Genomic DNA, 227,533 nt, shown 5'->3' on the forward strand with positions numbered 1-227,533 from the left:
AGCACGCGGTCTATCTCGACTCGATCCGGTATTACGAAACCGCCGTCAAGATCACCAAGATGCGGCAGGCCGGCGCGATTGCAGCCGGGATCGACGTATCGCGCGCGCAGACGCAGCTTTCCTCCACCCAGGCGGCGGATACGGACCTTCAGGCCCAGCGCGCGGTGATGGAGCATGCGATTGCGATCCTGGTGAACGTGACCCCGACCAGCTTCCATATCCAGCCGCGCAACCAGATCACCTTCCCCAAGGTGGCGACGCCGGTGGGCATTCCCGCCACCCTGCTGGAACGCAGGCCCGACATCGCCAGCGCCGAGCGGCACATGGCGGCGGCCAACCGGGCCATTGGCGTCTCGCGCGCGGCGTTCTTCCCCCGTGTAACCTTCAGCGCGACAGCCGGTTTCATGGATAATGGCTTCACGCTCGATAAATTCGCCAATGGCATGTACTCCTACGCCGCGCAGGCGGTCATGCCCCTGTTCCAGGGCGGGCTGCGGCGCGCGGAGGTACAGCGCAACTGGTCGCAGTACCGGCAGGCGGAAGACCAGTACCGCGCCATCGTGCTGGAGGCGTTCAAGGACGTGGAAGACGGGCTGAGCCTGACGCATGACCTCAATATAGAAGCTGGCCAGCAGGCCGAGGCCGTGCAGGCGTCCATGCGCACGCAGAACATGACCATGCAGCTCTATACCGGCGGCCTGACCAATTACCTGGACGTGGTGGTGGCGCAGGTCGCGGCCCTGCAGGCGCGCATTTCCGAAGTGCAGGTGGAAACCCGCTACATGCAGGCGCAGGTGGAACTGATCCGCGCGCTGGGCGGTGGATGGACCACGGCGGAGCTGCCAAACAACAGGCAGATCAAGCCCTTTGACCCCATGCAATACACGCATATGCGCATGCCACGGTCCTTCAATGGCGTGAATGTCGATAACGGCCCCGATTCCCTTGACCTGTCCGGCAAGGGATTTCACGACAGGGACTTGACAGCCCCCGCCAAATAGCGGTAGGTGCGCGCCTCTTATCGGAACGCGGGAGGTCACGCTCCCTGCCCATACGGGGCAGGGGCGGGCCACCAGAACCGCGGTCCGGGTGAAACAGTCAGGAGCCCCGGATATGGCCAAAAAAATCGTTGGCTACATCAAGCTGCAAATCCCCGCCGGCAAGGCGAATCCGTCCCCGCCGGTTGGTCCGGCACTGGGTCAGCGCGGCCTGAACATCATGCAGTTCTGCAAGGAGTTCAACGCAAAGACGCAGGGTCTCGAACCCGGCATGCCGATTCCCGTCGTCATCACCGCGTATGCCGACCGCACGTTCAGCTTCATCACCAAGACCCCGCCGAACACCTACTTCCTGATGAAGGCCGCCAAGATTTCCAAGGGCAGCTCCACGGTAGGCAAGGCGGCGTCCGTCGGCAAGGTCACGATCGCGCAGCTGCGCGAGATCGCCGAGACGAAGCAGAAAGACATGAACGCCAACGATATCGACGGCGCCGTGCGCATGCTGGCGGGTTCCGCCCGCTCCATGGGCCTCGACGTGGTGGAGGGCTGATTACAATGGCAAAGAACAAGCGTCTGACCGCAGCCCGCGCCGCCGTCGACAGCACGAAGCAGTATGGCCTGGACGAGGCCATCAACCTGGTCAAGAACAACGCCAAGGCGAAGTTTGACGAGACCGTCGAAATCTCCATGAACCTGGGCATCGACCCGCGCCATGCCGACCAGATGGTCCGTGGCCTGCTGTCCCTGCCCAACGGCACGGGCAAGACCCTGCGCGTTGGCGTGTTCGCCCGTGGCCCGAAGGCCGAGGAAGCGACGGCGGCCGGCGCCGACGTGGTTGGCGCCGAGGACCTGGCCGAAAAGGTCAAGGCTGGCGAGATCGAGTTCGACCGCTGCATCGCGACGCCGGACATGATGGCGCTGGTGGGCCGTCTGGGCAAGATCCTCGGCCCGCGTGGCCTGATGCCCAACCCCAAGCTGGGCACCGTGACCATGGACGTGAAGGGCGCGGTTGCCGCGGCCAAGTCCGGCCAGGTCGAATACCGTGCGGAAAAGGCCGGTATCGTGCATGCGGGCATTGGCAAGGCATCGTTTGACGAAGCCAAGCTGGCCGAAAACATCCGTGCGTTCGTGGACGCCGTCCAGAAGGCCCGCCCCGCGGGCGCCAAGGGCACGTATGTGAAGAAGATCGCCCTGTCCTCCACCATGGGGCCGGGTGTTACGGTTGACACGTCCGCTTTCACCGCGGGCTGAAGAATGACCCCGCCCCGTAACCGGGGTGGGGGAACAGGGGATGGCGGCCTGCCCGCCATTTTCCGAACCTGTCCATGACCGGATGTGGCGTAAGCCTTGATTGCCCGCAGGGGCTGCAACCGGGAGACGGGGATTGCCGGATCGGGGCGAAAGCCCGCACTGGTTGTTCCGTTTGAAAGGACAGGCGAACCGGGATGGTGCCGGCACGCCGGAATATCCCAAGGGTAAACCCTACCTGTCGGCTTCTTGCTGGCAGGTGATGATGGAGACGGGATTTGGACCGTACGGAGAAGCGGGAGTTTGTTGCCTCCCTCGCAGCCGTGTTCGCGAAGACGTCCATGGTCATCGTCACCCGTAACGACGGGCTGACAGTGGCTGATGTGACGGACCTTCGGCGTCGCGTGCGTGCGGCAGGAGCTACACACAAGGTCGCGAAGAACCGGCTGGCCTCTCTCGCCCTGGCAGGGACCCAGTTCGAAGGCATCAAGCCGCTGCTGAAGGGGCCGACCGCGTTGTCGTGGGCGGATGAACCCGTGGCCGTGGCGAAGGTGCTGGTCGAGTTCGCCAAAACCAATGACAAGCTTGTTCTGCTCGGTGGATCGCTTGGTGCCCAGACGCTTGACGTCAACAGCATCAAGGCTCTGGCCGAGCTGCCGTCCCTGGACGTTCTGCGCGCGCAGCTGGTGGGGCTTATCTCCACGCCGGCCACGCGTATCGCAGGCGTGCTGCAGGCGCCGGCCGGACAGCTTGCACGGGTTTTTGGTGCCTATGCCAAGACGGGCGAAGCAGCCTGAGACCTATGACCCGGCCCGCCGGGTTATCAAAAAAATGGCATTTTCCTAAAAAACGGGATTGTGCCGTGCCAACCAGTGTATAAATTAGGAAGACCAAAATTATGGCCGATCTGAACAAGATTGTTGAAGACCTGTCCGCCCTGACCGTTCTGGAAGCGGCTGAGCTGTCCAAGCTGCTGGAAGAAAAGTGGGGCGTTTCCGCCGCTGCTCCGGTTGCCGTGGCTGCTGCTCCGGGTGCCGCTGCTGCTGGCGCGCCGGCTGAAGAGAAGACCGAGTTCGATGTGGTCCTGACCAAGGCTGGCGACAAGAAGATCAACGTGATCAAGGAAATCCGCGCGATCACGGGTCTGGGCCTGAAGGAAGCCAAGGATCTGGTCGAGGGCGCGCCCAAGACCGTCAAGGAAGGCGCCAGCAAGGATGAAGCCGAAAAGATCAAGAAGACCCTTGAAGACAACGGCGCTTCTGTCGAAATCAAATAAGTTGGCCAATCGGGATGCGTCGTTTATGACGCTTTCGGGCTGATTGTTCAGGTGAGGGTGGAAACCGTCTGGTTTCCGCCCCCTTGGGCGTTACAGGCACCCTGGCCGCGAGGCTTCGGGTGCCTTTGGCGGTAGTAAAGGGTTGGCCGGGCCATGGGGCCGGTTGATCCGCCAAGGATTTTTACGGGCCGCGCAGTCCGCGTGACAGTCATGTCACGGTTGTGCGGACCTGTGTGGATGGGGGCTGGATAGGCGATGAACGCGATTACAAAATCGTTCACGGGACGCAAACGCATCCGCAAGAGCTTCGGGCACATACCCGAGGTCGCTCCGATGCCCAATCTGATCGACGTGCAGCGGGCAAGCTACGAGACGTTCCTTCAGATGAATGTGGCGCCCGACAGCCGGACGCCGACGGGCCTGCAGGAAGTGTTCCGTTCCGTCTTCCCGATCAATGATTTCGCAGGGCGCGGGCGTCTGGAATTCGTCAGCTACGAGCTGGAAGAGCCGAAATACGACGTCGAGGAATGCATCCAGCGCGGCCTGACCTTCGCCGCGCCGCTGAAGGTGATCCTGCGCCTGATCGTGTGGGACGTGGATGAGGATACCGGATCGCGCTCGATCCGCGATATCAAGGAACAGCCGGTTTACATGGGCGACATGCCGCTCATGACCGATAACGGCACCTTCATCATCAACGGGACCGAGCGTGTCATCGTCAGCCAGATGCACCGCAGCCCCGGCGTGTTCTTCGACCATGACAAGGGCAAGACCCATTCGTCGGGCAAGTTCCTGTTCGCCGCGCGCGTCATTCCCTATCGCGGGTCGTGGCTCGATTTCGAATTCGACAGCAAGGACCTGATCTACGTCCGCATCGACCGCAAGCGCAAGCTGCCGGTCACCACCCTGCTGTACGCCCTGGAAGGCGAGGCGTCCGAAGCCGCCCGCGCCGCGAAGGCTGCTGAAGGTGGCGATGTCGAGTCCATGGAAATCCGTGGCATGGACCCCGATGAGATCCTGAGCTACTTCTACGGCAAGGTCGAGTTCACCAAGACGGAAAAGGGCTGGGCGCGCCGTTTCGACGCCGATTCCTTCCGTGGCATGAAGCTGCTTGAACCGCTGATCGACGCCCAGACGGGCGAGGAAGTCGCCCCGGTCGATGCGAAGCTGACCGCGCGCATGGTCCGCAAGATCGCGGAAACCACCAAGGAAGTGCTGGTCGGCCCGGCGGGCCTGATCGGGCGTTTCATCGCATCCGACATCGTCAACGAGCACACGGGCGAGATCTTTGCCGAAGCCGGTGACGAACTGACCGAGCAGAAGCTGGAAGAACTTGAGGAAGCCGGCCTGACCACGCTGTCCACCCTTGCGGTTGACGCGGCCAATGGCCCGTGGATACGCAACACGCTGGCCGTGGACAAGAACGCCTCGCGCGATGAGGCGCTGACCGACATCTACCGTGTCATGCGCCCCGGCGAGCCGCCGACGCCCGAGACGGCGGAAGCCATGTTCTCCGGCCTGTTCTTCGATCCCGACCGTTATGACCTGTCCGCCGTTGGCCGCGTGAAGATGAACATGCGCCTTGGCGTGGACGTGCCCGACACGGTGCGCGTCCTGCGCAAGGAAGACATCCTGCGCACCGTCAAGATCATGTGCGAGCTGAAGGACGGTCGCGGCGCGATTGACGACATCGACAACCTTGGCAACCGTCGCGTGCGTTCGGTTGGCGAGCTGATGGAAAACCAGTACCGCGTCGGCCTGCTGCGCATGGAGCGCGCCATCCGTGAACGCATGGGGTCGGTCGATATCGACACGGTCATGCCGCATGACCTGATCAACGCCAAGCCGGCGGCGGCCGCCGTGCGTGAGTTCTTCGGCTCCTCGCAGCTCAGCCAGTTCATGGACCAGACCAACCCGCTGTCGGAAGTCACGCACAAGCGCCGCCTTTCGGCGCTTGGCCCGGGTGGCCTGACGCGTGAACGCGCGGGCTTCGAGGTTCGTGACGTGCACCCGACGCATTATGGCCGTATCTGCCCGATCGAGACGCCGGAAGGCCCGAACATCGGCCTGATCAACTCGCTGGCCACCTATGCCAAGGTGAACAAGTACGGCTTCATCGAAACGCCGTACCGCATGGTGGAGGACGGCGTCCTTCAGGATGGCTGGAAATACCTTTCCGCCATGGAGGAGGAAAAGCTGGTCGTCGCCCAGGCGGATGCGAAGCAGGACGCGCAGGGCCACCTGACGGACGATCTGGTTTCGGTGCGCCGTGGTGGTGACTTCCGCCAGGTCCCGCCGACCGATGTGACGGCGTGTGACGTCTCGCCCAAGCAGCTTGTCTCGGTCGCGGCCGCCCTCATCCCGTTCCTTGAGAACGATGACGCCAACCGCGCGCTGATGGGGTCGAACATGCAGCGTCAGGCCGTGCCGCTGGTGCGTTCGGACGCGCCGCTGGTCGGCACGGGCATGGAAGCCGCCGTGGCCCATGACTCGGGTGCCGCGATCGTGGCCCGCCGCGATGGCGTGGTGGACCAGATCGACGGCGCGCGTATCGTTGTGCGGGCCACGGATGAAGCCGGTGCGACGCAGGGCGTGGATATCTACCGCCTGCGCAAATACATGCGTTCCAATCAGTCCACCTGCATCAACCAGCGCCCGCTGGTGCGCGTGGGTGATCAGGTCCGCGCGGGCGAGATCATTGCCGATGGTCCCTCCACCGAACTGGGTGAACTGGCGCTGGGCCGCAACGTGCTGGTCGCGTTCATGCCCTGGAACGGCTACAACTTCGAAGATTCGATCCTGATTTCCGAACGGATCGCGCGTGATGACGTGTTTACCTCGATCCATATCGAGGAATTCGAGGTCATGGCCCGTGACACCAAGCTGGGCCAGGAAGAAATCACCCGCGACATTCCCAATGTCGGCGAGGAGGCGCTGCGCAACCTCGACGAAGCCGGGATCGTGTACGTGGGCGCCGAGGTGAACCCCGGCGACATCCTGATCGGCAAGGTCACGCCAAAGGGCGAAAGCCCGATGACGCCGGAAGAAAAGCTGCTGCGCGCCATCTTTGGTGAAAAGGCATCCGACGTCCGCGACACCTCGCTCAAGCTGCCGCCGGGCACGACGGGCACCATCGTGGACGTGCGCGTGTTCTCCCGCCGTGGCGTGGACAAGGACGAGCGCGCGATGGCGATCGAACGCGCCGAGATCGAACGCCTTGCCAAGGACCGCGATGATGAGCGCGCCATCCAGGAACGTTCCTTCTACAACCGTCTGCGCGAGCACCTGATCGGCCAGACGGCGGGTACGGGCTTCAAGGGCATCCGCTCCGGCACCGAGATCACGGATGAGGTCCTGTCCGAGCATCCGCGTGGCGCATGGCGCAACATCACCGTGGCGTCCGATGAGGTCATGGCGGAGCTGGAGACGCTGCGGCGTGAATTCGACGCCGCCGTGGCCAAGATCCAGGCCCGCTTCGACAACAAGGTCGAGAAGCTGCAGCGCGGTGACGAACTGCCGCCGGGCGTGATGAAGATGGTCAAGGTCTTTGTCGCGGTGAAGCGCAAGCTGCAGCCGGGTGACAAGATGGCAGGCCGCCACGGCAACAAGGGTGTCGTCTCCCGCGTTGTGCCGGTCGAGGACATGCCGTTCCTTGAGGATGGCACGTCGGTCGACATCGTGCTGAACCCGCTGGGCGTGCCGTCGCGCATGAACGTGGGGCAGATCCTTGAAACCCACCTGGGCTGGGCCTGTGCGAATATCGGCCGCCAGGTGGCCCAGATGGCCGATGAATACCAGCGCCATGGCGAGAAGCGGCAGGAACTGCTGGATGAACTGAAGTCGGTCTATGGCGACAAGGTTTATGACGAGCAGATCGGTGACATGACCGATGCGCAGCTGCTGGAACTGTGCGGCAACCTGCGCAAAGGCGTGCCGATCGCAACGCCGGTGTTCGATGGCGCGTCCATCCCGGATATCGAATCCATGCTGCAGAAGGCTGGCGTGGACAAGTCCGGGCAGTCGCAGCTGATCGACGGGCGCACGGGCGAGCCGTTCGAGCGCAAGACCACGGTGGGCTACATCTACATGCTCAAGCTGCATCATCTTGTCGATGACAAGATCCATGCCCGTTCCATCGGCCCGTACTCGCTGGTGACCCAGCAGCCGCTGGGCGGCAAGGCGCAGTTCGGTGGGCAGCGCTTTGGTGAAATGGAAGTGTGGGCGCTGGAAGCTTACGGCGCGGCCTACACACTGCAGGAAATGCTGACGGTCAAATCGGATGACGTGTCCGGTCGTACCAAGGTCTATGAAGCCATCGTGCGCGAGCAGGATGACTTCGAAGCCGGTATCCCGGAAAGCTTCAACGTCCTGATCAAGGAACTGAAGTCCCTTGGCCTGAATGTTGACCTGGAACAGAGCGGTTCCTGACCGGGCCTTGTGTTGCACGTCGGTCCATACATTTTTCTTTCAGGAGTGGAAGCAGGTAACGCGGCTGCTTCCGCTTCATTCCCTCAGGGGGTTTGCGGCGCATGAATGAACTCATGAAGATCCTTGGTCAGGGCGGCCAGGCCATGACCTTCGATCAGATCAAGATCCAGCTGGCTTCGGCCGAGCAGATCCGTTCCTGGTCGTACGGCGAGATCAAGAAGCCCGAGACCATCAACTACCGGACATTCAAGCCGGAACGTGATGGCCTGTTCTGCGCGCGGATATTCGGTCCGATCAAGGATTACGAATGCCTGTGCGGCAAGTACAAGCGGATGAAATTCCGCGGCATCATCTGCGAAAAGTGCGGCGTTGAAGTGACGCTGGCCAAGGTCCGGCGCGAGCGCATGGGCCATATCGAGCTGGCAAGCCCCGTCGCCCATATCTGGTTCCTCAAGTCACTGCCCAGCCGTATCGGCCTGATGGTCGACATGACGCTGAAGGATCTGGAAAAGATCCTGTATTTCGAAAGCTACGTGGTCCTGGAACCCGGCACGTCGCCGCTCAAGCAGTACAGCCTGCTGACGGAAGACCAGTATCTTGATGTCATGGACGAGCATGGCGACGAGGGAATCGAGGTCGGCATCGGCGCCGAGGCGATCAAGAAGATCCTGGAGCGCATCGACTGCAAGGTCGAGAAGGAAGAGCTGCGTCAGGAACTGAAGGACACCACGTCCGAAGCCAAGCGCAAGAAGCTGGTCAAGCGCCTGAAGCTGGTCGAGGCTTTTGCCGACAGTGAATCGCGCCCGGAATGGATGATCCTGGACCTGGTGCCGGTCATTCCGCCCGAACTGCGCCCGCTGGTGCCGCTGGATGGCGGCCGTTTCGCGACATCGGACCTGAACGACCTGTACCGTCGCGTCATCAACCGTAATAACCGCCTCAAGCGGCTGATCGAACTGCGCGCGCCGGATATCATCGTCCGTAACGAAAAGCGCATGCTCCAGGAATCGGTCGATGCGCTGTTTGACAACGGCCGTCGTGGCCGCGCCATCACGGGGGCGAACAAGCGCCCGCTGAAGTCGCTGTCCGACATGCTGAAGGGCAAGCAGGGCCGCTTCCGCCAGAACCTGCTGGGCAAGCGCGTTGACTACTCCGGCCGTTCGGTCATCGTGGTCGGCCCGGAACTGAAGCTGCACCAGTGCGGCCTGCCCAAGAAGATGGCGCTGGAGCTGTTCAAGCCGTTCATCTATTCCAAGCTGGAAAAATACGGCCACGCCACCACCATCAAGGCCGCGAAGCGGATGGTGGAAAAGGAACGTCCCGAGGTCTGGGATATCCTTGAAGAGGTGATCCGCGAACATCCGGTCATGCTCAACCGTGCGCCGACGCTGCACCGCCTGGGCATCCAGGCGTTCGAGCCGGTGCTGATCGAAGGCAAGGCGATCCAGCTGCATCCGCTGGTCTGCACCGCGTTCAACGCGGACTTCGACGGTGACCAGATGGCCGTGCATGTCCCGCTGAGCCTTGAGGCGCAGCTCGAAGCGCGCGTGCTGATGATGTCCACCAACAACATCCTCAGCCCCGCCAACGGCAAGCCCATCATCGTGCCGTCGCAGGATATCGTGCTGGGCCTGTACTACCTCAGCCTCGAAACGCCGGAATTCCGCGCCACCCCCGATCAGAACAGCTATGATGACAAGGGGCAGGTGACGGTTGCGGGCGCGCCCTCCTTCTCCAGTGTGGGCGAAGTGGAATACGCGCTCAGCACGGGCGCGGTGAAGCTGCATGACAAGATCCGCGCGCGTATCGAAAGCCTTGATGCCGAAGGCAAGGCCATGCGCGAAACCGTGGTGACCACGCCGGGCCGCATGCTGGTGGCCCAGATCCTGCCGGGCAACCCGGCCCTGCCGTTCTCGCTCATCAACCGCCAGCTGACCAAGAAGATCGTGTCGGACGTCATCGATGCGGTCTACCGTCACTGCGGCCAGAAGGAATGCGTGATCTTCTGTGACCGCCTGATGGGGCTTGGCTTCCGCCATGCGGCGAAATCGGGCATTTCCTTCGGCAAGGACGACATGATCGTCCCGACCGAAAAGAAGGAACTGGTCGATCGCACCGCCGCCGAGGTGAAGGAGTTCGAGCAGCAGTACCAGGACGGCCTGATTACCGCGGGCGAACGCTACAACAAGGTGGTCGATGCCTGGTCGCGCTGCACGGACGAAGTGCAGGCCGCGATGATGAAGGAGATTTCCAAGCAGGAAATCGGCAAGCCGACCAACTCGGTGTGGATGATGAGCCACTCCGGTGCCCGTGGGTCGCCGGCACAGATGAAGCAGCTGGCCGGCATGCGCGGGCTTATGGCCAAGCCGTCGGGTGAGATCATCGAACAGCCGATCATCGCCAACTTCAAGGAAGGCCTGTCGGTTCTCGATTACTTCACCTCCAGCCATGGCGCGCGCAAGGGCCTGGCCGATACCGCGCTGAAGACCGCGAACTCGGGTTACCTGACCCGTCGCCTGGTCGACGTGGCGCAGGACAGCATCATCGTCGAGGAAGACTGCGGCACGGAACGCGGCCTGACGGTCCGTGCGGTCATGGATGGCGGCGAGGTCGTCGCCTCCCTGTCCGAGCGCATGCTGGGTCGTACCCTTGCGGCCGACGTGCTGGACCCGGCAACCGGCAAGGTGCTGTTCCCGCGCAATACGCTGATCGAGGAAGCCCAGGCCGAGCAGATCGAGAAGGCGGGCGTCGAAAGCCTGCTGATCCGCTCCGTACTGACCTGTGACAGCCGTGTGGGCGTGTGTGGCCACTGCTATGGCCGTGACCTTGCACGTGGCACCCCGGTCAACATCGGTGAGGCCGTGGGCGTCATCGCCGCCCAGTCCATCGGGGAGCCGGGCACCCAGCTGACCATGCGTACCTTCCATATCGGTGGCGCGGCGCAGCGTGGCGCCGAACAGTCGATGGTCGAGGCGTCGCGTGACGGCAAGGTGACGATCCGCAACAAGAACGTCGTGCATAACAGCCAGAACGTGCCGATCGTCATGTCGCGTAATTGCGAAATCCTGCTGACCGATGACCGCGGCACCGAACGCGCCCGCTACCGTGTGCCCTACGGCGCGCGCCTGCTGGTGGAAGACGGGGCCGATGTCACGCGTGGCCAGAAGATGGCCGAGTGGGATCCGTACACCCTGCCGATCATCACCGAGCAGCCCGGTAAGGTCGAATACCTTGACCTGATCGACTCCATCACCCTGGTGGAGCGGATGGATGAGGTGACGGGCCTGACGTCGAAAGTGGTCGTTGACTACAAGCAGGCCTCCAAGGGGATCGACCTGCGGCCGCGCCTGCAGCTCAAGGACGCCAATGGCGACGTGGTGAAGCTGGCGAACGGCAATGACGCCCGTTACTTCCTGTCGCCTGACTCGCTGCTGTCGGTCGAGAACGGCGCGCAGGTCAACGCCGGTGACGTGCTGGCGCGTATCCCGCGCGAAGGCTCCAAGACGCGTGACATTACCGGTGGTCTGCCGCGCGTCGCCGAACTGTTCGAGGCCCGCCGTCCGAAGGACCACGCCATCATCTCGGAAACCGAGGGGCGTGTAGAATTCGGCAAGGACTACAAGTCCAAGCGCCGTGTCATCGTCAAGAACGACGAGACGGGCGAGGAGACGGATTACCTGATTCCCAAGGGCAAGCACGTTTCCGTTCAGGAAGGCGACTTCGTCCAGGTTGGCGATCCGCTGGTCGATGGTCCGCGCGTGCCGCATGACATCCTGAAGGTTCTGGGTGTCGAGGCGCTGTCCGACTATCTCGTCAACGAGATCCAGGACGTCTACCGTCTGCAGGGCGTGAAGATCAATGACAAGCACATTGAAGTCATTGTCCGTCAGATGCTGCAGAAGGTGGAAATCCTTGAACCGGGCGATACGACCTACCTGATCGGCGAGACGGTGGACCGTATCGAATACGAGGAAGAGAACACCAAGCGCCTGAACATGGGCGAACGCCCGGCTGTTGCCATGCCCGTGCTGCAGGGCATCACGAAGGCGTCGCTGCAGACGCAGTCCTTCATCTCCGCCGCATCCTTCCAGGAGACCACACGTGTCCTGACAGAGGCTGCCACGGCCGGGAAGAAGGATACGCTGAACGGCCTGAAAGAGAACGTGATCGTCGGCCGCCTGATCCCGGCAGGGACGGGCAGCGTGATGAACAAGCTCCGCGCCGTTGCGGCGGGCGAGGACAAGCAGCGTCTGGCCCAGGCCCGCGCTGCGGTGGCCACCACCAAGGCCGCCGAGTAACAATACGAGTGAAATGCCAGATACCGGATGTCCGGTATCTGGCATGATTCGGTGCTGCACTATTGTCACCATCCGATTCAGGCGGTATCAGCGGCCTGACGGAGCGGTGCTCCGAGTCCGGTGGAACAGAGTCGCTCTGCCGGACTGCTAGCGAATCCTGCGCAAGGCTTGACTTTTGGTCAGTTTGCCCGTAGGTAACGCGCCCTCGGCTAGCCCTGTCTGAAAGACGTCGTTGGCCGTCGAATGCAGCATGCAGGCATGCGGTGCCGCAGTCCGGGAATCGGGCTGCCCAGGCCGGATGTAAATATGATGCCCGAACGGATGGTTGTCATTCGTTGGGGTTTTGTTGTGAACGACAGTCGGCAACCAGATATGGGGTTGGCCGGCCGAATTTTGTAAGGATCGGGAAAGGCGTATGCCGACCATCAACCAGTTGATCGCGAAAGGTCGCGAGCCCGCAGCCAAACGCAACAAGGTTCCTGCTCTGCAGGGCTGTCCGCAGAAGCGTGGCGTTTGTACTCGTGTTTACACAACCACACCGAAGAAGCCGAACTCGGCTCTGCGTAAGGTGGCAAAAGTTCGCCTGACCAACGGGTATGAGGTTGTGAGCTATATTCCGGGTGAGGGGCATAACCTCCAGGAACATAGCGTTGTCCTGATCCGTGGTGGTCGCGTTAAGGATCTTCCTGGCGTGCGTTATCACATCCTGCGCGGCGTTCTGGACACCCAGGGTATCGCCAAGCGTCGTCAGCGTCGCTCGCTCTATGGCGCGAAGCGTCCTAAGTAAAAGGAATAACGAGGCATGAGTCGCCGTCATCGCGCAGTAAAGCGCGAGATTCTTCCCGATCCGAAATTTGGTGATGTCGTCATTACGCGTTTCATGAACGCCCTGATGTACGACGGCAAGAAGTCCACAGCCGAAGGGATCGTCTATGGCGCCCTTGAGGTGCTGCGTCGCCGTGGTGGCGCAGCCGCGGACCCCGTGGTCATGTTCCACAGCGCGCTGGACAACGTGAAGCCTGCTGTCGAGGTGCGTTCCCGCCGTGTTGGTGGCGCCACCTATCAGGTTCCGGTCGAAGTCCGGGCCGAGCGCCGTCAGGCGCTGGCAATCCGCTGGCTGATCGACGCGTCGCGCAAGCGTGGCGAGAACACCATGCAGGATCGTCTGTCGAACGAACTTCTCGACGCCGTCAACAATCGTGGCGCCGCAGTCAAGAAGCGCGAAGACACGCACCGCATGGCTGAGGCCAACAAGGCGTTCAGTCATTACCGCTGGTAAAGGCGGTCAGGCCGGTTTATTGACCGGCCCGGCTTCCGAAACGGAACTTTCCAACCCGACTCTCGGCACGAGGCCGAGTTAACGGAGAAAACGATGGCAAAGGCTAAATTTGAGCGGAATAAGCCGCACTGCAACATCGGTACGATTGGTCACGTCGATCACGGCAAGACCTCGCTGACCGCGGCTATCACCAAGACGCTGGCGAAGTCCGGCGGTGCGGAATTCAAGGCGTACGACATGATCGACGCCGCTCCTGAAGAACGCGCCCGTGGCATCACCATCTCGACCGCCCACGTCGAGTACGAAACCGCGAAGCGTCACTACGCGCACGTCGACTGCCCCGGCCATGCCGACTATGTGAAGAACATGATCACCGGTGCCGCGCAGATGGACGGCGCGATCCTGGTTGTGTCCGCCGCTGACGGCCCGATGCCCCAGACGCGTGAGCACATCCTGCTTGCCCGCCAGGTTGGCGTGCCGGCGCTGGTCGTGTTCCTGAACAAGGTTGACCAGGTTGACGATCCGGAACTGCTGGAACTCGTCGAAATGGAAGTGCGTGAGCTGCTGTCCGCTTACCAGTTCCCCGGTGACGATATCCCCATCATCAAGGGTTCCGCCCTGGTGACGCTGGAAGACGGTGACCCGGAAGTTGGTGAAAACCGCGTCCTGGACCTGATGAACGCCGTTGACGAATACATCCCGCAGCCGGAGCGTCCGATCGACCGTCCGTTCCTGATGCCGATCGAAGACGTGTTCTCCATCTCCGGTCGTGGCACCGTGGTGACGGGCCGTGTCGAGCGTGGCGCCGTGAACGTTGGCGATGAAATCGAGATCGTTGGCCTGCGCCCGACGCAGAAGACGACCGTGACCGGCGTTGAAATGTTCCGCAAGCTGCTTGATCGCGGTGAAGCAGGTGACAACATCGGCGCGCTGCTGCGTGGCACGAAGCGTGAAGACGTTGAGCGTGGCCAGGTGCTGGCAAAGCCGGGTTCCATCACCCCGCACACCAAGTTCAAGGCGGAAGCCTACATCTTGACGAAGGAAGAGGGTGGCCGTCACACGCCGTTCTTCACCAACTATCGTCCGCAGTTCTATTTCCGCACGACCGACGTCACCGGCGTCGTTCACCTGCCGGAAGGCACGGAAATGGTCATGCCTGGCGATAACGTCGCCATGGATGTGGAGCTGATCGCTCCGATCGCCATGGATGAAGGCCTGCGCTTCGCTATCCGCGAAGGTGGCCGTACCGTTGGTGCAGGTGTTGTTGCTTCCATCACGGCGTGATTGGACAGTAACTGAAGTGTGGCATCCCGGTCGGAGCGATCCGGCCGGGTTTCCATTGCGGATCGGGTTCCCCCGAATCAGGTAAAGTTGGACTGAAACAGAAAGATGGACAACCAGAACATCCGCATTCGCCTGAAGGCGTACGATCATCGGGTGCTTGACAACAGCACGAAAGAGATCGTCAACACGGCGAAGCGTACGGGTGCGCGGGTTCGGGGTCCTATCCCGCTGCCGACGCATATTGAACGGTTTACCGTAAACCGCTCCCCCCACGTGGATAAGAAAAGCCGCGAGCAGTTCGAAATTCGGACCCATCGCCGGCTGCTCGACATTGTCGAGCCGACCCCGCAGACCGTGGACGCTCTCATGAAACTCGACCTCGCCGCTGGCGTGGATGTCGAGATTAAACTCTAAGGTCCAGACGATGCGCACCGGATTGATCGCAAAGAAGCTGGGTATGACCCGGCTGTTCAAGGAAGACGGCACACATGTGCCGGTGACTGTCCTGCAGGTTGATGATCTGCAGGTGGTTGATGTCCGTACGACCGAGCGTGATGGCTACACCGCCGTCCAGCTTGGTTCGGGCAAGGCCAAGGTCAAAAATGTGTCGAAGCCGAACCGCGGCCATTTTGCTAAGGCCAAGGTCGAGCCCAAGAAGAAGCTGGCTGAATTCCGCGTTGCGGATGACGCCGTCCTGGAAGTCGGGGCTTCTCTGTCCGCCAGCCACTTCGTGGTGGGACAGAAGGTGGACGTTACCGGCACCAGCAAGGGTAAGGGTTTTGCCGGCGCGATGAAGCGCTGGAACTTTGCCGGTCTCGAAGCCACCCACGGTGTCTCGATCAGTCACCGTTCGCACGGGTCGACGGGTAACCGTCAGGATCCGGGCAAGGTTTTCAAGAACAAGAAGATGGCCGGCCATCTCGGTTCCGAGCGTGTGACCACGCTGAACCTCGAGATTGCGGCTGTTGACGCCGAAAAGAACCTGATCATGATCCGCGGCTCCGTGCCGGGCGGAAAGAATGAATCGGTTCTGGTTCGTGATGCGATCAAGAAGGCCCGTCATGCCGAGGCGCCGTATCCGGCGGCCCTGGTTGAGGCTGCGGGCTGAGGATAGAGGGCAATGGATTACGATATCAAAACCCTCGATAACGGAAGCGCCGGCAAGGCCAGCCTTCCCGACGAGATTTTCGCAGCCACCCCGCGCACCGACATCATGGCGCGCGTGGTGCACTGGCAGCTGGCAAAGCGCCGGGCGGGCACGCACAAGGTCAAGGGCATGGGGGAAATCTCCGGCACGACCAAGAAGCCGTACCGCCAGAAGGGCACCGGCAGCGCCCGTCAGGGTTCGCTGCGTTCGCCGCAGTACCGCACCGGTGGCGTGGTCCATGGCCCGGTCGTGCGCGACCATGGCTATGACCTGCCCAAGAAGGTGCGTCGCCTCGGCCTGATTTCCGCGCTGTCGCAGAAGGCTGCGGAAGGGAAGCTGGTCGTGCTTGATGCCGCGACCGCCTCGGGCAAGTCCGCTGAGCTTGCGAAGAAGCTGAAGGTTCTGGGCTGGACATCCGCCCTGATCGTGGACGCCACCGTTGAAGAAAACTTCGGCCGTGCCGCGCGCAACCTTCCCAAGATCGACATTCTCCCGACGATCGGCGCGAATGTCTATGACATCCTGAACCACGATGTGCTGGCCATCACCCGCGCAGGTGTCGAAGGACTGAAGGAGCGTCTGGCATGACCAACATCCTGGCAATCCGCAAGAAGGCGGAACGCATGTCGCGCGAGGCGATGTACGACATCATCCGCGCGCCCCTGATCACGGAAAAGGCCACGGCCCTGTCCGAGAAGAATCAGGTCGGCTTCAAGGTTGCGATCGACGCGACGAAGCCGGAAATCAAGGTCGCGGTCGAGACGCTGTTTGGCGTGAAGGTCCTGGGTGTCAACACGCTCATCCAGAAGGGCAAGGCCAAGCGCTTCAAGGGCCGTCCCGGCCAGCGTTCGGATGTGAAGAAGGCGTTTGTCCAGCTTGCTGAAGGTCAGTCCATTGACCTGACCGCGAAGCTGGTCTGACGTGGGGTGACAAGAAATGGCATTGAAGCACTTTAATCCAGTTACCCCCAGCCTGCGCGGAACGGTTCTGATCGACCGCAAGGAGCTGTGGAAAGGCAAGCCCGTCAAGGGCCTGACCGAGGGGAAGAACAAGAGCGGCGGCCGTAACAGCCACGGCCGCACCACCTCGCGTTTCATCGGTGGCGGACACAAGCAGTCCTACCGCTATGTCGATTTCAAGCGTCGCAAGTTCGACGTGGTCGGCACGGTGGAACGCCTGGAATACGATCCGAACCGCACGGCCTTCATCGCCCTCATCAAGTATGAAGACGGCGAACTGGCTTACATCATCGCGCCGCAGCGCCTTAAGGCAGGCGATCAGGTTGTTGCCGGCGCCCGCGCCGACATCAAGCCTGGCAACGCCATGCCCCTGTCGTCGGTTCCGGTGGGTACGATCATCCACAACATCGAGCTTAAGGCCGGTGGTGGTGGCAAGATCGCCCGTTCCGCTGGCACCTATGCGCAGCTGGTCGGCAAGGATGTGGGCTATGCCCAGATCAAGCTGCAGTCCGGTGAGCTGCGTGTCGTCCGTGCGGAGTGCATGGCCACCATCGGTGCCGTGTCCAACCCGGACAACATGAACCAGCATCTGGGCAAGGCCGGCCGTAACCGCTGGCTGGGCCGCCGTCCGCATAACCGTGGTGTCGTCATGAACCCGGTTGACCATCCGCATGGTGGTGGTGAAGGACGGACCTCGGGCGGTCGTCATCCGGTTACGCCATGGGGCAAGCCGACTAAGGGTTACAAGACCAGGGTCAACAAGCGTACGGACAGTCTGATCATCCGTCGCCGGAAGACCGGCAAGTAAGGGGCATTTAAGATGGCACGTTCCGTCTGGAAGGGCCCGTTCGTGGACGGGTATCTGCTGAACAAAGCCGATGCATCGCGCGCGTCGGGCCGTAACGAAGTGATCAAGATCTGGTCGCGTCGATCCACCATCCTGCCGCAGTTCGTCGGACTGACGTTCGGCGTCTATAACGGGCATAAATTCCTGCCCGTGCAGGTTTCCGAGAACATGGTGGGGCACAAGTTCGGTGAGTTTTCACCGACCCGTACCTTCACGGGTCATTCTTCGGACAAGAAAGCGAAGCGGGGCTGATCATGAGCAAGCCTAAGCATCCGCGCACGCTCGCGGAAACCGAGGCGCAGGCGCTGACGCGGAACATCCGCATCAGCCCGCGCAAGCTGAACCTTGTTGCGGGTCTGATCCGCAACAAGCCGGCCGCGCAGGCGATCGCCACCCTCACATTCTCCAAGCGTCGCATTGCCCAGCAGGTCAAGAAGACCCTGGAAAGCGCGATCGCCAACGCCGAGAACAACCATCAGCTGGACGTCGACCAGCTGGTCGTTGCCCGTGCAGAGGTGGGCAAGTCGATCGTGATGCGTCGTTTCCACGCACGTGGTCGTGGCCGTTCGGCCCGCATCGAGAAGTTCTTCAGCCACCTGACCATCGTCGTGGCGGAAAAGAAGCCCGAAGCTGAAACCGAAAAGAAGGCGGCCTGATCCATGGGACATAAAGTTAATCCGATCGGGCTGCGGCTCGGTATTAACCGGACATGGGACAGCCGCTGGTATGCCGACGCCGACTATGCGCGCCTGCTGCATGATGACCTGAAGCTGCGGTCCTACCTGCGCCGCAAGCTGTCCGGCGCCGGCGTGTCCCGCGTGGTGATCGAACGCCCGGCCAAGAAGCCGCGCGTGACCATCTATGCGGCCCGTCCGGGCGTCGTGATCGGCAAGAAGGGTCAGGACATCGATGTGCTGCGCAAGGACCTGGCCCGCATGGCCAAGACCGATGTCGCGCTGAACATCGTCGAAATCCGCAAGCCGGAAATCGACGCGACCCTGGTGGCCGAGAACATCGCCCAGCAGCTCGAACGTCGTGTTGCCTTCCGTCGTGCCATGAAGCGCGCCGTGCAGTCCGCCATGCGCCTGGGTGCGCAGGGAATCCGGATCAACTGCTCCGGCCGTCTGGGCGGTGCGGAAATCGCACGTGTCGAGTGGTATCGTGAAGGCCGCGTGCCGCTGCATACGCTGCGTGCGGACATTGACTATGGTGTGGCGACCGCCAAGACGACCTATGGCACCTGTGGTGTGAAGGTCTGGATCTTCAAGGGTGAGATTCTTGCCCATGATCCGCTGGCGCAGGATCGTCGCGCCGCCGAACAGGCTCCGCAGCGCTAAGCTGTGGGGTCCAATGGACCTAGATGCGCCAGGCGGCGCGTGAGGATTTAGAAAATGCTTTCTCCCAAGCGGACAAAGTACCGCAAGGCCCACAAGGGGCGTATTCATGGGTTGGCCAAGGGTGGCACAACCCTGAATTTTGGGGCTTTTGGCCTGAAGGCGCTGCAGCCTGAACGGATCACGGCCCGCCAGATCGAAGCCGCCCGTCGCGCCATTACCCGCGCCATGAAACGTGCCGGTCGTGTCTGGATTCGGATTTTCCCTGATCTTCCGGTCTCGACAAAGCCCGCAGAAGTGCGTATGGGGTCCGGCAAGGGGTCGCCTGAATACTGGGTGGCTCGTGTGAAGCCGGGTCGAATCCTGTTCGAGATCGAAGGCGTGCCGCCGGAAGTCGCGCGTGAAGCGCTGGCTCTGGGCGCGGCGAAGCTGCCGATCAAGACCAAGTTCGTGACCCGTATCGGAGAGGCGTGAGATGGCAAAGGCAACAAAGCCGGCCGATCTGCGTGCCAAGACTGTTGAAGAACTGGATACGCTTCTCGTCGATCTGAAGCGCGAGCAGTTCAATCTTCGGTTTCAGCATGCGACCGGCCAGACCGAGGGGCAGTCCCGCATGCGCGCGGTGCGTCGTGAGATCGCGCGTGTGAAGACTGTCGCAACCGAGGTTGTGAAGAAGAGTTCCGCTGGCCACGCGCCGGCAGTAAAGTCCTGAAGGGAGACGGGCGATGCCAAGGCGCGTCCTGACCGGGCGGGTAACCAGCGACAAGATGGACAAGACCGTAACGGTTCTTGTCGATCGTCGCGTTATCCATCCGTTGTATAAGAAGTTCATTCGCCGCTCGAAAAAGTATGCGGCGCATGACGGCTTGAATGAATGCAAGGTGGGCGACACGGTGCGCATTGAGGAATGCAAGCCGATTTCCCGCCGCAAGACCTGGACTGTCGTTGTCCGGAATGGCCAGCCGCTCGCGGCTGCCGCCGGTGCCACGTCTGGTGCGCAGGCGTAAAGAAGGGCATAGACCATGATCCATCCCGAGACCAACCTTGACGTGGCCGACAATTCCGGTGCCCGTCAGGTGCAGTGCATCAAGGTGCTGGGCGGTTCCAAGCGGAAGACTGCCTCGGTCGGCGACGTGATTGTCGTGTCCGTCAAGGAGGCCATCCCCCGCGGCAAGGTCAAGAAGGGCGACGTGCACCAGGCGGTGATCGTGCGCACCTCTTACCCCGTGCGTCGCGCCGATGGCAGCGCCATCCGCTTCGACCGCAACGCGGCCGTGCTGATCAACAAGCAGCAGGAGCCGATCGGTACCCGTATCTTTGGCCCGGTCGTGCGCGAACTGCGTGCGCGCAAGTTCATGAAGATCATCTCGCTGGCACCGGAGGTGCTGTAATGGCTGCTCGTATCAAGAAGGGTGACCAGGTTCTGGTCACCACCGGCGGTTCCAAGGGAACCCGTGGCGAGGTTGTTACAGTCCTGCCCGCGGCCAACAAGGCTGTCGTGCGCGGCGTGGCGATTGCAAAGCGTCACACCCGTCCTTCCCGCATGGGTGAACAGGGCGGCATCATCCAGAAGGAAATGCCGGTTCACCTGTCCAACCTGAAGCTGATCGATCCCAAGAGCGGTGACCCGAGGAAGGTCGGCTTCCGCGTTCTGGAAGATGGTCGCAAGGTTCGTGTCGCCAAGGCGACCGGCGAAGTTATCGAAGGCTGAGGAGGCGGGTATGTCTGAAGTGAAAGAAGCCCGTCCTGTGCCGCGCATGCAGAAGCGCTACCAGGATGAGATGCGCGCGAAGCTGCGCGAGCAGTTCGGGTACAAGAACGAGATGCAGGTTCCGCGTCTCGAGAAGATCGTCCTGAACATGGGCGTGGGCGAAGCCGCAGGCGATCAGAAGAAGCTGGATGCGGCTGTCAAGGAAATGACCCTGATCGCAGGTCAGAAGCCGGTCAAGACGGTGGCCAAGAAGGCCATTGCCGGCTTCAAGATCCGTGAAGGGCTGCCGATCGGGTGCAAGGTGACGCTGCGTCGCGCGCAGATGTTCGAGTTCCTGGATCGTTTCGTGACGATCGCCCTGCCGCGCGTGCGTGATTTCCGCGGGCTGCCGGCGAACAAGGGTTTCGACGGTCGTGGCAACTTTGCGATGGGCCTGAAGGAACAGATTGTCTTCCCGGAAATCGAATACGACAAGGTAGACGAAATCCGTGGCATGGACATCATCTTCGTGACCACCGCGAAGACGGATGCGGAAGCAAAGGCTCTGCTCAAGGCGTTTGATCTGCCCTTCGCTGCATAAAAATGTAGCGAAAGGGCTTCCGTCTGAAGTCCAGAAGACCTAATACACACGTTGTTTGGAAAACCGTTGGGAATGGCCCGACAGGTTCCGGAGGGTAAAACAAGGCATGGCCAAAATTTCCGCCGTTAACCGGAATGTCAAGCGCGAGCGCATGGCAAACCGGGACCGGGCTAAGCGGACTGCACTGAAGAACATCATCATGGACCGGTCGCTGCCGGTTGAAGATCGCTTCGATGCATCGCTCAAGCTTGCTGAACTTCCTCGCAATGGTTCGCGCGTCCGCGTGCGTCTGCGCTGCAAGTTGACGGGGCGTCCTCGCGCCAATTACAGAAAGTTCGAACTCTGCCGTATCGCCCTGCGCGACCTGGCCTCTAACGGTCAGATCCCGGGCATGGTCAAATCGAGCTGGTAAGGGCAGGGAACGATGTCACTTTCTGATCCTTTGGGTGATCTGCTCACCCGGATCCGCAATGCGCAGCGTGCACGGCATGCTGCATGCGTGGCGCCGGCTTCAAAGCTGCGCGCCAGTGTTCTCGAGGCGCTGCGCCGCGAGGGATATATCCGTGGTTTCTCCCGCGAGGAACTGCGCAAAGGTGTGGCCCAGCTGCGCATCGAGCTGAAGTATCTCGATGGTGAGCCGGTCATCAAAGAAATCCACCGTGTGTCCAAGCCGGGGCGCCGCGTCTATTCCAAGATCAAGGAACTGCCGCGCGTGTATGCCGGTCTGGGCGTGTCGATTCTGTCGACGCCGCGCGGTGTCCTGTCCGATGCGGAGGCCCGCGCTGCCAATGTTGGCGGTGAAGTCCTCTGTCGTGTATTCTGAGGAGGGATAAATGTCGCGAGTGGGCAAATATCCCGTCGAATTACCGTCGGGCGTTCAGGTTTCCATTGCTGACGGTGTGCTGACGGCAAAGGGCAAGCTGGGTGAACTCAAGCTGCCGCTGTCCAGCCACGTTTCGGTTGATGTTGCGGATGGCAAGGTTGCCGTCAAGCCGGTCGATACCCAGGCGCAGGCCCGCATGATGTGGGGAACCACCCGTTCCCTGATCGCGGGTATGGTCAAGGGCGTGTCCGAAGGGTTTTCCAAGACGCTGGAAATCTCCGGAACGGGTTACCGTGCCGCGGTGCAGGGGAAGAACCTGGTCATGAACCTCGGTTATTCGCATGACATCGTCTATGCGATTCCCGAAGGGATCAAGATCACGACCCCCCGCCCCACGGCGGTTACGGTCGAAGGCATTGACAAGCAGCGGGTTGGTCAGGTCGCGCTTGACATCCGCAGCTTCCGCAAGCCCGAGCCTTACAAGGGCAAGGGTGTCCGTTATGAAACGGAAACCATCCGTCGCAAGGAAGGTAAGAAGAAATAATGAGCACGCAGAAGGATCTGCGGGAACGGCGGCGTCAGCGCCTGCGTTTCCAGCTTCGCCGCAAGAGTGGTGGCCGTCCGCGTCTGTCGGTGTTCCGTTCGGGCAAGAACATCTACGCGCAGGTGATCGACGACGCAGCCGGCCGTACCCTGGCTGCGGCTTCGAGCCTGGACAAGGACCTGCGTACGGCCCTCAAGGGTGGTACGGACGTCAAGGCGGCGGGTGCAGTCGGCAAGCTTCTGGCCGAGCGCGCAGTGGCTGCAGGTGTGTCGAAGGTCGTTTTCGACCGCGGCGCGTATCTCTATCATGGGCGTATCAAGGCCCTGGCGGAGGCTGCCCGTGAGGGCGGTCTCTCGTTCTGACGAAAGGGTCACGCATAATGGCACGTGAACCGAGAGAAGGCGGCCGGGGTGGTCGCGATCGCGAGCGCGAAGGCGACGATCTGGTCGACAAGCTGGTCACGATCAACCGTGTTGCGAAGGTTGTAAAGGGCGGTCGCCGCTTTGCATTCGCAGCCTTGGTTGTCGTTGGTGACCAGAAGGGCCGTGTAGGGTTCGGCGCGGGCAAGGCCCGTGAAGTTCCCGAAGCGATCCGCAAGGCGACCGACCGCGCGAAGCGGACGATGATCCGCGTTCCGATGAAGGAAGGCCGTACGCTGCATCACGATGTGGCCGGTCACTTCGGTGCGGGCAAGGTGATCCTGCGCTCCGCTGATGCGGGCACGGGCATCATCGCCGGTGGTCCGATGCGCGCGGTGTTCGAAAGCCTTGGCATCAATGACGTGGTGGCGAAGTCCCTCGGGACCCGGAACCCGCATAACATGGTGAAGGCGACATTCGCCGCGCTGGAGCGTTGCGCCAGCCCGCGTTCGGTTGCCAACCGCCGTGGCAAGAAGGTTTCGGACATCCTGGGGCGCCGTGAGGCTGCGGTAACGACGGAGGCCACGGCCGATGTCTGATACCAAGGCAAAAGTGCGCGTCACCCAGGTGCATTCCGGGAACGGGCAGAAGCCGGGCCAGCAGGCGACACTGATTGGTCTGGGCCTGAACAAGATTGGTCGTACGCGTGAACTGGAGGATACACCTTCGGTTCGCGGCATGATCCGCAAGGTGTCCCACCTGGTCAAGGTGGAGGATTGAGATGAACCTGAACGAACTTCGTGACAACGAAGGCGCGCGTTACACCAAGAAGCGTCTTGGTCGCGGCATCGGCTCTGGCAAGGGCAAGACGTCGGGCAAGGGTGTTAAGGGTCAGAAAGCGCGTTCCGGTGTGTCCCTGAACGGTTTTGAAGGCGGTCAGCTGCCGATCTACCGTCGTCTGCCCAAGCGTGGATTCAAGAACATTTTCCGCAAGGATTATGCGATCGTGAATCTGGGCGTGCTGGACAAGGCGATCGCGGCAGGCAAGGTCGATGCCAAGTCAGTCGTGACGGAAGAGGTCCTGGCCAAGGCAGGGCTGGTTGGTTCCGGCCGTTTCGCCGGGATCCGCCTGCTGGCGGATGGTGAACTGAACCATGCCGTGACCATTGAAGTGTCGGGTGCTTCGGCCGGTGCCGTCGCCGCTGTCGAAAAGGCAGGCGGCAAGGTGCAGGTCAAGGCGCAGAAGCAGCAGGCTCCTGCCGCGGAATGACCGGTCCCGGGCACAGGCACGTTCTGTACCCGGAGCATAATAAAAGCGATGCTGCTTGCACTCGGCGGGCGCATCGCTTTATTACTTTTTGCGGTTTTTTTTATCATGACAGCGTCCCGCCTCCAGCGGTGGCGCTGTTCTTGTGAAAGGATGGGCGCATGGCCTCCGCGGCCGAACAGTTGGCTGCCAATCTGAATTTCAGTTCCTTTGCCAACGCAACGGAACTGAAAAAGCGTATCTGGTTCACGCTGGGTGCGCTGATCGTGTATCGGATTGGCACCTATATCCCCGTTCCTGGCGTCGATGCGACGGTGATGGGGCAGCTTCTGGCCCGGCACCAGGGCGGCATTCTGGGCATGTTCGACATGTTTACCGGTGGAGCGCTGGGGCGCATGACCGTGTTTGCACTGAACATCATGCCCTATATCAGTGCCTCGATCATCGTGCAGCTCATGTCGGCGGCGATCCCCTCGCTTGAAGCACTCAAGAAGGAAGGGGAAGGCGGACGGCGGAAGCTGAACGAATACACCCGCTACCTGACTGTGGTGATTGCCCTGTTTCAGGCCTACGGCATCGCCATCGGGCTTGAGAACATGCATACGGAAGCCGGGTCCGCCGTGGTCTCCCCCGGGCTTTTCTTCATCGTGTCCTGTGTGCTGACCCTTGTGGGGGGCACCATGTTCCTGATGTGGCTGGGTGAGCAGATTACGTCGCGGGGGGTCGGTAACGGTATCTCGCTGATCATCTTTGCCGGTATCGTGGCGAACCTGCCCAATGCGTTGGCCAGCCTGTTCCAGCTAGGTTACACCGGCGCGCTTTCGCCGTTCTTCGTGCTGGTGTTCTTGGTGCTGGCGGCGGTGACAATCGCCTTCATCGTGTTCATGGAACTGGCGCAGCGCCGGGTGGTCATCCAGTACCCCAAGCGCCAGGTCGGCCAGCGCATGTTCGGTGGTGATTCGACCCACATGCCGCTGAAGGTAAACACGGCGGGTTCGATTCCGCCCATCTTTGCGTCGTCCGTGCTGCTGATCCCGGTCACGATCGCGGGGTTCGTCAATAACAGTTCCATGCCGGGCTGGCTGTCCTTCCTGGGGCAGGAGCTGGGACAGGGGCAGCCGCTTTACATGCTGTTTTACGCGGCGATGATCGTATTCTTCTCCTATTTCTATGCGGCGGTGACCTTCAACCCGCAGGAAACGGCGGAAAACCTACGCAAGCAGGGGGGCTTTGTGCCGGGGATCCGGCCGGGGGCGAATACGGCTGCCTTCTTTGACCGGATACTGACGCGCATCACGACCATCGGCGCGCTGTATCTTGTCGCGGTCTGCCTGTTGCCGCAGATCCTGATCAGCCATTACAACGTGCCTTTCTATTTCGGCGGCACGAGTCTGATCATTATCGTGACGGTCACGATTGATACGGTGACACAGGTGCAGTCGCATCTGGTCGCGCACCAGTATCAGGGACTTATGCGCCGGGGACGGGGCAGAAAGGGCAGAATGCGGTGAATATTATTTTTCTTGGCCCGCCGGGTGCCGGTAAAGGCACCCAGTCAAAGCGGCTGGAAGAACGGTATGGAATCGCCCAGATTTCAACGGGTGACATGCTGCGTGCGGAAGTCGCGGCCGGAACCCCGCTGGGGCAGAAGGTTAAGTCCATCATGGCGGAAGGCCAGCTTGTGCCTGATGACCTGATCATCGCCATGATCGAAAGCCGCATCCGGCAGCCTGATTGCGCGAAGGGGTTCATCCTTGATGGCTTCCCGCGTACCCGGGCGCAGGCGCAGGCGCTGGACCAGATGCTGACCCGTAGCGGCCAGCATATTGACGCGGTGCTGTTGCTGGACGTGGATGAGAACGCCCTGGCCGACCGCATTGCGGGTCGTTACACCTGCGCCAAGTGCGGTGCGGGGTATAATGACCTGTTCAAGAAGCCGAAAGTGGCAGGCACCTGTGATGTCTGTGGCGGGCACGAGTTCATTCGCCGGGAAGATGACCGGCGGGACACCGTGGCCGCACGCCTGAAGGCCTACCGGGAGCAGACAGCGCCGATCCTGCCTTATTACGAGGAAGGCAAGCGTCTGTACCGTGTGGACGGGATGGCGGATATCGATACGGTGACCAAGGAAGTCTTTGCTGTTATCGATCGTATCACGAAAAAGTGATGAAAAATAATTGACTCGCATGGGGGCAGCAGTATATTGCGCGCCCTCAAGGTATGAGCGTCGTATGAGTCGCCTGCTGATGCGGCGGCTCGTAGGGCCGGAATGAATGATGATGGGGTTGGCCGGTTTGAAACCGGTATGTTCACGGCGCTCCTGCCAGATCGGGCAGGTGGTGTGAAGCAGCCCTGCCTGATAGTTAGTGCCCTGGATCAGGGCGGACGAGGAGTAAGTGGCGTGGCACGTATTGCCGGCGTGAACATCCCAACCAACAAACGGGTCACCATTGGCCTGCGTTATATCTATGGTATCGGGGCCACCAAGGCCCAGGCGATCTGCGACCAGCTGGACATCCCGGCTGAGCGGCGCGTGAACGAGCTGTCCGATGACGAGATCGGCAAGATCCGTGACCTGATCGACAGCAAGTATCGCGTGGAAGGTGATCTCCGCCGCGAAGTGGCGATGAACATCAAGCGTCTGATGGATCTTGGCTGCTACCGTGGTCTGCGTCACCGGCGTGGGCTGCCTGTCCATGGTCAGCGGACTCATACCAACGCCCGTACCCGCAAGGGTAAGGCCGTGGCTATTGCGGGCAAGAAGAAGGCAACCCGCTAATCAGCGGATTGTCCGGTATGCAAGCATGGGGGGCAGCCCGCCCCATGCGCCGTTTGAACTGACAGGATCGAGAAAACTATGGCGAAAGCTGCGGCTCCGCGTATTCGCAAGAAAGAGCGGAAAAACATCATTTCCGGTGTGGCGCATGTGCTGTCCACCTTCAACAACACCATGATCACCATTTCGGATGCGCAGGGCAACGCGATTGCCTGGTCGTCCGCTGGTGCCCAGGGCTTCAAGGGATCGCGCAAGTCCACGCCGTACGCGGCGCAGGTTGCCGCCGAGGATGCGGGCCGCAAGGCGCGTGAACACGGCATGGAGACGCTGGAAATCGAGGTTTCCGGTCCCGGGTCGGGGCGTGAGAGCGCACTGCGTGCCCTGCAGGCCGTCGGTTTCTCGATCACGGCCATCCGTGACATGACGCCGGTTCCGCACAACGGCTGCCGCCCGCGCAAGCGCCGTCGCGTCTGAACCGCAATCTGCTTAGTCGTATTCCCCCGCATGCGGGGGAAGATTGTCATTCCGGTATCCTGCCGCAGGGTACCATCTGCCATCGTAACGGGTGGCAGATCAGTCTTGAAAGGCCATTACCTTGGTCCTCCAGAAAAACTGGCAATCCCTGATCAAGCCGGAAAAGCTGGAAGTCGAACCGGGGGCGGAACCTTCACGCATTGCCACCGTCGTTGCCGAACCGCTGGAACGCGGCTTTGGCATGACGCTGGGTAACGCGATCCGTCGGGTTCTGCTGTCGTCCCTGCAGGGGGCTGCGGTTACGGCAATCCAGATTGACGGCGTGCTGCATGAATTCTCGTCCGTGGCGGGTGTTCGTGAAGACGTGACCGACATCGTGCTCAACATCAAGCAGCTCGCGCTGCGGATGCATGGTGAGGGGCCGAAGCGCATGGTGCTGACGGCCACAGGCCCGGGCGAAGTGCGTGCCGGACAGATCCAGACGGGTCATGATATCGAAGTCATGAACCCTGATCTCGTGATCTGCACCCTTGATGAAGGGGTGAAGTTCGGGATGGAATTCACCGTGAACATGGGCAAGGGGTATGTCCCCGCGGCGGCCAACCGCCCGGAAGACGCACCGATTGGCCTGATCCCGGTTGATGCCATCTACTCCCCGGTCCGCCGCGTGTCCTACAAGGTGGAACAGACCCGCGTGGGTCAGGTCACCGACTATGACCGCCTGCTGCTGACGGTCGAGACGAATGGCGCGGTCACGCCGGAAGATGCCGTGGCACTTGCCGCGCGTATCCTTCAGGACCAGCTGCAACTGTTCATCAACTTCGACGAACCGCGCACGGTGCGTACGGAAGAGCCGCAGGATGACCTGCCGTTCAACCGCAACCTGCTGCGCAAGGTCGACGAACTGGAACTGTCGGTCCGTAGCGCGAACTGCCTGAAGAACGACAACATCGTCTATATTGGTGATCTGGTCCAGAAAACCGAGCAGGAGATGCTGCGCACGCCGAACTTCGGCCGCAAGTCGCTCAACGAGATCAAGGAAGTCCTGACCGCCATGGGGCTTTCACTGGGTATGAATGTCCCGGCATGGCCGCCGGAAAATATCGAAGATCTGGCCAAGAGGCTCGACGAGCCGTTCTGATCCTCGGAACCGGATAAAACAGGAAATTACATCATGCGTCACGGTGTTGCCGGCCGTAAGCTCGGCGTTACCTCGTCCCATCGACTGGCCATGTTTCGCAACATGGCTGTCGCCCTGATCAAGCACGAACAGATCACCACCACGCTGCCCAAGGCGAAGGAACTGCGCCCGGTTGTGGAAAAGCTGATCACCCTTGGCAAGCGCGGCAATCTGCATGCGCGCCGCCAGGCTTTCGCCCAGCTGCGTGACGACAAGATCGTGTCCAAGCTGTTCGATACGGTGGCCGACCGTTACAAGGCGCGCCAGGGTGGGTACACCCGCGTGCTGCGCGCGGGCATGCGCCATGGCGATGCAGCCGACATGGCCGTGATCGAGCTGGTTGACCGCGATGTGTCGGCCAAGGGCAAGGACAGCGGTCCGCGCCCGGAAGCCGCCCAGGAAGACCATCTGGCGGCCTGAGGCACTTCGCTTTCCGCGTGAAAAAGCCCGGCCTCTGGCCGGGTTTTTTTATGTTGGTGGCCGATCCGGTATTTTGGCGTCGTGATATGGATATGCGATCACGGCATGTATATTGCGACACGCTTTCGACATGCAGGACCATCCCTGCGCAGCAGACAGGGCTTCAGCCATGACAGGATCAGTTTTCGGGCGCTTCATGCGCCGTGGGCTTTATGCCATGGCTGCCGTGATCGGCCTGTGTACAAATGTCCAGGCTGCGACGGTACGGGTGGGGTACATTCCTGTCATCGGGTCGGCGCCGCTGTTTGTCATGCAGGGCAAGAACTGGGCGCGTGCCGCGGGTATCGACATGCAGCTGGTCCGCTTCCAGTCCGGGCCGCAGGCCATCCAGGCGCTGGTGTCGGGCAAGATTGACGCCTATGTGGCGGGTGTCCTGCCCCTGCTGCAGGCCCGTGCGCATGGCGCGGATGTAAAGGTTGTCGCCAGCGCCGCGACCGAGGAACTGGAAATCGTCTCCCGCGGGGCGCTGGCGGATGGCCTGCCCGAACAGCCCGCGGGGCCGGGCGCGGATGAGGTCCGTCAGCGTTTCGCCGATTTTGCCGCGAAGGCGGGACACAGGCCCAAGATCGCGGCGCAGCCGCTGGGGTCGGTGCCCGATACGCTGCTGCGCTACTGGCTCAAGGTCCGCAATGGGCTGGAACCGGCGCAGGTGGCGGATATTGTCGGCATTGATATCGATGCGGCCCAGCAGGCGTTCCTGGCGGGGGCGGTGGATGGCGCCATCCTGCGCGAACCGGCGCTGACCATTATCCGCCACCGCATGCCGGGCATGCGGGTGCTGGCATCGGGGCATGACCTCATGCCGGGGCAGCCAGGTTCCGTGCTGGCGATCGTAAACGAGGATGCGCCGGACCGTGCGGCGTGGAAAACCGCGTTCCTGACCGGTTTCGTGAAGGCCACGCGCCTGCTGGCGACCGACCCGGAACAGGCGGAACCCTATGTCCAGCAGGCGCTGGGGGGTGGCATGCTGCCCAGGGACATCATTATCGAGGCGCTGAAGGTATCGGCGCATGATTATGTATCCGATCCGGCTGGCATCGTGGACGCGGTCGGCAAGTTGCAGGATTTCGAAGTGCAGAGCGGCCTGCTGCGCAAGGCGGAGCCGGTGGCGGCGCTGTTCGACCTCGAAAGTTACCGGCAGATCGCGCAATGACGCCGGTGCGTTCCTTCTGGATGCGGCCGCTGCTGGGGGCACTGGGCCTGATCGCGCTGTTCGGGACGTGGGAGGCATCCATCCGGCTGGGCTGGGTGCCATCCGGGCTGCTGCCCGCGCCAAGCAGCCTTGGCCCGGCATGGCTGGAGGAAGTGCGCAGCGGGGCATGGATACAGGCCATCCGGGACAGCCTGACCCATTACGTGATGGGACTGGCCATTGGTTCCGTCCTTGGCATGCTGACCGGCCTGTTATGTGGCACAGTGCCGTTGCTGGATGGCCTGCTGTCCGGTGTCGTGCGGGTCTTGCGGCCCATACCGGGGCTGGCATGGGTGCCGTTCGCCATCCTGTGGTTCGGGCTGGATACCGCAGGGGCCACGTTCGTGATCGCCGTCTCGGTATTCTGGATCAATTTCTATGCCGCCTATGGCGCCGTGCAGGCGATTGACCCGGACCTGTATGAAGTCGCGGCGTCCTTTGGCCATGGCGGGTTCTGGGCACGGCTGCGCACGGTGGTCATTCCGGCTTCGGCCCCCGGCGTGCTGGCGGGGCTGCGCACGGGGCTGGGGCAGGCATGGATGTCGGTCGTCGCGGCGGAACTGTTTGGCGTGCCCGGCATTGGCGCGCGGATGATGCAGGCATCCAGCCTGCTGGCGACCGACCTTGTGGTGGTTTACATGCTGACCATGGCCCTGCTGTACGCCCTGACCGACACGGTCTTCATGCTGGTGCGCGGAAGGCTGCTGGGCTGGCAGGGATGAACGCGGTGGTAACGGACAAGGCGGAAACGGTGGCCGGCATGGGCGATGTGGTGGTCAGGCTGGACAATATCGGCCTGTCGCATGACCATGGCCGCAGTTTCATCCTGCGGCATGTAGACCTTGAAATCAGGCGTGGCGCGTTCGTGGCCGTGCTGGGGCCGTCCGGCGTGGGCAAATCCACGCTGTTGCGGGTCATCATGGGACTGATACGCCCCAGTGAAGGCACGGTCAGCCTGCACCCATCGCCCACGGCGGCGCACCGCCCGGCGGCCATGGTGTTTCAGGATGCCAAGCTCATGCCGTGGCGCAGCGTGCGGCGCAATGTGGAACTGGGCCTGGAGGGGCTGGGGCTGACCCGCCCGCAGCGGCGTGAACGGGCCATGGCGGCGCTGGAACTGGTTGGCCTTGCGGATATGGCGGACCGGTGGCCGCGCCAGCTTTCGGGCGGACAACGCCAGCGCGTGGGGGTTGCACGCGCATTGACGGTGGAGCCGGACCTGCTGCTGATGGACGAACCCTTTGGTGCGCTGGACGCCATTACGCGCGGCGCCCTGCAGGATGAACTCCTGCGTATCCATGCCCGGCGGCACGGGACGGTGCTGTTCGTGACCCATGACCTGGACGAAGCCCTGATCCTTGCAGACCGGATCATCATCCTCGAAGGCCACCCCGCAGGCTTGCGGGGGGATTTCGCGGTGGGCGCCCGGCCGCGCGACAATACCGCGCCTGGCATGCGCGCAATGGCGGAGCGCATGCGCAGGCTGATTGCGGGGGAGCCGGATCCCGGCGCGGATGCGGCCTATTGGCAGGCATCGGAGATATGATAAGTCTGCTGCAACGGGCCTGTTGCCTGCGGGCATGACGGCATGGGCAGGGGGAGACGGGATTTCCCTTATCCCCCGATGGCAAGCAAGGGAATATCGAACATGGCAAATCCCCCCAATTTTGAAGCGCATCTGGAAGAAGGCATCGGTCGGCTCCAGGATGGCCTGGATGGTTTTGTCGGGGATACGGGCACCCCGCTATCGGGACGGTTGCAGGGCGTGGGGGGGACTGCCCAGCAGGGCATGGGGGAAATCCTTGATACCCTGCGTGACGTAACGGCCGACCGGCCGCTGTTCGCGCTGCTGGGCGCATCGGTGCTGGGCTTCGTGGCCAGCATGTTCCTGCGCCGCCGGGCGTAAGGCAACATATGGGGTGCTGCCACGTTAGGGCGGCATGACTGATTTGCAGGGAAAAATGCCATGCTGAAACTGGCGCTGTTCTTTCTGATCGTATCACTGGTCGCCGGGCTGTTTGGCTTCAGTGGCATTTCCGCCGTTTCGGCCGGGATGGCGAAAATACTGTTCTTTATCGCCATTCTGGCTTTTGTGGTCATGGTCCTGATCGTATTGTTCTCGGCCAGGTCGCTTTTCAACTAGCGGCCCTCCCCCAATGAAAAACCCCCTGTCGCCATCGGCGCAGGGGGTTTTTTCTGGCCTATTTGTTGGTGTCCTTCTGGATGAAGGCGGGCAGGAGGGGATTATCCTTCTGCAACGACGCCTTGGAGGGCAGGCGCGAGGCATCCCACCCGCCGCCAAGGGCCTGCACCAGGCTTACACTGTCCACCATGCGCTGCTGCTGGATGCCCAGCAGGGTTTCGGCGTCACCCAGCGCCGAATTCTCGTTGGTAATGACGGTGGTATAGATTTCGGTCCCGGCCCGGTACTGGTTGAGCGAGACTTCCACCGTGCGGTTGGCGAAATCCAGCGCCTTCTGCTGCTGCTGTGCCTGCTGCGCCAGGATGCGCAGGTTGGACAGCTGGTCTTCCGTGTTCTGCAGGGCAGTCAGGACGGTCTGGCGGTAGGTCGCCACGGCGCTGTCGTACTGGGCATTGGCTTCATGCACGGCGGCGGTGCGCGACCCGCCTTCGAACAGGATCTCGGTGGCGGAAGCCCCCAGCGACCAGACACGGTTCATGGCCTGCATGAGCGATGTCACCGGGTCGCCACCACTTTGGGAATAGCTGGCATTGATGGTGATGTCCGGATAGAACGCGGCCATGTCCGCGCCGATCATGGCGTTGTATTCCTCCATCGTGCGTTCGGCCGCCGCAATGTCGGGGCGGCGCTGCAGCAGGTCGGCGGGCACCGTGACCGGAATGGGGGGCACCGTGCGCGACAGTTCCGCCGGGGGCAGGGTGACATCAGCGGGCGGCTTGCCAACCAGCACGGCAATCGCATGTTCGTACTGCGCGCGGTTGATTCCCGCCTGGATCAGGGAGGCACGGTTCTGCTCCAGCGTCGTGCGGGCCTGCAACACGGCGGTGGGGTCGGCGGTCCCGGCCTCGAACTGGTTCTGGGTGATCCGCAGCGCCTGTTCGTTGAAATTGACGTAACGCTGCAGCAGGTCCGTCAGGCTGTCCTGATAGCGCATGTTGAAATAGGCCGTCGCCAGCTGCGCCTGATACGACAGCGTGGCGTTGGCCAGGTCGGCGGCGCTGGCCTGCGCCGCCGTGACCTGTTCCTGCACCTGCCGGCGGATCTTGCCCCATATGTCCAGGTCCCAGCTGGCGCTGGGGCCGATGTCATAGGTGTTGTAGGTCGAGCCTGCTTTCGCGTAATTGCTGCCCGATGAAGACAGCGAACCCGCGCCATGCCCATCGCGGTTGAAGCCCAGGCTGCCGCTTATGGTCGGGAAAAGCTGCGCGCGCACGCTGTCGATCATGGCGCGGGCGTTACGGTAGTTGGCCTCGTACTGCTTGATGTTCTGGTTGGAAATCGCGACCTGCGATTCCAGCCCGTTCAGGACGGGATCGTTATAGATCGTCCACCAGTCATGCTTGGGCAGTTCGGCCAGCTTCGGGTTGGCCATTTCCCATCCCGGTTCGGGGCGCAGTTCCTTGAAGCGCGGGGATACGATCGCGGCGGGACGATGGTATTTCGGCCCCACCATGCACCCCGCCAGCGCCATCAGGGGAAGGACAGCCAGCGCAAGGCGCGTGGCGGACCGGCGGGGAAAGCGGGACGGGCGGATGGCGGCGCGGCCGTGGGATGGCGAAAAGGGTGTCATCCGGTTCAGGAATCCTGCTGGTGGGAAAGACGATGGCGTCGGGACAGCCGTCCATACAGCCGGTTGAATAATGTGCGGCAGGCTATCCCCATATGGTCAAGGTAGAGATAGACAACCGGGGTCGTATAAAGCGTCAGCGCCTGACTGACGAGCAGCCCGCCCACGATGGCGATACCAAGCGGGCGCCGCAGCTCGGCGCCATAACCATGGCCGAATATAAGGGGCAGCGCGCCCAGTGCCGCGGCAAAGGTGGTCATCATGATCGGGCGGAAGCGCAGCAGGCAGGCCATGCGGATCGAATCAAGCGCGCTGTGGCCTTCTTCGCGTTCGGCGGTGATGGCGAAGTCCACCAGCATGATGGCGTTTTTCTTGACGATGCCGATCAGCAGGATCACCCCGATCATGGCGATCAGTGAAAACGCCTCGCCAAAGAACTGCAGCGCCAGCAGCGCCCCCACCCCGGCCGAAGGCAGGGTGGACAGGATGGTCAGCGGATGGACATAGCTTTCGTACAGGATGCCCAGCGTCATGTACACCGCAGCCAGGGCCGCAAGGATCAGCAGGGGTTCGTTGTTGACCGATTTCTGGAACTGCGCGGCGTTCCCCGCGAAATTGCCCTGGATGTTGGCGGGCATGTGCAGGCGCACGGTTTCCTCGTTGATGATCTGCACCGCCTGACTCAGCGGGACGCCATTGGCCAGGTTGAACGAGACCGTGGTGGAAACCGACTGCCCGTCATGGTTGATGCTCAACGCCGTCTTGGTGGGCTTCAGCACCGATACCAGCGTCAGCGGCACCATGGATTCCGAACTGGTGGATACGGCGGACCCGGTGGAGGCGCTGTTGCCGCCCGCCAGCGTATTGGCCACCTGGTTGCGGAAGGACTGTGCGCTCAGCTGCGATGCCGTGGTGCCCGTATCCGCCTTGACCCGGATGGTGTTGGACTGCGTGCCGCCGCCCGCCGTGCCGCCGGCGACACTGACCCAGACCTGCTTGAGCGTGGTGGGGTCCTTCCAGAACCGCGGCTCGACTTCCATCACCACGCGATACTGGTTGAGGGCATTGTAGATGACGGACGCCGAACGCTGCCCGTAAGCATCATACAGCGTGTTGGACACAAGCTGGGGGGTGATGTTCAGCCGGCTTGCGGTATCGCGGTCTATCTGCACGTCCAGCGCCGAGCCACCCTGCAGCACATCCGATGAGATGTCGGACAGTTCGGGGTGTTTTTGCAACGCGCTGACCAGCAGCGGCGTCCATTTGTACAGGTCCTTCGATGAATCGGAATGCAGCGAATACTGGTAGGCCGCGTTGCTCTGCCGCCCGCCTATGCGCAGTTGCCCCGGCGCGGACATGTAGAATGTCGCCCCCACCATGTTGTGCAGCCGGCGCGTGATGCGGGCAATGGTCTGCGCGGGCGTGTCATTGCGCAGCGACTTGTCCTTCAGCGTCACGAACATGTTGGCCTGGTTGGAACTGCCGCGCCCGCCCATGAACCCCATGACATGCGCCACGTCCCGGTCGGCCATGATGGCTTTCTGCGTGGTGGCGATCTTGTCCTGCATGGCCTGGAACGAAATGGACTGGTCGCCCATCAGGTGCCCCATCAGCATGCCGGTGTCTGATTCGGGAAACAGGCTCTTGGGCATCTTGATGAACAGGCCGACCATGATGGCAATGGTTATGGGCAGCGACAGGATGGTGATGCGCCGGTGCGTCAGCGCCCATTCCAGTGAACTGGCGTAACCCTGCTGCGCGGCCGCCAGCCCATGTTCCAGCCATGCGCCCACCCGGCCGGAAAGCCCCTTTGACGGGGCTGCCAGATGGGGGCGCAGCAGGCGTGAGGTCAGCATGGGGGTCAGCGAAAGCGACAGCACCATGGAAATGACGATGGTCAGCGACATCGTCATGGCGAATTCATGGAACAGGCGCCCCGCCACCCCGCTGAGCAGCAGGATCGGCAGGAACACCGCAATCAGCGATACGGTAATGGACAGGACCGTGAACGCCACTTCCCGCGTGCCCAGCAGGGTGGCCTGCAGGCGGTCCATGCCGGCTTCCATGTGGCGGCTTATGTTTTCCACCACCACGATGGCGTCATCCACCACGAAACCGGTCGAGATGGTCAGCGCCATGAGCGACAGGTTGTCGATGGAATAGCCCAGCAGCTTCATCGCGCCAAAGGCTGCGATGATGGATGTCGGCACCACGATGGCGGGAATGATGGTGATGCGTGGCGAACGCAGGAACAGGAGCACCACCAGCACCACCAGGAACACCGACAGCACCAGCGTGAACTGCGTATCGGCCAGGGCCGCGCGGATGGTGGTGGAACGGTCCATGAATTTGCCAAGGTCCACATCCGCCGGCAGGGCGTCGCGCAGTACCGGCAGCTTGGCGCGGATCTGGTCATTGGTGTTGATGATGTTGGCGCCGGCCTGCGCGAAGATGATGGCCAGCACCCCGTGCCGGCCATCGACGTAGCCGGCGTTGCGCACGTCCTCCACGCCGTCATGGACGTAGGCCACGTCCTCCAGCCGGACGGGGCGGCTGTCATGGTAGGCCACGATCAGGTCGCGGTACGCCTGCGCGTTATGGGCCTGGTCGTTGGTCGACAGCACGAAGCGGTGGTCGCCCTGGTCGATGAAGCCCTTTGGCGTATGGGCGTTGGCCGAAGCCAGGGCCGCGCGGATATCCTCGAAGCCGATGCCGAATTTGTACAGCGCCAGCGGGTTCATCTCCACCCGCACCGCAGGCAGCGAACTGCCCCCGATCTCGACCTGTCCCACGCCCTGGATCTGCGAGAGGTGCTGCTGCAGCACGTTGGATGCAAGGTCGTAAAGCTGCGCGGTGGTGCGGGTGCGCGATGTCAGCGCCAGGATCATGACCGGCGCGCCGTTGGGGTTGGCCTTGAAATAGCTGGGATTCTGCCGCAGCGAGGAGGGCAGGTCCGCATGCGCCGCCTGCAAGGCGGCCTCCACGTCGCGCGCGGCCCCGTTGATGTCGCGGTCGAGCGAGAACTGCAACGTGATGCGTGCCTGGTTGGCCGATGACTGTGACGTCATTTCCGTCAGGTCCGCGATGGCGCCCAGATGCCGCTCCAGCGGGGCCGCGACGGAACTGGCGATTTCCTCGGGCGAGCCACCGGCCTGCTGGGCCTGCACCTGTATGACCGGGAAATCAACGTTGGGCATGTCGGCCACCGGCAGCGTGGTATAGCCGATGATGCCGCCAATGATCAGCGCCACCGTCAGCAATACCGTGGCCACCGGCCTGCGGACAAAGATGGAAAGCGGCGTCATGCCTGTGCCTGCGGTCCGGGCAACCCATCCTTGCCATTGTCATCCGCATGGCCGAAGCGGCGCGACAGCTTCTGGCTGATTCCGTCCATGAGCAGGTAGATGACCGGCGTGGTGAACAGCGTCAGCAACTGGCTGACCGCAAGCCCGCCGACAATGGCGATGCCCAGCGGGCGGCGCAGTTCCGACCCCGTGCCGGTGCCCAGCATCATGGGCACCGCGCCCAGCATGGCCGCCAGCGTGGTCATGAGGATGGGGCGGAAACGCAGCAGGGCGGCGTGGCGGATGGACTGTAGCGAGGACATGCCCTCCACCCGTTCGGCTTCCAGCGCGAAGTCGATCATCATGATGGCGTTTTTCTTGACGATGCCGATCAGCAGCACCAGCCCGATGATGCCCATCACGTCCAGCCCCGACCCCGTGACCCACAGCGCCAGCAGCGCGCCAACCCCGGCGGAGGGCAGGGTGGACAGGATGGTGACGGGATGGACGAAGCTTTCATACAGGATGCCCAGCACGATATAGACCGCGATCAGGGCGGCCAGCACCAGCCAGGCCTCGTTGGACAGCGAACTGCGGAACGCCGCCGCCGTGCCCTGGAACGCGGTCTGGAAGCTGGATGGCAGGTGGATGTCCTTCGCCGCGCGCTCGATCGCATCCGTCGCATCCCCCAGCGCGTAGCCGGGCCTGACGTTGAACGACACGGTCGTGGCCGGGAACTGCCCCACATGGGTAATCAGCAGCGGCGCGGTATCGCGCGTGACACTGGTAACGGAGGCCAGCGGCACCAGCCCCGACGTGGGCGAGCGCGTCGGCCCCGACGTGCTTTCCCCCGCGTTGCCGCTGATGCCGGGCAGGTAGATCTGGTTGAGCGATCCCATGTCCTGCTGGAAGGCGGGCGTTGCCTCCAGGATCACGCGGTACTGGTTGGACTGCGTGAAGATGGTCGAGATCTGGCGCTGGCCAAAGCTGTCATACAGCACGTTGTCGATGGTCTGGGGCGTGATGGAATACCGCGCCCCCGTGGTGCGGTCCAGGTCGACATGCGCCACCAGCCCCGCCGCCTGCAGGTCCGATGTGACATCCGACAGCGCCTTTTCACGCTGCAGGCGGGCGATGAATTTCGGCACCCATGTCGTGAACTGGTCATAGCTGGGGTTTTCCAGCAGGAACTGGTACTGGGTCGCCGCGACCGATGTATCAAGCGACAGGTCCTGCACCGGCTGCAGGTACAGGTCCGCCCCTGCGATATCCGCCGTTTCCGCGCGCAGGCGGTTCGCCACTTCCTGCGCGGTGGCGGTGCGGCTGTCCACCGGCTTGAGGTTGATGAGGAACCGCCCCTGGTTCAGCGTCACGTTCTGCCCGTCCACGCCAACGAAGGAGGACAGGCTGGCCACATCCCTGTCCTGCAGGATACGGTCGGCCAGTTCCTGCTGGTGGCGCTTCATGGCGGCGAACGACGTGGACTGCTCCATGACCGAAATGCCCTGGATCACGCCCGTGTCCTGCACCGGGAAAAAGCCCTTGGGTATGACCACGGCCAGCACGCCCGTCAGCACCAGTGTCGCGCCGAATATCGCCAGTGTCAGCCGCTGGTGGCGCAGCACCACGTCCAGCGCGCGGCCATAGCCGTTGATGGTCGCGACCGTCCAGCGTTCGACTGCCGCCGACCATGCCGGCTCGGCATGCTTCGTGTCGCGTTCGTGCAGCAGGCGCGCGCACATCATCGGCACCAGCGTCAGCGAGACCACGGCGGACAGGATGATGGTGACTGCCAGCGTCATGGCGAATTCATGGAACAGGCGGCCGACCACATCGCCCATGAACAGCAGCGGGATCAGCACCGCGATCAGCGATATGGTCAGCGAGATGATGGTGAACCCGATCTCGCCCGCGCCCTTCAGCGCGGCCTCCATGCGGCTGTCGCCCATTTCGATGTAACGGGCGATGTTCTCGATCATCACGATGGCGTCGTCCACCACGAAGCCGGTGGCGATGGTCAGCGACATGAGCGAGAGGTTGTCGAGCGAGAAGCCGAACAGGTACATCACCGCCAGCGTGCCCACCAGCGACAGTGGCACCGACAGGCTGGGGATCAGGGTCGCCGGCACGTTGCGCAGGAACACGAAGATCACGCCCACCACCAGTACCAGCGCCAGGCCCAGCTCGAATTCCACGTCCTCGACGGATGCGCGGATGGTGGTGGTCCGGTCGGTCAGGGGGGTGATGGTGATGCCCGGCGGCAGGGACTGCTGCAGGCGGGGCAGGGCGTATTTGATGTTGTCCACCACCCCGATCACGTTGGCGCCCGGCTGGCGCTGCACGTTCATGACCAGTGCTGGCGTGCGGTTGGCCCATGCCGCCAGTTCGGTGTTTTCGGGGCCGATCACCACGCTGGCCACGTCACGGATGCGCACGGGACCGTTGTTCTGGTACGCGATGACCTGGTTGAGCAACTGGTCCACGCCCGAAATCTGGCCATCAATGCGCAGCGTGGTCGCGCGCTGCGGGCCGTCGAACGTGCCGGTGGGGGAATTGACGTTCACGTTGCCGATGGTCGTGCGCAGCGTATCAAGGTCGATGCCGAAGGATGTCAGCTTGGGAATGTTGACCCGCACCCGCAGCGCCTTGCGGTTGCCGCCCGACAGCGTCACCAGTCCCACGCCCGAAATCTGGCTGATCTTTTCCGCCAGCCGGGTATCGACGTAATCCTCGACTTCCGTCAGCGGCATGGTCTTTGACGAAATGCCCAGCGTCATGACCGGGGTGTCGGCGGGATTGACCTTGGCGTAGACGGGCGGGGCGGGCAGGTCGGTCGGCAGCAGGGAATTGGCCTGGTTGATCGCGGCCTGAACTTCCTGTTCGGCAATGTCCATGGTCATGGTCAGGCCGAAGCGCAGCGTGATGACCGACGCCCCGCCTGACGAGCGCGAGGTCATCTGTTCCAGCCCCGACATCTCGCCCAGCTGGGTCTCCAGCGGGGCGGTGACGGAGGTCGCCATCACGTCCGGGCTGGCGCCGGGATAGAAGGTCTGCACCGTGATGGTGGGGTATTCGACTTCCGGCAGGGCGGAAACGGGCAGGAAATGATACCCCAGCAGCCCCGCCAGCAGGATGGCCAGCATGAGCAGGGTGGTCGCGACCGGACGGTGTATGAACAGGCGGGACGGGTTCACGCGGCAATCTCCGGCGGCGGCAGGGGCAGGCGGTCTGGCAGGCGGTCAGGCAGGGGGGCAGGCGTGGACGCGCGCACTCTAGCCCTTGCCCTTGCTTGTGGTGGCGCCTGTCGTCGTATCGGCCGGCTGCGGGATGCTGACCTTCACCCCGTCGCGCAGGTGGTCCACCCCGTCGGTCACGATGCGCTCGCCTTCCTTCACCCCGTCGGCCAGCACGGTCATGGTGTTGTTGGCGTGCCCGGTCTTGACGTTGCGCATTTCCACGGTGCTGTCGGCCTTGACCACATAGACGAACTGCCCGTTCGGGCCGGTCTGCAGGGCATTGGTGGGCACCAGCAGGGCGTCATGGTCGGTGCTGACCAGCAGGCGGGCATTGACGAACTGGTTGGGGAACAGCTCCTCCTGCGAATTGGCGAAAAGCGCGCGCATGCGCACCGTGCCGGTGGACGTGTCGATCTGGCTGTCCAGCACGCTGACCTGCCCGGTCGCGATCCTGTTCAGGTTGGCGCTGTCCCATGCCTCCACCGGCAGGGGCGTGCCCTGGCGCAGGCGGTCCGCCACGGGGCCGATGTCATTTTCAGGCAGGGTGAAGATGACGGAAATCGGCTGCATCTGCGTCAGGGTCACCAGCCCGTTGGTCTGGCCCGCGGTGATGTAGTTGCCCATGTCCACCGCACGGATGCCCACGCGCCCGTCCACCGGGGCCAGGATGTGGCAGTAGGTGATCTGCAGCTTTTCGTTGTCCACCTGCGCCTGGTCCGACTTGACCGTGCCTTCCAGCTGCTCGACCTTGTACTGCTGGTCCTTCGCCGTCATGGCCGCGACGCTGTCCTGGCGGATCAGGCGCTGGTAGCGGGCATTATCCACCCTGGCCGCGTTAAGCTGGGCGATGTCCTGCGCCAGTTGCCCTTCGTACTGCGCCAGTAGCACCTCGTACGGGCGGGTGTCGATCAGCGCCAGCAGGTCGCCCTTGTGCACGTGCTGCCCCTCGGTAAACAGCACCTGCATGAGGTAGCCGTCGATGCGCGACTGCACCGTGACATTGGTGATCGGCACGACCGTGCCCAGTTCCGTCAGGATGACGGGCATGTCGCCCCGGCTGACGGTCGCGACCGCCACGGGCTGGTCGCTGCTGGCCGCGTGTTTCCGGGTGGTGGCATGGGGGCGGAGGAAAGCGACCGCAAGCACAACCGCCAGCGCCCCGCCCGCCAGATAAAGGATGCGCCGCCCGCGCCGTGGACGGCCCGTGGGCGGCGCGCTGTTTTCCGGGGAGTGGGGCGGGGGGGGAGGAGTATCCATGCGGTCGGTTTTCTGCCTGCTGTCGAACGGGCGTCCTGTCTGAAGGACCGGGCCAAGATGATAACGGCAGGGCTTCTGATTCGCCCCGCCGCAGTATTAACATGGCTTCGAACTGGTCGAAGTTAGCGAATGTAACATTGTGGCCGTGGCGGGGAAGAGGAAAACAACAAAACGGTTTAATTCCGTTTCTTCGGGGCAACGGTGTCGCCATGCCCGCTGACCGTAGCCCCCGCATTGGCCGACAGCCGCCGCAGGATGGGCAGCGCCATGGACGCGACCAGCGCGCATGCGACAAAGGCCAGCGCGTAGTCCTGCCCCCGCCATGGCGGGGGCAACGCCGCGCGGCCCGCGGCCAGCATGCCCGCGGACAGGCATATGCCCATTGTCAGCATGACCTGCTGGCATGTGGAATACAGGCTGGTGGCCGCCCCCATCCGCGCCTTTGGCATGTCGGCATAGGCGATGGTGTTGTAGCCGGTGTACAGCAGCGTCTGCCCCATGCCGTTGATCGCCAGCAGGCCCAGCAGCCACCCCATCTCCATGCCCGGCCTGAAGCGGGCCAGCAGCAGGCACACGGCCGGCAGCACCAGGCAGGTCGCGCACATGACGGCGCGGAAGCCCCGGCCACGGTAGATCAGGGGGGCGACAGACCGCATGGCCAGCGCGCCGATGGGGGCGATGAAGGTGATCAGCCCGCTCTGTGCGGCACTCGCGCCAAAGCGCGTCTGCAGCAGGGATGGCAGCAGGAATATGATCCCTGCCGTTGCAATGCGCGTGAACCCGCCCGCCATGATCGAGATGCGGAAAGTCGCCACCCGCAGCAGCGACAGGTCCAGCACCGGGTGGTCCATCCCGCGCGCATGGCGCAGGTAGAGGGCGGCGCAGAGCGGGGCAAGCAGCAGCAGTCCCACCGACACCACGGGCGGGAATCCCGGATGGGTCAGCATTTCCATGCCGAATATCAGCCCCGCCAGCCCGGTTGCGGATAGGGCGTTGCCCCGCAGGTCGAACGGTGGCGGGCTGGCGGCGCGGATCTGGGGAATGAACCGTCCCGTCAGGGCGATGGCCAGCAGCCCGAGCGGGATGTTGATGTAGAAGATCCACCGCCATGACAGCCACGATGTCAGCATGCCGCCCAGAACCGGCCCGGCCATGGGGCCGATGGTGGCGGGCAGCATGACCCATGCCATGGCGGACAGCAGTTCCGACTTGGGCACGTTCTGCAGGATCACCAGCCGCCCGACCGGGACCATCATCGCGCCACCCGCCCCCTGCACCAGCCGCGCCAGCGCCAGCACCGGCAGGTCGGCCGCCCAGCCACACAGCAGCGAACCCGCCAGGAACAGCGTGATGGCGCAGCGCAGCGTGGTGCGGCTGCCAAAGCGTTCGGCCACGTGGCCCGATGCCGGGATCAGGGCGGCAAGGCCCAGCATGTACACCGTCAGCGCGATGCTGGTCTGCGGGATGTCGACATGGAAATCCCCCGCCATGGCGGGCAACGCCGTGGTCAGGGCCGTGCCGTCGATCTGTTCCATCATCATGAGGCTGGCGACAATCAGCGCCATGACCCGCTTGCGCGCACGTGATGGCGGCGCCATGCCGGGCGAAGGAGGGGGGGATGTGGTGGGGGCGGTCGTCAAGGGGGGCATGATCAGGCATGATATAGGCGGTACGGAACCGTAAGCGCCATGCTGGCGTTATAGGCCCACGCTACAGACCAAGCGATACAACGGAGTGTGAACAATGTCGGAAGACAAGGCAAAGGCCATCGAGACGAAGGCCGAAGGGATCATGGACCAGGGCATCGGCCGCCTGAAGGACGCCGCTGGCGGCCTGACGGGCAACGTGGGTATGCAGGCGGAAGGCAAGGTGGACCAGCTTTCGGGCATGGCGCGCCAGGAATTCGCCGACCTGTATGAAGAAGGCGAGGGCAAGGTCGAGCGCGCGGTGACGTTCGTACGCGAACGCCCGCTGTTTTCGCTGGGGATCGCCGCCGTGCTGGGTACTGTCATCGGGCTGATTTTCCTCCCCCGTCGCAAGGGCTGAACGGCGTCGAGTCGTTTTTTTTTCATTTTAAGGGACTCGATGAGTCCACAGCATCTTGCGCAACCCCGCATAAAAATGGTTTCCATCCTTCCAGAACGGAAATTCGATGCGAATCGGGCCGGCATGGTCCGATTCCCATCCGGTCAGGAAGGAATGGATGCCCGATTACGCGCTTGAAAACGCCCATGGGGGACGCGTCGCCGGGGTGGACGAAGTCGGTCGCGGCCCGCTGGCCGGGCCGGTTGTCGCCGCCGCGGTCATGTTCCTGTCGGGCGTTCCGGGCGTGCTGGCGGACAGGCTGGATGATTCAAAGAAGCTGAAGCCCACCGTCAGGCAGCAGCTTTATGACGTGCTGCACGCGACCCCCGGCATCCTGATCGGGGTGGGGGCGGCATCCGTTGCCGAAATCGAACGCCACAATATCCTCCGCGCCTCATGGATCGCCATGCAGCGTGCGGTCGGTCGCCTGCCGCAATTCCCTGAACTGGTTCTGGTTGATGGAAACGCCGCGCCCGATTTCGGGTGCCCGGCGCAATGCGTCGTGGGCGGTGATGCGATCAGCCTGTCCATATCGGCGGCATCCGTCGTGGCCAAGGTCGTGCGCGACCGGCTGATGGCGCGGCTGTCCCGGCGCTGGCCCGGCTATGGCTGGGACCGCAACGCAGGCTACGGCACGCCCATCCACCGCGCGGCCCTGATGGCGGATGGCGTAAGCCCCCACCATCGCGCGGCGTTCGGCACGGTGCGCCGCATCATGCAGGCCTCCGTTGCCCCTTCTTCACCCCAAAGCGCGGAGCAGCCATCATGCTGAACAATTCATGAGCGGTGCGGTTATGATGGAATTGCCCCTGGACCAGGTCCTGCGGGGCGACTGTGTCGAGATGATGCGCACCCTGCCCGCGGGGTCGATCGACTGCGTGTTCGCGGACCCGCCATACAACCTGCAGTTGAAGGGCGAGTTGCGCCGCCCCGATGACAGCGTGGTCGACGGGGTGGATGACGACTGGGACAAATTCACCGACCTTCAGGCCTATGATGAATTCACCCGGGCATGGCTGGCCGAGGCGCGGCGCGTGCTGCGCAAGGATGGCACGATCTGGGTGATCGGGTCATACCATAACATCTTCCGCATCGGGGCGATCCTGCAGGATCTGGGGTTCTGGATCCTCAATGACGTGATCTGGCGCAAGTCGAACCCGATGCCCAATTTCCGTGGCCGCCGCTTCACCAACGCGCATGAAACATTGATCTGGGCCGCGCGGGGGCCGGACAGCCGCTATCGCTTCAATTACCAGGCGATGAAGGCGCTCAATGACGATGTGCAGATGCGCTCGGACTGGTATTTGCCGCTGTGCACCGGCGGCGAGCGGCTGCGTAACGAACATGGCCTGAAGCTGCATCCCACCCAGAAGCCCGAAAGCCTGCTGCATCGCGTGCTGGTGGCGTCAACCAATGTGGATGACGTGGTGCTGGACCCCTTTACCGGCACCGGCACCACCACCGCCATGGCGCGCAGGCTGCGCCGACGCTTTATCGGGATCGAGCGCCACCCGGATTATGCCGAGGCCGCGATCGGCCGCGCCCGGCGGGAAAAGCCGGTGCCGCTGGACAGCGTGCTGACCACGCCCGCCCGGCGCGAAAGCCCGCGCGTGCCCTTTGGCGTGCTGGTGGAACGCGGGATGGTGCCCGCGGGCACCGTGCTCATGGACCGGCAGAAGCGGGTGCGCGCTACTGTATCGCCCGATGGCACGCTGGTCAGCGGGCGGCAGCGGGGGTCGATCCACAAGATGGGGGCGCTGCTGACCAATGCGCCATCATGCAATGGCTGGACCTTCTGGTATTTCGAGCGCGCGGGCGAACTGACCCAGCTTGATGTGCTGCGCGGTGAAATCCGGGCGGAGCAGGCAGCCGTCGCCTCCTGAACAATGGCGGCGGGGCGGGAAGGCACATTCAGGGGCATGGCGGCGTGAACCGGCGTCCCGACCACGGCGGGCCGTCAGGCATGCTCGCGATGGAATGGAATGCGGCCCGTCATTCCGCCGGGCAGACGGATGAATACCTGTACAGCCAGCTTATTCCCTATATCGGGAACAAGCGTAAACTGCTGGGCCTGATTGCGCAGGCCATTGCCGCGACGGGGGAAATCCCGGCCCGGACCGATTTCGTGGACCTGTTCGCGGGCACCGGCGTCGTCTCCCGCCTGGCCAAGTGGCTTGGCTTCCGCGTGCTGAGCAATGACTGGGAACCGTATAGCGAGGTCCTGAACCGCTGCCATGTCGGCACGTCCGCGCCGCCATGTTTCCATGATGGCCGGGATTATGCGCAGGTCATGGCCGAACTGAATGCCCTGCCACCACTTGAGGGTTGGGTGACGCGCCACCTTTGCCCTGATGATGACGTGCAGTACGATACGGCGCGTGACCGGATGTTCTACATGCGCAAGAACGGCATGCGCATTGACGCCATCCGCGAACGGATCGCGCAATGGGACCATGACGGCCTGCTTGATGCCGGGCAGAGGGCCTGCCTGCTGGCCCCGCTATTGTACAGCGCCAGCTACAACAGCAATACCAGTGGCCTGTTCAAGGGCTTCCACCGGGGATGGGGCGGGCGGACCGGCACGGCGCTGTACCGTATCGCGGCCGACCTGCACCTGCAGCCCGCGTGTTTCATCGACAATGGGCGCGACAATGCGGTCATGCGCATGGACGCGCACGCCCTTGCCACCCAACTGGCCGGGCAGGTGGGGGAGGCGGCGATTGCCTATGTGGACCCGCCGTACAACCAGCACCCTTACGGCGCGAATTACCATGTCCTCAATACGGTCACGCTGTGGGACCAGCCCGAACTTGCGCCAAAGATCACCGGTCGGGACAAGGCCGCGATCCGGCAGGACTGGCGCACGCAGCGGCGCAGCCCGTACAACCACCGGCATCAGGCGCTTGCGGCCTATCGCGACCTGCTCTCCGCACTAGATACGCGCTGGATCGCCACCAGCTACAGCACCGATGGCTTCATTCCGTTGCACGACATGGTCCGTGCGAATTGTGAACGCGGGGATGTGCGGGTGTTTACCCGTGGCTACAAACGCTATCGCGTCAGCCGCCAGCGTTATTCGGCGCGTCCGATGACCGTTGAATTCATCCTGCTGACCGATACGCGCGGCCGTGGCGCCAGCACCCCGGACCAGATCGTGCAGGAAATCATGGCCATGGAAGCCCGGCTGAACCCATCAGGGCATATTTGACACTAACCTGTTGATTGGAAATAGACGTTTTTGGGTGTCGCCTTTTTGAGAAAAACGCGGCACCCAAAAACTTTTATTGTTTTTTATCAATGATTTGTTTTCAAACAGCCTCTTAAAAAAGGCGTCACCAAAAACTGTTTCTAGCTCCCCCCGAAGCCGAGGAACCCGATGGACGGGTCGGCATGCCCGCCGGATGCGTCATAGCGGTGATCGACGGTGGTGGTCGTGGAGGCATGGCGCGGCATGGTCAGCGGTGGGGTATCATCCTCGCCCTCCGCAAGGCTGTTCGATGCGAAATGCGGGTCCGAATCCGAGAACGTTCGCATCGACAGCAACAGGAAGGTAATGTCGTTGCGGTTCAGGTCGATCGCCATGTCCAGCGGCGTCTGGCCCAGCACGTTATGGCCCGTCATGTCCGCACCCCGGTTCAGGGCTTCCTTCGCGGCCCCCAGGCTGCCACGGTTGATGGCGTCAAACAGCGCGTCGGTCGGGTTCATGTCCGAGCTGGCGTGGCCGTGTTCCTCTTCACGCGATTCCGCGCCGGGCAGTGCGGCAGGCGGGGCGGCCGCCTTGGCCGCGCGGCGGGCTTCAGCCTTTTTCGCGGCTTCGGCGGCCTCGCTCTCGGCTTCCGCGTCGTCGGCATCCTGCGCATGGGCCATGTGCAGGGGCATGCACAGGCAGGGGATTCCTGCGAACAGGGCGGCGGCAAGAAGATAAATACCGGATCTGGAAATCATGTCCTGTCCCGAGAGTGTGCGTTCGACCAAGCATGCAAAACGACCGCATGCCACACGGCATTTCTGGTGATTACCGCAAAATTGCGGCGGATGCGATGCCTAATCATCCCTGTGTCAGGAACGGCTTTCCCGCCACCACGCCAGCAGCAGCATGGCCAGCACGAACAGGCCCACCGCCCAAGCTGGCAGCACGGACGTGGCCTGCTGTCCCGATACGCTGTGGGCGTTGCGCGCGGGGAAGGCAAACCGGTCGGCTGTCGAGCGTGCGTGGCCGCTTTCCATGACCACCTGCGGCAGGGATGGGGCCTGCGGGCTGTCGCCCAGCCAGTGCACGCCCCCGCCGGTTGCCGCCGCCATGGGCGCCAGCAGGGATGCCGTTGCCCGCAGGTCGGCGAATTCAACCGGGTCTTCCGTGCGCGGGGCGGCAAAGGCTTCATGGCCGGCGTCGTCACGCACTGTCCATATCCCTTCCTGCCGCGCGGGCAGGCGGGCGCGGGCAAGCCCGGTATTGCCCGCGGGTTCCAGCGTTACGGACTGCGTGGTGCCATCGGGGGCGACCACATGGACAACCGGCGGCGGCCCGGACGTGACCGAGCGCCGGGTAATGGTCATCTGGCCTGCCGATATCCCGGCTTCCAGCTGGTTCTCCTCCAGTTCCGGTTCCTTCATCAGCCAGTGCGAAATCCGGCGCAGCAGTTCCGACTGCGGCCCCCCGCCGCCTTCGCCATGCGACCACAGCCATGCCTGATCCGACAGCAGGAAGGCGACGCGCCCCTTGCCCGCATGGTCCAGCACCAGCAGGGGCTGCTGGTCCGGGCCAGTCATCAGCACCTCGCCATTGGCGGAATCCGTGCGCAGGCCGCGATACCACGGCCCCCAGCCCGGTTGCGCGCCCGCCCTGTCAGGCGCCCCCGGCAGGCCGGAGGTCACGGGATGGCGCATGCCGGTTTCCGTAAGGTCAGGCCGGAAGCGGCGCACGGTCATGCCGTCGCCGGACGCCACATGCGCGGGCAGGATGTCCGATAGCGGCGTGTCCTGCAACGATCCGGGGGTCAGGAATTCCGGCCCACCGATCAGCAGCAGGCCGCCGCCCGCGCGGATGTGGTTGACGATGTTGCGCAGGTAGGCTTCGGGCAGGATGCCCCGGTTTTCAAACCCGTCGAGGATGATGAGGTCGAACTGGTCGATCTTCTGCTGGAACAGTTCGTTCACCGGGAACGCGATCAGCGCAAGGTCGGACAGCGGCGTGCCGTCATCACGGTCGGGCGGACGCAGGATGGTGAAGTGGACCAGGTCAACCGACGGGTCGGCCTTCAGCAGCCGCCGCCATACCCGTTCGCCCTGATTGGGCGTGCCGGACACCAGCAGCACGCGCAGCCGGTCCCGCACGCCGTTTATGCGGATGACATCATGGTTGTTGCGTGTCGAGACCTCGCCGGGCAGTTCCGGGGCCGACAGGCCCACCAGCATCTCGCCCGGATGGGTGACGGGCAGGGTAATGTCCTGCGGCTGCCCGATCCGCACGGGACGGGAAAAGGTCGTGCCGTCCCCCTGCGTCAGGGTAAGCTGGGTGGTGGCGTCCGGGGCGGGGGGCGCGCCCTGGTCATCGATCTCGACACGGATGGTGACATCCTTGCCCACTATGGCAAAGGGCGGGGCCTGCAGCACGCGCAGGTGGCGGTCGGTTTCCTCGCCCCGTCCGGTCAGCAGCACATGCAGCGGCAGCATCGTGCGGTGGCCGTGCCCGTCATCGGGGTCGAGCATGTCGGGCACGCTGGCGGGGATGTCATGGTCCTCGCCATCGGTTATCAGCACCGCGCCCGCAAGGCGGGAGGGCGGGATGTCCGCCGCCGCCTGCCGTAATGCGCCAAACAGCCGCGTGCCGCCATGCTGGGCCTCGCGCAGGGTGACGATGCGCGGCACCAGTCCCGGCACGCGGTTCATCTCGGCCTGCAGGCGTTCGGCGGTGTTGCGCGCCATGTCGCCGCGGTTGCGTTCGGACATGGAGGCCGACTGGTCCACCACGATCAGCGCGGTTTCGGGCAGCGGGTGCCATGTTTCGGTAATGCGCTGCGGGTCACACAGCCACGCGATGACGCCTAAGCCCGCCAGCAGCCGCCATACGCTGCCGCGCACCCGGCGCGCAAGGCCCGCAACCGTCATGACGGTTACGGCGGCCAGTAGCAGATAGATGCACCACAGCGGCACCTGCGGGCTGAATGCCATCATATGGCGCGACAGGTCGGGCATGCCCATCATTCCCCCAGCCGTTTCAGCAGGGCGGGCACATGGACCTGATCGGCCTTGTAATTGCCCGTCAGCGCATAGATCACCGCATTGACCCCGAAACGGTAGGCCAGAACGCGCTGGTCCGCCCCGTCGGGCACGGGGGCGTACGGCGTGTTGCCGCTGTCATCCACCGCCCATGCATGCGCCCAGTCGTTGCTGCCGATGATGACGGGGCTGACGCCGTCATTGGTGCTGTCGCCTTCCTGCGCCACCCACACCGGCATGCCGTCGTACCGGCCGGGAAAGTCATGCAACAGGTAGAACGTGTGCGACAGCACATGGTGGTTATCCAGTCTGGCAAGGGGGGGAATGTCCAGCCCCGCCGTCATGCGCCGCAGGGCCGCCGCCGTGCCGGGGGCGGAACCGGTATAGCTGCCGGGACTGTCGGTTGCCGTGGCCGGGTCCTGCCCCTGCGTGTCGATCATCAGGATGCCGCCATGGCGCATGTAGGTATTCAGCGCCGCCGTGCGCGCGGGCGTGGTGGTGGCGTCCGCCGTCACCGGCCAGTAGATGAGCGGGTAGTACGACAGGTCATCGCGTTCCGGCACCACGCCATCAGGGTGGCCCAGCACGGCGGAGGTCCGGGCATTGACGTAATCCGACAGGCCCTGCAGCCCTTCCTTCGAGACATCATCGATATCCGTGTGCCCGGTCACGACATAGGCCAGCCGGGTTTCCAGCGCCGCCCGCGGCACGTCGGGGGGAATGTCCGCCGCCTGTGCCGCGCCATGCGCCATGCAGGCCAGCGCCAGCATGGCCACCGTCGCCCGTCGTCCCCATTTCCGCCCGCGCTGCATCACGCTGATCGCGCCATCCACGACCAGCAGCAGTGCGGCCAGGAGCATGAGCAGCGGCCCGATGGCAAGGTCGGGCACCTGGCCGCGCAGGTCGGACGCCGTGCCGATGGTGTCCTGCGCCACCAGCGGGGCCGGGCCATCACCGGGGTTGAGCGCGCGGCGGCTGCTGCGCGGGCCATACAGTCCCGGCGGGTGCTCCGGCGTGGGCGCCGTGTGGCCAAAGGCATCCGCCCGCAGCGCCTGCGCGCCCGCGGGCGGCGTCACCAGCGCGCCATCACCATCCAGCGTCATGTAGGGGGCCAGCAATGTCGCGCCCGCCGGTGTCTCGATCCCCGATGCCGCATCGATCAGGTGTTGCAGCATGCCCACGAACAGCCCGGACAGCGGCAGGTTGGACCATTCCGCCGTGCTGGTGACATGGAACAGCACGACCTGACCCGCCCCAAGGGCGGCATGGGTCACCAGCGGCGTGCCATCGGTCAGCCGCGCCCAGCTATGGCTGTCCAGATCGGTGGAGGGTTGCGCCAGGACCTGCCGCGACACCGTGACATCGGCGGGGATATCAAGGTCATGGAACGGGGAGGTCGCAGGGAAGGGGGCAAGGTGTTCGGGCCTGCTCCATGACATGGTGCCGCCCAGCACCCGCTCGCCCCCCATCAGGGGGACAGGCAGCAGCGTATCGGCGGGCTTCGGGTCCGGGCCGGGGCTGTCGCCACCCTGGACCAGCAGGGGGCCGGCAAAGCGGATCAGAGTGCCCCCGCCGCGCACCCAGGCCTCCACCTTCCTGCGGCTGTCGGGGCTGCCCAGCGTGCCATCGGGGGCGATGATGACCGAAAGCGGGCGGGCCAGCAGCGTGTCCAGATCCCCCTCGCGCAGTTCGGCGGTGGGTTGCAATGCACGGCGCAGGTAGAACAGGCTGCCCATCAGCGGCGTGTCGGATGATGTGCTGGCAATCAGCCCCACGGGGCGCTGGCGCTCGCGTTCATCCAGCAGGCGCACCCCGCCTGGCCCGTTCACGCCATCCAGCGACAGGTGATCGACCTTGTTGCGCAGTTCCGCTGGCAGGGCGGGCGTGATGTCCACATGGTCGCCACCTGCGGGCAGGGTCACGGGCATAAGGGCCAGCGTGCCGCCGGTGCCGGTTTCAAGCCGTAGCTGCCATGTGCGTGCATGCGGGCGCGGTACGGCGCGCAGGCGGGTGGCCAGCCCGTTTGCGCCACTGCCCGGCGGCGCGAGCAGGGTGATGTCCGAACCGGGCAGGTACATTTCCCGCACCGGCCCGATATGGGCCAGTGCCGCGCCGAACGCGGCATCGGCCGGTGTGGCCAGCCCGTCCGCAACATAGATGACCGGACCGTGCCAGCCCTGCTGCGCCAGTTGCGCCAGCGCGCGCGTGGCCGCCGCCCGGTCCACCGGCCATGCGCGGGGCAGGAGCGGGTCGATCATGCCGCGCAGCACCTGTGCCTGCTGCGTGGGCTGGACGCCCACCGGGTCCAGCGCGTCGCTGCGCGCCGTCAGCAGCAGGCGCGCGCCATGCCCGGTGCGTGACAGATGGTCCAGCAGCCCGTCCAGCGCATGGATGCGCTGCGGCCACGTGCCCGCGGCGGCCCAGCCATTATCCACCACGATCAGGCAGTCGGCATCCGCCGCTCCCGCCTGCCCGCGCGGGAAGATCGGCTGCGCCAGTCCCAGCACCAGCAGCCCCACGGCGGCGCAACGCAGCAGCAGCCGCCACAGGGGGGGCGAGGTCGCATCCGGGGGCGGTGCGTTGAGCGCGCGCAGCAGGGCCATGGGCGGAAAGGACTGCACCCGTGGGGCGGGTGGCAGGGCATGCAGCAGCCACCACACGACCGGCAGCGCCAGCAGCCCCAGCAGCATCCATGGTGCAAGCAGCATCATGGCCTGTTCCCCATGCCCGGCAGGGCGCGCAGCGCCAGCAGGGCCTTTTCCGGCGGCTGGTCCGTCAGGTGTGGCACCGGCGGGCTGCCCGCCGCCCGGCACAGCGTGGCCAACTGGTCCTGATGGCGGGTCCATATCGCGGCGTAGTCATGGCGCAGGGTTGCGCTGCCATTGAGCAGCACGGTCGTATCATCCTCCAGCCCGGTAAAGCGGGTATGGCCTTCATACGGTAAAGCGGTTTCCGCCGGGTCGATCACCTCGACCAGCGTACAGGTCGCCTGCCGTGCGGTCGCCGCGCGCAGGAAATCCGCCAGTTGCGCTGTGGGATACAGCCCGTCGCCAAACAGCAGCACCCGGCTGCGCGCGGGGATGGCGGCGGCCTGTGGCATGTCGGGTGCGTCCGCCGTGGCGCGCAGGGCGGCGATCAGCGCATGCGCCATGCGTTCCAGCGCCTGCCGCCCGCGCAGGCGCAGCGGGGGCGCGCCGGCAGTGCCCAGCAGGCGGATGTCCTCCCCCTGCCGCAGCAGCATGGCGGCACAGGCCAGCGCCAGCAGGAAGGCGCGTTCGGCCTTCAGCGGCAGGCGTTCATCGGACCGCCAGCGCATGGACGCACTGTTATCGCACCAGATGCATATGGTGTGCGGGGTCTGGGCTTCATGTTCGCGCACGAAGGCCCGGTCCCCGCGCGCCGACTGCCGCCAGTCGATATGGGTTGCGGCCTCGCCCGCCATGGCGGGACGGTACTGCCAGAATTCCTCGCCCACGCCAGCCTTGCGCCGGGGATGGGGACCGGCCCCCGCATTCTGCGCGATCCGGCGCGCCGCAACAATCAGGGCCGGCAGCCTGCTGGCCAGTTGATCCGCCAGCGCCGTGGCCGAGACCGGGTGGCGGGGCAGGAAGGCGGCATCATCCCCGCCATGGCCTGCTGGGGGCGACGTCCGGCCCGGTGGTCCCGGTCGGGTCCGCCCGGACAGGCGCGTGAGAAAGGACAGGGCTGCGCGCAATGTCAGCCGATCCGTCCGACCAGCGTGTCGATCAGCGTGGCCAGGCGCACATTTTCCGCCCGCGCGGTAAAGGACAGCGCCATGCGGTGGGCCAGGATGGGGTGGGCAAGTGCCGCCACGTCCCCGATGGTGGGGGACAGACGGCCATCCAGCAGGGCGCGCGCGCGGGTGGCCAGCATCAACGCCTGCGCCGCGCGCGGGCCGGGTCCCCACGCCACGGCTTCGCGGATGGTCGGGTCATCGGTCGTCTCGGGCCGGGCCGCGCGGACAAGCCGCACGATCGCATCGACCACCTGTTCACCCACCGGCAGCGCGCGCACCAGTTCCTGTGCCGCCAGCACGTCACTGGCCGCCAGCACGGGGCGCGCCGTGGCGGTGGTGGCGCCGGTCGTGGCCAGCAGCATGGCGCGTTCGGCGCTGGCGTCGGGGAAGTCCAGCGTCACCTGCATGAGGAAGCGGTCAAGCTGCGCTTCGGGCAGGGGGTAGGTGCCTTCCTGCTCGATCGGGTTCTGGGTCGCCAGAACGTGAAAGGGGCGGGGCAGCAGGTGGTTGGTGCCCGCGATGGCGACCTCATGCTCCTGCATGGCCTGCAGCAGGGCGGACTGGGTGCGGGGGCTGGCGCGGTTGATTTCATCGGCCATCAGCAACTGGCAGAACACCGGCCCCGCCACGAAGCGGAAGCTGCGGCGGCCGTTTTCGTCCTCGTCCAGTATCTCGCTGCCCAGGATGTCGGATGGCATGAGGTCGGGCGTGAACTGCACGCGCCGGCCATCCATGCCCATCACGTGACCCAGCGTTGTGACCAGCAGCGTCTTGCCCAGTCCCGGCGCCCCCACCAGCAGCGCATGCCCGCCCGATATGATGGTGGTCAGCACAAGGTCGATCACCCGGTCCTGCCCCAGTATGACGCGCCCGATTTCCGCGCGCGCGTCGCGCAGGCGCGCGCCCATGCTTTCGGCCCGGGCCGCGATCTGTTCGCCCGTGGGGGATGGGGGGGATGTCATGCCCGCCTGCGGCGCCGCATGGTGGGGAGGGGTATCATCCATGGTCATCATTCCAACAGTCTGACAGGTCCGGGGGTTTCATCAACCCGGTGTTGATCCCTATATCAAGTCCAGCAGCTTCCATAGTGTCGGGTTAACGCAATTGATGGACGATTTCGAGACAGGTGAGACCATGCCCTCCCTTTCCACGGGCCGGGCGGGCACATGCGGCGCGCTGCCGTTCCTGATCCGGCGTGACGGGACGTGGCTGTACCGTGGCTCCCCCATCCGTCGCAAGCCGATGGTCTGCCTGTTCGCCTCCACCCTGCGGCGTGACGCGCAGGGCGGCTACCGCCTGCAGACCCCGGTCGAGCAGGGCACGATCGAGGTGGAGGACGCGCCCTTCGTCGCCAACCATCTGGAATGGCATGGCTGTGGCCGGGGGCAGGTGCTGTCGTTCCGCACCAATGTGGACCAGGTGATCTGCGCGGGGCCGGATCACCCGATTCGCTGCGCGTGGGACGTGCCGTGCGAAGGCTGCGGCACGGGGCCGGTGCCCTACCTGCATGTGCGCGACGGCGATGGCGCATTGCCGATCGAGGCGCGGATCGCGCGTCCCGTCTATTACGAACTGGCGGCGCTGGCGGTGGAAGGCAGCTGCCGTGGCGTACCCTGCCTGGGGGTGTGGAGCCGGCATGTGTTCTTCCCGCTATCCGCCCTGCCGGACGAAACCTGACCATGAAGGCGGCCAGCCCGCTTGATGGCCTGCGCCGGGACATGCCCGACGTGGCGCGGCACCTTGCGCGGATATGGGCCATCCTGCCCGATGCGCGGCTGGTGGGGGGGGCGGTGCGTGACCTGCTGTGCGGGCGCGCGGTGGCGGATATCGACCTTGCCAGCCCGCACGCGCCCGACATGGTCATGGCGCGGCTGGAACAGGCGGGGATGCGCGTGGTGCCCACGGGCCTGTCGCATGGCACGGTCACCGCCGTGCTGGATGGCCATCCGTTCGAGATCACGACCCTGCGCCGGGATGAGGAAACCGACGGCCGCCACGCAACGGTCGCCTGGACCCATGACTGGCGCGAGGACGCGGCCCGGCGCGATTTCACCATGAACGCCATGTCGTGCGACAGCGCGGGCGTGGTGCATGATTATTTCAACGGGCGGGCTGACCTGGCGGCGGGGCGGGTCCGCTTCGTGGGGGATGCGCGGCTGCGTATTACGGAAGATGCGCTGCGCATCCTGCGTTTTTTCCGTTTTCAGGCCCGTTATGGCGGGGACGCGCCCGAACCGGAGGCAATGGCCGCCATCACCGCCCTGTCCGGCATGATCGATCGGCTTTCGGTCGAACGGGTATGGGCGGAGATGCGGCGTATCCTCGTCGGGCCGCACGTGGTGCGCACGCTGGCCCAGATGCATGATGCCGGCGTGCTGGCCCATGTCCTGCCCGAAGGCTATGACATCGGCCGCCTTGGCCGCCTGCTGGCCTGTGGCGCGCCCGCCGAGGCGGTGCTGCGCCTTGCGGCCCTGGTGTCGGGGGATGTGGCGGCGGTGGCGCGGCGGCTGAAGCTGTCGCGCGCCGACGGCGCGGCGCTGGCCCGGACACGCGGCGAACCCGTGCCGCTGCCCGGCATGGGGGCGGACGTGCTTGCGCCCATGCTGGCCGATCATGCGCTGCGTGACCTGTCATGGCGCGCGTGGCTGCGCCAGGCCGACCTTGCGGGGCAGCGGTCGGCGGCATGGGATGGCCTGCGCGCCATGCTGGACGGGATGGAAAAGCCGGTATTCCCGCTGGCGGGGCGCGATGTCATGGCCACCGGGCGGGCATCGGGCGCCATGGTGGGCCGGGTGCTGGCGCAGGTGCGGCAGTGGTGGCTGGAAAATGGCTGCACGGCAGGCCATGCGGCCTGCGTGGCGCGCATGAACGGGGTATTGCATGATGGCCCCACCAGCGCGACATAATTTGTAACCATGTGTCGCGGCCCTTTGTTTTGCGCGGCCATGCGGTTATAGGCCGGTTAATGAACGCGATTCAAACGCCCGTGCCCGACAGGCAGGACACACCCACGCAAGCGGTGTCGTCACGCAGCCTGATGCGACGGCTGTGGCATGATGAACTGGCCTGTCACAAGCTGCGCATCCTGACCGTCATGGTGCTGACGGCGCTCATGGCCATATTCAGCGCGCTGTACCCACTGGTGATCCAGCGCGCGCTGGACATGTTTGCCGACCACGACCCGCGCATCCTGTACCAGGTGCCGCTGCTGGTGGTGGTGATTACGGTGGCGAAGGCGATATCGCAGTACGGGCAGTCGATCGCGGTGCAGTCGCTGGTGCTGCTGGTCATCCGCGGCTTGCAGCAGCGCATGTTCCACCATCTGGTCCATGCCGACATCTCCCGCATCGAAACCGAGGCCCCGGCCCAGATCGCCGCCCGTTTCACCACCGATGCCGTGGCGATTCGCGAGGCGATGATCCGCGCCACCAACGCGCTGGGGGACGCCGTGACGGTGGTGGGGCTGATTGCGTCCATGCTGTACATGGACTGGGAACTCAGCCTGATCGCCGCCGTGCTGTATCCCCTCGCGGCCATGCCGGTGCGCAGGCTGGGCAAGCGCCTGCGCCGCGAGTCCGGTGGCGTGCATGAACAGGTGGGCGAGACAAGCGCGATGCTGACCGAAAGTTTCAGCCAGTCGCGCACCATCCGCGTCTACAGGCTGGAAGACGCGGAAGAACGCCGGGCAGGGCATGTGCTGGACGGGCTGCATGCCGGCCTGCTGCGCATCGCGCGGGGACGCGCGCGCGTCGACCCGATGCTGGAGGTCCTGGGCGGGGTCGCGGTCGCGGCCGTGCTGGGTTTTGCCGGGTGGCGCGCGACGCAGGGCGGCGCGACGCTGGGCGATTTTTCGGGGTTTGTCGCGGCCCTGCTGCTGGCGGCACGCCCGCTACGCGCGCTGGGCACCCTTAATATCGCGTTGCAGGAGGGGCTTGGCGGCCTGCAGCGCGTGTTTGACGTGATTGATGAACCCGTGGCCGTGGCCCAGGCCCCGGATGCGATCGCCCTGCCGCCCGGTGGCGGCGACCTGCGCTTTGAACGGGTGGCGTTCGGCTACCCCGATGGGCGCATGGGGCTGGAGGGGCTGGATTTCGTGGCCAGCCCCGGCCTGACCGTGGCCCTTGTCGGCCCGTCGGGGGCGGGCAAGTCCACGGCGCTGTCGCTGATCCCGCGCCTGCATGACGTATCGGCCGGGCGCATCACGCTTGATGGCGTGGACCTGCGCCGGCTGGTGCTGTCGCAACTGCGCGACGCCATTGCCTATGTCAGCCAGGACACGCTGCTGTTCGACCTGTCGGTCATGGACAATATCCGCATGGGCAACCCGCAGGCGGATGATGAGCAGGTCAGGGCGGCCGCACGGGCGGCGGCGGCGGATGAATTCATCCAGGCCCTGCCTCGCGGCTACGACACGGTGGTTGGCCCCGGCGGGCAGCGGCTGTCGGGCGGGCAGCGCCAGCGCGTGGCGCTGGCGCGCGCCCTGCTGCGCAACCCGCGCGTGCTTTTGCTGGATGAGGCGACCAGCGCGCTGGATAGCGAAAGCGAGGCCATTGTCCAGAACGCCCTGACGCGCCTGCGCCACGGGCGCACGACCATTGTGGTGGCGCATCGCCTGTCCACCGTCCGTTCAGCCGATCTGGTCGTGGTCATGGCGCAGGGCCGCGCGGTCGAATGTGGCACGCATGATGCGCTGATGGATGAAAACGGGCTGTATGCCCGCATGGTGCGCAATCAGGCCTTTACGCTGTAAACTGCGCTGAAAGTGCGCCCGGGCCGGTGATGGCGGTTGAAGTGTCGCAAGCTTCGTGCAATGGATTGACCGACCCGTTCGGTCAATGCGTGGATGACAGGATCAGGGCTGCAATCAAAGTGATGATGAGGGAAGCAGATGGCCGCGGACGAAGGCAAGGCAGCTGAAGACGGACAGACCGCACAGGATACGGGGGCACAGGACACAGGGAACGGCAAGAAGGCGGCAAAGGAAGCATCCCCCCGGCGCAAGCTGATCCTGATTGGCGGCCTTGTGGCGCTTCTGGTGCTGGGCGGCCTCTACTGGTTCCTGCACCGCAATGAAGTCGAGACGGATGACGCCTTTACCGCCGGCCGCGCGGTGGCGGTCGCCCCCCATGTGTCTGGCTACGTGACCGAACTGCTGGTGAATGATAACCAGTTCGTCCATCAGGGTGATGTCATCGCCCGCATTGATGACCGCAACTGGCGCGCCCAGCGCGACCAGGCGGCGGCGGCCGTGGATATCGCGCGCGCGCAGGTCCGCAATTACAGCCTGCTGTCCGAAGTGGCGAAAAAGAACTTTCCCGGCCACCTGATGGTGGCGCAGGGGCAACTGGCGGAAGCGCAGGCGCAGGAATTCAGGGCGGAAACCGACTACCGCCGCCAGCACGGCGTAACGCGCGAGGCGACATCGCAGCAGAACATCGATTACGCCACCGCGGCGCTGGATGCCGCCAAGGCGCAGGTGCTGGAGGCACAGGGCAACCTTGAGACCGCCCTGCCGGTCATTCCCAACATTTCCAGCACCGAGGCCCGCGTGAGCGAACAGCAGGCCCAGCTGGCGCAGGCGCAAGCCAGGCTGCGCGAGACGGAACTGAACGTGGAATGGACCCAGATCCGCGCCCCGCATGACGGCTGGATTTCCCAGCGCAACATCGAACGCGGCACCTACGTCACGGCAGGCCAGACCGTGGTGTCCATTGTCGAACCCGAAATATGGATCGTGGCCAATTACAAGGAAACGCAGCTGACCCACATGCGCCCGGGCCAGAAGGTGGATATCGCGATCGACGCCTATCCGTTCCTGAAGCTGAAGGGGCATGTTGATTCGCTGCAACTGGGCACGGGGGCGACCTTCAGCGCCTTCCCGCCCGAAAACGCCACGGGCAACTATGTGAAGATCGTCCAGCGCGTGCCGGTCAAGATCCTGATCGACGAGGGGCTGCGACAGGACCTGCCGCTGTCGATCGGCCTGTCGGTTGAACCGACGGTCCATACGGAATGAGCGCGCAGGCAGCGTCCACCGGGGCGGCGGATGGCACGAACTGGAAACCGAAACACAATCCATGGCTGATCGCCGTGGTCGTGACGGTGGCCGCCTTCATGGAAATCCTGGACACCACCATCGTCAACGTGGCGCTGCCGCATATCGCGGGCAACCTGTCATCCACATATGATGACGCGACATGGACGCTGACATCCTACCTTGTGGCCAACGGCATCGTGCTGACGATCTCGGGCTGGCTGGGCAAGCTGTTCGGGCGCAGGCACTATTTCCTGATCTGCATTTCCATGTTCTCGCTGTCGTCCTTCCTGTGCGGCATATCCACCAGCCTGCCCGAGCTGATCGTGTTCCGGCTGATGCAGGGCTTCTTTGGCGGTGGGTTGCAGCCCAACCAGCAATCCATCATCCTTGACACTTTCCCGCCCGACAAACGGGCGGCGGCCTTCGGCCTGACCGCCATCGCCACCGTCGTGGCGCCGGTGCTTGGCCCGTCGCTGGGCGGGTGGATTACCGACAATTATTCATGGCGGTGGGTGTTCTTCATCAACGTGCCGGTGGGCATACTGGCCACGATCGCGGTGTCGATCATGGTCGAGGACCCGCCATGGGCGCGCAAGCAGAAGGCGCCGCTGGATTTCGTCGGCATCGGGCTGATCACCATCGGCTTCGGCTGCCTTGAGGTGGCGGTTGACCGTGGCGAGGACGAGGACTGGTTCGGTTCGCGCATGATCGTCATCATGGCCATCCTTGCCTTCCTTGGCATCGGCGGCGCGGTCATCTGGCTGCTGCGGGCAAAGAACCCGGCGGTGGACCTGCGGGTGTTCAAGGACCGCAATTTCGCGGTGGGCACGGGGCTTATGGGCGCGGTGGGGGCGCTGCTCTATTCCTCGGCCATTATCGTGCCGCAGTTTTCACAGCAGATCATGGGCTATACCGCCACCCTGTCGGGCCTGATCCTGTCGCCCGGCGGCATGGTGGTGATCGTGCTGATCCCGCTGGTGGGCATCGGGATGAAGTATATCCAGCTCCGCTACATCATTGCGTTCGGCTTCTTCCTTATGGGGGTGTCCATGCTGTGGTCGGCGCAACTGGTGCCTGATCTGGATTTCCGCCACCTGGTGCTGTTCCGCATGAGCCAGACCGGCACGATGGCCTTCCTGTTCGTGCCGATTTCGACCATTACCTACGCCACGCTGCCGCGCCGGCTGAACGCCGATGGGTCCGCCCTGTTCAGCATGGCGCGGAACGTGCTGGGGTCGCTGAGTATTTCGGGGGCCACCGCACTGGTGACCGAACTGCGGCAGGCGCACCAGAACCAGATGGTCCACTGGATGACGCCGTATCACCAGCCGTTCAACGAATACTTGGCCCACGGCCGTGTGGTCGCGGTTGCGCGCGGTTATGCGCAGGGGGTGGTGAATAACGTGGCCATGGGGCGGCTGTACAAGGAATTCCAGCGGCAGGTGGCTATCCTTGCCTATAACGAGGTCTTCATGATCCTTGGCATTGGCTGCATGCTTGTCGTACCCTTCTGTTTCCTCATGTCGCCGCTCAAGGGCGGGGATAAATAGAGACGTTTTTGGTGAAGCTTTTTTCAAAAAGCTTCAGAAAACGCTGTCTTTTTGAAAAAAGGCAGCACCCGGAAACTTCTTTATTTTTAAAGAATATCTGAAGGCGGCAGGAGATTGGGCATATGCCGGGTATCATCAGGGTTGTCTGTGCGGCGATAATCGTGCGCGAACGCCTGCTGGTCGTGCGCAAGCGGGGCACGACCGCCTTCATGCTGCCCGGCGGCAAGCCCGATGCGGGCGAACGGCCCGAACAGGCCTTGATGCGTGAAATCCGTGAGGAACTGGGCTGTAGCCTGACGCCGGGCACGGAACTGCCGGGGAATTTCACCGATGTCGCGGCCAATGAACCCGGCTTCAGCGTTCACGCGCGCATCTGGACCGGGCAGTTGCATGGCACGCCGGACGCGAGCGCCGAAATCGCGGAACTGCGCTGGATCGGGGCAGGGGATATGGCGGGTCTGGACCTTGCGCCCCTGTTGCGGGGCAGGACGATGGCCGCCCTTGTCCGGGCGGGGCTTATGCCTCAGGCCGCTACGGCATAGCGGGCGAAATACGCCGCAAGCCTTGTGTAGATATCTTTCTTGATGCCGACATTCAGGTGCGGCAACTGTTCCAGCCTGACCCATTTCCACAGATCGAATTCGGCAGGCAGGTGGGTATCCAGCCTGATATCTGAATCCTGCCCCGTAAAGCGCAGGGCAAACCACTGCTGCGTCTGGCCCCGGTAACGCCCGCCCAGCGCCTTGCCAATCAGGTGCGCGGGCAGGTCGTAGCTGAGCCATTCGGGGTAGGTGCCGATGATTTCGGCGGCGTTGGTGCCGATTTCCTCATGCAGTTCGCGCAGGACGGCGCTCTGCGGGTCTTCCCCCGCGTCAATGCCCCCCTGCGGGCACTGCCATACGCCCTGGTCCGGTGGGCCACCAGCACCTTCCATGTCGGTGCGGCGCGCGACAAGCACCATGCCCTGTCGGTTGAACAGCAGTGCCCCCACATTGGGGCGATAGGGCAGGTCGGTCATGGTGGTGGCTCCCGGCTGGATCAGGGATGGGCCGGTACCGCAGGCGTCGGTGCCGGGGGAACGGGCGGCGGTGTCGTAGGGCCTTCCTTTTCCGCCGGGGCGGTGGGTGTCGCGGGCGTGGCCGGTGTTGCAGGCGTGGTCGTGGGGGACGCGGGCGCTGCCGCCCTGGGGGGCACGGACGCGGACGGCACCGGGGTCGCCTGCGTCTTGTCATCATGAATCGGCGGTTCGGCCGCAACCGGCAGCCCCGCCATGGAACGCACGACCCTCAGCCCTTCCTGTAGCTGGAAGTCGGTCGTGGGCTTGGTGGGGTCGAATGTGGGCCAGTTGGCGGGCGGCTGCGCCGGGATGGACCTGGCGATGGCGGGCAGGTCGGTGCGTGACGGGGGCTGCGCGGTGTTGCCGCCGCGGTTCTTGATGATATGCGCCAGGTCCGCTTCGTGGATGCTGTAGCCTGCGTCGTCATGCGCTTCACGCACGGGGATGTCGGGCATGATGCCCAGCCCTTGGATGGAACGGCCCGACGGCGTGTAGTACCGCGCCGTAGTCAGGCGGATCGCGCCTTCGCCCGGGATGGGCAGGATGGTCTGCACCGATCCCTTGCCGAAAGTCTTTTCACCCAGCAGCACGGCGCGCTGGTGGTCCTGTAGCGCGCCGGCCACGATTTCACTGGCCGAGGCCGAGCCGCCGTTGATCAGCACGACAATCGGCAGGCCGCCGGTGATGTCGGTGTTGTGGGCGTCCCAGCGCTGGCTGTCCTGCGGGTGGCGGGCGCGGGTGGAGACGATCTCGCCACTGCGGATGAAGTCGGACCCCACGTCGATCGCCTGTGTCAGCAACCCGCCCGGATCGGAGCGCAGGTCGATGATCAGGCCCGCCATCCTGTTATGGGTCTGGGCCTGCAGCTTCTTGTACGCGGCCAGCAGGCCGGACTGCGTTTCCTCGTTGAACTGCGCGATTCGGATGTAGCCGATATTGTCATACAGCGCGGACTTGATGACCTGCAGCGGGATGATGGCGCGGGTCAGGGTGACGATGACGGGCTTGGGCGCCTTTTCGCGGATCAGTGTCAGCGTGATGCGGGTGTCGGGCTTGCCGCGCATCTGGGTCACGACCTGGTCCAGCGGCTGGCCGTCGATGTTCTTGCCGTCGATCGCGACGATGAAGTCGCCGGGCTTGATGCCCGCGCGGGCCGCAGGCGTGTCGTCGATGGGGGAGACGACGCGCACATGCCCGTCCTCGCCCTGTACTTCCAGCCCAAGGCCGCCAAACGATCCCTTGGTCTGGACCTGCAGGTCGGAGAACTGCTTTTCCGTCATGTAGGAACTGTGCGGGTCAAGGCCGCTGAGCATCCCGTTCAGGGCATTGGTGATCAGGTCGCGTGTCGAGACCGGCTCGACATAATTGGCCTTCACCTTTTCCAGCACGTAACCGAACAGGAACATGAGCTGTTCGATCTCGTGGGGGGAATTGTCATCCTTGGAGACAGTGTCCGCCGCATGGGCCATGGGGGCGATGACGCCCCACCTGCCTGCTGAATAATGTGCAATCTGCGGGGCCGCCGCGATCCCTGCAAGAAAGGCGCAACCGATCAGCAAGCCATTACGGAACTTCATGCGTCGTTGTCTCCTGGATGCCTGCCATCATGATCTGGCTGGCCTGCATGTACTCTTCGCGTTGCGTTGTAACGTGGTCTTGCCCATCCGTCACGGGGGCGCAGCATATACCGAACCTGCATGCGGATAAAACCGTCTCGTACCCATATCACAGATAGGGGGCCGGATTGACGGTGCCACCCCCGTGGCGCAACTGCACGAACAGGGTGGGCCTGCTGCCGCCGCCATTCCATTGCGGCATCTGCCCCACTGCCGCGCCATGGCTGACCTGCTGGCCCGCCGCCACCGCGATTTCACCCAGCCCCGCCATCACGAAGCGGTAATGCTTGCCGCAGTCCAGGATCATCATCTGCCCATAGGTGCGGAACGCCCCCGCGAAATCAATCCGTCCCGTGCATGGCGCGCGCACGGTCGCGCGTGATGGCGGGGCATAGGTGATGCCCGTGGCCGGGCCGCTTTCGGTCGGGTGGCCCCAGGCGGTCAGTACCGTGCCCGCCACGGGCGCGCCCGCGCTGGCGCTGGTGGCGGGCGTAATGCCGGGGCCGGCCCCTGTCGCCATGTCATGCGCCTGCCTGCGGGCGGCGGCGGCGGCCTGCATGTTGTGGGCGCGTTCGGCGGCGCGGGCGGCGTCTTCCAGGTTCTTTTCCGCCTGTTCTTCCGTCGCCTCGATCCGGGCGATGGCGTCCTGCACGCTGGATGCGCGGCGGGCGGCCTCCTCCACCGCCTGCGTGGCGCTGGCTGCGGCGGCGTTGGAGCGCTGCTGTGCCTCCAGCGCCGCGTGGGCGGCGCGGTTGACCGCATCACGCTGGCTTTCGCGTTCGCTGACCACCTGGCGCATCTGCTGCTGCTGCTGGGCCAGTTCGCCATCAAGCTGGGCCAGCCGGGTGCGGCGGTCATGGATGGCGCGGGCCTGGCTGGCGATGTCGCCCATCATGCCATGCACCACCAGCAGGCCGGTGACCGCGCGGTCGGCCGGCAGCGGCACGGCCAGAAGCGTATCGGCCGGGTAAAGCGACAGGCGTTCGGCCAGTGGCAGCAGGGGGGACAGGCGCGCGACCGCGCGCGCAAGCTGCTGGCGCAGGGCGGCCTGTTCGGTGTGCAGGCCGGTAATGCGGCTGTCCAGGTCGGCGGCCTGCTGCTCGGTATGTTGCAGGCGGGCCGTGGCGTCGACCGTGGCGGCGGACAGGCTGGCGGCCTTCTGCGCGTCCTGCCGGGCCTGTTCACGGGCCTCGCGTTCCACCTTGCGGCGTTCTTCAAGGTCATGCGCCTGCTGCTGCTGGCGCGCGAGGAGGTTTTCACGCGCGCTGCGCGCGGCTTCAAGCTGCTGGCGGATGCGCTGTTCGCGCGCGCTGGACGTAGGGGGGGCGTTATGGGCGCTGGTCCCGCTTGCGGCATGGTGGGCGGTGGGCGCACCCCATGCCGGCGTCGCCATGCAGCAGGCAAGGACGATCCCGCTGGCCATGCAGCCACGCCAGCGGGCCGTCAGGGACAGTCCGGGTGTCAGGATGGCGTGGCCCCATCCAGCAGGGAATGGCCGGTCATGGCCGCGGGCTGGGGCAGGCCCATGATCTGCAGCAGCGTGGGCGCGAGGTCGGCCAGGCGCCCGTCATGCAGTTTCGCGCCCTTCACCCCGGCCAGCACGACCGGCACGACATTGAGCGTATGCGCCGTGTGCGGGCCATTGGTTTCGGGGTCGAACATGGTTTCGGCATTGCCATGGTCGGCGGTGACCAGCAACGCGCCACCGGCATGGTGGATGGCGTCGGCAATGCGGCCCAGCCCCTGGTCCACGGCCTCGACCGCCCTGATCGCGGCCGACAGCACGCCGGTATGGCCCACCATGTCGGCGTTGGCGAAGTTCAGCACGATCAGGTCATATTTGCCGCTGTTGATGGCCTCCACCGCGCGGTCCGTCAGTTCCGGGGCGGACATTTCGGGCTGCAGGTCATAGGTCGCGACCTTGGGGGAGGGGACCATGACCCGGTCCTCGCCGGGCAGTTCGCCCTCGCGCCCGCCATTGAGGAAATAGGTGACGTGGGGATATTTCTCGGTCTCGGCCATGCGGACCTGCTTCAGCCCCGCCGCCGATACCACGTCGCCCAGCAGGTCATGCAGTTCCTGCGGCGGGAACAGCACGGTAATCAGTTCCGCCAGCCGGTCGCTGTAGCGGGTCATGCCGGTCACGGCGGCAAGGTTGACCAGCTTTGCACGTTTGAAGCCATCGAAATTCGGCTCCAGCAGGGCATCAAGCAGCTGCCGGATGCGGTCGGCGCGGAAATTGAAGCTCAGCACGCCGTCACCATCGCGCATGCCGCCATATTCCCCGATCACGGTGGGGGGCACGAATTCATCCGTGGTGCCGGCCTCATACGCGCGGTCCAGCACTTCCAGCGTATCGCCCGCATGGGGGCCATCGCCCGCGACAATGGCGTTATAGGCCTTTTCCACCCGGTCCCAGCGGCGGTCGCGGTCCATGGCGTAATACCGGCCCGATACGGTGCCGACGCGCACGCCCTCGGGCAGCGCGGACAGAAGCTGGCTGACATGGCCGTGGCCGGACTGTGGCGCGGTGTCGCGCCCGTCGGTAAAGATATGGAAGGTCACGGGCACGCCGGCTTCGCGCACGATGCGGGCAAGGGCCACGGCGTGGTCCTGATGGGCATGCACCCCACCGGGGGAGACAAGGCCCATGAGATGGCAGGTGCCGCCGCTTTTTTTCAGCGCGGCGATGAAATCGCGCATGACCGCGCCGCGCGCCACCGACCCGTCGGCCAGCCCGGCGGAAATGCGCGGCAGTTCCTGCATTACGACCCGGCCCGCGCCGATATTCAGGTGCCCGACCTCCGAATTGCCCATCTGCCCTTGCGGCAGGCCCACATCCTCCCCACACGTCTTGAGGAAGGCATGCGGCCCCGCCTGCCACAGCCGGTCGAATGCCGGGGTGCGGGCGGACCGCACGGCGTTGTCCGCCGGGTCCTCGCGCCAGCCGAAGCCATCAAGGATGGCCAGCATGACGGGACGGGGTGCCTTGTTTACGCGCGCCTGGTCGTTCATGGGTATTGTCTCCCTGTTTTATTTTGGGTGGCATGATGCCCTAAAAGAAGCGGGTGCGAAATGCCCGTGTGCAGGAGGAAGGAAATCGTCATGACCGATACCGCCAAAACCAGTGGGGCGCAGTGTGGCTGCCTGACCCCCGAACAACTGCGCATCCTGCGCGAACACGGGACCGAACGCCCCGGTTCCAGCCCGCTGAACAATGAAAAGCGCGCTGGCGAATATCGTTGCGCGGGCTGCGGCGCGCCACTGTTCCGGTCCGGCGCGAAATATGAAAGCGGCAGCGGGTGGCCATCATTTTTCGATGCGATTCCGGGCGCGGTCGGCACCACGACCGACACCAGCCACGGCATGACCCGCACGGAGGTGCACTGCGCGCACTGCAATGGCCACCTGGGCCACGTCTTTCCCGACGGGCCGCCACCGACCGGCCTGCGCTACTGCATGAACGGACTGGCATTGACTTTCGTCCCGCGTGATGGCGCTACCTGAGCAGAACGAACCCGATCGAAGGAATGGACATGACCCAGCCTGCCGCCATGCATGATGAAGGCGTTGTTGTCGTCAGCCACCCGCTGGTGCAGCACAAGCTGACACTCCTGCGTGAACGCCACACCTCAACGGGGGAATTCCGCCGCCTTGCGCGTGAACTCAGCCTGCTGCTTGGTTACGAGGCCATGCGGGACCTGCCGCTGGAAGCGGTGGAAATTGACACCCCGATGGAACGCATGCAGGCATGGCGGCTGGCGGGCAAGAAGCTATGCCTGATTTCCATCCTGCGGGCGGGGAACGGGATACTGGACGGGCTGCTGGACCTTGTGCCCTCGGCACGGGTCGGCCATGTCGGGCTGTACCGTGATCCCGAAACGCTGGAACCGGTCGAATATTACCTGAAACTGCCCGATGATGTCGGCAACCGCATCTGCCTGGTGGTCGATCCCATGCTGGCGACGGGACATAGCGCGGTGGCCGCCATCGACCGGCTGAAGCAGGCGGGCTGCGCGCGCATGGTCTTTGTCTGCCTGCTGGCCTCCCCCGAGGGGATCGCCTGCCTGCGCAAGGCCCACCCGGACGTGCGCATCGTCACCTGCGCCATCGACCGGGGGCTGGATGAACACGGCTATATCCGCCCCGGCCTTGGCGATGCGGGCGACCGCCTGTTCGGCACCAAATAGCAGAAGTTTTTGGTGAAGCTTTTTTCAAAAAGCGTCGAAGGACGCCGCCTTTTTTAAAAAGGAGGCACCCGAAAACTGTTATTATTCATCAAATTTAAAAAACCTGCGGAGGCGTATTCCCTCGCAGGTTTTTTCTGTCGTGTCATGGCAAAGGTTCAGGCGCGGCGCACGATATAGGTCTTGGCCAGTTCCGCTTCCAGCGCGCGGGCGTGGTCGGGGTCGCGGGCCTCGACCATGACTTCCAGTTCGGCGGCCTGCACGCTGGGCGTGGTGAACAGGCGCTGGTGCGAGACCTCGATGATGTTGCCGCCCGCATCACTGATCTTGCGTGAAATGTCGGCCAGTACGCCGGGGCGGTCGGGTATTTCCATTTTCAGGCACAGGAGCCGCCCGTCACGCAGCAGCGAACGCAGCAGCGTGTTGGCGAGGATGCGGCTGTCGATGTTGCCGCCGGTTACCGGCAGCGCCACCCGCTTGCCCCGGAACAGTTCGGGATAGGTCAGCACGGCGGCCAGCGCCGTGGCGCCCGCGCCCTCGCTGACCTGCTTGGCCCCTTCCGCCAGCATGGTGATCGCGGTCTCGATCGCGCTTTCGGGCACGACCAGCACGCGCGACACCAGTTCGCGGATGACCTCCAGCGGCTGGCGGCCGATCTGCAGCACCGCGATGCCCTCGGCAATGGTGGGACCACCCGGCGGCAGCACCTCGTCACCGGGGAAGCCGGCGAGGGAGGAGAAATTCTCCACCTGCACGCCAATGATGTCCATGTCCGGCTGCAGGGCCTGCCCCGCCACCGCGCAGCCCGACAGCAGGCCGCCACCGCCAATGGGGCAGACGAAGGTGTCCAGCCGCCCCGCGTCCTCGAACAGCTCAAGGGCGAAGGTGCCCTGTCCCGCCATGACCTCGGGGTCGTCATAGGGGTGGACGAACACCCGGCCCTCGCGCTGGCACAGCATGTTGGCATGCGCCGTGGCCTCGGCGAAGTTGTCGCCTTCCAGCACTACGGTCGCCCCCCACGCGGCGGTGCGCGTGACCTTGGCGGCGGGCGTGAAGCGCGGCATGACGATCACCGCGTCAATGCCCAGCAGGGAGGCATGGCGGGCAACGCCCTGCGCATGGTTGCCGGCCGAGACGGTAATGACGCCGCGCCCGCGCTCGGCAGGGGTCAGCAGGGCCAGCTTGTTGGCCGCCCCGCGTTCCTTGAACGAACCGACAGCCTGCAGGTTGTCGAGCTTGAGCACGATATCCGCGCCCGTCGCGCGCGACAGGGTCTGGCAGGGCACGGTGGGGGTGTGCAGTACGCGCCCCTTTATCCGCCGTGCGGCGGCGGTGATGTCTTCAAGCGTGATCACGGTTGGTCTGCCTAGCCGTAGGTGACTTCCAGGATTTCATAGGTCCGGTCACCGCCGGGCGCGGGGACGGACACGCTGTCACCAATGCTCTTGCCGATCAGCGATTTGGCAAGCGGCGAGGAGATGGACAGAAGCCCCTGCTTGATGTCGGCTTCGTACACGCCAACGATCTGGTAGGTGGCTTCCTTGTCGGTTTCTTCATCAACCAGCTTGACGCGGGCGCCGAATTTCACCTGGTCGCCCGACAGGGAGGCCGGGTCGATGACCTCGGCGGAGGAGACGATTTCCTCCAGTTCCTGAATCCGGCCTTCGGTAAAGGACTGGCGTTCACGGGCCGCGTGGTATTCCGCGTTTTCCGAAAGATCGCCGTGGCTCCGCGCTTCGGCGATCGCGCGAATGATCGCGGGGCGTTCTTCACTCTTGAGCTTGCGCAGTTCGTCTTCAAGCCGTTCCAGGCCGGGGCCTGTCATCGGAAATTTCTGCAAGGTTTGTCCCCGAGGTGAAGGTCAGTTTCCACAACTGACTGTTGGTTGCCGTGTCCGGGCCTATCGCATCAATGCAACGCGGGTGGCCGCCGGTTTTCAGACCGGCAGGCCACCCGTTTTGGTGCGATACGCTCAGAATGATCCCTTAAAATAGGATTGAAGGGGCGCGACTTCAAGAACCCCCTCGCGCATGGCCGCAATGGCGTGCGTCGCGGCGCGCGCGCCCGCGATGGTGGTGTAGTGGGGAATGCCGTGCGTCAGCGCCGAACGGCGGATGTCGAAGCTGTCGCTGACGGCCTGCGCCCCCTGCGCGGTGTTGATGACCATCTGGACATCGCCCGAACGGATGGCGTCAACGCAGTTGGGGCGGCCTTCGAGCACCTTGTTGACCACGTCCACATTCACGCCCGCCTCACGCAGGCACTTTGCCGTGCCGCGCGTGGCCACGATGGTAAAGCCCATGTCCGACAGCAGGCGGCCGATGGATTTCACCGCGGGCTTGTCACTGTCGCGCACCGACAGGAACACCGTCCCCGACAGGGGCAGCTTCACGCCCGCGGCAAGCTGTGACTTGGCGAATGCGCGTTCGAACGAGGCGTCAAGGCCCATCACCTCGCCCGTGGAGCGCATTTCGGGGCCAAGGATCGTGTCCACGTCGGGGAAGCGGTTGAAGGGGAACACCGCTTCCTTCACCGCCACGTGCGGGGCGACCGCACGGTCATCCAGGCGGAATTCACCCAGCTTCGCACCGGCCATGACGCGCGCGCCGATCTTGGCGACCGGAACCCCCGTGGCCTTGGCCACGAACGGCACGGTGCGCGAGGCGCGCGGGTTGACCTCCAGCACGAAGATCTCCTGCCCCTTGATCGCGTACTGCACGTTCATCAGGCCGACAATGCCCAGCTCGCGGGCCATGGCTTCGGTCTGGCTTTTCAGTTCGGTCACGATGGCGGGTGACAGGGTATAGGGCGGCAGCGAGCAGGCGCTGTCACCGGAATGGATGCCGGCTTCCTCGATATGTTCCATCACGCCTGCGACATACACCTCGCTGCCATCGGCGATGCAGTCCACATCCGCCTCGATCGCATCATTCAGGTAATGGTCGATCAGCACGGGGCCGTTGGCCACTTCCGCACCGGCAAGTTGCAGGGCCACGCGCATGTAACGCTGCAGGCTGGCGCGGTCATGCACGATTTCCATCGCGCGCCCGCCCAGCACGTAGGACGGGCGGACCACCACGGGGTAGCCGATCTTTTCCGCGACCGCCTCGGCTTCGGCCGGGCTGCGGGCGATGCCGTTTGCAGGCTGGCGCAGGCCGAGCTTGTGCAGCATGGCCTGGAAGCGTTCGCGGTCCTCGGCGCGGTCGATCGCATCCGCTGGCGTGCCCAGCAGCGGGATGCCGGCGGCCTCCAGCGCGCGGGACAGTTTCAACGGCGTCTGGCCGCCATACTGCACGATGCAGCCCAGAACGGTGCCGTTTTCCTGCTCGCGCCGGATCAGGGCGATCACGTCCTCCGCCGTCAGCGGCTCGAAATACAGGCGGTCGGACGTGTCGTAGTCGGTCGAGACGGTCTCGGGATTGCAGTTGACCATGATCGTCTCGAAGCCTGCTTCACGCAGGGCATAGGCGGCATGGACGCAGCAGTAGTCGAACTCGATCCCCTGGCCGATGCGGTTCGGGCCGCCGCCAAGGATGATGATCTTCTTGCGGTCTGTCGGCCTGCTTTCGCATTCCGGCACGCCATACCCGCCTTCATAGGACGAATACATGTAGGGCGTGGGGGATGCGAACTCGCCGGCACAGGTGTCGATGCGCTTGTACACCGGCAGCACGCCCCGGCTTTCGCGCAGTTTCGCGATTTCATCCGCATTGGTGCCGGACAGGCGGGCGAGCTGGATGTCGGAAAAGCCCATCGCTTTCAGCGCGCGCAGGCTGTCGGCATCTTCGGGCAGGCCGTCGCGCACCACCACGTGTTCGGCCGCCACGATCTTGGCCAGTTCACGCAGGAACCATGGCTCGAACCGGCAGGCGTCGTGGATGTCCTCGACACTCAGCCCGGCGCGCAGGGCCTGTGCCGCCATCAGGATGCGCTCGGGGCGCGGCTGCGACAGGGCGGCGCGGAAGGCGTCCGGCCCGCCATCGCCCGGTGCTTCCACCGGATCAAGGCCAGCCAGCCCGATTTCCATCGAACGCAGGCCCTTCTGCAGCGCCTCGGGGAAGGAGCGGCCAATGGCCATCGCCTCGCCAACCGACTTCATGCTGGTGGACAGCAGGGCAGGCGTGCCGGGGAATTTCTCGAACGTGAAGCGGGGGATCTTGACCACGACGTAATCGATCGTCGGCTCGAACGACGCTGGCGTGCTGCCGGTGATGTCGTTGGTCAGTTCATCGAGCGTGTAGCCGACCGCAAGCTTGGCCGCGATCTTGGCGATGGGGAAGCCCGTGGCCTTGGACGCAAGCGCGGAGGAGCGTGACACGCGCGGGTTCATCTCGATCACCACCACGCGGCCATCGACCGGGTTGATGCCGAACTGCACGTTCGACCCGCCGGTTTCCACCCCGATCTTGCGCAGGCAGGCCAGCGACATGTCACGCAGGCGCTGGTATTCCTTGTCCGTCAGCGTAAGCGCCGGGGCGACGGTGATGGAATCGCCGGTATGCACGCCCATCGGGTCGATGTTTTCGATGGAGCAGATGATGATGCAGTTATCCGCCGTGTCGCGCACGACCTCCATCTCGTACTCCTTCCAGCCCAGCACGGATTCCTCGATCAGGACTTCCGTGGTGGGGGAAGCGTCCAGCCCGGAGGAGACGATGCGGTCGAATTCCTCCCTGTTATAGGCAATGCCGCCGCCCGAACCGCCCATGGTAAACGACGGGCGGATGACGGCGGGCAGGCCGACGCTGGCCAGCGCGCTGCGCGCTTCCTCCAGCGTGTGGGCGATCAGGCTGCGCGGGCTTTCGATCCCGATCTCGTCCATCGCCTCGCGGAATTTCTGCCGGTCCTCGGCACGGTCGATCACCTCGGCATTGGCGCCGATCAGTTCGACATTGTGCTTTTTCAGGAAGCCCGACCTGTCCAGCGCCATGGCCGTGTTCAGCGCGGTCTGGCCGCCCATGGTGGGCAGCACGGCGTCGGGCTTTTCACGCAGGATGATGCGTTCGACGAATTCCGGGGTGATCGGTTCGATATAGGTCGCATCCGCCAGCCCCGGATCGGTCATGATCGTGGCGGGGTTGGAGTTGACGAGGATGACGCGGTAGCCCTCCTCTTTCAGGGCCTTGCACGCCTGTGCGCCGGAATAGTCGAATTCACACGCCTGGCCGATAACGATCGGGCCGGCGCCGATGATCAGGATGGAGCTTATGTCTGTCCGTTTTGGCATGGGTCGGCTTTCACGCGGTCTTGGTTGTGGTGTCGATCAGGTCGACAAAACGGCGGAACAGGTAGTGGCTGTCGGACGGGCCGGGGCTGGCTTCGGGGTGGTACTGCACCGAAAATGCCGGGTACCGGCTGGTCGCGATGCCTTCGTTCGATCCGTCAAACAGGCTGGTATGGGTGGTGCGCACGTCCGCGGGCAGGGATGTGTCATCCACCGCGAAGCCATGGTTCTGGCTGGTGATTTCCACCCTGCCCGTCGCCAGGTCCTTGACCGGCTGGTTGGCGCCACGATGGCCGCGCGCCAGCTTGTAGGTCTTTGCCCCCAGCGCCAGCGCCAGAAGCTGGTGCCCAAGGCAGATGCCGAAGACCGGCTTGCCCGCTTCCAGCACGCCCTTGATGGCCGGGACCGCGTATTTCGCCGTCGCCGCCGGGTCGCCCGGACCGTTGGACAGGAACACGCCTGCGGGGTCGAGGGCGAGGATCTCCTCCGCCGTGGCCGTAGCCGGCACCACGGTCACGTCACAGCCTGCCGTGGCAAGGCAGCGCAGGATGTTGCGCTTGGCCCCGTAATCGACCGCGACCACCTTGCGGCGCTTTGCAGGCAGGGGGGCGGTGCCGTGCGGCCACTGCCATACGCCTTCAGCCCATGTATAGGGGCTGGGGCAGGTGACCTCGCCCGCAAGGTCCATGCCCTCCAGCCCCGGCCAGGCGCGGGTCTGTGCCAGCAGGGCGGGAATGTCGAATTTTCCATCGGCGGGATAGGCCACGATGGCCGTCTGCGGGCCGCCTTCACGGATGCGGCGCGTAATGGCGCGGGTATCGATGCCGCAGATGCCCGGAATGCCCTGCGCCTTCAGCCATGCGTCCAGCGATTCGGTCGAACGCCAGTTGGCCGGCGCCGTCAGGTCTTCCTTGACCACCAGCGCGCGGGCCTGCACGCGGGCGGCCTCATCATCCTCCGGCGTAGTGCCGGTATTGCCGATATGGGGGAAGGTGAAGGTGATGATCTGCCCGGCGAAGGACGGGTCGGTCAGCGTTTCCTGGTAGCCGGTCATGCCGGTCGAAAAACAGATTTCGCCCAGCGCGCGCGCCGTGCTGTACGCGCCGAATCCGCGGCCCCACATAATGGTGCCATCCGCCAGGATCAGGGCGGCGGTCGCGGCTTTGGGCCTGTCGGCCGGTGCGATCGGGTTTGACGTGCTCATCATGGGCTCCGGTCGGTCGGATTCTGTGTCGGGTTGCAGGTCGGACAGTGACAGGCCGGTGGCCCGCAGCACGGTGGTCCAGTGCTTGGGCGGAATGGCGCGGGCCTGCCGCCATTTGCGAATGGCCTCGGTGCTGACGCCTGTCAGGCGGGCGGCCTGTTCGGCGCCGCCAAGGCGTTCGATAATGTTTTCTATCGTCATCGGCATTGGATGATGTCCCTTCCGGGAGTATTGCCTAACAGCGTCTCTGGTAATTGGGAAGAAAATTCCCACGTACCTGCGAAATGAGATGATGGGAAAATTATTCCCGGCACGAACGGGGCATCCCGCCCCGCCCGCCGGGCAGAGGAGTTGACAGTCATGTCCTTGCGCGCACGTTTCATGGATGACCTGAAAGCAGCCATGAAGGCAGGCCAGAGTGAAAAGGTCGGCACCATCCGCATGATCACCGCAAAGCTGAAGGATGTCGATATCGCCGGTCGCGCCAAGGGGGAGGACCAGGTGAGCGATGAAGCCGTGATTTCCATGCTGCGCGGCATGATCAAGTCCCGCGCGGAATCGGCTTCCATGTACGAAAAGGGTGGCCGCCCCGAACTGGCGGAAAAGGAAAACGCCGAAATCGCGATCATCCGCGGCTACCTGCCGCCCGACCTTGATGACGCCACCATCGAGGCCGCCGTGCGCGAGGCCATCGAACGCACCGACGCCACATCCATGAAGGACATGGGCAAGGTCATGGCGGCGCTGAAGGACCAGTTTGGCGCGGCCCTTGACCCCGCGCGCGCCTCCGCCGTGGTGCGCGCACGCCTTGCCGCCTGAGGCAGGGGATACACGACACGATGGCGCTTGACCCCGCTTTCCTTGATGAACTGCGTGCCCGCACGCCCATCGCCCCCGTTATCGGGCGGCGGACGAAGCTGGTGCGTTCGGGAAGGAACTGGAAGGCATGCTGCCCCTTCCACGGGGAAAAGACGCCATCATTCTATGTCTATGACGACCATTACCACTGCTTCGGCTGCCAGGCGCATGGCGATGTCATCACGTTTGTGATGCAGAGCGAGGGGCGTTCCTTTCCCGAAGCGGTGGAGGAACTGGCCACCGCCGCCGGCATGGAAATGCCAAAGCCCGACCGCAACCAGCGCGAGCAGGCCGAACGCGCCCGCACGCTGGGCGAGGTGCTGGACGCGGTGCAGGCATCGTGGCAGCGCAGGCTGTACCAGCCGGAGGGGCGCGAGGGGCTGGCCTACCTGCGCGGCCGCGGCCTGACGGATGAAACCATCGCGTCCTTCGGCCTTGGCTGGTCGGGGGAAGGGCGCGGCGGGCTGGTGGCCGAGATGGCGGCGCTGGACATCACCCCCGCCATGCTGCGCGATGCAGGCGTGATGCGCGCGGATGAGGACGGCACGCCATCGCGCGAACTGTTCTTCAACCGCGTGACCTTCCCCATCCGGGACCGGCGCGGGCGGCTGGTGTCCTTTGGCGGGCGCATACTGGGCGATGGGCAGCCCAAATACCTCAACGGGCCGGAAACCGCCATTTTTTCCAAGCGCCGGGTGCTGTTCGGCCTTGACCGCGCGCGTGAGGGCGTGCGCGGCACGGGGCCGGAGGCCGACCTGCTGGTGGTGGAAGGCTACATGGACGTGATCGCCCTGCATCAGGCGGGCTTTCGCGGCGCGGTCGCCCCCCTTGGCACGGCGCTGACATCCGAGCAGCTTGAAGCCCTGTGGCAGGTCGCCCCGGTGCCGGTGCTGTGTTTCGATGGCGACGCGGCGGGGCAGCGCGCGGCGGTGAAGGCGGCGGAAACCGCGCTGCCGCTGCTGAATATGGACCATAGCCTGCGGTTCTGCGTCCTGCCCGAAAATGATGACCCCGACAGCCTGGTGCGGCGCGATGGCCCTGCCGGCATGGCCGCCCTGGTCGCGGGCGCCCGGCCGATGGGCGAAGTCCTGTTCGGCCTGCTGAGCGAGGGCGTGCGCGACCCCGGCCCCGAACAGCGCGCCGCCCTGCGCCGCAGGCTGGTGGCGGTCGCGGGCCTGATCCCCGACAAGGCGCTGGCGTCCGAATACCGCTCCACCCTGCTGGACAGTTTTTTCCAGACCTTCCGCCGCAATGGCGCGCGCGGCGGCGTGAAAAAGGCCGCCATTGCCACATCCCCCGTGGCCACGATGGATGCGGACCTGCAGCGCCAGTGCATCCTCAGCGCCATCATCCTCGAACAGCCCGGCGTGCTGGATGAGGTGCAGGACGCCTATTGCCGCCTTGAACTGCCCGCCGACCTTGCCACCCTGCGCGAGGACCTGCTGGACCTGCATGCCGCCCGTGGCGAACTGCCCCCGCCCGATGAGCTGGCGGCCTGCCTGTCCGCCGCGGGGCTGGATGAGGTATGCCAGCGCGTGCGGGCCGTGCGCGGGCGGCGCGCGGGCGGGCAGGGGGATGACGACCTGTTCGGCACCGACCCCCGGCATGAGTGGTGGCATTTTTACGCTTTGTTGAATGTTGAACGTTTTGCCGCCGAAATTCGGGCCGATACTGAACGGATGTGCACCGGCGATCTGGACGAGGCCGCATGGGCCAGCCTGCGCACCCGCCTGCTGGCGCTGGATACCCTGCGCCGGGGCGGGACCGACCTTGATGAATAAGGCGGAAAATTGACCGAATGCATGAAATGAACCGCGCCAACCCTTGACTTCGGCCATGTTATCGACCACCTGCACCAGACAAAAGCAGATGAAAACGGTATGATTGGCCGTATCCTGCCCCGCTACATACCGGCGGGCGGAAAGGGGAACGGCCACTATGCGCGGGCAGGGTGTGCGCGCTTGCGTAAACGGATTTGCTGGGTAGGGATTGATCGGGCATGGCGACAAAGACAGCCACGGGTACGGACACGGCTTCGGGGGATCAGGATAACGATACGACCCTGCTGGACACCCGGTCCGGCGCCGTCAAGAAACTGATCGCCCGCGGCAAGGAACGCGGTTACATCACTTTCGACGAACTCAATGCCGTCCTGCCGCAGGACCAGATGTCCTCCGAGCAGATCGAGGACGTGATGGCGGCCCTGTCGGAAATGGGCATGCAGGTTGTCGAGAACGAGGACAACGACGAAACCGAAGCCCCGGCCGCGGCCGAAGCCAAGAACGACGACACCGCCGAGGAGGAAAGCGAGAGCGAGGAACCCGCCGCCGGTAACGTTGATACCGAAAGCCTGGGCCGCACCGATGACCCGGTGCGCATGTACCTGCGCGAAATGGGTTCGGTCGAACTGCTGTCGCGCGAAGGCGAGATCGCGATCGCCAAGCGCATCGAGGCCGGCCGGGACGAGATGATTGGTGGCCTGTGCGAAAGCCCGCTGACTTTCCGCGCCATCATTTCGTGGCACGAGCGGCTCAAGGCCGGTGAAATGCTGCTGCGTGACATCGTCGACCTCGAGGCCATGCAGTCCGGCGGCAACGACCCCGCCGAGGCGGCTGAAGGCGAGGAAGCCTTTGGCGAGAACGAAGGCGCCGAAAACGAGGAAGCCGAGGAAACCGAGGGCGAAGGTGAGAGCGAGGGCGAAGGGGCCGGCCTGTCATTGTCGGCGCTTGAGGAAAAGCTGAAGCCCGAAATCCTTGAACAGTTCGAGGAAGTCGAGGCGCTGTACGCCGCCCTGCACAAGGTGCAGGCCGAGCGGCTGGAAAAATTCACGGCGGGTGAGGAAATCTCCGCCGAGGATGAAGGCCGCTACGAACAGCTGCGCATGGAACTGGTGGGCAAGGTCCAGCAGGTCCACCTGCACAATGCGCGTATCGAGGTGCTGGTCGAGCACCTGAAGGAAATCTTCCAGCGCCTGAACGGGCTGGAGGGGCGCATGCTGCGGCTGGCGGAAAGCACCCGCGTGTCGCGTGATGACTTCCTGATCAAATATCGTGGCCGCGAACTGGACCCCGGCTGGATGGACATGGTCGCCACCCTGCCGGCCAAGTCGTGGAAGAACTTCCTCGCCAAGCATGGCGAGACGGTGATCCGCCTGCGTAACCAGGTGGCCGACCTGACACAGGAAACCGGGTTGCCGGTGGGTGAATTCCGCCGTGTCTACGCCACCGTGTCGCGCGGCGAGCGGGATTCGGCGCGCGCCAAGAAGGAAATGATCGAGGCCAACCTGCGCCTCGTGATCTCGATCGCCAAGAAATACACCAATCGTGGCCTGCAGTTCCTCGACCTGATCCAGGAAGGCAATATCGGCCTGATGAAGGCGGTGGACAAATTCGAATACCGCCGTGGCTACAAGTTCTCGACCTACGCCACGTGGTGGATACGCCAGGCCATCACGCGTTCCATCGCGGACCAGGCGCGCACCATCCGTATCCCGGTCCACATGATCGAGACGATCAACAAGCTGGTCCGCACCTCGCGCCAGATGCTGCATGAGATCGGGCGTGAACCCGCGCCGGAGGAACTGGCCGAAAAGCTGGGCATGCCGCTGGAAAAGGTGCGCAAGGTACTCAAGATCGCCAAGGAGCCGATCTCGCTCGAAACCCCGATCGGGGATGAGGAAGACAGCCACCTTGGCGACTTCATCGAGGACAAGGCCGCCGTCATCCCGCTGGATGCCGCGATCCAGACCAACCTGCGTGAGGCCACGACGCGGGTTCTGTCCTCGCTCACCCCGCGTGAGGAGCGTGTGCTGCGCATGCGCTTTGGCATCGGCATGAACACCGACCACACGCTGGAGGAAGTGGGCCAGCAGTTCAACGTGACGCGTGAACGTATCCGCCAGATCGAGGCCAAGGCCCTGCGCAAGCTCAAGCACCCCAGCCGGAGCCGCAAGCTGCGTTCCTTCCTTGATGATAACTGAGGTTCCATGCCCGGCCGACCGTGACGGACCGGGCGATGATGGAACACGGGTCGGGGTGGATGTGACGTTCCTGTGCATGGACCGCGCGCCCCCCGGCATCCCGCCAGCCCTGCCACATGGCTACAGTATCCGGCAGACCTTCCGCCCCGGTGTTGCGTGGTATCGTGGCCTGTATGACGCCGTGGGGGCTGATTACTGCTGGTGGCTGCGCCGGGTCATGCCCGACAGCGAGCTTGCGGGCCTGCTGTCCAGTCCCGGCATTGGCGTGCACGTGCTGTATGAGGGCGACGTGCCCGCGGGGTTCTGTGAACTCGACAGCCGGTATGCCCCCGATATCAACATCGCCTATTTCGGGCTGTTGCCCGCATGGATCGGCCGTGGGGTCGGGCAGGTTTTCCTGCACCAGATGGTGGCGCGGGCATGGGCGATGAATCCGGCGGTGCTGCGGGTCAACACATGTTCGGCCGACCATCCGCGCGCGCTGCCCAATTACCAGCGGGCCGGTTTCCGCAAGGTGCGGACCATTCATGAAATCTGGACCATTCCCGACACGCTGGGGCTGAAGGTGCCAGAACGCCTGCGTCTGGACTGAAGGAAGGACGGCAGTGGAGCGGGGGCTGGCGGCTCCCCCCCGCGTGGGCCGGGCCGCATGCCTGATGTGCCGCGGGAACCGGTCAGGGTCGGGACCGGCTTCCGCCATGACCGCGCGCAGGATGTCCGGCCATGCCAGTCTTTACGGGGCTGGAGCCGGTTAAAAGGTCCGTTGCCTGACTTTTTCCTTGTCTGTCGGCCTGGTTTGTGTTTCAAACCGCCTCTTCCCTGCCGGGTGCGTGGCATCGCGCCCGGCTATACCCGTGCCCTGGTGGCAACATGGCGGACCGTGTCCGTCCATGCGGGGGTTGAAGTGATCCGAAGGGAGTCCCAATGCCGTTGTATGAAACCGTGCTGATTGCACGTAATGACGTGTCGCAGCAGCAGGTCGAAGCCATTGCTGATGGCATCGCCACCTATCTGGAAGCCGAATCCGGTTCCGTCAAGAAGCGTGAATACTGGGGCCTGCGCACGCTGGCCTACCGTATCAAGAAGAACCGCAAGGGGCATTACATGCTTCTGGGCCTGGATGGTTCTTCCGCCGCGATCAAGGAAATCGAGCGCCAGCTCAGCCTGAACGAAGACGTTCTGCGCGTGCTGACCCTGCGTGTGGACGAGATTGACGACGCACCGTCGGTCATCCTGTCGCGCAAGGGCGACGAGCGCGAGCGTGGCTTCCGTGGTCCCAAGCCCGCTGGCCGTTTTGAAAGCGGTCGCGGCACGCGCCGTAATTTCGATGACCGCGAGGAGTTCCGCGCCCGTAACGAGCGTGAAGAACAGCAGCGCGCCAACGCCACTGCCAGCGCCGAAGCGGAGTAAGAGCTGATGTCCGAATCAACCGAGATCAATCCCGCCGCCCGCCGCGTTGCGGTTGGCGCGCGCCGTCCGTTCTACCGTCGTCGCAAGTCCTGCCCGTTCTCCGGCCCCAACGCGCCGAAGATCGACTACAAGGACGTGCGCCTGCTGAGCCGCTTCCTGTCCGAGCGTGGCAAGATCGTCCCCAGCCGCATCACGGCAGTGTCCGCCAAGAAGCAGCGTGAACTGGCCCAGGCCATCAAGCGCGCGCGTTTCCTGGCCCTGCTGCCCTACATTGTAAGCTGAGGGAGGCTTAACCATGTCCGCAGTAGAACTCATCCTGCTCCAGCGCGTCGAGAAGCTGGGCCAGATGGGCGAGATCGTGAGCGTGAAGCCGGGCTATGCCCGCAACTTCCTGCTGCCCCAGGGCAAGGCGATCCGCGCAAACGCACATAACCGCGAACGTTTCGAACGTGAACGTGCACAGCTTGAGGCCCAGAACCTCAAGAACCGTGAGGAGGCCGAGCGCCTGTCCGAGCGGATGCACGGCCTGTCCGTCATCCTGATCCGTCAGGCTGGCGACAGCGGCAGCCTGTATGGCTCCGTCACGACCCGTGACATCGCGGAAGCCGCGACCAAGGCCGGCCTGACCATCGACCGCAACCAGGTCATCCTGCCCGAGCCGATCAAGCAGCTTGGCCTGTATGAAGTCAGCGTCGCCCTGCACCCGGAAGTGACCATGCAGGTCACCGTCAACGTTGCCCGTTCGGAAGAAGAAGCGGAACGTCAGGCACGTGGCGAGGAAATCGGCGTCGATCAGGAAGATGAACAGGTCCTGGCCGAAGAAGGCGCGGTAACCGAAGGCGAGGTTTCGGAAGAAACCGCCGTCGAGGAAACCCCGGCCGTCTGATTGACCTGACCTGTCGCCCCGTCCGGGGCGTCTGGCCGGTTACGAAAGCCCGGAAGAGGAAACTCTTCCGGGCTTTTGCCGTTTGCGGGGCAGGCGCATGGGGCTTGTTGCCGGGCGCATATGCATGAAGGGGGCAGGCCAATGGCACCTGTATTGCTGGACCGGGCCTTTATGCATTTCATTACCCTGGGGCGGCTGGATGTCCATTACCCCGGTGGCGACCGGCGCGTCTATGTGGGCGGTCCCGGGCCACAGGCGGGCATGTGGATCGCGGATGGGGAAACGGTGCGTGCCCTGCTGCTTGATCCCGCGCTGAAGGTGGGGGAAGCCTATATGGCGGGCACGCTGCGGCCGGTGGGCTGCACGCTGTATGACCTGCTGCATGTGCTCATGCTGAACGTCATGCGGCGCAGCCCCGCGGGGGAGCGAATATTTGGCTCCCTGCGCTATGTCGCGCGGAGATGGCTGCAACATAACACCCTGCGGCGCGCGCGGCGTAACGTGGCGCATCATTATGATCTGGACAGCAGGCTGTACCGTCACTTCCTTGACGGGGACATGCAGTATTCGTGCGGTTATTTCCCCACGGGCCATGAAACGCTGGCACAGGCGCAGGCGGCCAAGAAACACCATCTGGCGGCCAAGCTGCACCTGTCGCATCCCGGCATGAGCGTTCTGGACGTGGGCTGTGGCTGGGGCGGCATGGCCCTGACGCTGGCGCGCGATTACGGCGCGCAGGTCACGGGCATTACCCTGTCGGTGGAACAGTTGCATATTGCCTGCCAGCGCGCACGGGCGGCGGGTCTGGACGGACGCGTGCGCTTTGAACTGCTGGATTACCGCGCCGTGAGCCGGCAGTACGACCGGATCATTTCCATCGGCATGTTCGAACATGTGGGCGTGGCCCATTACCCGGCGTTTTTCGCCACCATGCGCGCGGCGCTGAACCCCCATGGCGTGATGGTGCTGCATTCCATCGGCCGCAGGGAGGGGCCGGGCGTGACCAACCCGTGGATCGACCGCTACATCTTTCCCGGCGGCTATTCCCCGGCGGTCAGTGAAGCCGTCAGCGCCGTGGAACGCGCCGGGCTATGGCTGACGGATTGCGAGATCTGGCGCCTGCACTACGCGCGCACCATCGCCCACTGGCGCAGCCGTTTCGCGGCACGGCGCCAGCAGGTCGCGCGGCTGTATGATGAACGCTTCTGCCGCATGTTCGAATTCTACCTTGTGGTGTCCGAACTGGCCTTCCGCGTGCAGGGACACCTGAATTTCCAGTTGCAGCTGGTGCGTGAAATCGATGCCGTGCCGCTGTCGCGCGATTACATGTATGCCGCGCAGCCGGGGACCATGCAGAATGGTCAGGACAGTATCGCGGCCCTGCGGGCATGAAGGCGGGCCAGGCGGTCGAATTCGGCAATGTCCAGCGTTTCGGCCCGGCGGCTGCCATCGATGCCCGCTTCAGCCAGCAGGGCTTCGCCGCCAATGGATTTCAGCGCCCCGCGCAGCATCTTGCGCCGCTGGCCGAAGGCGGCGGCCGTCACCTGTTCCATGGCGCGGAAAACGGCCGCATCGGGCTGTCGCGCATGCGGGATCAGCCCGACCACGGCGGAATGGACCTTGGGTGGCGGGGAAAACGCGCCGGGGGGGATATGCATCTGCACGCCGCAGCGGCATGTCCACTGCGCCAGCACGCCCAGCCTGCCGTAATGCGCCGAACCGGGGCCAGCGCAGATGCGTTCGGCCACTTCAAGCTGGAACATCAATGTCAGCCGCGACCATGCCGCCGCCTGCCGCAGCCAGCCCACCAGCAGCGGCGTGCCGACATTATAGGGCAGGTTGGCGATGATCTGCCGCGGGGCGGGGCATAGCGTGGCCAGGTCGCACCGCATGGCGTCGGCTTCGATGATGCGCAGGCGACCGGGCGCCAGGGCGGCCAGTTCCGTAATGACGGCAACCGCCCGCGTGTCCACCTCCACCGCGACAATGCTGGCGGCATCAGTGTCCAGCAGCGCGCGGGTCAGGCCGCCGGGGCCAGGGCCGACTTCCACCACGTGCTGGCCCGCAAGGTCCCCCGCCAGTGCTGCGATACGCGCCGTAATCGCCGGGTCCAGCAGGAAGTGCTGCCCCAGCGCCTTGCGTGCGTCCAGCCCGTGCCGCGCGATGGTCTCGCGCAGCGGCTCCAGCCCCGCCGGGCGTCCGGTCATGGTCATGGCCCGGTCAGGTCTTGGAGCGCATGTCGATGATCGCGCGGCGCTGCAGGTCACGGTTCAGTTGCCGCGATGTCTGTTCCACGCGTTCGTTCATCAGGTGGTCGGCAATCTGGCTGGGGGTCTGGATGGCGATGTTGCGCTCTTCACGGGTGCAGACCATCAGCACCAGGATGCCTTCGCTCGAAACCAGGGGCTTGCTGGTCTTGCCCGGGCCAAGCGGCTCAAGGATTTCGCGCATCTGGGGATTGAGGCGATTCAGCATGAGTTCACCGGGATCGCTGGGGTGCTTTTCCCCCAGTTTCTTGTTCTCGGCTTCCATCTGGTCACAGCTCTTGGCTTCGTTGGTAAAGGCCGTGGCGGTGTCCAGGGTCGCTTTCTGCTGGTCGGTCGGGTTTTCCGGGTCCAGGGGCGTGTCGAAGGGGAAGAAGACCTGCCGTATGGTCAGGATGGTGGTCATCTGGTGGCCGACCGTCCGCCGTTCGGCGATGGTGGCGATGACATAGCCACCCGCGACGCGGATGGGGTTGGAAATGGCGCCGTCAGGCATCTTGCGCGCCACGTCCACCACCTGCGGGTCCAGCCCGTCTTCCTGCATCCAGCCCATCATGCCGCCATCCAGCGCGCTCTGCCCCTGCGAGAACTGGGCGGCGACAATGGGGAAGGGCGCGCCCTCACGCAGTTCCTGGATGATGGTTTCGGTGAATTTCAGTTCGTTTTCCGTGTGGCGGGGGTCTTCCACCGGCACGAAAATCTCGCTGATCATGTATTCGGGCTTGCCATCCTCGCGCTTCAGCGCGGCCATGCGCTGCTCGATCTCGGATGCGGTGATGCGGCCATGTTCGGCCGTTTCCTGACGCAGCACCTGCGACCAGCCGATCTGCACGCGGATCTGGTCGATCAGCGTGGTCAGCGATACGCCGTCTTCCGCCAGCTTGTTGCGTAGGGCGTTCTGGGGCATGCCGTTACGCTGCTCGATGCCGGCTATGGCGTCCCCGATCTGCTGGATCGGCACGTTGATGTGGCGGTCGAGCATTTCCTGCATGCGCAGTTTTTCATCTATCAGCTGCCGCACGATCTGCGGGCGCAGCCGCTGCATCACGTCGTCGCTGACATCCAGCCCCGATGACAGGGCGAACAGCCGCCCGCGCGTATCGACATCGCGCTTGGTCAGCACCGCGCCATTCACGGTGGCGATGATGGCGTCCTGGTCTTCCGCCGCCTGCGCCTGCTGGGCAATGGCGCGGGCCGTGCGGGCGCTGGCCGCCTGTTCATGGCCCGCCAGCGCCACGCATGCCAGCAGGGTCGCCGCGAGGGTGCGGCCCATACGGCCCCGCCGTGATGCGGGGAGGGAAACAGCGCCACGGGCGGTGGGGAAGAAGGACATCCAGCTCGGTCTTTCGCGCATCAGGTCAGCCATTGATACCAAATGTACCGATGGTTTTGAACGTAAGGGAGAACATTACGGTTGAATTGCTCTGTTGGCCACCAATCGTAGTGTATTGCTTGAGATACATCACATCCAGCCCGAAACAGTCATTCTGGTACCCGGCGTCGCCGCCCACCGCGACACTTTCCTTGCGCGACAGGCTGCGGCGCAGGTAGGCGGCGATGTGCCAGTTGTCCCAGTTGGAGGCAGCGCCCACCGTCAGTTCGCTGACGGGCTTGTAATAGATGTCGGGCGCCGCCTGGGCGTAGGGACGCTGGGCGTAATAATAATAGGGCGTGACCGGCTCGAACAGGTAGCCGCCCGTGACGCGGAAATGGCTGAAGCCCGCGCTGCCCAGCGCGTCGGCGAAGTCAACCTTGCCGCCATAGGGGTCAAGCCGCATCTTGCCGTCAAAATCAAAGAACTGGTTGGGTATGATGTGCGTGCCCATCACCACGTCCGACAGGTGGTGGCCCAGCCCGGAATAGGGGATGCGGTTGTGGTCGATATGTTCCTGGAAGCTTTCACCGATCAGCACGTCAACCTGGTGGCCGTTCCATGTCCAGTTGTTATGCAGCCCGACATTGGCGCGCAGGCCGCCATCCAGCCGGTCCGTGCCGGCATAGCGGTTGAGCGAGAACAGCGTGGAATCCGTGAATTCATAGGACAGGCTGTCTTCGTTGGGAATGTTGCGCGACGTGCTGTTGCCCGTGTTGGGGGCGGCCAGGAACTGCACGATGGGTTCAAGGATCTGGGTGCCGGTGTTGTGGTTGAAGCTGCGCAGGAAGGGCCAGTTCATCTTCAGGCCCACGGTGGGCAGGACCTGCCCCTCCACCTGCGCGCGGGTGGTGTGGGCGTAGTTGGGCTGCTGGTTGAGTTCGGTCGCGCGGTGGATGGCCGATTCAACATGCAGTGTGAGGTTCCAGATCTGTCCCAGCGAGTTGTGGAACGGCCGGTCCCAGTTGAGCGAAAGCTGGCCGCGCTGGTCCGAAGTCCCGTTTTCACGATAGACGTAGAAATCCGTCGTATCGAGGCTGAACCGCCCCCCCAGTGAATCCGGCTGGCCAAAATAGCTGTAGGTGTAGCGTGGCAGCACCCATGGCAGGTCCTGGTTGTGGATGATGCCCTGGTTCATGCCCTGGTAGCCTTCGGCATCAAGGCGCGAATACGATCCCGTACCGAACCCTTCCAGGTAGACGTTGGAATTGAGCGTATCCTGCCCATATCCGCTGACGCGGTAGTCACGCATGAAGTTGGGCGAACTGGCCCAGCGTATGTTCGCGCCCGCCCGCCACGTCCTGTTGATCGAGATCTGGCCGTTGGCGAAGATATAGCCCTGCATGCCGTGGTTGTTCGAACTGTCCACCTCCTGCCCGAAGGTGTTGACGTAATCGGTATCACGATGGGTATCGTACGCGATGCCGCCGGTCAGGTTCAGGCGTGCATTGCTGAAATAACGGCGGTAGTTCGCCGTAAGCTCGGGTCCCGTGCGGGTGGAGAACAGGCCCTGCAGCGTAACATCCGACTGCCGGTCTATGACCCAGTAATAGGGAATGGTGACATAGGTGCCCAGGTAACGGTCATGCGGGGTGAAGCCGGGGGTCAGGAAGCCGCTCTGCCGCCGGACCGACGGGTCGGTCATGGAGAACGCGGGCAGGTAGAAAATCGGCACCCCGAAAAAGTCCACGAACGCATCGCGGAATTCCAGCCGCTTGTGCTGCATGTCATGCGTGGCGTCATAGGCGCGCAACTGCCAGAACGGCGCGCGTTCGGGGTGGCGGGCGCATATCTCGCACGCCGTATAGACCACGCGCGTCAGGTCGTTGACCTTCGCACCCGTGCGGCGCATGCCGTTCGCCGCCATGCGCGCATTGTCCTGCATGCGGACATACAGGCGGGTCATGATGCCGTCGCGCATGCCGTTGCTCAGCTCGGCATATTCGGTAAACAGCACCGTGCCGTCGGGTTCCACCATGGCCACGTTGCCCCGGGCCGAGGCGATGCCGGTATTGCGGTCATACACCACCTTGTCGGCGCGCATGATCTGGTCATTCTGCCATAGCTGGACATTCCCGGTCCATGTCGCGATACCGTTGCGGCTGTCATAGGCGACATGGTCGGCTTGGAATGTCATCGGGTCGGTATTGGAAACCGTGCCGGAAAAGGTGACGGGCGCCTGTGGCTGGCTCTTGGGGGCATGGATGGGCGTGCTGCGCCTGGGGCCGTCGGGTGGCGTATCCGCATGCGCGCCGCCGGGTGCCGGCGCGCATATCATTCCCCCCAGCATGGTGGCCGAAAGCAGCAACCCGCGCGGGAACCGCCGCAGGACGGCAGAAAGCCGTGGCGGTGACGGCGCGCGCGTGAAGGGGGTGGGACGGTCCATTAACCGTCCTCTAGATGAAGAAGCAGCGTGACTGCAAGACAAAGCCCCGCCCCGGTGGGGGCCCATGCGGCAAGAAGGGGCGGCAATGTGCCCGTTTCGCCAAACTGGGCGGCGATTTTCGACAGTGCGAACAGCGCGAAACCGGCCGCGACCCCGAAGCTGATCATGCGTATGACCCCGCCCCGCCGCGCGGGCCGCATGGAAAACCCCGCCGCCACCAGCGCCATGGTGCCCGACAGCACCGGCAGCGTCAGCAGGGTCTGGAAATGCAGCCGGTGGCGGATGGTGGAAAAGCCCGAGCGTTTCAGTTGCCGGATGAAGCCCGGCAGCGCCCAGACCGACAATGTATCGGGGGAGGCGAAGCTTTCCTCCACCCCCGCCAGCGTCAGGTCGGCATGAAGCGTCATTTCGCCCATGTCGACGGGCAGTTCATCGGGGCGTAGCTGGCGCGCGCCAGCCAGCACCCAGCGCTCCTTGCCCAGGTAGCCGCTGTCGGCTTCGATGCGGGTCAGCAGGCTGTCATCCGGGCCAAGCCGGAAAATGGTGATGCCGCGGATGTGCAGCACGCTGCCCGTCAGCCTGACATGGCGCGCATGGATGATGTCCACCCCATGGTCCACCAGCCCGTTATCCCCCTGCCGCAGCCATAGCGTGCCCCCGCTCAGGTTGAGCGACTTGCCATTGCTGTCGCGCAGGTACTGGCGGTCCAGCATTTCCGCCCGCCGGTACATGACCGACGAAAGGGGGGAGATGCAGGTGGTGGCCACCGTCCCGATCAGCATGGCGCAGATGACCGGCCCCGCCAGGAACTGCCATGCCGAAATGCCCGCCGCCCGGGCCACCACCAGTTCCGATGACCGCGCCAGCCGCCAGAAACATATGATCCCGCCCAGCAGGATGCCGAAGGGCAGGATTTCAAGGCAGGCGAAGGGGATGTGCAGGACCGCGATCCCGCTGACCAGTGAGGTCGGGACATTGGGCCGCGTGGACACCCGGCGCAGCAGGTCGATGAAGTCGAACATGGTGATCAGCCCGGTCAGGAAGGCGATCACCGACAGCGTGGCGTAGGTGAACTGCCGGGCGATGTACAGCGACAGCGTGAAGGCAGGCTTCATGGGCGCGTGCCGCCCGCGACCGCCCGGGCTTCACGGTCGGCCCGCAGTTCCGGCCAGAACAGGATGGCCGCGCAGATCACGCCCGGCCCGATCGTGCACACCCACATGAGCGGCATGAGCTGCAGGTTGCGCGATGCAAGGTTCTGCACCAGCAGCGTCAGCGCCTGCGCCGCGACCACGGCCAGTATGGCCAGCACCGGACGCAGGATTCCGGCCTGCCGGGAATGGCTGCCGCCCATCGCCCCCACCAGCCCGATCATGGCAAAGGAAAAGGCGCAGAAGGGGGTGCTGAGCCGGCGCCACGCCTCGATGAACATCTTGCTTTCATCCCGGCGCGAATACAGCCGCATGTCCGGGTGCAGCAGTTGCGAGATCGGCAGTTCGTTGGCGTCGGGCAGGCGTGTATGCGCGGTGTGCGGGCTGGACAGGTCGATCGTGTTGCGGGTGAAGGTCAGCACGTTCAGCCGTCCGGTATGGCTGTCGATTTCCTGCCGCGACCCGTTGAACAGCACCACGCGCGGCTGGTCATTGACGATGACCAGGTTGCCTTCCTCCGCCAGTATGGTGGCTTCCGCGCCGGGGGTGCGGTCGTCTTCCACCATGATGCCGTGCAGCGTGCCGTCCTTGTCGCGCGCGCGGATGTACACGGTCATGCTGTCCGATACCTGCGTGAATACCCCGTCCTGCACCAGGAAGGCGGCCATGCGGTTGCGGATCTGGAATTCGAACTGGCGGAAGGCATGGTACGAAACCGGCACGATCCAGACATTCAGCACCAGGCACGCCGCCGTCGCGATGGCGGCGCAGGCCAGCCCCGGCCGCGCCATCATGGCCGGCGACAGCCCGGCCGCCTGCATGACCGTCAGTTCCCGGTCGGCGCCAAGGCGCTGGTAGATGAACTGCACCACCACGAAGGTGGTGATGGGCAGGATGACCGCGATGAAGGAGGGGATCAGCAGGCTGGTCAGTTCCAGGAATACGCGCAGCGACAGCCCGCGCCCCACCACCAGCGATACGAAGTGCAGGGACTGGGTCAGCCAGATCAGCGTCACCAGCGCGCCCGTCGTCGCCACCAGCGCCAGCAGGAGCTGGCGCAGCATGTAGCTGTCCAGAATCGACAGGCGCGGCGCAAGGCGGTCAGGGACGGGGCGGACGGCGGGCATGTCCCTGTCTACCCCTGTTCCCGCCGGTGCAAAAGGGGTGATGCCTTCATGCATTGGGGTTGGCCCCGGCCTTCAGCCGGCCGTGCGGATGGCGGCGGCCTCATGTCCCCGGTGTTACGGGCGGCAGGACCTTGCCGGGGTTCATGAGGTTTTTCGGGTCAAGGGCGGCCTTGATGTGGCGCATGGCCGCCAGTTCCGCGCCCCCGCGCCATGACGGCATCATGTAGGGCTTGAGCTGCCCCACCCCGTGCTCGGCCGAGAACGACCCGTCCAGGTCCTTCACGATCGCCGCCACCGTATCCATGATGTCATGGCTGCGGGCCAGGAAGGCGTCCGGCGCCATGCCTTCGGGCTGGACCAGGTTGAAGTGGATGTTGCCATCGCCCATGTGGCCGAACGGCGCGGGGCGGATGCCCGGGATCAGCTTTTCGCACGCGGCGGTCGCGCGCGCGATCAGTTCGGGCACGTGGGTCACGGGCACCGACACGTCGTTCTTGACGCTCGCCCCCGCGCGGCGCTGGGCTTCGGCATGTTCCTCGCGCAGTTTCCACAGGCCCGCGCGCTGGCCCTCGCTTTCGGCAATGACGGCGTCGGTGATGATGCCTTCCTCCAGCGCGTCCCCCAGCACGTCCTCGGCGTATTCGCGCAGGTCGGCATCGGGGCGCGGGGTGGCCAGTTCCAGCAGCACGTAGGCCGGCGCGCGTTCGCCCAGCGGCAGGCTCACGCCGGGGATCAGGTCGATCACCATGTCCATGCCGGTGCCGGACATGAACTCGAACGCCTGCAGCAGCGCCGGGTCGCGCGCGCGCAGAAGGCCCAGCAGCTTCAGCGCGGCCTGCGCGTCGTCCACGGCGCACAGCGCGGCCTCGATCGCGCGCGGCTGCGGATGAAGCTGCACGATGGCCGTGGTGATGAACCCCAGCGTGCCCTCGGACCCGATCAGGAGCTGGCGCAGCGCGTAGCCCGTATTGTCCTTGCGCAGGCGGCGCAGGCCATGGAACACCCCGCCATCGGGCATGACCGCTTCCAGCCCCAGCACCAGTTCGCGCGCATTGCCGTAACGCAGGGTGTTGTTGCCGCCCGCGTTGGTCGCCAGCACGCCGCCAATCTGCGCCGAGCCTTCGGACGAGATGGACAGCGGCAGCATGAACCCGGCATCCCTGGCCGCGTCCTGCGCCGCCTTCAGCGTGACGCCCGCCTCGATTTCCATGGTCAGGTCATGGGGGTCGATGTTGCGGATACGGTTCATGCGCGACAGGCAGATGACGACCTCACGCCCGCTGCCATCGGGTGTCGCGCCCCCCACCATGCTGGTGTTGCCGCCCTGCGGCACCATGGGCACGTCATGTTCGTTACAGAACCGCACAAGTCGTGACAGTTCTTCCGTGCTGGCGGGACGCAGCACCGCCAGCGCGCGGCCATGGTACAGGTTGCGCCAGTCGGTGCAGTAGGATGCGGTATCGGTTTCACCCGTAATCACGCCCACCGGCCCCAGCATGTCGGTAAAACCGGCAATCAGGTCCTGCCGTGCCGGCGCGGTGGGGGGGGAGACGGTCATGACGGCGTGTTTCCTGCAAGAAGGGGATGGGGGGGCGGCATGAGCCAGGCCTGCCCCTGATGATGGACCGGCGGATAGGTGGCGCTGGCCTGCGCGGGGCTGCCGGACATGAACAGGTGCCACGTTTCGGCCAGGGCGAAGCCGGTGAGCGCACCCACCGCCGCCGCCACCAGCAGGCCGCCCGAACGGCGTGGCGGGGAGGGGCGGTACGACTGCACGGCCGATGACAGGGCGGCCTGCGTTTCGGCACGGGCCTGCCGCGTCTGGTTCAGTTCCGCCATCAGCGCCTCGTTATTCACCTTCAGGTCGCGTATTTCCGTGTCCAGCCGGCGGATGCTTTCCGTCAGTTGGGAAATGCGCTGGTGCGACTCCTGAATCTCTTTCGCGGCCGCCGCGCTCGCCTTCGTGGCGCGGGGCGCGCGGGGCTTTGGCGCCGCCTTTGGCGGCGGATTGGGGGCGATGGCGGCGAACAGGTTTTTCAGCGCGCCGCCGGTCACCTGGTTCTTTTTCGCCCGCGTGCGGATGGCGGCCAGCGCGTTTTCCGACTGGCCTGCATGGTCTTCCAGTACGAGTGCAAGGATATCCGAAAGGATTTTCAGTTCCTTGGGGTCGATTGTGTCGCTCATTTCAGGGGCACCGGGGTCGGATCATGCAGTTGAAACTATTAGGCTCGCGGGCTGGCCGCACGGATCAGGCGGTCACGGATCGCGCGCCCCAGCCCATGACCGGGCACAGGCTGCACCGCAATCCTGACCAGTCCCCGGCGGTGACCCTCCATATCAAGAAACCGCAGCCCCGCGAAGAGGCGCGCTGCCGCTTCGTGCAAATCACCCGTGTCACTCAGGTTCCACACCAGCCCGGCACCGGGCAGGGGCGGGCCGAATGCCAGCAGGGCCTCGTCGGGTTCGACCGTCCTTGCCCCCAGCCGTACGGGCAGGCCGGGCGCGTAATGCGATGAAAGCTGGCCGGGGGCGCTGGGGCGCGCGTCATTGCTGCGGGCGGGCAGGGCCAGCGTCATGCCACAGGCCGCCTCCAGCGCTTCCAGCGTGATGCCGCCGGGGCGCAGCAGGACGGGCGTGCCGCTGCTGAGGTCGATGATCGTGCTTTCCACGCCAATGCGGCACGGCCCGCAGTCAAGGACGGCGTCAATACGGCCATCCAGTCCCGCCAGCACATGCCGCGCGTCGGACGGGCTGACCCGGCCCGACGGGTTGGCCGAGGGGGCCACGACCGGAAACCCGCACGCCGCCAGCAGCGCCTGCGTGGCAGCCCCCGCCGGGACCCGCACGGCGGCGGTGGGCAGGCCCGCGGTCGCGATGGGGGAAAGGCCGCACCGCGCGGCGCGCGGCAGCACCATGGTCAGCGGGCCGGGCCAGAACCGCCCGGCCAGCCTGCGGGCCAGCGGCGTGGCCTCCACCTGCGCGAAAGCGGCCGCCGCACTGGCGAAATGGCTGATCAGCGGGTTGATGCCCGGCCGTCCCTTGGCGGTGTAGATGGCGGCGACGGCGGCGTCATTGCCCGCATCCGCCCCAAGGCCGTAAACCGTTTCCGTCCCGAAGGCGACCAGCCCGCCCGCGCGCAGTATCGCGGCGGCGGTGGCGATCCCCTGCGGGTCATTGTGCAACAGGCGCGTGTGCATGGCCCCGGGTCAGGCCGCGCCGCGACACAGGAAATGCGGGTTGCGAAAGCCCGGCTTGCCATAGCCCAGCACCCTGCCATCGGGCGTGGTGATGGAGCCGCCAGCGGCCTCGACAACGGCCTGCGGGGCGGCGGTGTCCCATTCCATGGTGGTGCCGAGGCGGGGATAGAGGTCGGCCAGCCCCTCGGCCACGCGGATGAACTTGGCAGCCGAGCCGATATTGCCCAGATGGGCGATGGTATGCCCGCCCAGGAATTCCTTCAGGCGCGGGTCATCGGCGTAATGGCGCGACGCCAGCACGGTCAGCCCTTGCGCCGGTGGCGTGCGGACATGGATGGCCTGCGTGCCATTGGCGTCGATGCGGAACGCCCCGCGCCCGGCACCCGCGCCATAAAGCTGGTGGTAGGCGGGCAGCGCCACCGCCCCCAGCACCGGGCGGCCATCGCGCACAAGGCCGATATTGACGGTGAAGTCATCGCGCCCGGCGGCGAATTCCCGCGTGCCATCCAGCGGGTCCACCAGCCAGAACGCGCGCCCGGTATCGGTCATGATGCCGGCGGCGACTTCCTCCTCCGCCACGACGGGAATGGCGGGGGCATGGGCGCGCAGCCCCGCAAGGATGTGTTTTTCCGCCGCGTGGTCGGCTTCGGTCACGGGGGAACTGTCGGTCTTGACCTTGGTCGCGAACCCGCGCGCGCGGATGGCGCGGATCAGTTCGGCGGCCTCATCGGCAAGGCGCAGGGCCAGATCCAGAAGGAATCCGTCCTCATATGCTGGCATGGATGGCGTATTCATGCTGTTCGCATTAGCTTACTCGCGGCGCGCCGTCATGCCCTTATCGGTGCCGATGCCCCCGGACGGGGCTGCACCGGCCCGGGGCGCGGCGTGCTGGCACGGGAATTTATCCTGCCTGCCCAACACATTCGTAGCGGAGCACCGTGACCCCTATGCTCGATATCGCCTTTTCCGATGCAAGCCTGCCCACCAGCGGCGCCATTGCCGTCCTTGCCGCCCCCGGCACGCCCGCGGGGGCTTTCGCCGCGGTGGACGCGGCGGTGGGCGGCGCGCTGACCCGCGCGGCAAAGGCCGCGAAATTCGGCTTCGACGCCGCCAGGACCTGCGTTGTGCTTGCCCCCGGCGGGGGCTATGACCGCGTGATCCTGGTGGGGCTGGGCAAGGCGGACGCGCTGGATGCCACCGTGGCCGAGCAGGCTGGTGTCGCGGCGGCCCGCGCCCTGTCCGATGCGGGCACGGCCGGCGTGGTCGTGGCGGATACGGTCGCCCCCGACCTTGCGGCCCATGTGGCGCTGGGCGTCGTGCTGGGCAGCTACCGTTTCGATCTGTACCGCACCCAGCCACGCAAGGGCGATGCGGGACCGCTGGCGAACGTGACCGTGGCCTGTGCCGACCCGGCGCATGCCGCCACCGCATGGCAGCCGCTTGCGGCGGTGGCGCGCGGCGTGTGCCTGTGCCGTGACCTTGTCTCCGAACCCGCGAACATGCTGCGCCCGCCTGAATTCGAGCAGCGCATCCTTGCCCTGCGCGACCTTGGGATCGAGGTCGAGGTACTGGACCGCGACGCCATGCACCGGCTGGGTTTTGGCGCGCTGCTGGGTGTGGCGCAGGGCAGCGACGCGCCGCCGCGCACGGTCATCATGCGCTGGAATGGCGGTGCGCAGGGTGAGGCCCCGGTGGCCTTCGTCGGCAAGGGCGTGACCTTTGATTCGGGCGGCATCTCGATCAAGCCCGCCGCCGGCATGGACGAAATGAAGACCGACATGGCCGGCGCCGCCGCCGTGGTCGGCACCATGGCCGCGCTGGCGGGGCGCAAGGCGAAGGTGAACGCCATAGGCGTCGTGGGGCTGGTGGAAAACATGCTGTCGGGCAATGCGCAGCGTCCGGGCGACGTGGTGCGCACGGCGGCGGGCCAGACGGTCGAGGTGCTGAACACCGATGCCGAAGGCCGCCTGGTACTGGCGGACGTGCTGTGGTACACGCAGGACCGTTTCAAGCCGCGCTTCATGGTCAACCTCGCCACCCTGACCGGGGCGATCGTGGTCAGCCTGGGCATCGAGCGCGCGGGCCTGTTCTCCAACAGCGACGAACTGGCGGGCCACCTGTCGGCCACGGGGGAAAAGACGGGCGAGAAGCTGTGGCGCATGCCCATGGACGCCGCCTACCTTGAACTGCTGCGTTCGGACGTCGCCGACCTCAAGAACATCGGCGGACGCCCCGGCGGGTCGATCACGGCGGCCAAGTTCCTTGAATGCTTCGTGAACGATGTGCCGTGGGCGCATCTGGACATCGCGGGCACGGCGTTCACGTCCAAGCCGACATCGCACGCGCCCAAGGGGGCGACCGGCTTTGGCGTCCGCCTGCTCGATCGCATGGTCGGCACGTATTACGAAGGGTAATGCCTGCCCCGCGCGGCAGGCCGGATCGGAATGGGGAACTCCATGGCGCAGATCGGCTTCTATCACCTGACGCGCTCACCGGCGCTGGCGGTCCTGCCCGCGCTGCTGGGCCGTACGCTTGCGGCGGGAAAGCGGGCGGTGGTCCGCTGCGCCACAGCGGAACGGGTGCGGGAGCTTGATGAAGGGCTGTGGCGGGCGACCGACCCGCTCTGGCTTCCCCATGGCACGCAGGCCATGGGGCATGGGCCGTGGCAGCCGATCTGGCTGACGGAGGGCGGGGACGTGCCCAATGGCGCGACTTTCGCCTTCCTGCTTGACGGGGTGGAAGCGCCCGACCTTTCCCCTTTCGAACGGGTGTTCGACCTGTTTGACGGCCATGATGAAGCCGCCGTCGCGGCCGCCCGCAGGCGCTGGGTGGCATGGCGCGGGGGCGGGCATGAGCTGAGCTACTGGCAACAGCAGCCCAAGGGCTGGGCGCGTCGCAAATAGTCACCACCGCGTACGGTGGTGACGGGATGGACGAAAGGCAGGTTGCGTAATGAAGACGGTTACTTTCCCCAATGGCGCCACGGTGCCCGCGCTGGGCATGGGCACGTGGAACATGGGGGACAGCGACAGCCGCCGCGCGGATGAAATCAAAAGCATCCATGCGGGTCTCGACGCGGGTATCCGCGTGGTGGACACGGCGGAAATGTATGGCTCCGGCCGTTCCGAAAAACTGGTGGGCGAGGCGATCAGGGGACGACGTGATGACGTGTTCCTTGTCAGCAAGGTCGTGCCTTCCAACGCATCGCGCGATGGGGTGCGCAAGGCCTGTGCCGCGTCACTGAAGCGGCTGGGCACCGATCATCTGGACCTCTACCTGCTGCACTGGCCCGGCAGCGTGCCGCTGGAGGAAACGCTGGCCGGATTCGATGACCTGATTGATGCGGGCATGATCCGGAGCTGGGGTGTGTCCAACTTCGACGCCGATGGCATGCGTGAGGTCGAAAGCATACCCGCCAGCACGCCCTGCGCGGCCAACCAGGTGCTGTACAGCCTTGATTACCGCGGGGTGGAATTCGACCTGCTGCGGCGTGACCGCGATGCGGGCGTCGTGACCATGGCCTATTCCCCGCTGGGGCAGGGGGGCGACCTGCTGCGCGCGCCGGTGCTGGAACGTATCGCGCGGCGGCATGCGACATCCCTCGGGCCTGCCACGCCAGCGCAGGTCGCGCTGGCGTGGGTGCTGCGGCAGGAAAACGTGCTGGCCATTCCCAAGGCGGGCAGCCCGCGCCACCAGCATGAAAACTTCGCCGCGACCCAGATCACCTTGACGCGCGATGATCTGGCGCAGATTGATGAAGCCATAGCGCCGCCGCGCCGCAGGGAGCCGCTGGCCATGATCTGACCCGCCCGGCCTTACTTCCCGGGCGGCATGCGGGAGGGCTGTCATCATTCCTGTCATCCTTGTCGTAACCGTACTGCTGGTGGGGGGGGCGGGCGCCCTGCCGGCCTGCTGGCCACGGCCGGCTGCGGGCATGGTGCCGGCCTTGCGCTGCGGGTGGCTGGCCGTGGGCGTCATGGCCGTTCTGTCCTGCCTTGGGGTCGTGCTGCCGGGCGGGGTCGTGGCGGGGGCCGGTTTTTCGGGTGACGCGCGTGATGTCGCCCTGCTGGCGCCGCTGGGCATCGTGGGGTTTGCAGCATCCGGCGGGCGTGACCTCGCGGCCTGCGCCGGGGCGGCGCTTGCGGTAACCGGCGGGCCGGTCCTGTCCTGCATGGGGGCGGGCTGGGTGCTGGTCGCATGCGCGCATGCCCCGCATGGCGATATCCCGCGCATGGCCGCGCGACAGGTGCCCGACCTGATCGCCCTGCTGCTTATGGCGGCGGTGCTGGTGTTCCCGGCCCATGCGGGCTGGCTCCTGCCCGGCCTGTGCTGGCTGGGCACGCGCGGGTTGCTGGGGCTTTCCTTTTCCCTGCGCGTGTCGCCGCGTGGGGGGCAGTCCTTCCAGATGGCCGATATCGCCGCGATGGTCGCCGCCATGGCGCTGTGGGGCCACCTGCCCACGGGCGGCATGATGGCGGACATGCGCTGGGGTGGCGTGCTGATCGTGGCGGGCTGCCTGCTCTACATGACGGCGTCGTGGCGGGCGCTGTGCGCGGGTGACGGGCGCAGGGTCATGTCGGGACTGCTGGGGGGCACGGGCGCGCTGGTGATCGTGCTGGCGGGGCTGGGCCTGCTGGCCCGTGCCGATGACCTGCCCGCCATGGCCATATGCGCCAGCCGGACGTTCATGCTGGTCGTGGGCACGCTGCTGACATGGATGTTCATGGCGCGCGCCATGGATGCGATGGAGCGCGAGGCCGGTGCCCTTGTACTGTGTCGCCTGGGGGGGCTGGGTGTGTTGATGCCGCGCCTGTCGGCCCTGTTTTCCATCGGGCTTCTGGCGGAAAGCGGGCTGCCGCCCCTGCTGGGTTTTTCCATTATCTGGATGCTGCTGCACCTGCTGGCGGCCATGCCGCGTGGTGGCGGGCCGGGGGCGGACCTGCCGCTGCTGCTGGCCCTCCTGGCGCTGGGGGTGGGGTGGGCGGTGCGCATGCTTGCGCTCGTGCGCATTGTCGCGGTCATGCTGTGTGGCAGGCCACGCACGCCGCGCGGGGCCGGGGCGTCTGATCCGTCGGGGTGGGAAATGGCGACGTTGCTGCTGGCGGCGCTGCCGGTGCTGTGCGCCTCCATCTGGCCGGGATACTGGCTGGGTCTGGTGGGGGGGCATGGTCCGGGTGGCGTGATGTGGCCGCTGGTGGAGAATATCGCGCTGGCGTCGCCCGACGGGGGGGCGGTGCTGTATCCCGCGCGGTTGTGCCTGCTGGTGGCGGTGGTGGGGGGCGTGGTCGTGGTGCTGCGCCGCATGGCCTGCCCCATGCCCGCCCGCCAGGTCGCGGGCTGGCAGAACGGCGCGCCCCCCGTGCCGCCGTGGATGGTGTTTGGCGATCCGCTGACGCAGGTGGGGCTGGGCAATCCCGCGCGCATGCTGCTGGATATGGTGGTGACGCCCGCGATGCGCAGGCGGTGCCTGCGTGGCTACGTGCGCCTGCGGCGGCGGACGGGGCGGTCATGGCGGCTGCTGGCGCGATACGTGGGAAGCCTGCGGCCGGATGGCGCCATGGCATCCGCGCCGGTGGTGATGGCCATGGCGGGCATGGCGGCACTGATATTCATTGCGTGGCATGGATAAGGCTGCATGATGACGTCGTTTTCCCTTGCCGCGTGGATGCAGGCTCTGCTGCTTGCGGGCTGCCACATGGCGCTGGTCATGGTGACGGTGCCAATATGGATCGGCCTGCTGCGCTGGATGGCCGCCATGATGGAAGGCGAACGCCGCCTGCCGGACCCCACCGCGCACTGGCGCGCCCTGCTGCAGGCGTGGCGGCAGGTGGGCGTGCGTTCGGCGGCGGGCGCGCAGGTCACGGCGGTGGCACCGTGGCTGGCGCTGGCGGCGGGCATGGTGGCGGCGTTGCTGGTGCCGTCCTTTTCCATTGGCATGCCCGGTAGTGACCTGTCGGATGTGCTGGTTGTCGGCGGGTTGCTGGAAATGGCCTTCCTCGCACTGGTGGTGGCCGCCCTTGCGCCGGGCCTGGCGCGGCCGGGCCATGCGGGGCTGCGGGTCGTGGCGGGCGGGATCATGATCCAGCCGGTCATGCTGCTGGCATGCGCCGTGCTGGGCATGTGCCTGCCCGATGGCACGCTGGCGGGACTGGTGCGGCAGGCGCATGTGGCGGACATGAACCTTGTGCGCGTGCCGCTGGCGCTGGTTGCCGGCGCGCTGGTCGTGGCGGGGGTGGGGGAAGGCCATGTCACGGCATTACGGCTGTCGGCGGCCATGCTGGAGGACCTTGCCGGTCCCGACCGCGCCGTGGCCCGGTACGCGCACGACCTGCTGGCGGTGGTGTGGATGATGCTGGCGCGTGACCTGATCTGGCCCGAGGGGATTGTGGAACCCGACATCCTGCCGCGTGGCCGGGTGCTGGTGCCCATGCTGGTGGCGGTCATGTTGTGGGTGGCGCATATGCTGCTGGCCTGCGGGGGTGTCGCGGCGATACGGGTATTCGTGGTGTCGGGGCCGCTTCATGCGGGCTGGCGGGCGGGACTGGCGCTGTTATGCGCCATCATGGCCGGGGTGCTGCTGTTTGCCGGGCGGGGGATGGGCTGACCATGCTGGTGCTGCTGTTTGGTGTTCTGGTCATCCTCTCGCTTTCAACGTCGGGGGCGCGCGGTGGCGGCCCGGTCTGGCATGGGGCGTGCATGGCTGCGTGCGTGTGCCTGTCGCGCTGGGGGCTGGGGCGGGTCGGGCCGGCCTGCATCATGGCGGTGGGGCTGGCGGGACTGTTCGGGCTGCTGGGCGTGCAGATGCTGCATGTCCCGGCGGGCGCGCGTGAACGCAGCGGCCTGCGCCTTGCCGGCGGGCTGGCCTGTATCGCGGTGCTGGCGCAGGTCATCATGCAGGGACCACAGGTGGACATGACGGCGCGCCTTATGGGCATGACGGGGCTGGCCGCCATCCTGTGCGGGGTGTGGGGGGCATGCATCGCCCGCGGGCCGGTCGCGTTATGCGCGGGTCTGGCCTGCGGGCTGGATGGCGTCATGCTGCTGGCGGCGCGGGCGGACAGCCTGCTGGTCATGGGGGAGGTCATCATTGCCGCGATCGGCCTGAATATCCTGCTGGCCACGCATCCCCGGTCGCATGGCGGGGCGGCATGATGGCGCCGCCGCTTTACGCCAGCCTGCTGGGTGGCTGGCTGGTGCTGGCGCAGACCGCCCTGCTGGTGACGGGCGGGACGCTGGCGCTGCGTGGCCTGCTGGCGGTGGTGCTGCTGGTCCTGTGTGGTGTGGGGAGCGCGCATTTCCCCGACATGGCGCGGATCATGACGGGATGCGGCCCCGCGCTGGCATTGTGCGTGTGGGTTTTCGGGCCATCCCGCGCCGGGGAAAACGCTTCGCGTGGGGGGGACATGCTGCCCTTTTTCCTGTCGGGCATCGCGGCCCTTGCCATGGCGTTGGGACGGTGCGACCTGCTGGTGGCCCTGCTGGGCTGCGGGCTGGTGGCGCGGCTTGGGCTGGCGATCGGGCCGCGCGGGCTGGACCGGGACGGGTGGCAGGTGTTGCGCATGGGACTGGGTGGCCTGCTTGTGGCGCAGGGCGGGCTGTTCGTGCTGCAGGCGGACTGGGGGCATATGCAGGACCAAGCCGGGGCGATCCTGCTGGTGGGCGGGCTGCTGCTGGCCTGTGGCGTTCCGGGCCGTCCGGGGATGGTTGCGCCGGGCTGGAACATGGAAGCACTGGCCGTGCTGCCGGTCGTGGCGCAGGCGGCCCGTATCTGGCCGGTGCTGCTGCCTGCGCTGACCTTCATGGGGTGTGTGTGCCTGTCATGGGCGGTCCTGTCGCGGCGGGGGCGGTCGTTTTTGGGGGATTACTGGGCTGGCTGGGCCGTGCTGGCTGCGGGGCTGCCGGGTGGTGGCATGGGGGGGCTGCCGCTTGCCGCCAGCCTGCTGGCCATGGCCTGCGTGACGCCGTCGGACGGGCGGCTGCCGTGGGCCATGCTGTGGCCGCCGGCCCTGCCCGGCATGGCGATCGTGCTGGTACTGGTGGGGGAAATGGGTAATATGCCCCCTGTGGCGCTGCTGGCTGGCGCCAGCCTGTGGCCGGTCATGGCGGCATGCCCGGGGGCGGGGCCTGGCAGGCCATCATGGGCGCGGGCGGCGCTGTTGCTGGCCATCGGGTGCGTGGTGCTTGCCTGTGCCGGGTATGACCAGATGGGGGGCGGGTCGTGGTGACGCAGGTGGCGGACCTGATCCGCAGGGGCGTGCCCACGGAGTGTGCGGGGCGATTCGTGCTTGATGCGGAGGAATGGCATGCCATGGTGGCAGCCCTGTCCCGTTCCGACCTGCCGCTTCTTGGCCTGTGGTCGGACGGCATGCAGGCGCATGCCCTGTTCATGGAGGGCACGCGCCCCCTGATGGCCAGCATCGCGGTAACGGACGGGCGCTACCTTGCCCTGTCCCCCGTGCGGGCCGGTGCCAGCGCGCCTGAACGCATCATGCACGACCTGTGGGGCATCGAGGCCATGGGGGCGACAGGCAGCGCCCCGTGGCTGGACCAGGGGCGATGGCCGGTGACATGGCCCCTGCGCGACCGGCCCCCGCCAGCCCCCGCGCCGCCCGATGGGGTGGAATTCACCGATGATGCAACCATGGTGCGCGCCGGGGGCACCGTGCTGGGCCACGGCCCGGCGGAGGGGGATTTCAACGCCCCTTTCCACCTGCGCCTGGGCCTGCCGGGGGAACGGATCATGCAGGTGCAGCCGCGCATGGGCTATGCCCATCGTGGCCTGTGCGCGCGCATGCGGGGCGCGACCGTGGCGCAGGCCGCGCGCCTGGTGGCGCGGATTGACGCCACCGCCACGGTGGCCCACCAGCAGGCCTTTGCGGGCGCGCTGGCCGCGGCGGGGGGAAAACAGGCGGGGGAAATGCGCGATGCGGACCTGTTCGTGGGCGAACTTGGACGGATCGCGACCCATCTGGATACGCTGGCCGTCGCAGCCGAACTGCTGGCGGACGGGCGTTGCGCCATGCTTGCCGCAACCCTGCTGGAACGGGTGCGGCAGGCCTGCGGGGATATGTGCGGCAGTCGCCTGCTGTTTGACGTGCTGCCGCCTGCGGGCGCTGGAGAACGGGCACTGTCCATTCCCCCTGAACTGCTGGCGGAACTGCGCAATGGTTGCAGGGTCCTGCAACGCCTGTTCTGGCGGCCGCGTGGCATGGCCATGCAGGCGCGGGGGCGGGGCATCCTGTCGGCCGATATCGCCCGTTACTGGGGCATCGCCGGATGCGTGGGGCGTGCGGGCGGTGCTGAATCCGATCTCAGGCCCTATGTATCGCGCCCGCCCCGGGGCTGGCCGGAGGGATACCCCACGATGGCGGGCGATGTGGCGGTCCGCCTTGCCTTGCGCCTGCATGAAGTCGAAACGGCGGTGGAAATGCTGTCCACGTTGGACCCGATGCCGCGCCTGACAGTACCCATGCCGGGCGATGACCATGGATCGGGCGAAGGGATTGGCTGCGTGGAAGGGCCGGCAGGGCCGGTCTGGCACTGGCTGCGGGTTGAAAATGGCCGGGTGGCCGCGTGGTGTTGCGGTGACCCGTCCCTGTCGCTGTTCCAGGCGTTGCCGCAGGTGTTATCCGGCGCGGTGTATGAGGACGTGCCGCTGATCCTTGCCTCCCTCGGCCTGTCGGCGGCATCAGCGGACCTGTAGGAAGGGATGATGGCGTATCTTAACCTGTTCTGGCCCGAAGGCGCGGTCCTGCCCCGCATGCTGCCGCTGGACATCTTCCATATCGAAACCGGGGGCTGCACTGGCTGCGCGCTTGAACTGCGCAGCCTGTCGCGCGCCCTGGTGGAAGGGCGTTCCGATATCCGTTTCGTTTCCACGCCGCGACAGGCCAGCCTGCTGCTGCTGACCGGCAGCCTGACGGTGGAAATGGCCCCGGTCGTGGAACTGGCATGGCAGGCCATGCCCGGTACGCGGCTGCTGGCCGCAATGGGGGACTGCGCGCTGGATGGCGGCGTGTTCACACCCAATTATGCGGTGATGGGCGGGATAGGGGGCCGTGCGCGCGCCAGCGTGGTGCTGCCGGGATGCCCGCCTTCGCCTGCGGAAATGCTCGACGCCCTGATCCGCTGGCGCATGCAGGGCGAAGACGGCCCACCCGCATGATATAAATGAAGGATGGAAGTTTCCGGGCGCCGCCTTTTTGAAAAAAGCTTCACCAGAAACTTTTGTCGGTGGCAGGCTTCGGGAAATTTAGGCCGAAGGGGCGGCCACGGACTGGTCATCGCTTTCCTGCAGGGCCTCGGCCTCGCGCCGCAGGCGGTGGAAGCTCCGCCTGCTTATGGGCAGCAGCAGGATGTAGATGACCCCGGCGGCCGCAAGCGCCCCCCATGGTTCGGCCACCAGAACGGCGGCATAGGCCCCCGTGCCCAGCATGGTGGGCAGGATCATGGGGGCGGGAACCTTGAAATTCTTGAATGACCATACCGGCAGGGTGGAGACCAGCAGGAACGCCGTGCCGCTGAGTGTCAGCGCGGGCAGCAGCGGGTCGCGCGTCAGTTCATACAGCCAGTCACAATGCAGGTGCTGTGCCTCCAGCCCGAGGAAGAGCGGAAACAGCGCCAGCCCCGCGCCAGCCGGGGCCGGGACGCCGGTAAAGAAGTTGCTGGCGTATTTGGGCTGGTTGGCGTCGTCATCCAGGCTGGCGTTGAAGCGCGCCAGGCGCAGCGCCATGCAGACGGTGAACATGATGCACGGGATGTAGCCAAAACGGCCCCCTTCATGCAGCGCCCACAGGTACAGCACGAAAGCCGGGGCCACGCCAAAGCACAGGAAATCCGACAGGCTGTCGAATTCCGCCCCGAAACGGCTGGTGCCGCGCAGCAGCCGCGCGATTCGCCCGTCCAGCCCGTCAATGCAGGCGGCGATCAGCAGCGCGGTTGCAGCGCTGCCAAATCGCCCCTCCAGCCCGAATCGCATGCCCGTCAGGCCCGCGCACAGGCCCAGCATGGTCATGAGGTTGGGGATCATCCGGTTGAATGACAGGCCCCGCACGCGGGGACGCTGGCGTTTTTTCAGCCGTCGTACACGGCGTGCCGGCGTAAGGGGTGGGGTGGCCATGCCGGGTTAAAGCCGCGCCATCACGGTTTCGCCACCAATCATGGTCTGCCCGACCTCGACCACCGGCGTGACATCGGGCGGCAGGTACAGGTCGGTGCGCGAGCCGAAGCGGATCAGGCCGAACCGCTCGCCGGTTTCGTACTGCATGCCTTCCTCGGCATCGCACAGGATGCGGCGCGCGATCAGGCCCGCGATCTGGACCACGGCGACCTGCCGCCCGTCCTTCATCGTCACGCGCAGTGCGTTGCGTTCGTTCAGTTCGGATGCCTTGTCCAGGCTGGCGTTCAGGAACTGCCCGGCATGGTACGCGATCCGCGTCACGGTGCCCGCGACCGGCATGCGGTTCACATGCACGTCCAGCACCGACAGGAAGGTCGCAACCCGCCATACCGGGGCGTCGCCCATGTCCAGTTCCGGCGGGGGGGCCACTTTCTCGATCGACACGATGTGGCCGTCGGCGGGGGCGACCGCCAGGTTCGGTTCGGCCGGGGTGACGCGCTCGGGGTCACGGAAGAAATACAGGCAGAAGCCAAAGAACAGGCCACTGGCCGTGCCAAGCCACCTGGTCGCCCGGAACGGCAGCAGCCGACCGATGACGGCCCCGGCCCCCGACGCGAGGAGAAAGGGGCGCGCGGCCGGGTGCGGCGGGGCGATGACAAGCTTGAGGGATTGAATCAGCGACATGGATAACGTTCATGAAGATTTCGGTAAAATTGGTCAAGTATCCTGCATGTCACGCGGTTGCCGCCGTGGCGTGGTATTTCGTGAAAAAACCCGCGCCCGCCGCAGGCGCAGCCTGGCCGGCACCAGTGTCGCGGGGCGCGCGGGTATGGTTGCGTACATGTCCTTGACCGCTTCTATCATGCACACGCCGCCCAGCCGGGGGAACAGGGTGCGCCCCGTCCATTCCAGCATGCGCACCGGGCCTGCGGGGCAGGGACCGGCAGGGGGCACGTACAGCGCGTCTTCATGGCGCTGCGCCTGGAAACAGGCATCGGCCAGCCAGCGCGTGATCTGCCGGCGTGAAAATGGCGTGCCCTGCCCGAAGGGGGAATTGTCGGTATGCGCCCACAGCCCCGCCCGGTTGGGTACGACCAGCAGCAGCCGCCCCTCATCCTTCAGGATTTTCCAGACCTGCCGCAGCAGGCTGTTCTTGTCCTCGCTGACCTCCAGCGCGTGGATCATTACGATGCGGTCGAATTTCAGGTCGTCAAATGGCAGGTGCGTGCCGTTTACGATACAGTCCCGGCCGTGCCATGGCGGCGCATCGCGCGTGACATGCGTGTCCAGCCGCGCCGACAGGCACGGCCTGTCGGGCCGGTCCCACAGCGGCAGGAAGGGCAGCGCGTAACCAAGGCCGAGCGTGTGCCCCTGCGCGCCTTCGGGCCAGAAGGCGGCCATGCGCTGGCACAGCAGGCGGGCGGCCGCCTGCCCCCGGCGGGTGGCATAGAAACTTGCGGCGGTGTGCATGTTCGCTGGCATTGGTGCACACTAGCACACCCCGCCGCCCGGGCCATCACGTCATGCCGGGCATTCAGGCCACGCAACGAAAGTGCACGAGGACAGTCATGACACAGAAGCTTGCCATAGAGGCGATTCCCATCCTGTCGGACAATTACGCCTGGTTCGTGCATGATGGCGCGACAGGGGCGGCCGGCATGGTCGACCCGGCGCAGGAAGCGCCCCTGATCGCCGCCATCGATGCGGCAGGCGGCCGGCTGGACCTGATTTTCCTGACCCACCACCATGCCGACCATATTGCCGCCGCCGACGCCCTGCGCCAGCGTTATGGCGCGAGGATCGTGGGGCCGGCGGGGGAGGCCGCCCGCCTGCCCCGCCTTGACATCGCGGTGCGCGACGGGGATGTCGTGGAACTGGGGCGGTCCCGGGCGCAGGTGATCGCAACGCCGGGCCACACGGCGGGCGAGGTATCGTATTATTTCCCTGACGGCCCGGCGCTGTTCTGCGGCGATACGCTGTTCAGCATGGGGTGCGGGCGCCTGTTCGAGGGCACGCCCGCCGATATGTTCGCCAGCCTGCAGCGCATCAAGGCCCTGCCGGATGACACGCTGATCTGCTGCGGGCATGAATATACCCAGTCCAACGCGCGTTTTGCCCTGCATGTCGACCCGGACAACGCCGCGCTGAAGGCACGCGCGGCACAGGTGGCGGACCTGCGGGGCAGGGGGCTGCCCACGCTGCCGGTTTCCCTGTCGGTGGAACGCCGGACCAATCCCTTCCTGCGCGCGGGCGATGTCGCCACCCTTGCACGGTTGCGCAGCGAAAAGGACAGTTTCTGACATATTACGTCACGTTTGACGCGGACAGGGAAACGCGGCGGGTGGTTCCCGCGTTCTACAGGCATGAAAACCGGGGTTCATGGCGGAATGGGGGCGGCAATGGCCGCGATCCCGCCGTGCCCGTAACATGCTGGCGGGGCGTGGAAACTCGATGACGGTATTGTTTTCCCATCCGGAATCACACTTAATGCTCCGGCTCATGGCCGGACCCTGATATCATGACATGATGCGGGCTGTCTGGCGGCATGGAAGCCTGGGACGGGCGCATCCGGCGGGTGCCTCCATCCCGGGGGCCACGCCGTAAGGCCCGACGCGGCCGAAGGGTGGGCCGCCCCGGTCGGGAAACCGCCGCATCCGGCCCATGGGTGCAATGCCTGGCCGGGATGGCCGCCATGTGGGGGCGGTGTTATGGCCTGTCCGGGTGCTTCGTGCCCGATCCATGCGAAAGGAAGGCATTTGTCGGTATCTTCTGTTCCGGTGATCATCAAGAAATACGCCAATCGACGGCTGTACGATACCGAGCTTTCGGCCTATATCACCCTTGAAAACCTGATGGACATGGTCAAGCAGGACCGTGCCTTCGTCATTCTGGATGCCCGCACGGGCGATGACATAACCCGTGGCGTGCTGGCGCAGGTCATGCTGGAAGAGGAAACCCGTGGCCGCGCCATGCTGCCGGTCGCCTTCCTGCGCCAGCTCATCCGCTGTTATGGCGACAGCAGGCAGGGCGAGGTATCCGATTACCTGGAACGCATGATGGCCGAATTCATGGACCGGCAGCCCCCGGCCGTGACACCGGACGGGCTGGAGGAACTGGGGCGGGAAAACGCCGCCGTGGTGCGGCAGGCCATGTCCCTGTTCACCTCCCTTTACGCCGTGGAACGGGTGGGCAACCGGACGGTGGAAAACCTGCTGCAGGAAATCATGGACCTGCGCCAGCAGGTGGCGGCGCTACAGGGCAGCCATGGGGATGCGCCGGATGAAAAGGGCAGCCGCTGAAGGCACTTTGCCGGAGGGGATGCGCATCCCCTCCGGCATGTGGTTCCGTATCTGGCAGATGGCGGGGTATCAGGACGTCCTGCAGATCATGAAGACGTTTCTGGTAACGCTTTTTCCGGCGACTTCAGGAAATGCCGCCTTTGTGGAAAAGGCAGCCCCCGGAAACTTTCGTTATTTTTCCATCAACCTGGTATTTTGCAACAGTCCTTCAGCATGGGATCATGTGTGCGGATGCCTGTTGAGGGCAATGCCCGTCAGGCATGCATGCATGATTGCATTGGCATTCTGGCCGGTCTGGTAGGTGGTATCGAGCACCGGGGCGGGATCAAGGAGTTCAAAGCCAACCACCGTGTTGCTGGCGCATATGCCCCGGACAAGGGGAATGGCCTCACGCATGGTCATGCCACCTGGTAGCGGGCGACCCGTGCCCGTGGCGTATGCGGGGTCAAGAACACTCAGGTCGAATGATACAATGACCTTATGCGCTTTTGTCTTCAGTTCATCATTCACGGTCTGCAACAGGGCCATCGTGCCGTGCTGCTCCAGTTCGGTGACCGGGTGCGTGACAACGCTGCCGGGACGCGATGTCGTGGGCTGGATGGATGGGGCGCCATCCCTTACGCCAACCTGAATGATATTCTGGGGCAGGACGCTGCCGTTTTCCACCAGCCGGCGTACGGACTGGTTATCCGCGCGCAGGTGTCCGTCATCTTCCCAGTCCGTTTCGCCATGTGCATCAAACTGCACGACGGATATGGCGTCATGCCCGTAGACGGATGACAGCCCGGATACATCGGGAAACATGACGGAATGATCGCCACCGATGACAAACGGGACAACATGCAGACGGGCCATCTGTGCGATCATGTCACGGATATGCGCTTCCGATCGTTCCACGCTCATGTAATCCACCGCGAGATCCCCGTAATCGGCCAGACGGAGCGCCGCGCCGGGATTGATGCCGGTATCGGGATCGGGGTCGCTGGCGCTGCCCGTCAGGTAATCCGCAGTCCGCAGCATCATGGGACCATGAAGGGCGTCACGCCAGCCGGTGCTGAAATCCTGTGGCACGCCGACGAAGGCAACCTCCACATGTCCTGCTTCCAGATCTTCGGGGTGGAGGGCGAACGGGGCGTGCGCGAAGGTGGGAATGCCGGTTTTCTGGTGGATGTAGCGGTCCAGGATGATGGGGCCGGGGTCACGGTGCAGGTCATCAAGAATGGCGGGCCGGACAACGGTTTCCCCATTGAAGGCCAGGGCGGATGTGGTGTTTAGCGGAATATCGGGCTGATCGCCGGGCTGGAAGGCTTCTTTCGCCACGGCATTCATCATGGCGTCAATATAATCCTTCGCCTCCACCGTGCTGCGTCCGGTCAGGACCATGCGCACCTTTTCCGGTGTCAGGCGGAATTCCGCCAGTTTGTGTGGATCGGTGGCGAAGGCGCGTTCCGCTGGTGTCAGGCCGGCCAGGGCATCGGGTTGCGCCGGGGCCTGTGCATGCGCCGGGGGGAATAACGGACCGGCCAGCACGGCTGCCAGGGTCGAAAGAAAGAGCATTTTGCGCATTGGATTACCCGTTCTCACTTTGATGTTCCCCCCAGGTGATCACGCTGATGATCGACGGTAAGCGGGCTGAGATAGTTTTTCTGCGTGATGCCTTTCTTGCGCATGGCAATGCCGGTCAGGCAGGCGTTGAGAAGGAAATTGGCGTTCAGCGCGGTCTTGTAGCTGGTGTCGAGATAGGGCGCGTACTCCACGATATCGAAACCGACAACATTCTTCTCGGCACACAGGCGGCGCAGGATCGGCTGTGCTTCCCGCAGGGTCAGGCCGCCGGGAACGGGCGTGCCCGTACCGGGGGTGAAGGCCGGGTCCAGCGCATCGATATCAAAGGAAATCCACAGCTTGTCCGTATTCTGGCTGGCTTCCGCCAGTGCGCGTTCCATGACGGCGTTCCAGCCGCGTTTTTCCACTTCCACCATGGTGTGGTAGCGCATGTTGTTATCGCGCATCCATTTGAAGCCCGCTTCCTCCGGCCCACGTGAACGCAGGCCGACCTGAATATAGTTTTTCCCCTGCACGTGACCTTCATGGATGACCCGGTATACCGGCTGCCCATGATCGATCAGGTGGGGTTCGTTGTGCCAGGCGTCGTAGTGGGAATCGAAGTGCACGACACCCACTTTCCCCTTGCCATAGACATCGGTAATGCCCGCCACGTCGGGATATTCCAGTGAGTGGTCACCGCCGACGACCACGGGGATGGAACCTGCACGGGCGATTTCCGCCACAGTGCGCCGCACTTCGTCAATGCTGCGTTCGGTGCTGAGATTGTCTATCGCCACGTCACCGTAATCGACAATCTTCAGTTCCTCGATGGGGTCGACCATGGTGTACATGTCCGGCCCCCACGGTCCCTGTGCGCCGCGTGAGGTGCGCATGTCCATCGGGCCGTGCTGTGCATCACGGAAGCCGGATCCCATGTTCAGTGGCGCCCCCACGATCGCGACATCCACCTTGCCCGCCTTTAGATCCTCGGGTGTCAGGGCAATGGGGGCATAGGCAAAGGTGGGAATGCCGCTGAATGACCCGTATTCGCCACCAATGTAACGTGTAATCTGGATCGGCCCCGGTTCACGTTTCGGATTGAGCTGCTGGGGAATGCGGGCATTCCATGCATTGAAACTGGGTGATTTCGTATCAAGGGGAATGCTGGCGGGATCTCGGCCCGGCTTGAAATCGACCTGTTCGGCAACCGATACCATGGCCGAGACATAGGCACTGATTTCTTCAGGTGTTTCTTTTTCCAGCTTGGCGAACAGTTGCGCAGGTCCCCCCGGTGGCCGGGCGAACATGTACAGCGCCGGGCTGGTCAGAAAGGCCTTCTGTTCATCGCTCAGGGCCGTCAGTCGGGGCTTCAGCACATCCGGTATGACAATTTTCGGCAGGGGTGGTGGCTTGTCCACGTCTGTCGCACCGTCCGCAGCAGATACAGGGGCTGCCTGCACCATGCCCAGACTGGAAAAGGACAGCATGGACGCGGCAAGAAGACACAGGTGCCGTGACATGGGCCTGCGTCTGCGTGGTCGTGCGGCCTCATGGTTGCAGACAGATGGAAGGTAATGATCCCGGTTGGGGGACCGCACATGCTGTGTAACCATGAATATTTCCCGCCGTATGAAAATGCATCGGAATTATGCCCGGATACTTTCGAACCGCCTTGTGGTGTCATGGAATACGCATTTCCGCGTATTGATCGCGGAGACGGAGAATTTCAAAATAACAGGTAAATTTTTATAGATTATGAAGTAAACGATTAATAAATAACGATTTTAATACAAAACACATTACCTGCTAATAACAATTATAATAAAAAGCACATTTCCGTGAGTTGCGCTCATCCCCGCATGGTTGCCGTGGATGCCCTGCATGGGCGCAGCGCCTGTCTATACAACCTTCATGCCGGCAGGGGCGGTAGGATCATCCAGCCGGAGCCATCACTGTATCGGTGCCCGCTGTCTGGCATGATGGCACGGGACAGTGGTTATGGTGACCGCAGGGAATGATGTTGACGGGCTAATTCATATCGCTATCATAACAATATGACATCGGTGATTTACTGGTTTCCACCGTTATTTCCGGTCTGTCGGATGGCAGGGACTTTTCCATGATCAGAATTGGCATTGATGTCGGCGGCACCAATACGGATGCTGCCATGATCACCCCGGACGGGGTGCTGGCATCGTGCAAGATATATACAACCGGCGATATCATGAGCGGCGTGCGCACAGCCCTGTCCCGCCTGCTTGAAATATCGGGGCGGCCCGCATCTGCTGTCAGTGCGGTAATGATCGGCACGACTCATTTCACCAATGCGGTGGTGCAGCGCCGTGACCTTGCTCCTACCGCCGCCATCCGGCTTGGTCTGCCTGCATCCGCCTGTCTGCCGCCCATGACCGACTGGCCCACCGACCTGCGCGACGCCATTGCCGGGCGGGGCTACATGATCGCGGGTGGCAATGAGTTCGATGGCCGCGAAATCGCACCGCTGGATGAGACGGCCCTGCGCGGCATCGCGGCACAGTTGCGCGCGCAGGGTGTGGGATCGGTTGCGGTTTCGTCCATCTTTTCCCCCGTCAATGCGGAAATGGAACATCGGGCCGAAGCGATCCTGAACGCGGAAATGCCCGGTGTTCATGTCACGAAATCACACGAGATCGGTCGTATCGGCCTGCTGGAGCGTGAAAATGCCAGCATCCTGAATGCCTGTCTGCGTGATCTGTCGCGCACGGTCATCACCGCCTTTCGTGACGCGCTGGCGCAAAGTGGCATTCAGGGGGCGATGTACCTGACCCAGAATGACGGCACCCTGATGGATGCCGGTTTTGCCGAGCGTTTTCCCGTCATGACCTTTGCATCGGGACCAACCAATTCCATGCGTGGCGCGGCTTTCCTGTCGGGTGTCGCGGATGCGATCGTGGTTGATGTCGGCGGCACGACAAGTGACGCGGGGCTGTTGCGGGGCGGTCTGCCACGACAGGCCGGAATTGCGGTGGAAGTCGGTGGCGTACGGACCAATTTCCGTATGCCCGACGTGTTTTCCGTAGGGCTGGGGGGTGGTTCCATCATCCGGCAGGCGGAAGGCGGGATTACGGTGGGGCCGGACTCGGTCGGTTACCGTCTTGCGGATGAAGGTATGGTCTTCGGCGGTGCGACCCTGACCACGACGGACATCATGGTGGCAGCGGGCGACGCGTCGCTGGGGGACCGGTCGCGTGTGGCCGATCTGCCGCCCGCGCTGGTGCGTGACGCCCGGCGTGCCATCACCGCCCTGCTGGAACAGTGCGTGGAACGGGCACGTATTTCCGCCGACATGCTGCCGGTGCTGGTGGTGGGTGGTGGTTCAATCCTGGTCGATCATGAAACCCTTGCGGGCCTGCCGGTCATGAAACCCGCGCATTTCGCGGTCGCGAACGCGGTCGGCGCCGCGATTGCGCAGGTTTCGGGCGAAACCGACCGCGTCTACAGCCTTGCGACCGTGTCGCGTGACGCGGCGATGGCGGATGCGCGCAAGGGGGCGATGGACATGGCGATTGCCGCTGGCGCGGCCCCCGACGGGCTGGAGGTCATCGATATCGAGGAAATTCCACTTGCGTACCTGCCGGGTAACGCCACGCGCATCCGTATCAAGGTAATCGGGGATCTGCATGTCTGAATGGGGTTACGTGATCGGGGAGGAAGACCTCCTGCCCCTGTCACTGGGCTGTGCCGTGCTGGGCACCGGTGGTGGGGGCAATCCCTATCTGGGCATGCTGCGCACGCGCGAACTGATCCGCGCAGGCGCGCAGGTGCGTATCATTCCCTTTGACGCGCTTGATGATACGGCAACGGTCTATGCCCTGGGCAGTATTGGCGCGCCGGTGGTGGGGGTGGAAAAGATAAAGCGTGGTGACGAATGCTTGCATGCCCTGCGCGCACTGGAACGGACGACCGGACGTCGGGCAGATGCCCTGATTTCGGAAGAAATCGGGGGATCAAACGGTATCGAACCGATCGCGATTGCAGCACAGGCGGGGCTGCCAGTACTGGATGGGGATGGCATGGGCCGCGCCTTTCCCGAAGTGCAGATGACGACGTTCTTCATTTACGGGCAGGCCTGCTCACCCGCCGCCGTGGCGGATGACAAGGGTAATGTCGTCACCTTCGACCCGGTGGATACCATGTACCGGCTGGAGGCACTGGCGCGCGCGGTCACGGTGCAGATGGGTGGCAGCGCCGGCATGTGCACCGCCCCCATGGGTATGGATTTCATCCGGCGCGCGGCATTGCCCGGCACGGTAACACAGGCCCTGCGTATCGGGCGGGCCATAGTCGATGCGCGGGCGACGCGGGCGGATGTGCTGGAACGCCTGTTGGTCGTGGCCGACGCGACATTGCTGTTTACCGGCAGGGTCACGGCGGTCGTGCGGGAAATGAAGGGCGGTTTTTCCGTCGGCATGGTCATGATCGCGGGCAATGGCGCGTATGCGGGATGCACGGCACGCATCGCCATCCAGAATGAAAACCTGGTGCTGTGGGTGGATGACGCGGTGACGGCTTGCGTGCCCGACCTGATCATGATGGTCGAACACGAAACGGGGGAACCCATTACGACGGAACTGGTCAAGTACGGCCTGCCCGTCGCGGTGATCGGCCTGCCCGCGCACGATCTGCTGCGGACAGCGCAGGCGCTGGATGTCGTCGGGCCGCAGGCGTTTGGTTATGCGGAGATTGATTACGATACGCACCGGCTCTGACGGGCGGGGGAGGTACGATGTCCCCGGATGGCGATTATCTGACCGAAACCGTGCCGCAGGGTGTCGCCCTGCCATGGTGGCGTGTCGCGCTGATGATGTCGGCTTTCAGCGTGTCCTTGCCAACACTGGTGACAGGGGTCGATCTGGCGCGTGTGACCACCATGCCTGGTTTCGTGACTGGCATGCTGGCGGGTGGCCTTATCCTGACCATTATCGGCTCCCTTATGGGGATTGTGGGCGCGCGCACGCGGCTGAGTTCATACATGCTGGCCCGGCTGGTCTTCGGGGAACGGGGGGCGATGGCGCTCAATGCCGCCTTTGCCGTGTCCCTGCTGGGGTGGTTCGGGGTTAATATCGACCTGTTTGCCGATGCCATGCGCGTTCTTCTGGCAACGCTATGGGGGTGGCATGGACCCATCTGGCCGGTGGAACTGGGCAGTGGGCTGCTCATGACCCTGACCACCACGGTGGGGCTGCGTGCGATTGACCGGCTGTCGCTGGTGCTGACGCCGCTACTGTTTCTTGCGACCGTCTGGCTGCTGCTGTGCGCTCTTGATGTGCCGCATGCGGGCATCATGGATCATATGCCCCATGGTCATGCGTTGCGGATGGGCGATGTCATTTCCGCCGTAGTAGGCGGGGTGGCGGTTGGTGCGGTCATCATGCCAGATCTGTGCCGTTTTCTGCATCGCGACAGGGATGTCGTGCTGGTGTCCGTGTGTGCGTATCTGCTGTCCGCCTCGTTTGTCATGTTTGCGGGCGGTGTCGCGGGCCTTCTGGTCCCGCAGGGCGGAATGCTGCAGATCATGTTGCATATGGGGCTGGGACTACTGGCCTTCGGGCTGGTATTCGGTGGCACATGGACGGTCAACGCACTGAACCTGTACAGCGTGATATTGAGTGCCGCCACAGTGCTTCCCGCCCGATCGCACCAGACCAGTCGCCCGGTCCTTACGCTGGCATGCGGCCTGCTTGGGACCGTGCTGGCGTTTGGGGGGCTGCTGGATCACTTTATCGCTTTCCTGTTCTATCTCTCCATCGCCTTTGTCCCGGTGGCAGGCATCGTCACTGTCGACTTCTTTGTCCTGCATGCACTGGATCACGACAGCATGGTCCATGCGGCCCGCAGGCCGGTGGTCTGGCGTGCCTTCGTTTCATGGGCGGCGGGAACGGGGATCAGCCTGCTGGCGTCAGCCGGGGTGGTGACATTAACGGGAATTGCTGCCTGTGATGCGATTCTTGGGGCAGGTATGACCCATGCCCTTGCCGGTTTTGTGGGCAGGCGCGTGGCAGGGCGCGCCGTGCGCCGTCCCTAGGCCGGATCAGCTGGGGATGCCTGCGCGGGCACCGGCAGTCCGTGATCGGTGCAGAGTTGCCGCCACGCCTGGGCGATGGCGGGCAGCAGTTGCGCCCGGCGCAACCCTGCGGGCAGGGGCGCGCCCACAACGATATGGATCGTGCCGGGGCGTTTGAACAGCCCGCCGGGTTTCCAGAACAGCCCCGCATCGGTCGCCACGGGAATGACTGGCAGGCCGGTATGGGTGGCAAGGGCGGCAATGCCCGGCTGCAGGCTGACGGGCGCGCCGGGGGGCATGCGGGTGCCTTCGGGAAAGATGATGACCTGCCGCCCGTCGGCCACCGCCGCGTCGGTCGCGGCCAGCAGGGCGCGCAGGGCCTTCGCCTTGCCATCGCGGTCCACGGGGATCATGCCGCTCAGCCGCAGCATGGGGCCGACCAGCGGTATGCGCTCCAGTTCGCGTTTCATGACATAGGTCGGGCGCGGCACAAGGTTCATCCAGACCAGCGTGTCGAATTCGGACTGGTGCTGGCATGCCAGCAGGCACGGCCCGGCAGGCAGGTGCTCCATGCCGCTGACCTTTATGTCGATCCGGCAGATGTGTTGCAGCCCTCGCAGGGTCAGTCCCGTCCATGCCTTGGCATAGGCCAGCGCCCGGCCGGGTGCGAACAGCCGGATGGGAAAGGCCAGGATGCCCATCACGATGGTCAGCAGCAGGAAATACAGGTTGAAGGCAAGCGCGCGCAGTACTGTCATCACGAACGGGTCCATCAGTATGAATGGGTTTCCCTAACACCAGAAAAGTGGCGCCAGGACAAGTTTGGCCCCGGTCTTCAGCCCATGACCGGGGGGGCGCCGGGCCGGGTATCGGTATGGTTGATCAGGCCGTGCAGGGGCCGCGTCAGGCGGGCGATATCCAGGCAGGCCAGCAGCCATTTGTCGTATTCCGTCACCATGAGCCGGATGGTGGCGGGATGCAGCAGGTGCCGCAGCGCAGGCGAGCGGATCGGATAGCCATACAGCCGCACATCGGGCACCGTGCGCGAGATTTCCAGCATGGCGCGGCGGATGTGGTAACCCGCCGTCACCACCATCAGGCTGTGGATATGGTAGGCCTGGACCCATGCCGCCGTCTCATCCGCATTGCCCAGCGTGGACGTGGCGCTGTGGCCCAGTGTCGTGCGTGTCCATAATGCCAGGGGAACGGGCTGGGGCAGGTGGTGCAGGAAGTCACCCAGCGTCGCATGCGGGTCCACACCCGAAATCAGCAGCCGGTCCGCATCGCCCTGCGCCAGCAGGCGCAGGGATTCGTCAATCCGGCCCTGCCCGCCCGTCAGCGCCACGATCCCGTCCGCATGCGGCGGCCGCATGGGGGGGCGCATGGCGTCACGGGTAAACCATGCCAGTCCCGCCATCCATGCCAGTATGGTGGCCAGCACGCCCGTGGCCAGCAGCCTGCGGCGGAAGGGGGATGGTCGTCCATTGCCGTGTGGCGACCGTGTCATGGCAGGCGGCGCAGCCATGCCCGCACGGTCAACTGGGTTGTGACCCATCCCGTGATCCCTGCCGCGGGCGGCAGCGCCAGCAGCATCCATAACAGCGCGTGCGGCACGATGTCCGCCCACGCGCGGGGATCGCGCCAGTCCATGGGGGCCGTGGCCTGCGCATCGGTCATGGCGGAAAAGGGGGCGGCCAGATGCGACATGGCCAGCAGCATGGGCAGTGCCGCAAGGCTGCCCCCCAGCCCCCCCACCAGCGCCAGCAGCCCCACGCGGGATGCGAACCGCCCGGAAATATAGCTGTCCATGGCGCCCAGTGAATGGATCAGCGCAATGGCCTGCCGTCGGGTCTGCAACCCCGCGCGTGTCGCGGCCATGACCACGCAGACCGCCACCGTCATCACGATCAGCACGGCCAGCAGCGCGCAGGCCTGCAGGCTGGCGGCAAGGGCGGCCAGCCGGTCGCTCCACACGCTGTCATGTTCCACCAGCACGCCGGGGGCAATGGCCTCCAGCCGGGGCAGCAGGGGGGGCATCGGGTCCTGCCCGGCTGCCGTATGTACCTCGATCACGGCGGGCAGGGGCAGGGACGCATCCCCGGTCTGTTCGATCCATGGGGCCAGCAGGCCGCGCAGTTCCGCATCGCTCAGCCGGTGCGCGGCAACGATGCCGGGGGCGTGGGCTAGAATGTCCTGCACGGCGGCAACGCGCGTGCCCGAACCGGCCGCCGGGTCATCGGGGCCGGGCACCTGCACGGTCGTGACCGCCCCCGCGCCATGGGTCCAGCGCTGTGACAGGCCATGCGCCGCAATCCCCCCCGCCAGCGCCAGCGCGGCAAGAAAGGACATGGCCGCGACAAGGAAGGGCAGGAACTGCCCCGGCAAGGCCTGGTGCAGGGCCAGCCCGTCATGGTACCGCCTGCGTGCCATCAGCGGTAATCCCGCACCATGTGGCCATGCGCCAGTTCAATGGCGGGGGCGGGATATTTTTCCACGATCGCGTCGTTATGCGTGGCCACCACGATGGTTGTGCCCAGTTCCGCCAGCCGGTGGAACATGGCCATGAGACGCCCGGCCTGCCGTTCATCCAGCGCGTTGGTCGGCTCATCCGCCAGAAGCAGGGCGGGGCGGTAGATCACCGCGCGCGCGATCGCGACCCGCTGCTGCTCGCCCCCCGAAAGCTGGAGCGGCCGCGCGTCCAGCCGGCTTTCCAGCCCGACCCATTTCATGATGGCGTGGACCTCATGGGCGATCTCGTCCTCCGCGCGGTGCTGCAGGCGCAGCGGCAGGGCGACGTTGTCAAACACGCTCAGGTCGGGCAGCAGCCGGAAATCCTGCCATACCGTCCCGATGCGGCGGCGCAGGCGCGCAAGGCTGCTGCGCCGCGCCTGCATGACCGGCACGCCCAGTATTTCCACCATGCCCGCACTGGCCTGCACTTCCAGCGACAGGATGGACAGCAGCGATGACTTGCCAGCGCCCGACGGGCCAAGCAGCCAGCGGAATTCGCCCTGCGCCACGTCAAGGCTGATATGGGACAGCGCGGCCACCCCGGCGCGGTTGCCGCCATGGGCGTAGCTGACATCATGCAGGCGGAACATGCGGGCGGGCCTGCCGGTCTTTACATGGTGCGCGCGGCAATGGTGGACAGTGTCGCGCACAACGCCGCCGCCGCCATGAGCAGCAGTCCGTCAAACACCAGCGAGGACGGGGTCAGCAGGTGCGTCCCCACCTCCAGGTGGTCGGGGATGGAATGCGTGACATGCGCGATCATCTCGCGCGTCTGGGGGTCGTTGCCCGCGGCGCCGTTCACGATTCCGATGATATGGGGCAGCGCGCTCCACCCGATCCCAAGGATCAGCACCAGCGGGGCCACCAGTTCCGATACCTGCTGTACCAGGTAGAACAGGAAATAGAAAACCGACCATACCGCCACCCGCACGATGCGCGGCACATTCACCCCGCCCGTGGCGTGGGTGGCGGGGGGCAGCGTGCGGTCCTGCCGCTGGTTGGAAAAGGGACTGTCCATTAAAACAAGACTCCGGTCATGGGTACCGCTTCCCGGGATTGTTGGAAACGCATTCCAGACCGAGGTAGCGATCGCTTGTATTAAATGCAAACTTCTGCCTTGTGCATATGGGAAACAGCAGGTTGCGCCGTTGCCAATGGATCACGCCATGCCTCAGCAGGATAACGGATACGGATCGGGATGGCTGCCATTGTCGCCGGTCATGATCTTTCGCGTGGGGTCGCGGCGGTATGGCCTGCCCGCGGGGCTTGTGGTCAGGGAATGCATGCCCGTGCCCGAACTCATGCCGGTGGCGGTGGCGCTGCCGCACGTATCGGGCTGGTTCCGGCTGGGGGCGGCCATGGTGGTGGTGATCGACCTTGGCGTGCTGCTGGGTGTACGCACGCAGGCGGTGCGCCGGCCGGTGGACCTGCTGTACTGCCCGCTGCTGCTGTGCAACCTGCCTGGCGGCGGCAGCGTGGCCCTGCTGGTGGATGCGGTGTGCGAGGTCACGCGCGGGCAGCCCGCGCCCGTTGCGCCCGACACGGGCGACGGCGACATGGCGGGGGACGTGGGCCGGGAACTGGAACTTGGGGATGGCGGGATTGCATTCATGCTGCGCATGACCGACATCATCAATGATGATGAACGCATGCGGCTGGATACCCTGATGGAACGTACCCGTGCGCGCGCCACCCTGTGGGCCGCGATCGATGCCCCGCAACCCGACCTGCCCGCCGACGGGCAGGGGGGCGGCCATTCATGACGGCATCCGCCGCCTTTCCCCCCGCTGGCCTGCGGCGCCTGCTCAATGCGGTGACCCGCCGCACGGGGCTGCACTACTATATGGACAAGGCCGACCTGCTGGAACAGGTGGTGGGCGCGCGCATGGCGCTGCATGGCTGCCGCACCTGCCATGACTACCTTGCCCTGCTTGATGACGGGGCGCGGGGCGACCGGGAATGGCGGGAACTTGAATCCGCCATTACCATAGGCGAGACGTTTTTCTTCCGGTACGCCGAACAGTTCGCGGCCCTTGAACGCACCATCCTGCCACAATTGATCCGCCGTGCGCAGGCCACGCGCCACCTGCGGATATGGAGCGTCGGCTGCTCCAACGGGGCCGAACCCTATTCCATCGCCATCCTGCTGACGCGCCTGCTGGATGAGGCGGGGATGGACCCCGCTGGCTGGCATATCGAAATCCTGGGCACCGACATCAGCACCCGCGCCCTGGAACAGGCGCGCCAGGCCGAATTCAGCGCATGGACCCTGCGTGACATAGCCCCCGCGCAATGCGCCGCGTGGTTTACGCCCACCAGTCCCCGGACATGGCGGCTGCATGAAGGCTATCGCCGCATGGTCCGGTTCCGTTACAGCAATGTCCTTGACCTGCTGCGCCCCGATGGCGGGCCGCCGGGGCCATTCGACCTGATCCTGTGCCGCAACGTGCTGATCTATTTCGCGCAGGCGCAGGCGCTGGCGCTGGTCCGCGCCATGGCGGCCCGGCTTGTGCCCGAAGGCTGGATCCTGCTGGGGCATTCCGAACCCGTATCCTGTTTCGCGCCCTGCCTTGAAACCGTGCGCCTGCCGGGCACGCTGGCGTTTCGCCCGCCATCGCGGGGCCGGGGCGGGCAGGACGTATCCGCCACGGCCCATGCGCCCCGGCGCAGGCCCGCGCACGCGCTGGTGGCCATGCCCGAGATGGACAGCGCGCCCGTCGCCGCCCGCATCCGGCAGGTGGCGGATACGGGGCAGGTCCCGCTGGCCATGCGGATGTGCCGCGACCACCTGCTGCGCCACCCCGTGGATACCCGCATCCATTTCCTGTTCGCCGTGCTGGCATGGGGGGAAGGCAGCCTGCTGCAGGCCGAGGAATCGTTCCGCCGGGTCATCTACCTGTGCCGCGACCATGTCATGGCGCGCTGCTACCTTGCGCGCCTGCTGGAAGACGCGGGCGGGTGGGCGGAAGCAGGCCGCATCCGCCAGCAGATGATGGAACTGGTGCGCCGCTGCCCGCCTGATACCGTGCTGCCGGATGGGGATGGCATGACGGCGGGCGGCCTGCTGCGCCTGGCCCGGCAGGCCAGTGAGGCGCCAGCCACCCGCCATGCGCAGGTGACGCCGTGATGGTGGAAGGGGCGGTCACGCCGCCTTCGGGCCGCGACGCCTTCGCCCGGCGGGTGCTGCGTGAACGCGCGCGGATCATGGCCACGCGCGGGCAGGAGCGCATGGCGGGCAGCGCGGGGCGGCTGCTGGTCATGCTGGACCTTGCGGGGCAGGCCTGCGGGGTGGACCTGCATGCCGTGCTGCGTGTGACCGACCCGGTATGGAGTGACATGCCCCGCAGGCCCGACTGCCCGCCCGGCGTGCGCGGGGTGCATGGCTATCAGGCCGACCTGTACACCGTATTCGACCTTTCGGTGCTGCTGGGCGGCGCACCGCTGGAGGCGCCCGGCGTGATGCTGCTGCTGCGTTCGGTCTCCAGCATTCCGCTGGGGCGCATCGCCCTGCTGGCCAGCGGGGCCGCGGACACCGTGGAAATCACGGGCACGCCCACGCCGCTTACGCCTTCCGGTTTTCCGCAGGCCAGCCTGCCCGACGGGCGCAGCCTGACCGTCATTGATCCCGCCCGCCTGTTTTCTTCCCGTTATGTCGGAGAGTGAAGTACCGTGACAATCGCCAATCGCCTGCTGTTCGGCTTCATGGTCGGTGTCCTGCTGATGGTATCGCTGGGTATCTACGCGCTGGGGCAGATCCGGGAGGTACGGGACGAGATGACGATCATCGTCACCCGTGACCTGTCGGTCTATCGTGAACTGACGCATATCCGCGCCAATGAAAACGACCTGGTCGCCCGCAGACTTGCCATCCTTGCGCATTATTACGCGCATGATTTTGAAACGGCCCCCACCATGCTGGAAGACGCGATTGCCGGATGGGATGAAAAGGCGCGTGACGCGGACCGGCTGCTGGCGGGCGTGCTGTCGCGCGCGGAAGAAGCCGGCAGGCTGGCCCGCAGCGATGACCAGCGCGAGATGTTCAATACCGTCGCCAGCCAGTTGCGCGACATTTCCGCGCAGTTCCAGATGGATACGCGGGGCGCCGCCATGCTGTTCCAGGCCATGCGCACGGGCAATGACGCGGGCGTGCGCGAACAGGCATCGCGTATCGACAGCCGCGAACAGTCGATCGACCTGCTGGTGGGGCGGGCGGCGTCCCTGCTGGACCACGGGGTGCAGGTGGCCGAAACGCAGGGGGCGGCATCGTATGACTACAGCCGCCGCTCGCTGGCCATCGGTATGGCGGGCGCGGTTGTCGTCGCCCTGATCGTGACCTTCTGGACGCGGCGGTCGATCATGGAACCGATTTCGTCCATCATGCATGTGATGGAACGCGTGGGGCAGGGCGACCTTGCCACCCGCGCCAAGGTGGGCGGCATGGGCGAGGAGCGTGACGAGGTCGCCCGCCTGGCCGCGGGGCTGAACCGCATGATCGACGGCCTGCGGGAAATCGCGCGCCAGAGCGGGGAGGTGACGCAGAACCTCGATGCCGCCGTGGCCGAGATCCGCGCCTCCACCCAGCAGCAGGCCGCAAGCGTGGAAGAACAGTTTGCCGCCGTGCAGGAAACGGCGGCCACCGTGGACGAAATCACCCATTCGGGCGCCCAGATCAGCAAGCGCGCGCGTGAGGTCATCTCGTCCGCCGAGGTGATCGTCCACAGTTCCGCAAGCGGGCTGGAAGCGGTGGAGGAAACCGCCCGCGCCATGGCCCACACCCATGACGGGGCGGAAGCCGTGGCGTCGAACATCGTGGCCCTGTCCGAACGGACCGAGGCGATCAGCGAAATCATCGCCTCGGTCAACGATCTGTCCGAACGCTCCCACCTGCTGGCGCTGAACGCCGCGATCGAGGCGGCGGCGGCGGGCGAGCACGGGCGGTCATTCGCCGTGGTGGCCGCCGAGATGAAGATCCTGGCCGACCAGTCGCGCGACGCGACGCAGAACGTGCGCGCCATCCTGGGTGACATCCAGCGCGGCATCAACACGTCGGTCATGCTGACGGAAGAGGCGGTCAAGCGTGTCTCGGCGGGCAAGGAACGCACCGACATCGCCTACCGCACCATCGAACGCATGACCGGCGGGATCGAGGAAGGCGTGCACGCCTTCCAGCAGATCGTGGCATCGACTAACCAGCAGCAGATCGGCATCGAACAGGTCATGACCGCGCTGCAGAGCATCCGCCAGGCCAGCCAGCAGACATCGGCGGGCACCCGCAACCTGGAGGTCTCGGCCAGCAACCTTGGCAAGCTGTCAAAACAGTTGCTGACCATCTCCGCGCGCTACCAGACCTGACGACCGGGCCGTGGACACCCTGCGCGACGAACTTCTGGCGGTATTCGATGCGGAATACCGCGACCACCTGCGTGCGATCCGGGGCATCGTGGCCGCGGGCTGCGCGGATGCGCGGGGGCTGGCGGAAATCTTCCGGCGCGTCCACTCGCTCAAGGGGGCAGCGCGCGCGGTGGAGCTGCCGGTGGTCGAAGGGGTGGCCCACGCGCTGGAAAACCGCCTGTCGGCCCTGCTGGCGGCCCGCGCCCTGCCTGATGAAGCCGACCTGAAGGCGATTACCGATACACTTGATGAGGTGGACCTGCTCATGGCCGCCGCCCCCGGGGCGGTGGCCCATGCGCCGGATGAGGGGACGCCCGCCGCCACGGTTGTGGAAAACCCGGCCTATGTGCAGGTGCCCGTGGCCCGGCTCGATGCGCTGGCCGCGGCGGTGCATGACCTCATGTCCGTGGCGGAACGGCACGAGCGGCTGTGGGCGCAGGTGATGGACCTGCTGGATGACTCGCGCGCGGTCATGCACGCGCCCGAACGCATGCGCGCCGACCCCGTGGCCGAATTCGCGCGCATGACGCGCAGGCTCATGACGGTGGGGCGCGAGCGCGAACTCATGTCCGGCCAGATCGACCGCGCGCTGCTGCGGCTGGGGGAGGAAGTCCATGCCGTGACCCTCGTGCCCGCCGAAAGCGTGTTCGGTTCCCTCGCCGCCATGGCGCGGCGCATCGCACGCGAACATGGCGGGCCGGATGCGGGCGTGGACGTGCACATGCATGGCATGGAGGTCCAGACCGAACGCCGCGTGATGCAGGCCCTGCGCGACCCGGTGGTCCACCTTGTGCGCAACGCCATCGTGCACGGGTATGAAAGCCGCGCCCGGCGGTTGAAGGAAGGCAAGTCCGAACGCCTGAACATCACCATTGCCGTCACCCTGACCGGCGTGCGGCTGCAGGTCGTGGTCAGTGATGACGGGCGTGGCCCCGACCTGCAGGCCATTGCCGCGCGGGCGGCGGGGCAGGGGCTGGTGCATGCCGATGCGCCGCTGGATGCGCGGCAGTTGCTGGCGCGCGTGTTCGAGCCGGGTTTTTCCACGCGCGGGCAGGCCGATACGCTGGCCGGGCGCGGGGTTGGCCTGTCGGTGGTGGCCGAGGCCGCGCGCGCCCTGCACGGCACCGTGCGCATGGAGCAGCGCCAGCCCGCGGGCACGACCGTTACCCTGACCGTGCCGGTGTCGCAGCGCCAGCGCACCGTGCTGCTGGTGGAAAACGCCGGGCAGTCGCTCGGCCTGCCCGGTCGCGTCATCCGCCACCTGCTGCGGGTGCGGCGCGACGGGATCCGGCTGCTCAACGGCGCGCCCTTCGCCGTGGTGCCGCACCCCAACGATGGCGCGTCGCCCGCTGCCGCCCCGGCCGGCAAACCGGCCGAGGACCTGGTGCCACTGGTGCCGCTGCGGGCCTTCGTGGGGGATGAGGACGCGCCGCTGCCCGTGCGCGATGGCGCGGTCAGCGTGGTGGTGATGGAGGTGGATGGCGTGCGCTGCGGCTTCGCGGTGGAACGCATGGTGGACGTGCGCACGCTGCTGGTGTCGGATGCGACCGCCGTGGGGCTGGACAGCGAACTGGTGCCCGGCATCGCCTGGCAGCGCGAGGACCAGCCGGTCTTCATCCTCAGCCCCGACCGGCTGTTCGCGCGCTGGCGGCTGCGGGGCAATGGCGGCGGCGTGTGCTTCAGCGACGTGGATGAAGCCGCCCCCGTGGTGCCCGTGCGCCATGCGCCGCTGGTCATGGTGGTGGATGATTCGATCACGACCCGGACACTGCAGAAAACCATATTGCAGTCCCATGGTTACGATGTCTGCCTGGCCGTGGATGGGGAGGAGGCGCTGGCGATGCTCCAGCAGTCCTCGCGGCATGTGGACGTGGTGGTGACGGATGTGGAAATGCCCCGCATGGACGGCTTCGCCCTGCTGGCGGCCATGCGCGCCGATCCCCACCTGTCGGGCATACCCGTTGTCCTGATGACATCGCGTGACGAGGGGGACGACGTGCGCCGGGGCATGGAAGGGGGGGCGCGCGCCTACCTGACCAAGCAGAAATTCGATCAGGGTGAACTGATTGATACCATAAGGGGGCTGTTGTGAGCGACATGACGCCTCATGCCCCGCGCCGGGTGCTGATCGTGGAGGATTCGGCGGTGCTGCGGCACCTGCTCATGCGCGTGGTGGCGGGGGACCCGCGCCTGGAACTGGCGGAAGCGGTGGAAACGGCGGAGGAGGCGCTGCGCCTTGTCCCGCGCCTGCGCCCCGATGTGATTTCCATGGATATCCGCCTGCCCGGCATGGACGGGCTGGAAGCCACCCGGCAGATCATGGCGCATTTCCCCACCCCCATCGTGATCGTCAGCGACACGGCCGGCGCGCAGGCGACGCAGGTTTCCATGAACGCGCTGCGGTCGGGGGCGCTGTCGGTGATCGAGAAGCCGCAGGGCTTGTCGGGTGCGGCCGGCGCCGCCGTGGCGCAGGGGATCGCGACACAACTGTATATCATGAGCCAGGTGCCCGTGATCCGCCGCCGCCTGCTACAGGCCGAACCCTTCCGGCACAGGGGGGTGTGGGCGCGCCCGCTGGATATCCGCCCGCGCATCCTTGCGCTGGCGGCCTCCACCGGGGGGCCTACGGCCTTTGCGCGGGTGCTGGGCGACCTGCCGGCCGATTTCGCGCTGCCGGTGGTGCTGGTGCAGCATATGGGCCAGTCCTTCATGGAAGGGTTTGCAAGCTGGCTGGACCAGCATGTGGCCCTGCCGGTCATGCTGGCGCAGCACGGCATGCTGCTGGAACGCGGCCGGGTGCTGGTCGCGCCGGGCAACCGGCACATGACGGTTGGCCCGCGTGGCGAGGTGCTGCTGCATGATGACGCGCTGGTGCAGGGGCAGCGGCCATCGGCCGATGTGCTGTTTTCGTCCGTGGCCCGCGTGTTTGGCGCGGACAGCCTTGGCGTGCTGCTGACCGGCATGGGCGAGGACGGCGTGGAGGGGCTGGGCCGCATCCGCAACGCCGGTGGCTACACCATTGCCGAGGACCGCAGCACCGCCGTCATCCACGGCATGCCCGGCGCCGCCGAACGCGCGGGGGCCGCGTGCATAAGCCTGCCGGTGCATGAAATCACCCCGCATATCCTCCGGATACTGGCTGGTGGCCAGATCCCCTCCGAAGACCCCTTGGCAGGATGATGACGCCGCGATGCCGCTGACCGACCAACAGGACCATGCCGATACCCTGCTGCTGGTGGAGGATTCGGACACGCAGGCCCTGCGTATCCGCCGCATGCTGGAAGGCCATGGCTTTCACGTCCACCGCGTGGCCAGCGGGGAGGACGCGCTCGACACCCTTGATGAACGCCTGCCGGGGCTGGTGATCGCCGATTACCACCTGCCGGGCATGAATGGTGGCCAGCTTGCCCGCCAGTTGCGCATGAACGCGGTCACGCGCACCATTCCCGTCCTGATCCTGACGGAGGGGATCGAACCGGGGCTGGAGCGCGAGGGGCTGGAAAGCGGGGCGGACGCCTATATCCCCAAATCATCCGATCCCGCGCTGATCGTCTTCCGCATCCGCGCGCTGCTGCGCGAACATGCGGCGCATGCGCCATCCCTGCTGCCGCAGCGCGTGTTCCGTCGCGCGCGCATCATGGTCATCGCCCCCGAACCCGCCCACCGGCGCGCGGTGCCCGAACTGATCGACCAGTTGCGGCGCGACGGGCATATCGTCACCCTGTGCCCGGACCCGTCCCGGCTCAGGCCATCGCTGCTGCATGATCCCGACCATGTGCCCGACTGCGTGGTGATCGATCTTGCGTGCCGGGAATTCGACGGGCTGGAAGTCTGCCGCAAACTTGATGAATGGCGGCAGGAGGACCTGCTGTCGGGCAACGTGCCGCCACGCATCCTTGGGGTGGATGACGCGTCGCGGCCCGATGCGAAGGAGTTCTCGGCCCGCGTGTTCGAGGCGGGGACGGACGACCTTGTCTCACGCGATGTGGGGCCTGCGGCGCTGGCGCTGCGCATCCGCGTGCTGGTGCGGCGCAAGCTGTTGCAGGATGACGTGCGCCGGATCGAGGTGGAACGCCAGGCGCGTGAGATCGCGGTCAAGAGCGCGCGCGCGGAGGCCGCCGCCATCGCATCCAAGGCGTCGCTGGCCGAGGCGCTGGAACAGGCCAACCGCGAACTGGCCGACGCCAACCGCAAGCTGATCGAGACACAGGGCAAGCTGGTGCAGACGGCCAAGATGGCGTCGCTGGGCGAACTTGTGGCGGGCATCGCGCATGAAATCAACAACCCGCTGGCCTTCATCCTTGCGCACAAGGATACCGTGGCGCGCGGGCTGGACCGCGTGATCGGCATGGAAGCCGCCTGCGCCGATCCCGACCATGACGGGCGGGCCGCGATCCTGAACAAATGCCGCGACCGGGTGGGGTCCATGAACATGGGGCTGCGGCGCATCCAGAACCTTGTGCTGAACCTGCGCAAATTCTCACGACTGGATGAAGGGCTGTTCCAGCTGATCGACGTGCCCGAAGCGCTGGAAACCGTCATGGCGCTGCTGACGCAGAAGCTGGGCAGCGGCATCGTGGTCAGGCGCCGGTACGAAGCCCCGGACCGGCTGTACTGCCAGGCGGCGCTGCTCAATCAGGTCATCATGAATATTATCAGCAATGCGGCCGATGCAATTCTGGCCGCCCAGCCTGATGATATGTCTGTGCGTGGCGGGATCGCGGAAGGGGAAATCGAGATCCATACGTTCCTTGCCCATAACGGGGATGGGCGGGATAGCTACGTCTTTGTCATAACCGACAGCGGCCCCGGCATCGCGCCCGATGTGCAGGAACGCATTTTCGAGCCGTTTTTCACCACCAAGCCGGTGGGGGCGGGAACCGGGCTGGGCCTTGCGATCGCCTACAGCGTGGTGCAGGCCCACCAGGGCAGCCTGTCGGTCGGCAGCGCGCCGCAGGGGGGCGCGCGCTTCACCATTTCCGTGCCATGGAACCCCGGCCCCGTGGCCGGGGACGCGCCCGCCGCATCCCGGCCCTTATCCGATCACGCGCGCTGAGGTGCCCCGACCTTCGTGCAGGGAGTTGCAGACCAATGAAGACCGACCCCGCGACGCCACCACGCCCTGTTGTCCTGCTGGTGGATGACGAAGCCGAGATCCTTGTGGCGCTGACGGACCTGCTGGAAGATACCTTTACCGTCCTGTCCACCACATCCCCGACCGAGGCGCTGGACATCCTTGCCGCCCGCAACGATGTGGACGTGATCGTATCCGACCAGCGCATGCCCGAAATGGGCGGCGACGTGATGCTGGCGCGCGCGCGCGAATACAGCGACGCACAGGCCATCCTGCTGACGGGCTACGCCGATATCGGGGCGGTGGCGGCGGCGCTGAACCAGGGGCGGATTTCGTTCTATTCGCACAAGCCATGGGACCCGGACGCCCTGCGCGCCATGATCGTGCAGGCGGCGGATTACCACCGTCTGGAACGCGAACTGCGCACCGAGCGCATGCTGCTGCATGGTCTGCTGGACAACCTGCGTTCGGGGCTGGGGTTCATGGATGCGCAGGGCCGCTTCATCCGCATCAACCAGCAGGCCGCCGATTTCTATGGCCGCGACATTGCAGGCTGCCTAGGCCATACGGAGGAGGAGCTGTGCGATGCGGACCTGCTGCCCCTGATCCGGGCCGCGCATGAACGCCTGCATAATGAAGGGCGCGACGAGGAAGTGGTCGAACTGCCCGCCCATATCCGTGGCGGCGTGCAGGGGCGGTGGCGCGAGATCACGCGCGTCGTGCTGGGGGCGCTGGGCGACGGGTCGGCATGTTCCGTCGTCATCAACCGTGACATCACCCGCCAGCAGGAAATGGCGGCCCGCCTGCGCCAGGCGGAAAAGATGCAGGCGCTGGGCACGCTGGCCGGTGGCATCGCGCATGATTTCAATAACCTTTTGACCGCCGTCCTCGGTTCGCTTGAACTGGTGCGCGACATGGGGCCGGAAACGGGGCCGATGGCGCGCCTGCTGGACAATGCATCCGCCGCCGCGCAGCGGGGCGCGTCACTGACGCGCAGGCTGCTCAATTTCAGCCGCCCGCGCGACCTCAGCCTTGAGCCGGTGGACGTGAACGCCCTTTTGCACGGCATGAACGACCTGCTGGCGCAGACGGTGGTGTCGCGGCAGGGGAAAAGCGGTGGCGCGCCGTGCGCCATCGTGGTGGATACGGCGGCGTCGGATGGCATGCTGCCGCCGGTCTGCACCGATGCGGGGCAACTGGAGCTTGCGGTGCTCAACCTGTGCATCAACGCTGTCGACGCCATGCCCGAAGGCGGCCTGATAAAGGTGTCCACGGCGCTGAAACGGGTAAGGGAAATCGTGGCGGGCACGAATCTCGTGCCCGGTGAATACGTCATGGTCTCGGTCACCGACCAGGGGGTCGGCATGTCGCCCGATACGCTGGCCCGCGTGTTCGAACCCTTTTTCACCACCAAGGATGTCGGGCGCGGCACCGGGCTGGGCCTGTCCATGATCTATGGCTTCATCCGCCATGTCGGCGGCGAGGTACAGGTGCGCAGCAGGCCGGGCGAGGGCACGCGCGTGGACCTGTGCCTGCCGGTACAGGGGGCTGGGAACGCCACGGGCGCCGTGCCTGCCACCGTGGCCGCCACCCCGGCGGCGGGCGCGGGCCAGCGCGCGCTGCATGTCATGGTGGTGGATGATGAACCGGGCGTGCGCGCGGTGACGGCGGGCTTCCTGCGCGCACGCGGGCATGAGGTGCTGGAATATGCCAGCGGCACCGCCGCCGTGCAGGCCATGGAACAGGGGCTGGGACCGATCGACCTTGTCATCATGGACGTGATGATGCCGGGCATGGGCGGGCTGGAGACGGCCCACCACCTGCAGGCGCTGCGCCCCGGCCTGCGGGTGCTGTACCTGACGGGATACGCCAATGCCGGCGCGCTGCCCGCGGGCAGCGCCGATGTCATGCACAAGCCCTTTACTCGCGCCGATCTGGCCGCCCATATCGACCGGATCATGAACCGCGCCCCGCAGGAGGCATAGGGGGCCGGATCATGTGTGCGGCCTTGCCCCTTGTGCTGGCGTGAGAACGTTTTATTTCTATTGATATGCAAGAATATCATTCATCTCCCCATGACCCTGTCGGGTGGCATGGAACAACCATCTTATGTGTCCGGCGTGATGGCCAGGTTGCCATGGCGGGCGATGGGCAGGTGACGCTGGGCGCCACCGTGATCAAGGGCAATGCCCGCAAGGTGCGCCGCATCGGCCCCACCGGGCAGATACTTGCCGGGTTCGCGGGGGCCACGGCGGATGCCTTCACCCTGCTGGAACGGCTGGAAAACAAGCTGGAACGCTATCCCAACCAGCTTGAGCGCGCCTGCGTGGAACTGGCGAAGGACTGGCGCACGGACCGCTACCTGCGCCGGCTGGAGGCGATGATGGCGGTGGCGGATGCCGAACGCTCCTTCACCCTGACCGGCAATGGCGACGTGCTGGAACCCGAGGACGGCATCATCGCCATCGGCTCGGGCGGCAATTACGCGCTGTCGGCCGCGCGCGCGCTGCTGGGGATCGAAGGGCTGTCGGCGGTCGACATCGCGCGGCGGTCGATGAAGATCGCCGGTGACATCTGTGTCTACACCAATCATTCCGTCATTGTGGAAACACTGGGCGCGGATGCGCAGGACGGAGCGGCGTAATGGACATCCCGAATCATTCCCCGCGTGAAATCGTGGCCGAGCTGGATCGCTACATCATCGGCCAGGCCGATGCGAAGCGTGCCGTGGCCATAGCACTGCGCAACCGCTGGCGGCGCGCGCAGTTGACGGATGCGATGCGTGACGAGGTCGTACCCAAGAACATCCTGATGATCGGGCCGACGGGGTGCGGCAAGACCGAAATCGCACGCCGGCTGGCCCGGCTGGCGCAGGCGCCGTTCCTGAAGGTCGAGGCCACGAAGTTTACCGAGGTCGGCTATGTCGGCCGCGATGTGGAAAGCATCGTGCGCGACCTGGTCGAGTCCTCGATCAACATGCTGCGCGACCTGCGGCGCAAGGATGTGGAAAAGAACGCCGAACAGGCGGCCGAGGACATCCTGCTCGACGCGCTGGTGGGGGAAGGGGCCTCGTCCGAGACGCGCAACAAGTTCCGCCGGATGCTGCGCGCGGGGGAGCTGGAAAACAAGGAAGTCGAGATCTCGATCGCCGAAGGGGGCAGCCCGCAGCCCTCCGACATGCCGAACATGACGCCCGGCGCGGTCATCAACTTCTCCGACATGATGAAGGGCTTCATGAACCGCATGCCGCAGCAGAAGCGCATGACGGTGGCCGCCGCGCGCGCCGCCCTGATCCGGCAGGAAGCGGACAAGATGCTGGATACCGAAGCCCTGACGCGTGAGGCCGTGGCCCATGCGCAGGACCATGGCATCGTCTTCCTTGATGAAATCGACAAGGTCTGCGCCCGTTCGTCCGAAGGGGGATCGCGCGGCGGCGATGTCTCGCGCGAAGGGGTGCAGCGCGACCTGCTGCCCCTGATCGAGGGGACGACGGTTTCCACCAAATATGGCCCCGTACGCACGGACCATATCCTGTTCATCGCATCCGGCGCGTTCCATATCGCCAAGCCGTCCGACCTGCTGCCCGAACTGCAGGGGCGGCTGCCCATCCGCGTGGAACTGGCGTCGCTGACGCGCGAGGACCTGCGCCGCATCCTGACCGAGCCGGAACATTCGCTGCTGCAGCAGTATGTGGCCCTGCTGGGCACGGAAAAGGTCACGCTGTCCTTTACCGACGGGGCGATTGACGCGCTGGCGGAACTGGCGGCCGACATCAATGAACGGGTCGAGAATATCGGCGCGCGGCGTCTGGCCACCGTGCTGGAACGCCTGCTGGAAGACGTGTCCTTCACCGCCGCCGACCGGAGCGGGGAGGATGTGGTGATTACGGCGGAAGATGTGCAGAACCGGGTGGCCCCGCTGGCCCGCAAGGGTGATCTGAGCCGCTTTATCCTGTAGGGCAGTACCCGCCGGTGCACGGGGCCGCGCCACAGGGTGCGGCCCTTTGCGTTCCGTCCCGTTTTCCGGCCTGCCATGAGGCCCCGCGTAACAGGAAAGATGATGACCGACCCCTTCGTAAAGCCCGAGGACGATACCGCCGCCGATGCCATCGCGGAAATTGGCGAGGAACTGGCCCTGTTTGATGACTGGATGCAGCGTTACCAGTACATCATCGAACTGGGGCGCAAGCTGCCGCCATTCCCCGCTGAATGGCGCGATGACGCCCACCGCGTGCCGGGATGCCAGAGCCAGGTCTGGATGGAAGTGCAGCCGCGTGATGGCCTGCTGTACCTGGCTGGCGCGTCGGACGCGGCCATCGTGTCGGGGCTGGTGGCGCTGCTGCTGCGGGTTTATTCGGGGCGCAGCCGGGAAGAAATCCTGGATACGGACCCCCGGTTCCTGCGCGACCTTGGCCTGGTGCAGGCGCTGTCCACCAACCGGGGCAATGGGGTGGAAGCCATGGCGCAGGCCATACGCAAGGCCGCCGCCGCCATGCCGGCCTGAACCTGTTGGTAAGAAAGAATAAACGTTTTTTATCAATGATTTGTTTTCAAACAGCCTCTTAGGCCCTTAAGGGGCGGGGCAGGCGATCAGGCCTGCCCATGCGGGTCAGTAGCCTGCGTCAAAGCCCGCGTCGTCAACGGCGGCGAACAGGTCCTCGGGGTTGGTGGTGCGTCCGTCATAGGTGACGAAGGCCTTGCCCTGTTCCAGCGAGACCTGCACCAGCGATACGCCATCCACGGCTTCCAGTGCCTGCACGACCTTGGATACGCAGCCATCACAGGTCATGCCGCTTATGTTCAGTGTTATTGTTTCCATGATCTGATCGCCTTTAACACCTGCTGGCAGCCGGTATGGGTGCCTGTGGTTGAGAACCGGCGCAATTACACCAGATAAGGGCGTTTAACGCCATCATCTCCCTATTCCCTGAAGGCGGAAGCAGAGGCGCGTAACGGGCATGATCGGGGCCGCCGCACGGTCTTGCCGGGCAGGGGCGGCAACCGCGTCGGTCGGGCCGCATGGTATCCATGCGGACATGCTCGATATTATCGTTCGCAACAAAATTATGGATGGGGGTTTGTGGCGCAGGCGGCGCATGACCAACAATGCGCAGTGGCTCATCCCATGGCGTTCAGGGGCAGCGGCAAGGCCCATGCCGCGCCCTGTCTTTCCATCCCGCTCTGCCGTAGAGCCGCTGTCGCCTGCGTTGCGGCCCGGTAGAGCGGGAGGGCGCGTGGCGTCAGGACGCACAAAAGGCCGGTGCATGACGCAACCGGCCTTTCGGGTCGCAGGTAAGGGATGTGGCGAGCGGCTCAGTCAACCGTGCTCATACGCGTTTCATCGACGAATTTTTCGGTATCATCGTCGATCTTGCGTGATTTGCGGCCGGCGGGGCCATGGACATACAGCGTCTTGCGATCGACCTTCTGGTCGGTGCCTTCCGGCTTCAGCGGCATTTCATATTCCGGCTTCTGCGCGTGGTCGGCCATCTGCAGGTCGGGATTGAAGACCGAGTTGAACTTCCAGATCATGGTCAGGAAGTTGGTCTGCCCGCGCAGCGCAAGACGCAGGGCGATGCCCAGCGTATCCTTGATCGCGCTCCAGCCCAGATGCTTGTTGTTCAGGATCTGCTGGGTCTTGACCAGTTCCTCATAGAACTCACGCAGCGGCAGCGTGGTGGGCATGACCGCGTGCTGGATGTCAAACAGGCGGTAGTCGCGTGTGGTCAGCTTGCGGGACTCGCTTTCCCAGATTTCCGTGCCGGGATAGGGGGTGGTGACGGAAATGTTCACGATGTCCGGGATTTCCAGGCACCACTGGCGGATCACCTCGAAGCGCTCGCGGTCCCATGACGGGTCGGCGATCAGGTTGATGGCGACGATCAGGTCGAGCGAGCGGGCATATTCCAGCGCCTCGAAGTTGCGGTCCATCGATACGCGCTTGCGGAACCGCTTCAGCCCCTCCGCATCGACCGCTTCCAGCCCGAGGAAGATGTAGCTCAGGCCGATTTCCTTCCAGACCGCGAATACTTCCTTGTTGCGCATCAGCACGTCGGCGCGGGTCTCGAGGTAGTATTCCTTCTTGATGTTGCGGCGCTTGATTTCATCAGCGATGGCAAGGCCGTGTTCGGCGTGGACGAAGGCCACGTCATCGACGATGAAAATGCCGGGTTCCTTGATTTCCTGCAGTTCCTCGCCAATCACCTTGGCGCTGGCGGTGCGGTAGGACCGGCCGTAGAAGGTCCATGCGCTGCAGAACGTGCAGTCCCACGGGCAGCCACGGGCGAATTCGATCGACGCCGCCGGGTCCAGCGTGCCGATGAAGTATTTGCGGCGGTGGCGCAGCAGGTCACGCGCGGGGCGGACCTCATCAAGGGATTCGATGAAGATCGGCGGCGGCCCGTCGCCTTCCATGGTGACGACGCCGGGTACGCCCAGCAGGTCCTTGCCCTGCTCCCATGCTTCTAGCAGCAGGCCGACGGTGGCGTCGCCTTCCCCCTTCAGCACGCAGTTGATGGCCCCGTCGGACAGCGCCAGCACGTCACGCGCGATGAACGAGATCGAATGCCCGCCAATGAACAGGAACACGTTGGGCAGGCGCCGGCGCGTTTCCTTGCACAGGTCAATGATCTCGGGGACATTGGCCAGGTAGTTGCCGGAAAAACAGATGGCGTGCGGGCGGAATCGCTCGATGCGTTCCCAGTAATCGGGATGCTTCTCGACCTGCAGGTCGATGATTTCCACATCATGTCCCTTGTTGCGCGCGGCACCGGCAACCAGTTCAAGCCCCAGCGGTTCAAGACGCAGGAAGACCTTCGTGTACATGAGCGAGCTTGGATGAACGGCCAGTAATCTCATTCTTTTACCTCAGGGCATCGATGGGGACGGTGTCACAGCACGGCAGTCCATACGCAATCCGGTAACAAATTTACAGCCGGACCAACGCTGTATTTGTATTTTTTATATATCAGGCACGATTTAGAAAAAATAAGAATAATGACAGAGGGTGGCAATATAAGCGTGATCTGTCATCCAATTCACGGTAATATCACCTATGCATTCAGTTAATGCCTGCATGCCCTTTGCTGTATTTCATGGGCTGGTATGTTTGTCTTTCATGCTCGGCCCTGGGTGTGGGGGACCTATGCGCTGCGGACGGGGCAGGGCGCGGATGGCCTTCATGTCCCCTATCGCGCTGGGCGCTTTCGTGGCAGTGTCGGCACCGCTTAAGCGACGGGGTCGAAATGAAGCTGAAAATCGTGGAAAAAATGTCCGCCCGCCTCGGGCTGCTGGCATGCGGGCTGGTTATGGTATGTGGCTGCACCGCTGAAATCGGGCGCAAGCCTTTTGAAAGCGACGTGAAGTGCCTGCGCGAACAGATGGGCACCACCATGCAGCTCAGCTTCCCCATCGCGGCGAATACCTGCCAGCGGATGAGCGACCACAACTTCGTCTTCAGCAAGAACCACAAGCACGCCGAGCCGCTGCCGCTCAGGCTGCGTGGCGCGCCCGATCTGCAGAAGATGGCGGACGAATACGGTTACAGCTATACAAAATAACGTGTCGGGGCCTGTGCCCCGGCCCGTTCAGTTTTCCAGCTCGGTATCCCAGTACAGATAGTCGCGCCAGCTTTCATGCAGGTAGTTGGGCGGGAAGGCGCGGCCGTTTTCCTGCAGCCTGCGGCTGGTGGGGCGTGTGGGCGTGCGGTCGGGATACATGCGGATCTGGTGCGGCATGTATGATCCCTTGATCAGGTTGCACGGGCTGCATGCGGTCACGACGTTTTCCCAGCTTGTCCGTCCGCCCTTGCTGCGCGGGATGACGTGGTCGAACGTCAGTTCCTGTGTCGGGAAGCGGGTGTTGCAGTACTGGCAGGAAAAATTGTCCCGCAGGAAGACGTTGAAGCGGGTGAAGGCGGGCTTGCGGGCGGACGGGATATAGTCCTTCAGCGCGATGACGCTGGGCAGGCGCAGGCTGTGGGTGGGGGAGCGTACGACGGTGTCATATTCGCTCAGCACCGATACACGGTCCAGCCAGACGGCGCGGATCGCGTCCTGCCATGACCACAGGGAAAGCGGAAAGTAGGAAAGTGGCCTGAAATCAGCATTCAGGACCAGGGCAGGCAGGTATTGACTGTCACAGGGCACGGACGCATTCCTTTCCGAATGCCGCGCACAAGGCTCAGGCGTATTCTGTAGCGAAGCGAACGCCTGTGGTTGTGCGTCGTCGTCAGATAACTGTAGGAATCTATTGCAGACCCCGCATGGCGTGGCAAGTCGCGCGCGTGGGGCCGCTGGGCGCCCTTCCTGGATGGAGGAAAGCAGGAAAGTCGTGGATTTTTCCACTATCTTGCTGTTTTGGTTCGATAATGACAGTCACGACCCGTTTTGCCCCCAGCCCCACGGGGCACCTGCACCTTGGCCATGTCGCATCGGCCCTGCATGGCTGGCGCAGGGCAGCGGAGTCGGGCGGGACCTTCCTCCTGCGCGTGGAAGACATCGACACGGTCCGCTGCCGCCCCGAATTCATCACTGACCTGTACGAGGACCTTGGCTGGCTTGGGCTGTCATGGCCACGGCCGGTGCGCAGGCAGTCGCGGCACATGGCGGACTACCGCCGCGTGCTGGACAGCCTGCGGGCGCGTGGCCTGCTGTATCCGTGTTTCTGCACCCGGCGCGACATTGCCGAAGCCGCAAGCGCCCCCCACCATGCCCCCGATGGCACGCTGGTCTATCCCGGCACGTGCCGCCATATGGACCGCGCGCTGCGGGCGGAGTGGCTTGCGGCGGGGGTGCCGCATGCGCTGCGGCTGGACATGGCGGCGGCCATGCGCCTGCCCGGCGCGCGGGAGCTGACATGGCATGAACTTGGCCATGGCCCGCGCATGTGCCAGCCGCACCTGTTTGGCGACGTGGTGCTGGCGCGCAAGGACGTGCCCGCGTCCTATCACCTGTGCGTCACGCATGATGACGCGTTGCAGGGCGTGAGCCTTGTAACACGGGGCGAGGACCTCATGGCCGCCACCGCGCTGCACCGCCTGTTGCAGCATGCCATGGGCTGGCCCGCGCCGTGTTACAGCCACCATCCCCTGCTATGTGATGACACGGGCCGGCGGCTGGCCAAGCGCGATGGCGCGGTGTCCATCCGCGCCATGCGCGCGGCGGGCATGACGCCACAACAGGTATGCGCCGCAGCCGGCATGCCCGATCACATATCCGCTGTTTCCACCGCTGCGTGTTCGCACTAGGCTATGCGCCCGTTGCCCGGTCGCGTGCCGGCCCGTCTTTATTCACTCTTGATGGATCTTGATATCATGGATCTTACCGCCGCCCGGCTGGACCGGATCAGCCCCAGCCAGACGATCGCCATCTCAACCAAGGCGCGTGCGCTCAAGGCGGCGGGAAAGGACATTATCAGCCTTTCCGCCGGCGAGCCGGATTTCGACACCCCGGACACGATCAAGAAGGCGGCCATGCAGGCCATCGCGGCGGGCGAGACCAAATACACCGACGTCGCGGGCACGCCCGCCCTGCGCCGCGCCATTGCCGAACGGTTCCGCACCGATAGCGGCCTGGATTATACGTGGGACGAGGTGATCGTCTCCAACGGTGGCAAGCAGATCATCTATAACGCCATGGTGGCGACCATCAATCCGGGGGATGAGGCCATCATTCCCGCGCCGTGCTGGGTGTCGTATCCCGATATCGTCTCGCTGGCCGAGGGCACGCCGGTCATCGTGCCGTGCAGCGCGGAAAACGCCTTCAAGCTGCAACCTGCCGAGCTGGAGGCGGCCATTACCCCGCGCACGCGCTGGCTGCTGCTCAATTCCCCCAACAACCCGACGGGTGCGGCCTATTCCGCCGCGGAAATGCGTGGCCTGTGCGACGTGCTGCTGCGCCATCCCGATGTCTGGGTCCTGACCGACGATATCTACAACAAGCTGGTCTATGACGGCTTTCGCGCGCCCACGGTGGTGGAGGTGGAACCCCGCCTGCGCGACCGTACGGTGACCATGAACGGCGTGTCGAAGGCCTATGCCATGACCGGCTGGCGCATCGGCTATTCCGCGGCCCCCGTGCAGATGACGCGCGCGATGAACAAACTGCAGAGCCAGTCCACATCCGGCCCGTGTTCGATCAGCCAGGCGGCGGCGGTGGAAGCCCTGACCGGCCCGCAGGACTTCATCGGCACCATGGTCAGCACCTATCAGGCGCGGCGTGACCTTGTGGTGGGCATGCTGAACGAGGCTGCCGGCCTGCACTGCCCGGTGCCGGAAGGGGCGTTCTATGTCTTTCCGTCCCTTGTCGGCTGCCTTGGCAGGACCAGCGCGGGCGGCACGCTGATCGACACGGACGAGGCCTTCGTTACCGCATTGCTGGATGAGGAAGGTGTGGCCGCCGTGCATGGCAGCGCGTTCATGTTCGCCGGGCATTTCCGCATTTCCTACGCCACCGATACCGACAGCCTGAAGGAAGCCTGCCTGCGCATCCAGCGTTTCTGCGCCGGCCTGCGGTAAGGGACATGGATCAGGATGCAGACCGTACCCATCCGTTTTTTGCACAGCGGATGGACCGCCTGACGGTACCGGCCACCATCGCCATGGCCCAGCGCGCGCGCAACCTGCGCGCGAAGGGGGAGAAGGTTCTCTCCCTTGCATTGGGGGAACCTGACTTCGCCACCCCCGCCGCCGTGATCGAGGCCGCCCACCGCGCGGCGCTGGACGGGCAGACAAAATATCCGCCCGTTGACGGCACGCCCGCGCTGAAGGCGGCCATTGCGCGCAAATTCGCGCGTGAAAACGGACTGGACTACGCGCCCGCCGAAATCATGGTGTCCAATGGCGGCAAGCAGGTCATTTTCAATGCCTTCATGGCGACGGTGCAGCCGGGGGATGAGGTTGTCATTCCCCGCCCTTACTGGGTCAGTTACCCGCTGATCGTGCAGATGTTCGGGGGCGCCCCGGTCTACGCCGACTGCCACGAGGCGGATGGCTTCCGCCTGACGGCGCAGGCACTGGAAGCGGCCATTACGCCGCGCACCAAATGGCTTGTCCTCAACTTTCCCAACAACCCGACCGGCGGGACGATGGGACAGGCCGACCTGGAGGCCGTGGCCGAGGTGCTGCGTCGCCACCCCCATGTCCACATCCTGTCGGACGAGATTTACGAACACCTGCTGTATGACGGGTTGCGGCATCATTCCCTGGCCGCCGTGGCGCCGGACCTGAAAGACCGTATCCTGACGCTGAACGGCGTGTCCAAGGCCTATGCCATGACCGGCTGGCGGGTGGGTTATGTGGGCGGTCCCGTGCCCCTGATCCGTGCGATGACGGCCATACAGGGCAGCGCCACATCGGGCATCTGTTCCATAAGCCAGGCGGCGGCTGCGGCGGCGCTTGATGGCCCGGCGGACATTATTGCGCAGATGTGCGCAGTCTACGCCCGCAGGCGCGAAATGGTGGTGTCCACATTGCGCGCCATACCGGGGCTGACCTGCGCCATGCCGCATGGGGCGTTCTATGCCTATCCGGGTATTGCGGGGTGCATGGGGCGTGTTTCGGCCGGTGGCCACAGGCTGGAAACGGATCAGGATTTCGCCATCGCCCTGCTGACGGAACAGCACGTGGCGGTGGTGCATGGGTCGGCCTTCGGGCAGGGGCCTTACCTGCGCCTGTCATACGCCACCAGTGACGATATCCTGAAGGAAAGCTGCGCGCGGATCGCGCGTTTTGTGGACGGACTGACCTGACATCCATCACGGCCGTGGGCGCGCGGTCAGTCCGGGTCGGGTGAGGGGGGACAGAGCAGGAAGACCCCCTCCGTCACGATGGCGGGCAGCAGCGGCATGGCCAGTGGCAGCCCCGACAGGACAATCGCCCCGGCGGATGCAATGCAGGCCCCCATGTAACCCGTACGGCCACCCAGCCGTTCGGCAATGACAAACAGGAAGACGGCGGCCAGTTCCAGTATGGCCGCCCCGCCCAGCCGTAGCGGGTGGGCCTGTGTCTGCATGCCCATATCCGACAGCAGGCGCAGCAGGGCGGGCGACTGGCCGCCTTCGCCGCCCAGCCCGAACATGAATGAAAAGGGCAGGATTAGCACGCCCAGGATGTCGCGCAGCAGGTTGACCAGCCCGCTGACCAGCGGCAGCAGGACCAGTATGGCCAGGCTGGCGGAAGTACATGTCGCGACAATGACAAGTCCAACCTGGCGTTGTCGCGCCGCAGGGTTGTGTTGCGGGTCTGCCGGGGTCATGCGGTTGCGCCGCCTGCGCCTAGCGCAGCCACCACTTGACGGGTTCAGGTTCGTCCGCTGGCGTCTCGTCCTGCGGGGTGGTGGCCTGTGCTGGCGTGGGGCGGGTTTCTACTGTGCGCTGCCTTGATTTCAGGCGTGTCACTTCTTCGCGCAACTGGCTGTTTTCTTCGCGGGCATTGAACAGGTCGGCGCGCGCGGCCAGTAATTCAGCATCCCGCGCCGCCAGCCTGTCCTTGTGCTCCGCCGCGATGACATCGGCATGGCCGATGCGCGTGGTCAGGGAACGGATCTGCGCCTGTGCTTCCGACAGGCGCAGTTCGGCCTGTTCGCGCAGTTTCTGTTCAAACTGCACCTTGTGGCGCAGATGTTCGATCTCGCCACGGTCTTCCTGCTGCGCATGGATTGCGCGCGGGGTGGCGCGCCCGGTGGCGAGGGAGTGGTGTTCGACCCGGACATCGCCATCCTGCACGAATTTGCGCCGGCGCTGCGTGGGGTCGGCCTGGCGGGCCGGGCGGGCCTTGGCTACTGGTGTCTTTGCGCCGCCTGCGCCGCGGGGCGCGGGCTTGCCCTTGCCCAGCCGTTCAAGGGCCTGCCGGAATGCGGATTCATTTACTTCTTCCCGATGGGCGTTCTGGTCTTCTTCTTTCGGGAAGGAAAGAAAATCATTGTATGGTGACACAGCGGAACTCTCGATAATTCAATGCACCATGAACGGTGTGGCTGAAATGATATTTAGGAATCTATTCCTACAACCAGTGTACCAATGGTGCCTGTTTTTAGGTGATTGACTGAATATATAATTCTTTTCCCCCAACTTGCGCAAGGGCATAAGGAATAATATAACAAAATAAAGTGCCATTTATTATTGATGGATATTTTTAAGTAAAATACTATTTATATAATATGATATAACAGTGATGCATAAATATAATCTGGCATATGTCTCCACCTGCCAATTAAATGATGTATAAAAATAACACCTTATATTCTGGCAGTATGTGGCCCTTCTGCGCCCAGCCGCTTGCGTTCGGGTGGCTGTCTGGTCCAGATAGGGCCTGGTATGGGTTTTCCTGATAATATCCGACAGGATGCGGAATGTGTAACATCGACCAGCAGGCGGTTCCGGTTTCCCTTTCACGCAGGCTCCGGCAGGGCAGCCAGCCGCGCGTGCTGATCGTCATGGGGGTTTCGGGCTGCGGCAAGAGTACCGTGGCCCAGCTTATGGCCGGACGCCTGGGCTGGCCCGTGATCGAGGGCGATGACCTGCATCCCGCGCACAACATCGCCAAGATGAGCAGTGGCATCCCCCTGACGGACGGGGACCGCGCCCCATGGCTGGAGCGGATCGCCCGGCAGGTCCGGGAATGGGAGGGCACGGGTCAGCGCGGGATCGTGACCTGTTCCGCGCTGAAGCGGAAATACCGCGAGCATATCGGCAGCGGCAGCCATGATGTCTGTTTCGTCTATCTCAAGGGCGGCAGGGACGATATCGCCCCGCGTCTGGGGCAGCGGATGGGGCATTTCATGCCGGCCACCATGCTGGACAGCCAGTTCGCCACGCTGGAGGAACCGGACATGGATGATGAGGTCGTCATGGTGCTGGATGTCAATGCGGCGCAGGACCATCTGGCGGAACAGGCCTGCGCGCACCTGTCCGGCCTGCCTGTGTGATGCAGGCGGCCCGGCCGTTCAGGCCGGGTCGGGTGGCGGGGAAGCGGGCGCCCATGTCAGGTCGGCCGCCCCGTTGTCATTAAGGTGGCGCCCCAGCACGAACAGGTAATCCGACAGGCGGTTCATGCAGGCGGGGATATCGGCGCCGATATCCTCCTGCCGCGCCAGTGTCGCCAGCCTGCGTTCCGCCCGGCGCACGACGGTGCGCGCCAGGTGGGCGTGGGCTGCGGCGGGCGTGCCGCCGGGCAGGATGAAGCTGCGCAGCGGCGGGATATCGGCGCGCAGGCGTTCGATCTCGTTTTCCATGGCCTGCAGGGCGGCCACGGCATGGGGAAGCGGACGGGGCGGGCTGGCAGGCATGCAGGCCGCGCCGCCAATATCGAACAGCAGCCCCTGTAACCATGCAATGAAGGCTGCGTTGCGGCCAGCGGGCAGGGTGCCGCGCAGCAGGCCGATGATGGCGTTGGCTTCATCCAGCGCGCCAAGCGCCTCGATCCGTGCCGAATCCTTGGGCACCCGTTCCCCGTTGCCCAGCGATGTCTGTCCCGTGTCCCCGCCGCGCGTCACGATGCGGTCGATGCGAATGGTCATGAATGCGTCCGCCTGTAAATCCGGTATCCTGATCTGGTGGCCATGGCTATCGGGCGGGCTTGCTGGCCCCCAGCTTCATGGCTTCGTTCAGGTGGGCCTGCAGCGTGTCGGCCGTGGCGGAGGCGTAGGCCTTCAGGTCCGGGTCGCTGGCTGACTCCGCTTCGTTCTGGAACATCGCCAGCGCGTCGCTTGCCGCCTGGGCCTGCAGGTCAAGGTAGGTGCGGTCGAATTTGGTCCCGTTCTGGGTCTTCAGGTCGGCTGCGACCTCATCCTCGTCCTGGCTCATCTCCTTGTGCAGTTCCAGCCCGTGCTTCAGCGTCATGGTGGACAGGGCTTTCTGGTTCGCCGTGTGCATTTTCAGCGATTTTTCAGCGAATTCCTGCACTTTCGGGCGCTTGGCCTGCGTCGTGGCCATTTTTGAAATGGTCATTTCGAATGTATTCAGCGCGGAAACGTTTTCGGCAAAGGTGGAATCCGATTCCGTCAGCGGCGGCAATGTCGGGGCCGCCGCCGTCGCCGCCGCGGGGGCAGGCGCGGGACGGGCCATGGCGACGGCAGGAAGAAGGCTGACGGACGCATAAAGGAACCAGGCCGCGTGATGTTTCATATTGTCATCTTCCTCATGTGTAAAACTCAGGCCGCTTTACTGGATGCCATCCCGCTTTATCAGTTTTGCCGGACCATACAAAGCGGGCATGCGGGTTGCCACGGGTATTCCGGAATGGACCATGGTGGGCGGCATGATAATAAAATCCGCTGTTTTCCGGTTGGAACCATAATAACCTGAATAATAATATCAATAAATATGGAAGCTGTCAGGATGTCCATGGTGATATGTTGCATCGGGATGAACATGTTTTATGAAAATAAATAAAAAGTAATCTATTCTTTGTTTCGAATTTATATTCCATGTCCAGGATGGTTTTTGGCCGGTTTCCTGTGTTTCCCACAGTAATGACGCCAGGAACTGCTGGAAGATGACGTATTGATGGGGCAATGAAAATTTCCGGCCGTGCCTTCCTCCGCAGTGTTTGAAAAAAACCTGCCGCGACCATTCCTGCGATCTGTCCCGCGCGCGCCCGGATTGGGTGAACCCCGCAAAACCGGCCTGACCTGCCCGGGGCAGGGCGCGTGCATGAACGGAATTCCCTGCTGGCGGTGCCAGGCACGACAGCTTCCCGCCGCTGCGGCCTATACGATCGGCCCATGCGCGGAGTAGGGTGTGGCCGCCCGCGCCCGATGCGGGTTGTCACCCTGTTTTGCGGATAGACCGAATGCCTACTGTTGTCAGGTTCCTCTTGTGTTTTGCGGCGCTGGCCGCGTTTTCCAGTGTCATGGGGGGCGCACTGACCGCTCATCTACCCGACCGTTTCTTTGCCGAAGGGGGGCGGGACATGGCCCGTCAGGCCATACAGATGCAGATGTGGCACGCACTGGCCATTATCGGCATTTCGGTCCTGATGGTCCAGCAGGGGTGCAGGGTGCTGGTTTCGGTCTCCGGCTGCATGATGGCGGTGGGTACCGTCCTGTTCAGCGTGGGTGTTGCGCTGACCGCGTTCTGGGGGATTCATCCCGGCCCGGTCGCCCCCACGGGGGGCAGCATGCTCATGCTGGCATGGCTGCTTCTGGCCGTCGGGGTCATGCGTTCATGAGCGCGACGGACATAACATCGCCGCCGTGGACAGTGCGCAGCGCCTATCTGGCGCCACCGGGGTTTGAGGCCGTCATGGAACAGGAACTGGCCCGCCGGGGCGCAGGCGACCTGTGCTGGCACGGGCGTCTGGCGCTGTCTGGCGCGCCGCCGGTGGCCTGCCTGTGGGCGCTGGACATATGGGACGCGCCGGAAGAACATGCGGTTCCGTCCATCAAGGGGGCAGCGCGGATCATGCGGGCGATCCAGCGCAACTGGGCCGGATACGTGCCAACGCTGCACCGTCGCAGCGCGCTGGTTGCTGACGCGCTGCCGCCGCTGCGGCCAAAACCCCTTCCCTTTCCCGCCGTCGGGCCGGATGCGCATCTGGGGGCATGGACGCTGCTTTCGGCGGACCGGCTGCTCCTGTCGCGCACCAAGTCCTCGCCTTTCGTGAATGGCGAGGTCCCGTTTGTCGAAAACCGAACCGATCCGCCCTCGCGCGCCTATCTCAAGCTGTGGGAAGCCCTGCTGCGCCTGGGCCGTTGGCCGGTAGCGGGGGAAAGCTGCATTGACCTTGGGGCCTGTCCCGGTGGCTGGACATGGGTTGCGGCCAGTTGCGGGGCGCATGTCACCGCCATTGACCGCTCCCCCCTGGCTGAAAACGTCGCAAGCCTGCCCAACGTGACATGCCGGTACGAAAGCGCGTTCGGGCTGGACCCGGAAAGCTGCGATCCCGTGGCCTGGCTGTTTTCCGATATCATCGCCTATCCCGCCCGCCTGCTGGCGCTGGCGCGACGGTGGATTGCGTCGGGCCGGGCCGCGCGCATTGTCATGACCATCAAGTTCCAGGGTGAAACCGACCACGACACGGCGGATGCCTTTGCCGCCATTCCCGGCGGCCGGGTGCTGCACCTGTGGCACAACAAGCATGAACTGACCTTTTTCTGGCAGCGCGACCCGTCATGAGGCGGTATGGCGGCGGCTGATCAGCCTGTCCGCCACTTCCACCACCCCGATCGCCAGCAGGCAGCACACAAGGGCGACAGCCATCACGATCAGCTGTTCCTGCGCGGTGGCGTCATTCGCCCCGGCCAGGCGGTACAGCGCCAGCCACATGCCCGTCCCGGCCACGCGGTCCACCATGCCCGCCACGGTGGCGCTGAAACGCAGGCTGAGCATGAACAGCCCCGTCAGCACAAGCACCGCCACCGTCTTGCACACGGTCCGGGCCACGGTGGCAGGCGGGTTGGGCGTCATGGCTTTCCCTTGATGTAATGATGGCAGCCGTTCCGCGCGGGCGCGCGTCGGGTGTCAGGCGTTCAGGATGTCGCGCGCCGTACGGACCACGTCAGCCAGCGTGCCCGGCTTGAAGGGTGACTTCAGCCCCGCTGAACGGACCAGCCGGGTAAAAGGTTGCGCCCCACCCTGCGCGCATAGCGCGACATAGGCCTGCAATGCGCCATCCATGTCCGTGCGGCTGCGGATCCAGAACTGCATCGCGCAGCACAGCGCCAGCGCGTAATCAATGTAATAGAAGGGCGAGCGGTAGATATGCCCCTGCGCCTGCCACCGCCCCCCCATGGCCGGGTGCGACAGGCCGCCATAGTCGCGCCATGGCAGGTAGTGCTGTTCCAGCCGCTTCCATGTGGCGTGACGTTCCGCCGGCGTCATGTGCGGGTTGGCATAGATTTCGGTCTGGAAGTGATCGACGCAGACCCCATAGGGCAGGAACGACAGCGACGAGATCAGGTGCATCTGCCGGAAGCGGTCGCCCTGTCCGGCTTCCACCATCAGGTCGATATGCGGCCATGTCAGGAATTCCAGCGCCATGGAATTGATTTCGGCCCCGTCCATGGTCGGCCATAGCAGGTCAACGGCGGGCAGGCTGCGGCTTTTCCAGTTCTGGTAGGCATGGCCCATTTCATGGGTGAACACGTTGATGTCGTGCTGCGTGCCGTTGAAATTGGCGAATATGAACGGCATGCCCACCGTGGGGAAGGATGTGCAGAACCCGCCCCCCGCCTTGCCGGGCCGGTTGACCAGGTCCAGGTAGCCGCCATCGCGCATCTGCCCGAAAAACGCGCCCAGATCGCCGCCCATGCGGTCGAACATGGCCTGCGCGCGCGCCAGCAGCACATCGTGGTCGCCTGCCGGGCGCGGATTGCCCTTGGGGTCGATCAGCGGTTCGTCCCATGAATACAGGACGTCCCACCCCATCGTCTCGCACCGCTTTTGCAGGATGTCATGGACCAGTGGCACGACGTGTTCATGCACGTCATCGCGAAAGCGCGCGACATCCGCAGGCCCGTAATCCACCCGGCGCATGCGGCGGTACGCCAGCGGGATATAGCTGTCATAGCCCAGCGTTTCCGCCATGCCGTGGCGCAGGTGGACCATCTGGTCAAACAGGGTGTCGAGCCGCGTGGCGTTCTGTTCAAAAAACGCCCACCTGGCCCGTTCCGCCTCGCGGCGCATGGCGCGGTCCGTGCTTTCGGCATAAGGGGCGAGGCCGGACAGGTTGACATGGGTGCCGTCGATTGCCACGCGCGCACTGGCCAGAAGGGCGGTGTATTCGCCGCTCAGCCGGGCTTCCTCCTCCAGCGCGTCGGCAATGCGGGGGTCGAAGGTGGTGATGTCGGTCCGCCACAGTTCCAGCGTATGGGGGGTGATCGCCTGGGCCACCGCCGTGGGGTCGGGGTATTCCAGCAGCCTGCGCTTCAGCGCGACTTCATGCGCGGTGACATGCGGCGTCAGGGCATCGGCATAATCGCGGTCGGCGCGGGCGCCGGGGCTGGTGGTGTCCTGTGCGAAACGCAGGTCAACCAGCGCGGACCAGCTTTCGTAATCGCGGCGGATCGTATCAAACAGGCGGGCGGCGTCCGCCACGTTGCCCTGGTCCAGCAGGGTCGAGACCTGGCCGAAACGCAGCCCGAGCGCGTCGCGCGTGGGGCGTGGGAAATCAAGGCTGTCAAAATGGCGCAACATGCGCGGCAGGGTGCCATGGAAACCCTGCCTGCGTCCATGCCGGATTATCTGTATTATCTGTCGCGCTTACCGGCGGCCCTGCCGTAGCTGCATGGCGCAGAACCACGCGCACAGCGCGCAGAACGCCCCCAGTCCCGTCATGGTGGTGACTGTCGTGTCCATGCCGGGGGGCAGCAGCGAAAGCGGGCTGTCGCGCCCGCTCAGCGCGGACAGGCTGGCCAGCACCACCCCCGTCAGGCTTTCCCCCACGATCAGGCCCGATGCGATCATGGTGCCCTGATGGCTGCCCGCGCCCGCGTTCAGGCGGGTGACGACATGGCCCAGGATCGCGCCAATGGCCAGGGTGACGGAAACGCTCATGGGCAGGTAGATGCCAACCCCCACCGCCAGCGGTGGCAGCGCGCCACGCCCCATGCGGCGCAGGCCCGCGTCAATCCCGATCAGCACGCAGCCCGCCGCAACCCCCAGCAGCAGCATGTTCCAGTCAAGCTGGTGCAGGAAAATGCCCGATGTAATCAGCAGCAGCAGGGCGGGTTGCGGCGCGGCCAGGGCGTGGCTTGCGTCCATCCCCGCGCGTGGCATCGCGCCCACGAAGCCATAGGTCTGGTACAGCACGTCCAGCACCGGCGGAATGATGACCGCCCCGGTCACGCAGCCGACCAGCAGCACGGCTTCCTGCTTCCACGGCGTCGCCCCCACCATCGCGCCGGTTTTCAGGTCCTGCAGGTTATCATTGGCGATCGCGGCGGACGCGGTGACGGCGGTCAGGGCATACAGGCAGAACCCGATGGCGAAATGCTGCCCTTCCATGCCCGCGAACAGCCCCAGCGCGCGCAGCACCACGAACACGCCCGACAGGCACATGGCGGCCAGGATGATGACGCCGGAAATGGGGGATGACGAAGACCCCACCAGCCCCGCCATGTACCCGCACGCCGCCGCCACGAACAGCCCGACACCCATGCAGCACGCAAGCCCCGCCAGGGTCGCCGCAAGCGCGGGCAGGGTGGCCACGCTGGCATGGGCGAACATGAAGAACAGCCCCCCGATCACCACCAGCACGAGACCGGCAATGGCGCGCATGGCGCGTGGCGACAGGTCGGTTTCGGTGCGGCTGGCGCAGGCATCACCCTGCCTGCGCGCCAGCAGCACGCGCACGCTGGCCAGCAGCGGGCGGCCCATGCGCAGCACCGTCCAGATCGCGGCGATCCCGATCAGCCCCACGCCGATGAAGCGTGCCTTGTCCTTCCACAGGCTGGTCGCGAACGTGCTGGCGGGCAGGGCCGCCGGGTTGGGCTGGACATGCGCCATGACGGGCACGATGACTTCCCATGTCAGCATCGCCCCCGTCAGCATCGCGATGCCGCCTTCCAGCCCGACCAGGTAGCCCGCCCCCAGCAGTGCCGGTGAAAACCCCAGTGACAGGCGGAAGGCCGAGATGCCCCATACGGCGGTCGCCGTCATGCCGTCGCCCAGCACGCGCAGGCCGGCGGTGGCGAAGGTCAGGGCCGCCGCCAGCATGCCGCTATGCATCAGGGCGCGGATGCCGCCCTGGTCCTCCCGCGCCGCGCCGGCGCGCAGGATCTCGGCCGCCGCCACCCCTTCGGGAAAGGGCAGGGCCGGGTCCGCCAGCATGACGCGGCGCAGCGGTATGGTGAACAGTACCCCCGTCATGCCGCCCGCCGCCGTAAGCAGCGCCGTCAGCATGAAGGGGAAATGCCGCCACACCCCGGCCATGACCAGCGCGGGCAGGCTGGCGAACACGCAGGCCAGCGTGCCTGCGGCGGAAGCCTGCGTCTGGACCAGGTTGTTTTCAAGGATCGTGCCCCCGCCCAGAACCCGCAGCGCCGCCATGGAAATGACGGCGGCGGGAATGGAGGTGGCGATGGTCAGCCCGACCCGCAGCCCCAGATAGACATTGGACGCGGTGAAGACGACGGTGATCAGCGCACCGATCACGATGCCGCGCCATGTCAGTTCGGATGGCTGGGAATGTCTGGCCAAGGCGGCCCCTTACATCTTGTGGAAGGTCGGCATGACAAGATGCGCGCGGTTGAAGTCAAGCTGCGCCTTGGTCAGCTGGAAGCCGATCTCGATATGGTACTGGTCGCTGTGGATATGGCGCGACACCGGCAGGGTTATGGGGATGTTGCGGGTGTGAGTCAGGTCCTGCATGCGCCCGTCGTCAAATGACACGTGGGCGACGAATTCCTTCTTGCTCTTGATCTCGCCATTGAACACCACGGCGACGAAATACGGGATGTTGACGAAATTCACGCTCGACGCCGGGCCGCGTTCCACATGCAGCCCGATCTTCATGTTGGTCATGACGGTGCGCTTCTCCCCCGCCTCGCACGATCCGACCACGCGGGTCAGGCTGGCGCGCGCGACAAGGTGGGTCACGTCATGGTCGCTGCCGGAATACTGGTAGTAATCGGCGGCCTCACCGGGGATTTCCACCACGGGGCAGGCCGGGGCGAAATCGATCGAATCGGATTCGCCTGAACAGCCAGCCAGCAGGGACACCGCTCCCAGCATGCAGATCGTCAGGGCGTTTCGTGACAGGCGTGATGGCACAAGGGCAGGAATCATGCGGGTATTCCGGGTAGGTCAGGTGTGGACAGAGGCCCGCCCTGCGGGGGGTGGCCGGGATGCAACGCAATGCCGGCAGGGCGACGGGGGAGGACAGACATGGCACAGTACGTTAGGATCAACGGGAAAATGGCTTGCGCCATTGCCGCGGTTTGCGTAGGGCCGGGACCATCGCACGGGAGACCGGCGCCGGAACTGTAGCAGATCGCGGCCCGTATCCTATACCGCCCGCCGGATGTTTGGGGAACACCATGCCCGACCAGATGATTCATACGCCCGATAATACCGCCCCCACCGAGGCACCGCCCCGTGTCCTGAAAGTGCTGCTGGCAGGCCCGCGCGGTTTCTGCGCCGGCGTCGACCGCGCCATCCGCGTGGTGGAGGAGGCGATCCGCCGTTATGGCGCGCCGGTCTATGTCCGCCACGAGATTGTCCATAACCGCACCGTGGTCGAGGCGCTGGAAGCGCAGGGCGCGATCTTTGTCGAGGAACTGGACGAAGTCCCCGCCGACGGGCAGGTGGTGTTTTCCGCCCACGGCGTGCCTAAGACCGTGCCCGCCGAGGCCGAGCGCCGCAACCTGCTGTACCTGGATGCGACGTGCCCGCTGGTGTCCAAGGTCCACCGCGAGGCCGAGCGCCACTTCGCCGATGGCGGCCCCGAAAGCCGCCATATCCTGATGATCGGCCATGCGGGCCACCCCGAGGTGGTCGGCACGATGGGCCAGCTGCCGCCCGGCGCCGTCACCCTGATCAACGACGCCGAGGAAGCCCGCACCGTCCAGCCCGCCGACCCCGCGCGCCTGGCCTTCATTACCCAGACCACGCTGTCGGTCGATGACACGGCGGAAATCGTGGACATCCTGCGCGACCGCTTCCCCCTGATCGAGGGGCCGCGGCGCGAGGACATCTGCTACGCCACCACCAACCGGCAGGAAGCGGTCAAGGCGATCGCGCCGGGCTGTGACCTGGTGATCGTGATCGGTTCGCCCAATTCGTCCAACTCGCAGCGCCTGCGCGAAGTGGCCGAGCGTTCGGGCGCGCCGCGCGCGCTGCTGGTGCCGCGCCTGAACGCGCTGGACTGGTCGGCGCTGGACGGTGTGGCGACGCTGGGGATCACGGCGGGCGCGTCCGCGCCGGAATCGCTGGTGCAGGAGATGGTGGCGGCCCTGGCCAAGCGGTTCACGCTTGAGATCGAGGAAATCACCGTCAAGGAAGAAAACGTGGCCTTCCGCCTGCCGGCGCCGCTGGGCTGAACCGTATCCCCACATGGCAGTCTATACCGAAGTGCCGGAAGATGCGCTGGCTGCGTTTCTGGAAGGCTATGACATCGGCAGGCCCGTCGCCTGCCACGGCATTGCGGAAGGTGTGGAAAACAGCAACTTCCTGCTGAAGACCACACAGGCCACCTTCATCCTGACGCTGTATGAGCGTCGGGTGAACCCCGATGAACTGCCATGGTTCCTGGGGCTTATGCAGTACCTGGCGCAGCATGGCCTGTCGTGCCCGCTGCCGGTGGCCGACCGGCAGGGGCGCACGCTGCGCACGCTGTCCGGCCGTCCCGCCGCCATCACCACCTTCCTGCCCGGCCGTGGCGCGCGGGTGGTCGATGCGGACATGTGCGCGCAGGTGGGCGCGGCCATGGCGCGGCTGCACCTGCTGGGCGAAGGCTACGTGGCCGAACGCCCCAATTCCATGGGACCGCAGGCATGGACCGGCCTGCTGCAGGCCTGCCGGGCACGGGGGGATGAGGTCCGCCCCGGCCTGGTGCGCGCGATTGGCGATACGCTGGCGCGCGTGCTGCCCGCATGGCCCGGCACGGGCGGCAACCCGTCCCTGCCGCGCGGGCAGATCCACGCCGACCTGTTTCCCGACAATGTCTTTTTCCGTGACGGCAGGCTGTCGGGCATCATTGATTTCTATTTCGCCTGCACCGACTGGTATGCCTACGACCTGGCCATTACCATCAATGCCTGGTGCTTTGACGACACGGGCCGTTTTGAGCCAACCCATGCGCGCGCCATGGTGGAATCCTACCGCCATGTCCGCCCGCTGGAGGATGCGGAGGACGCGGCCCTTGCCACCCTTGCCACCGGGGCGGCCATCCGCTTCACGCTCACCCGCCTGTATGACTGGATCAATACGCCCGCGGATGCGCTGGTGACGCGCAAGGACCCGCTGGAATATCTGGCGCGCATGGAATTCTTCGCGTCCCGCATGGATGAAGGTTTCCTGTGATGAACGAGGACGCGGCCCCTGTCGAAAACGCGGCCCCCGCCACCGATCTGGTGGAAATCTGGACCGATGGCGGGTGCAAGCCCAATCCCGGCCCCGGTGGTTGGGGGGCGTTGCTGTGCTGTCGCGGGCAGGAACGTGAACTGTCGGGCGGCGAGGCGGAAACCACCAACAACCGCATGGAACTGACCGCCGCCGCCGAGGCGCTGGAGGCGCTGAAGCGTCCCTGCCGTGTCGTGCTGCACACCGACAGCGAATATGTGCGCAATGGCATCACGCGGTGGAGCACGGGCTGGGTGCGGCGCAAGTGGCGCAACGCATCGGGCGACCCGGTGGCGAACATGGACCTGTGGCGGCGGCTGCTGGATGTCAGCGCGAAGCATGAAATTGAATGGAAATGGGTGCGTGGCCATTCCGGCGACGTGAACAACGAACGCGTGGACCAGATGGCCACCGCCGCGCGTGATGCGCTTGGCATTCCCTATCCCCGGCGCAAGAGCGGAAAATGATGGCCCCGCCCCCTGCCATCCGGTTGGAAGGGGTGGGGCTGGACTTCGGGGCCGCACCGCTTTTCCGGGACCTGGACCTGTGCTTCGGGGCCGGGATCATGACCGTGCTGCTGGGGGCCAGCGGTGTTGGCAAGACATCGCTGCTGCGCATGCTGGGCGGGCTGGTCATGCCGGATTACGGGCGCGTGGCGGCGGCGGACGGGCAGCCGCTTGCCGGGCGGGTCGCGTGGATGGGGCAGCAGGACCTGCTGCTGCCATGGGCCACTGTCATGGACAACGTGATGCTGGGCGCGCGCCTGCGCGGCGACCGGGCGGACCGGGGCAGGGCGGGGCGCCTGCTGGACTGTGTCGGGCTGTCATCGCGCGCGGCGGCCCTGCCGGGCACGCTGTCGGGCGGCATGCGCCAGCGCGTCGCACTGGCGCGCGTGCTGTATGAAGACCGGCCCGTCGTGCTGATGGATGAACCCTTTTCCGCATTGGACAGCGTGACGCGGGCACGGATGCAGGATCTGGCCGGGCGGATGCTGGCGGGGCGCACCGTGGTGCTGATTACCCATGACCCACTGGAAGCCTGCCGGCTGGCGGACCGCATGCTGCTCATGTCCGGGCATCCCGCGCGGCTGGACGCCATGGGTGTCCCGGCCGGGGCCGTGCCGCGCGCGGTGGATGACCCGGGCGTGCTGGCGGCGCAGTCCGTGCTGCTGCGGCGGATGATGCAATGACCGGCACGGCTGCGGCACGGGGCATGCGCCTGCTGCGCCCGGCTGTCACGCTGGCCGGGCTGCTGGCCGCATGGTGGGCGCTGGCGTGCTGGGGGCATGTGCCGCCCTACATGCTGCCCGGTCCCGATGCGGTGGCGCGCGCGCTGTGGACGCAGCGCGCGCAACTGGCCCCCGCCGCCGTGACCACGCTGGAGGAAACGGTCCTTGGCCTTGTGCTGGGAATCGGGGCGGGCAGCGTGCTGGCCATCGGCATGGCGGTCTGCGCGCCGCTGCGGCGGTGGGTCATGCCCATGGTGCTGCTCAGCCAGGCGGTGCCGGTTTTCGCGCTGGCGCCGCTGCTGGTGCTGTGGTTCGGATTCGGCATGGCCTCCAAGGTGGTCATGGCGGTGCTGGTCATTTTCTTTCCCGTCACGTCGGCGTTGGGCGATGGCCTGCGCCAGACCGAACCGGGGTGGATGGACCTTGCCCGCACCATGGGGGCCACGCGGTGGCGGGTGCTGGTGCATGTGCGCCTGCCCGCCGCCATGCCGTCCTTTGCATCGGGCGTGCGCATGGCCACGGCCATCGCCCCGATCGGGGCGGTTGTGGGGGAATGGGTCGGGGCGTCGTCCGGCCTGGGGTTCCTCATGCAGACGGCCAATACCCGATTCCAGACGGACCTCATGTTCGCCGCGCTCGCGGTGCTGGCGGCCATGACCGTGCTGCTGTGGTGGGGCGTGGACCGGGCGCTGGCGCACGCGCTGTACTGGCTGCCCCGGCATGCGGATGTTGACTGAACTGTTGTAACACGCCACCACCACCGATGATCGCGCAACCCACTGGAGGACGGATGCCCATGACTCGCCCCATCATTCTTGACCTGACACCCGGCGCGCAGGGCATGGCGACCCTGCTGGCGGCGCTGCAGGTGCCCGACCATGTGCGCCCGGTGCTGGTGCTGTTCAGCGGCAGGGCCACCGAAGTCGAGGTGGCGCAGGCCCATGCGCGCGACATGCTGCGCCAGTACGGGCTGGATGACGTGGGCGTGCATGCCGGGTGCCCGGGGCCGCTGGCCGGGGGTACGGGCCATGACCTGCCTGCGGGGCAGGACGGCCTGGGCGCGCTGCACCTGCTGCAGGCGGTGCGCGCATGCCCGGCGGACAGTGTCAGCCTATGCTGTTCCGGACCGCTGACCACGCTTGCGCTGGCACTGGTGCAGGCCCCCGATATTGCGGCGCACCTGCATGGGGTGATCGTGAACGGGGGGGCGTTTTACGTGCATGGCGACGCCACGGCTGTGGCCGAACATAATATCGCGGCCGACCCGGAAGCCGCGTCTGTGGTGCTGGCGGCGGGCGTGCCGGTGACCCTTGTGCCGCTGGACTGCACGGCGCGCCTTAAGGCGGATGCGGTGTGGATGGAACAGCTTGAACCGATGGGCCGCCTGCCGGCCTCCGTCGCGGGGCGGGTGCATGCCGAACTGGCGGCGGCGCGTAACGGGGGCGCGCGGGGTAGCGGGGTGGATGTTTCGCTGCGGGCCGTGGCCCCGCTGCTGGCGCTGCTCAGCCCCGGCCTGTTCAGCGGCCACCTGGCGCATGTCGATGTGGAATGCCGTGGCGAATTTACCCGTGGCATGACCGTGGCGCGGCGCATGGGGCCGCCCGGTGTCCAGCCCAACGCGCTGGTGCTGGAGCGCCTGTCGGTCGAGGCCGTGCGCGGCGTGCTGCGCGACCTGCTGCTGAGCGCGTGCAAGTAACCGGTCCGGGCCTGCGGAATTGCACAAAAATACAACGATCTGGTGCAAACTTGGGCCACAGGCGATCATGACGGTTGCAGAACCGCCGTTCCGTCCAGTATTGGTCCCCGCATTCCGGTGCGTCCGCGGGCGCGAATGTTGAGAACAGTGAAGCGTGTGGCGGCGCGGAGGTCTTCTGTATGGATCGGTCTGCAACATCCCCTTCAGCCCTGATGGGGGTGGCAAGGGGAAACGGTGATGCCGCGTTCGCCGCCATCGTGCGTTGCGCCGCCGCCCTGATCCTGCTGGGGCTTGGGGGCATGGTGGCCGTCATGGCGTGGGGCGCGCGCGGCGCGTTCGCGACCTTTGGTCCGGCCTTTATCATCGACAAGGCCTGGAATCCCGTAACCCAGCATTTTGGCGCCGCCGCCCCCGTGTTCGGCACCCTGGTCACGGCCCTGCTGGCCATCGCGCTGGCGGTGCCGCTGGCCTTCGGCATCGCGGTCTGGCTGACCGAAATCGCGTCGGCGCGTATCGCGGGCGTCATCGGCACGCTCATCCAGCTTCTGGCGGCGGTGCCATCCATCATTTTCGGCATGTGGGGCTTTGCGGTGCTGGTGCCGTTCATGGCGCATTACGTGGAACCATTCGCCAGCCATACGCTGGGGCGCATGCCGGGCATCGGCCCGCTGTTCCGTGGCGCGCCCTATGGCACCGGCTTCCTGACGGGGGGCATGATCCTGGCGGTCATGATCACGCCGTTCATTTCCGCCGTCATGCGCGACGTGTTCCTGTCCATGCCCGCCGTGCTGAAGGAAAGCGCCTACGGGCTGGGCATGACGCGGTGGGAGGTCGTGCGCCGCATCATCCTGCCGTGGTCGCGTACATCCGTGGTCGGCGGGATCATGCTGGGGCTTGGCCGCGCGCTGGGGGAGACGATGGCGATCACATTCGTCATCGGCAACGCCAACCATATCGGCTGGTCGCTGTTTTCCCCCGGCAACACCATCGCATCGCTGATCGCGCTGGAATTTCCCGAAAGCGCGATGGGAAGCCTGAAGTTTTCATCCCTCATGGCCGCGGGTTTCCTGCTTATGCTGATTTCCCTTGGAACGCTGGTCTGTTCGCGGCTGCTGCTGCGCACCCGCTCGGCGGGCCGATAGATGGCGGGCCGCGATAACGTGGCGCAGGCCGCCATCGCGCCCTGCGCATCGGGCCGGTGGCAGGGCAACAGCCTGTCGGACATGCGCAGGCGCATGGTCGACCGGGTGGCGACGGGCCTGTGCTGGGCCGCCACGGTCCTTGTGCTGCTCATGCTGTTTTCCATCCTGTTCGTGCTGGTGCGCAACGGGGTGGGCGGCCTGCGCTGGGTCACCTTCGTGCATGTCACCCTGCCGCCGGGGCAGGGGGGCGGCCTTGCCAACGCCATTGCCGGCAGCCTGATCCAGACCGGGCTTGCGGTGCTGATCGGCGCGCCGGTGGGGCTGCTGGTGGGCATCTACCTTGCGGAATTCACGGCCACCGACGGGCGGTTCATCAACCTGGTCCGGTTCGTATCCGACCTGCTGCTGTCCGCCCCGTCCATCCTGGTGGGGCTGTTCATCTACATGATCGTGGTGGTGCCGACGGGCCACTTTTCCGGCATGGCGGGGGCGCTGGCGCTGTCCATGCTGGTGGTGCCGGTCGTGGTGCGCACCACGGAAGACATGCTGCGCCTTGTGCCGCTGTCGATGCGCGAGGCCGCGATCGCGCTGGGCGCGCCACGGTGGCGGGTCATCCTGTTTGTCTGCCTGCGCGCCGCGCGCGACGGGGTGGCGACGGGCATCCTGCTGGCCCTGGCCCGGGTATCGGGCGAGACGGCGCCGCTGCTGTTCACCTCGCTTGGCAACATGAACTGGTCGGTCTCGCCCACCGCCCCCATGGCCAGCCTGCCGGTCACCATCTACCAGTACGCCGGCGCGGCGTACGAGGACTGGACCGCGCTGGCATGGACCGGCGCGCTGCTGATTACGGCGGGTATCCTCATGATCAACATAACCGTGCGGCTGGGGTTGGGACGTAACAGGAAATGAACATGACAGTGGCGGAAAAACAGCCGGTGCCAGCCGCGATCTCGGTGCGCAACCTTGATTTCTATTACGGCGCGAACCACGCGCTGAAAAATATCTCGATCGACTTCCCGCAGGGGCAGGTGACCGGCATGATCGGCCCGTCGGGGTGCGGCAAGTCCACGCTGCTGCGCGTGCTCAACCGCATGTACGACCTCTATCCCGGCCAGCGCGCGACGGGGGAGGTCATTTTTGATGGCTGCAACATCCTTGGCCCCCGGGTGAACCTGAACGTGCTGCGCGCGCGCGTGGGCATGGTGTTCCAGAAGCCCACGCCCTTCCCCATGTCGATCTATGACAACATCGCCTTTGGCGTGCGCCTGCACGAACGCCTTGACCGCGCGGCCATGGACGCCCGGGTGGAGGACGTGCTCAGGCGCGTCGCCCTGTGGCCGGAGGTGCGCGACAGGCTGCGCGACTCGGCGTCGGCGCTGTCGGGCGGGCAGCAGCAGCGCCTGTGCATCGCGCGCACCATCGCCACCCGGCCCGAAGTGGTGCTGCTGGATGAACCGACCAGCGCGCTCGACCCCGTATCCACCGCCCGGATCGAGGAACTGCTGGATGAGCTGAAGGCGGATTTCACGATCGCCATCGTGACGCACAACCTGCAGCAGGCCGCGCGCTGCGCCGACCAGGTGGCTTTTTTCTATATGGGCGAGGTGGTGGAAGTGGACAGCGCCGACCGCATGTTCACCGCGCCGCGTGAAAACCGCACGCAGGACTACATCACGGGTCGTTTCGGCTAGGCGGGCATGCCTTACATTTTGTAGCAAGGTTTGCCCACATTGAACACATGGGGTGTTGTAGCGTTGCATTTACAGGCCTTGCATGACGGGCCTGAGCCATGCAGGGTAGAAAATCCGTTATAACAGGAGTAGACTTGGTTCCCATGATGAAGAAAATGATTCTGGCCGCCACGGTTGTTGGCGGCATGGCTGCGGGTTTCTCCGGTCAGGCGGTTGCCGCGCACCATCACGCTCCCCCGCCGCCGGGTGGCTGTGGCATGATGGGTGGCCCCGGCGGGTTTGGCATGCCGTTCCTTGGTAACGTGCAGCTGACAGCCGCCCAGCACAAGAAGCTGAAGGCCATCCTGCAGGACAGCCATCCCGATTTCCGTGCCGACATGGACAAGGAGCACCAGCTCCACAAGCAGATCCAGGACCTGCTGGCCACGCCGGGCAAGGTTGACGAGTCCCAGATCGTGGGCCTGCAGCAGCAGATCACCCAGATACACCAGCAGCACGAAGCGGCCCGCCTGCAGACCGCCATCCGCATCCATGACATCCTGACCACGGACCAGCTCAACCAGATCCGTGAAACACAGGACAAGGTCGCCAGCCTGCACGAGCAGCTGCGCGCGCTGACCGCACCCCCGGCACCGGACGATGCGAAGAAGTAAGATCGTCTGCCTGCCGGTAGCGGGCTGAAGGTCAAGGCGGCTGCCCGGCATGGTCGGGCAGCCGTTTTTCATGCGCGGCCCCGTAATGCTTGACATGGCGGGGGGCAGGGGATAAATCCGGCCGACAATCAGGCACGTCACTTCGCGAGGGTTCGCGCAGTGGCGCGTCCTCTTTTGGGGAAATACGTTGTTCGAGACCCTCTCAGGCAAGCTTTCCGGTGTGTTCGATGGCCTCGCCAAGCGCGGCGCCCTGTCGGAAGCCGATGTTACGGAAGCCATGCGCGAAGTCCGTCTGGCCATGCTGGACGCCGACGTGGCGCTGCCTGTCGTCAAGGATTTCGTCAACAAGGTCCGTGAGCGCGCCGTGGGGCACGAGGTGCTGGACAGCATCTCCCCCGGTCAGGCCGTCGCCAAGATCGTCAATGACGCGCTGATCGACGCGCTGGGCGGCGCGGGCGCGGTTCCGCTGAACCTGAACGCCGCCCCGCCAGTGCCGATCCTGATGGTCGGCCTGCAGGGTTCGGGCAAGACCACCACGTCGGGCAAGATCGCGCGCCGCCTGGCGCAGCGCGAGCGCAAGAAGGTGCTGCTGGCCAGTCTAGATACCCAGCGCCCGGCCGCCCAGTTGCAGCTGGCTCAGCTGGCTGAACGCGCGGGTGTGGCGTCGCTGCCCATCATCGCGGGTCAGACCCCGGTGCAGATCGCGCAGCGCGCGATGGATACGGGGCGGCGTGAGGGGTATGACATCGTCATCCTCGATACCGCCGGCCGCCTGTCGATCGACGAGGCGCTGATGGATGAGGTCCGGGCGATCCGGGCCGAAACCAGTCCCGCCGAAACCCTGCTGGTGGTCGATGCCATGACCGGGCAGGACGCGGTCAACACCGCCAAGGCCTTCAACGAAGCCGTGGGCGTGACCGGCGTTGTCATGACCCGCATGGATGGCGACGCACGCGGTGGCGCCGCCCTGTCCATGCGCGCCATCACGGGTGCGCCGATCAAGCTGACGGGTTCGGGCGAGAAGCTGGACGCGCTGGAGGAATTCCACCCCGAGCGTGTCGCGGGCCGTATCCTTGGGCTGGGCGATATCGCCGGGCTGGTGGAAAAGGCCGCCGATACCCTGGATCACGAGGAAAGCGAGAAGCTTGCCCTCAAGATGATGCAGGGCAAGTTCGATCTTGATGACTACGCGGCCCAGATCCGCCAGATCAACAAGATGGGTTCGATTTCCGGTATCCTCGGCATGCTGCCCGGCATGGGCAAGCTCAAGGATGCGCTGGGGGACAAGGAGCTTGATACCTCCGTCCTCAAGCGCCATCAGGCCATCATTTTATCCATGACCCGCAAGGAGCGGCGCACGCCCTCCATCATCAAGGCGTCGCGCAAGAAGCGCATCGCCGCGGGTTCCGGCACGACCGTGCAGGAGATCAACCGTCTGCTCAAGCAGTATGACGCGATGGCCTCCATGATGAAGCGGTTCAGCAAATTGGGGGTGAAGGGCCTGATGCGTCAGGGCCTGTCCGCCCTCATGCCCAATGGGGGACGCCCCCCCGGCGGCGGCGGGCGTCCGCCTTTCGGCTGATCCCATAACGTCGTTTCCGTTTTTTCTTCTGTCTTTTTTCTGTCTGGAGAAGTCTTAAATGAGCCTCAAGATCCGTCTCGCCCGCGCTGGTGCGAAGAAGCGTCCCTACTACCACATCGTCGTGGCTGACAGCCGCTCCCCGCGTGATGGCCGCTTCATCGAGCGCGTGGGTTCCTACAACCCGATGCTGCCCTCCGACCACGCCGACCGCGTGCGCCTGGTGGCCGAGCGCATCACCCACTGGCTGTCCAACGGCGCGCTGCCGACCGACCGCGTGGCCCGTTTCCTTGGCAATGCCGGCCTTGCGCCCAAGCCGACCTGGAACGAGCAGCCGAAGAAGTCCGCGCCCAAGAAGCGTGCGCAGGAACGTGCCGCCGCCGCTGCCGAAGCAACCGCGGCGTAAGGCTGCTGGCGCGATAGACAGGCAGGAAAGGCAGGCAGTCATCCCATGAACCGCGATCATGTCCTGATGGGTGTGGTGGGTCGTCCGCATGGCGTGCGGGGGCTTGTGCATGTGCACAGCTACACCGCCGTGGCGGAAGACCTGGCCACCTATGCCGGGCTGGTCGACGACCTTGGCCGCCCGTGGCTTCTGTCATGGCATGGCAATGGCGTGGCCCGGCTGCATGATGCGGCGGGCCATGCCATCGACAGCCGCGAAGCCGCCCAGCAGATGGTCAACCGCAAGCTGTACGTGCCCCGCGCCAGCCTGCCCGAACCGGATGAGGACGAATTCTATTTCGCTGATCTGGTCGGGCTGGAAGCGCGTGAGCACGGCACGGGCCGCGTGGTTGGCCGGGTGGCCGCAGTCCATGACTATGGCGCGGGCACCAGCCTTGAAATTGACGGCGCGGGTGGCAACATCCTGCTGCCATTCACCGAGGCCTGCGTGCCGGTGGTGAATGTCGGCGCGGGATGGGTCGCCATCTGCCAGCCTGATGAGATCGAGGTGCCCGTCGAATGTTTTCCCGGCACGGCCGGGGAGGCAGGCGAGCCATGACGTGGCAGGCAACGGCGCTGACGCTGTTTCCCGACATGTTCCCTGGAACCCTGGGGCATTCGCTGGCCGGGCGCGCGCTGGAGCGTGGCATCTGGTCGGTGGAAGCGCGCGACATGCGTGAATACGGGCTGGGGCGGCACCGGGTGGTGGATGACACGCCGTTTGGCGGCGGGGCGGGCATGGTCATGCGCCCCGATGTCGTGGCGAGCGCCATTGCCGATATTGACCTGGCGGGGCGACCGCTGGTCTATCCCACGCCGCGCGGGCGTCGCTTGATGCAGGCGGATATCCGCCGGTATGCGGCGGGTCCGGGCGTTGTGGTGCTGTGCGGGCGGTACGAAGGGGTGGATGAGCGCGTGCTCGAAGCCTCGGGTGCTGAACAGGTCTCGATAGGGGATTATGTCCTGTCGGGCGGGGAAGTGGCGGCGACGGTGCTGCTGGATGCCTGCGTGCGGCTGCTGCCGGGCGTAATGGGGTCGGGCGAAAGCGCGGTCGAGGAAAGCTTTTCCGACGGTCTGCTTGAATATCCGCTTTATACCAAGCCGGCGCAATGGGACGGGCGCGACGTGCCCGAGGTCCTGCTGTCCGGTCATCATGCCGCGATCGCCAAATGGCGGCGCGCGGCATCCGAGACGGTGACGCAGGCGCGTCGGCCGGACCTGTGGGCCGCCTACCGGGCGGGCGCGGGTCAAGACATTTCCCGGGCCGCAGGCACCCATGCCGATGCGGACCGGCTGAACTGAACATGTAATCCTATCGAACGAGGACCGGATCATGAACATCATCCAGAAGTACGAGGCGGAAGAGATCGCCCGCCTGACCGCCATCCGCGCCGTGCCGGAATTCGCACCGGGCGACACCGTGCGCGTCGGCGTGGAAGTGGTCGAAGGCACCCGCAAGCGCGTGCAGAACTACGAAGGCGTTGTGATCGCCCGCGCCAACAAGGGCCTGAACAGCAACTTCACCGTGCGCAAGATTTCCAACGGTGAAGGCGTGGAACGTGTATTCCCGCTGTATTCCCCCACCATCGCGGACATCACCGTGGTCCGTCGCGGCGTTGTCCGTCGCGCGAAGCTGTATTACCTGCGTGGCCGTCGCGGCAAGTCCGCCCGTATCGCCGAGCGCAAGCGTGACGTTGCGGCCCCCGCCGCCACCGCCGCCGCCGAGTAACATGCCGACCCTTCGCCCGTTTCCCACCGTAATGGTGGAAACGGGCGAACCGTTTTTCATGCAAGATTTTGTGGCTGCCTGTCGCGTGCGAACCCTGCGCGTGATGGCGGCCTGTTTCCGTCCGGGAGAGGAATAGCAAGATGGCCCCGCGCACATTGTTCGACAAGATATGGGACAGCCATGTGGTCGAAACCCTCCCGGACAGTACGGCCATCCTCTATATCGACCGGCACCTCGTGCATGAGGTCACAAGCCCGCAGGCGTTCGAGGGGCTGCGCCTGAGCGGCCGCCGCCTGCGCCACCCCGATGCCACGATCGCGGTGGTGGACCACAACGTGCCCACATCCGACCGCACCCAGCCGATCGAGGAAGCCGACAGCCGCAACCAGATCGAGACGCTGGAACGTAACGTGAAGGAATTCGGCGTGCCGTATTTCCCGCTGCTGTCCGCGCGGCAGGGCATCGTGCACGTGGTGGGGCCGGAGCAGGGGATCTCGCTTCCGGGCATGACCATCGTGTGCGGCGACAGCCATACCTCCACCCACGGTGCGCTGGGCGCGCTGGCGTTCGGCATCGGTACGTCCGAGGTCGAGCACGTGATGGCCACCCAGACCATCCTGCAGAAGCCGGCGAAGAACATGAAGGTGGTGGTCGAGGGGCAGGTCGGCCCCGGCGTGACCGCCAAGGACATCATGCTGGCGATCATCGGCCATATCGGGACAGCGGGCGGCACGGGGCATGTGATCGAATTTGCAGGCTCCGCCATCCGCGAACTCGACATGGCGGGCCGCATGACGATCTGCAACATGTCGATCGAGGCCGGCGCCCGCGCGGGGCTGGTGGCGCCTGACGAGACCACGTTCGAATACGTGCGCGGCCGCCCGTTTGCGCCCAAGGGCGAAGCGTTTGACGCAGCCGTGGCCTACTGGAAGACGCTGGCATCCGACGAAGGGGCGCATTACGACCGCGTGGTGGAACTGCGCGCGGAAGACATCACGCCCGTGCTGACATGGGGCACCAGCCCCGAAACCGTCATTCCCGTGACCGGCAACGTGGCCGACCCGGCCAGTGAGGCCGATCCGTCGCGTCGCGCGCAGATGCAGCGCATGCTGGACTACATGGGGCTGGAAGCCGGGCAGAAGATCGCGGGCACGCCGGTTGATGTCGTGTTCATAGGCTCGTGCACCAACAGCCGGATCGAGGACCTGCGGGCTGCGGCCAGCATTGCCGCAGGCCGCAGGGTCGCCCACGGCGTGCGGGCGATGATCGTGCCCGGATCGGGCATCGTGAAGGCGCAGGCGGAAGAGGAAGGGCTGGACAAGGTCTTTGTGGAGGCCGGGTTCGAATGGCGTGAGGCCGGGTGTTCCATGTGCCTTGGCATGAACCCCGACCGGCTGACGCCGGGGCAGCGCTGCGCGTCCACCTCCAACCGTAATTTCGAGGGCAGGCAGGGTCCCGGCGGGCGCACGCACCTGCTGTCCCCCGCCATGGCCGCCGCCGCCGCCGTAACCGGAACCCTGACTGATGTGCGGGAGCTGATCTGACAATGGATAAATTCACCGTCCTTACGGCCATCGCCGCCCCCCTGCCGGAAGAAAACATCGATACCGACAAGATCATCCCGGCGCGGTTCCTCAAGACCACCAAGCGCTCCGGCCTTGGCGTGCATGCATTTGACGGGATGCGCTATCGCCCCGATGGCACGGAAAACCCCGATTTCGTGCTGAACCGGGAACCGTACCGCAAGGCCGAGATCCTGATTACGTATGACAACCTTGGCTGCGGGTCGTCGCGGGAACATGCGCCGTGGGCGCTGCTGGATTTCGGTATCCGCTGCGTGATCGCGCCGTCATTCGCCGATATTTTCAACAACAACTGCTTCAAGAACGGCATCCTGCCCATCGCGCTGCCGCGTGAGGTCTGCACGGAACTGATGGATGATGCCCGTCAGGGTGCGAATTCCCGCCTTACGGTTGATCTGGCGCGGCAGGTCATCATCCGCCCCGATGGCAGGGAAGTGCCGTTTGACGTTGATCCGCTGCGCAGGCAACTGCTGCTGGAGGGGCTGGATGACATCGGCCAGACGCTGCAGCATGAAAAGGCGATCACGACATTCGAGCAGCGCCGCGCACAGGCGCAGCCGTGGATTCCGCACATCGTCCTTGACTGAGGGCGCGCGCCGCATCTTAGCAAACCGTTCATAAACAGATTATCCGGATGGGAAACGTCATGTCCGCACCCAAGAAGCTCCTTATCCTGCCTGGCGATGGCATTGGCCCCGAAATCATGCACGAGGCCCGGCGCATCATGGACTGGATGGCGCAGGCGCGTGGCGTCCGTTTCGATATCAGCGAGGACCTGGTGGGGGGCGCGTCGCTTGCGGTGCATGGCCAGCCGATCACGCAGCAGGTGATCGATGCGGCACGGGCGGCGGATGCAGTGCTGTTCGGCTCGGTGGGCGACCCGAAATGGGCGTCGGCCGGGTTTGACCGCCGGCCCGAGATCGCGATCCTGAAGCTGCGCCAGGAACTGGGCCTGTTCGCCAACCTGCGCCCGGCCAAGGTGTTTGATTCCCTGGTGGACGCCAGCACGCTCAAGCCCGATGTCATCCGTGGCCTGGACATCATGATCGTGCGCGAGACGGTGGGCGGCATCTATTTCGGCACGCCGCGCGGGATCGAGACGCTGCCGGACGGCACGCGCCGTGGCATCAACACCGAGGTCTACACCACGGCGGAAATCGAGCGCGTGGCCCGTGTTGCCTTCGATCTGGCGCGCAAGCGTGACAACCGCGTGTGCTCGGTGGAAAAGTGCAACGTGATGGAAAGCGGCCTGCTGTGGAAAGAGGTCGTGACCGACCTGCACGCCCGTGAGTACAGCGACGTGGAACTAAGCCACATGCTGGCCGATAACTGTGCGATGCAGATGGTGCGCAACCCGCGCCAGTTTGATGTGATCGTGACGGGCAACCTGTTTGGTGACCTGCTGTCCGACCTTGCCTCCATGCTGACCGGCAGCCTTGGCATGCTGCCTTCTGCAACGCTGGGGGCAAAGGGCGAGGACGGCCGCACGCCCGCGCTGTATGAACCGATCCATGGCAGCGCGCCGGACATCGCGGGGCAGGGCAAGGCCAACCCGCTGGCGCAGATCCTCTCGCTCGCCATGCTGCTGCGGTATTCCTTCGACATGCAGGAAGACGCCGCGATGATCGAACAGGCGGTGTCCAACGTTCTGGACAGGGGCCTGCGCACGCCGGACATCATGAGCGCGGGCAAAACGGAAGTGAATACGGCGGGAATGGGTGAGGCCGTGGTGGCCGAACTGGACCGGCTGAACAGGGCGGCCTGACCCGTTGGGGTTATGGCTGTGATAGGGAACGGGCCGGCATGGTATTCATGCCGGCCCGTTTTTGATTCTGGCGCTGTTTATGTTCCGCAGGACAGACAGAAATTTTTGGTGAAGCTTTTTGCAAAAGCTTCGAAAGAACGCCGCCTTTTTGAGAAAAAGGCGGCATCCAAAAAATTTTATTGTTTTTTATCAATGATTTGTTTTCAAACAGCCGCTTACAAGCCGGGTTTCAGCACATAGCCCTTGCCCCGCACCGTCTGCAGGAAACGTGGCTCCCGCGGGTCGGGTTCGATCCGGCGGCGCAGGCGGGTGACCTGCACGTCCACCGCGCGTTCCCCGATTTCCTCCATGTCCAGCGTGGTGGCGATGTCGGTGCGCGACAGGATTTCGTTGGGATGGCGGGCCAGCACGGACAGCAGGGCCGACTCGCCCCCCGTCAGGTGCACGATTCCCTGCGCGTTGGACAGCAGGCCGCGCACGGGGTCGAATTCCAGCTCCCCCAGCCGCACGATCCGCAGGTTGCTGCTGGGGGCGGGGGGGACAAAGCGGCGCAGGTGCGCCTTGAGCCGCAGCAGCAGCTCGCGCGGTTCGAACGGCTTGGCCAGATAGTCATCCGCCCCGGCTTCCAGCCCGATGATCCGGTCCTCCGGCTCGCCGCGCGCGGTCAGCAGCAGGATGGGAAAATCCAGCTTTTCGCGGCGCAGCTCGCGCGTCAGTTCCAGCCCGTTTTCCCCCGGCATGGTAATGTCCAGCACCAGCGCATCGGGCTGCATGAAACCCAGCACCTGACGGGCTTCCTGCGCGGACGATGCGGCGCTGACGCGGAATCCCTGCTCGCTCAGGTAGCGTTGCAGCAGGCGGCGCAGGCGGGGATCATCATCGACCACGACCACATGTGCATCCACGATCATGCTGTCGCGGGGCAGGGAGGAGTCGCAGGCCGTCTGGATCATGGGGAACTCCGGTCTGGAGGGTGAAGGGCACCGGTGGATACGCCGGGCGCATCCGATTCGTCTATCAGCCCGTGCATGACGCGGCGGAAGCCATCAACCGCCTTGCCGCCCGCGTTGCGGTACACACGCAGCAGGACCTCACGTTGCAGGGAAAACAGATGGTTTTCAATCTCGCTTCCGCGCGCGGTCAGGTGCAGTTCCCGCCGCCGCCTGTCTCCTGCCGCCGTTTCCTGCCGTACAAGGTCCATGGACAGCAGTTCGCCCAGCGCGCGGCTCATGCTCTGCTTGGTAATGCCCAGCGTATCCAGCAGGGCGCCCACGGCCATGCCGGGCTGCAGGGCCACCGCCTGCATGATGCGGTAATGCGCATGCCCCAGGCCATAGGCATGCAGGGCGTCGTCTATGATGGCCGTAAACGACCGGCAGGCGAGCATGAGCAGGTCCTGCGCCTGCCGCATGTCCTCATCGCGCAGGAAAAGCAGTTCCACCCCCGCGCCAGCGGGCGCATGGCGGGTCGATGGCGGGCGGGCGGGGGCTGTCACGTCCGCGAAACCGTTCAGGCGATACGGCCGGTCAGGCGGTTGCGCAGGCGGGTGAGGCGGCCGACCTCGGACAGGCGGCGATCAAGGAATTCCTCCACCGAGGCAGGGTTGCCCCCCCGCGTCAGCCAGAACAGCAGGGTGGAGACATAAACGCCGCTCAGCGTGATGCGCTTGGTCACATAGGTGAAGCCGGTGGCGGTATCCCCCGCCGCCTGCCATATCGCGTTCACGCTGCGCCCCAGCGTGCGGGCAAGGGCGCGGGCATGGGTCGGCACCATCAGCACGGCCAGCGCCTGGCGTATGGCGGCGCGGTGCGGGGCGGCGTGGTCCAGCCGGAACAGCATGGCCGCGCGGACGCGGCGGCTGATCTTGCGGCTACGGAAGCTGTTGGTGGCGGCCAGCATGTCGCGGTCCATGAGGTCGAAGCACGATTCGGCCACCTGCGCCATGCCATCGGGAAACAGCAGGTCCGCATCCTCCCCCACGCATTGCCGCAGCAGGGCGACCGTCCATGGCTGGCTGCCCGCGCGCGGGTCGGCCAGGAAGCGGCGCAGCAGCGCATCACCTTGCGGTGAGTTCTGGAGCGCGGGCGGTTCCAGCGCGGATGTCGCGGCGGCTACCAGGGCGGAAGGGGTCATGGGCGCTCTCCGTAACGTGCCATTTCGGTATCAAATCCCATCCGGCCAAGGTCGGTCATGCGCATGGGATAGAGGATTCCGTTCAGGTGGTCGTATTCATGCTGGAATACATTGGCCAAAAAGCCGGTTGCAATGCCGTGTGTTTCCTGCCCCTGCGCATTCACGCCGCGCCAGGCGATGCGGCGGTAACGCGGCACCCAGCCCCGCAGGCCGGGAATGGACAGGCAGCCCTCCATCCGGTCCACCATGTCATCATCAACCGGCTCCAGCACCGGGTTTATCAGGGCGGCGGGCAGGCGGGGGGGATCGTCCTCGCCCGTGCTGCGGGTTTCGGGCACGCGGTAGACGAACAGCCGCAGGCTCTGGTGCACCTGGGGCGCGGCCAGTCCCACGCCGCCCGCGTCCAGCATGGTCTCGATCATGTCGGCCACCAGCGTGCGGATGGCAGGGGCCTGCGGGTCGGCCACCGGCAATGCGGGCTGCAGCAGCACCGGATGGCCCATGCGGGCGATCTTGAGCAGCGTCATGGACACAAACACCCTTCCTGTTTCGGGGAACATGTATATGACAGCGTTGGCGCGCAATGCGGAGCACGAAAATCATTTGGCGCCGGATGCGGGAATGATTTGTGTTGCCGTGTGTGAGTGTGATATAGGTGCGGCCCGTTTGGGAATCGCACGAAGGGAATGGCCTCGGGCGGACGTTCCCCAAGTTTCAGTTTCATGGATCATCCATACCGGATGGCAGATCAGGAGTTGACGACCCAGTGCAGGTTCTCGTTCGTGACAACAATGTTGATCAGGCCCTCAAGGCCCTCAAGAAGAAAATGCAGCGCGAAGGCATCTTCCGTGAAATGAAGCTGCGCCGTCATTATGAAAAGCCGTCCGAGCGCAAGGCGCGCGAGGCTGCCGAAGCCGTGCGCCGCGCCCGCAAGATGGAGCGCAAGCGCCTGGAGCGTGAAGGCTTCTAAGCCGACCGTTATCGGGATATGGGTCTGACCCACAAAAAAGCCGGCCCCAGCAGGGAGCCGGCTTTTTTGTGTCCGCAGTCAAGGTAAAGCCATGGACATGGAGTCGCATCCCGGCACCGAATACGCGCCCCCGCTACAGGGGTGGCGCAGGGTGCGTGAACGCCTGGTCCGGCGGGTCCTGCCACGGTCGCTGCTGGGGCGCATGCTGCTGATCGGGTTCATTCCGCTGCTGGCCACGCAGGCCATCTCGCTGGAACTGTTTTACGGCAATTACCTGCAGATCGTCTCACGCCGCCTGTCGGGCGACATGGCCACCACCATCGCCATGACGCTGGACCTGCTGGAACGCTATCCGTCCCCCGCCGACAGGCAGTGGATACTGGATGACGCCGGGCGGCGCGCGGGCCTGGTCATGACATTGCACGAAGGGGAAAGGCTGGACCGGCGCGGCTCCAACCATGTGCTTGGCCCCATTGATGACGACCTGGTGCGCGACCTGCGGGCGAATGTGCGCCTGCCCAGTTTCGTGGACTGGAAGCAGGCGCATCATCGCGTGGTGATCCGCGTGCAGACGCCCATCGGGGTGCTGCAGGTCGTAGCCCTGCGCAAACGGCTGGACGTGGCGCCGGTATGGCTGTTCGTGGCATGGGCGTCGGGCAGCGCGCTGGTGCTGTTCCTGATCGCGGCGCTGTTCATGCGCAACCAGGTCCGCGCCATACGCAGGCTGGCGCGCGCGGCGCAACTGTTCGGGCTGGGGCGCGACACCGTGCCCATCGTGCCCGAGGGCGCGCAGGAAATCCGCAAGGCGGCCATCGCCTTCAACCGCATGCGTGACCGCATCAACCGCTTCGTGGAACAGCGCACGACCGTCCTGGCCGGCGTATCGCATGACCTGCGCACGCCATTGACCCGGCTGCGCCTGTCGCTGGCCATGCTGCCGCGTACGGGCCGGGTCGACGCGGCCGGACTGCAGCCCGATATTGCCGACATGATCGGCGATATCGTGGAAATGGAGCATATGATCGAAGGCTACCTGTCCTTTGCGCGGGGCGAGGGGGCGGAAAAACCCGTTGTCATCCGCGTCGAGGACCTGTTCGAGGAATGCGTGGTCGCCCTGCGCCGCATGGGCGCGCAGGCCAGCATCGGTTCCATTGCGCCCGCGGGGCTGAGCGTGACGGGGCGGGGCAACGCCCTGCGCCGTGTCCTGAACAATGTGGTGGAAAACGCCCGCAGGCACGCCACCCGCATCGAACTGTCAGCCGAACGCGGACGCAGGGAGGTCATCCTGTATGTCGATGATGACGGGTGCGGCGTGGATGAGGCGCGGCGCGAAAGCGTGTTCCGCCCGTTCGAAAGCGGCAAGGAAGGCGGGACCGGGCTGGGCCTTGCGATCGCGCGCGACATCATTCACGCCCATGGCGGCCATATCAGGCTGGAAACGGGGCCGCTGGGCGGTGCGCGGGTCAGGATCGTGCTGCCGACCTGAACGGTCCGGCAGGGCAGGACATCAAGGCAGGGAGTTGCCCGCCCCGCCATGGCCGGGGCCGCCGTTCATGCTGTTCATCGGGCCGGTGCTGCCGCCGTAGGTGCTGCTCATCTGGCTAAGCGGGTTGTAGCGGCCCACATTGCCCAGGATCTGCTGCATGATGTTGATTTTGGTGCCCGGCGTGGGCGTCTTGCCGGGCGCCATGGCGACGTAGCGCGCGTCATCCTTGTGCAGGGTGCGCATGTTGCGCAGGACGCCGCCCTGGTCAAATGTCAGCACCACCATGTCCTGCTTGCGCACGCGGGGGAAGCTTATGGGGATGATGACCTGCTTCATGGACATGTACAGCCACGTATTGTCATCGAACGTGGCGCGCCCCGTGGGGGAACCCAGCGCATCCATCACGTCCGAGCGCGTGGTCTCGCCGACCTTCAGTTTCTTGTAATCGTCCGCCTCGACCAGGGAACCGCGCTGGATGGTGCTGGGCTTGAACACCGAACATCCCGACAGCGCGATCCCTGCCCCGATGACAGCGCACGAAAACAGGCGTAATGAACGCGAACGGGGCGGGGTGTCCTGTGGTGACCTCATGGTCCGGAAAATATCCTGCAATAAGGCATGGCGCGAAAATGCGGTTCGTCTTTCCGGTGCCCGATTGGGAAAATGAAGTCAATCACAGATCGCCCCGGCGGTGGAAAAACACGACAGCCGGGACCATGTTTCCACCATGTGGGCGCCACGGCGCAGGCCCCGTGAACAGACGCGCAGGAGTAATACGACATGGATGCAGAATTTTCCCGCCCGCTTGCCGTGGGCCGCATCCCGGCCCGTGGCATGGAAACGGTGGTCGAGGCATCGGACGCGGAATGCCGCAGGCTGGCGCGCCGGTTCGGGATACCCGGCCTGCGTGACCTGTCCTGCCGCTACCGGCTGGCGCCGGGACAGGATGGGGAGGTGCTGGCCGAAGGCTGGCTGACCGCGCATGTGACACAGGAATGTGTCGTAAGCCTTGAGGCGTTCGAGGACGTGCTGGCGGAATCGTTCACCGTGCGCTGCATCCCCGCGGAACGGTTCCGCGAGGATGACGAGATCGATCCCTTTTCCATCGATGAAATCCCTTATGACCGTGACAGCATCGACCTGGGCGAACTGGCGGCGGAGGAACTTTCGCTGGCGCTGGACCCGTATCCGCACAAGCCCGGATGCGCGATTCCGGCCGAATTCGCGGGCAATGAGGAGGCCGAACCGGAAGAAACCGTGCGCAGGCAGCCTTTTTCCGCCCTGGCCGAGTTGAAAAAAAAGCAGAACTGACGCAAAGGAAGGGGCAGGTAACGGGGGGCGCGGGTTACGCGCCTTGCGCATCATCTCTTGCGCAAGTGCAAATGATCTGTTAGAGCGCCCCCCTCAATTATTGATAACTGACCGGTGTATCGCCACGATGGTGTGCCTGCCGGTTGTGATCCAGATCGGAGGGGCCCAGGCCCATGGCTGTACCCAAGAGAAAAACCTCGCCGTCCCGTCGTGGCATGCGTCGCAGCCACGCTGCGCTGAGCGTGCCCGCACACGCGGAATGCTCCAACTGTGGCGAACTCAAGCGCCCGCATCACGTCTGCAGCCATTGCGGGCATTATGATGGCCGCGAGGTCGCTTCCGCCGGCAAGGCGCTGAAGACGGCGGTCCGCGCCTGATAACAGGGCGCTGCTGGCGTCATTAACCCGGTCAGGGGCGCGGCGCGCGTGGGCCGCGCCTTCGGGCGTGCCTGTGGCCGTCCTGTCCGGGTCGCGCGGGGATAGGGATGTGCCAAAGTTGTACTCCCTGATCTTGCGCGTTCCTTTCTTACCCGGCACAAGACGAGCATGAGCGAGACAGGTTCCTCCTTTTCCGAGACTGGGTCCTACACCCTGGCCATAGACGGCATGGGTGGGGATGGCGGTCCGGAAGTTGTAGTGGCCGGACTGGCGATTGCAGCAGACCGACATCCTTCGGCCAGAATCCTTCTGGTCGGGGATGAGGCGACGTTGTCCGGCCTTCTCAGCCGCCATCCGCGCGCGGCCGCCATCTGCACAATCCTTCCGGCCGGTTCGGCGATCCCGATGGACATGAAGCCCACGGCGGCGTTGCGCGTGCGCGATTCCTCCATGCGGCTGGCCATGGACGCGGTGGCCAAGGGGGCTGCGCAGGGCGTTGTATCCGCTGGCAACAGCGGGGCGATGCTGGCGCTGGCCAAGATCGTGGTCAAGACACTCCCCGGCATAAGCCGCCCGGCAATGGCGGCGCTCAGCCCCACCACACGCGGCGACGTGGTCATGCTCGACCTCGGCGCGAACGTATCGTGCGACTGGCGCAACCTGGTTGAATTCGCCATCATGGGCGAAGCCTTCGCCAAGGCGGTGCTGGGCCTGCCCGCCCCCACGATCGGCCTGCTGAATGTCGGGTCGGAGGAGCTGAAGGGCGACGAACGCCTGCGTCAGGCGGCCGAGGTGCTGCGTGGCAGCGCGCTGGCCGGGCAGTTCCACGGCTTTGTCGAAGGGCACGACATCACGGCGGGCACGACCGACGTGGTGGTGACGGACGGCTTTACTGGCAACGTGGCCCTGAAAACCGGGGAAGGCGCGCTGAAAATGGCGTTCACCCTCCTGCGGCAGGTCTTTACCTCCAGCCTGCTGGGCCGGATCGGCTACCTGCTGGTGCGGCCGGGGCTGGAACGGATGAAGGAATGGCTGGACCCGCGCCGGTACAATGGCGCGGTGTTCGTCGGCCTGAATGGCGTTGTGGTCAAGTCGCATGGCGGCACGGATGCCGAAGGGTTCGCCGCCGCGGTTGACGTGGCCATGGACATGGTCACGCACCGCTTTACCGACGGCATACGTGATCGCCTTGCGCATATGGAAAAGCTGACATCCGTCAAGGCGGCGCCGGACCAGCAGCAGGCGGTTCCTGCATCCTGACCCTGTGGCATCCGGTGGGGCAGGCAGGCTGTCAGGGCTGTTCCCACCCATGCATGTAAGATGAGATTGGTGGAAAAACAGGCATGACGGCGAAACGCTCGCTTCTGTCCGGGTTCGGCGGTTATCTGCCTGAGCGGATCGTTACCAATGACGAGCTGGCATCCCGGCTCGATACATCCGATGAATGGATCCGTGGCCGCACCGGCATTGGCCAGCGCCATATCGCCGGTGAAAACGATACCGCCGTGTCCATGGCCGCGCAGGCCGCGCGTCGCGCACTGGAATACGCGGGCGCGGCACCGGCCGATGTCGATGCGGTGATCGTCGCGACCAGCACGCCGGACCAGGCCTTTCCCTCCACCGCCGTGCGCGTGCAGGCCGAGCTGGGCATGACGTCCGGATTCGGGTTCGACCTTGCGGCGGCATGTTCGGGTTTCATCTATGCCCTGTCGATGGCCGATTCGCTGATTCGCAGCGGACAGGCCCGTTCCGCGCTGGTGATCGGCAGCGAAGTGTATTCACGTATCCTTGACTGGTCGGACCGGGGGACATGCGTGCTGTTTGGCGATGGCGCGGGGGCTGTGTTCCTGACCGCCGCCGGGAAGCAGGATGGGGATGCCGGCATCCTGTCCACCCACCTGCATTCCGATGGCCAGTACGGTGACCTGCTGTATGTGGACGGCGCCACCGGGCGGCATGACAGGCCCGCACACCTGTGCATGAACGGGCGCGAGGTGTTCCGCCATGCGGTGGCCAAGCTGTCGTCCTCGGTCGATGAGGCGCTGGCCGCCAATAACCTGACCCATGCGGATGTGAACTGGCTGGTGCCGCACCAGGCCAACCTGCGCATTATCGACGGTGTGGCGCGCAAGCTTGCGCTTCCGGCCGACCGGGTGGTGGTGACGGTGGACCGGCATGCCAATACGTCGGCGGCCTCCATCCCGCTGGCGCTGAACGAAGCGGTGCGGGACGGGCGCATCCGCAAGGGCGACCTTGTGCTGATGGAAGCGCTGGGCGGCGGCCTGACATGGGGGTCGGCGCTGGCGCGGCTGTGATGTCGTTTCGGTACCACATTGAAATGGGCGCGCAATAAACCGCCCGATCATTGAATACATTCAATTGACGATGATGGCGCGCATGCATAACGTTTACGCATGAGCACCGTGACGCGCGCCACTCTGGCAGAACAGATATATGATCAGGTCGGGCTGTCCCGCCATGAATCCGCCGATATTCTGGAAGATATTCTGGAACGGATGGCACGGACACTTGAAACCGGCGACACCCTGAAAATAAGCGGGTTCGGCACATTCTCTGTCCGGCAGAAGGGACAGCGTACGGGCCGCAACCCGAAAACAGGCGTGGAAGTCCCGATTCTTCCCCGTTCTGTGCTGGTGTTTCGCCCCAGCCAGCTGCTTCGTGCCCATGTCAATGGACAGTCCGATGGTGAAATCCCGCCGGAAGGAGACGAGGAATGAGCACGCAGCGTGACCCGGACGGTACCGCAGCCCCCGCGCACGACATGACCCAGTCGGGCATGGACGGCCTGCCCATCTATGAGGTCGCGCGTGAACTCGGCCTGGCCCAGCATGTCATGCGTATGTGGGAATCCCGCTTTCCGCAATTGCAGCCAGTGCGGGGGCAGGTGGGGCGGCGTTATTACCGCCCGCAGGATATCGCCGTGCTGCGCCAGATCGCCGACCTGCTGTACGTCCGCAAGCTGTCGATTGCGCAGGCGCAGGCCGAACTGGGGCGGATGACCCTTGCCGCTGGCCCGTCACCTGCCGGCATGGCCACGCCAGCTACGCCAGAAATCCCTGCTGTTCCTACAGTCATTCCCGATGCGGTGGTGGACCCGGCCGCCCCGGTGGCGCAAGCGCAGGCCGCGGCTGATGGCCCTGCCCATGCGCCCGCGCCCGAACACGTGCAGCCGGTCGAAACCGCCACGGTGATCGAACAGGTCACGATTATCGAGGAAACCACCATACAGGCAGCCGATACGGCCCCCGCCGAACCCACGGCGCCCCTGCCGGTGCAGCCTGTGGCGAAAGAAGCGCCGGCCCCGGCGGCAACGGTGCCCGAGGCCGCGACGCCGCCGGAAGGCGGGAAGGGGGATGAAGCGGAAATACCGCTGGAACAGCTCGTCATGATCGAACTTGAACGCCTGCAGGCGGAAAACACCGTGCTGCGCGACAGCCTGCGTGGCGTGTTGGTGGAACTGCAGGCCCTGCGGGACATGGTGCCGGTCTGATTTATCCGGTTTTTTTCATTTTTTGCGCAGATCGTGGCTTGCCGTCCCCCTGCGGGCCTGCTACACCCTGCGCATCGCAGACAGGCGGGCAGTAGCGCAGCCTGGTAGCGCATCAGTCTGGGGGACTGGGGGTCGTGGGTTCGAATCCCGCCTGCCCGATATCCCTGTCTGCGATTGAAGATTCCGGGCGCATGCCCCAACGGAAAGCACCTGTAACAGGGTGCTTTTTTTGTATCCGCCGCAGGCCGCGTCAGTAACGCGCGCGGCTCCAGTTCAGCCACAGCATGTGCAGCACCGCCATGATGGCTGGCCCGACAAACAGCCCCAGCAGGCTCCAGCTTTCCGCCCCACCCAGAATGCCCGTCAGCACCCACAGGAAGGGCAGTTGGGTCGAGCCGCCAATCAGGGCAGGGCGCACCAGATGGTCCGCCAGCAGGATCACGGCGATGCCGAACAGGATGATGGCGATGGCGGTCAGCACCGCCCCGGTATTGATGACCAGCAGGATTGCGACGGCGCTGATGGCGATCAGGGCGCAGAAGGGGATCATGGCGGCAATGGCCGTTATCACGCCAAACAGGAACGGGTGGGGCGCGCCCGCGACCAGATAGGCCAGGCCCATCAGCATGCCTTCGCCAATGCCCACCAGCACCAGCCCCGATACCGACCCGTGGACGGATGCGATGATCTGCAATGCGATCCGCTCCCCCCTTTTGCCAAAGGCGCGGCGGGAGACGTTAAGGGACTGGCGGATGACCGAATCCCCGTCCTTGAGCAGGAAAAACAGCGTCAGGAGGGCGAAGGCGAACAGCAGCACGCGGTGCAGCACCTGCGATCCAAGCTGCTGGGTGACCTTCACGCCCTGCCCGATATTCATGGACCCGAGCAGGGCGGAGACATCGGCAGGATTTTTCAGGTGGTCGTTCCACCATGTTTCAACCGTCTGCTGCCCATAGGGCAGGCGGCTGACCCATGGGGGGAGGGGAATGCCGGAATGGCGGGCATCATTCAGCAGCCTGAGCACGCTTTCCGCCTCGCGTCCCGCTTCCAGCCCGAACAGCGCCAGTGGCCCGATGAAGATCAGGGCGATGACCAGCGTGAACAGGACTGGCAGCAGGATCTGGTGCGCGCGTGAACGCCACCGCCCGCGCGCCCGCGCGTATAGCGGCCACGAGGCGATGGCGAATATGCAGCCCCAGATCAGCGATGGCAGGAAACCGCGCACGGTGTACAGCGCCAGCAGCACAAAGAACAGCGCCAGTCCCGCACGCGCCATGCGCTGCGTGCGCTGCGTTTCGCTGAATGACCGGAAGGTGCGCATCGCGGATGCAGGATCCATGCGGCGGCCCGGCATGGGGGCGCCTGCCTGCTCCTGATCCGCGTTGTAGGGATCCGTCATGGTCATTCCTCTGGAAAACGGGCTGTGTCGACACGGGTGCTGGTGTTAACGAAATCGTTCCACCAGGGACATTAATCCTATGTCGGGGGCGTCGTTTCAACGGCCCACAGGGCAAAAGCATGAATCAGGGCGGCTTCCTTCAGGGAATCGAAGCGTCCCGTCGCCCCCCTGTGTCCCGCTTCCATATTCGTGCGCAGCATGATGGGCCGGTCCGACCGGGTATTGTCGCGCAGCCGCGCGACCCACTTCGCCGGTTCCCAGTAGGTGACGCGGGGGTCGGTCAGCCCGCCCATGGCCAGGATGGCGGGATAGGCGCGCGGGGCCACCTGTTCATACGCGGCGTAGCCCGCGATCAGGTCATAGGCGTCCGGGTCGGTCAGCGGGTTGCCCCATTCGGGCCATTCCGGCGGGGTCAGGGGCAGGGTGTCGTCGGACATGGTGTTCAGTTCATCCACGAACGGCACCACCGCCACAATCCCCGCGAACAGGTCGGGGCGCATGTTCGCGACCGCCCCCATCACCATGCCGCCCGCCGAACGGCCATCGGCCACGATTCGCCCCGGCGCGCCAAAGCCCGCGTCGGTCAGGGTGGTGGCGCAGGCGATGAAATCGGTGAAGGTATTGGGCTTGTTGCGCCCACGTCCGCCAAGGAACCAGTTCCAGCCTTTTTCCGAACCGCCGCGCACATGGGCAATGGCATGGAACCATCCCCGGTCCACAAGGCTGAGCGTGCGGGTGGAAAATACCGGGTCGATGGCGTGGCCATAGGACCCGTAGCCATACAGCAGCAGCGGGGCGGACCCGTCGATGGGCGTGTCATGGCGGCCCAGCACGGTTATGGGCACCTGTTCGCCATCCGGGGCCTGCGCCACCAGCCGCCAGCAGCGGTACTGCGCCGGGTCATGGCCGGATGGCACGGATTGCTGCTTGAGCAGCCGGTCCGCACGCGTCGCCATGTCCTGCGCATGCCATTGCCGGGGCGTGGTGGGGGACTGGTAGATATAGCGCAGTTCGGTCGTGTCGTATTCGTAACCGCCGGCGAAGGTCAGGTCGTAGGCGGCTTCGTCGGGTTCCAGCGCATGGGTCTGGCCCCCCAGGTCACGGATGACGATGCGGGTGTTCGCATCCCGGCGTTCGCGCCATGCGACATGGCCCGACCAGACCATGCAGTCGGTGATGTAGCGGCCGGGTTCATGCCCGATCAGGTCGCGCCAGTTCTCACGTCCCGGCGCGCTGTCCGGCGTGGTCATGATCTTGAAATCATACGCGCCGTCGGCATTGGTCAGGATCAGGAAGTTTTCGCCCTGATGGTACAGCCCGTACATCAGCCCCGTCTGGCGCGTGGCGGCGCATACGGGGGCCGCCAGCGGGTCATGGCCGGGGACCAGCCAGGATTCGGACGTATCGTGGTTGCCGGTGGAGATGATGATCCATCCGCCCGAACGCGTCGCGTCCACGCCCACGAAGAAACCGGGATCGGGTTCCTCATACACAGGCGTATCCGTATCTTCCCCGATACGGCGGCGATAGACGCGGGCCGGGCGGCCATGTTCATCGCGCCAGACCCAGAACAGGAACCGGCTGTCGGGCGAGAAAACGAACGCCCCGCTACAGTTGTCAACGGGCGGCAGGGGGATGCCGCCCGTACCGGCCAGCCTGCGGATATGGATGCGGTAGATTTCGGACCCCTGCGTATCCTCGGCATAGGCGAACAGGGTGTGGTCGGGACTGTGGCTGGCGGTGGCGATGGCGTAATAGTCGTGGCCGCTGGCCGCCGCGTTGACATCCAGCAGCACCTCTTCCGCCTGTGGCCGGCCTGCGGGATAGCGCCTGTAGACGGGATACTGCGCACCCGCCGCATAGCCGGTCTGGTAGGAAAACGGCCCGTGGGGCAGGGCGGGATAGGTATCGTCGGGCTGTATCCGCCCCTTCATTTCCGCCACAAGCTGTTCCTGCAGGGGTTCCGTTCCGGACAGGACGGACTGCGTATAGGCGTTTTCCGCCCGCAGGTGCCCGGCAATGTCAGGGCGCAGCAGGGACGGGTCGCGCAGCACGTTCTGCCAGTTGTCATCCTTCATCCACGCATATTCATCCTGCCGCGTGCGGCCAAGCTGCGTGATGGTGCGGGGTATCTTGCGGGGAACGGGAGGGAGGGTCATCGCATGGTCCTTGCGCGCGGGCGGTGGATTAGTCGGTTTTCGGGGCGTGCCAGCCGGTCAGGCCGTGGCGCAGGCGCTGGCCTTCGGGGGTGGCGGGGTCAATCATGCCCGTGCGCAGGAACAGGTCGATCAGCACAAGGTTCACGTTGAACTTGAACGCATCGGTATCGCGGACCAGCACATAGGCTTCCCGCAGCGGGATCAGGCGGAATTCCTCCACCTCCCCATCAGCGGGCACGGGGACGAAATCGGGCGGCAGTTCCAGTTCGAAACAGTGCAGCACGTCACGGCGCAGCCCCTCGGGCCGGTCCAGCGCGTAGCGGATATCCACCGTGGGGCGCGCGCGCGCCACCAGTTCGGGCGGCAGGCTGGCTTCCTCCGCCGCTTCCTTTACCAGCGCCTGCGCCGCCGTGTGGCCCGCCGGGATGCCGCCCGCCACCAGGTGGTCCAGCTTGCCGGGGTCCAGCCGCTTGGTCATGGACCGCCGGGCGATCCACAGGTACAGCCCGTCGGGCCGCCGCACCAGCCCATTGAGGTGTACGCCCGCCGCCATCAGGCCAAACAGCGGCAGCGCGCCCCGGTCGATGCGGGCCACCGGCGGCCGGCCCATGTCGGTCCAGACATCAAACAGTTCGTGGTGGGAGCGGTACACCCCCTCGCGCGCCATGGCCTCGCCGACCTGTTCCAGCCTTGTGGGGTCATCCAGGGTAACGCTGTCCCCCGCATGCGTCATGCCGTGGCGCAGCAGGACCGGCAGCAGGTCGGGCTGCACCCAGCCCGCGGGCTGGGTGCCCAGCCGGAATTCCAGCCGCCCGCCGGGCAGCACCGCTGTGTTGCACGCGGCGATATGACGAAAAAAACCATCGAGGTTACGTGACATGATCCATCCCTGTCCTTCGGGCCATGGCTGGCATAACGGCTGCCCCGTGGGCTGACAATCCTTCCGGCGTTCCGCGGCGGCAGGGAGATATGGGTTGCAAAACGCGCAACGTATGCCACATTCCGTGCACATGGCTGTTTCCGACAAGACCCGGCAGGCGCTGCCGGAACGTTCCGCCGCCGCCACGCTGCGCGGCCTTCTGCCCTATCTGTGGCCCCGCCATGACCTGCGCACCCGCCTGCGCGTGGTGGGGGTGTGCATCCTGCTGGTCGCGGCCAAGGTCGCCACCATTGGCGTGCCCTATGCCTACAGCCGGGTGATTGACGCCCTGCAGCCCGTGGCGGGGCGCGCGGCCATGATGCCGCTGGTGCTGATCGTGGGCTACGGCCTGCTGCGCATGGCGGCGGCGGGCCTGGGGGAACTGCGCGACGCCCTGTTCGCCCCGCTGCGCTACCGCATAAGCCGGATCGCGGCCATGCGCAGCTTCACGCACATGCACCAGCTATCATTGCGCTTTCACCTCAACCGCCAGTCGGGCGGGGTGACGCGGGCGATCGCGCGCGGGACGGAAGCGATCGAGACCCTGCTGCGCGTGGGCGTGTTCAACGTGGTGCCGACCCTGATCGAGGCGCTGATGGTCATCATCGTGATCTGGCGGCTGTTCGACTGGCGGTACGCGGCGGTGATGCTGGTGGCGGTGGCGGCGTATGTGGTGTTCACCATCAAGTTCACCTCGTGGCGGATCGGGCTGCGCCGCCAGATGAACGACATCAACAGCGAGGCCAGCTGGAAGGCGCTGGACAGCCTGCTGAATTACGAGACGGTCAAGTATTTCGGCAACGAGGAACACGAACGCAGGCGCTACGAGGACGCGCAGCGGCGGTACGAGGCCGCCGCCATCCGCACCCAGATCTCGCTCAACGGCCTGAATTTCGGGCAGGCTGCCATCATCGCGGTCGCCCTGATCGCCGTCATGCTGATGGCCGGGCGCGATGTGGAGGCAGGCCGCATGACCGTGGGGCATTTCGTGCTGGTCAACACCTACCTCATGCAGCTTTACCTGCCGCTGAACTTCCTGGGCAGTGTCTATTCCTCGCTGCGCAATTCACTGGTGGACCTTGAACACATGTTCGCCCTGATGGACGAGCAGGCCGACATTACCGATTCCACGCACGCGCTCGGCCTGCCCGCGCGGCTGGATGAAGCGCCCGCCGCCGACATCCGCTTCGAGGACGTGCATTTCAGCTACCGCCCCGACCGCGAGATCCTGCGCGGGGTCAGCTTCCACGTGCCCGCGGGCCACCGGGTGGCCATTGTCGGCCCGACGGGGGCGGGCAAGTCCACCATCAGCCGCCTGCTGTTCCGGTTCTATGACGTGACGGCGGGCCGTATCCTGATCGACGGGCACGACATCCGCGACTATTCGCAGGCGGCCCTGCGCGGGGCCGTGGGCGTCGTGCCGCAGGATACCATCCTGTTCAACGACACGATCGGCTACAACATCGCCTATGGCCGCCTTGGCGCCACGCAGGCGGAGGTGGAGCAGGCGGCGAAGCTGGCCTGCATCCATGACTTCATCATGACCCTGCCCGAAGGCTACGCCACGCGGGTGGGCGAACGCGGGCTGAAACTGTCGGGCGGGGAAAAGCAGCGCGTGGCGATCGCGCGGACCATCCTGAAGAATCCGCGCGTCCTGCTGCTGGATGAGGCGACGAGCGCGCTGGACACCCGTACCGAGCAGGACATCCAGGCCGCCCTGCACATGGTGGCCGCCAACCGCACGACCATCATCATCGCCCACCGGCTGTCCACCATTGTCGATGTGGATGAAATCCTTGTGATGGGACAGGGGCGGATACTGGAGCGCGGCACCCATCGCGCCCTGCTTGAACGCGGCGGCCTGTATGCCGAAATGTGGGCGATACAGGCCGAGGAGGAAGCCGCCGGGACCTGACCCGCATGGGCGTGGCGGTGGCGCGGGCATGGCCGCCCCGCACTGGTCAGCGGCGGCAAGGCAGTACATATCAGGAAGAACGCTAGAAGGAGCCGTGACATGACGGACACGAACAACCAGCCCCCCGAAGGGGACGCCATCCCCCCCGAACTGAGCCATTGCGGCGCGGTGGTGGACAAGGCCATTGAATACATGCTGGGCGAAAACCTGCCGCCGGTGGCCATTGCCTCGGCCCTGCTGGGCGGGTCGCTGGGGCTGCTGTCGCGCACCATGGGGCGCGAGACCATGCAGGCCATGCTGGAAAACGCGCTGCACAGCGTGCAGTCGGGCGAACTGCACCCCGACCACGACCAGAAGGCTGGCTGAGCAGGCAAGGGGGAAAGTGGGGACGAAATGCCACGCTTTGCCCCCCATGCCGGACAAAAAACGCCGAATCATGCTTATGCATCTTGACTGTTGGCGGTGGTTTGGCGATAAGCCGCGCCTAATCTAGACGATCCTTGCCGGGCATTTATGCCTCGGCCACAGTTATATCCGAGGATGATAAAATGTCTCGCCGCTGCCAGATCACAGGCAAGGGCGTGCTGACGGGCAACAACGTCAGCCACGCCAACAACAAGTCCCGCCGTCGCTTCCTGCCCAACCTGCAGGAAACCTCGCTGCTGTCCGATATCCTCGGCATGGCGGTTCCCATGCGCATGACCACCAACGGCATCCGCACGGTCGAGCACAATGGCGGCCTGGACGCGTTCCTGCTGTCCACCCCGAACCGCAAGCTGACGCCGGAAGCCATGACGGTGAAGCGCCGTATCCTGCGCGTTCAGGAAAAGAAGGCCGCTGTCGCCTGATTGCGACGGGGCCAGCCGCCATCCCGCGATGCCGGGGCGGCGGCGGCCCGTCCGTCGTAGATGAAGCCTGACTGAAGTCTGGTGCATTGTTCCGCTGTGCCGGTCTGCGTCGTCCATCTTGAAAAAGACTGAGGGCGGAAGCAGCGTACGGTTCCGGCAGGCGCGAAAGGGAAAGGTTCCCGTTCGCGCCCGTGTTGTCTTGTGGAGGTTCCCCCGTGTCCGCCAAGTCTGATCTGTCCCTGATTCGCAATATCGGTATTACCGCGCACATCGATGCCGGCAAGACCACCACCACCGAGCGCATCCTGTACTACACCGGTGTGTCCCATAAGATCGGTGAGGTGCACGAAGGCAACACCACCACCGACTACATGGCGCAGGAACGTGAGCGCGGCATCACGATCACCTCGGCTGCCGTGACGTGTGAGTGGGAAGGCCACCGCATCAACATCATCGACACCCCGGGCCACATTGACTTCAACATCGAGGTCAACCGCTCGCTGCGCGTACTCGATGGCGCGATCTTCATCATCGAAGGCGTCGCCGGCGTGCAGCCGCAGTCCGAGACCAACTGGCGCCTGGCTGACCGCTACAACGTGCCCCGCATCATCTTCATCAACAAGCTCGACCGTACCGGCGCCGACTTCTACTACGCCTTCAGCACGCTGAAGGAGAAGCTGGACATCGTCGCGATCCCGCTGCAGCTGCCCATCGGCGCCGAGGAAAACTTCGTCGGCGTGGTCGACCTGATCGAGATGCGCGCCATCATCTGGGAAGGTGGCGAGCTGGGCGCGAAGTTCCATTACGAGGAAATTCCCGCCGACCTGAAGGAAAAGGCCGCCGAGGCGCGCCAGAACCTGCTGGACACCGCGCTGTCGGTTGATGACGCGGCAATGGAAGAATATTTCGACAAGGGCGACGTTGACGTTGCGACGCTGAAGCGCTGCATCAAGAAGGGCACCATCAAGGGTGACTTCCGTCCCGTCCTGTGCGGCACGGCCTTCAAGAACAAGGGTGTCCAGCCGCTGCTCGACGCCGTGATCGACTTCCTGCCCGCGCCGAACGATGTCGAAGGCATCCGCATCGCCCCGCCGGAAGACGAGGAAGTGGACGAGAACAAGCTGCCGATCATCCCGGTTGACCCGGATGGCAAGTTTGCCGGCCTCGCCTTCAAGATCATCAACGACAAATACGGCACGCTGACCTTCGTGCGCGTCTATCGCGGCGTGCTCAAGACCGGCGACACCGTGCTGAACACGACCAAGGGCCACAAGGAGCGTATCGGCCGCATCTACCAGATGCACGCCGACAAGCGCGAGGAACTGTCCGAAGTCCATGCAGGCGACATCGCCGCCTTTGTCGGCCTGAAGGACAGCCAGACCGGTGACACGCTGGCCGACCCGGCCGACCCCGTGGTGCTGGAGCGCATGAGCTTCCCGATCCCCGTCATCGACATCTCCGTCGAGCCGAAGACGAAGGACGGCGTGGAAAAGATGACGCTGGCGCTGCAGAAGCTGTCGGGTGAAGATCCCTCGCTGCGCCTCAAGACCGACCAGGAAACGGGCCAGACCATCCTGTCGGGCATGGGTGAGCTGCATCTCGACATCATCATCGACCGCCTGCGCCGTGAATATGGCGTTGATGCGAATATTGGCGCGCCGCAGGTGGCCTATCGCGAAACGATCACCAAGCCGCATACCGAAACCTATACCCACAAGAAGCAGTCGGGTGGTTCGGGCCAGTTCGCGGAAGTGAAGATCGAGTTCGCGCCGGTCGAGCGTAACGAAGGCATCTCCTTCGAGAACAAGGTCGTCGGCGGCACCGTGCCGAAGGAATATATCCCGGCGGTGGACAAGGGCATCCAGGCGCAGGCCACGACCGGCGTGCTGGCCGGCTTCCCCACCGTGGACTTCAAGTTCACGCTGCTGGATGGCAAGTACCATGATGTCGACTCCTCGGCGCTGGCGTTCGAAATCGCGGCGAAGGCCTGCTTCCGTGAAGGCATGAAGAAGGCCGGCCCGGTCATTCTCGAGCCGATCATGGACGTGGAAGTAACCACCCCGAACGACCATGTCGGTGACGTGGTGGGTGACCTCAACCGTCGCCGTGGCATGATCCAGAGCCAGGAAACCGCTGGTTCCACCGTCATGGTCCGCGCGGCCGTGCCGCTGAAGGAAATGTTCGGCTACATCTCGCACCTGCGTTCGATGACCAAGGGCCGTGCATCCTTCACGATGCAGTTCCATCACTACGATCCGGTGCCCCGCAATGTCGCGGAAGAGATCATGGCGCAGTCCGCCTGATCTTTCCCGAAAGGGAGCATCAAAAAGGAACCGGCCCCCGAAAGGGGGCCGGTTTTTTTGTGCCTGCCCGGCACGGCGGCATGGGGAAGGCCGTGCCTGACCCAATGATCATCAGGCGCCGCCTGAAAACGGCGCATTGATAAAAATAAAAGTTTCTGGGCGCTGCCTTTTTTCAGGAAGACGGCGTTATGTGACGCTTTCTGAAAAAAGCTTCACCAGAAATGTCCTTCTTTTCAAACAGCCTCTCGGGGGGTGATTTTCATCCACCGCTCGGCCTGATGGCGCACCCGGCCATCATGTTCCAGCTTTTCCAGATGCGCATGCAGGTTCAGCCGTGCTGCCCGGCGCAGGCCGGGACGCAGGTTGTGGTACATGCTGTCCACGATTTCATCCAGCGTGCGGGGTTCAGTCGGCAGCAGGGCCAGTATGCTTTCCTCACGCGCGCGGCGGTGGGCGACCAGCCCTTCGATGCAGGCTTTCACATGCGGTATGGCGGGACCATGTGCTGGCAGCAGCAGGGGACTGCCGCGTTGCAGCAGGTAGTCCATGCTGTCCAGGAACTGCCGCACCGACCCATGCGGGGCGGGGGGCACCATGGTGGTGGACCAGCCCATGACATGGTCGCCGGTGAAGATGATGCCATCCCCGCTTTCAAGGCAGATATGGTCGCTGGCGTGGCCCGGCGTGTGCAGCACCCGCAATCCTGCGATTTCATCCCCGTCCCGCAGGCCGATATCGGGGGTGAATTCCGGCTCGGCGCTGGCATGGAAGCCGCAGACCGGAATTCCCAGCCGCGCGGCCAGCGGTCGCGCGCCCGCCAGGTGGTCCGCGTGGGTATGGGTCAGGATGACATGGGTGATCGGCCGCCCGCCCGCAGCCGCGACCAGCGCATCAAGATGGGCGGGGTCGGTGCTGCCGGGATCAATGACCACGCAGCCCCCGTCATGGTCCACCAGCCAGCTATTGGTGCCATTGCCGGTCATGGGGCCGGGATTGTTCGCCACCACCCGGCGTATGGCAGGGGTCTGGGGCAACGCCACGCCATGGGGCGGGGGTGGTTCGCTGATCCGCCACCCGTTGCGTGATGTCCTAGCCAAAGGCGCCGACATGGTGCATCACCCCGGTGCTGATTTCGCGCACCATCTGGAACAGGCGCTGCATCGGTTCGAAAATCTCGGTGTATTCGCGGTGGTAGGTGCCTTCCTGCCGGGGGCCGTGCGGTTCATGGAAATCAAGGTCGAAACTGCCATCCGAACGGTAGGGGAAGATGTTTTCAAGCTCCGCCAGCGCGCCGGGGATTTCAAGGCACAGCACCTTCAGCGTCAGCACGTCGCGCGAAAACGCATGGCGGGGCGAGAAATAGGGTACCTGTGTGGACAGCAGCCAGATCTGCTCGATGATCGCGATGCGGATGGCATGCAGCAGCAGTTCATCGGGGCGCATGCGCGGCGCGTCGGGCCATGCGCGCCGCAGGGCGAGGTGATCGGACTGGATGCGCCGGAACATCGCCTGCGTGCTGGCCCAGAAATCAAGGTTCTCCAGCCCGTGCATGAGCGACAGGCAGGCTTCCTGCCGGCCGGGGTCCTTCTGCGCCGTGGCGCGTTCCAGCCACATGTCCGGGTCCAGCAGGCGGATGACGCCGCGCAGCACGCCGTGGTCGGAATGCGCCAGCGCGTGGGCCGCGAAATCCATGGCGCGGCGGAAGCGGGGGCTTTCCGCCAGGTATTTCTCGAAGGTTTCGGGGTGGCGGGCCGCCGCCGTGCCCAGTCCCTGCAACGTGTTCGCGCACCATGCAAGCTGCTGCAGGATGGCGTTGTTGGGAATGGCGCGCAACTGGCTGGGGTGCTTGATGCGGGTTACGGTCGATGCCGCGTCACTCTGCCGCGCGGACGGGCGCGACCCGGTCTTGTCGATCAGTGATGGCCCGAACGCGCCCAGCAGGGCGGCATAGCCGGGGTCTTCCACCAGCCCGGTCATGCCATTGGCGATGGTGGCGAAGAAATCGGCGGAAAAATCCGGTTCGTCATAAACCGGGTCACGGTCCAGCGTGGTGGTGGCAAAGGCATGTTCGGCAATGATGCTGACGGTCGCATCCGCCAGCGCCTGCGTGCCGAACAGAAGGTAGCCATCCCCACCCTGAAAGGCGGTTTCCTCGCGCATCTGGATGCCCGCGCGGGCAAAACGGGCGCGGGCATGGGGCGGGGAGAGGTAGTCGAAACGGTCGGCCAGCCGGTAGGGGTGCGCGCCACGGCCAATGCTTTCGCCATGGGTATCGAACAGGATGACCTCGACAAAGGCCAGGTCCCACTTGCGCAGCAGGTCGCAGACCTTGATGCGCAGCCGTTCGATCAGGTAGGTCGCGGCAAGCTGCCCCACGTAACGCCCCGAGTCGGAAAAGCCGAACTGCAGGCTGAGCTTGCGCGTGCGCTGCAGGTAGGCGCGCCAGTGGGGGGAGCGCAGGGCTTCCTCGATGATCTGTTCGCCGTTTTCCAGTGCTTCCTGTGTCTCGAACAGCGGCGAGATCTCGATCATGTCCGCAACACCGTACAGCCGCGCCAGCCACAGCGCGGTCAGCAGGGTGTAGCCGGTCTCGGTCTCGGCGATCAGGAAGCGGATGGGGCTGGTGCGGTCGATATGGCGCAGGATCTGGCGCACCGTCATCATCAGCCGCCCGGCGCTGGCCTGTTCCATCAGCAGCGAGCCGAAGTCGATCTCGACCGGCTGTACGGTCTCCAGCGCCTCGTTCATGCGGCTGATCAGCGCGCGGCGCTGGGCCGGGATGTCGGGGCTGTCGGTAATGCCCAGGCGCTGGCGGGCGATGTTGTGCAACTGTGTCGCGTTCAGGCGCGTATGCGTATGCGCCGCCGACAGGCCATGCGCCATGAAGCCCGCCCGCGCTACCGCCAGGGTCATCCTGTCTTCAGGCGTCGCGGCGTCGATCGCCTCGCTGAAGGCGGCGTTCAGGTCGTTGGTGCTGGTCAGCGCGTCATTGCCGCGGGTGATCAGCACGTCGGCGAAGCGCGATACCGCCTCGGGTTCCGGCCCGGTGGGGCAGGCGGCGATCTGGGCGGCGACGGTGTCCAGCGCGGTCCGCACGCGCGGCAGCAGGTCATTGGCGCTGCTGGTCACGGGTTCGATCTGGTCATGCAGGCGGGCAAGCTGCATCTGCTTCATGCGCAGCCGCAGGCGCAGCGTGTCCCACCAGCCGATATCGGTGCGGCCGTCGGTGTCGTAGCCGACCCAGCTGGTCATGATGATGGGGCGCGGCGCCAGCGTGCACCATAATTGCGGCCAGTGGGTCCGCGCTTCGGACAGCAGGATGGTGTTCAGCCGGTCCAGCGCGTTGCGCCCGCGCAGGATGGCCTGCGTCGCCAGCGTGAACTCCTCATCCAGCGTGGGCGGCCCGACGCGGCGGTGGGTCAGGAAGGCGGGGACATGCGCCGGGGCCTCGGCAGGGTTGGTGGAGGCCAGATCCGCCAGCGCCTCGTAGACCGGGTTGGCCAGCGCGAAGGTGGGGTGGGCGGTAAACACGGCGGCAAAGCGGCTGCGCTCGATGGCGGCGCGGAAGCGCGCGATGGGCACGGGGCTGTCATCGGGGTCGGGCTGCACGATGCGGCGGGCGACGTCATGCATGCGCGCGGCCACCACTGCGTCGTCGGGGCCATCCAGGTAGGCGGCGATATGGTGCGCCCGCCCGGCAAAGGCCCGGTCACGCAGCAGGCGCACGATCTCCTCCACCAATTCCATCGACAGGGCGCCACCGGCCATCTGGCGGTTGATCTGACGGGCCAGCGCCATGACCGGGCTGCCGGTTGCGGTCTCGTCATGGCTGGCAATCAGTTGTTCCGCCTGGTGCAGCAGGTCGGAGACAGTCCGCGCGGCGGCTTCGGTCATCGTGTTGTCCTGTCATGAAAAATCGTCATGGTCTTTACCAAATCCCATGTTCGGCGACCGCCCGCAATGTCCACCATGGCATATTCACGCCTATTTGGCGCGTTACACCGAGTGTTGCTTGGGCTGGAGGGGAGACAATGGTATCAAGGACTTCATGAACGCTATTCCACAAACGGATCAGGACGCGCGGCGCACGCTGCTGCGTTACAAACGGTCTGCGACCGGCCTGCTGGCGGCCATGGCCGGGTTGACGGTGGCGGGGTACGCCCTGCCGCAGATGGGCTGGCTGGCGGAGCGTCCGTGGCTGGAAATCCTGCGCTCGGGCACCAAGGCCGGGGTCGTGGGGGGGCTGGCCGACTGGTTTGCCGTGACCGCGCTGTTCCGCAGGCCGATGGGCCTGCCGATTCCGCACACCGCCATCCTGCCCGCGCAGAAGGAACGGCTGGCGCAGGCGCTGGGGCGCTTCGTCTCGACCAACGTGTTCACCGAGCAGGAGGTCGAGGCCGCGTTCAGCCGCATCGACCTGCCCTCCATCATCGGCAACATATTGCAGGAACCCGAAACGGCGGACATGGTCAACCGCGCCGTGCTGGGGTCCGTGCCGCACGTGCTGGACCGGCTGGAGGACGGGCGGGCGAGTTCCGCCATCGCCCGCATGCTGCCGACCCTGCTGGGGGGGGAGGAAATCGCCCCCGTCATTACCCGCAGCCTGCGCGCGATGGTGGAAGGGGACTGCCACCAGGAAGTGCTGTCCTTCCTGCTGTCGCGGCTGAAGGAAGGCATCAAGGCCAAGGAACCGGCCCTGCGCACGATGATCGAGGAGCGCGTGCGCGAACAGGGCGGCCGCGTGCTGGGCTGGGCCATTGGCGGTTCGATCGCGACCAAGGTGCTGCTGGCCGCGGGGCAGGAACTGGACCGGATCGACCCGCAGAATTCAGAATTGCGTGAAGGGTTCACCACATGGGTCCGGGCCGAGATCGACCGGATCGAGCAGGACCCCGTGCGCCGGGGGGAAATCACGGACGCGGTGATGGGCGTGCTGACGCATGACAGCGTGCGCGGCTGGAGCAGTGACGTGTGGCGCCGCCTGCGCCGCCTGATCGAGGAAGACATGGACAAGGGGCAGACCGGATGGCTGTCCTCCATTGTGCGTGACGCACTGCAACGCCTGGCGGAACAGATGTATCATGACGCCACCATGCGCAAGCGGATCAATGACGGCGCGCGTGGCATGATCATGGGCAGCCTGCCGTTCCTGCGCGACCGGATGTCGCGGTTTATTTACTCGGTCGTAAATGGATGGGACGCGGAAAGCCTGAGCGACCGGCTGGAGCTGCGTGTGGGCAAGGACCTGCAGTATATCCGGCTGAATGGCACGCTGGTTGGCTTTCTGGCCGGGTGCGGGCTGTCCGTGCTATTGCAGCTGATATTCGGAACCGGGATCGGGTAGGACAGGGCTGCATGCAACGATTGGACTTGACGACGCGTGGCTGGTAGCCCATCTGAAACTTCAGGAAACAGTACTGTTCCGGTCCAATTATGCAGGGCGACCGGAACAGGCGGGAGAGCGGAATGCTGAAACTGTCGAAACTGACCGATTATGCCGTCGTGGCTCTGGTCCGGCTGGGACAGAAGGACGAGGTCACGACCTCGCCTGTCCTGTCGCGTTCGACCGGCATTCCCGAACCCACCGTGGCCAAGGTGCTCAAGATCCTCGCGACACAGGGCATCGTGACATCACAGCGCGGCGCGCGCGGCGGCTACAGGCTGGCCCACCCGCTGGAGGAAATCTCGATCGCGGCCGTGATCCAGGCGATCGACGGCCCGATATCGCTGACCACATGCGTGGATGGCGGGGATTGCGACGCCCGGTCCACCTGCGGCCTGGGCGGCCAGTGGGACATGGTCAACGCCGCCATCCGCAGCGCCCTGTCCGCCATCACGCTGGCGGACATGAAGAACCATACGGTCATTGACCGACTGGACGGCCTGCGCACGCCGTCCATGCCCGGCGGCCCTGCGGCCACGGCCTGAAACAGGGGGAGGAAAGACACATGCCGGCAGTAGCCGAAACCCGCAAGACGGTCGAAACCCTGGGGCAGAACACCTATAAATGGGGGTTCGAGACCGATATCGAAATGGATATCGCCCCCAAGGGCCTGAACGAGGATACGATCCGCCTGATCTCCAGCCGCAAGAAGGAGCCGGAATGGCTGCTGGAATGGCGGCTGAAGGCATACCGGTCGTGGCTGGAAATGCGCGAACCCACATGGGCCAAGGTCCATCACCCGCCCATCGATTACCAGGACGTGCATTACTACGCCGCCCCGCGCAAGAAGCCCGGGCCGAAATCGCTGGACGAGGTCGATCCCGAACTGCTGCGCACCTATGAAAAGCTGGGCATCCCGCTGCACGAGCAGGCCATGCTGGCGGGCGTGGAAGTGCCCGAGGGGCAGGAAGCACGCGCGCCCATCGCGGTTGACGCCGTGTTCGACAGCGTGTCCGTCGCCACCACCTTCCGCAAGACGTTGCAGGAAGCCGGCGTGATTTTCTGCCCGATTTCCGAAGCGGTGCAGGAACATCCCGAACTGGTGCGCAAATACCTGGGCAGCGTGGTGCCGGTGACCGACAATTTCTACGCCGCCCTGAACGCCGCCGTGTTTACCGATGGCTCCTTCGTGTTCGTGCCCAAGGGCGTGCGCTGCCCGATGGAACTGTCCACCTATTTCCGCATCAATGCGCGCAATACCGGGCAGTTCGAACGCACGCTGATCGTGGTGGAGGACGGGGCGTCCGTCTCCTACCTCGAAGGTTGCACGGCGCCGATGCGTGATGAAAACCAGCTCCATGCCGCCGTGGTCGAACTGGTGGCGATGGAAGATGCCTCGATCAAGTATTCCACCGTGCAGAACTGGTATCCCGGTGATGAAAACGGCCGGGGCGGCATCTACAACTTCGTGACCAAGCGCGGCGCATGCCGTGGCGCGCGGTCCAAGATTTCATGGACGCAGGTGGAAACCGGGTCGGCCATTACGTGGAAATATCCGTCATGCATCCTGCAGGGCGAGGGATCGGTGGGCGAGTTCTATTCCGTCGCCGTGACCAACAACCACCAGCAGGCCGATACCGGCACCAAGATGATCCATATCGGGCGCAACACGCGTTCGACCATCATCGCCAAGACCATCAGCGCCGGCCAGTCCGACAGCACCTATCGCGGGCTGGTGCGCATGATGCCCAAGGCATCGGGCAGCCGTAACTTCACCCAGTGCGACAGCCTGCTGATCGGCGACCGCTGCGGGGCGCATACCGTGCCCTATATCGAAAGCCGCAACATGTCCGCGCGCGTGGAACATGAGGCGACGACATCCAAGATATCGGAAGACCAGCTTTTCTACTGCCGCCAGCGTGGCCTGTCGGAAGAAGACGCAGTGGGCCTGATCGTGAACGGGTTCTGCAAGGATGTCCTCAAGGAACTGCCGATGGAATTCGCGGTGGAAGCGCAGAAGCTTCTGCAGATCAGCCTAGAAGGCAGCGTGGGCTAACAGGGATTCAAAGACGTGAGCAAGCAATTCGTAAGCATCAATGGCCTGTGCGCCCGCATCGAAGACGGGGAGACCCACAAGGAAATCCTGCGTGGGGTCGACCTGGAAATCCCGGCGGGTGAGGTCCACGCCATCATGGGGCCGAACGGTTCGGGCAAGTCCACCCTGTCCTACGTGCTGGCCGGGCGCGAGGATTACGAGGTGACCGGCGGCTCGGCCACCTTCAAGGGGCAGGACCTGCTGGCGCTGGAACCCGAGGAACGCGCCGCCCTTGGCCTGTTCCTTGCGTTCCAGACGCCGGTCGAACTGCCGGGCGTGAACAACGCCAACTTCCTGCGCACCGCCGTCAACGCCGTGCGCCGCGCGCGCGGGCAGGCGGAACTGGACGCCGTGGCCTTCCTGAAGGCCGTGCGCAAGGAAACCAAGCATCTGTCCATGTCGGACGAGATGCTCAAGCGCAATGTGAATGTCGGCTTTTCGGGTGGCGAGAAGAAGCGCAACGAAGTGCTGCAGATGCGCATGCTCCAGCCGTCCTTCGCCATCCTGGACGAAACGGATAGCGGTCTGGACATCGACGCCCTGCGCATCGTGGCCGAAGGCGTGAACTCCCTGCGCTCGCCTGACTTCTCGGCGCTGGTCATCACCCATCACCAGCGCCTGCTGGACTATATCGTGCCCGACCGCATCCATGTGATGGCCAAGGGCCGCATCATCCACAGCGGTGGCCCCGAACTGGCCAGGCAGCTTGAGGCACAGGGTTATGCCCAGTTCCTGTCGGAGGCGGCGTGAACGCCATCACACCGGTCGGGGTCAATGCCTCCGCCTTTCTCGACCGGGGTGATGTAACGGGCAATGCCCAGCGGCGGAAGGCCGCCGATTTCCTGCGCCATGCCGGCCTGCCGCGCGCGGGGGTGGAGGCATGGAAATACACCTCCCTGCGCGCATTGGCCGACGTGCCGTTCACCGCCGCGCCGCATGCGGTTGATGGCGGGGCCGTCGATACCCTGCTGGCGGAGGTCGAGACCATTTCCGGCCTTGGCGCGGGCGCCAGCCGCGTCGTGTTCGTGAACGGGTCTTTCGATGCCGGTCGTTCACGCCTGCCCAAGGGCGTGCGGATTTCGACGCTGGCCGCGGGCACGCTGCCTGATGACGGGATCGACCCGGCGGGGGATGTCACCACCGCGCTGAATACCATCCTGGCGCGCGACGGGCTGGATCTGGTCGTGCCCGCGGGCGTGGATGGCGGCTGCCTGCTTCTGGTCAGCATCGGCCAGGTGGACGCGGCCGGGCCGGTTTCCTTCCACCCGCGCCACCGCGTCGTGGTGGAGAAGGGCGCACGCCTGGCGCTGCTGGATGCATCGGTCGGGCGGGGGCAGTACCTGCACAATCCGCTCTATGACATCACGGTGGCGGATGGGGGCTACCTGTCGCATGCCCGTATTCAGGCCGAAGGCAAGCAGGCCGTGCATCTGGCGGTCAGCCATGCCCGCGTTGCCGCCGGTGGCGTCTATGACAGTTTTACGCTGACGCTGGGGGCCAGCCTGTCGCGGCATGAGGTCCATGCCGGGCTGACGCAGGCGGGTGCCCGTGTGCATGTCAATGGCGCGCAGCTCCTGTCCGGCCACCAGCATGGCGACCTGACCAGCGTGATCACCCATGCCGCACCTGACTGCGTATCGCGCCAGACGGTCAAGAATGTCCTGTCCGACCACGCGCGTGGCGTGTTCCAGGGCAAGATCCTTGTCGAGCGTATTGCGCAGAAGACCGATGGCTACCAGATGAACCAGGCGCTGCTGCTGTCCGATGGCGCGGAAATCGACGCCAAGCCGGAACTGGAAATCTACGCCGATGACGTAAAGTGCAGCCACGGCGCCACCGTGGGCGCGCTGGATGATGACCAGCTGTTCTACCTGCGCAGCCGTGGCATCCCGGGTGCTGCCGCGCGTTCCATCCTGATCCGCGCCTTCCTGCATGACGTGGTGGACCAGATTGATGACCAGCGGCTGAAGGACAGCCTGAACCTGGCCGTAGAGGCATGGTGGACGCGGGAGGTCGCATGATGGACCAGACTGTAGCCAGCCCCGCGGACATCGCGGGCAGCCTGCGCCATATCCGGGCCGATTTCCCGATCCTGTCGCAGAAGGTGCATGGCAAGGACCTTGTGTTCCTCGACAGCGCGGCCTCCGCGCAGAAGCCGCGGCAGGTCATCGACGCCATGGCGGACACCATGCGCACCCAGTACGCCAACATCCATCGCGGGCTGTACTGGATGAGCGAACGCACGACGGAAGCCTATGAGGCCGTGCGCGACCAGGTGGCGGCCTTCCTTGGCGCTGGCGCGCGGGAGGAAATCGTCTTCACCCGCAACAGCACCGAGGCGATCAACCTTGTCGCCCATTCCTTCGGTTCCCTGCTGAAGCCGGGGCAGGTGGTGCTGGTGTCCGAAATGGAACACCACGCCAACCTTGTGCCGTGGCAGATGTTGCGGGACCGCACGGGTATCGAACTGCGCGTGACCCCCATTACGGATGATGGCGCGCTGGACATGGACGCCCTGGCGCGCAACCTGTCCGACGGGCGGGTGGCGCTGGTGGCGATCACCCACATGTCCAACGTGCTGGGCACGATCACGGATGCCCGCGCCATTGCCGACATGGCGCATGCGGCGGGGGCGAAGGTGCTGTTCGATGGCAGCCAGCTTGCCGTCCATCGCCGCGTGGACGTGCGCGCGCTGGATGCGGATTTCTATGTGGTGACCGGGCACAAGCTGTATGGCCCGACCGGCATTGGCGTGCTGTGGGCGCGACGCGAGATCCTGGAGGCCATGCCGCCTTTCCTTGGCGGTGGCGACATGATTTCCACCGTGTCGTTCGAACGGTCGACATGGGCCAGTGTCCCGCATAAATTCGAGGCCGGCACCCCCGCCATCATCGAGACCATTGGGCTGGGCGCCGCCCTTGCCTATATCGAATCCATAGGCTTTGACGCGATCGGCGCGCATGAGGAAGCCCTGACCGCCCATGCGCTGAAGGCGCTGGGCAATGTCAGCGGGCTGAAGGTGATCGGGACCGCGCCGGATCGGGGCGGGGTGATTTCGTTCACCATGGATGATGTCCACCCGCATGACATCGCCACCCTGCTGGACCGCAACGGCATCGCGGTGCGGGCAGGGCATCACTGCGCCGAGCCGCTCATGCGCCGGCTTGGGGTCTCGGCTACCGCGCGGGCCAGCTTCGGCATATACACCACGCCGGAGGAAATCGACTTCCTGGCCGCCACGCTGGAACAGATACGCGGCTTTTTTGTCTGATGGCGTGACAGTCATGGCGCAGGATGATCTGTATCGCACCGTGGTGCTGGAACGGGCCAGGGCACCACGTTATTCTGGCCCGCTGGCAGGCGCGCAGATGCGGGGGGAAGGGTCGAACCCCCTGTGTGGTGACCGGGTGCGGTTGCAGGCCAGTGTGGATGCGCAGGGCCGGGTTGCGGCATTGCGGCATGAAACGCGGGGCTGCGCAATTTGCGCGGCGTCTGCGGACCTCATGGCGGAACGGGTGACCGGGCAGGATCGCGCCCGGATCAGCCAGTTGCATGCGGACCTTGCGACGGCTGTTGAAACAGGTATGGCCCCCGAGGGCCTGGATGAACTTTCGGCTTTTGCGCCCTTGCACCGGCATCGTTCGCGTATCCGCTGTGCGATGCTGCCATGGTCGGCGCTGGTCGAAATGCTCAATGATGACAAAGACAGGTGAAAGTCCCATGGACGAGAAAAATCAGGTAGCGCCTGCCATCGGCATGGCAGAGGGAGCCGGGCATTTCTCCCTTGAGGGCAAAGACACGACGCCCGATCCCAAGGCCGAACCCGTATCAACGTGGACGCCGGATGGGGAAAAACCGGCTGAAGCCGCGGCCAGCGCCAGCATGCCGGATGAAGACACGGTCATTGCCGCGATCGCCACCGTGTATGACCCGGAAATCCCGGTCAATATCTATGAACTTGGCCTGATTTACGCCATCGACCTGCATGAGGATGGGTCGGTCAAGGTCGAGATGACCCTGACCGCCCCCAATTGCCCCAGCGCCCAGGAACTGCCGGTGCAGGTCAAGGAAGCGGTGGAAAAGATCGATACGGTCACCACCGCCACGGTGGAAATCGTGTGGGAGCCGCCATGGGACATGTCGCGCATGAGCGAAGATGCGCGCCTTGCCCTGAACATGTTCTGAACCCAGCAAGGGGAACGTGCCATGACTGAACATAACGCCACGACCACCACCACCACCACCACTGCCGCCCCGCGCCGGGCGCTGCCGCCGCTCATGACCCTGACGGACCGGGCGGCGCAGCGGCTGGAAAAGCTGTACCAGACCAACCATGCCGGGCACATGCTGCGCATTGCCGTCTCGACCAAGGGCTGTTCGGGCCACGCCTATGACATGAGCTTTGTCGAACAGGCCGGCCCGGGTGACGAAGTGGTGGTGGACAAGGGGGTGACCCTGCTGGTGGACCGCAAGGCGACGTTGTTCCTGATCGGGTCGGTGATGGATTACGAGGTCAAGCAGCTTGAATCCGGCTTCACCTTCAGCAACCCCAATGAAAAGGGGCGCTGTGGCTGCGGGGAAAGCTTCCACGTCTGATACAAGGCAGCGGTCTTTCGAAGCTTTTTGAAAAAAGCTTCATCAAAAACCGTTGCCGTCTTACCGCCGGTTGCGGCGGCCTGCCCCCGGCAGGGTCAGCACGCAGACGGATTCGACTTCCGCCGACCACAGGAACTGGTCAATAACCGTCACGCTATCCAGCCTGTAGCCTGCATGGCGCAGGGGCGTCAGGTCACGTTGCAGGGCTGCGGGATTGCAACTGACATAGATGACGCAGGCCGGCCTGCCCGCCACGATCTGGGCGATCTGCGCGCCGGCCCCGGCATGGGGCGGGTCCAGCACGACCGCCGCCGCCTTGGCCAGATCGGTGGCCATGACCGGCTGGCGGTTCAGGTCACGCAGCGCGGGCAGGACGCGCGTGCCGCCACTGGCCTGTTTCAGGCAGGCAAGGGCGGCGCGATCACCTTCATAGGCATGTACCTTGGCCAGTCCAGCCAGTGCGAAGGACAGCGTGCCACAGCCCGCGTATAATTCGATAATCCCCGCTTTCAGCCCCTTGCGCGGCAGCCCCGCCACGACGGCGGCCTTGATAAAGGCTTCCCCCGCCCGCACGGGTTGCAGGAAGGCGCCCGGAGGCGGCGCCACGCGCACGTCATCAAAATGATGGAAGACCGGCCCGGTCAGGGCCAGTGTCTCCGGCGGGCGGCCCTGCAGTGATATGCGCGGGACGCCATGCGCCTTGCCAAACTGCGCCAGGATACGCCGGTCATTGGCGTCTGGCGTGCCATCCATCGTAATCAGCAGGTCGGGACCACTATCCAGCAGGTTGATCTGGATATCACCACCCGCATGCACGGCCGGCAGCGAACGCAGCATGGCGCGCAGCGGGGGCAGCAGGGCGAAAAGCGTCGGGTCGAGCAGCATGCATTCGCTCATGTCCACCACATCGCCACGACGGCGGTGCAGGCCCAGCACGATCTCTTTCCCGACGCGGCGGAAGGCCAGGTCAACCCGGCACCTGCCATGCGGGCCGACCTGATGGGCCTGTGGCGTGGGAATGGCGTCAAACCCCACATGTCGCAGGGCCTCGACCACGCGCCCCGTTTTCCAGTCCAGCAGGGCCGGTAGCGCCATGTCCTGGATGCGGCAGCCGCCACAGGCGCCGAACAGATGGCACGGGGCGGGCACGCGATCGGCCCCCGGCGTCACCACGCGGGCAAGCGTGCCGTGCGTACCGTCATGCGCCGCCAGCAGGATTTCATCACCCGGTACCGTGCCGGGCACGAATATCCGCCCCTGCGGGGTCTGGGCCACGCCATCCCCGTCATTGCCGAGTGCGATGACCCGGACGGCCTGCGCCACTGCGTTTTCCATTCCCTGTCGCCGCCCGAAGGGCAGAGGCCCTATTCGTTCGCCGGGATGACGGATTTTTCCCGGCGCGGCAGTTGCATGAAGGCCGGGACGTCACTGCCAAAGCCGGTCACCGGCTGATCCGGCGCGGCAGGCAGCAACCCGGAGTCGCGACGCGGGGATGGCGCTGCGGAAGGGCCGCCCGCCGTGCCGCCCTGCGCCCTGCGCGGCTTGCGCGGGGCAGGAGTCGCGTCTTCGGCGGCCACTGCCGGGGCGGCGGGCGCTTCCTGCTGCGGGGCTGGCGTTGCCGCACTGCCCTTGCGGGCGGGCTTGCGGCGGCCATTGCCACGGGGTTCGTCCGACCATTCCAGCGTTTCGACGCCGGGGATTTCGATTCTGGGAATGGGCTTGCCTGTCAGTTTCTCGATGGCCTGGACCAGCGCCTCTTCATCCGGCGTGGCCAGCGTATAGGCGTGGCCGGTGCGGCCCGCGCGGCCGGTACGGCCGATTCGGTGGACGTAATCCTCGGCATGGAACGGCACGTCGAAATTGAACACATGCGACAGGCCGCCAATGTCGATCCCGCGCGCCGCGATGTCGGAACAGACCAGGATCTTCAGTTCGCCGGTCTTGAACGCTTCAAGCGTCGAGAAACGCAGCGACTGCGCCAGGTCGCCATGCAGGGCGCCCGCCGAAAAACCATGCTTGATCAGGGATTTGCACAGCACGTCGACATCACGCTTGCGGTTGCAGAACACGATGGCGTTCTGCATGTCGGCCGCCCGCAGCAGCTTGCGCAGCGCGCGGCGCTTTTCCTTGGCGTCGACAATGGCCAGTCCGGTCACGATGGTTGACGCGACGGAGGAGGGGCGGCTGACCGTGATTTCCTTGGGGTTGTTCAGGAACATGTCCGCCAGCCTGCGGATTTCCGGCGCCATGGTGGCGGAGAAGAACAGCGTCTGGCGCAGCGGCGAGAGCATGTTCACGATCTTCTCGATATCGGGAATGAAGCCCATGTCCAGCATGCGGTCCGCTTCATCGATCACCAGCAGCCGGGTCTGGGTCAGCAGCAGGCCGCCGCGTTCGAACAGGTCGATCAGCCGCCCCGGCGTCGCGATCAGCACGTCCACGCCACGGTTCAGCACTTCCTTCTGTTCGGCCATGCTTTCGCCGCCGATCAGCAGCGCATGGGTCAGCTTGAGGTGCTTGCCGTAATTGACGAAATTCTCCGCGACCTGCAGCGCGAGTTCGCGCGTGGGTTCAAGGATGAGCGAACGCGGCATCCGCGCCCGCGCCCGTGACCCGGACAGGATTTCCAGCATGGGCAGGGTGAAGGACGCGGTCTTGCCGGTCCCGGTCTGGGCCACGCCCAGAACGTCGCGCCCCATCAGCACATACGGGATGGCCTGCGCCTGGATGGGGGTGGGATGACGGTATCCCATCTCATCAATCGCCTGCTGGATGGGTTCGGACAGGCCAAGTTCGGAAAACAGCGGCAATGCGTCCTGTTCCGCGGGGGCTTCCGGGGTGGGGATGTCAGTGGGGGCGACCCCGTCCGTGCTGGCGGCGGGGGCTGGGGCTGCCGCCTTCTTTGCGGAGCGGGCCGGGGCGGAGGACGTTTTTTTGGCGCTCAAATTACTCTCGAACGTATCAGCAGATGAATATGGCCCCGTCCGATTGCCACCGTGTCGCGCTGTATCAGGCTGCCGTCCCTGATGTACCTGCAGCAATGCAGGGAAGGGGAGTGCGGCATGCCCGGGTCAGGTGCCCTGCCGTGCCACATTCCCTGTGCCTACCCATATTTGCAACGGAAATCAAGGGGACGTGAGGATTGTCCCCGTAATTTCAGAACGGATGGGCCAGGCAGCCACAGATGATGGTCAGCACGCCGATGCCGGTGTTGAGCATGACCAGCGAGCGGATCGAGTCGAACGTGCCCTGCTGCGGGCGCAGCGCGCGGCGCGCCTTCTGGTAGGGACCGAAATAGATGCGTGCGAAAATGCCGGCCATGACCAGCCCGAACAACTGCATGAGGTTGATCGGCCATGGCACCACCGCAAACCCGCCATCGTGATAAATCAGGAGCCAGCCCGTAATCAGCACCATCGGCATGGTATGCCATACGATACGGAAGAAACGGTTGAGCGTCTGCAGGTGGACGGAGGCGCGCTGCGTTCCATCCAGCAGGCTGAGGCTGGGCTTGAGCACGAAGGCCGCATAGATCATGCCGCCAACCCAGGCCGCCATGCCGGTTATGTGGAGTGCGAGCACAAGGCTCCAGACTATGGGATAGGACATGACGCCTCCTTGCGGGGGTGGATGGGTAAGAACAATCCGTGCCACGCGGGGCAGGATACGGAATGCTTGTTTCCCCATTCCTGTATCATGCGCAAGACCGGTCACGCAGCCAAAGTTGCCGAAAGGGGGAAGGACATCATGACCATGGATGAAACCGCACATGTGGCCGCGCGCCACCTGCTGCTGCCCACGCCTGATGAAATGGGGCGGATCGACGCCGCGGCCGCCCGCCACGTGCCGGTGGCCGTGCTGATGGAAAACGCGGGCCGGGCCGTCGCCCGCGCCATACGCCGGCACATGCGCCCGTGCCGCGTGCTGGTGCTGTGCGGTCCCGGCAATAATGGTGGTGACGGATACGTGACCGCGCGCAGGCTGGCGCAGGAAGGCTGGCCGGTATCGGTCGCGGCCCTTGCCCCCCCACATCCCGGTGGGGATGCCGCCGCGGCCGCCGCACTGTGGCGCGGGCCGGTCGTGGCGTTCACGCCTGAAAACGCCGCCCGCTTCGACCTGGTGGTCGATGCGGTGTTCGGCGCGGGGCTGAGCCGGGACATCGGCCCGGACGTGGCGGCGGTGCTGGAGGCCGCCCCCCGGCTGGTCGCCATCGACATGCCGACGGGCGTGGACGGGGCGACGGGTGCCGTCCGGGGATACGCGCCGCAGGTGGAGATGACGGTCACGTTCTGCCGCCTCAAGCCCGGGCACCTGCTGCTGCCGGGGCACACGCTGTGTGGCCGGACCGTGCTGGCGGATATCGGCATCGGGGAGGACGCCGTTGCATCGGTGCCGATTCGCACATGGCATAACGCGCCGGGCTTGTGGCGCACGCCCGCATGCGGGCCGACCAGCTATAAATACAGCCGTGGCGTTGTCAGTATATGTGGCGGGCGTGAAATGCCGGGCGCGGCGCGCCTGTCGGCGGCGGGCGCGCGGGGCGCGGGCGCGGGTCTTGTGCGGCTGGCGGCGGGCGATGGCGCGGATGTGTACCGCATGACCGCGCCGCCGGGGCTGATCGTCGATTCAGGCGCGCTGGCCGGGCTGCTGCAGGATTCGCGCCGCCATGTATGGGTCTGCGGGCCGGGCCTGTCGGTGGAGGAAGTGGCGGAAACCTTCCCGGCGCTGGTGTGCGCGGGCCGGGACGTGATTGCCGATGCCGGGGCGTTCACCATGGCGGCGGGACAGCCCGACCGGCTGAAGGGGGCCGCCATCATCACCCCGCATATCGGCGAGTTCTCGCGCGTGTTCGGCAGGCCGGGGCCGGACCGCGTCGCGGCGGCGCGGCAGGCGGCGGCGCGGACGGGGGCGGTGACCGTGATGAAGGGGCCGGACACCATCATCGCCAGCCCCGACGGGCGGGTGGCGATCAACAGCCACGCCACCCCCATGCTGGGTACGGCGGGGTCGGGCGATACGCTGACGGGAATCATCGCGGCCCTGCTGGCGGCGGGCATGCCACGCTGGGATGCGGCCTGCGCGGGGGTGTGGATGCATGGCGATGCGGCGCTGCATGCCGGGGAATGGCCGGTCGCCGAGGATTTTGACCGCCATCTTGGCGCGGCGCGGGCACGGGCGGAGCTTGAGGCAAAAAAAGTTTTAGGCTGAAAACGCCATTCGGGCCGCGTGGGATATTGCCCCGTGGCCAATGGTGCGCTAAAGCCCCGCGCTTACAGCCTGGGCACAGTGCGGGCGTGGTGGAATTGGCAGACACGCCAGATTTAGGTTCTGGTGACGCAAGTCGTGGGGGTTCAAGTCCCTCCGCCCGTACCAAGATCCCGGCAAGTCGCGTTATGCGAGCAGACGTGGTGGCCAGACCGGCCTATTGCGTTCTTTGACACGTTCTGACCGAGAGGATGGCCTGGCAGATGCAGGTTACTGAAACGCTTTCCGATGGCCTGAAACGCGGGTTTACCGTTACGGTGCCTGCTGCGGAAATCGAGAGCAAGCGCACCGCGCGCCTGAAAGAAGTTGGACAGTCCATGAAGCTGCCGGGCTTCCGCCCCGGAAAGGTGCCGATGAGCATCCTGCAGCAGCGTTTTGGTGAATCTGTCCAGGGCGAAGTCCTGGAACAGGTTGTAAGCGACGCAACCCGCACCCTGCTGGATGAGCGCGGCCTGCGCCCGGCCATGCAGCCCAGGGTTGACCTGGTTTCCGGCAGCGAGCCGGGCAGCAAGGAAGACCTGAAGTTCACGGTCGAGTTCGAGGTCCTGCCCGAAATCACCATCCCCGACCTGTCCGGCCTGTCGCTCGTGCGGCTCAAGTCCGAAGTGAACGCCGAGACCGTGGACAAGGCCCTGACGGAAATCGCCAGCCGCCAGCGCGAGTTCGAAAAGGTCGAGGAAGACCGCCCCGCCGCCAATGGCGACGTGGCCGTGGTTGACTTCGTGGGCAAGATCGATGGCACGGCGTTCGAAGGCGGTTCCGCCGATGATGTCAGCGTCGAGCTGGGCGGCGCGGGCTTCATTCCCGGTTTCGCCGAGCAGATCGAGGGCATGAAGGTCGGTGACGAAAAGGTGATCACCGTGACCTTCCCCGCCGATTACGGCGCGGAGCACCTCGCGGGCAAGGAAGCCACCTTCGACATCAAGCTCAAGGAACTCAAGCGCCCGGTCGAGGCCAAGATCGATGACGAGCTGGCCAAGAAGCTCGGCTTCGACGGGCTGGAGCAGGTGCGTGAACTGATCTCCAAGCAGGTCGGCCAGGAATACGAGCAGCTGTCCCGCCTGCGCCTGAAGCGCGAACTGCTGGACAAGCTGGCGGAAAAGACCGATTTCGAAGCCCCTCCGGGCATGGTTGACGCCGAATTCGCCCAGATCTGGAACCGCATCGAGGAAGACCGCAAGGCCGGTCGCCTGGATGAGGAAGACAAGGACAAGGACGAGGACACGCTGCGCGCCGACTATCGCAAGATCGCCGAACGCCGCGTGAAGCTGGGCCTGCTGCTGGCTGAAATCGGCCGCGTGAACAACATCACCGTGACGCAGGAAGAAATCGTGCACGCGGTGCGCGCCGAAGCCGCGCGCTATCCCGGCCAGGAACAGGCCGTGTTCGAGTATTTCTCCAAGAACCCGCAGGCTGTTGACGGCCTGCGCGGGCCGATCTTCGAAAACAAGGTCATCGACTACATCGTCGAGCTTGCGAAGGTCGAGGACAAGGACGTGACGCCGGAAGAACTGGCTGAAATGCCGGAAGCTGACGTCTGATCCGCTTTCGCGACATAGGTGGCGCATGCGGCGCGCGGAAGGGGACTTCCGTGCGCCGTATGTGTTTGCGGACAGATGAACACGCATGGTTTGTCACCCCCGTTCATGGCAAAATGACAGGGGTGGGGTGGTATCTGGCGTGTTTGTCTCTATTTTGTCATAAGTAACCGGGAAGGGTCCGGCTGCGCCCGCGTTGTCCGCGCATCTTTTGCCGGTAATCGTGCGCAGGACGGGGCCTTGCTTTTCAGGACGGGAATATGGCTATGAGGGATCGGGATCCCGTAGAGATCTTCAATAACGCTCTGGTGCCCATGGTGGTGGAGCAGACCTCCCGCGGGGAACGGGCATTCGACATCTATTCCCGCCTTCTGCAGGAACGGATCATCTTTCTGACCGGGCCGGTCTATGACCAGGTTTCCGCCCTTGTGTCGGCGCAGCTGCTTTATCTGGAAAGCGTGAACCCGAGCAAGGAAATCTCGTTCTACATCAACAGCCCCGGTGGCGTTGTGTCGGCGGGACTGGCGATTTACGACACCATGCAGTACATCCGCTGCCCCGTCAGCACGGTGTGCATCGGGCAGGCGGCGTCCATGGGGTCGCTGCTGCTGGCCGGTGGGGAAAAGGGGCGGCGATTCGCCCTGCCCAATTCCCGTGTCATGGTGCACCAGCCCTCCGGCGGCGCGCAGGGACAGGCCAGCGACATCGAGATCCAGGCGCAGGAAATCCTGACCATCCGCAAGCGCCTGAACGAAATCTACAAGGAGCATACCGGCCGCACGCTTGAGGAAATCGAGCAGAAGCTGGAACGCGACAGCTACATGTCGGCGGAAGAAGCGCAGGCATTCGGTATTGTCGATGAGGTGGTCCGTCGTAACGTTGCGTCAAAACCTGCGGAGTAATCTGCACAGGGAAGCGCGCGCAGGTGCGCTTCCTGCCCCTGTGGGTGAAGATCACCTGCGGCGTGCCGTGCCCCCGTGGCCCGGCCGCAAGGTATGGAGAAGTTCCCCCACGTGGGAATAGGAGCGGTTATGAATAACAAATCCGGCGATTCCAAAAATACGCTTTACTGCTCGTTCTGCGGCAAGTCGCAGCACGAGGTCCGCAAACTGATCGCCGGTCCCACCGTGTTCATTTGCGATGAATGCGTCGAATTGTGCATGGATATCATCCGTGAGGAACACAAGACGCATCTGGTCAAATCACGCGACGGCGTGCCGACGCCGCGGGAAATCTGCAAGATCCTGGATGATTATGTCATCGGGCAGGGACACGCGAAAAAGGTGCTGTCGGTTGCGGTGCATAACCATTACAAGCGTCTGGCCCACGCCCAGAAGAACAATGATGTCGAGATCGCGAAATCCAACATCATGCTGATCGGGCCGACGGGTTCGGGCAAGACGCTGCTGGCGCAGACGCTGGCCCGCATCCTCGACGTGCCCTTCACCATGGCCGACGCCACGACCCTGACCGAAGCCGGCTATGTGGGCGAGGATGTGGAAAACATCATCCTCAAGCTGTTGCAGGCGGCGGATTACAACGTGGAGAAGGCGCAGCGCGGCATTGTCTATATCGACGAGATCGACAAGATTTCGCGCAAGTCGGACAATCCTTCCATCACTCGTGACGTCAGCGGCGAAGGCGTGCAGCAGGCGCTGCTGAAGATCATGGAAGGCACCGTCGCCTCCGTGCCGCCGCAGGGCGGGCGCAAGCATCCGCAGCAGGAATTCCTGCAGGTCGATACCACCAACATGCTGTTCATCTGTGGTGGTGCGTTCGCGGGGCTGGACAAGATCATCAGCGCGCGCGGCAAGGGTTCGGGCATCGGCTTTGGCGCCGATGTGCAGTCGCCTGACGAACGCCGGATGGGTGCGGTGCTGCGTGACGTGGAGCCTGAGGACCTGCTGAAATTCGGCCTGATCCCCGAATTCATCGGTCGCCTGCCCGTTGTCGCGACGCTGGAGGACCTGGATGAGGCAGCCCTGATCGAGATCCTGACCAAGCCCAAGAACGCGCTGGTCAAGCAGTATGCCCGCCTGTTCCAGATGGAAGACGTGCAGCTTACCTTTACCGAGGACGCATTGCGCCAGGTGGCCCAGCGCGCCATCGCGCGGCGCACCGGCGCGCGTGGCCTGCGCGCCATTCTGGAAAGCATCCTGCTGTCGACCATGTTCGAACTGCCCGGCCTGAAGAATGTCGAGGAAATCGTGGTCAACAAGGAAGTGGCCGAAGGCAAGGCGCAGCCTGTCTATGTGTATGGGAAGAACCAGCCGGCCGAACAGTCTGCCTGACGGCAGGGGCCGGCTTACGCCGAAATGCCATCACCGGGCTTGTGGTGATGGCGCGTCGTGACAACATGAAGTGAAGTTGTCGCATATGCGGCGCGACGGAGGGGCAGGCCGCAATGTCCGGGTGCCCGTCCGGGATCGTCCATCAGGAGGTCAAAAAAACAACATGTCTGAAACTGACAGGCTGAATCCCGTCCCTGACGGGACGGAAACGACGGACAACAACATGGTAGCCAATCCGCCCCCCGCCCGGCGTGAGACGGAAGAGACAGCCAGCGCACATGATACGATCGCGGTGCTGCCGCTGCGGGATATTGTCGTTTTTCCACACATGATCGTGCCGCTGTTCGTGGGGCGTGAAAAATCCGTGCGCGCGCTGGAAGCGGTGACGCGCAGCGACAAGCAGATCCTGCTGGTCGCGCAGAAGAACGCGGCGCAGGATGACCCGACGCCCGACGATATCTATCGCTACGGCACCGTGTCCACCATCCTGCAACTGCTCAAGCTGCCCGATGGCACGGTGAAGGTGCTGGTCGAGGGCGGCCGTCGCGCCCATATCACTGCATTGCACGAGGTCGATGGCCATTTCGAGGCCGAGATCGAGGACGTGCCGGAACAGGAAACCGACGGCAAGGAAGCCGAGGCCATCGGCCGCACGCTGATCGGCCAGTTCGAGCAGTACATCAAGCTGAACAAGAAGATCGCGCCAGAGGTGCTGGTCTCGCTCAACCAGATTGATGACCTGTCGAAGCTGGCGGACACCATCGCCAGCCACCTGAACCTGAAGATTCCCGAAAAGCAGGAAATCCTTGAAATCCAGGACGTGAATGCGCGTCTGGAGCGGGTTTTCGCGCATATGGAAGCCGAAATCGGCGTGCTGCAGGTGGAAAAGCGCATCCGCAACCGCGTGAAGCGGCAGATGGAAAAGACGCAGCGCGAGTACTACCTGAACGAGCAGCTCAAGGCGATCCAGAAGGAACTGGGCGAAGGCGAGGACGGCAAGGACGAGACCGCCGAGCTTGAGGAAAAGATCGCCAAGACCAGGCTGAGCAAGGAAGCGCGCGAGAAGGCGGTGGCCGAGCTGAAAAAGCTGAGGACCATGAGTCCGATGTCCGCCGAATCGACGGTGGTGCGCAACTACCTTGACTGGATCCTTGGCATCCCGTGGAAAAAGCGCTCCAAGGTGCGCCATGACCTGTCGGAAGCCCAGAAGGTGCTCGATACCGACCATTATGGTCTGGAGAAGGTCAAGGAACGCATCATCGAATACCTGGCCGTCCAGAGTCGCGCGCAGAAGCTGAAGGGGCCGATCCTGTGTCTGGTGGGACCGCCGGGCGTGGGCAAGACCTCGCTGGCCAGGTCCATCGCCAAGGCGACGGGGCGGCAGTATGTCCGCATGTCGCTGGGTGGCATGCGTGACGAGGCCGAGATCCGTGGCCACCGCCGCACCTATATCGGTTCCATGCCGGGCAAGATCATTCAGGGGATGAAGAAGGCCAAGACCTCGAATCCGCTGTTCCTGCTTGATGAAATCGACAAGCTGGGGGCGGACTGGCGCGGTGACCCGTCCTCCGCCCTGCTGGAAGTGCTGGACCCGGAGCAGAATTCGACCTTTGGCGATCACTATCTGGAAGTCGATTACGACCTGTCGGATGTGATGTTCATCACCACGGCCAACAGCCTGAACATGCCCCAGCCGCTGCTGGACCGCATGGAGATCATCCGCCTGTCCGGCTATACCGAGGATGAGAAGGTCGAGATCGCCAAGCGCCACCTGCTGTCCAAGCAGACGGCGGCGAACAACCTGAAGCCCGGTGAATGGTCGGTGTCGGATGACGCGCTGCGCGAACTGATCCGCAGCTACACCCGCGAAGCGGGCGTGCGTAACCTGGAACGTGAAATCGCGACCCTTGCGCGCAAGGCCGTGACCGAAATCGTGACGGGCAAGGCCAGGACCGTGGAGATCACGGCCCAAAACCTTGAGAAATACGCAGGCGTGAAGCGATTCCGCCACGGCGAGACCGAGTCGGAAGACATGGTCGGAGTCGTGACCGGGCTGGCATGGACCGAGGTGGGCGGCGAAATCCTGACCATCGAAAGCGTGATGGTGCCCGGCAAGGGCAACATCAAGCTGACAGGCAAGCTGGGCGATGTGATGAAGGAAAGCGTTGCCGCCGCCCTGTCCTATGTCCGCAGCCGCGCCGTGACGTTTGGCATCAGCCCCGACCTGTTTGAAAAGCGTGACCTGCACGTGCATGTGCCCGAAGGGGCCACGCCGAAGGATGGGCCGTCCGCCGGTATCGCCATGGCGACATCCATCGTCAGCGTGATGACGGGCATCCCTGTGCGCCGCGATGTGGGCATGACGGGCGAAATCACGCTGCGTGGCCGTGTCCTGGCCATTGGCGGGCTTAAGGAAAAGCTGCTGGCCGCCCACCGGGCCGGCCTGACCACCATCTTCATCCCCAAGGACAACGAGAAGGACCTGGTGGACATTCCCGAGGTCGTGACACAGGCCATGACCATCCTGCCGGTCTCGCATGTGGATGAGGTGATCGGGCAGGCGCTGGTGCACAAGCCTGAACCGATTGAATGGACGGAACCCGTGGCGGCAGGCAGCAAGGAAGGCACGGCAGCCCCCGCATTGACGCATTAAGCAGGGGTGCAGGGTCGCAAAATTGTCATGATGGGGGGGAATGACGGAATTTCTCTGTCATTCCCCGAATTCTGTCGGTTGACGTGAGAAAAAACAGCGGCATAGTGCGTGCAGAAATGCGGCGCGACTTTTGAATGATTGCGTAGGCGCACAGTACAAAGAAAGGCGTAAAATGGAGAAGCCACTTAACAAGCAGGAACTCGTCGCTGCTGTAGCCGAGGAAGCCGATCTGGCCAAGGCTAAGGCTGGCGAAGTGGTTGATGCGGTTTTCGGTGCGATCGAAAAGGCGCTGGCAAGCAAGCAGGAAGTCCGTCTGGTTGGTTTTGGTACGTTCGTGACCGCAACCCGCAAGGCGGCCAAGGGACGTAACCCCCGCACGGGTGAGCCGCTGGACATCCCGGCATCCACATCCGTGCGTTTCAAGCCGGGCAAGAACCTGAAGGAAGCCGTCAGCAAGTAAGGCTGGCTGCTTTTTCAGGCAAAAAAGGAAGGGGCAATCCATTTTTTGGGTTGCCCCTTTTTTTGCAATCGCTTAGTAGGGTCGCGGGCGATTAGCTTAGCGGTAGAGCATCTCGTTTACACCGAGAGGGTCGGCGGTTCGATCCCGTCATCGCCCACCATGTTTTCCCGTGCTTCATGCAGGCGCGGACATGCACCACGCGGGTGTAGCTCAGTTGGTTAGAGCGCCGGCCTGTCACGCCGGAGGTCGCGGGTTCGAGCCCCGTCACTCGCGCCATTACGGCACGATCCATTCTTTTCCGCACCACGCCAGATGCAGCCGCACTGGCGTTTTTTTATGCCTACGGCGCACACGGAAAAATGAAAACAATATTTTGTGCCGTGTAAGTAATGGTCACGCAATATTGAGGGAACCTGTGCGGCACATATCCTCACAGTAATGTTCACCAAAGAACACGGTTAAGTAACTGTTCCCATCAGCACGTTGGGTCTAGCATCCCTGAAGCCATACATAAGTCGATTAAGACACCTGGTGGCGTATTAACAGGTTGGGAACACGGAAGATGCATTCCGTTATCGCTGATTATTTGCCCGTACTTATATTCGGGTGCATTGCGGTGGTGATTGCAGGCGCAATGCTGGGCAGTTCACTGCTGTTTGGCCACCAGAAACCCTATGCCGAGAAAACGTCCGCATACGAATGTGGTTTCGAGGCATTCGACAATGCGCGCCATCGTTTTGACGTACGGTTCTATCTGGTGGCGATCCTGTTCATCATTTTCGATCTGGAAGTCGCATTCCTGTTCCCGTGGGCGGTCAGCCTGTCGCGGATCGGGTGGTTTGGTTTCGCGTCCATGATGGGCTTCCTGGGCGTTCTGGTGGTCGGCTTCATCTATGAATGGAGCAAGGGCGCGCTGGACTGGGATTGAGCATGACAAGGGGAGGCGCGCCAATGGGTGGCAACGATACATCCGGGCCGGACCGGCCGGCAGACAGTATTGCGTGGAACCGGGAAATGCTGCCCCCGGGGCCGCAGCAGGACGCGGTCATCAAGGGCATTACCGGCGAAATTACCGAAAAGGGCTTCGTGGTCGCAAGCCTGGACAAGCTGGTGAACTGGGGCCGGACCGGCAGCCTGTGGCCCATGTCGTTCGGGCTGGCATGCTGTGCGGTGGAAATGATCCACGCCTACATGCCGCGTTACGACCTGGACCGCATGGGCATCATCCCGCGCGGGTCGCCACGCCAGTCGGACGTGATGATCGTGGCGGGCACGCTGACCAACAAGATGGCCCCGGCGCTGCGCCGCGTCTATGACCAGATGGCCGAGCCGCGCTGGGTCATCTCCATGGGGTCATGCGCCAATGGCGGCGGGTATTACCATTATTCCTATTCGGTGGTGCGCGGCTGCGACCGCATCGTGCCGGTGGATGTGTACGTGCCCGGCTGCCCGCCCACGGCGGAGGCGCTGATTTACGGCATCCTGCAACTGCAGAAGAAAATCCGCAGGACAGGGACAATCCGCCGTGGCTGATCCCGCAAGCAATCCCCCCATTACCGTCGCGGCACCTCGTGCGGTTTCAGGCCCGCTGGGCGTCATCGCCTTCCGCCTGTCCACTACTGTTGCGGGCATCATTTCAGCCGGGATCGAGAAGGGGGAGCTGGTGGTGCGCACTACGCGCCATCGCCTGCTCGACCTCATGACCATGCTGCGTGACGACCCGCGTTACGCCTGCCAGCAGGTGATGGATATCTGTGGCGTGGACTTCCCCGAACGGGCCGAACGGTTCGACGTGGTCTATAACCTGCTGTCGGTCACCCATAACCACCGTATCCGCGTGATCGTGACCACGGACGAGACATCGCCCGTGCCGTCCGTCCACCAGCTCTGGCCCGCGGCCACATGGTGGGAACGTGAATGCTATGACCTGTTTGGCGTGCTGTTTACCGACCAGCCCGACCTGCGGCGCATCCTGACCGATTACGGGTTTGACGGGCATCCGCTGCGCAAGGACTTCCCGCTGACCGGCTATGTCGAGCTGCATTACGACGAGGAACGGCGCCAGGTGGTCTATGGGCCGGTCGACCTGGTGCAGGATTTCCGCAATTTCGATTTCGAATCCCCATGGGAAGGCATCCTGACCCTACCGGGCGATGAAAAGGCGCATGCCGACCGCCAGGACATGAAACGACAGGGATAGGCGACAGATGAGCGACGTAACCCTTCGTAGCGATACGGACATTCCCGACAGCATGCTGCCGGAGGACAGTGACGGCGAGGTCAAGCGCCATGTGGTGGAAATCGATTCCCACGCGCTGAACTTCGGTCCCCAGCATCCTTCCGCCCATGGCGTGCTGCGACTGGTTCTGGAAATGGAGGGCGAGGTCGTCGCCCGCGCCATTCCCCATGTCGGCCTGCTGCATCGCGGCACGGAAAAGCTGATCGAATACAAGACATATCCCAAGGCGCTGCCGTATTTCGACCGTCTCGATTACGTCTCGCCGATGTGTGAGGAACAGGCCTTCGCGCTGGCGGTGGAAAAGCTGCTGAATATCGAGGCCCCGGAACGCGCCAAATGGATCCGGGTCATGTTTGCCGAGATCACGCGCATCCTGAACCATATCCTCAACCTGACTTCCTTCGGGCTGGACTGCGGGGCGCTGACGCCCGCTTTGTGGGGGTATGAGGAACGCGAAAAGCTGATCGAGTTCTACGAGGCCGCGTCCGGCGCGCGGTTCCATGCCAATTATGTCCGCCCCGGTGGCGTCGCGCGCGACCTGCCGGCGGGGCTGGAGGAACGCATTGCCGACTGGGCGCGGACCTTCCCCAAATGGATTGATGACCTTGAGGCGCTGCTGACCGGCAACCGCATCTGGAAGCAGCGTACGGTGGGCATCGGTGTTTTCACCACCGAACAGGCGCTGGCCTGGGGCTTCAGCGGCCCGTGCCTGCGGGCGTCCGGCGTGCCATGGGACCTGCGCCGCAGCCAGCCATACGACAATTACGACAAGGTTGAATTCAACGTGCCCGTGGGCCGTCAGGGCGACTGTTACGATCGCTACCTGATCCGCGTGGCCGAAATGCGCGAAAGCGTGAAGATCATCAACCAGTGCCTTGAACAGATACGCCCCGGCCCGGTCAAGGTGCGCGACCACAAGATCACGCCCCCGCCGCGCCGCGAGATGAAGCGCTCGATGGAAGCACTGATCCATCACTTCAAGCTGTTTACCGAAGGCTATCACGTGCCGCCGGGGGCCACCTACACCGTGACTGAAACGCCCAAGGGCGAATTTGGCGTGTATCTGGTGGCCGATGGCAGCAACCGGCCGTATCGCTGCAAGATCCGGCCCACGGGTTTTTCCCATCTCCAGGCAATCGACGAGATGTCGCGCCGGCACATGCTGGCGGATGCCGTGGCCATTATCGGGTCGCTCGACCTGGTCTTTGGCGAGATTGACAGGTGACCGACATGTCCGTCCAGCCCAACGCGCCCGCGGGCGCGGAACCGACCCATTTCGCATTCGATGCCGAAAGCGAGCAGCAGATTGCGGTAATCCTTGCCAAATATCCGCCCGAGCGCAAGGCGAGCGGCGTGCTGCCGCTGCTCTATGTCGTGCAGAAGCAGATGGGCCGCCAGACCGGCAGCGCGTGGATACCCCGCGTGGCCATGGACGTGGTGGCCGCCCGTCTGGAAATGGCCCCGATCCGGGTGTACGAGGTCGCGACCTTCTACCTCATGTTCAACACGAAGCCGATTGGCCGGTACCACCTGCAGGTCTGCACCACCACATCGTGCTGGCTGCGCGGGTCGGATGATGTGACGGCGGCGTGCAAGGCGGCGACGGGCATCAGGGCGTTTGGCGAGACCAGCGCCGATGGCCTGTTCACCTTGACGGAAGTGGAATGCCTTGGCGCCTGCGCCAACGCCCCGATCCTGCAGGTTGATGATGATTACTACGAAGATCTGGACGGCCCGCGCACCCTCGAACTGATCGAGGCGCTGAAGCGTGGCGAACGTCCCACGCCCGGTCCCACAATCGACCGCCTGAATTCCGCCCCCGCCGGTGGGCGCAAGGTGCTGGTGGATGACGCGGCGCACAAGCCGCAGGGGCAGGAGTAAGGGCCATGCTGCAGGACAAGGATCGCATCTTCACCAACCTGTATGGCCAGAATGACTGGACGCTGGCCGGTGCCCGTGCCCGCGGCGACTGGGATGGCACGGCGGACATACTGGCGCGCGGGCGGGACGCCATCATCAACGAGATGAAGGCATCCGGCCTGCGCGGGCGCGGGGGGGCGGGTTTCCCCACCGGGGTCAAATGGTCGTTCATGCCGAAAAAGAACGACGGGCGGCCGCATTACCTGGTCATCAATGGCGATGAATCGGAACCCGGCACCTGCAAGGACCGCGAGATCCTGCGCCATGACCCGCACAAGCTGGTGGAAAGCGCGCTGATCGCCTCCTTCGCCATGGGGGCGCATGCGGCCTATATCTACATCCGGGGCGAGTTCTATAACGAGGCGATGCACCTGCAGCACGCCATTGACGAGGCGTACGCGGCGGGCCTGATCGGAAAGAACGCCTGCGGGTCGGGCTGGGATTTCGACTTCTACATCCACCGTGGCGCGGGTGCGTACATATGCGGTGAGGAAACCGCCCTGCTGGAAAGCCTGGAGGGCAAGAAGGGCCAGCCGCGCATGAAGCCGCCGTTTCCGGCGGCCATGGGCCTGTATGGCTGCCCCACCACGGTCAACAATGTGGAAAGCATTGCCGTTTCCGCCACCATCCTGCGCCGGGGGGCGGCGTGGTTCTCCGGGCTGGGGCGGCCCAACAACGCGGGCACCAAGCTCATGGCCATATCGGGCCACGTCAACACGCCCTGCGTGTTTGAAGAAGAGCTGGGTGTTCCGATGAAGGAACTGATCGAAAAGCATGGCGGTGGCGTGCGGGGCGGGTGGGACAACCTGCTGGCGGTCATTCCCGGCGGCTGTTCGGTGCCCATGCTGCCGCGTGACGTGTGCGACACCGTGCTGATGGATTACGACAGCCTGCGCGCCGAAGGGTCGGGGCTGGGCACCGGCTGCATGATCGTGATGGACAAATCCACCGACATCATCGCGGCGATCGCCCGGTTCTCGAAATTCTTCAAGCATGAAAGCTGCGGCCAGTGCACGCCGTGCCGCGAAGGCACGGGCTGGATGATGCGCATCATGGACCGCATGGTGCAGGGACGGGCGGAAATCGAGGAAATCGACATGCTGGAACAGGTCACCCGGCAGGTGGAAGGACACACCATCTGCGCGCTGGGTGATGCGGCGGCATGGCCGATACAGGGGCTGATCCGCCGGTTCCGGCCCGTCATGGAAGAACGCATCCATGCCTACAAGGCCGCCCATGGCGGCACGCGGCCCGCGCAGGTGCCCGCGGGCCTAGTTGAAGCTGCGGAGTAGGAATAGTGGTAAAAGTAACCGTTGACGGTATTCCGGTTGAAGTCCCCGCAGGGTCCTCCGCGCTGCAGGCGTGCGAGGCGGCGGGCAAGGAAATCCCGCGTTTCTGTTATCATGAACGCCTGTCTGTCGCGGGCAACTGCCGGATGTGCCTGGTCGAGGTATCGGGCGGGCGCAAGCCGGTAGCCTCCTGCGGTTTCCCGATTGGCGACGGGATGCAGATCTTCACCGATACCGAGGTCGTGCGCCGCGCCCGCCGCGCGGTGATGGAATTCCTGCTGATCAACCACCCGCTGGACTGCCCCATCTGTGACCAGGGCGGTGAATGCGACCTGCAGGACCAGGCGTTTGGCTATGGCGCGGACCAGTCCCGCTACCGTGAAAACAAGCGCGCGGTGACCGACAAATACCTTGGCCCGCTGGTCAAGACGGTCATGACGCGCTGCATCCAGTGCACGCGCTGCATCCGTTTTTCGACCGAAATCGCGGGCGTGCCCGAACTGGGCGGCATTTCACGCGGCGAAAACCTTGAAATCACCAATTATGTTGAAAAGGCCCTGACATCCGAACTGTCGGGCAACCTGATCGATATCTGCCCTGTGGGCGCGCTGACATCACAGCCCTATGCGTTTACCGCCCGGTCATGGGAACTCAAGCGCACGGATTCCATCGATGTGTGCGACGCGGTAGGCACCAATATCGTCATGCATGCCCGTGGGGCGGCGGTGCTGCGCATCGTGCCGCGCATCAATGACGAGGTGAACGAGGAATGGCTGTCGGACAAGGGACGGTTCGTGGTCGATGGCTTCCGCCGCCGCCGCCTTGACCGCCCATGGGTGCGGGTGGATGGCAAGCTGCAGCCCGCAAGCTGGCAGGACGCCTTTGCCACCATCGCGACACGGCTGAAAAGCGTGCCGGGCGAACGCATCGGCGCGATCGCGGGCGACATGTGCGACGCCGAAAGCATGATGGCGCTGAAGGACCTTATGGAAACACTGGGGTCGGGCAATATCGACTGCCGGCAGGACGGGGCGAAATACGATACGTCGCGCCGTGACTTCTACACCTTCAACAGCGGCATTACCGGCATCGAGGACGCGGACGCGCTGCTGATCGTAGGCTCCATTCCCCGGCAGGAAGCACCCGTGCTGAATGCGCGCATCCGCAAGCGCTTCCTGGCCGCCGGGCGCGGTGGCTTCCCCATCGCCATGATCGGCGCGCCCAATGCCGACCCGACCTATGCGGCCGAGGTGCTGGGCGCAGGCCCCGACACGCTGGTGGAACTGGCGGATGGCAGGCTGCCCTTTGCCGATGTGCTGAAAAACGCGAAAAGGCCCATGATCATCGTCGGCCATGGCGCGCTGACACGGCCCGACGGGCAGGCGATTGCAAAGGCATGCTGGGACCTGGCGGCGCAGGTGGGGGCGATTGCCCCTGACTGGCACGGCTTCAACGTGCTGCATACGGCGGCCAGCCGCGTTGCCGGGCTGGACCTTGGCCTTGTGCCCGCGCCAAAGGGCCACGACGTGGCGGGCATGCTGGATGGCGGGGTGGACGTGCTGTGGCTGCTGGGCGCGGATGAATTCGCGACCGACCGCATCGGGCCGAAAACATTCGTCATCTATCAGGGCCATCATGGCGACGCGGGGGCCGCGCGGGCGGATGTCATCCTGCCCGGTACGCTGTATGCCGAAAAGCCCGGTACCTACACCAATACCGAAGGGCGCGTGCAGGAAGCCTTCCGCGCCATCATGCCGCCCGGCGACGCGCGTGAGGACTGGCGGATCCTGCGCGCCTTTTCCGAAGTGGTGGGGCGCAAGCTGCCCTATGACACGATCGAGGCCCTGCGCCAGCGCATGATGCGGGCCAGCCCGGCATTCGGGGCGGCGTGGGCGCGCTGCGGCACGTCGGACACCGCTGGCCCGCAGGCGGGCATGGTGGCCATGTCCGGTGGGCCGTTCCACCCGGTCATTGCCGATTATTACCTGACCCATGCCGTGTGCCGCGCCAGCCCCACCATGGAAACCTGTTCGGGCATTTACGTGCACCCTGCAAACCAGGCGGCGGAGTAGGATCATGGCGGATTTCTTCTTTCACACCCTGCTGGGCCAGCTTGTGCTGATCGTGCTGGAAACGCTGGCGGTACTGGTGCCGCTGCTGCTGGGGGTTGCGTACCTGACACTGGCCGAACGCAAGGTGATGGCCGCCATGCAACTGCGCAAGGGGCCGAACGTGAACGGCCCGTTCGGCGTGCTGCAGGCCTTTGCTGACGCGATCAAGATGCTGACGAAGGAGACGGTGATCCCGTCGGGCGCGAACCGGATGCTGTTCCTGTTCGCGCCGTTCCTGACGTTCTCGCTGGCCATGGTGGCGTGGGCGGTCATTCCCACGGGTAACGGCCTTGCCATCGCCAACATCAATGTGGGCGTGCTGTACCTGCTCGCGATTTCATCGCTGGGGGTTTATGGCATCCTGATCGCGGGGTGGGCGTCCAATTCCAAATACGCCTTCCTTGGCGGGCTGCGATCGGCGGCGCAGATGGTGTCGTACGAAGTCTCCATCGGGCTGGTGATCGTGTCGGTCCTGCTGGCGGTGGGCAGCCTCAACCTCAATGACATCGTGCTGGCGCAGCGCCACGTGTGGTTCTGCCTGCCCATGTTCCCGATGTTCATCGTGTTTTTCATCTCGGCCCTGGCCGAGACCAACCGCGCGCCATTCGACCTGCCCGAAGGCGAGAGCGAACTGGTGGCGGGCTTCTTCGTCGAATATTCGGCGCTTGCCTTCGGCCTGTTCTTCCTGGGTGAATACGCGAACATGTTCCTCATGTCGGGCATGGTCAGCATCCTGTTCCTGGGCGGTTGGCTGCCGCCGCTGGGGATCGCGCCCTTTACGTGGATACCGGGGCCGCTGTGGCTGATCGCGAAGATCCTGTTCTGCCTGTTCGTCTTTATCTGGGTGCGCGCGACATTCCCCCGCTACCGCTACGACCAGCTCATGCGGCTGGGCTGGAAGGTATTCCTGCCGTTTTCGCTGGCATGGATGGTGCTGAGCGCGGGGTTCCTGATGGTAACGGGCCTTCTGCCCGGAGGAGCAGGCTGATGGGTACATTAAGCAAGGCCGCCCGGTCCATGCTTCTGGCCGAACTGGTGTCGGGCATGAGCGTGACGCTGAAGGCATTCTTCAAGCCGAAGGCCACGATCAACTACCCTTATGAAAAGGGCGTGCTGTCACCGCGCTTCCGTGGCGAACACGCGCTGCGCCGCTACCCCAATGGGGAGGAACGCTGCATCGCGTGCAAGCTGTGCGAGGCGACATGCCCGGCGGAAGCCATCACCATCGAGGCCGAACCGCGCGATGACGGCTCGCGCCGCACCACGCGCTACGACATTGACATGACCAAGTGCATCTATTGCGGCCTGTGCGAGGAAGCCTGCCCGGTCGATGCGATTGTCGAAGGCCCGAATTATGAGTTCGCGACCGAAACCCGCGAAGAACTGATGTACGACAAGGACAAGCTGCTGGCCAATGGCGACCGCTGGGAAAGCGTTCTCGCCCGCAGGCTCGAACTTGATGCCCCGTACCGCTGACACCGCATGGCGGGTGCGGCCAAGCGCGCCCCCGCCATGCCAGCAGGAGGAAACATCCATGCTGCAGGAAGCTCACCCATGATGACCCAGCTTGTCTTTTACGTCTTTGCGGCGGTTCTGGTCCTGTCCGCCACCATGGTGGTGTGCGCGCGCAACCCCGTGCATTCGGTGCTGTTCCTTATCCTTGCGTTCTTCAACGCGGCGGGGCTGTTCCTGATCGCGGGGGCCGAATTCCTCGCGATGACGCTGGTGATCGTCTATGTCGGCGCGGTAGCCGTCCTGTTCCTGTTCGTGGTCATGATGCTGGATGTCAATTTCACGCGCATGCGTGAAGGCGTGCAGCGTTACGCGCCCATTGGCGGCGTGGTTGGCGGCGTGCTGCTGGTTGAACTGATCATGGCGTTCACCCACTGGCGTGTCGCCTCCAACATTGACCAGATCGGGCATATCGTCCCGTCGTCGCCCGCGCGCACCAATACGGCCGCACTCGGCGACGTGCTTTATACCCATTACATCTTCCTGTTCCAGTCCTGCGCGCTGGTGCTGCTGGTGGCCATGATCGGCGCGATCGTGCTGACGCTGCGTGACCGGCCCACCGGGCGGCGCCAGAACATCGACCGCCAGCACGACCGCACGGCCGCCGACAGCCTGGAAATGCTCCAGGTCCCGCTGGGCGTGGGTGTCGCGGCGCAGGGCGGCTTCCTGCGCCCGCATGAATCATACGACGTGGCGGCGGTGCCGGGCACCTATGGCACGCAGGCATGGCGCGAACGGGAAATGGAAGAAGAGACACAGACCGCGCTGGTGGTCATTACCCCCGCGACAGGCACGAAAGGACAGGACAATGCATAGCGCGATTGAGGGGATCGGCCTTGGGCCATACCTGAGCATTGGCGCGATCCTTCTGGTTCTGGGCGTGTTCGGCATTTTCGTGAACCGCAAGAACGTCATCATCATCCTGATGTCGATCGAACTGATCCTGCTTTCGGCCAATATCAATTTCGTGGCGTTCTCGGCTGCCACCGGCGACCTGTCGGGGCAGGTGATGACCCTGTTCGTGCTGACCATCGCGGCGGCGGAATCCGCCATCGGGCTGGCCATCGTCACGGTCTATTTCCGTAATCGCGGCTCGATCGAAGTCGATGATATCACGATGATGAAGGGGTAGGGGAAATGCAGACGGCATTCTTCCTTTTTGAAGTGGCGGTGTTCGCACCCCTTGTCGGCTTCCTGGTGGCGGGCTGTTTCGGGCACCTGATGGGCGACGGGGCGGCGCGGTTCACCACCATCGGCCTCATGACCTGTTCGGCGCTGGCGGCCATTGGCGTGCTGGGGTTCGAGATGGGTGATGTCGGCACGTTTGTCGTGCCGGTGGTCGACTGGGTTCACGCGGCGGGCTTCCGGGCCGACTGGCAGTTGCGCATGGACATGCTTTCGGTCAGCGTGGTGGCCATGGTCACGGTGGTGTCCCTGCTGGTGCATGTGTACAGCGTAGGCTACATGGCGCATGAGGCGCGGCCGGTTTACCGTTTCTTCTCCTACCTGTCGCTGTTCACGTTCGCCATGCTCATGCTGGTGACGTCGGACAACCTGCTGCAGCTCTTTTTTGGCTGGGAAGGGGTGGGCCTGGCCAGTTACCTGCTGATTGGCTACTGGTATGACCGGCCATCGGCCTGTGCTGCGGCCATCAAGGCGTTCGTGGTCAACCGCGTGGCCGACCTGTTCTTCCTTGTCGGGATCTCGCTGATCTTCATCCGGCTGGGCAGCGTGTCGTATGAGGAAATCTTCGCCGCCATCCCCTACCATGTGAACGACACGTTCGCGCTGTTCGGCACGCATCCGCTGTATGAAGTCATCGCCACGCTGCTGTTCATCGGCGCCATGGGCAAGTCGGCGCAGTTGTTCCTGCACACATGGCTGCCCGATGCGATGGAGGGGCCGACCCCGGTTTCCGCCCTGATCCATGCAGCGACCATGGTGACGGCGGGCATCTTCCTGATGGTGCGCATGTCGCCGCTGGTGGAACTGGCGCCGGTCACCCGCGACCTGATCGTGCTGGTTGGCGGCACGACCAGCTTCTTTGCCGCGACCGTCGGGCTGGTCCAGCCCGACATCAAGCGCACCATTGCCTATTCCACCTGTTCGCAGCTTGGCTACATGTTCGTGGCCGTTGGCGTGGGGGCGTACCAGGCGTCCATGTTCCACCTGACCACGCATGCGTTCTTCAAGGCGCTGTTGTTCCTTGGCGCGGGCTGCGTGATCCATGCCGTGCATGATGAACAGGACATGTTCCGCATGGGCGGGCTGTGGCGGAAGATCCCCTTCACCTACGCCGCCATGTGGATCGGCAGCCTCGCGCTGGCCGGTATCTTCCCCTTTGCCGGGTACTGGTCAAAGGATGCGATCCTTGAGGCCGCATGGATGTCGGACAGCGCCATGGGCCATTACGGCTGGGTCATGGGGTGTGTCACCGCGTTCCTGACCGCGCTGTACAGCTGGCGGCTGATCTTCCTGGTGTTCCATGGCAAGCCGCGCGATGCGCACCTGCATGACGGCGCGCATGAAAGCCCGGCCTCCATGCTGCTGCCGGTGGGCCTGCTGTCGGTGGGCGCGGTGGTGGCGGGTGTTGCGCTGGAACCGTTCTATATCGGCAGCCACCAGGCGGCGTTCTGGAACGGGGCGATTGCCGCCATTCCCGGCCATGACGTGATCGAACGCCTGGAACACACGCCCGGCTTCATAGCACTCGTGCCGACATTCGCCGCCATATTCGGCATTGCCGTGGCCTATGTCTGCTATATCGCAAGCCCCGGCATCCCGGCGGCGCTCGCGCGCAGCCTGCGTCCGCTTTACCTGTTCCTGCTGAACAAGTGGTATTTCGACGAACTGTATGACGTGGCCATCATCCGCCCCTACCGCGCGATTGCGCGCCTGTTGTGGAAAGGCGTGGATGAGGACGTAGTCGAGGGCATACCCGAAGGGCTGGCCCGCCTGACCGCGGGCAGCGCGGGGCAGGCCGTGCGCATCCAGACCGGGTCCATGGCGGTCTACGCCTTTTCCATGCTGATCGGGCTGGTGGTGCTGCTGACCACCATGCTGTTCTTCCGCTAACCCCAGGCATGTCAGGGCCAATACCAATGAACTGGACACTTGCACTGCCAGAAATCGTGCTGGCCCTGTCGGGGCTGGTCATCCTGCTGGCCGGGGTGATGCAACGGCGCGGGCAGGCCTTTTTCTCCTGTGCGATGATGACGCTGCTGGCCCTGGTGGTCACGGGCGTCCTTGTCGTGCTGTCGCCCGATGGTACCGGGTACAACCATATCTTCATCAATGACGGCTTCGCCCGCTTCATGAAGGTGCTGAGCCTGACGGGCGCGGCGCTGTCGGTGGTGCTGAGCGTGGGGTACGCGCGGGAAATGGAAATCGACAAGTTCGAATTCCCTGTCCTGATCGTGTTTTCCACGCTGGGCACGATGATCATGGCGTCCTCGGGCAACCTCATGACGCTGTTTGTCGGGCTGGAACTGTCCTCGCTGTCCATCTACATCCTGTGCGCCTTCGCCCGTGACCGGGTGACGGCAGCGGAAGCGGGGCTGAAGTATTTCGTGCTGGGGTCGCTGGCGTCGGGGCTGCTGCTGTATGGCATCTCGCTGGCGTACGGCTTTGCCGGGACGATGGAATATGCGGGCCTGCAGCAGGCGGTGCGCGGTAGCGCCGTGCTGCCCGCCGGGCTTATGGTGGGCGTCGTGTTCGTACTGGTGGGGCTGTGCTTTAAACTGTCAATGGTGCCGTTCCATATGTGGACGCCCGATGTGTACCAGGGCGCGCCCACCTCGGTCACCGCCTATATGGCCGGTGCGCCCAAGATCGCGGCCTTCGCCGTGCTGCTGCGCGTCATGGCCGGCCCCTTTGGCAGCATGACGCCGCAATGGCAACTGCTGATCGAGGTCGTGTCCGCCGCGTCCATGGTGTTCGGCTCGCTTGCGGCGATTCCACAGGGAAACATCAAGCGGCTCATGGCGTATTCCTCCATCGGGCACATGGGCTACGCCATGATCGGCCTGGCCGCCGGCACGGCGGAGGGCACGCGCGGCACGCTGGTCTATCTGGTGACCTACCTGTTCATGAATGTCGGCGCGTTCGCGGGCATTGTCGCCATGCGCCGCAAGGGGCATGCGGTCAGCCGGATCAGCGACCTGTCCGGTCTGGGCCGCACTGATCCGGGCATGGCGCTGGCCATGGCGGTGTTCATGTTCTCCATGGCGGGCGCGCCGCCGCTGGCCGGGTTCTTTGGCAAGCTCATGGTGTTCTATGCCGCGATCAATGCGCATCTTTACGGACTGGCGGCAATCGGTATCATCAGCAGCGTGATCGGGGCGTACTACTATATCCGCATCGTCAAGATCATGTTTTTCGATGCCGCGGCCCCGGCGCTGGACCGCTCGCCTGTTTCCGTCTCGTTCGTTTCGGTGGGGATGGGGCTGGTGACCACGTTCTTCGTGGTGGGGCTTGGCCCTGTCGCAACGGCGGCACAGGCGGCGGCGAGCGCATTGTTCAGGTAACGCATGTCCCAGCCCGTCCTCCGCCCGTCCGTTGTCCCGATCCCCCGTGGTGGCGGGGCTACATGGCGGCTGGAGGTGCATGACAGGCTGGGATCGACATCCGACCTGTGCAAGGCGCGGCTTGAGGCGGGCGCGGGGGCGGATGGTATCGCCATCCTGGCGCTGGAACAGACGGCGGGGCGCGGCAGCCGGGGGCGCGCATGGAGCGATCCCGGTGGCAACCTTGCCCTGTCCGTCATGCTGGTGGGGCAGGGGGCGGCGGTGCCGGTGGGGCTGTGGCCCTTCATCGCCGGGCTTGCGCTGCATGACGCCGTGGCGGGTTACGTGCCCGCCGGTCACGTGCTGGAACTGAAATGGCCCAATGACCTGCTGCTTGATGGGGGCAAGATGGCCGGTATTCTGATCGAGACCGGCATCGGGGCCGGGGTGTCGTGGCAGGTGATCGGCATCGGCGCCAACCTGCGTGGCAAGCCCGATATCGCGGGCCGCACGCTGGCCTGCCTGGCGGATTGCGGGGTCGATGCGCCCGCAGCGCCCGCGGTCGCGCGTAAGCTCCTGCACCATCTGGGCCTGTGGCTGTCATGTTACGAAACCCATGGATTTGCCGCCATCCGCACCGCATGGCTGGACCGGGGACACGCAATCGGCACCCCCATACGGGTCAGGGCAGGAAACCAGCAGTTTACCGGCACGTTTGCGGGGCTGGGGGATGACGGTATCCTGTTGCTGCGCACGCCAGGCGGGGTGCGGCGCGTGGTGACGGGGGAGGTGCTGCTGGCCCCCGCGACCCCAGAATAATCGGCCCCGGCCAAGGAAAGAGATTTAAGTTGGCGGGATTACATGATAATCCCATGCAGGATTTTATGGTGAAAGGTGTCGAGCGCCGTTCCCCCATGCCGGGGGAGGACGGGCTGCTCCACCCGATGCCAGCAGGGCAGGCGGACCGGCGACAGGCTGGCGCCGGACAGGATCTTGGCCCCGACCGGGCTGACAACAGGGCACGTACAACGGCACGGAACGGGCGTTCCGGGGCCATTTTTCCAACGCATCTGAAACCATGGCAACTGACCACAGGATTTATTGATGAATGATATGACAGGCGTTTCATTCCTTCCGTTAGGCGGGACAGGCGAAATCGGCATGAACCTCAACCTGTACCGGCAGGGTGAGGCGTGGCTTGCGGTGGATTGCGGCATCGGCTTCAGCGGCAATGACACGCCGGAGGCGGAAATCATCCTGCCCGACCCGGTATTCATTGCCGAACGCAGGGACAGGCTGGCCGGCCTGGTCGTCACCCACGCGCATGAAGACCACCTGGGCGCGATCGCCCACCTGTGGCCGCAGCTTGGCTGCCCGGTCTACGTCACCCCGTTTGCCGCCGCCGTGCTGCGCCGCAAGCTGGGGGAGGCCGGGCTTGTGCAGCAGGTGCCCATCCATGTCATCGCGCCCGGTGGCGCCTTTACGGTCGGGCCGTTTGACCTGCGCTTCGTCTCGGTCACGCATTCCGTGCCGGAATCACAGTCGCTGGTGCTGCGCACGCCACAGGGCATCATTGTCCATACCGGCGACTGGAAGATCGATCCCAACCCGCAGGTGGGACCGCCGACCGACCTTGAAACCTTTGCCGAACTGGGGCGCGAGGGCGTGCTGGCCATGGTGTGCGACAGCACCAATGTCCGCACCGAAGGCCCGTCCGCGTCCGAAGCCGATGTGCGGCGCGAGATGACGCGCCTCATCGCCTCGCTTGAGGGGCGGATCGCGGTCACCTGCTTCGCCAGCAACGTCGCCCGCGTGGAAACGCTGGCCATGGCAGCAAAGGCCGCGGGCCGCCGCGTGGCCGTGGTCGGGCGCAGCCTGCGCAACCTGGAGGTCGCGGCGCGTGAATGCGGCTACCTGTCCGATGTGCCGCATTTCCTGTCGGAACAGGACGCCAATTCCATCCCCGACAATCAGGTCCTGCTGATCGTGACCGGCAGCCAGGGCGAGCCGCGTTCGGCCCTGTCGCGCATCGCGGCCGACACCCACCCCAACATCGCGCTGGGCGAGGGCGATACGGTCATCTACAGCAGCCGCATGATCCCCGGTAACGAGCAGGCCGTGATCCAGGTGCAGGACAGCCTGACCCGGCGCGGCGTGCACGTGATTACCGACAAGGACCATCTGGTGCACGTATCGGGCCACGCCACGGGTGGTGACGTGCGCAAGCTGTATGACCTTGTGCGCCCGCGTTTCCTGATCCCGGTGCATGGCGAATGGCGCCACCTGACTGCCAATGCCGCCATTGCGCAGGAACTCAATATCGAACCCGTGCTGCTGGAAGATGGCGATATCCTCGACATCCGCGCCGATGGGGTCGAAATTGGCGATACCGCGCCCACTGGGCGGCTGGTGCTGGATGGCGGGCGTATCCTGCCCATGAATGGCGGCGTGCTGTCGGCGCGGCGGCGGATGCTGTTCAACGGCATGGTGCTGGGCAGCTTCGCGGTGGATGACGAGGGCTACCTGATCGGTGACCCGAAGGTCAGCGCGCCCGGCCTGCTGGATGCCGAAGACCCCGAAACCCAGCGCGTGACCGAGGAATTCGGCAATGCGCTGGATGAAATCCCCGATGAACTGCGTGAAAACGACGCAACCTTCCGCGAAGCGGCCAAGACCGCGCTGCGCCGCGCGCTGGGCCGCAAGCTGCAGAAGCGCCCGCTGGTGGATGTGCACCTGCTGCGGGTATAGCTGACGGAAAGTAATAAAAGTTTCTGGGTGCCGCCTTTTTTCAAAAAGGCGGCGTTTCCTGAAGCTTTTTGAAAAAAGCTTCATCAGGAACGTCTTGTAAATGATTATGGCAGGGAACGGATGGACCGTTTCCTGCCATTGTTTTTTGGTACGTTTTCCCTAAACCCGGCGTCTCGTGTGCAACCAGATTTGCCTGCGCACCTTAGCCCCGGGACGGGCGTGCCGCCATGCCCCCTCACGCGGATGTTTACGCGCCAACGGCCCCTGGCCATCACGCTTCGGTGTGGCATGGGGGGCGATCACGCACATGCCCCATTCCACGGGCGTTGTGATTGGTCTAGGGTCCGCTGCATTATCGGTTCTCATACTTCAAGGTTCATACGGATATGCGTCTGTCCCGCAGTTTTCTGCCGACCCTCAAGGAAAATCCGGCCGAGGCCCAGATCACGTCGCACCGGCTCATGCTGCGTGCGGGCACGATTCGCCAGACAGCCGCGGGCATCTACGCCTGGCTGCCGACCGGCCTGCGGGTGCTGCGCCATATCGCGAATATCGTGCGCCACGAACAGGACGCCGTGGGCGCGCAGGAACTGCTGATGCCCACCATGCAGTCGGCTGACCTGTGGAAGCGTTCGGGCCGTTATGACGCCTACGGGCCGGAAATGCTGCGCATCCGTGACCGGCATGAGCGCGACATGCTGTTCGGGCCGACCAACGAGGAAATGATTACCGATCTGTTCGGTCAGGCGGTCAAGTCGTACAAGGAACTGCCGCAGGTCCTGTACCAGATCCAGTGGAAGTTCCGCGACGAGGTCCGCCCCCGCTTTGGCGTGATGCGCGGACGCGAGTTCTACATGAAGGACGCCTACAGCTTCGACCTCGACCATGATTCCGCCGTCGATACCTATCGCCGCATGATGCTGGCCTATCTGCGCACGTTCCAGCGCCTGGGCGTGCGCGCGATCCCGATGCGCGCCGATACCGGGCCGATCGGTGGTGAACTGAGCCACGAATTCCTGATCCTTGCCCCAACGGGGGAAAGCGGCGTGTTCTTCGACAGCGCGCTGGAGGACCAGGACTGGCTGGGGGAGAGCGTTGACCTCAATGACCGGGCATCGCTGGAAAGGTTCTTCACCGGCATGACGTCGTTCTATGCCGCGACGGACGAGATGCATGACGCGGCGGCATGGGCGAAAGTGCCCGCCGAACGCCAGCGCGAGGGGCGCGGCATCGAGGTCGGTCATATCTTCAACTTCGGGCGCAAATATACCGAGTCCATGGATATCGCGGTCAGCGGCCCCGATGGCGCGCCGCTCTATCCGGAAATGGGGTCGTACGGCATTGGCGTCTCGCGCCTTGTCGCCGCGATCATCGAAGCCAGCCATGATGACAATGGCATCATCTGGCCCGCATCCGTAGCCCCCTTCCGGGCCGCCATCATCAACCTGAAGAATGGTGACGCGCAGTGCGACGCCATCTGTGAAAAGCTGTATGCGGCAGCGCCCG

Annotated in this window: 217 protein-coding genes and 4 tRNA genes (2 of these 221 running past the window's edge); 160 read left to right on the plus strand and 61 right to left on the minus strand. The window is 64.8% G+C overall.

Translation table 11 applies throughout. The features are described 5' to 3' along the window. The 42 genes from CFR76_RS00525 to CFR76_RS00730 all read left to right on the plus strand — a co-directional run. Positions 1-1,001, plus strand: partial view of an efflux transporter outer membrane subunit gene (locus CFR76_RS00525; RefSeq protein WP_110555354.1) — the 3' portion only. It extends 622 nt beyond the left edge of the window; 1,001 of the gene's 1,623 nt are visible here — the last part of the coding sequence; its start codon lies beyond the left edge, outside the window; it ends in the stop codon at positions 999-1,001. A gap of 112 nt (positions 1,002-1,113) precedes the next feature. Further along, on the plus strand, positions 1,114-1,548 hold the full coding sequence (gene rplK / locus CFR76_RS00530) for a 50S ribosomal protein L11 (RefSeq protein ID WP_010513094.1): 435 nt from the start codon (positions 1,114-1,116) through the stop codon (positions 1,546-1,548). A gap of 5 nt (positions 1,549-1,553) precedes the next feature. After that, positions 1,554-2,249, plus strand: a complete 696-nt coding sequence (gene rplA / locus CFR76_RS00535; protein ID WP_025439074.1) for a 50S ribosomal protein L1 — start codon at positions 1,554-1,556, stop codon at positions 2,247-2,249. Positions 2,250-2,524: 275 nt separating this feature from the next. Continuing rightward, a complete protein-coding gene (rplJ, locus tag CFR76_RS00540) occupies positions 2,525-3,043 on the plus strand; it encodes a 50S ribosomal protein L10 (protein ID WP_110555355.1) in 519 nt (172 codons plus the stop codon). Between the two features lie 101 nt (positions 3,044-3,144). After that, the gene (rplL, locus tag CFR76_RS00545; RefSeq protein ID WP_110555356.1) at positions 3,145-3,522 is read left to right on the plus strand and encodes a 50S ribosomal protein L7/L12; all 378 of its coding nucleotides are present in this window, start codon (positions 3,145-3,147) and stop codon (positions 3,520-3,522) included. A 255-nt stretch (positions 3,523-3,777) separates the two neighbouring features. Then, a complete protein-coding gene (rpoB, locus tag CFR76_RS00550; protein ID WP_110555357.1) occupies positions 3,778-7,950 on the plus strand; it encodes a DNA-directed RNA polymerase subunit beta in 4,173 nt (1,390 codons plus the stop codon). Positions 7,951-8,051: 101 nt separating this feature from the next. Next, positions 8,052-12,248 carry a DNA-directed RNA polymerase subunit beta' gene (gene rpoC, locus CFR76_RS00555; RefSeq protein WP_110555358.1) on the plus strand — a complete coding sequence of 1,399 codons (4,197 nt, stop codon included), beginning with the start codon at positions 8,052-8,054 and terminating at the stop codon, positions 12,246-12,248. 415 nt (positions 12,249-12,663) lie between these two features. Continuing rightward, positions 12,664-13,035 (plus strand): 30S ribosomal protein S12, encoded by a 372-nt coding sequence (rpsL, locus tag CFR76_RS00560; protein ID WP_003621118.1) that lies wholly within the window; start codon positions 12,664-12,666, stop codon positions 13,033-13,035. Between the two features lie 15 nt (positions 13,036-13,050). After that, the gene (rpsG, locus tag CFR76_RS00565) at positions 13,051-13,527 is read left to right on the plus strand and encodes a 30S ribosomal protein S7 (RefSeq protein ID WP_007399617.1); all 477 of its coding nucleotides are present in this window, start codon (positions 13,051-13,053) and stop codon (positions 13,525-13,527) included. A 93-nt stretch (positions 13,528-13,620) separates the two neighbouring features. Continuing rightward, positions 13,621-14,811 carry an elongation factor Tu gene (gene tuf / locus CFR76_RS00570; RefSeq protein ID WP_007399618.1) on the plus strand — a complete coding sequence of 397 codons (1,191 nt, stop codon included), beginning with the start codon at positions 13,621-13,623 and terminating at the stop codon, positions 14,809-14,811. A gap of 105 nt (positions 14,812-14,916) precedes the next feature. Beyond that, complete coding sequence (rpsJ, locus tag CFR76_RS00575; RefSeq protein WP_007282720.1) at positions 14,917-15,225, plus strand: 30S ribosomal protein S10; 309 nt, start codon at positions 14,917-14,919, stop codon at positions 15,223-15,225. 10 nt (positions 15,226-15,235) lie between these two features. Next, positions 15,236-15,919, plus strand: coding sequence for a 50S ribosomal protein L3 (gene rplC, locus CFR76_RS00580; RefSeq protein ID WP_110555359.1), 684 nt, complete (start codon positions 15,236-15,238; stop codon positions 15,917-15,919). A gap of 12 nt (positions 15,920-15,931) precedes the next feature. After that, positions 15,932-16,546 (plus strand): 50S ribosomal protein L4, encoded by a 615-nt coding sequence (rplD, locus tag CFR76_RS00585; RefSeq protein ID WP_110555360.1) that lies wholly within the window; start codon positions 15,932-15,934, stop codon positions 16,544-16,546. A gap of 35 nt (positions 16,547-16,581) precedes the next feature. Next, positions 16,582-16,878: a 50S ribosomal protein L23 gene (locus CFR76_RS00590; protein ID WP_010506732.1), complete on the plus strand. Its 297-nt coding sequence runs from the start codon at positions 16,582-16,584 to the stop codon at positions 16,876-16,878. A 16-nt stretch (positions 16,879-16,894) separates the two neighbouring features. Continuing rightward, the gene (gene rplB, locus CFR76_RS00595) at positions 16,895-17,725 is read left to right on the plus strand and encodes a 50S ribosomal protein L2 (protein ID WP_110555361.1); all 831 of its coding nucleotides are present in this window, start codon (positions 16,895-16,897) and stop codon (positions 17,723-17,725) included. Positions 17,726-17,737: 12 nt separating this feature from the next. Then, positions 17,738-18,016 carry a 30S ribosomal protein S19 gene (gene rpsS, locus CFR76_RS00600; RefSeq protein WP_007399623.1) on the plus strand — a complete coding sequence of 93 codons (279 nt, stop codon included), beginning with the start codon at positions 17,738-17,740 and terminating at the stop codon, positions 18,014-18,016. Positions 18,017-18,018: 2 nt separating this feature from the next. Beyond that, positions 18,019-18,420, plus strand: a complete 402-nt coding sequence (gene rplV / locus CFR76_RS00605; RefSeq protein ID WP_007399624.1) for a 50S ribosomal protein L22 — start codon at positions 18,019-18,021, stop codon at positions 18,418-18,420. A gap of 3 nt (positions 18,421-18,423) precedes the next feature. Further along, positions 18,424-19,101: a 30S ribosomal protein S3 gene (gene rpsC, locus CFR76_RS00610; protein WP_010506729.1), complete on the plus strand. Its 678-nt coding sequence runs from the start codon at positions 18,424-18,426 to the stop codon at positions 19,099-19,101. A 54-nt stretch (positions 19,102-19,155) separates the two neighbouring features. Further along, complete coding sequence (rplP, locus tag CFR76_RS00615) at positions 19,156-19,572, plus strand: 50S ribosomal protein L16 (protein WP_007399626.1); 417 nt, start codon at positions 19,156-19,158, stop codon at positions 19,570-19,572. 1 nt (position 19,573) lies between these two features. After that, entirely contained in the window at positions 19,574-19,810 is a 237-nt protein-coding gene (rpmC, locus tag CFR76_RS00620) for a 50S ribosomal protein L29 (RefSeq protein WP_025439066.1), read from the plus strand. Positions 19,811-19,823: 13 nt separating this feature from the next. Beyond that, positions 19,824-20,105: a 30S ribosomal protein S17 gene (gene rpsQ, locus CFR76_RS00625; protein ID WP_010506727.1), complete on the plus strand. Its 282-nt coding sequence runs from the start codon at positions 19,824-19,826 to the stop codon at positions 20,103-20,105. Between the two features lie 15 nt (positions 20,106-20,120). Next, positions 20,121-20,489, plus strand: coding sequence for a 50S ribosomal protein L14 (gene rplN, locus CFR76_RS00630; RefSeq protein ID WP_007399629.1), 369 nt, complete (start codon positions 20,121-20,123; stop codon positions 20,487-20,489). Continuing rightward, the gene (gene rplX, locus CFR76_RS00635) at positions 20,489-20,809 is read left to right on the plus strand and encodes a 50S ribosomal protein L24 (protein ID WP_110555362.1); all 321 of its coding nucleotides are present in this window, start codon (positions 20,489-20,491) and stop codon (positions 20,807-20,809) included. Before rplN ends, rplX begins: the two co-directional genes overlap by 1 nt. Before the next feature lie 10 nt (positions 20,810-20,819). Continuing rightward, positions 20,820-21,389 (plus strand): 50S ribosomal protein L5, encoded by a 570-nt coding sequence (gene rplE, locus CFR76_RS00640; protein ID WP_039732878.1) that lies wholly within the window; start codon positions 20,820-20,822, stop codon positions 21,387-21,389. A gap of 106 nt (positions 21,390-21,495) precedes the next feature. Then, on the plus strand, positions 21,496-21,801 hold the full coding sequence (gene rpsN / locus CFR76_RS00645; protein WP_010506721.1) for a 30S ribosomal protein S14: 306 nt from the start codon (positions 21,496-21,498) through the stop codon (positions 21,799-21,801). 12 nt (positions 21,802-21,813) lie between these two features. After that, positions 21,814-22,212 (plus strand): 30S ribosomal protein S8, encoded by a 399-nt coding sequence (rpsH, locus tag CFR76_RS00650; RefSeq protein ID WP_010506719.1) that lies wholly within the window; start codon positions 21,814-21,816, stop codon positions 22,210-22,212. A 10-nt stretch (positions 22,213-22,222) separates the two neighbouring features. Then, positions 22,223-22,756 carry a 50S ribosomal protein L6 gene (gene rplF, locus CFR76_RS00655; protein WP_010513076.1) on the plus strand — a complete coding sequence of 178 codons (534 nt, stop codon included), beginning with the start codon at positions 22,223-22,225 and terminating at the stop codon, positions 22,754-22,756. After that, positions 22,756-23,118, plus strand: coding sequence for a 50S ribosomal protein L18 (gene rplR / locus CFR76_RS00660; RefSeq protein ID WP_010506716.1), 363 nt, complete (start codon positions 22,756-22,758; stop codon positions 23,116-23,118). Before rplF ends, rplR begins: the two co-directional genes overlap by 1 nt. A 17-nt stretch (positions 23,119-23,135) precedes the next feature. Then, positions 23,136-23,714, plus strand: a complete 579-nt coding sequence (rpsE, locus tag CFR76_RS00665) for a 30S ribosomal protein S5 (protein WP_110555363.1) — start codon at positions 23,136-23,138, stop codon at positions 23,712-23,714. Next, on the plus strand, positions 23,707-23,895 hold the full coding sequence (gene rpmD, locus CFR76_RS00670; protein WP_025439061.1) for a 50S ribosomal protein L30: 189 nt from the start codon (positions 23,707-23,709) through the stop codon (positions 23,893-23,895). The genes rpsE and rpmD overlap by 8 nt, the downstream gene beginning before the upstream one ends. Position 23,896: 1 nt before the next feature. Next, entirely contained in the window at positions 23,897-24,385 is a 489-nt protein-coding gene (rplO, locus tag CFR76_RS00675; RefSeq protein WP_110555364.1) for a 50S ribosomal protein L15, read from the plus strand. 158 nt (positions 24,386-24,543) lie between these two features. Beyond that, a complete protein-coding gene (secY, locus tag CFR76_RS00680) occupies positions 24,544-25,893 on the plus strand; it encodes a preprotein translocase subunit SecY (protein ID WP_019090425.1) in 1,350 nt (449 codons plus the stop codon). Further along, positions 25,890-26,549: an adenylate kinase gene (locus CFR76_RS00685; RefSeq protein WP_110555365.1), complete on the plus strand. Its 660-nt coding sequence runs from the start codon at positions 25,890-25,892 to the stop codon at positions 26,547-26,549. Before secY ends, CFR76_RS00685 begins: the two co-directional genes overlap by 4 nt. A gap of 234 nt (positions 26,550-26,783) precedes the next feature. Continuing rightward, positions 26,784-27,161 carry a 30S ribosomal protein S13 gene (gene rpsM / locus CFR76_RS00690; protein WP_025439058.1) on the plus strand — a complete coding sequence of 126 codons (378 nt, stop codon included), beginning with the start codon at positions 26,784-26,786 and terminating at the stop codon, positions 27,159-27,161. Between the two features lie 78 nt (positions 27,162-27,239). Beyond that, positions 27,240-27,632 (plus strand): 30S ribosomal protein S11, encoded by a 393-nt coding sequence (rpsK, locus tag CFR76_RS00695; RefSeq protein WP_003621069.1) that lies wholly within the window; start codon positions 27,240-27,242, stop codon positions 27,630-27,632. A gap of 121 nt (positions 27,633-27,753) precedes the next feature. Then, complete coding sequence (locus CFR76_RS00700; protein WP_007399646.1) at positions 27,754-28,773, plus strand: DNA-directed RNA polymerase subunit alpha; 1,020 nt, start codon at positions 27,754-27,756, stop codon at positions 28,771-28,773. 33 nt (positions 28,774-28,806) lie between these two features. Continuing rightward, positions 28,807-29,232: a 50S ribosomal protein L17 gene (rplQ, locus tag CFR76_RS00705; RefSeq protein ID WP_110555366.1), complete on the plus strand. Its 426-nt coding sequence runs from the start codon at positions 28,807-28,809 to the stop codon at positions 29,230-29,232. Positions 29,233-29,401: 169 nt separating this feature from the next. Beyond that, on the plus strand, positions 29,402-30,445 hold the full coding sequence (locus CFR76_RS00710) for an ABC transporter substrate-binding protein (protein WP_110555367.1): 1,044 nt from the start codon (positions 29,402-29,404) through the stop codon (positions 30,443-30,445). Further along, complete coding sequence (locus tag CFR76_RS00715) at positions 30,442-31,206, plus strand: ABC transporter permease (RefSeq protein WP_110555368.1); 765 nt, start codon at positions 30,442-30,444, stop codon at positions 31,204-31,206. Before CFR76_RS00710 ends, CFR76_RS00715 begins: the two co-directional genes overlap by 4 nt. Next, positions 31,203-32,030 (plus strand): ABC transporter ATP-binding protein, encoded by an 828-nt coding sequence (locus CFR76_RS00720; RefSeq protein WP_110555369.1) that lies wholly within the window; start codon positions 31,203-31,205, stop codon positions 32,028-32,030. The genes CFR76_RS00715 and CFR76_RS00720 overlap by 4 nt, the downstream gene beginning before the upstream one ends. Before the next feature lie 102 nt (positions 32,031-32,132). After that, positions 32,133-32,390: a hypothetical protein gene (locus tag CFR76_RS00725; RefSeq protein WP_025439054.1), complete on the plus strand. Its 258-nt coding sequence runs from the start codon at positions 32,133-32,135 to the stop codon at positions 32,388-32,390. A gap of 60 nt (positions 32,391-32,450) precedes the next feature. Then, positions 32,451-32,627, plus strand: coding sequence for a DUF1328 domain-containing protein (locus CFR76_RS00730; RefSeq protein WP_025439053.1), 177 nt, complete (start codon positions 32,451-32,453; stop codon positions 32,625-32,627). A 58-nt stretch (positions 32,628-32,685) separates the two neighbouring features. Here CFR76_RS00730 and CFR76_RS00735 read toward each other — a convergent pair whose 3' ends face one another. The 5 genes from CFR76_RS00735 to CFR76_RS00755 all read right to left on the minus strand — a co-directional run bounded on the left by CFR76_RS00735 (position 32,686) and on the right by CFR76_RS00755 (position 43,596). Then, positions 32,686-34,257, minus strand: a complete 1,572-nt coding sequence (locus CFR76_RS00735) for an efflux transporter outer membrane subunit (protein WP_208623897.1) — start codon at positions 34,255-34,257, stop codon at positions 32,686-32,688. 5 nt (positions 34,258-34,262) lie between these two features. Next, on the minus strand, positions 34,263-37,559 hold the full coding sequence (locus tag CFR76_RS00740) for an efflux RND transporter permease subunit (protein WP_110555370.1): 3,297 nt from the start codon (positions 37,557-37,559) through the stop codon (positions 34,263-34,265). After that, entirely contained in the window at positions 37,556-40,732 is a 3,177-nt protein-coding gene (locus CFR76_RS00745) for an efflux RND transporter permease subunit (protein WP_110555371.1), read from the minus strand. Before CFR76_RS00745 ends, CFR76_RS00740 begins: the two co-directional genes overlap by 4 nt. A gap of 78 nt (positions 40,733-40,810) precedes the next feature. After that, the gene (locus CFR76_RS00750; protein ID WP_110555372.1) at positions 40,811-42,031 is read right to left on the minus strand and encodes an MdtA/MuxA family multidrug efflux RND transporter periplasmic adaptor subunit; all 1,221 of its coding nucleotides are present in this window, start codon (positions 42,029-42,031) and stop codon (positions 40,811-40,813) included. Positions 42,032-42,207: 176 nt separating this feature from the next. Next, entirely contained in the window at positions 42,208-43,596 is a 1,389-nt protein-coding gene (locus CFR76_RS00755; RefSeq protein WP_110555373.1) for an MFS transporter, read from the minus strand. Positions 43,597-43,774: 178 nt separating this feature from the next. Here CFR76_RS00755 and CFR76_RS00760 point away from each other — a divergent pair, with 178 nt between their 5' ends. From CFR76_RS00760 to CFR76_RS00775, 4 genes are all read left to right on the plus strand, one after another. Continuing rightward, on the plus strand, positions 43,775-44,077 hold the full coding sequence (locus CFR76_RS00760) for a CsbD family protein (protein ID WP_025439047.1): 303 nt from the start codon (positions 43,775-43,777) through the stop codon (positions 44,075-44,077). 106 nt (positions 44,078-44,183) lie between these two features. Next, the gene (locus tag CFR76_RS00765) at positions 44,184-44,888 is read left to right on the plus strand and encodes a ribonuclease HII (RefSeq protein ID WP_110555374.1); all 705 of its coding nucleotides are present in this window, start codon (positions 44,184-44,186) and stop codon (positions 44,886-44,888) included. A gap of 7 nt (positions 44,889-44,895) precedes the next feature. Further along, the gene (locus CFR76_RS00770; RefSeq protein WP_110555375.1) at positions 44,896-45,999 is read left to right on the plus strand and encodes a site-specific DNA-methyltransferase; all 1,104 of its coding nucleotides are present in this window, start codon (positions 44,896-44,898) and stop codon (positions 45,997-45,999) included. 44 nt (positions 46,000-46,043) lie between these two features. Further along, a complete protein-coding gene (locus tag CFR76_RS00775; protein ID WP_110555376.1) occupies positions 46,044-47,324 on the plus strand; it encodes a DNA adenine methylase in 1,281 nt (426 codons plus the stop codon). Between the two features lie 140 nt (positions 47,325-47,464). Here the strand turns inward: CFR76_RS00775 and CFR76_RS00780 are convergent, their stop codons facing one another. From CFR76_RS00780 to CFR76_RS00800, 5 genes are all read right to left on the minus strand, one after another. Then, entirely contained in the window at positions 47,465-48,061 is a 597-nt protein-coding gene (locus tag CFR76_RS00780; protein ID WP_110555377.1) for an ankyrin repeat domain-containing protein, read from the minus strand. A gap of 114 nt (positions 48,062-48,175) precedes the next feature. Further along, entirely contained in the window at positions 48,176-50,320 is a 2,145-nt protein-coding gene (locus CFR76_RS00785; RefSeq protein ID WP_110555378.1) for a VWA domain-containing protein, read from the minus strand. Beyond that, a complete protein-coding gene (locus CFR76_RS00790) occupies positions 50,317-53,046 on the minus strand; it encodes a DUF4159 domain-containing protein (RefSeq protein WP_110555379.1) in 2,730 nt (909 codons plus the stop codon). The genes CFR76_RS00785 and CFR76_RS00790 overlap by 4 nt, the downstream gene beginning before the upstream one ends. Next, a complete protein-coding gene (locus CFR76_RS00795; protein ID WP_110555380.1) occupies positions 53,043-54,050 on the minus strand; it encodes a DUF58 domain-containing protein in 1,008 nt (335 codons plus the stop codon). The genes CFR76_RS00790 and CFR76_RS00795 overlap by 4 nt, the downstream gene beginning before the upstream one ends. Positions 54,051-54,052: 2 nt before the next feature. Then, positions 54,053-55,105, minus strand: a complete 1,053-nt coding sequence (locus CFR76_RS00800; RefSeq protein WP_110555381.1) for an AAA family ATPase — start codon at positions 55,103-55,105, stop codon at positions 54,053-54,055. 94 nt (positions 55,106-55,199) lie between these two features. Here CFR76_RS00800 and CFR76_RS00805 point away from each other — a divergent pair, with 94 nt between their 5' ends. The 6 genes from CFR76_RS00805 (at position 55,200) to CFR76_RS00830 (ending at position 62,221) form a co-directional block, all read left to right on the plus strand. Continuing rightward, positions 55,200-55,769, plus strand: coding sequence for a DUF1285 domain-containing protein (locus tag CFR76_RS00805; protein WP_110555382.1), 570 nt, complete (start codon positions 55,200-55,202; stop codon positions 55,767-55,769). A 2-nt stretch (positions 55,770-55,771) separates the two neighbouring features. After that, a complete protein-coding gene (locus CFR76_RS00810; protein ID WP_110555383.1) occupies positions 55,772-56,998 on the plus strand; it encodes a CCA tRNA nucleotidyltransferase in 1,227 nt (408 codons plus the stop codon). 59 nt (positions 56,999-57,057) lie between these two features. Next, positions 57,058-58,842: an ABC transporter ATP-binding protein gene (locus CFR76_RS00815; RefSeq protein ID WP_208623898.1), complete on the plus strand. Its 1,785-nt coding sequence runs from the start codon at positions 57,058-57,060 to the stop codon at positions 58,840-58,842. Positions 58,843-58,980: 138 nt separating this feature from the next. Next, a complete protein-coding gene (locus tag CFR76_RS00820; RefSeq protein ID WP_110555384.1) occupies positions 58,981-60,108 on the plus strand; it encodes an HlyD family secretion protein in 1,128 nt (375 codons plus the stop codon). After that, positions 60,105-61,679, plus strand: coding sequence for a DHA2 family efflux MFS transporter permease subunit (locus tag CFR76_RS00825; protein ID WP_110555385.1), 1,575 nt, complete (start codon positions 60,105-60,107; stop codon positions 61,677-61,679). The genes CFR76_RS00820 and CFR76_RS00825 overlap by 4 nt, the downstream gene beginning before the upstream one ends. A gap of 122 nt (positions 61,680-61,801) precedes the next feature. Next, positions 61,802-62,221 (plus strand): NUDIX hydrolase, encoded by a 420-nt coding sequence (locus CFR76_RS00830; protein ID WP_110555386.1) that lies wholly within the window; start codon positions 61,802-61,804, stop codon positions 62,219-62,221. On the opposite strand, the gene CFR76_RS00835 is transcribed toward CFR76_RS00830, so the two are convergent. The 4 genes from CFR76_RS00835 to gpmI form a co-directional block, all read right to left on the minus strand. Continuing rightward, complete coding sequence (locus CFR76_RS00835) at positions 62,203-62,697, minus strand: RNA pyrophosphohydrolase (protein ID WP_110555387.1); 495 nt, start codon at positions 62,695-62,697, stop codon at positions 62,203-62,205. The two genes, CFR76_RS00830 and CFR76_RS00835, sit on opposite strands and share 19 nt — an antisense overlap. Before the next feature lie 20 nt (positions 62,698-62,717). Then, positions 62,718-64,313 carry a S41 family peptidase gene (locus CFR76_RS00840; protein WP_110555388.1) on the minus strand — a complete coding sequence of 532 codons (1,596 nt, stop codon included), beginning with the start codon at positions 64,311-64,313 and terminating at the stop codon, positions 62,718-62,720. 148 nt (positions 64,314-64,461) lie between these two features. Then, positions 64,462-65,775 (minus strand): murein hydrolase activator EnvC family protein, encoded by a 1,314-nt coding sequence (locus CFR76_RS00845; protein ID WP_110555389.1) that lies wholly within the window; start codon positions 65,773-65,775, stop codon positions 64,462-64,464. Positions 65,776-65,813: 38 nt separating this feature from the next. Beyond that, a complete protein-coding gene (gene gpmI, locus CFR76_RS00850) occupies positions 65,814-67,367 on the minus strand; it encodes a 2,3-bisphosphoglycerate-independent phosphoglycerate mutase (RefSeq protein WP_110555390.1) in 1,554 nt (517 codons plus the stop codon). A gap of 90 nt (positions 67,368-67,457) precedes the next feature. Between gpmI and msrB the strand changes: the two genes are divergently transcribed. Together msrB and upp are read left to right on the plus strand one after the other, a co-directional pair. After that, entirely contained in the window at positions 67,458-67,859 is a 402-nt protein-coding gene (msrB, locus tag CFR76_RS00855) for a peptide-methionine (R)-S-oxide reductase MsrB (protein WP_110555542.1), read from the plus strand. Between the two features lie 23 nt (positions 67,860-67,882). Then, positions 67,883-68,542, plus strand: a complete 660-nt coding sequence (upp, locus tag CFR76_RS00860) for a uracil phosphoribosyltransferase (protein ID WP_110555391.1) — start codon at positions 67,883-67,885, stop codon at positions 68,540-68,542. Between the two features lie 155 nt (positions 68,543-68,697). On the opposite strand, the gene CFR76_RS00865 is transcribed toward upp, so the two are convergent. The 4 genes from CFR76_RS00865 to carA form a co-directional block, all read right to left on the minus strand. Next, on the minus strand, positions 68,698-69,894 hold the full coding sequence (locus tag CFR76_RS00865) for a threonine ammonia-lyase (protein ID WP_110555392.1): 1,197 nt from the start codon (positions 69,892-69,894) through the stop codon (positions 68,698-68,700). An 11-nt stretch (positions 69,895-69,905) separates the two neighbouring features. After that, on the minus strand, positions 69,906-70,379 hold the full coding sequence (greA, locus tag CFR76_RS00870) for a transcription elongation factor GreA (protein WP_019084525.1): 474 nt from the start codon (positions 70,377-70,379) through the stop codon (positions 69,906-69,908). A gap of 132 nt (positions 70,380-70,511) precedes the next feature. Beyond that, on the minus strand, positions 70,512-73,766 hold the full coding sequence (gene carB / locus CFR76_RS00875; RefSeq protein WP_110555393.1) for a carbamoyl-phosphate synthase large subunit: 3,255 nt from the start codon (positions 73,764-73,766) through the stop codon (positions 70,512-70,514). 10 nt (positions 73,767-73,776) lie between these two features. Next, positions 73,777-75,174, minus strand: coding sequence for a glutamine-hydrolyzing carbamoyl-phosphate synthase small subunit (gene carA / locus CFR76_RS00880; protein WP_110555394.1), 1,398 nt, complete (start codon positions 75,172-75,174; stop codon positions 73,777-73,779). Positions 75,175-75,327: 153 nt separating this feature from the next. On the opposite strand from carA, the gene CFR76_RS00885 reads away from it, so the two are divergent. From CFR76_RS00885 to CFR76_RS00920, 8 genes are all read left to right on the plus strand, one after another. Further along, positions 75,328-75,786, plus strand: a complete 459-nt coding sequence (locus CFR76_RS00885; protein ID WP_110555395.1) for a GatB/YqeY domain-containing protein — start codon at positions 75,328-75,330, stop codon at positions 75,784-75,786. Between the two features lie 20 nt (positions 75,787-75,806). After that, a complete protein-coding gene (dnaG, locus tag CFR76_RS00890) occupies positions 75,807-77,606 on the plus strand; it encodes a DNA primase (RefSeq protein ID WP_110555396.1) in 1,800 nt (599 codons plus the stop codon). Between the two features lie 218 nt (positions 77,607-77,824). Next, positions 77,825-79,804 (plus strand): RNA polymerase sigma factor RpoD, encoded by a 1,980-nt coding sequence (gene rpoD, locus CFR76_RS00895; protein WP_110555397.1) that lies wholly within the window; start codon positions 77,825-77,827, stop codon positions 79,802-79,804. Further along, on the plus strand, positions 79,794-80,396 hold the full coding sequence (locus CFR76_RS00900) for a GNAT family N-acetyltransferase (protein ID WP_110555398.1): 603 nt from the start codon (positions 79,794-79,796) through the stop codon (positions 80,394-80,396). Before rpoD ends, CFR76_RS00900 begins: the two co-directional genes overlap by 11 nt. A gap of 332 nt (positions 80,397-80,728) precedes the next feature. After that, positions 80,729-81,214: a 30S ribosomal protein S6 gene (rpsF, locus tag CFR76_RS00905; RefSeq protein ID WP_025439020.1), complete on the plus strand. Its 486-nt coding sequence runs from the start codon at positions 80,729-80,731 to the stop codon at positions 81,212-81,214. A gap of 6 nt (positions 81,215-81,220) precedes the next feature. Then, entirely contained in the window at positions 81,221-81,496 is a 276-nt protein-coding gene (rpsR, locus tag CFR76_RS00910) for a 30S ribosomal protein S18 (RefSeq protein ID WP_007399693.1), read from the plus strand. A 13-nt stretch (positions 81,497-81,509) separates the two neighbouring features. Beyond that, positions 81,510-82,100: a 50S ribosomal protein L9 gene (gene rplI / locus CFR76_RS00915; RefSeq protein WP_110555399.1), complete on the plus strand. Its 591-nt coding sequence runs from the start codon at positions 81,510-81,512 to the stop codon at positions 82,098-82,100. Between the two features lie 141 nt (positions 82,101-82,241). Next, a complete protein-coding gene (locus CFR76_RS00920; protein ID WP_110555400.1) occupies positions 82,242-83,492 on the plus strand; it encodes an SAM-dependent methyltransferase in 1,251 nt (416 codons plus the stop codon). On the opposite strand, the gene rsmA is transcribed toward CFR76_RS00920, so the two are convergent. The 9 genes from rsmA to cysQ form a co-directional block, all read right to left on the minus strand. Beyond that, a complete protein-coding gene (gene rsmA, locus CFR76_RS00925) occupies positions 83,462-84,313 on the minus strand; it encodes a 16S rRNA (adenine(1518)-N(6)/adenine(1519)-N(6))-dimethyltransferase RsmA (protein WP_110555401.1) in 852 nt (283 codons plus the stop codon). The two genes, CFR76_RS00920 and rsmA, sit on opposite strands and share 31 nt — an antisense overlap. Before the next feature lie 7 nt (positions 84,314-84,320). Then, on the minus strand, positions 84,321-85,730 hold the full coding sequence (locus CFR76_RS00930) for a peptidylprolyl isomerase (protein ID WP_110555402.1): 1,410 nt from the start codon (positions 85,728-85,730) through the stop codon (positions 84,321-84,323). After that, positions 85,723-88,122, minus strand: a complete 2,400-nt coding sequence (locus tag CFR76_RS00935; protein WP_110555403.1) for an LPS-assembly protein LptD — start codon at positions 88,120-88,122, stop codon at positions 85,723-85,725. The genes CFR76_RS00930 and CFR76_RS00935 overlap by 8 nt, the downstream gene beginning before the upstream one ends. Beyond that, on the minus strand, positions 88,122-89,237 hold the full coding sequence (gene lptG, locus CFR76_RS00940) for an LPS export ABC transporter permease LptG (RefSeq protein WP_110555404.1): 1,116 nt from the start codon (positions 89,235-89,237) through the stop codon (positions 88,122-88,124). The genes CFR76_RS00935 and lptG overlap by 1 nt, the downstream gene beginning before the upstream one ends. Further along, positions 89,234-90,400, minus strand: coding sequence for an LPS export ABC transporter permease LptF (lptF, locus tag CFR76_RS00945; RefSeq protein ID WP_025439014.1), 1,167 nt, complete (start codon positions 90,398-90,400; stop codon positions 89,234-89,236). The genes lptG and lptF overlap by 4 nt, the downstream gene beginning before the upstream one ends. Before the next feature lie 100 nt (positions 90,401-90,500). Further along, a complete protein-coding gene (locus tag CFR76_RS00950) occupies positions 90,501-91,958 on the minus strand; it encodes an FAD-binding oxidoreductase (RefSeq protein ID WP_110555405.1) in 1,458 nt (485 codons plus the stop codon). Then, a complete protein-coding gene (locus CFR76_RS00955; protein WP_110555406.1) occupies positions 91,955-92,584 on the minus strand; it encodes a hypothetical protein in 630 nt (209 codons plus the stop codon). The genes CFR76_RS00950 and CFR76_RS00955 overlap by 4 nt, the downstream gene beginning before the upstream one ends. Before the next feature lie 38 nt (positions 92,585-92,622). Beyond that, positions 92,623-93,597, minus strand: a complete 975-nt coding sequence (locus CFR76_RS00960; RefSeq protein ID WP_110555407.1) for an L-threonylcarbamoyladenylate synthase — start codon at positions 93,595-93,597, stop codon at positions 92,623-92,625. Positions 93,598-93,606: 9 nt separating this feature from the next. After that, positions 93,607-94,392 carry a 3'(2'),5'-bisphosphate nucleotidase CysQ gene (gene cysQ, locus CFR76_RS00965; protein ID WP_110555408.1) on the minus strand — a complete coding sequence of 262 codons (786 nt, stop codon included), beginning with the start codon at positions 94,390-94,392 and terminating at the stop codon, positions 93,607-93,609. 152 nt (positions 94,393-94,544) lie between these two features. Between cysQ and CFR76_RS00970 the strand changes: the two genes are divergently transcribed. The 9 genes from CFR76_RS00970 (at position 94,545) to CFR76_RS01010 (ending at position 103,762) form a co-directional block, all read left to right on the plus strand. Beyond that, positions 94,545-96,011 carry a leucyl aminopeptidase gene (locus CFR76_RS00970; protein WP_208623905.1) on the plus strand — a complete coding sequence of 489 codons (1,467 nt, stop codon included), beginning with the start codon at positions 94,545-94,547 and terminating at the stop codon, positions 96,009-96,011. Positions 96,012-96,053: 42 nt separating this feature from the next. Further along, entirely contained in the window at positions 96,054-96,500 is a 447-nt protein-coding gene (locus tag CFR76_RS00975) for a DNA polymerase III subunit chi (protein WP_110555543.1), read from the plus strand. A gap of 49 nt (positions 96,501-96,549) precedes the next feature. Further along, entirely contained in the window at positions 96,550-97,401 is an 852-nt protein-coding gene (locus CFR76_RS00980) for an aldo/keto reductase (protein WP_110555410.1), read from the plus strand. A 130-nt stretch (positions 97,402-97,531) separates the two neighbouring features. Next, positions 97,532-99,226, plus strand: a complete 1,695-nt coding sequence (locus CFR76_RS00985; RefSeq protein ID WP_110555544.1) for a hypothetical protein — start codon at positions 97,532-97,534, stop codon at positions 99,224-99,226. A gap of 6 nt (positions 99,227-99,232) precedes the next feature. Then, entirely contained in the window at positions 99,233-100,201 is a 969-nt protein-coding gene (locus CFR76_RS00990; RefSeq protein ID WP_110555411.1) for a hypothetical protein, read from the plus strand. A gap of 2 nt (positions 100,202-100,203) precedes the next feature. Beyond that, positions 100,204-100,749: a hypothetical protein gene (locus CFR76_RS00995; protein WP_110555412.1), complete on the plus strand. Its 546-nt coding sequence runs from the start codon at positions 100,204-100,206 to the stop codon at positions 100,747-100,749. After that, complete coding sequence (locus CFR76_RS01000) at positions 100,746-101,822, plus strand: hypothetical protein (RefSeq protein ID WP_110555413.1); 1,077 nt, start codon at positions 100,746-100,748, stop codon at positions 101,820-101,822. The genes CFR76_RS00995 and CFR76_RS01000 overlap by 4 nt, the downstream gene beginning before the upstream one ends. After that, the gene (locus tag CFR76_RS01005; RefSeq protein WP_244191709.1) at positions 101,816-103,300 is read left to right on the plus strand and encodes an NADH-quinone oxidoreductase; all 1,485 of its coding nucleotides are present in this window, start codon (positions 101,816-101,818) and stop codon (positions 103,298-103,300) included. The genes CFR76_RS01000 and CFR76_RS01005 overlap by 7 nt, the downstream gene beginning before the upstream one ends. Positions 103,301-103,306: 6 nt before the next feature. Beyond that, positions 103,307-103,762 (plus strand): NADH-quinone oxidoreductase subunit B family protein, encoded by a 456-nt coding sequence (locus tag CFR76_RS01010; protein ID WP_110555414.1) that lies wholly within the window; start codon positions 103,307-103,309, stop codon positions 103,760-103,762. Between the two features lie 87 nt (positions 103,763-103,849). Here CFR76_RS01010 and CFR76_RS01015 read toward each other — a convergent pair whose 3' ends face one another. The 3 genes from CFR76_RS01015 to CFR76_RS01025 are packed head-to-tail and all read right to left on the minus strand — an operon-like array spanning position 103,850 to position 106,186. Further along, positions 103,850-104,716: a CDP-alcohol phosphatidyltransferase family protein gene (locus CFR76_RS01015; RefSeq protein ID WP_208623899.1), complete on the minus strand. Its 867-nt coding sequence runs from the start codon at positions 104,714-104,716 to the stop codon at positions 103,850-103,852. A gap of 6 nt (positions 104,717-104,722) precedes the next feature. Beyond that, entirely contained in the window at positions 104,723-105,400 is a 678-nt protein-coding gene (locus CFR76_RS01020) for a phosphatidylserine decarboxylase (protein ID WP_110555416.1), read from the minus strand. A gap of 33 nt (positions 105,401-105,433) precedes the next feature. Continuing rightward, complete coding sequence (locus CFR76_RS01025; RefSeq protein WP_110555546.1) at positions 105,434-106,186, minus strand: methyltransferase domain-containing protein; 753 nt, start codon at positions 106,184-106,186, stop codon at positions 105,434-105,436. 98 nt (positions 106,187-106,284) lie between these two features. Here CFR76_RS01025 and gloB point away from each other — a divergent pair, with 98 nt between their 5' ends. Together gloB and phaR are read left to right on the plus strand one after the other, a co-directional pair. Next, positions 106,285-107,016 carry a hydroxyacylglutathione hydrolase gene (gene gloB, locus CFR76_RS01030; RefSeq protein WP_110555417.1) on the plus strand — a complete coding sequence of 244 codons (732 nt, stop codon included), beginning with the start codon at positions 106,285-106,287 and terminating at the stop codon, positions 107,014-107,016. A gap of 456 nt (positions 107,017-107,472) precedes the next feature. Beyond that, positions 107,473-108,015, plus strand: coding sequence for a polyhydroxyalkanoate synthesis repressor PhaR (gene phaR / locus CFR76_RS01040; RefSeq protein ID WP_110555418.1), 543 nt, complete (start codon positions 107,473-107,475; stop codon positions 108,013-108,015). Between the two features lie 219 nt (positions 108,016-108,234). Here phaR and CFR76_RS01050 read toward each other — a convergent pair whose 3' ends face one another. Then, a complete protein-coding gene (locus CFR76_RS01050) occupies positions 108,235-109,581 on the minus strand; it encodes an agmatinase family protein (protein WP_110555419.1) in 1,347 nt (448 codons plus the stop codon). Positions 109,582-109,595: 14 nt separating this feature from the next. Further along, positions 109,596-111,083, minus strand: a complete 1,488-nt coding sequence (locus CFR76_RS01055; protein ID WP_010506561.1) for an agmatinase family protein — start codon at positions 111,081-111,083, stop codon at positions 109,596-109,598. Positions 111,084-111,682: 599 nt separating this feature from the next. On the opposite strand from CFR76_RS01055, the gene CFR76_RS01060 reads away from it, so the two are divergent. The 3 genes from CFR76_RS01060 to CFR76_RS01070 are packed head-to-tail and all read left to right on the plus strand — an operon-like array spanning position 111,683 to position 115,627. Continuing rightward, positions 111,683-113,230, plus strand: coding sequence for a hydantoinase/oxoprolinase N-terminal domain-containing protein (locus tag CFR76_RS01060; RefSeq protein ID WP_110555420.1), 1,548 nt, complete (start codon positions 111,683-111,685; stop codon positions 113,228-113,230). Continuing rightward, positions 113,223-114,311 carry a DUF917 domain-containing protein gene (locus CFR76_RS01065; RefSeq protein ID WP_110555421.1) on the plus strand — a complete coding sequence of 363 codons (1,089 nt, stop codon included), beginning with the start codon at positions 113,223-113,225 and terminating at the stop codon, positions 114,309-114,311. The genes CFR76_RS01060 and CFR76_RS01065 overlap by 8 nt, the downstream gene beginning before the upstream one ends. 17 nt (positions 114,312-114,328) lie before the next feature. Next, positions 114,329-115,627, plus strand: a complete 1,299-nt coding sequence (locus tag CFR76_RS01070; protein ID WP_110555422.1) for a cytosine permease — start codon at positions 114,329-114,331, stop codon at positions 115,625-115,627. On the opposite strand, the gene CFR76_RS01075 is transcribed toward CFR76_RS01070, so the two are convergent. The 5 genes from CFR76_RS01075 to CFR76_RS01095 form a co-directional block, all read right to left on the minus strand. Then, complete coding sequence (locus tag CFR76_RS01075) at positions 115,624-116,364, minus strand: lysophospholipid acyltransferase family protein (protein WP_244191710.1); 741 nt, start codon at positions 116,362-116,364, stop codon at positions 115,624-115,626. The genes CFR76_RS01070 and CFR76_RS01075 overlap by 4 nt on opposite strands. Before the next feature lie 77 nt (positions 116,365-116,441). After that, positions 116,442-117,131: a YdcF family protein gene (locus CFR76_RS01080; protein ID WP_110555424.1), complete on the minus strand. Its 690-nt coding sequence runs from the start codon at positions 117,129-117,131 to the stop codon at positions 116,442-116,444. Beyond that, on the minus strand, positions 117,110-118,036 hold the full coding sequence (locus CFR76_RS01085; protein ID WP_110555425.1) for an FtsX-like permease family protein: 927 nt from the start codon (positions 118,034-118,036) through the stop codon (positions 117,110-117,112). Before CFR76_RS01085 ends, CFR76_RS01080 begins: the two co-directional genes overlap by 22 nt. Then, positions 118,036-118,707: a cell division ATP-binding protein FtsE gene (locus tag CFR76_RS01090; protein ID WP_110555426.1), complete on the minus strand. Its 672-nt coding sequence runs from the start codon at positions 118,705-118,707 to the stop codon at positions 118,036-118,038. The genes CFR76_RS01085 and CFR76_RS01090 overlap by 1 nt, the downstream gene beginning before the upstream one ends. 20 nt (positions 118,708-118,727) lie before the next feature. Beyond that, positions 118,728-119,135 (minus strand): hypothetical protein, encoded by a 408-nt coding sequence (locus CFR76_RS01095; protein ID WP_110555427.1) that lies wholly within the window; start codon positions 119,133-119,135, stop codon positions 118,728-118,730. A 148-nt stretch (positions 119,136-119,283) separates the two neighbouring features. On the opposite strand from CFR76_RS01095, the gene CFR76_RS01100 reads away from it, so the two are divergent. The 11 genes from CFR76_RS01100 to CFR76_RS01150 all read left to right on the plus strand — a co-directional run bounded on the left by CFR76_RS01100 (position 119,284) and on the right by CFR76_RS01150 (position 133,085). Beyond that, entirely contained in the window at positions 119,284-119,880 is a 597-nt protein-coding gene (locus CFR76_RS01100) for a chemotaxis protein CheW (protein ID WP_244191711.1), read from the plus strand. Beyond that, positions 119,877-121,244 (plus strand): CheR family methyltransferase, encoded by a 1,368-nt coding sequence (locus CFR76_RS01105; RefSeq protein ID WP_110555429.1) that lies wholly within the window; start codon positions 119,877-119,879, stop codon positions 121,242-121,244. The genes CFR76_RS01100 and CFR76_RS01105 overlap by 4 nt, the downstream gene beginning before the upstream one ends. Further along, positions 121,244-121,780, plus strand: coding sequence for a chemotaxis protein CheW (locus CFR76_RS01110; RefSeq protein WP_110555430.1), 537 nt, complete (start codon positions 121,244-121,246; stop codon positions 121,778-121,780). Before CFR76_RS01105 ends, CFR76_RS01110 begins: the two co-directional genes overlap by 1 nt. A gap of 6 nt (positions 121,781-121,786) precedes the next feature. Then, the gene (locus tag CFR76_RS01115) at positions 121,787-123,469 is read left to right on the plus strand and encodes a methyl-accepting chemotaxis protein (protein ID WP_025438988.1); all 1,683 of its coding nucleotides are present in this window, start codon (positions 121,787-121,789) and stop codon (positions 123,467-123,469) included. A gap of 10 nt (positions 123,470-123,479) precedes the next feature. Beyond that, on the plus strand, positions 123,480-125,600 hold the full coding sequence (locus tag CFR76_RS01120) for an ATP-binding response regulator (protein ID WP_110555431.1): 2,121 nt from the start codon (positions 123,480-123,482) through the stop codon (positions 125,598-125,600). Beyond that, positions 125,597-126,688 carry a chemotaxis-specific protein-glutamate methyltransferase CheB gene (gene cheB, locus CFR76_RS01125; RefSeq protein ID WP_110555432.1) on the plus strand — a complete coding sequence of 364 codons (1,092 nt, stop codon included), beginning with the start codon at positions 125,597-125,599 and terminating at the stop codon, positions 126,686-126,688. Before CFR76_RS01120 ends, cheB begins: the two co-directional genes overlap by 4 nt. A 10-nt stretch (positions 126,689-126,698) precedes the next feature. Further along, entirely contained in the window at positions 126,699-128,564 is a 1,866-nt protein-coding gene (locus tag CFR76_RS01130) for a response regulator (RefSeq protein WP_110555433.1), read from the plus strand. 35 nt (positions 128,565-128,599) lie between these two features. Then, entirely contained in the window at positions 128,600-130,567 is a 1,968-nt protein-coding gene (locus CFR76_RS01135; protein WP_110555434.1) for a response regulator, read from the plus strand. Between the two features lie 65 nt (positions 130,568-130,632). Beyond that, positions 130,633-131,226 carry an ATP-dependent protease subunit HslV gene (hslV, locus tag CFR76_RS01140; protein ID WP_110555435.1) on the plus strand — a complete coding sequence of 198 codons (594 nt, stop codon included), beginning with the start codon at positions 130,633-130,635 and terminating at the stop codon, positions 131,224-131,226. Next, positions 131,226-132,539, plus strand: coding sequence for an ATP-dependent protease ATPase subunit HslU (gene hslU / locus CFR76_RS01145; protein WP_110555436.1), 1,314 nt, complete (start codon positions 131,226-131,228; stop codon positions 132,537-132,539). Before hslV ends, hslU begins: the two co-directional genes overlap by 1 nt. Positions 132,540-132,641: 102 nt before the next feature. Beyond that, positions 132,642-133,085 (plus strand): SufE family protein, encoded by a 444-nt coding sequence (locus CFR76_RS01150; protein ID WP_208623906.1) that lies wholly within the window; start codon positions 132,642-132,644, stop codon positions 133,083-133,085. 105 nt (positions 133,086-133,190) lie between these two features. Here the strand turns inward: CFR76_RS01150 and CFR76_RS01155 are convergent, their stop codons facing one another. After that, positions 133,191-133,400, minus strand: a complete 210-nt coding sequence (locus CFR76_RS01155; protein WP_110555438.1) for a heavy-metal-associated domain-containing protein — start codon at positions 133,398-133,400, stop codon at positions 133,191-133,193. 494 nt (positions 133,401-133,894) lie between these two features. After that, positions 133,895-135,439, minus strand: coding sequence for a hopanoid C-3 methylase HpnR (hpnR, locus tag CFR76_RS01160; RefSeq protein ID WP_110555439.1), 1,545 nt, complete (start codon positions 135,437-135,439; stop codon positions 133,895-133,897). A gap of 386 nt (positions 135,440-135,825) precedes the next feature. Between hpnR and CFR76_RS01165 the strand changes: the two genes are divergently transcribed. Beyond that, positions 135,826-136,140, plus strand: a complete 315-nt coding sequence (locus CFR76_RS01165) for a hypothetical protein (RefSeq protein ID WP_110555440.1) — start codon at positions 135,826-135,828, stop codon at positions 136,138-136,140. A gap of 27 nt (positions 136,141-136,167) precedes the next feature. On the opposite strand, the gene CFR76_RS01170 is transcribed toward CFR76_RS01165, so the two are convergent. Further along, positions 136,168-136,728, minus strand: a complete 561-nt coding sequence (locus tag CFR76_RS01170; protein ID WP_010506513.1) for an HNH endonuclease — start codon at positions 136,726-136,728, stop codon at positions 136,168-136,170. A 221-nt stretch (positions 136,729-136,949) separates the two neighbouring features. Here CFR76_RS01170 and gluQRS point away from each other — a divergent pair, with 221 nt between their 5' ends. The 3 genes from gluQRS to CFR76_RS01185 all read left to right on the plus strand — a co-directional run bounded on the left by gluQRS (position 136,950) and on the right by CFR76_RS01185 (position 140,329). Next, positions 136,950-137,828: a tRNA glutamyl-Q(34) synthetase GluQRS gene (gluQRS, locus tag CFR76_RS01175; protein ID WP_110555441.1), complete on the plus strand. Its 879-nt coding sequence runs from the start codon at positions 136,950-136,952 to the stop codon at positions 137,826-137,828. A 66-nt stretch (positions 137,829-137,894) separates the two neighbouring features. Continuing rightward, positions 137,895-139,097, plus strand: coding sequence for a pyridoxal phosphate-dependent aminotransferase (locus CFR76_RS01180; protein ID WP_167402024.1), 1,203 nt, complete (start codon positions 137,895-137,897; stop codon positions 139,095-139,097). Positions 139,098-139,102: 5 nt separating this feature from the next. Continuing rightward, complete coding sequence (locus tag CFR76_RS01185) at positions 139,103-140,329, plus strand: pyridoxal phosphate-dependent aminotransferase (RefSeq protein WP_110555443.1); 1,227 nt, start codon at positions 139,103-139,105, stop codon at positions 140,327-140,329. A 26-nt stretch (positions 140,330-140,355) separates the two neighbouring features. Here CFR76_RS01185 and CFR76_RS01190 read toward each other — a convergent pair whose 3' ends face one another. Together CFR76_RS01190 and CFR76_RS01195 are read right to left on the minus strand one after the other, a co-directional pair. Beyond that, the gene (locus tag CFR76_RS01190; RefSeq protein ID WP_110555444.1) at positions 140,356-140,835 is read right to left on the minus strand and encodes a hypothetical protein; all 480 of its coding nucleotides are present in this window, start codon (positions 140,833-140,835) and stop codon (positions 140,356-140,358) included. A 19-nt stretch (positions 140,836-140,854) separates the two neighbouring features. Continuing rightward, positions 140,855-141,514: a hypothetical protein gene (locus tag CFR76_RS01195; RefSeq protein ID WP_110555445.1), complete on the minus strand. Its 660-nt coding sequence runs from the start codon at positions 141,512-141,514 to the stop codon at positions 140,855-140,857. A gap of 416 nt (positions 141,515-141,930) precedes the next feature. Between CFR76_RS01195 and CFR76_RS01200 the strand changes: the two genes are divergently transcribed. Beyond that, positions 141,931-142,506: a gluconokinase gene (locus CFR76_RS01200; protein WP_110555446.1), complete on the plus strand. Its 576-nt coding sequence runs from the start codon at positions 141,931-141,933 to the stop codon at positions 142,504-142,506. Between the two features lie 18 nt (positions 142,507-142,524). Here CFR76_RS01200 and CFR76_RS01205 read toward each other — a convergent pair whose 3' ends face one another. Both CFR76_RS01205 and CFR76_RS01210 read right to left on the minus strand, forming a co-directional pair. After that, positions 142,525-143,097 carry a cob(I)yrinic acid a,c-diamide adenosyltransferase gene (locus CFR76_RS01205; RefSeq protein WP_110555447.1) on the minus strand — a complete coding sequence of 191 codons (573 nt, stop codon included), beginning with the start codon at positions 143,095-143,097 and terminating at the stop codon, positions 142,525-142,527. A 46-nt stretch (positions 143,098-143,143) separates the two neighbouring features. Beyond that, positions 143,144-143,704: a DUF4142 domain-containing protein gene (locus CFR76_RS01210; protein WP_110555448.1), complete on the minus strand. Its 561-nt coding sequence runs from the start codon at positions 143,702-143,704 to the stop codon at positions 143,144-143,146. Positions 143,705-144,371: 667 nt separating this feature from the next. Here CFR76_RS01210 and CFR76_RS01215 point away from each other — a divergent pair. After that, entirely contained in the window at positions 144,372-144,749 is a 378-nt protein-coding gene (locus CFR76_RS01215) for a DUF423 domain-containing protein (protein ID WP_038508174.1), read from the plus strand. After that, positions 144,746-145,696: an SAM-dependent methyltransferase gene (locus CFR76_RS01220; protein WP_110555449.1), complete on the plus strand. Its 951-nt coding sequence runs from the start codon at positions 144,746-144,748 to the stop codon at positions 145,694-145,696. The genes CFR76_RS01215 and CFR76_RS01220 overlap by 4 nt, the downstream gene beginning before the upstream one ends. Here the strand turns inward: CFR76_RS01220 and CFR76_RS01225 are convergent. From CFR76_RS01225 to CFR76_RS01240, 4 genes are all read right to left on the minus strand, one after another. Further along, a complete protein-coding gene (locus CFR76_RS01225) occupies positions 145,691-145,987 on the minus strand; it encodes a hypothetical protein (RefSeq protein WP_025438968.1) in 297 nt (98 codons plus the stop codon). The genes CFR76_RS01220 and CFR76_RS01225 overlap by 6 nt on opposite strands. Positions 145,988-146,041: 54 nt before the next feature. After that, positions 146,042-147,715 (minus strand): M3 family oligoendopeptidase, encoded by a 1,674-nt coding sequence (locus CFR76_RS01230; RefSeq protein WP_110555450.1) that lies wholly within the window; start codon positions 147,713-147,715, stop codon positions 146,042-146,044. Positions 147,716-147,781: 66 nt separating this feature from the next. After that, positions 147,782-149,719: an OPT family oligopeptide transporter gene (locus tag CFR76_RS01235; protein ID WP_110555451.1), complete on the minus strand. Its 1,938-nt coding sequence runs from the start codon at positions 149,717-149,719 to the stop codon at positions 147,782-147,784. Between the two features lie 9 nt (positions 149,720-149,728). Continuing rightward, complete coding sequence (locus CFR76_RS01240; protein WP_025438965.1) at positions 149,729-150,307, minus strand: hypothetical protein; 579 nt, start codon at positions 150,305-150,307, stop codon at positions 149,729-149,731. A gap of 263 nt (positions 150,308-150,570) precedes the next feature. Here CFR76_RS01240 and ispH point away from each other — a divergent pair, with 263 nt between their 5' ends. From ispH to leuB, 18 genes are all read left to right on the plus strand, one after another. Then, positions 150,571-151,560, plus strand: a complete 990-nt coding sequence (ispH, locus tag CFR76_RS01245) for a 4-hydroxy-3-methylbut-2-enyl diphosphate reductase (protein ID WP_244151031.1) — start codon at positions 150,571-150,573, stop codon at positions 151,558-151,560. Positions 151,561-151,573: 13 nt separating this feature from the next. After that, positions 151,574-152,542: a homoserine kinase gene (locus CFR76_RS01250; RefSeq protein ID WP_110555452.1), complete on the plus strand. Its 969-nt coding sequence runs from the start codon at positions 151,574-151,576 to the stop codon at positions 152,540-152,542. Further along, positions 152,542-153,048 (plus strand): ribonuclease HI, encoded by a 507-nt coding sequence (gene rnhA / locus CFR76_RS01255; RefSeq protein WP_110555453.1) that lies wholly within the window; start codon positions 152,542-152,544, stop codon positions 153,046-153,048. Before CFR76_RS01250 ends, rnhA begins: the two co-directional genes overlap by 1 nt. After that, the gene (locus CFR76_RS01260) at positions 153,045-153,770 is read left to right on the plus strand and encodes an ABC transporter ATP-binding protein (RefSeq protein WP_110555454.1); all 726 of its coding nucleotides are present in this window, start codon (positions 153,045-153,047) and stop codon (positions 153,768-153,770) included. Before rnhA ends, CFR76_RS01260 begins: the two co-directional genes overlap by 4 nt. Continuing rightward, complete coding sequence (locus CFR76_RS01265; protein WP_110555455.1) at positions 153,767-154,546, plus strand: ABC transporter permease; 780 nt, start codon at positions 153,767-153,769, stop codon at positions 154,544-154,546. Before CFR76_RS01260 ends, CFR76_RS01265 begins: the two co-directional genes overlap by 4 nt. Positions 154,547-154,605: 59 nt before the next feature. After that, positions 154,606-155,505, plus strand: coding sequence for a nucleoside hydrolase (locus tag CFR76_RS01270; protein ID WP_110555547.1), 900 nt, complete (start codon positions 154,606-154,608; stop codon positions 155,503-155,505). Positions 155,506-155,684: 179 nt separating this feature from the next. Beyond that, on the plus strand, positions 155,685-156,647 hold the full coding sequence (gene pstC, locus CFR76_RS01275; RefSeq protein WP_110555548.1) for a phosphate ABC transporter permease subunit PstC: 963 nt from the start codon (positions 155,685-155,687) through the stop codon (positions 156,645-156,647). Further along, the gene (gene pstA, locus CFR76_RS01280) at positions 156,648-157,556 is read left to right on the plus strand and encodes a phosphate ABC transporter permease PstA (protein WP_110555456.1); all 909 of its coding nucleotides are present in this window, start codon (positions 156,648-156,650) and stop codon (positions 157,554-157,556) included. Continuing rightward, entirely contained in the window at positions 157,553-158,338 is a 786-nt protein-coding gene (gene pstB / locus CFR76_RS01285; protein ID WP_110555457.1) for a phosphate ABC transporter ATP-binding protein PstB, read from the plus strand. The genes pstA and pstB overlap by 4 nt, the downstream gene beginning before the upstream one ends. A 143-nt stretch (positions 158,339-158,481) precedes the next feature. Next, a complete protein-coding gene (locus CFR76_RS01290) occupies positions 158,482-158,991 on the plus strand; it encodes a periplasmic heavy metal sensor (RefSeq protein ID WP_110555458.1) in 510 nt (169 codons plus the stop codon). Between the two features lie 187 nt (positions 158,992-159,178). Beyond that, complete coding sequence (ffh, locus tag CFR76_RS01295) at positions 159,179-160,573, plus strand: signal recognition particle protein (RefSeq protein WP_110555459.1); 1,395 nt, start codon at positions 159,179-159,181, stop codon at positions 160,571-160,573. Positions 160,574-160,631: 58 nt separating this feature from the next. Further along, positions 160,632-160,976, plus strand: a complete 345-nt coding sequence (gene rpsP, locus CFR76_RS01300) for a 30S ribosomal protein S16 (RefSeq protein WP_110555460.1) — start codon at positions 160,632-160,634, stop codon at positions 160,974-160,976. 45 nt (positions 160,977-161,021) lie between these two features. Beyond that, entirely contained in the window at positions 161,022-161,573 is a 552-nt protein-coding gene (rimM, locus tag CFR76_RS01305) for a ribosome maturation factor RimM (protein ID WP_110555461.1), read from the plus strand. Next, on the plus strand, positions 161,570-162,316 hold the full coding sequence (gene trmD, locus CFR76_RS01310) for a tRNA (guanosine(37)-N1)-methyltransferase TrmD (RefSeq protein ID WP_110555462.1): 747 nt from the start codon (positions 161,570-161,572) through the stop codon (positions 162,314-162,316). The genes rimM and trmD overlap by 4 nt, the downstream gene beginning before the upstream one ends. 31 nt (positions 162,317-162,347) lie before the next feature. Continuing rightward, positions 162,348-162,743: a 50S ribosomal protein L19 gene (gene rplS / locus CFR76_RS01315; protein WP_110555463.1), complete on the plus strand. Its 396-nt coding sequence runs from the start codon at positions 162,348-162,350 to the stop codon at positions 162,741-162,743. Between the two features lie 140 nt (positions 162,744-162,883). Then, complete coding sequence (gene leuC / locus CFR76_RS01320) at positions 162,884-164,287, plus strand: 3-isopropylmalate dehydratase large subunit (RefSeq protein WP_110555464.1); 1,404 nt, start codon at positions 162,884-162,886, stop codon at positions 164,285-164,287. 2 nt (positions 164,288-164,289) lie between these two features. After that, entirely contained in the window at positions 164,290-164,913 is a 624-nt protein-coding gene (gene leuD, locus CFR76_RS01325) for a 3-isopropylmalate dehydratase small subunit (RefSeq protein WP_110555465.1), read from the plus strand. A gap of 59 nt (positions 164,914-164,972) precedes the next feature. Continuing rightward, on the plus strand, positions 164,973-166,091 hold the full coding sequence (gene leuB, locus CFR76_RS01330) for a 3-isopropylmalate dehydrogenase (RefSeq protein ID WP_110555549.1): 1,119 nt from the start codon (positions 164,973-164,975) through the stop codon (positions 166,089-166,091). A gap of 215 nt (positions 166,092-166,306) precedes the next feature. On the opposite strand, the gene CFR76_RS01335 is transcribed toward leuB, so the two are convergent. The 4 genes from CFR76_RS01335 to def are packed head-to-tail and all read right to left on the minus strand — an operon-like array spanning position 166,307 to position 168,751. Continuing rightward, entirely contained in the window at positions 166,307-167,044 is a 738-nt protein-coding gene (locus tag CFR76_RS01335) for a response regulator (RefSeq protein WP_010506450.1), read from the minus strand. Next, a complete protein-coding gene (locus CFR76_RS01340; protein WP_244191712.1) occupies positions 167,041-167,586 on the minus strand; it encodes a MarR family winged helix-turn-helix transcriptional regulator in 546 nt (181 codons plus the stop codon). The genes CFR76_RS01335 and CFR76_RS01340 overlap by 4 nt, the downstream gene beginning before the upstream one ends. A gap of 14 nt (positions 167,587-167,600) precedes the next feature. Next, on the minus strand, positions 167,601-168,224 hold the full coding sequence (locus CFR76_RS01345; RefSeq protein WP_110555466.1) for a COQ9 family protein: 624 nt from the start codon (positions 168,222-168,224) through the stop codon (positions 167,601-167,603). Then, the gene (def, locus tag CFR76_RS01350) at positions 168,221-168,751 is read right to left on the minus strand and encodes a peptide deformylase (RefSeq protein ID WP_110555551.1); all 531 of its coding nucleotides are present in this window, start codon (positions 168,749-168,751) and stop codon (positions 168,221-168,223) included. The genes CFR76_RS01345 and def overlap by 4 nt, the downstream gene beginning before the upstream one ends. A gap of 239 nt (positions 168,752-168,990) precedes the next feature. On the opposite strand from def, the gene rpsU reads away from it, so the two are divergent. Then, positions 168,991-169,194 carry a 30S ribosomal protein S21 gene (gene rpsU, locus CFR76_RS01355; RefSeq protein WP_010506446.1) on the plus strand — a complete coding sequence of 68 codons (204 nt, stop codon included), beginning with the start codon at positions 168,991-168,993 and terminating at the stop codon, positions 169,192-169,194. 91 nt (positions 169,195-169,285) lie between these two features. Beyond that, positions 169,286-170,680, plus strand: a complete 1,395-nt coding sequence (locus CFR76_RS01360) for a sensor histidine kinase (protein ID WP_110555467.1) — start codon at positions 169,286-169,288, stop codon at positions 170,678-170,680. 21 nt (positions 170,681-170,701) lie between these two features. On the opposite strand, the gene CFR76_RS01365 is transcribed toward CFR76_RS01360, so the two are convergent. Then, on the minus strand, positions 170,702-171,271 hold the full coding sequence (locus CFR76_RS01365; RefSeq protein ID WP_110555468.1) for an outer membrane protein assembly factor BamE: 570 nt from the start codon (positions 171,269-171,271) through the stop codon (positions 170,702-170,704). A 189-nt stretch (positions 171,272-171,460) separates the two neighbouring features. Between CFR76_RS01365 and CFR76_RS01370 the strand changes: the two genes are divergently transcribed. The 7 genes from CFR76_RS01370 to CFR76_RS01400 all read left to right on the plus strand — a co-directional run bounded on the left by CFR76_RS01370 (position 171,461) and on the right by CFR76_RS01400 (position 176,038). Further along, entirely contained in the window at positions 171,461-171,991 is a 531-nt protein-coding gene (locus tag CFR76_RS01370; protein WP_110555469.1) for a YceD family protein, read from the plus strand. A 173-nt stretch (positions 171,992-172,164) separates the two neighbouring features. Continuing rightward, positions 172,165-172,368: a 50S ribosomal protein L32 gene (gene rpmF, locus CFR76_RS01375; RefSeq protein ID WP_010506434.1), complete on the plus strand. Its 204-nt coding sequence runs from the start codon at positions 172,165-172,167 to the stop codon at positions 172,366-172,368. 168 nt (positions 172,369-172,536) lie between these two features. Then, positions 172,537-173,628 carry a phosphate acyltransferase PlsX gene (gene plsX, locus CFR76_RS01380; RefSeq protein ID WP_110555470.1) on the plus strand — a complete coding sequence of 364 codons (1,092 nt, stop codon included), beginning with the start codon at positions 172,537-172,539 and terminating at the stop codon, positions 173,626-173,628. A gap of 83 nt (positions 173,629-173,711) precedes the next feature. Then, positions 173,712-174,683, plus strand: coding sequence for a beta-ketoacyl-ACP synthase III (locus CFR76_RS01385; protein WP_110555471.1), 972 nt, complete (start codon positions 173,712-173,714; stop codon positions 174,681-174,683). 99 nt (positions 174,684-174,782) lie between these two features. Then, positions 174,783-175,106: an integration host factor subunit alpha gene (locus CFR76_RS01390; RefSeq protein ID WP_025438940.1), complete on the plus strand. Its 324-nt coding sequence runs from the start codon at positions 174,783-174,785 to the stop codon at positions 175,104-175,106. After that, entirely contained in the window at positions 175,103-175,879 is a 777-nt protein-coding gene (locus tag CFR76_RS01395) for a MerR family transcriptional regulator (RefSeq protein WP_110555472.1), read from the plus strand. Before CFR76_RS01390 ends, CFR76_RS01395 begins: the two co-directional genes overlap by 4 nt. Before the next feature lie 85 nt (positions 175,880-175,964). Then, positions 175,965-176,038, plus strand: a tRNA-Pro gene (locus CFR76_RS01400). 91 nt (positions 176,039-176,129) lie between these two features. Here the strand turns inward: CFR76_RS01400 and CFR76_RS01405 are convergent. The 3 genes from CFR76_RS01405 to CFR76_RS01415 all read right to left on the minus strand — a co-directional run bounded on the left by CFR76_RS01405 (position 176,130) and on the right by CFR76_RS01415 (position 180,317). Next, on the minus strand, positions 176,130-177,284 hold the full coding sequence (locus CFR76_RS01405; RefSeq protein ID WP_110555473.1) for an AI-2E family transporter: 1,155 nt from the start codon (positions 177,282-177,284) through the stop codon (positions 176,130-176,132). A gap of 71 nt (positions 177,285-177,355) precedes the next feature. Continuing rightward, complete coding sequence (locus CFR76_RS01410; RefSeq protein ID WP_110555474.1) at positions 177,356-179,437, minus strand: S9 family peptidase; 2,082 nt, start codon at positions 179,435-179,437, stop codon at positions 177,356-177,358. Between the two features lie 28 nt (positions 179,438-179,465). Next, a complete protein-coding gene (locus tag CFR76_RS01415) occupies positions 179,466-180,317 on the minus strand; it encodes an NUDIX hydrolase (protein WP_110555475.1) in 852 nt (283 codons plus the stop codon). A 112-nt stretch (positions 180,318-180,429) separates the two neighbouring features. Between CFR76_RS01415 and CFR76_RS01420 the strand changes: the two genes are divergently transcribed. The 4 genes from CFR76_RS01420 to fusA all read left to right on the plus strand — a co-directional run bounded on the left by CFR76_RS01420 (position 180,430) and on the right by fusA (position 185,422). Beyond that, a complete protein-coding gene (locus CFR76_RS01420) occupies positions 180,430-182,271 on the plus strand; it encodes an ABCB family ABC transporter ATP-binding protein/permease (RefSeq protein WP_110555476.1) in 1,842 nt (613 codons plus the stop codon). 99 nt (positions 182,272-182,370) lie between these two features. Beyond that, the gene (locus CFR76_RS01425) at positions 182,371-182,637 is read left to right on the plus strand and encodes a hypothetical protein (protein WP_110555477.1); all 267 of its coding nucleotides are present in this window, start codon (positions 182,371-182,373) and stop codon (positions 182,635-182,637) included. Positions 182,638-182,819: 182 nt separating this feature from the next. Continuing rightward, positions 182,820-183,119, plus strand: a complete 300-nt coding sequence (gene rpmB / locus CFR76_RS01430) for a 50S ribosomal protein L28 (RefSeq protein WP_025438933.1) — start codon at positions 182,820-182,822, stop codon at positions 183,117-183,119. A gap of 215 nt (positions 183,120-183,334) precedes the next feature. Further along, positions 183,335-185,422 carry an elongation factor G gene (gene fusA, locus CFR76_RS01435; protein ID WP_025438932.1) on the plus strand — a complete coding sequence of 696 codons (2,088 nt, stop codon included), beginning with the start codon at positions 183,335-183,337 and terminating at the stop codon, positions 185,420-185,422. 233 nt (positions 185,423-185,655) lie between these two features. On the opposite strand, the gene CFR76_RS01440 is transcribed toward fusA, so the two are convergent. Beyond that, the gene (locus CFR76_RS01440) at positions 185,656-186,531 is read right to left on the minus strand and encodes an MBL fold metallo-hydrolase (RefSeq protein WP_110555478.1); all 876 of its coding nucleotides are present in this window, start codon (positions 186,529-186,531) and stop codon (positions 185,656-185,658) included. Continuing rightward, positions 186,512-189,316, minus strand: coding sequence for a phosphoenolpyruvate carboxylase (locus CFR76_RS01445; RefSeq protein WP_110555479.1), 2,805 nt, complete (start codon positions 189,314-189,316; stop codon positions 186,512-186,514). The genes CFR76_RS01440 and CFR76_RS01445 overlap by 20 nt, the downstream gene beginning before the upstream one ends. 154 nt (positions 189,317-189,470) lie before the next feature. On the opposite strand from CFR76_RS01445, the gene CFR76_RS01450 reads away from it, so the two are divergent. The 9 genes from CFR76_RS01450 to CFR76_RS01490 all read left to right on the plus strand — a co-directional run bounded on the left by CFR76_RS01450 (position 189,471) and on the right by CFR76_RS01490 (position 197,496). Next, on the plus strand, positions 189,471-190,766 hold the full coding sequence (locus CFR76_RS01450) for a DUF445 domain-containing protein (RefSeq protein WP_110555480.1): 1,296 nt from the start codon (positions 189,471-189,473) through the stop codon (positions 190,764-190,766). 122 nt (positions 190,767-190,888) lie between these two features. Beyond that, complete coding sequence (locus CFR76_RS01455) at positions 190,889-191,350, plus strand: SUF system Fe-S cluster assembly regulator (RefSeq protein WP_110555481.1); 462 nt, start codon at positions 190,889-190,891, stop codon at positions 191,348-191,350. Positions 191,351-191,370: 20 nt separating this feature from the next. Next, positions 191,371-192,861, plus strand: a complete 1,491-nt coding sequence (gene sufB, locus CFR76_RS01460) for a Fe-S cluster assembly protein SufB (protein ID WP_110555482.1) — start codon at positions 191,371-191,373, stop codon at positions 192,859-192,861. Between the two features lie 15 nt (positions 192,862-192,876). Next, the gene (gene sufC / locus CFR76_RS01465) at positions 192,877-193,650 is read left to right on the plus strand and encodes a Fe-S cluster assembly ATPase SufC (protein ID WP_110555483.1); all 774 of its coding nucleotides are present in this window, start codon (positions 192,877-192,879) and stop codon (positions 193,648-193,650) included. Continuing rightward, positions 193,647-194,921, plus strand: a complete 1,275-nt coding sequence (gene sufD / locus CFR76_RS01470) for a Fe-S cluster assembly protein SufD (protein ID WP_110555484.1) — start codon at positions 193,647-193,649, stop codon at positions 194,919-194,921. Before sufC ends, sufD begins: the two co-directional genes overlap by 4 nt. Continuing rightward, positions 194,921-196,171, plus strand: coding sequence for an aminotransferase class V-fold PLP-dependent enzyme (locus CFR76_RS01475; RefSeq protein WP_110555552.1), 1,251 nt, complete (start codon positions 194,921-194,923; stop codon positions 196,169-196,171). The genes sufD and CFR76_RS01475 overlap by 1 nt, the downstream gene beginning before the upstream one ends. A gap of 13 nt (positions 196,172-196,184) precedes the next feature. Beyond that, on the plus strand, positions 196,185-196,613 hold the full coding sequence (gene sufU, locus CFR76_RS01480) for a Fe-S cluster assembly sulfur transfer protein SufU (RefSeq protein WP_110555553.1): 429 nt from the start codon (positions 196,185-196,187) through the stop codon (positions 196,611-196,613). Between the two features lie 7 nt (positions 196,614-196,620). Next, positions 196,621-197,085 carry an SUF system Fe-S cluster assembly protein gene (locus CFR76_RS01485; RefSeq protein WP_110555485.1) on the plus strand — a complete coding sequence of 155 codons (465 nt, stop codon included), beginning with the start codon at positions 196,621-196,623 and terminating at the stop codon, positions 197,083-197,085. Between the two features lie 21 nt (positions 197,086-197,106). Then, on the plus strand, positions 197,107-197,496 hold the full coding sequence (locus tag CFR76_RS01490; protein WP_110555486.1) for a HesB/IscA family protein: 390 nt from the start codon (positions 197,107-197,109) through the stop codon (positions 197,494-197,496). A gap of 60 nt (positions 197,497-197,556) precedes the next feature. Here the strand turns inward: CFR76_RS01490 and CFR76_RS01495 are convergent, their stop codons facing one another. The 3 genes from CFR76_RS01495 to CFR76_RS01505 all read right to left on the minus strand — a co-directional run bounded on the left by CFR76_RS01495 (position 197,557) and on the right by CFR76_RS01505 (position 201,105). Then, complete coding sequence (locus CFR76_RS01495; RefSeq protein WP_110555487.1) at positions 197,557-198,831, minus strand: class I SAM-dependent RNA methyltransferase; 1,275 nt, start codon at positions 198,829-198,831, stop codon at positions 197,557-197,559. A gap of 29 nt (positions 198,832-198,860) precedes the next feature. Further along, on the minus strand, positions 198,861-200,441 hold the full coding sequence (locus tag CFR76_RS01500; RefSeq protein ID WP_110555488.1) for a DEAD/DEAH box helicase: 1,581 nt from the start codon (positions 200,439-200,441) through the stop codon (positions 198,861-198,863). A 211-nt stretch (positions 200,442-200,652) separates the two neighbouring features. Beyond that, positions 200,653-201,105 carry a CopD family protein gene (locus tag CFR76_RS01505; protein WP_110555489.1) on the minus strand — a complete coding sequence of 151 codons (453 nt, stop codon included), beginning with the start codon at positions 201,103-201,105 and terminating at the stop codon, positions 200,653-200,655. Between the two features lie 138 nt (positions 201,106-201,243). Between CFR76_RS01505 and CFR76_RS01510 the strand changes: the two genes are divergently transcribed. The 26 genes from CFR76_RS01510 to proS all read left to right on the plus strand — a co-directional run. Beyond that, positions 201,244-202,704, plus strand: coding sequence for an NAD(P)H-hydrate dehydratase (locus tag CFR76_RS01510; protein ID WP_110555554.1), 1,461 nt, complete (start codon positions 201,244-201,246; stop codon positions 202,702-202,704). Positions 202,705-202,784: 80 nt separating this feature from the next. Continuing rightward, positions 202,785-202,869: transfer RNA gene (locus CFR76_RS01515), tRNA-Leu, on the plus strand. Positions 202,870-202,964: 95 nt separating this feature from the next. Then, complete coding sequence (tig, locus tag CFR76_RS01520) at positions 202,965-204,302, plus strand: trigger factor (RefSeq protein ID WP_110555555.1); 1,338 nt, start codon at positions 202,965-202,967, stop codon at positions 204,300-204,302. Positions 204,303-204,565: 263 nt separating this feature from the next. Continuing rightward, complete coding sequence (locus CFR76_RS01525) at positions 204,566-205,201, plus strand: ATP-dependent Clp protease proteolytic subunit (protein WP_010506376.1); 636 nt, start codon at positions 204,566-204,568, stop codon at positions 205,199-205,201. A 129-nt stretch (positions 205,202-205,330) separates the two neighbouring features. Then, positions 205,331-206,590 carry an ATP-dependent Clp protease ATP-binding subunit ClpX gene (gene clpX / locus CFR76_RS01530; RefSeq protein WP_025438914.1) on the plus strand — a complete coding sequence of 420 codons (1,260 nt, stop codon included), beginning with the start codon at positions 205,331-205,333 and terminating at the stop codon, positions 206,588-206,590. A gap of 223 nt (positions 206,591-206,813) precedes the next feature. Beyond that, the gene (lon, locus tag CFR76_RS01535; protein WP_244191718.1) at positions 206,814-209,243 is read left to right on the plus strand and encodes an endopeptidase La; all 2,430 of its coding nucleotides are present in this window, start codon (positions 206,814-206,816) and stop codon (positions 209,241-209,243) included. Between the two features lie 172 nt (positions 209,244-209,415). Further along, entirely contained in the window at positions 209,416-209,703 is a 288-nt protein-coding gene (locus CFR76_RS01540) for an HU family DNA-binding protein (protein ID WP_007399823.1), read from the plus strand. Positions 209,704-209,788: 85 nt separating this feature from the next. Further along, a tRNA-Val gene (locus tag CFR76_RS01545) sits at positions 209,789-209,863 on the plus strand. A gap of 39 nt (positions 209,864-209,902) precedes the next feature. Next, positions 209,903-209,979: transfer RNA gene (locus CFR76_RS01550), tRNA-Asp, on the plus strand. 286 nt (positions 209,980-210,265) lie between these two features. Continuing rightward, the gene (locus tag CFR76_RS01555) at positions 210,266-210,631 is read left to right on the plus strand and encodes an NADH-quinone oxidoreductase subunit A (protein ID WP_010506373.1); all 366 of its coding nucleotides are present in this window, start codon (positions 210,266-210,268) and stop codon (positions 210,629-210,631) included. A 23-nt stretch (positions 210,632-210,654) separates the two neighbouring features. After that, positions 210,655-211,236, plus strand: coding sequence for a NuoB/complex I 20 kDa subunit family protein (locus CFR76_RS01560; RefSeq protein WP_010506371.1), 582 nt, complete (start codon positions 210,655-210,657; stop codon positions 211,234-211,236). Further along, positions 211,229-211,903, plus strand: coding sequence for an NADH-quinone oxidoreductase subunit C (locus tag CFR76_RS01565; RefSeq protein ID WP_110555491.1), 675 nt, complete (start codon positions 211,229-211,231; stop codon positions 211,901-211,903). Before CFR76_RS01560 ends, CFR76_RS01565 begins: the two co-directional genes overlap by 8 nt. Positions 211,904-211,910: 7 nt before the next feature. Further along, positions 211,911-213,167 (plus strand): NADH-quinone oxidoreductase subunit D, encoded by a 1,257-nt coding sequence (locus CFR76_RS01570; protein WP_025438911.1) that lies wholly within the window; start codon positions 211,911-211,913, stop codon positions 213,165-213,167. A gap of 5 nt (positions 213,168-213,172) precedes the next feature. After that, positions 213,173-213,823: a complex I 24 kDa subunit family protein gene (locus tag CFR76_RS01575; protein ID WP_110555492.1), complete on the plus strand. Its 651-nt coding sequence runs from the start codon at positions 213,173-213,175 to the stop codon at positions 213,821-213,823. Positions 213,824-213,828: 5 nt separating this feature from the next. After that, complete coding sequence (gene nuoF / locus CFR76_RS01580; protein ID WP_110555493.1) at positions 213,829-215,154, plus strand: NADH-quinone oxidoreductase subunit NuoF; 1,326 nt, start codon at positions 213,829-213,831, stop codon at positions 215,152-215,154. Positions 215,155-215,159: 5 nt separating this feature from the next. Continuing rightward, complete coding sequence (gene nuoG / locus CFR76_RS01585) at positions 215,160-217,223, plus strand: NADH-quinone oxidoreductase subunit NuoG (RefSeq protein ID WP_110555494.1); 2,064 nt, start codon at positions 215,160-215,162, stop codon at positions 217,221-217,223. Between the two features lie 4 nt (positions 217,224-217,227). Beyond that, positions 217,228-218,250 (plus strand): NADH-quinone oxidoreductase subunit NuoH, encoded by a 1,023-nt coding sequence (gene nuoH / locus CFR76_RS01590; protein WP_110555495.1) that lies wholly within the window; start codon positions 217,228-217,230, stop codon positions 218,248-218,250. After that, positions 218,250-218,738 carry an NADH-quinone oxidoreductase subunit NuoI gene (nuoI, locus tag CFR76_RS01595; RefSeq protein ID WP_025438907.1) on the plus strand — a complete coding sequence of 163 codons (489 nt, stop codon included), beginning with the start codon at positions 218,250-218,252 and terminating at the stop codon, positions 218,736-218,738. The genes nuoH and nuoI overlap by 1 nt, the downstream gene beginning before the upstream one ends. 78 nt (positions 218,739-218,816) lie before the next feature. Beyond that, on the plus strand, positions 218,817-219,590 hold the full coding sequence (locus CFR76_RS01600; RefSeq protein WP_110555496.1) for an NADH-quinone oxidoreductase subunit J: 774 nt from the start codon (positions 218,817-218,819) through the stop codon (positions 219,588-219,590). Next, a complete protein-coding gene (nuoK, locus tag CFR76_RS01605; RefSeq protein ID WP_038508161.1) occupies positions 219,583-219,906 on the plus strand; it encodes an NADH-quinone oxidoreductase subunit NuoK in 324 nt (107 codons plus the stop codon). Before CFR76_RS01600 ends, nuoK begins: the two co-directional genes overlap by 8 nt. Before the next feature lie 5 nt (positions 219,907-219,911). After that, positions 219,912-221,849: an NADH-quinone oxidoreductase subunit L gene (nuoL, locus tag CFR76_RS01610; protein WP_110555497.1), complete on the plus strand. Its 1,938-nt coding sequence runs from the start codon at positions 219,912-219,914 to the stop codon at positions 221,847-221,849. 26 nt (positions 221,850-221,875) lie between these two features. After that, positions 221,876-223,300 (plus strand): NADH-quinone oxidoreductase subunit NuoN, encoded by a 1,425-nt coding sequence (gene nuoN, locus CFR76_RS01615; RefSeq protein WP_110555498.1) that lies wholly within the window; start codon positions 221,876-221,878, stop codon positions 223,298-223,300. Positions 223,301-223,303: 3 nt separating this feature from the next. Further along, a complete protein-coding gene (locus tag CFR76_RS01620) occupies positions 223,304-224,098 on the plus strand; it encodes a biotin--[acetyl-CoA-carboxylase] ligase (RefSeq protein ID WP_110555499.1) in 795 nt (264 codons plus the stop codon). Between the two features lie 53 nt (positions 224,099-224,151). Next, entirely contained in the window at positions 224,152-224,391 is a 240-nt protein-coding gene (locus CFR76_RS01625) for a hypothetical protein (protein ID WP_110555500.1), read from the plus strand. Continuing rightward, on the plus strand, positions 224,384-226,027 hold the full coding sequence (locus CFR76_RS01630) for a ribonuclease J (protein ID WP_110555501.1): 1,644 nt from the start codon (positions 224,384-224,386) through the stop codon (positions 226,025-226,027). Before CFR76_RS01625 ends, CFR76_RS01630 begins: the two co-directional genes overlap by 8 nt. A gap of 386 nt (positions 226,028-226,413) precedes the next feature. Continuing rightward, on the plus strand, positions 226,414-227,533 hold the 5' portion of the coding sequence (gene proS / locus CFR76_RS01635; protein WP_110555502.1) for a proline--tRNA ligase. Its footprint extends 203 nt past the window's final position; only the first 1,120 of its 1,323 coding nucleotides appear in the window; the start codon lies at positions 226,414-226,416; its stop codon lies beyond the right edge, outside the window.

Origin of the sequence: Komagataeibacter swingsii (assembly GCF_003207895.1) — a bacterium.
GTDB lineage: Bacteria > Pseudomonadota > Alphaproteobacteria > Acetobacterales > Acetobacteraceae > Komagataeibacter > Komagataeibacter swingsii.

What these genes read in the sequence shown, in the direction of transcription:
- CFR76_RS01365 (WP_110555468.1), bottom strand. Translation starts at nt 171,271, where the DNA reads ATGAGGTCACCACAGGACACCCCGCCCCGTTCGCGTTCATTACGCCTG.
- CFR76_RS01075 (WP_244191710.1), bottom strand. Translation starts at nt 116,364, where the DNA reads ATGACAGTACTGCGCGCGCTTGCCTTCAACCTGTATTTCCTGCTGCTG.
- leuD (WP_110555465.1), top strand. Translation starts at nt 164,290, where the DNA reads ATGGATAAATTCACCGTCCTTACGGCCATCGCCGCCCCCCTGCCGGAA.
- CFR76_RS00770 (WP_110555375.1), top strand. Translation starts at nt 44,896, where the DNA reads ATGAGCGGTGCGGTTATGATGGAATTGCCCCTGGACCAGGTCCTGCGG.
- CFR76_RS00590 (WP_010506732.1), top strand. Translation starts at nt 16,582, where the DNA reads ATGTCGCGCGAGGCGATGTACGACATCATCCGCGCGCCCCTGATCACG.
- nuoH (WP_110555495.1), top strand. Translation starts at nt 217,228, where the DNA reads ATGGCGGATTTCTTCTTTCACACCCTGCTGGGCCAGCTTGTGCTGATC.
- gpmI (WP_110555390.1), bottom strand. Translation starts at nt 67,367, where the DNA reads ATGAACGACCAGGCGCGCGTAAACAAGGCACCCCGTCCCGTCATGCTG.
- rpoC (WP_110555358.1), top strand. Translation starts at nt 8,052, where the DNA reads ATGAATGAACTCATGAAGATCCTTGGTCAGGGCGGCCAGGCCATGACC.
- CFR76_RS01510 (WP_110555554.1), top strand. Translation starts at nt 201,244, where the DNA reads ATGACCATGGATGAAACCGCACATGTGGCCGCGCGCCACCTGCTGCTG.
- CFR76_RS01090 (WP_110555426.1), bottom strand. Translation starts at nt 118,707, where the DNA reads ATGTTCCGCCTGCATGATGTCAGCTACGCCCATGGCGGCAACCGCGCC.
- CFR76_RS01475 (WP_110555552.1), top strand. Translation starts at nt 194,921, where the DNA reads ATGGACCAGACTGTAGCCAGCCCCGCGGACATCGCGGGCAGCCTGCGC.
- CFR76_RS01070 (WP_110555422.1), top strand. Translation starts at nt 114,329, where the DNA reads ATGTCCCCGGATGGCGATTATCTGACCGAAACCGTGCCGCAGGGTGTC.
- CFR76_RS00750 (WP_110555372.1), bottom strand. Translation starts at nt 42,031, where the DNA reads ATGGATACTCCTCCCCCCCCGCCCCACTCCCCGGAAAACAGCGCGCCG.
- CFR76_RS00920 (WP_110555400.1), top strand. Translation starts at nt 82,242, where the DNA reads ATGGCACCTGTATTGCTGGACCGGGCCTTTATGCATTTCATTACCCTG.
- carA (WP_110555394.1), bottom strand. Translation starts at nt 75,174, where the DNA reads ATGCCGATGACGATAGAAAACATTATCGAACGCCTTGGCGGCGCCGAA.
- rplO (WP_110555364.1), top strand. Translation starts at nt 23,897, where the DNA reads ATGAACCTGAACGAACTTCGTGACAACGAAGGCGCGCGTTACACCAAG.
- CFR76_RS00760 (WP_025439047.1), top strand. Translation starts at nt 43,775, where the DNA reads ATGTCGGAAGACAAGGCAAAGGCCATCGAGACGAAGGCCGAAGGGATC.
- CFR76_RS01165 (WP_110555440.1), top strand. Translation starts at nt 135,826, where the DNA reads ATGAAGCTGAAAATCGTGGAAAAAATGTCCGCCCGCCTCGGGCTGCTG.
- rpsE (WP_110555363.1), top strand. Translation starts at nt 23,136, where the DNA reads ATGGCACGTGAACCGAGAGAAGGCGGCCGGGGTGGTCGCGATCGCGAG.
- CFR76_RS00845 (WP_110555389.1), bottom strand. Translation starts at nt 65,775, where the DNA reads ATGGCCAGCGGGATCGTCCTTGCCTGCTGCATGGCGACGCCGGCATGG.
- CFR76_RS00980 (WP_110555410.1), top strand. Translation starts at nt 96,550, where the DNA reads ATGAAGACGGTTACTTTCCCCAATGGCGCCACGGTGCCCGCGCTGGGC.
- rplV (WP_007399624.1), top strand. Translation starts at nt 18,019, where the DNA reads ATGAGCAAGCCTAAGCATCCGCGCACGCTCGCGGAAACCGAGGCGCAG.
- gluQRS (WP_110555441.1), top strand. Translation starts at nt 136,950, where the DNA reads ATGACAGTCACGACCCGTTTTGCCCCCAGCCCCACGGGGCACCTGCAC.
- CFR76_RS00710 (WP_110555367.1), top strand. Translation starts at nt 29,402, where the DNA reads ATGACAGGATCAGTTTTCGGGCGCTTCATGCGCCGTGGGCTTTATGCC.
- rplB (WP_110555361.1), top strand. Translation starts at nt 16,895, where the DNA reads ATGGCATTGAAGCACTTTAATCCAGTTACCCCCAGCCTGCGCGGAACG.
- rpsQ (WP_010506727.1), top strand. Translation starts at nt 19,824, where the DNA reads ATGCCAAGGCGCGTCCTGACCGGGCGGGTAACCAGCGACAAGATGGAC.
- tig (WP_110555555.1), top strand. Translation starts at nt 202,965, where the DNA reads ATGCAGGTTACTGAAACGCTTTCCGATGGCCTGAAACGCGGGTTTACC.
- sufB (WP_110555482.1), top strand. Translation starts at nt 191,371, where the DNA reads ATGCCGGCAGTAGCCGAAACCCGCAAGACGGTCGAAACCCTGGGGCAG.
- CFR76_RS00990 (WP_110555411.1), top strand. Translation starts at nt 99,233, where the DNA reads ATGATGACGTCGTTTTCCCTTGCCGCGTGGATGCAGGCTCTGCTGCTT.
- CFR76_RS01445 (WP_110555479.1), bottom strand. Translation starts at nt 189,316, where the DNA reads ATGACCGAAGCCGCCGCGCGGACTGTCTCCGACCTGCTGCACCAGGCG.
- CFR76_RS01000 (WP_110555413.1), top strand. Translation starts at nt 100,746, where the DNA reads ATGATGGCGCCGCCGCTTTACGCCAGCCTGCTGGGTGGCTGGCTGGTG.
- rpmF (WP_010506434.1), top strand. Translation starts at nt 172,165, where the DNA reads ATGGCTGTACCCAAGAGAAAAACCTCGCCGTCCCGTCGTGGCATGCGT.
- rplK (WP_010513094.1), top strand. Translation starts at nt 1,114, where the DNA reads ATGGCCAAAAAAATCGTTGGCTACATCAAGCTGCAAATCCCCGCCGGC.
- rplX (WP_110555362.1), top strand. Translation starts at nt 20,489, where the DNA reads ATGGCTGCTCGTATCAAGAAGGGTGACCAGGTTCTGGTCACCACCGGC.
- CFR76_RS01250 (WP_110555452.1), top strand. Translation starts at nt 151,574, where the DNA reads ATGGCAGTCTATACCGAAGTGCCGGAAGATGCGCTGGCTGCGTTTCTG.
- rpsF (WP_025439020.1), top strand. Translation starts at nt 80,729, where the DNA reads ATGCCGTTGTATGAAACCGTGCTGATTGCACGTAATGACGTGTCGCAG.
- CFR76_RS01345 (WP_110555466.1), bottom strand. Translation starts at nt 168,224, where the DNA reads ATGACCCCTTCCGCCCTGGTAGCCGCCGCGACATCCGCGCTGGAACCG.
- rpsC (WP_010506729.1), top strand. Translation starts at nt 18,424, where the DNA reads ATGGGACATAAAGTTAATCCGATCGGGCTGCGGCTCGGTATTAACCGG.
- CFR76_RS00810 (WP_110555383.1), top strand. Translation starts at nt 55,772, where the DNA reads ATGAAGGCGGCCAGCCCGCTTGATGGCCTGCGCCGGGACATGCCCGAC.
- rpsN (WP_010506721.1), top strand. Translation starts at nt 21,496, where the DNA reads ATGGCCAAAATTTCCGCCGTTAACCGGAATGTCAAGCGCGAGCGCATG.
- CFR76_RS00975 (WP_110555543.1), top strand. Translation starts at nt 96,054, where the DNA reads ATGGCGCAGATCGGCTTCTATCACCTGACGCGCTCACCGGCGCTGGCG.
- CFR76_RS00755 (WP_110555373.1), bottom strand. Translation starts at nt 43,596, where the DNA reads ATGGCGCTGATTGTCGCCAGCCTCATGATGATGGAACAGATCGACGGC.
- CFR76_RS01190 (WP_110555444.1), bottom strand. Translation starts at nt 140,835, where the DNA reads ATGACCCCGGCAGACCCGCAACACAACCCTGCGGCGCGACAACGCCAG.
- dnaG (WP_110555396.1), top strand. Translation starts at nt 75,807, where the DNA reads ATGGCGCTTGACCCCGCTTTCCTTGATGAACTGCGTGCCCGCACGCCC.
- CFR76_RS01050 (WP_110555419.1), bottom strand. Translation starts at nt 109,581, where the DNA reads ATGCGCAAAATGCTCTTTCTTTCGACCCTGGCAGCCGTGCTGGCCGGT.
- cysQ (WP_110555408.1), bottom strand. Translation starts at nt 94,392, where the DNA reads ATGAATACGCCATCCATGCCAGCATATGAGGACGGATTCCTTCTGGAT.
- CFR76_RS01135 (WP_110555434.1), top strand. Translation starts at nt 128,600, where the DNA reads ATGAAGACCGACCCCGCGACGCCACCACGCCCTGTTGTCCTGCTGGTG.
- CFR76_RS01205 (WP_110555447.1), bottom strand. Translation starts at nt 143,097, where the DNA reads ATGACCATTCGCATCGACCGCATCGTGACGCGCGGCGGGGACACGGGA.
- CFR76_RS01150 (WP_208623906.1), top strand. Translation starts at nt 132,642, where the DNA reads ATGACCGACCCCTTCGTAAAGCCCGAGGACGATACCGCCGCCGATGCC.
- CFR76_RS01220 (WP_110555449.1), top strand. Translation starts at nt 144,746, where the DNA reads ATGAGCGCGACGGACATAACATCGCCGCCGTGGACAGTGCGCAGCGCC.
- CFR76_RS01415 (WP_110555475.1), bottom strand. Translation starts at nt 180,317, where the DNA reads ATGTCACGTAACCTCGATGGTTTTTTTCGTCATATCGCCGCGTGCAAC.
- CFR76_RS00800 (WP_110555381.1), bottom strand. Translation starts at nt 55,105, where the DNA reads ATGATGACCATGGATGATACCCCTCCCCACCATGCGGCGCCGCAGGCG.
- CFR76_RS01440 (WP_110555478.1), bottom strand. Translation starts at nt 186,531, where the DNA reads ATGTCGGCGCCTTTGGCTAGGACATCACGCAACGGGTGGCGGATCAGC.
- CFR76_RS01570 (WP_025438911.1), top strand. Translation starts at nt 211,911, where the DNA reads ATGAGCGACGTAACCCTTCGTAGCGATACGGACATTCCCGACAGCATG.
- CFR76_RS01225 (WP_025438968.1), bottom strand. Translation starts at nt 145,987, where the DNA reads ATGACGCCCAACCCGCCTGCCACCGTGGCCCGGACCGTGTGCAAGACG.
- CFR76_RS01455 (WP_110555481.1), top strand. Translation starts at nt 190,889, where the DNA reads ATGCTGAAACTGTCGAAACTGACCGATTATGCCGTCGTGGCTCTGGTC.
- CFR76_RS00790 (WP_110555379.1), bottom strand. Translation starts at nt 53,046, where the DNA reads ATGATGCTGCTTGCACCATGGATGCTGCTGGGGCTGCTGGCGCTGCCG.
- CFR76_RS01290 (WP_110555458.1), top strand. Translation starts at nt 158,482, where the DNA reads ATGATGAAGAAAATGATTCTGGCCGCCACGGTTGTTGGCGGCATGGCT.
- secY (WP_019090425.1), top strand. Translation starts at nt 24,544, where the DNA reads ATGGCCTCCGCGGCCGAACAGTTGGCTGCCAATCTGAATTTCAGTTCC.
- leuB (WP_110555549.1), top strand. Translation starts at nt 164,973, where the DNA reads ATGTCCGCACCCAAGAAGCTCCTTATCCTGCCTGGCGATGGCATTGGC.
- CFR76_RS01395 (WP_110555472.1), top strand. Translation starts at nt 175,103, where the DNA reads ATGAGCACGCAGCGTGACCCGGACGGTACCGCAGCCCCCGCGCACGAC.
- sufU (WP_110555553.1), top strand. Translation starts at nt 196,185, where the DNA reads ATGGCGCAGGATGATCTGTATCGCACCGTGGTGCTGGAACGGGCCAGG.
- CFR76_RS01490 (WP_110555486.1), top strand. Translation starts at nt 197,107, where the DNA reads ATGACTGAACATAACGCCACGACCACCACCACCACCACCACTGCCGCC.
- rpsS (WP_007399623.1), top strand. Translation starts at nt 17,738, where the DNA reads ATGGCACGTTCCGTCTGGAAGGGCCCGTTCGTGGACGGGTATCTGCTG.
- CFR76_RS01485 (WP_110555485.1), top strand. Translation starts at nt 196,621, where the DNA reads ATGGACGAGAAAAATCAGGTAGCGCCTGCCATCGGCATGGCAGAGGGA.
- rpsP (WP_110555460.1), top strand. Translation starts at nt 160,632, where the DNA reads ATGAGCCTCAAGATCCGTCTCGCCCGCGCTGGTGCGAAGAAGCGTCCC.
- trmD (WP_110555462.1), top strand. Translation starts at nt 161,570, where the DNA reads ATGACGTGGCAGGCAACGGCGCTGACGCTGTTTCCCGACATGTTCCCT.
- nuoK (WP_038508161.1), top strand. Translation starts at nt 219,583, where the DNA reads ATGCATAGCGCGATTGAGGGGATCGGCCTTGGGCCATACCTGAGCATT.
- CFR76_RS01020 (WP_110555416.1), bottom strand. Translation starts at nt 105,400, where the DNA reads ATGTCGCTGATTCAATCCCTCAAGCTTGTCATCGCCCCGCCGCACCCG.
- CFR76_RS00720 (WP_110555369.1), top strand. Translation starts at nt 31,203, where the DNA reads ATGAACGCGGTGGTAACGGACAAGGCGGAAACGGTGGCCGGCATGGGC.
- rplR (WP_010506716.1), top strand. Translation starts at nt 22,756, where the DNA reads ATGAGCACGCAGAAGGATCTGCGGGAACGGCGGCGTCAGCGCCTGCGT.
- rplC (WP_110555359.1), top strand. Translation starts at nt 15,236, where the DNA reads ATGCGCACCGGATTGATCGCAAAGAAGCTGGGTATGACCCGGCTGTTC.
- nuoN (WP_110555498.1), top strand. Translation starts at nt 221,876, where the DNA reads ATGAACTGGACACTTGCACTGCCAGAAATCGTGCTGGCCCTGTCGGGG.
- CFR76_RS01525 (WP_010506376.1), top strand. Translation starts at nt 204,566, where the DNA reads ATGAGGGATCGGGATCCCGTAGAGATCTTCAATAACGCTCTGGTGCCC.
- rpmC (WP_025439066.1), top strand. Translation starts at nt 19,574, where the DNA reads ATGGCAAAGGCAACAAAGCCGGCCGATCTGCGTGCCAAGACTGTTGAA.
- CFR76_RS01270 (WP_110555547.1), top strand. Translation starts at nt 154,606, where the DNA reads ATGACTCGCCCCATCATTCTTGACCTGACACCCGGCGCGCAGGGCATG.
- CFR76_RS00730 (WP_025439053.1), top strand. Translation starts at nt 32,451, where the DNA reads ATGCTGAAACTGGCGCTGTTCTTTCTGATCGTATCACTGGTCGCCGGG.
- CFR76_RS01100 (WP_244191711.1), top strand. Translation starts at nt 119,284, where the DNA reads ATGCCTCAGCAGGATAACGGATACGGATCGGGATGGCTGCCATTGTCG.
- CFR76_RS01080 (WP_110555424.1), bottom strand. Translation starts at nt 117,131, where the DNA reads ATGGCTGCGCCGCCTGCCATGACACGGTCGCCACACGGCAATGGACGA.
- lptF (WP_025439014.1), bottom strand. Translation starts at nt 90,400, where the DNA reads ATGCCCGCCGTCCGCCCCGTCCCTGACCGCCTTGCGCCGCGCCTGTCG.
- CFR76_RS00820 (WP_110555384.1), top strand. Translation starts at nt 58,981, where the DNA reads ATGGCCGCGGACGAAGGCAAGGCAGCTGAAGACGGACAGACCGCACAG.
- rplI (WP_110555399.1), top strand. Translation starts at nt 81,510, where the DNA reads ATGTCCGCAGTAGAACTCATCCTGCTCCAGCGCGTCGAGAAGCTGGGC.
- hslU (WP_110555436.1), top strand. Translation starts at nt 131,226, where the DNA reads ATGGACATCCCGAATCATTCCCCGCGTGAAATCGTGGCCGAGCTGGAT.
- rsmA (WP_110555401.1), bottom strand. Translation starts at nt 84,313, where the DNA reads ATGACCATGACCGGACGCCCGGCGGGGCTGGAGCCGCTGCGCGAGACC.
- pstC (WP_110555548.1), top strand. Translation starts at nt 155,685, where the DNA reads ATGGATCGGTCTGCAACATCCCCTTCAGCCCTGATGGGGGTGGCAAGG.
- rpmB (WP_025438933.1), top strand. Translation starts at nt 182,820, where the DNA reads ATGTCTCGCCGCTGCCAGATCACAGGCAAGGGCGTGCTGACGGGCAAC.
- CFR76_RS00765 (WP_110555374.1), top strand. Translation starts at nt 44,184, where the DNA reads ATGCGAATCGGGCCGGCATGGTCCGATTCCCATCCGGTCAGGAAGGAA.
- CFR76_RS01060 (WP_110555420.1), top strand. Translation starts at nt 111,683, where the DNA reads ATGATCAGAATTGGCATTGATGTCGGCGGCACCAATACGGATGCTGCC.
- CFR76_RS01405 (WP_110555473.1), bottom strand. Translation starts at nt 177,284, where the DNA reads ATGACCATGACGGATCCCTACAACGCGGATCAGGAGCAGGCAGGCGCC.
- plsX (WP_110555470.1), top strand. Translation starts at nt 172,537, where the DNA reads ATGAGCGAGACAGGTTCCTCCTTTTCCGAGACTGGGTCCTACACCCTG.
- rplF (WP_010513076.1), top strand. Translation starts at nt 22,223, where the DNA reads ATGTCGCGAGTGGGCAAATATCCCGTCGAATTACCGTCGGGCGTTCAG.
- CFR76_RS01555 (WP_010506373.1), top strand. Translation starts at nt 210,266, where the DNA reads ATGCATTCCGTTATCGCTGATTATTTGCCCGTACTTATATTCGGGTGC.
- rimM (WP_110555461.1), top strand. Translation starts at nt 161,022, where the DNA reads ATGAACCGCGATCATGTCCTGATGGGTGTGGTGGGTCGTCCGCATGGC.
- rplE (WP_039732878.1), top strand. Translation starts at nt 20,820, where the DNA reads ATGTCTGAAGTGAAAGAAGCCCGTCCTGTGCCGCGCATGCAGAAGCGC.
- CFR76_RS01230 (WP_110555450.1), bottom strand. Translation starts at nt 147,715, where the DNA reads ATGTTGCGCCATTTTGACAGCCTTGATTTCCCACGCCCCACGCGCGAC.
- CFR76_RS01425 (WP_110555477.1), top strand. Translation starts at nt 182,371, where the DNA reads ATGACGGACACGAACAACCAGCCCCCCGAAGGGGACGCCATCCCCCCC.
- nuoL (WP_110555497.1), top strand. Translation starts at nt 219,912, where the DNA reads ATGCAGACGGCATTCTTCCTTTTTGAAGTGGCGGTGTTCGCACCCCTT.
- CFR76_RS00955 (WP_110555406.1), bottom strand. Translation starts at nt 92,584, where the DNA reads ATGAGCGACACAATCGACCCCAAGGAACTGAAAATCCTTTCGGATATC.
- CFR76_RS00780 (WP_110555377.1), bottom strand. Translation starts at nt 48,061, where the DNA reads ATGATTTCCAGATCCGGTATTTATCTTCTTGCCGCCGCCCTGTTCGCA.
- CFR76_RS01180 (WP_167402024.1), top strand. Translation starts at nt 137,895, where the DNA reads ATGGATCTTACCGCCGCCCGGCTGGACCGGATCAGCCCCAGCCAGACG.
- CFR76_RS01155 (WP_110555438.1), bottom strand. Translation starts at nt 133,400, where the DNA reads ATGGAAACAATAACACTGAACATAAGCGGCATGACCTGTGATGGCTGC.
- rpmD (WP_025439061.1), top strand. Translation starts at nt 23,707, where the DNA reads ATGTCTGATACCAAGGCAAAAGTGCGCGTCACCCAGGTGCATTCCGGG.
- CFR76_RS01095 (WP_110555427.1), bottom strand. Translation starts at nt 119,135, where the DNA reads ATGGACAGTCCCTTTTCCAACCAGCGGCAGGACCGCACGCTGCCCCCC.
- carB (WP_110555393.1), bottom strand. Translation starts at nt 73,766, where the DNA reads ATGCCAAAACGGACAGACATAAGCTCCATCCTGATCATCGGCGCCGGC.
- ispH (WP_244151031.1), top strand. Translation starts at nt 150,571, where the DNA reads ATGATTCATACGCCCGATAATACCGCCCCCACCGAGGCACCGCCCCGT.
- rplA (WP_025439074.1), top strand. Translation starts at nt 1,554, where the DNA reads ATGGCAAAGAACAAGCGTCTGACCGCAGCCCGCGCCGCCGTCGACAGC.
- lon (WP_244191718.1), top strand. Translation starts at nt 206,814, where the DNA reads ATGGTAGCCAATCCGCCCCCCGCCCGGCGTGAGACGGAAGAGACAGCC.
- CFR76_RS00830 (WP_110555386.1), top strand. Translation starts at nt 61,802, where the DNA reads ATGCCGGGTATCATCAGGGTTGTCTGTGCGGCGATAATCGTGCGCGAA.
- rnhA (WP_110555453.1), top strand. Translation starts at nt 152,542, where the DNA reads ATGAACGAGGACGCGGCCCCTGTCGAAAACGCGGCCCCCGCCACCGAT.
- CFR76_RS01210 (WP_110555448.1), bottom strand. Translation starts at nt 143,704, where the DNA reads ATGAAACATCACGCGGCCTGGTTCCTTTATGCGTCCGTCAGCCTTCTT.
- CFR76_RS00840 (WP_110555388.1), bottom strand. Translation starts at nt 64,313, where the DNA reads ATGAAGTTCCGTAATGGCTTGCTGATCGGTTGCGCCTTTCTTGCAGGG.
- CFR76_RS00970 (WP_208623905.1), top strand. Translation starts at nt 94,545, where the DNA reads ATGCTCGATATCGCCTTTTCCGATGCAAGCCTGCCCACCAGCGGCGCC.
- tuf (WP_007399618.1), top strand. Translation starts at nt 13,621, where the DNA reads ATGGCAAAGGCTAAATTTGAGCGGAATAAGCCGCACTGCAACATCGGT.
- rplQ (WP_110555366.1), top strand. Translation starts at nt 28,807, where the DNA reads ATGCGTCACGGTGTTGCCGGCCGTAAGCTCGGCGTTACCTCGTCCCAT.
- CFR76_RS01410 (WP_110555474.1), bottom strand. Translation starts at nt 179,437, where the DNA reads ATGACCCTCCCTCCCGTTCCCCGCAAGATACCCCGCACCATCACGCAG.
- CFR76_RS00935 (WP_110555403.1), bottom strand. Translation starts at nt 88,122, where the DNA reads ATGGACCGTCCCACCCCCTTCACGCGCGCGCCGTCACCGCCACGGCTT.
- CFR76_RS00995 (WP_110555412.1), top strand. Translation starts at nt 100,204, where the DNA reads ATGCTGGTGCTGCTGTTTGGTGTTCTGGTCATCCTCTCGCTTTCAACG.
- CFR76_RS01420 (WP_110555476.1), top strand. Translation starts at nt 180,430, where the DNA reads ATGCCACATTCCGTGCACATGGCTGTTTCCGACAAGACCCGGCAGGCG.
- CFR76_RS01215 (WP_038508174.1), top strand. Translation starts at nt 144,372, where the DNA reads ATGCCTACTGTTGTCAGGTTCCTCTTGTGTTTTGCGGCGCTGGCCGCG.
- CFR76_RS00735 (WP_208623897.1), bottom strand. Translation starts at nt 34,257, where the DNA reads ATGACACCCTTTTCGCCATCCCACGGCCGCGCCGCCATCCGCCCGTCC.
- CFR76_RS01185 (WP_110555443.1), top strand. Translation starts at nt 139,103, where the DNA reads ATGGATCAGGATGCAGACCGTACCCATCCGTTTTTTGCACAGCGGATG.
- CFR76_RS00960 (WP_110555407.1), bottom strand. Translation starts at nt 93,597, where the DNA reads ATGCACACGCGCCTGTTGCACAATGACCCGCAGGGGATCGCCACCGCC.
- CFR76_RS00740 (WP_110555370.1), bottom strand. Translation starts at nt 37,559, where the DNA reads ATGACGCCGCTTTCCATCTTTGTCCGCAGGCCGGTGGCCACGGTATTG.
- nuoI (WP_025438907.1), top strand. Translation starts at nt 218,250, where the DNA reads ATGGGTACATTAAGCAAGGCCGCCCGGTCCATGCTTCTGGCCGAACTG.
- CFR76_RS01335 (WP_010506450.1), bottom strand. Translation starts at nt 167,044, where the DNA reads ATGATCCAGACGGCCTGCGACTCCTCCCTGCCCCGCGACAGCATGATC.
- hslV (WP_110555435.1), top strand. Translation starts at nt 130,633, where the DNA reads ATGCAAGAATATCATTCATCTCCCCATGACCCTGTCGGGTGGCATGGA.
- CFR76_RS01025 (WP_110555546.1), bottom strand. Translation starts at nt 106,186, where the DNA reads ATGCACACCGCCGCAAGTTTCTATGCCACCCGCCGGGGGCAGGCGGCC.
- CFR76_RS01065 (WP_110555421.1), top strand. Translation starts at nt 113,223, where the DNA reads ATGTCTGAATGGGGTTACGTGATCGGGGAGGAAGACCTCCTGCCCCTG.
- CFR76_RS00725 (WP_025439054.1), top strand. Translation starts at nt 32,133, where the DNA reads ATGGCAAATCCCCCCAATTTTGAAGCGCATCTGGAAGAAGGCATCGGT.
- CFR76_RS00835 (WP_110555387.1), bottom strand. Translation starts at nt 62,697, where the DNA reads ATGACCGACCTGCCCTATCGCCCCAATGTGGGGGCACTGCTGTTCAAC.
- rplN (WP_007399629.1), top strand. Translation starts at nt 20,121, where the DNA reads ATGATCCATCCCGAGACCAACCTTGACGTGGCCGACAATTCCGGTGCC.
- CFR76_RS01495 (WP_110555487.1), bottom strand. Translation starts at nt 198,831, where the DNA reads ATGGAAAACGCAGTGGCGCAGGCCGTCCGGGTCATCGCACTCGGCAAT.
- pstA (WP_110555456.1), top strand. Translation starts at nt 156,648, where the DNA reads ATGGCGGGCCGCGATAACGTGGCGCAGGCCGCCATCGCGCCCTGCGCA.
- CFR76_RS01130 (WP_110555433.1), top strand. Translation starts at nt 126,699, where the DNA reads ATGCCGCTGACCGACCAACAGGACCATGCCGATACCCTGCTGCTGGTG.
- CFR76_RS00930 (WP_110555402.1), bottom strand. Translation starts at nt 85,730, where the DNA reads ATGGCTGACCTGATGCGCGAAAGACCGAGCTGGATGTCCTTCTTCCCC.
- CFR76_RS01200 (WP_110555446.1), top strand. Translation starts at nt 141,931, where the DNA reads ATGTGTAACATCGACCAGCAGGCGGTTCCGGTTTCCCTTTCACGCAGG.
- CFR76_RS01360 (WP_110555467.1), top strand. Translation starts at nt 169,286, where the DNA reads ATGGACATGGAGTCGCATCCCGGCACCGAATACGCGCCCCCGCTACAG.
- CFR76_RS01055 (WP_010506561.1), bottom strand. Translation starts at nt 111,083, where the DNA reads ATGTCACGGCACCTGTGTCTTCTTGCCGCGTCCATGCTGTCCTTTTCC.
- rpoD (WP_110555397.1), top strand. Translation starts at nt 77,825, where the DNA reads ATGGCGACAAAGACAGCCACGGGTACGGACACGGCTTCGGGGGATCAG.
- rpsK (WP_003621069.1), top strand. Translation starts at nt 27,240, where the DNA reads ATGGCGAAAGCTGCGGCTCCGCGTATTCGCAAGAAAGAGCGGAAAAAC.
- CFR76_RS01560 (WP_010506371.1), top strand. Translation starts at nt 210,655, where the DNA reads ATGGGTGGCAACGATACATCCGGGCCGGACCGGCCGGCAGACAGTATT.
- rpoB (WP_110555357.1), top strand. Translation starts at nt 3,778, where the DNA reads ATGAACGCGATTACAAAATCGTTCACGGGACGCAAACGCATCCGCAAG.
- msrB (WP_110555542.1), top strand. Translation starts at nt 67,458, where the DNA reads ATGACCGATACCGCCAAAACCAGTGGGGCGCAGTGTGGCTGCCTGACC.
- rplL (WP_110555356.1), top strand. Translation starts at nt 3,145, where the DNA reads ATGGCCGATCTGAACAAGATTGTTGAAGACCTGTCCGCCCTGACCGTT.
- CFR76_RS01630 (WP_110555501.1), top strand. Translation starts at nt 224,384, where the DNA reads ATGAATGATATGACAGGCGTTTCATTCCTTCCGTTAGGCGGGACAGGC.
- rpsH (WP_010506719.1), top strand. Translation starts at nt 21,814, where the DNA reads ATGTCACTTTCTGATCCTTTGGGTGATCTGCTCACCCGGATCCGCAAT.
- CFR76_RS01085 (WP_110555425.1), bottom strand. Translation starts at nt 118,036, where the DNA reads ATGGCACGCAGGCGGTACCATGACGGGCTGGCCCTGCACCAGGCCTTG.
- CFR76_RS01505 (WP_110555489.1), bottom strand. Translation starts at nt 201,105, where the DNA reads ATGTCCTATCCCATAGTCTGGAGCCTTGTGCTCGCACTCCACATAACC.
- CFR76_RS00950 (WP_110555405.1), bottom strand. Translation starts at nt 91,958, where the DNA reads ATGACCGTCTCCCCCCCCACCGCGCCGGCACGGCAGGACCTGATTGCC.
- clpX (WP_025438914.1), top strand. Translation starts at nt 205,331, where the DNA reads ATGAATAACAAATCCGGCGATTCCAAAAATACGCTTTACTGCTCGTTC.
- CFR76_RS01010 (WP_110555414.1), top strand. Translation starts at nt 103,307, where the DNA reads ATGATGGCGTATCTTAACCTGTTCTGGCCCGAAGGCGCGGTCCTGCCC.
- CFR76_RS01105 (WP_110555429.1), top strand. Translation starts at nt 119,877, where the DNA reads ATGACGGCATCCGCCGCCTTTCCCCCCGCTGGCCTGCGGCGCCTGCTC.
- CFR76_RS01260 (WP_110555454.1), top strand. Translation starts at nt 153,045, where the DNA reads ATGATGGCCCCGCCCCCTGCCATCCGGTTGGAAGGGGTGGGGCTGGAC.
- rpsG (WP_007399617.1), top strand. Translation starts at nt 13,051, where the DNA reads ATGAGTCGCCGTCATCGCGCAGTAAAGCGCGAGATTCTTCCCGATCCG.
- CFR76_RS00805 (WP_110555382.1), top strand. Translation starts at nt 55,200, where the DNA reads ATGGACGATTTCGAGACAGGTGAGACCATGCCCTCCCTTTCCACGGGC.
- rplS (WP_110555463.1), top strand. Translation starts at nt 162,348, where the DNA reads ATGAACATCATCCAGAAGTACGAGGCGGAAGAGATCGCCCGCCTGACC.
- CFR76_RS01620 (WP_110555499.1), top strand. Translation starts at nt 223,304, where the DNA reads ATGTCCCAGCCCGTCCTCCGCCCGTCCGTTGTCCCGATCCCCCGTGGT.
- CFR76_RS01110 (WP_110555430.1), top strand. Translation starts at nt 121,244, where the DNA reads ATGGTGGAAGGGGCGGTCACGCCGCCTTCGGGCCGCGACGCCTTCGCC.
- nuoF (WP_110555493.1), top strand. Translation starts at nt 213,829, where the DNA reads ATGCTGCAGGACAAGGATCGCATCTTCACCAACCTGTATGGCCAGAAT.
- CFR76_RS01390 (WP_025438940.1), top strand. Translation starts at nt 174,783, where the DNA reads ATGAGCACCGTGACGCGCGCCACTCTGGCAGAACAGATATATGATCAG.
- CFR76_RS00715 (WP_110555368.1), top strand. Translation starts at nt 30,442, where the DNA reads ATGACGCCGGTGCGTTCCTTCTGGATGCGGCCGCTGCTGGGGGCACTG.
- CFR76_RS01385 (WP_110555471.1), top strand. Translation starts at nt 173,712, where the DNA reads ATGACGGCGAAACGCTCGCTTCTGTCCGGGTTCGGCGGTTATCTGCCT.
- pstB (WP_110555457.1), top strand. Translation starts at nt 157,553, where the DNA reads ATGAACATGACAGTGGCGGAAAAACAGCCGGTGCCAGCCGCGATCTCG.
- rplD (WP_110555360.1), top strand. Translation starts at nt 15,932, where the DNA reads ATGGATTACGATATCAAAACCCTCGATAACGGAAGCGCCGGCAAGGCC.
- CFR76_RS00900 (WP_110555398.1), top strand. Translation starts at nt 79,794, where the DNA reads ATGATAACTGAGGTTCCATGCCCGGCCGACCGTGACGGACCGGGCGAT.
- CFR76_RS01370 (WP_110555469.1), top strand. Translation starts at nt 171,461, where the DNA reads ATGGATGCAGAATTTTCCCGCCCGCTTGCCGTGGGCCGCATCCCGGCC.
- CFR76_RS01015 (WP_208623899.1), bottom strand. Translation starts at nt 104,716, where the DNA reads ATGGCCACCCCACCCCTTACGCCGGCACGCCGTGTACGACGGCTGAAA.
- def (WP_110555551.1), bottom strand. Translation starts at nt 168,751, where the DNA reads ATGACGCTGCTCAAGATCGCCCGCATGGGCCATCCGGTGCTGCTGCAG.
- rplP (WP_007399626.1), top strand. Translation starts at nt 19,156, where the DNA reads ATGCTTTCTCCCAAGCGGACAAAGTACCGCAAGGCCCACAAGGGGCGT.
- CFR76_RS01625 (WP_110555500.1), top strand. Translation starts at nt 224,152, where the DNA reads ATGCAGGATTTTATGGTGAAAGGTGTCGAGCGCCGTTCCCCCATGCCG.
- CFR76_RS01450 (WP_110555480.1), top strand. Translation starts at nt 189,471, where the DNA reads ATGAACGCTATTCCACAAACGGATCAGGACGCGCGGCGCACGCTGCTG.
- CFR76_RS01540 (WP_007399823.1), top strand. Translation starts at nt 209,416, where the DNA reads ATGGAGAAGCCACTTAACAAGCAGGAACTCGTCGCTGCTGTAGCCGAG.
- hpnR (WP_110555439.1), bottom strand. Translation starts at nt 135,439, where the DNA reads ATGAGATTACTGGCCGTTCATCCAAGCTCGCTCATGTACACGAAGGTC.
- gloB (WP_110555417.1), top strand. Translation starts at nt 106,285, where the DNA reads ATGACACAGAAGCTTGCCATAGAGGCGATTCCCATCCTGTCGGACAAT.
- CFR76_RS00785 (WP_110555378.1), bottom strand. Translation starts at nt 50,320, where the DNA reads ATGATGGGCATGCCCGACCTGTCGCGCCATATGATGGCATTCAGCCCG.
- CFR76_RS00815 (WP_208623898.1), top strand. Translation starts at nt 57,058, where the DNA reads ATGAACGCGATTCAAACGCCCGTGCCCGACAGGCAGGACACACCCACG.
- CFR76_RS00985 (WP_110555544.1), top strand. Translation starts at nt 97,532, where the DNA reads ATGGTGCCGGCCTTGCGCTGCGGGTGGCTGGCCGTGGGCGTCATGGCC.
- rpsL (WP_003621118.1), top strand. Translation starts at nt 12,664, where the DNA reads ATGCCGACCATCAACCAGTTGATCGCGAAAGGTCGCGAGCCCGCAGCC.
- CFR76_RS01575 (WP_110555492.1), top strand. Translation starts at nt 213,173, where the DNA reads ATGTCCGTCCAGCCCAACGCGCCCGCGGGCGCGGAACCGACCCATTTC.
- CFR76_RS01600 (WP_110555496.1), top strand. Translation starts at nt 218,817, where the DNA reads ATGATGACCCAGCTTGTCTTTTACGTCTTTGCGGCGGTTCTGGTCCTG.
- CFR76_RS00885 (WP_110555395.1), top strand. Translation starts at nt 75,328, where the DNA reads ATGTCCTTGCGCGCACGTTTCATGGATGACCTGAAAGCAGCCATGAAG.
- CFR76_RS01240 (WP_025438965.1), bottom strand. Translation starts at nt 150,307, where the DNA reads ATGATTCCTGCCCTTGTGCCATCACGCCTGTCACGAAACGCCCTGACG.
- CFR76_RS01265 (WP_110555455.1), top strand. Translation starts at nt 153,767, where the DNA reads ATGACCGGCACGGCTGCGGCACGGGGCATGCGCCTGCTGCGCCCGGCT.
- lptG (WP_110555404.1), bottom strand. Translation starts at nt 89,237, where the DNA reads ATGAAGCCTGCCTTCACGCTGTCGCTGTACATCGCCCGGCAGTTCACC.
- CFR76_RS00825 (WP_110555385.1), top strand. Translation starts at nt 60,105, where the DNA reads ATGAGCGCGCAGGCAGCGTCCACCGGGGCGGCGGATGGCACGAACTGG.
- upp (WP_110555391.1), top strand. Translation starts at nt 67,883, where the DNA reads ATGGACATGACCCAGCCTGCCGCCATGCATGATGAAGGCGTTGTTGTC.
- leuC (WP_110555464.1), top strand. Translation starts at nt 162,884, where the DNA reads ATGGCCCCGCGCACATTGTTCGACAAGATATGGGACAGCCATGTGGTC.
- rpsR (WP_007399693.1), top strand. Translation starts at nt 81,221, where the DNA reads ATGTCCGAATCAACCGAGATCAATCCCGCCGCCCGCCGCGTTGCGGTT.
- rpsJ (WP_007282720.1), top strand. Translation starts at nt 14,917, where the DNA reads ATGGACAACCAGAACATCCGCATTCGCCTGAAGGCGTACGATCATCGG.